The 221,012-nt window shown below is 58.6% G+C and carries 179 protein-coding genes, 2 tRNA genes and 1 riboswitch; of the genes, 102 read left to right on the top strand and 79 right to left on the bottom strand.

Features of this window, described 5'->3' with window-relative positions; genetic code table 11:
• The 14 genes from IV01_RS0125525 to IV01_RS02710 form a co-directional block, all read left to right on the top strand.
• On the top strand, positions 1-1,130 hold a 1,130-nt coding region (locus IV01_RS0125525), incomplete at its 5' end, for a DUF2345 domain-containing protein (RefSeq protein WP_032631298.1).
• Positions 1,127-2,914, top strand: coding sequence for a phospholipase D-like domain-containing protein (locus IV01_RS02650; RefSeq protein WP_032631296.1), 1,788 nt, complete (start codon positions 1,127-1,129; stop codon positions 2,912-2,914). The genes IV01_RS0125525 and IV01_RS02650, both read left to right, overlap by 4 nt.
• A complete protein-coding gene (locus IV01_RS02655) occupies positions 2,914-4,197 on the top strand; it encodes a DUF6396 domain-containing protein (RefSeq protein WP_032631294.1) in 1,284 nt (427 codons plus the stop codon). Before IV01_RS02650 ends, IV01_RS02655 begins: the two co-directional genes overlap by 1 nt.
• Positions 4,194-5,561 carry a DKNYY domain-containing protein gene (locus tag IV01_RS02660; protein ID WP_195758819.1) on the top strand — a complete coding sequence of 456 codons (1,368 nt, stop codon included), beginning with the start codon at positions 4,194-4,196 and terminating at the stop codon, positions 5,559-5,561. The genes IV01_RS02655 and IV01_RS02660 overlap by 4 nt, the downstream gene beginning before the upstream one ends.
• 159 nt (positions 5,562-5,720) lie before the next feature.
• Positions 5,721-5,984 (top strand): PAAR domain-containing protein, encoded by a 264-nt coding sequence (locus IV01_RS02665; protein WP_032631290.1) that lies wholly within the window; start codon positions 5,721-5,723, stop codon positions 5,982-5,984.
• A 2-nt stretch (positions 5,985-5,986) separates the two neighbouring features.
• Positions 5,987-7,219 (top strand): hypothetical protein, encoded by a 1,233-nt coding sequence (locus tag IV01_RS02670; RefSeq protein ID WP_032631289.1) that lies wholly within the window; start codon positions 5,987-5,989, stop codon positions 7,217-7,219.
• Between the two features lie 9 nt (positions 7,220-7,228).
• Positions 7,229-10,612: an ImcF-related family protein gene (locus IV01_RS02675; RefSeq protein ID WP_032631287.1), complete on the top strand. Its 3,384-nt coding sequence runs from the start codon at positions 7,229-7,231 to the stop codon at positions 10,610-10,612.
• Between the two features lie 193 nt (positions 10,613-10,805).
• Positions 10,806-12,563, top strand: coding sequence for a carbamoyltransferase (locus tag IV01_RS02680; protein ID WP_032631286.1), 1,758 nt, complete (start codon positions 10,806-10,808; stop codon positions 12,561-12,563).
• On the top strand, positions 12,547-13,677 hold the full coding sequence (locus IV01_RS02685; protein WP_032631285.1) for a glycosyltransferase: 1,131 nt from the start codon (positions 12,547-12,549) through the stop codon (positions 13,675-13,677). The genes IV01_RS02680 and IV01_RS02685 overlap by 17 nt, the downstream gene beginning before the upstream one ends.
• Entirely contained in the window at positions 13,677-14,573 is an 897-nt protein-coding gene (locus IV01_RS02690) for an antimicrobial resistance protein Mig-14 (RefSeq protein ID WP_032631284.1), read from the top strand. Before IV01_RS02685 ends, IV01_RS02690 begins: the two co-directional genes overlap by 1 nt.
• Positions 14,570-15,979, top strand: coding sequence for a PIG-L deacetylase family protein (locus IV01_RS02695; protein WP_032631283.1), 1,410 nt, complete (start codon positions 14,570-14,572; stop codon positions 15,977-15,979). The genes IV01_RS02690 and IV01_RS02695 overlap by 4 nt, the downstream gene beginning before the upstream one ends.
• A gap of 31 nt (positions 15,980-16,010) precedes the next feature.
• A complete protein-coding gene (locus IV01_RS02700) occupies positions 16,011-16,967 on the top strand; it encodes a glycosyltransferase family protein (RefSeq protein WP_032631281.1) in 957 nt (318 codons plus the stop codon).
• A 31-nt stretch (positions 16,968-16,998) separates the two neighbouring features.
• On the top strand, positions 16,999-17,772 hold the full coding sequence (locus IV01_RS02705) for a glycosyltransferase family 2 protein (RefSeq protein ID WP_032631279.1): 774 nt from the start codon (positions 16,999-17,001) through the stop codon (positions 17,770-17,772).
• Positions 17,762-18,928 carry a membrane protein gene (locus IV01_RS02710; protein ID WP_032631277.1) on the top strand — a complete coding sequence of 389 codons (1,167 nt, stop codon included), beginning with the start codon at positions 17,762-17,764 and terminating at the stop codon, positions 18,926-18,928. Before IV01_RS02705 ends, IV01_RS02710 begins: the two co-directional genes overlap by 11 nt.
• 171 nt (positions 18,929-19,099) lie before the next feature.
• Here IV01_RS02710 and IV01_RS02715 read toward each other — a convergent pair whose 3' ends face one another.
• Positions 19,100-19,738: a toluene tolerance protein gene (locus IV01_RS02715; RefSeq protein ID WP_032631276.1), complete on the bottom strand. Its 639-nt coding sequence runs from the start codon at positions 19,736-19,738 to the stop codon at positions 19,100-19,102.
• Positions 19,739-19,854: 116 nt separating this feature from the next.
• Here IV01_RS02715 and msbA point away from each other — a divergent pair, with 116 nt between their 5' ends.
• Entirely contained in the window at positions 19,855-21,657 is a 1,803-nt protein-coding gene (msbA, locus tag IV01_RS02720) for a lipid A export permease/ATP-binding protein MsbA (RefSeq protein ID WP_032631275.1), read from the top strand.
• A gap of 240 nt (positions 21,658-21,897) precedes the next feature.
• Entirely contained in the window at positions 21,898-23,319 is a 1,422-nt protein-coding gene (hldE, locus tag IV01_RS02725) for a bifunctional D-glycero-beta-D-manno-heptose-7-phosphate kinase/D-glycero-beta-D-manno-heptose 1-phosphate adenylyltransferase HldE (protein WP_032631273.1), read from the top strand.
• 237 nt (positions 23,320-23,556) lie between these two features.
• Here hldE and IV01_RS02730 read toward each other — a convergent pair whose 3' ends face one another.
• The 4 genes from IV01_RS02730 to IV01_RS02745 are packed head-to-tail and all read right to left on the bottom strand — an operon-like array spanning position 23,557 to position 26,919.
• A complete protein-coding gene (locus IV01_RS02730) occupies positions 23,557-24,513 on the bottom strand; it encodes a hypothetical protein (RefSeq protein ID WP_032631272.1) in 957 nt (318 codons plus the stop codon).
• 36 nt (positions 24,514-24,549) lie between these two features.
• Entirely contained in the window at positions 24,550-25,365 is an 816-nt protein-coding gene (locus IV01_RS02735; protein ID WP_032631271.1) for an aldo/keto reductase, read from the bottom strand.
• The gene (locus tag IV01_RS02740; protein ID WP_032631269.1) at positions 25,362-26,537 is read right to left on the bottom strand and encodes an NAD(P)/FAD-dependent oxidoreductase; all 1,176 of its coding nucleotides are present in this window, start codon (positions 26,535-26,537) and stop codon (positions 25,362-25,364) included. Before IV01_RS02740 ends, IV01_RS02735 begins: the two co-directional genes overlap by 4 nt.
• 49 nt (positions 26,538-26,586) lie before the next feature.
• Positions 26,587-26,919 (bottom strand): DMT family transporter, encoded by a 333-nt coding sequence (locus IV01_RS02745; protein ID WP_032631268.1) that lies wholly within the window; start codon positions 26,917-26,919, stop codon positions 26,587-26,589.
• A gap of 420 nt (positions 26,920-27,339) precedes the next feature.
• On the opposite strand from IV01_RS02745, the gene waaA reads away from it, so the two are divergent.
• The gene (gene waaA / locus IV01_RS02750) at positions 27,340-28,617 is read left to right on the top strand and encodes a lipid IV(A) 3-deoxy-D-manno-octulosonic acid transferase (RefSeq protein WP_032631267.1); all 1,278 of its coding nucleotides are present in this window, start codon (positions 27,340-27,342) and stop codon (positions 28,615-28,617) included.
• A 322-nt stretch (positions 28,618-28,939) separates the two neighbouring features.
• On the opposite strand, the gene IV01_RS02755 is transcribed toward waaA, so the two are convergent.
• On the bottom strand, positions 28,940-30,379 hold the full coding sequence (locus tag IV01_RS02755) for a TolC family outer membrane protein (RefSeq protein ID WP_032631317.1): 1,440 nt from the start codon (positions 30,377-30,379) through the stop codon (positions 28,940-28,942).
• 160 nt (positions 30,380-30,539) lie between these two features.
• Positions 30,540-30,644: riboswitch (TPP riboswitch) on the top strand.
• Positions 30,645-30,804: 160 nt separating this feature from the next.
• Between IV01_RS02755 and thiC the strand changes: the two genes are divergently transcribed.
• Positions 30,805-32,694 carry a phosphomethylpyrimidine synthase ThiC gene (thiC, locus tag IV01_RS02760; protein WP_032631265.1) on the top strand — a complete coding sequence of 630 codons (1,890 nt, stop codon included), beginning with the start codon at positions 30,805-30,807 and terminating at the stop codon, positions 32,692-32,694.
• Positions 32,695-32,848: 154 nt separating this feature from the next.
• On the top strand, positions 32,849-34,138 hold the full coding sequence (gene cytX, locus IV01_RS02765) for a putative hydroxymethylpyrimidine transporter CytX (protein WP_032631264.1): 1,290 nt from the start codon (positions 32,849-32,851) through the stop codon (positions 34,136-34,138).
• Here cytX and IV01_RS02770 read toward each other — a convergent pair.
• A complete protein-coding gene (locus IV01_RS02770) occupies positions 34,107-34,853 on the bottom strand; it encodes an RsiV family protein (RefSeq protein WP_032631262.1) in 747 nt (248 codons plus the stop codon). The genes cytX and IV01_RS02770 overlap by 32 nt on opposite strands.
• Before the next feature lie 208 nt (positions 34,854-35,061).
• Between IV01_RS02770 and IV01_RS02775 the strand changes: the two genes are divergently transcribed.
• From IV01_RS02775 to IV01_RS02820, 10 genes are all read left to right on the top strand, one after another.
• Positions 35,062-35,679 (top strand): NUDIX domain-containing protein, encoded by a 618-nt coding sequence (locus tag IV01_RS02775; RefSeq protein WP_032631261.1) that lies wholly within the window; start codon positions 35,062-35,064, stop codon positions 35,677-35,679.
• A complete protein-coding gene (locus IV01_RS02780; RefSeq protein ID WP_032631260.1) occupies positions 35,670-36,122 on the top strand; it encodes a DUF1249 domain-containing protein in 453 nt (150 codons plus the stop codon). Before IV01_RS02775 ends, IV01_RS02780 begins: the two co-directional genes overlap by 10 nt.
• 318 nt (positions 36,123-36,440) lie before the next feature.
• On the top strand, positions 36,441-37,217 hold the full coding sequence (cpdA, locus tag IV01_RS02785; protein ID WP_195758822.1) for a 3',5'-cyclic-AMP phosphodiesterase: 777 nt from the start codon (positions 36,441-36,443) through the stop codon (positions 37,215-37,217).
• A gap of 96 nt (positions 37,218-37,313) precedes the next feature.
• Positions 37,314-37,931, top strand: coding sequence for a YqiA/YcfP family alpha/beta fold hydrolase (locus IV01_RS02790; protein WP_032631256.1), 618 nt, complete (start codon positions 37,314-37,316; stop codon positions 37,929-37,931).
• 175 nt (positions 37,932-38,106) lie between these two features.
• Positions 38,107-40,011, top strand: a complete 1,905-nt coding sequence (parE, locus tag IV01_RS02795; protein ID WP_032631255.1) for a DNA topoisomerase IV subunit B — start codon at positions 38,107-38,109, stop codon at positions 40,009-40,011.
• A 677-nt stretch (positions 40,012-40,688) separates the two neighbouring features.
• A complete protein-coding gene (locus tag IV01_RS02800; protein WP_032631253.1) occupies positions 40,689-41,642 on the top strand; it encodes an esterase-like activity of phytase family protein in 954 nt (317 codons plus the stop codon).
• Positions 41,639-42,160 carry a retropepsin-like aspartic protease family protein gene (locus IV01_RS02805; protein WP_032631252.1) on the top strand — a complete coding sequence of 174 codons (522 nt, stop codon included), beginning with the start codon at positions 41,639-41,641 and terminating at the stop codon, positions 42,158-42,160. The genes IV01_RS02800 and IV01_RS02805 overlap by 4 nt, the downstream gene beginning before the upstream one ends.
• Before the next feature lie 10 nt (positions 42,161-42,170).
• Positions 42,171-44,435: a DNA topoisomerase IV subunit A gene (gene parC / locus IV01_RS02810; protein ID WP_032631251.1), complete on the top strand. Its 2,265-nt coding sequence runs from the start codon at positions 42,171-42,173 to the stop codon at positions 44,433-44,435.
• A 179-nt stretch (positions 44,436-44,614) separates the two neighbouring features.
• Positions 44,615-45,310 (top strand): PqiC family protein, encoded by a 696-nt coding sequence (locus IV01_RS02815; RefSeq protein ID WP_032631249.1) that lies wholly within the window; start codon positions 44,615-44,617, stop codon positions 45,308-45,310.
• 426 nt (positions 45,311-45,736) lie between these two features.
• Positions 45,737-46,885, top strand: coding sequence for an acyltransferase family protein (locus IV01_RS02820; protein ID WP_032631248.1), 1,149 nt, complete (start codon positions 45,737-45,739; stop codon positions 46,883-46,885).
• 117 nt (positions 46,886-47,002) lie between these two features.
• Here IV01_RS02820 and IV01_RS02825 read toward each other — a convergent pair whose 3' ends face one another.
• Entirely contained in the window at positions 47,003-48,562 is a 1,560-nt protein-coding gene (locus IV01_RS02825; protein WP_032631247.1) for a HAMP domain-containing protein, read from the bottom strand.
• A gap of 130 nt (positions 48,563-48,692) precedes the next feature.
• Between IV01_RS02825 and serB the strand changes: the two genes are divergently transcribed.
• Positions 48,693-49,907, top strand: a complete 1,215-nt coding sequence (serB, locus tag IV01_RS02830; protein WP_032631246.1) for a phosphoserine phosphatase SerB — start codon at positions 48,693-48,695, stop codon at positions 49,905-49,907.
• Positions 49,908-50,061: 154 nt separating this feature from the next.
• On the opposite strand, the gene IV01_RS02835 is transcribed toward serB, so the two are convergent.
• From IV01_RS02835 to IV01_RS02850, 4 genes are all read right to left on the bottom strand, one after another.
• Positions 50,062-51,846 carry a hypothetical protein gene (locus IV01_RS02835; protein WP_032631245.1) on the bottom strand — a complete coding sequence of 595 codons (1,785 nt, stop codon included), beginning with the start codon at positions 51,844-51,846 and terminating at the stop codon, positions 50,062-50,064.
• 259 nt (positions 51,847-52,105) lie between these two features.
• On the bottom strand, positions 52,106-52,975 hold the full coding sequence (asd, locus tag IV01_RS02840) for an archaetidylserine decarboxylase (protein WP_195758821.1): 870 nt from the start codon (positions 52,973-52,975) through the stop codon (positions 52,106-52,108).
• 33 nt (positions 52,976-53,008) lie between these two features.
• The gene (rhdA, locus tag IV01_RS02845) at positions 53,009-53,824 is read right to left on the bottom strand and encodes a thiosulfate sulfurtransferase (RefSeq protein WP_032631243.1); all 816 of its coding nucleotides are present in this window, start codon (positions 53,822-53,824) and stop codon (positions 53,009-53,011) included.
• Positions 53,825-53,866: 42 nt separating this feature from the next.
• Positions 53,867-55,402 (bottom strand): HDOD domain-containing protein, encoded by a 1,536-nt coding sequence (locus tag IV01_RS02850; protein ID WP_032631242.1) that lies wholly within the window; start codon positions 55,400-55,402, stop codon positions 53,867-53,869.
• Positions 55,403-55,624: 222 nt separating this feature from the next.
• On the opposite strand from IV01_RS02850, the gene motA reads away from it, so the two are divergent.
• Together motA and motB are read left to right on the top strand one after the other, a co-directional pair.
• Positions 55,625-56,476, top strand: a complete 852-nt coding sequence (gene motA / locus IV01_RS02855) for a flagellar motor stator protein MotA (RefSeq protein ID WP_032631240.1) — start codon at positions 55,625-55,627, stop codon at positions 56,474-56,476.
• Positions 56,477-56,479: 3 nt separating this feature from the next.
• Positions 56,480-57,502, top strand: coding sequence for a flagellar motor protein MotB (gene motB / locus IV01_RS02860; protein WP_032631239.1), 1,023 nt, complete (start codon positions 56,480-56,482; stop codon positions 57,500-57,502).
• 272 nt (positions 57,503-57,774) lie between these two features.
• Here the strand turns inward: motB and rsgA are convergent, their stop codons facing one another.
• A complete protein-coding gene (gene rsgA, locus IV01_RS02865) occupies positions 57,775-58,806 on the bottom strand; it encodes a small ribosomal subunit biogenesis GTPase RsgA (protein ID WP_032631238.1) in 1,032 nt (343 codons plus the stop codon).
• A 98-nt stretch (positions 58,807-58,904) separates the two neighbouring features.
• Here rsgA and orn point away from each other — a divergent pair, with 98 nt between their 5' ends.
• Positions 58,905-59,441, top strand: a complete 537-nt coding sequence (orn, locus tag IV01_RS02870) for an oligoribonuclease (RefSeq protein WP_032631236.1) — start codon at positions 58,905-58,907, stop codon at positions 59,439-59,441.
• A 185-nt stretch (positions 59,442-59,626) separates the two neighbouring features.
• Complete coding sequence (locus IV01_RS02875; protein WP_032631234.1) at positions 59,627-60,241, top strand: trimeric intracellular cation channel family protein; 615 nt, start codon at positions 59,627-59,629, stop codon at positions 60,239-60,241.
• A 117-nt stretch (positions 60,242-60,358) separates the two neighbouring features.
• On the opposite strand, the gene queG is transcribed toward IV01_RS02875, so the two are convergent.
• Positions 60,359-61,438 carry a tRNA epoxyqueuosine(34) reductase QueG gene (queG, locus tag IV01_RS02880; RefSeq protein ID WP_032631233.1) on the bottom strand — a complete coding sequence of 360 codons (1,080 nt, stop codon included), beginning with the start codon at positions 61,436-61,438 and terminating at the stop codon, positions 60,359-60,361.
• Between the two features lie 62 nt (positions 61,439-61,500).
• Here queG and IV01_RS02885 point away from each other — a divergent pair, with 62 nt between their 5' ends.
• The 12 genes from IV01_RS02885 (at position 61,501) to IV01_RS02940 (ending at position 76,641) form a co-directional block, all read left to right on the top strand.
• Positions 61,501-62,997 carry an NAD(P)H-hydrate dehydratase gene (locus tag IV01_RS02885; RefSeq protein WP_032631232.1) on the top strand — a complete coding sequence of 499 codons (1,497 nt, stop codon included), beginning with the start codon at positions 61,501-61,503 and terminating at the stop codon, positions 62,995-62,997.
• Positions 62,985-63,455 (top strand): tRNA (adenosine(37)-N6)-threonylcarbamoyltransferase complex ATPase subunit type 1 TsaE, encoded by a 471-nt coding sequence (gene tsaE, locus IV01_RS02890; protein WP_032631231.1) that lies wholly within the window; start codon positions 62,985-62,987, stop codon positions 63,453-63,455. Before IV01_RS02885 ends, tsaE begins: the two co-directional genes overlap by 13 nt.
• A gap of 14 nt (positions 63,456-63,469) precedes the next feature.
• Positions 63,470-64,891 (top strand): N-acetylmuramoyl-L-alanine amidase, encoded by a 1,422-nt coding sequence (locus IV01_RS02895; protein ID WP_032631315.1) that lies wholly within the window; start codon positions 63,470-63,472, stop codon positions 64,889-64,891.
• Entirely contained in the window at positions 64,888-66,855 is a 1,968-nt protein-coding gene (gene mutL / locus IV01_RS02900; RefSeq protein WP_032631230.1) for a DNA mismatch repair endonuclease MutL, read from the top strand. The genes IV01_RS02895 and mutL overlap by 4 nt, the downstream gene beginning before the upstream one ends.
• Positions 66,856-67,827 carry a tRNA (adenosine(37)-N6)-dimethylallyltransferase MiaA gene (gene miaA / locus IV01_RS02905; protein WP_032631229.1) on the top strand — a complete coding sequence of 324 codons (972 nt, stop codon included), beginning with the start codon at positions 66,856-66,858 and terminating at the stop codon, positions 67,825-67,827. It begins immediately after the preceding gene.
• Between the two features lie 88 nt (positions 67,828-67,915).
• Positions 67,916-68,176 carry an RNA chaperone Hfq gene (gene hfq, locus IV01_RS02910; protein ID WP_032631228.1) on the top strand — a complete coding sequence of 87 codons (261 nt, stop codon included), beginning with the start codon at positions 67,916-67,918 and terminating at the stop codon, positions 68,174-68,176.
• A gap of 12 nt (positions 68,177-68,188) precedes the next feature.
• Positions 68,189-69,490, top strand: a complete 1,302-nt coding sequence (gene hflX, locus IV01_RS02915; RefSeq protein ID WP_032631227.1) for a ribosome rescue GTPase HflX — start codon at positions 68,189-68,191, stop codon at positions 69,488-69,490.
• 96 nt (positions 69,491-69,586) lie between these two features.
• Entirely contained in the window at positions 69,587-70,762 is a 1,176-nt protein-coding gene (hflK, locus tag IV01_RS02920; protein ID WP_032631226.1) for an FtsH protease activity modulator HflK, read from the top strand.
• Positions 70,762-71,631: a protease modulator HflC gene (gene hflC / locus IV01_RS02925; RefSeq protein WP_032631225.1), complete on the top strand. Its 870-nt coding sequence runs from the start codon at positions 70,762-70,764 to the stop codon at positions 71,629-71,631. The genes hflK and hflC overlap by 1 nt, the downstream gene beginning before the upstream one ends.
• A gap of 284 nt (positions 71,632-71,915) precedes the next feature.
• Positions 71,916-73,103, top strand: coding sequence for an ATP phosphoribosyltransferase regulatory subunit (locus IV01_RS02930; protein WP_032631224.1), 1,188 nt, complete (start codon positions 71,916-71,918; stop codon positions 73,101-73,103).
• Positions 73,104-73,157: 54 nt separating this feature from the next.
• A complete protein-coding gene (locus IV01_RS02935) occupies positions 73,158-74,450 on the top strand; it encodes an adenylosuccinate synthase (RefSeq protein WP_032631222.1) in 1,293 nt (430 codons plus the stop codon).
• A 256-nt stretch (positions 74,451-74,706) separates the two neighbouring features.
• Positions 74,707-76,641 carry a methyl-accepting chemotaxis protein gene (locus IV01_RS02940; protein WP_032631221.1) on the top strand — a complete coding sequence of 645 codons (1,935 nt, stop codon included), beginning with the start codon at positions 74,707-74,709 and terminating at the stop codon, positions 76,639-76,641.
• Positions 76,642-76,827: 186 nt separating this feature from the next.
• On the opposite strand, the gene IV01_RS02945 is transcribed toward IV01_RS02940, so the two are convergent.
• Both IV01_RS02945 and IV01_RS02950 read right to left on the bottom strand, forming a co-directional pair.
• A tRNA-Leu gene (locus IV01_RS02945) sits at positions 76,828-76,914 on the bottom strand.
• A 200-nt stretch (positions 76,915-77,114) separates the two neighbouring features.
• A tRNA-Leu gene (locus IV01_RS02950) sits at positions 77,115-77,201 on the bottom strand.
• A gap of 223 nt (positions 77,202-77,424) precedes the next feature.
• Here IV01_RS02950 and rnr point away from each other — a divergent pair.
• The 7 genes from rnr (at position 77,425) to dnaB (ending at position 84,621) form a co-directional block, all read left to right on the top strand.
• Complete coding sequence (gene rnr / locus IV01_RS02955; RefSeq protein ID WP_032631220.1) at positions 77,425-80,049, top strand: ribonuclease R; 2,625 nt, start codon at positions 77,425-77,427, stop codon at positions 80,047-80,049.
• Complete coding sequence (gene rlmB / locus IV01_RS02960) at positions 80,046-80,810, top strand: 23S rRNA (guanosine(2251)-2'-O)-methyltransferase RlmB (RefSeq protein ID WP_032631219.1); 765 nt, start codon at positions 80,046-80,048, stop codon at positions 80,808-80,810. Before rnr ends, rlmB begins: the two co-directional genes overlap by 4 nt.
• A 194-nt stretch (positions 80,811-81,004) precedes the next feature.
• Entirely contained in the window at positions 81,005-81,430 is a 426-nt protein-coding gene (rpsF, locus tag IV01_RS02965) for a 30S ribosomal protein S6 (RefSeq protein WP_027900435.1), read from the top strand.
• Positions 81,431-81,458: 28 nt separating this feature from the next.
• Positions 81,459-81,689: a 30S ribosomal protein S18 gene (gene rpsR / locus IV01_RS02970; protein WP_003171373.1), complete on the top strand. Its 231-nt coding sequence runs from the start codon at positions 81,459-81,461 to the stop codon at positions 81,687-81,689.
• Between the two features lie 36 nt (positions 81,690-81,725).
• The gene (locus IV01_RS02975; RefSeq protein WP_032631217.1) at positions 81,726-82,622 is read left to right on the top strand and encodes a hypothetical protein; all 897 of its coding nucleotides are present in this window, start codon (positions 81,726-81,728) and stop codon (positions 82,620-82,622) included.
• Positions 82,623-82,641: 19 nt separating this feature from the next.
• Positions 82,642-83,088, top strand: a complete 447-nt coding sequence (gene rplI, locus IV01_RS02980; protein ID WP_020293665.1) for a 50S ribosomal protein L9 — start codon at positions 82,642-82,644, stop codon at positions 83,086-83,088.
• A gap of 138 nt (positions 83,089-83,226) precedes the next feature.
• Positions 83,227-84,621, top strand: coding sequence for a replicative DNA helicase (gene dnaB / locus IV01_RS02985; RefSeq protein WP_032631215.1), 1,395 nt, complete (start codon positions 83,227-83,229; stop codon positions 84,619-84,621).
• A 9-nt stretch (positions 84,622-84,630) separates the two neighbouring features.
• On the opposite strand, the gene IV01_RS02990 is transcribed toward dnaB, so the two are convergent.
• Complete coding sequence (locus IV01_RS02990; RefSeq protein WP_154232272.1) at positions 84,631-89,181, bottom strand: hypothetical protein; 4,551 nt, start codon at positions 89,179-89,181, stop codon at positions 84,631-84,633.
• A gap of 248 nt (positions 89,182-89,429) precedes the next feature.
• Between IV01_RS02990 and IV01_RS02995 the strand changes: the two genes are divergently transcribed.
• The gene (locus tag IV01_RS02995; protein ID WP_032631212.1) at positions 89,430-91,730 is read left to right on the top strand and encodes a YgiQ family radical SAM protein; all 2,301 of its coding nucleotides are present in this window, start codon (positions 89,430-89,432) and stop codon (positions 91,728-91,730) included.
• Between the two features lie 33 nt (positions 91,731-91,763).
• Here IV01_RS02995 and IV01_RS03000 read toward each other — a convergent pair whose 3' ends face one another.
• Both IV01_RS03000 and IV01_RS03005 read right to left on the bottom strand, forming a co-directional pair.
• The gene (locus tag IV01_RS03000; RefSeq protein WP_032631211.1) at positions 91,764-93,104 is read right to left on the bottom strand and encodes an endonuclease/exonuclease/phosphatase family protein; all 1,341 of its coding nucleotides are present in this window, start codon (positions 93,102-93,104) and stop codon (positions 91,764-91,766) included.
• 66 nt (positions 93,105-93,170) lie between these two features.
• A complete protein-coding gene (locus tag IV01_RS03005) occupies positions 93,171-94,106 on the bottom strand; it encodes a hypothetical protein (RefSeq protein ID WP_032631210.1) in 936 nt (311 codons plus the stop codon).
• 393 nt (positions 94,107-94,499) lie between these two features.
• On the opposite strand from IV01_RS03005, the gene IV01_RS25995 reads away from it, so the two are divergent.
• The 4 genes from IV01_RS25995 to IV01_RS03020 all read left to right on the top strand — a co-directional run bounded on the left by IV01_RS25995 (position 94,500) and on the right by IV01_RS03020 (position 103,905).
• Positions 94,500-96,029, top strand: coding sequence for a hypothetical protein (locus tag IV01_RS25995; RefSeq protein WP_050507961.1), 1,530 nt, complete (start codon positions 94,500-94,502; stop codon positions 96,027-96,029).
• A gap of 948 nt (positions 96,030-96,977) precedes the next feature.
• Positions 96,978-100,268: a DUF2126 domain-containing protein gene (locus IV01_RS03010; RefSeq protein ID WP_032631209.1), complete on the top strand. Its 3,291-nt coding sequence runs from the start codon at positions 96,978-96,980 to the stop codon at positions 100,266-100,268.
• A 248-nt stretch (positions 100,269-100,516) separates the two neighbouring features.
• Positions 100,517-103,012 (top strand): circularly permuted type 2 ATP-grasp protein, encoded by a 2,496-nt coding sequence (locus IV01_RS03015; protein WP_032631208.1) that lies wholly within the window; start codon positions 100,517-100,519, stop codon positions 103,010-103,012.
• Entirely contained in the window at positions 103,012-103,905 is an 894-nt protein-coding gene (locus IV01_RS03020) for a transglutaminase family protein (protein WP_032631207.1), read from the top strand. The genes IV01_RS03015 and IV01_RS03020 overlap by 1 nt, the downstream gene beginning before the upstream one ends.
• A 171-nt stretch (positions 103,906-104,076) precedes the next feature.
• Here the strand turns inward: IV01_RS03020 and IV01_RS03025 are convergent, their stop codons facing one another.
• Both IV01_RS03025 and IV01_RS03030 read right to left on the bottom strand, forming a co-directional pair.
• Entirely contained in the window at positions 104,077-104,274 is a 198-nt protein-coding gene (locus tag IV01_RS03025; RefSeq protein WP_032631205.1) for a hypothetical protein, read from the bottom strand.
• A 131-nt stretch (positions 104,275-104,405) separates the two neighbouring features.
• Complete coding sequence (locus tag IV01_RS03030; protein WP_032631203.1) at positions 104,406-104,651, bottom strand: hypothetical protein; 246 nt, start codon at positions 104,649-104,651, stop codon at positions 104,406-104,408.
• 49 nt (positions 104,652-104,700) lie between these two features.
• On the opposite strand from IV01_RS03030, the gene azu reads away from it, so the two are divergent.
• Positions 104,701-105,147, top strand: coding sequence for an azurin (azu, locus tag IV01_RS03035; RefSeq protein WP_032631202.1), 447 nt, complete (start codon positions 104,701-104,703; stop codon positions 105,145-105,147).
• 187 nt (positions 105,148-105,334) lie between these two features.
• Here azu and nadE read toward each other — a convergent pair whose 3' ends face one another.
• Positions 105,335-106,162 carry an ammonia-dependent NAD(+) synthetase gene (gene nadE, locus IV01_RS03040; RefSeq protein ID WP_032631201.1) on the bottom strand — a complete coding sequence of 276 codons (828 nt, stop codon included), beginning with the start codon at positions 106,160-106,162 and terminating at the stop codon, positions 105,335-105,337.
• An 83-nt stretch (positions 106,163-106,245) separates the two neighbouring features.
• The gene (pncB, locus tag IV01_RS03045) at positions 106,246-107,445 is read right to left on the bottom strand and encodes a nicotinate phosphoribosyltransferase (protein WP_032631200.1); all 1,200 of its coding nucleotides are present in this window, start codon (positions 107,443-107,445) and stop codon (positions 106,246-106,248) included.
• A gap of 636 nt (positions 107,446-108,081) precedes the next feature.
• On the opposite strand from pncB, the gene IV01_RS03050 reads away from it, so the two are divergent.
• Positions 108,082-108,981, top strand: a complete 900-nt coding sequence (locus IV01_RS03050) for a hypothetical protein (protein ID WP_032631199.1) — start codon at positions 108,082-108,084, stop codon at positions 108,979-108,981.
• 120 nt (positions 108,982-109,101) lie between these two features.
• Here IV01_RS03050 and IV01_RS0125510 read toward each other — a convergent pair whose 3' ends face one another.
• On the bottom strand, positions 109,102-110,061 hold the full coding sequence (locus IV01_RS0125510) for a LysR family transcriptional regulator (protein WP_050507958.1): 960 nt from the start codon (positions 110,059-110,061) through the stop codon (positions 109,102-109,104).
• Between the two features lie 161 nt (positions 110,062-110,222).
• Between IV01_RS0125510 and IV01_RS03055 the strand changes: the two genes are divergently transcribed.
• From IV01_RS03055 to IV01_RS03090, 7 genes are all read left to right on the top strand, one after another.
• Complete coding sequence (locus IV01_RS03055) at positions 110,223-111,713, top strand: aldehyde dehydrogenase family protein (RefSeq protein WP_032631198.1); 1,491 nt, start codon at positions 110,223-110,225, stop codon at positions 111,711-111,713.
• A gap of 735 nt (positions 111,714-112,448) precedes the next feature.
• Positions 112,449-113,582 carry an ABC transporter substrate-binding protein gene (locus tag IV01_RS03065; protein WP_032631195.1) on the top strand — a complete coding sequence of 378 codons (1,134 nt, stop codon included), beginning with the start codon at positions 112,449-112,451 and terminating at the stop codon, positions 113,580-113,582.
• Between the two features lie 167 nt (positions 113,583-113,749).
• Complete coding sequence (locus IV01_RS03070) at positions 113,750-114,664, top strand: ABC transporter permease subunit (RefSeq protein WP_032631193.1); 915 nt, start codon at positions 113,750-113,752, stop codon at positions 114,662-114,664.
• 2 nt (positions 114,665-114,666) lie between these two features.
• Positions 114,667-115,947: a high-affinity branched-chain amino acid ABC transporter permease LivM gene (livM, locus tag IV01_RS03075; RefSeq protein WP_032631192.1), complete on the top strand. Its 1,281-nt coding sequence runs from the start codon at positions 114,667-114,669 to the stop codon at positions 115,945-115,947.
• Positions 115,944-116,819 carry an ABC transporter ATP-binding protein gene (locus tag IV01_RS03080; RefSeq protein ID WP_032631190.1) on the top strand — a complete coding sequence of 292 codons (876 nt, stop codon included), beginning with the start codon at positions 115,944-115,946 and terminating at the stop codon, positions 116,817-116,819. The genes livM and IV01_RS03080 overlap by 4 nt, the downstream gene beginning before the upstream one ends.
• Positions 116,816-117,532: an ABC transporter ATP-binding protein gene (locus IV01_RS03085; protein ID WP_032631189.1), complete on the top strand. Its 717-nt coding sequence runs from the start codon at positions 116,816-116,818 to the stop codon at positions 117,530-117,532. The genes IV01_RS03080 and IV01_RS03085 overlap by 4 nt, the downstream gene beginning before the upstream one ends.
• Positions 117,533-118,351: 819 nt before the next feature.
• Positions 118,352-119,116: an SDR family oxidoreductase gene (locus IV01_RS03090; RefSeq protein ID WP_032631187.1), complete on the top strand. Its 765-nt coding sequence runs from the start codon at positions 118,352-118,354 to the stop codon at positions 119,114-119,116.
• Between the two features lie 115 nt (positions 119,117-119,231).
• Here the strand turns inward: IV01_RS03090 and IV01_RS03095 are convergent, their stop codons facing one another.
• The 6 genes from IV01_RS03095 to IV01_RS03120 all read right to left on the bottom strand — a co-directional run bounded on the left by IV01_RS03095 (position 119,232) and on the right by IV01_RS03120 (position 123,935).
• Positions 119,232-120,365 (bottom strand): AGE family epimerase/isomerase, encoded by a 1,134-nt coding sequence (locus IV01_RS03095; RefSeq protein WP_032631186.1) that lies wholly within the window; start codon positions 120,363-120,365, stop codon positions 119,232-119,234.
• A gap of 228 nt (positions 120,366-120,593) precedes the next feature.
• On the bottom strand, positions 120,594-121,166 hold the full coding sequence (locus IV01_RS03100) for a HupE/UreJ family protein (RefSeq protein WP_032631184.1): 573 nt from the start codon (positions 121,164-121,166) through the stop codon (positions 120,594-120,596).
• Positions 121,167-121,297: 131 nt separating this feature from the next.
• Positions 121,298-121,915 carry an urease accessory protein UreG gene (ureG, locus tag IV01_RS03105; RefSeq protein WP_032631183.1) on the bottom strand — a complete coding sequence of 206 codons (618 nt, stop codon included), beginning with the start codon at positions 121,913-121,915 and terminating at the stop codon, positions 121,298-121,300.
• 47 nt (positions 121,916-121,962) lie between these two features.
• The gene (locus tag IV01_RS03110) at positions 121,963-122,637 is read right to left on the bottom strand and encodes an urease accessory protein UreF (RefSeq protein ID WP_032631182.1); all 675 of its coding nucleotides are present in this window, start codon (positions 122,635-122,637) and stop codon (positions 121,963-121,965) included.
• Positions 122,634-123,134 (bottom strand): urease accessory protein UreE, encoded by a 501-nt coding sequence (gene ureE, locus IV01_RS03115; protein ID WP_032631180.1) that lies wholly within the window; start codon positions 123,132-123,134, stop codon positions 122,634-122,636. The genes IV01_RS03110 and ureE overlap by 4 nt, the downstream gene beginning before the upstream one ends.
• A gap of 168 nt (positions 123,135-123,302) precedes the next feature.
• A complete protein-coding gene (locus IV01_RS03120) occupies positions 123,303-123,935 on the bottom strand; it encodes a TetR family transcriptional regulator (RefSeq protein WP_032631179.1) in 633 nt (210 codons plus the stop codon).
• Positions 123,936-124,382: 447 nt separating this feature from the next.
• Between IV01_RS03120 and IV01_RS03125 the strand changes: the two genes are divergently transcribed.
• On the top strand, positions 124,383-126,449 hold the full coding sequence (locus IV01_RS03125; protein ID WP_032631178.1) for an AsmA family protein: 2,067 nt from the start codon (positions 124,383-124,385) through the stop codon (positions 126,447-126,449).
• A 554-nt stretch (positions 126,450-127,003) separates the two neighbouring features.
• Here the strand turns inward: IV01_RS03125 and IV01_RS03130 are convergent.
• Complete coding sequence (locus tag IV01_RS03130) at positions 127,004-127,540, bottom strand: ferritin-like domain-containing protein (protein ID WP_418903562.1); 537 nt, start codon at positions 127,538-127,540, stop codon at positions 127,004-127,006.
• Between the two features lie 413 nt (positions 127,541-127,953).
• Positions 127,954-128,292, bottom strand: a complete 339-nt coding sequence (gene osmE / locus IV01_RS03135) for an osmotically-inducible lipoprotein OsmE (protein ID WP_032631175.1) — start codon at positions 128,290-128,292, stop codon at positions 127,954-127,956.
• Positions 128,293-128,505: 213 nt separating this feature from the next.
• Here osmE and IV01_RS03140 point away from each other — a divergent pair, with 213 nt between their 5' ends.
• The 4 genes from IV01_RS03140 to IV01_RS03150 all read left to right on the top strand — a co-directional run bounded on the left by IV01_RS03140 (position 128,506) and on the right by IV01_RS03150 (position 131,332).
• Positions 128,506-129,396: an esterase/lipase family protein gene (locus IV01_RS03140; protein WP_032631173.1), complete on the top strand. Its 891-nt coding sequence runs from the start codon at positions 128,506-128,508 to the stop codon at positions 129,394-129,396.
• Between the two features lie 57 nt (positions 129,397-129,453).
• The gene (locus tag IV01_RS0125505; protein WP_050507956.1) at positions 129,454-129,738 is read left to right on the top strand and encodes a hypothetical protein; all 285 of its coding nucleotides are present in this window, start codon (positions 129,454-129,456) and stop codon (positions 129,736-129,738) included.
• Between the two features lie 108 nt (positions 129,739-129,846).
• The gene (locus IV01_RS03145) at positions 129,847-130,131 is read left to right on the top strand and encodes a PsiF family protein (RefSeq protein ID WP_032631172.1); all 285 of its coding nucleotides are present in this window, start codon (positions 129,847-129,849) and stop codon (positions 130,129-130,131) included.
• A 190-nt stretch (positions 130,132-130,321) separates the two neighbouring features.
• Positions 130,322-131,332: an AI-2E family transporter gene (locus IV01_RS03150; RefSeq protein ID WP_032631171.1), complete on the top strand. Its 1,011-nt coding sequence runs from the start codon at positions 130,322-130,324 to the stop codon at positions 131,330-131,332.
• A 116-nt stretch (positions 131,333-131,448) separates the two neighbouring features.
• Here IV01_RS03150 and IV01_RS03155 read toward each other — a convergent pair whose 3' ends face one another.
• Positions 131,449-132,714: an Hsp70 family protein gene (locus IV01_RS03155; RefSeq protein ID WP_032631170.1), complete on the bottom strand. Its 1,266-nt coding sequence runs from the start codon at positions 132,712-132,714 to the stop codon at positions 131,449-131,451.
• A 298-nt stretch (positions 132,715-133,012) separates the two neighbouring features.
• Between IV01_RS03155 and cbpA the strand changes: the two genes are divergently transcribed.
• Positions 133,013-133,951, top strand: coding sequence for a curved DNA-binding protein (gene cbpA / locus IV01_RS03160; protein WP_032631169.1), 939 nt, complete (start codon positions 133,013-133,015; stop codon positions 133,949-133,951).
• A gap of 2 nt (positions 133,952-133,953) precedes the next feature.
• The gene (locus IV01_RS03165; protein ID WP_032631168.1) at positions 133,954-134,259 is read left to right on the top strand and encodes a chaperone modulator CbpM; all 306 of its coding nucleotides are present in this window, start codon (positions 133,954-133,956) and stop codon (positions 134,257-134,259) included.
• Between the two features lie 140 nt (positions 134,260-134,399).
• Here the strand turns inward: IV01_RS03165 and IV01_RS03170 are convergent, their stop codons facing one another.
• Entirely contained in the window at positions 134,400-135,533 is a 1,134-nt protein-coding gene (locus IV01_RS03170; RefSeq protein ID WP_032631167.1) for a sensor histidine kinase, read from the bottom strand.
• A 162-nt stretch (positions 135,534-135,695) separates the two neighbouring features.
• Here IV01_RS03170 and IV01_RS03175 point away from each other — a divergent pair, with 162 nt between their 5' ends.
• Entirely contained in the window at positions 135,696-135,950 is a 255-nt protein-coding gene (locus IV01_RS03175) for a hypothetical protein (protein WP_032631166.1), read from the top strand.
• A 313-nt stretch (positions 135,951-136,263) separates the two neighbouring features.
• On the opposite strand, the gene ureC is transcribed toward IV01_RS03175, so the two are convergent.
• The 20 genes from ureC to IV01_RS03275 form a co-directional block, all read right to left on the bottom strand.
• Positions 136,264-137,964 carry an urease subunit alpha gene (gene ureC, locus IV01_RS03180; protein ID WP_032631164.1) on the bottom strand — a complete coding sequence of 567 codons (1,701 nt, stop codon included), beginning with the start codon at positions 137,962-137,964 and terminating at the stop codon, positions 136,264-136,266.
• Positions 137,965-138,101: 137 nt separating this feature from the next.
• Positions 138,102-138,407 (bottom strand): urease subunit beta, encoded by a 306-nt coding sequence (locus IV01_RS03185; protein WP_032631163.1) that lies wholly within the window; start codon positions 138,405-138,407, stop codon positions 138,102-138,104.
• The gene (locus IV01_RS03190; protein WP_032631162.1) at positions 138,404-138,937 is read right to left on the bottom strand and encodes a GNAT family N-acetyltransferase; all 534 of its coding nucleotides are present in this window, start codon (positions 138,935-138,937) and stop codon (positions 138,404-138,406) included. Before IV01_RS03190 ends, IV01_RS03185 begins: the two co-directional genes overlap by 4 nt.
• A 24-nt stretch (positions 138,938-138,961) precedes the next feature.
• Positions 138,962-139,501 carry a GNAT family N-acetyltransferase gene (locus IV01_RS03195; protein WP_032631160.1) on the bottom strand — a complete coding sequence of 180 codons (540 nt, stop codon included), beginning with the start codon at positions 139,499-139,501 and terminating at the stop codon, positions 138,962-138,964.
• 30 nt (positions 139,502-139,531) lie between these two features.
• On the bottom strand, positions 139,532-139,834 hold the full coding sequence (locus IV01_RS03200) for an urease subunit gamma (RefSeq protein WP_027902525.1): 303 nt from the start codon (positions 139,832-139,834) through the stop codon (positions 139,532-139,534).
• A 210-nt stretch (positions 139,835-140,044) separates the two neighbouring features.
• Entirely contained in the window at positions 140,045-140,884 is an 840-nt protein-coding gene (locus IV01_RS03205; RefSeq protein ID WP_032631158.1) for an urease accessory protein UreD, read from the bottom strand.
• A 48-nt stretch (positions 140,885-140,932) separates the two neighbouring features.
• Positions 140,933-141,631, bottom strand: a complete 699-nt coding sequence (gene urtE / locus IV01_RS03210; protein WP_032631157.1) for an urea ABC transporter ATP-binding subunit UrtE — start codon at positions 141,629-141,631, stop codon at positions 140,933-140,935.
• 107 nt (positions 141,632-141,738) lie between these two features.
• Complete coding sequence (urtD, locus tag IV01_RS03215) at positions 141,739-142,611, bottom strand: urea ABC transporter ATP-binding protein UrtD (protein WP_032631155.1); 873 nt, start codon at positions 142,609-142,611, stop codon at positions 141,739-141,741.
• Positions 142,608-143,687 carry an urea ABC transporter permease subunit UrtC gene (gene urtC / locus IV01_RS03220; RefSeq protein WP_032631154.1) on the bottom strand — a complete coding sequence of 360 codons (1,080 nt, stop codon included), beginning with the start codon at positions 143,685-143,687 and terminating at the stop codon, positions 142,608-142,610. Before urtC ends, urtD begins: the two co-directional genes overlap by 4 nt.
• Positions 143,687-145,276: an urea ABC transporter permease subunit UrtB gene (gene urtB, locus IV01_RS03225; protein ID WP_032631152.1), complete on the bottom strand. Its 1,590-nt coding sequence runs from the start codon at positions 145,274-145,276 to the stop codon at positions 143,687-143,689. The genes urtC and urtB overlap by 1 nt, the downstream gene beginning before the upstream one ends.
• Before the next feature lie 154 nt (positions 145,277-145,430).
• Positions 145,431-146,696, bottom strand: coding sequence for an urea ABC transporter substrate-binding protein (gene urtA / locus IV01_RS03230; protein ID WP_032631151.1), 1,266 nt, complete (start codon positions 146,694-146,696; stop codon positions 145,431-145,433).
• Between the two features lie 351 nt (positions 146,697-147,047).
• A complete protein-coding gene (locus tag IV01_RS03235; protein ID WP_032631307.1) occupies positions 147,048-148,064 on the bottom strand; it encodes a FecCD family ABC transporter permease in 1,017 nt (338 codons plus the stop codon).
• Between the two features lie 23 nt (positions 148,065-148,087).
• Positions 148,088-149,053, bottom strand: coding sequence for an ABC transporter substrate-binding protein (locus IV01_RS03240; protein ID WP_032631150.1), 966 nt, complete (start codon positions 149,051-149,053; stop codon positions 148,088-148,090).
• Positions 149,050-149,838, bottom strand: coding sequence for an ABC transporter ATP-binding protein (locus tag IV01_RS03245; protein ID WP_032631148.1), 789 nt, complete (start codon positions 149,836-149,838; stop codon positions 149,050-149,052). Before IV01_RS03245 ends, IV01_RS03240 begins: the two co-directional genes overlap by 4 nt.
• 196 nt (positions 149,839-150,034) lie before the next feature.
• A complete protein-coding gene (locus tag IV01_RS03250; RefSeq protein ID WP_032631147.1) occupies positions 150,035-151,405 on the bottom strand; it encodes a PepSY-associated TM helix domain-containing protein in 1,371 nt (456 codons plus the stop codon).
• A gap of 83 nt (positions 151,406-151,488) precedes the next feature.
• A complete protein-coding gene (locus IV01_RS03255) occupies positions 151,489-151,962 on the bottom strand; it encodes a DUF2946 domain-containing protein (protein ID WP_050507954.1) in 474 nt (157 codons plus the stop codon).
• A 12-nt stretch (positions 151,963-151,974) separates the two neighbouring features.
• On the bottom strand, positions 151,975-152,445 hold the full coding sequence (locus IV01_RS03260) for a copper chaperone PCu(A)C (RefSeq protein ID WP_032631142.1): 471 nt from the start codon (positions 152,443-152,445) through the stop codon (positions 151,975-151,977).
• 137 nt (positions 152,446-152,582) lie between these two features.
• Positions 152,583-153,320: a cobalt-precorrin-6A reductase gene (locus IV01_RS03265; protein WP_032631141.1), complete on the bottom strand. Its 738-nt coding sequence runs from the start codon at positions 153,318-153,320 to the stop codon at positions 152,583-152,585.
• Positions 153,321-153,330: 10 nt separating this feature from the next.
• The gene (locus IV01_RS03270) at positions 153,331-154,428 is read right to left on the bottom strand and encodes a cobalt-precorrin-5B (C(1))-methyltransferase (protein ID WP_032631140.1); all 1,098 of its coding nucleotides are present in this window, start codon (positions 154,426-154,428) and stop codon (positions 153,331-153,333) included.
• Complete coding sequence (locus tag IV01_RS03275; protein WP_032631138.1) at positions 154,428-155,630, bottom strand: bifunctional cobalt-precorrin-7 (C(5))-methyltransferase/cobalt-precorrin-6B (C(15))-methyltransferase; 1,203 nt, start codon at positions 155,628-155,630, stop codon at positions 154,428-154,430. The genes IV01_RS03270 and IV01_RS03275 overlap by 1 nt, the downstream gene beginning before the upstream one ends.
• 104 nt (positions 155,631-155,734) lie before the next feature.
• Between IV01_RS03275 and cobG the strand changes: the two genes are divergently transcribed.
• The 7 genes from cobG to IV01_RS03305 all read left to right on the top strand — a co-directional run bounded on the left by cobG (position 155,735) and on the right by IV01_RS03305 (position 163,008).
• Positions 155,735-157,114, top strand: coding sequence for a precorrin-3B synthase (cobG, locus tag IV01_RS03280; RefSeq protein WP_080290397.1), 1,380 nt, complete (start codon positions 155,735-155,737; stop codon positions 157,112-157,114).
• Positions 157,107-157,733 carry a precorrin-8X methylmutase gene (locus tag IV01_RS03285; protein WP_032631137.1) on the top strand — a complete coding sequence of 209 codons (627 nt, stop codon included), beginning with the start codon at positions 157,107-157,109 and terminating at the stop codon, positions 157,731-157,733. The genes cobG and IV01_RS03285 overlap by 8 nt, the downstream gene beginning before the upstream one ends.
• The gene (locus IV01_RS03290) at positions 157,730-158,464 is read left to right on the top strand and encodes a precorrin-2 C(20)-methyltransferase (RefSeq protein WP_418903560.1); all 735 of its coding nucleotides are present in this window, start codon (positions 157,730-157,732) and stop codon (positions 158,462-158,464) included. Before IV01_RS03285 ends, IV01_RS03290 begins: the two co-directional genes overlap by 4 nt.
• Positions 158,464-160,161, top strand: a complete 1,698-nt coding sequence (cobJ, locus tag IV01_RS03295) for a precorrin-3B C(17)-methyltransferase (RefSeq protein ID WP_032631136.1) — start codon at positions 158,464-158,466, stop codon at positions 160,159-160,161. Before IV01_RS03290 ends, cobJ begins: the two co-directional genes overlap by 1 nt.
• A 225-nt stretch (positions 160,162-160,386) precedes the next feature.
• Positions 160,387-161,028, top strand: coding sequence for a hypothetical protein (locus IV01_RS03300; protein WP_032631135.1), 642 nt, complete (start codon positions 160,387-160,389; stop codon positions 161,026-161,028).
• A 348-nt stretch (positions 161,029-161,376) separates the two neighbouring features.
• Positions 161,377-162,171, top strand: a complete 795-nt coding sequence (locus tag IV01_RS0125500; RefSeq protein WP_050507952.1) for a hypothetical protein — start codon at positions 161,377-161,379, stop codon at positions 162,169-162,171.
• A gap of 78 nt (positions 162,172-162,249) precedes the next feature.
• Positions 162,250-163,008, top strand: a complete 759-nt coding sequence (locus tag IV01_RS03305) for a hypothetical protein (protein WP_154232271.1) — start codon at positions 162,250-162,252, stop codon at positions 163,006-163,008.
• Here IV01_RS03305 and IV01_RS03310 read toward each other — a convergent pair.
• The 13 genes from IV01_RS03310 to IV01_RS03370 all read right to left on the bottom strand — a co-directional run bounded on the left by IV01_RS03310 (position 162,997) and on the right by IV01_RS03370 (position 179,980).
• Positions 162,997-163,593, bottom strand: coding sequence for a MarC family protein (locus IV01_RS03310; RefSeq protein ID WP_032631133.1), 597 nt, complete (start codon positions 163,591-163,593; stop codon positions 162,997-162,999). The two genes, IV01_RS03305 and IV01_RS03310, sit on opposite strands and share 12 nt — an antisense overlap.
• A gap of 76 nt (positions 163,594-163,669) precedes the next feature.
• The gene (locus IV01_RS03315; protein WP_032631132.1) at positions 163,670-166,459 is read right to left on the bottom strand and encodes a hybrid sensor histidine kinase/response regulator; all 2,790 of its coding nucleotides are present in this window, start codon (positions 166,457-166,459) and stop codon (positions 163,670-163,672) included.
• 117 nt (positions 166,460-166,576) lie between these two features.
• Entirely contained in the window at positions 166,577-167,872 is a 1,296-nt protein-coding gene (gene purD / locus IV01_RS03320; RefSeq protein ID WP_032631131.1) for a phosphoribosylamine--glycine ligase, read from the bottom strand.
• 166 nt (positions 167,873-168,038) lie between these two features.
• Positions 168,039-169,646 carry a bifunctional phosphoribosylaminoimidazolecarboxamide formyltransferase/IMP cyclohydrolase gene (gene purH / locus IV01_RS03325; protein WP_032631130.1) on the bottom strand — a complete coding sequence of 536 codons (1,608 nt, stop codon included), beginning with the start codon at positions 169,644-169,646 and terminating at the stop codon, positions 168,039-168,041.
• A gap of 84 nt (positions 169,647-169,730) precedes the next feature.
• Positions 169,731-170,051, bottom strand: a complete 321-nt coding sequence (fis, locus tag IV01_RS03330; protein ID WP_030128251.1) for a DNA-binding transcriptional regulator Fis — start codon at positions 170,049-170,051, stop codon at positions 169,731-169,733.
• Positions 170,048-171,061 carry a tRNA dihydrouridine synthase DusB gene (gene dusB, locus IV01_RS03335; protein WP_032631127.1) on the bottom strand — a complete coding sequence of 338 codons (1,014 nt, stop codon included), beginning with the start codon at positions 171,059-171,061 and terminating at the stop codon, positions 170,048-170,050. The genes fis and dusB overlap by 4 nt, the downstream gene beginning before the upstream one ends.
• Positions 171,062-171,371: 310 nt before the next feature.
• A complete protein-coding gene (locus tag IV01_RS03340) occupies positions 171,372-172,784 on the bottom strand; it encodes a DUF3426 domain-containing protein (RefSeq protein ID WP_032631125.1) in 1,413 nt (470 codons plus the stop codon).
• A 24-nt stretch (positions 172,785-172,808) separates the two neighbouring features.
• Entirely contained in the window at positions 172,809-173,687 is an 879-nt protein-coding gene (gene prmA, locus IV01_RS03345) for a 50S ribosomal protein L11 methyltransferase (RefSeq protein ID WP_032631123.1), read from the bottom strand.
• 128 nt (positions 173,688-173,815) lie between these two features.
• Positions 173,816-175,159 (bottom strand): acetyl-CoA carboxylase biotin carboxylase subunit, encoded by a 1,344-nt coding sequence (gene accC / locus IV01_RS03350; RefSeq protein WP_032631121.1) that lies wholly within the window; start codon positions 175,157-175,159, stop codon positions 173,816-173,818.
• A gap of 17 nt (positions 175,160-175,176) precedes the next feature.
• Positions 175,177-175,632 carry an acetyl-CoA carboxylase biotin carboxyl carrier protein gene (gene accB, locus IV01_RS03355; RefSeq protein WP_032631119.1) on the bottom strand — a complete coding sequence of 152 codons (456 nt, stop codon included), beginning with the start codon at positions 175,630-175,632 and terminating at the stop codon, positions 175,177-175,179.
• An 81-nt stretch (positions 175,633-175,713) separates the two neighbouring features.
• Positions 175,714-176,166 (bottom strand): type II 3-dehydroquinate dehydratase, encoded by a 453-nt coding sequence (gene aroQ / locus IV01_RS03360; protein ID WP_032631118.1) that lies wholly within the window; start codon positions 176,164-176,166, stop codon positions 175,714-175,716.
• Between the two features lie 129 nt (positions 176,167-176,295).
• Entirely contained in the window at positions 176,296-178,083 is a 1,788-nt protein-coding gene (locus IV01_RS03365; protein ID WP_267872308.1) for a protein-disulfide reductase DsbD, read from the bottom strand.
• A 235-nt stretch (positions 178,084-178,318) separates the two neighbouring features.
• Complete coding sequence (locus IV01_RS03370; RefSeq protein WP_032631116.1) at positions 178,319-179,980, bottom strand: diguanylate cyclase; 1,662 nt, start codon at positions 179,978-179,980, stop codon at positions 178,319-178,321.
• Positions 179,981-180,460: 480 nt separating this feature from the next.
• Between IV01_RS03370 and IV01_RS03375 the strand changes: the two genes are divergently transcribed.
• The 6 genes from IV01_RS03375 (at position 180,461) to IV01_RS0125495 (ending at position 187,399) form a co-directional block, all read left to right on the top strand.
• On the top strand, positions 180,461-181,180 hold the full coding sequence (locus tag IV01_RS03375) for a DUF2345 domain-containing protein (RefSeq protein ID WP_032631115.1): 720 nt from the start codon (positions 180,461-180,463) through the stop codon (positions 181,178-181,180).
• 181 nt (positions 181,181-181,361) lie between these two features.
• On the top strand, positions 181,362-182,441 hold the full coding sequence (locus IV01_RS03380; RefSeq protein ID WP_032631114.1) for a DUF2333 family protein: 1,080 nt from the start codon (positions 181,362-181,364) through the stop codon (positions 182,439-182,441).
• Between the two features lie 3 nt (positions 182,442-182,444).
• Positions 182,445-182,981, top strand: coding sequence for an NUDIX hydrolase (locus IV01_RS03385; protein WP_032631113.1), 537 nt, complete (start codon positions 182,445-182,447; stop codon positions 182,979-182,981).
• 320 nt (positions 182,982-183,301) lie between these two features.
• Entirely contained in the window at positions 183,302-183,673 is a 372-nt protein-coding gene (locus IV01_RS03390; RefSeq protein ID WP_032631112.1) for a translation initiation factor Sui1, read from the top strand.
• A 147-nt stretch (positions 183,674-183,820) separates the two neighbouring features.
• Entirely contained in the window at positions 183,821-185,734 is a 1,914-nt protein-coding gene (speA, locus tag IV01_RS03395; protein WP_032631111.1) for an arginine decarboxylase, read from the top strand.
• Between the two features lie 258 nt (positions 185,735-185,992).
• The gene (locus tag IV01_RS0125495) at positions 185,993-187,399 is read left to right on the top strand and encodes a contractile injection system protein, VgrG/Pvc8 family (protein ID WP_050507944.1); all 1,407 of its coding nucleotides are present in this window, start codon (positions 185,993-185,995) and stop codon (positions 187,397-187,399) included.
• Here the strand turns inward: IV01_RS0125495 and IV01_RS03400 are convergent.
• Entirely contained in the window at positions 187,396-188,748 is a 1,353-nt protein-coding gene (locus IV01_RS03400) for an MATE family efflux transporter (RefSeq protein ID WP_032631110.1), read from the bottom strand. The genes IV01_RS0125495 and IV01_RS03400 overlap by 4 nt on opposite strands.
• A 325-nt stretch (positions 188,749-189,073) precedes the next feature.
• On the opposite strand from IV01_RS03400, the gene IV01_RS03405 reads away from it, so the two are divergent.
• A complete protein-coding gene (locus tag IV01_RS03405; RefSeq protein ID WP_032631109.1) occupies positions 189,074-194,029 on the top strand; it encodes an alpha-2-macroglobulin family protein in 4,956 nt (1,651 codons plus the stop codon).
• A gap of 112 nt (positions 194,030-194,141) precedes the next feature.
• On the opposite strand, the gene IV01_RS03410 is transcribed toward IV01_RS03405, so the two are convergent.
• Complete coding sequence (locus tag IV01_RS03410) at positions 194,142-194,435, bottom strand: hypothetical protein (protein WP_032631108.1); 294 nt, start codon at positions 194,433-194,435, stop codon at positions 194,142-194,144.
• Positions 194,436-194,683: 248 nt separating this feature from the next.
• Between IV01_RS03410 and pbpC the strand changes: the two genes are divergently transcribed.
• From pbpC to IV01_RS03425, 3 genes are all read left to right on the top strand, one after another.
• Positions 194,684-197,008: a peptidoglycan glycosyltransferase PbpC gene (gene pbpC / locus IV01_RS03415; protein ID WP_032631299.1), complete on the top strand. Its 2,325-nt coding sequence runs from the start codon at positions 194,684-194,686 to the stop codon at positions 197,006-197,008.
• Between the two features lie 379 nt (positions 197,009-197,387).
• Complete coding sequence (locus tag IV01_RS03420) at positions 197,388-199,121, top strand: collagen-like triple helix repeat-containing protein (RefSeq protein ID WP_032631107.1); 1,734 nt, start codon at positions 197,388-197,390, stop codon at positions 199,119-199,121.
• Between the two features lie 122 nt (positions 199,122-199,243).
• Positions 199,244-200,923, top strand: coding sequence for a ShlB/FhaC/HecB family hemolysin secretion/activation protein (locus IV01_RS03425; RefSeq protein ID WP_032631106.1), 1,680 nt, complete (start codon positions 199,244-199,246; stop codon positions 200,921-200,923).
• Between the two features lie 199 nt (positions 200,924-201,122).
• Here the strand turns inward: IV01_RS03425 and IV01_RS03430 are convergent, their stop codons facing one another.
• Both IV01_RS03430 and IV01_RS03435 read right to left on the bottom strand, forming a co-directional pair.
• The gene (locus tag IV01_RS03430; protein WP_032631104.1) at positions 201,123-201,530 is read right to left on the bottom strand and encodes a response regulator; all 408 of its coding nucleotides are present in this window, start codon (positions 201,528-201,530) and stop codon (positions 201,123-201,125) included.
• Positions 201,531-201,585: 55 nt separating this feature from the next.
• Positions 201,586-201,780 (bottom strand): Flp family type IVb pilin, encoded by a 195-nt coding sequence (locus IV01_RS03435; RefSeq protein WP_032631103.1) that lies wholly within the window; start codon positions 201,778-201,780, stop codon positions 201,586-201,588.
• Positions 201,781-202,081: 301 nt separating this feature from the next.
• Between IV01_RS03435 and cpaB the strand changes: the two genes are divergently transcribed.
• The 8 genes from cpaB to IV01_RS03475 all read left to right on the top strand — a co-directional run bounded on the left by cpaB (position 202,082) and on the right by IV01_RS03475 (position 209,698).
• The gene (gene cpaB, locus IV01_RS03440) at positions 202,082-203,068 is read left to right on the top strand and encodes a Flp pilus assembly protein CpaB (protein WP_032631102.1); all 987 of its coding nucleotides are present in this window, start codon (positions 202,082-202,084) and stop codon (positions 203,066-203,068) included.
• A gap of 20 nt (positions 203,069-203,088) precedes the next feature.
• The gene (locus IV01_RS03445) at positions 203,089-204,378 is read left to right on the top strand and encodes a type II and III secretion system protein family protein (protein ID WP_032631101.1); all 1,290 of its coding nucleotides are present in this window, start codon (positions 203,089-203,091) and stop codon (positions 204,376-204,378) included.
• A complete protein-coding gene (locus IV01_RS03450; RefSeq protein ID WP_032631100.1) occupies positions 204,375-205,565 on the top strand; it encodes a pilus assembly protein in 1,191 nt (396 codons plus the stop codon). Before IV01_RS03445 ends, IV01_RS03450 begins: the two co-directional genes overlap by 4 nt.
• Entirely contained in the window at positions 205,565-206,821 is a 1,257-nt protein-coding gene (locus IV01_RS03455) for a CpaF family protein (protein ID WP_032631098.1), read from the top strand. Before IV01_RS03450 ends, IV01_RS03455 begins: the two co-directional genes overlap by 1 nt.
• 15 nt (positions 206,822-206,836) lie before the next feature.
• On the top strand, positions 206,837-207,721 hold the full coding sequence (locus IV01_RS03460) for a type II secretion system F family protein (RefSeq protein ID WP_032631097.1): 885 nt from the start codon (positions 206,837-206,839) through the stop codon (positions 207,719-207,721).
• Position 207,722: 1 nt separating this feature from the next.
• Positions 207,723-208,607, top strand: a complete 885-nt coding sequence (locus IV01_RS03465) for a type II secretion system F family protein (protein WP_032631095.1) — start codon at positions 207,723-207,725, stop codon at positions 208,605-208,607.
• A gap of 150 nt (positions 208,608-208,757) precedes the next feature.
• Positions 208,758-209,438 (top strand): tetratricopeptide repeat protein, encoded by a 681-nt coding sequence (locus IV01_RS03470; RefSeq protein ID WP_032631094.1) that lies wholly within the window; start codon positions 208,758-208,760, stop codon positions 209,436-209,438.
• Positions 209,435-209,698, top strand: a complete 264-nt coding sequence (locus IV01_RS03475; RefSeq protein ID WP_032631092.1) for a DUF3613 domain-containing protein — start codon at positions 209,435-209,437, stop codon at positions 209,696-209,698. Before IV01_RS03470 ends, IV01_RS03475 begins: the two co-directional genes overlap by 4 nt.
• Positions 209,699-209,845: 147 nt before the next feature.
• Here IV01_RS03475 and IV01_RS03480 read toward each other — a convergent pair whose 3' ends face one another.
• Together IV01_RS03480 and IV01_RS03485 are read right to left on the bottom strand one after the other, a co-directional pair.
• Positions 209,846-210,562, bottom strand: a complete 717-nt coding sequence (locus IV01_RS03480; protein WP_229636161.1) for a response regulator transcription factor — start codon at positions 210,560-210,562, stop codon at positions 209,846-209,848.
• Positions 210,563-210,751: 189 nt separating this feature from the next.
• Complete coding sequence (locus IV01_RS03485; RefSeq protein ID WP_032631090.1) at positions 210,752-211,228, bottom strand: prepilin peptidase; 477 nt, start codon at positions 211,226-211,228, stop codon at positions 210,752-210,754.
• A gap of 72 nt (positions 211,229-211,300) precedes the next feature.
• Here IV01_RS03485 and IV01_RS03490 point away from each other — a divergent pair, with 72 nt between their 5' ends.
• Positions 211,301-211,759, top strand: a complete 459-nt coding sequence (locus IV01_RS03490; protein WP_032631088.1) for a TadE/TadG family type IV pilus assembly protein — start codon at positions 211,301-211,303, stop codon at positions 211,757-211,759.
• Positions 211,749-214,514, top strand: a complete 2,766-nt coding sequence (locus IV01_RS03495; RefSeq protein WP_032631087.1) for an ATP-binding protein — start codon at positions 211,749-211,751, stop codon at positions 214,512-214,514. The genes IV01_RS03490 and IV01_RS03495 overlap by 11 nt, the downstream gene beginning before the upstream one ends.
• Positions 214,515-214,666: 152 nt before the next feature.
• Here IV01_RS03495 and IV01_RS03500 read toward each other — a convergent pair whose 3' ends face one another.
• The 6 genes from IV01_RS03500 to IV01_RS03525 all read right to left on the bottom strand — a co-directional run bounded on the left by IV01_RS03500 (position 214,667) and on the right by IV01_RS03525 (position 220,844).
• Positions 214,667-216,718: a pilus assembly protein TadG-related protein gene (locus tag IV01_RS03500; protein ID WP_032631085.1), complete on the bottom strand. Its 2,052-nt coding sequence runs from the start codon at positions 216,716-216,718 to the stop codon at positions 214,667-214,669.
• A 416-nt stretch (positions 216,719-217,134) separates the two neighbouring features.
• Complete coding sequence (locus IV01_RS03505; protein ID WP_032631084.1) at positions 217,135-217,698, bottom strand: DUF4136 domain-containing protein; 564 nt, start codon at positions 217,696-217,698, stop codon at positions 217,135-217,137.
• 18 nt (positions 217,699-217,716) lie between these two features.
• Positions 217,717-218,349 carry a DUF4136 domain-containing protein gene (locus IV01_RS03510; RefSeq protein WP_032631083.1) on the bottom strand — a complete coding sequence of 211 codons (633 nt, stop codon included), beginning with the start codon at positions 218,347-218,349 and terminating at the stop codon, positions 217,717-217,719.
• A gap of 47 nt (positions 218,350-218,396) precedes the next feature.
• Positions 218,397-219,146: a methyltransferase domain-containing protein gene (locus IV01_RS03515; RefSeq protein ID WP_032631081.1), complete on the bottom strand. Its 750-nt coding sequence runs from the start codon at positions 219,144-219,146 to the stop codon at positions 218,397-218,399.
• Complete coding sequence (locus tag IV01_RS03520; protein WP_032631080.1) at positions 219,143-219,448, bottom strand: nucleotide pyrophosphohydrolase; 306 nt, start codon at positions 219,446-219,448, stop codon at positions 219,143-219,145. The genes IV01_RS03515 and IV01_RS03520 overlap by 4 nt, the downstream gene beginning before the upstream one ends.
• Positions 219,449-219,596: 148 nt before the next feature.
• Positions 219,597-220,844: a TIGR03862 family flavoprotein gene (locus IV01_RS03525; protein ID WP_032631078.1), complete on the bottom strand. Its 1,248-nt coding sequence runs from the start codon at positions 220,842-220,844 to the stop codon at positions 219,597-219,599.
• Positions 220,845-221,012: the final 168 nt, after the last annotated feature.

The following is a 221,012-nucleotide window of genomic DNA, read 5'->3' as shown; positions in this document are numbered from 1 at the left end:
TGGTGGATGCCAAGAAGGAAAAGCGCGGGGAAGGGTTTGAGTTGAGGACCGATGGGCACGGAGCCATCCGTTCTGGTGCAGGCCTGTTTATCAGCGCTGATGAACAGCCCAAAGCCCAGGGCCAAGTACTCGACATGAGCGCCGCCGTCGCCCAACTGCAACAGGCTGGCGAGCAACTGCAAAACCTCTCTGCCGATGCCCAAGCCGCCAAGGGCGACCCAGCCGACGTGCAAGCACAACTGAACTTGCTCAAACAGGATCTCGAACAGCTCAAAAAATCAGTGCTGCTGCTCAGCGCCCCACAAGGCATTGCCCTGACCAGCGGCCAGCACCTGCAACTGGCCGCGCAGAAAAACCTGATGCTCAACGCCGGAGCCGAGGCTGACATCAGCGTGGTCAAGCGCCTGTTCATGGGGGTGGGCGAAGGCCTGAGCCTGTTCGTGCGCAAGTTGGGCATCAAGCTGATCGCCAATCAGGGCACGGTCAGCATCCAGGCGCAGAACGACGCACTGGAACTGATGGCCCGCCACAGCCTGCAAATCACCAGCACCGAAGACGAAATCCACATCACCGCGAAAAAGAAAATCGTCATCAATGGTGGCGGCAGCTACATCACCCTCGACCCGAACAGCATCGAATCCGGTACGGCGGGGGACTTCAACATCAAGGCCGCCAGCTACCTGTACGACGGCCCGGCCAGCATGAACGCCACGCATCCGGAATATCCGAAAAGCCTGCCCTGCGGCCTCACCAAACAAAGCCTGCGACTCAACTTAACGCAAGCCCCCAATGCGCCCGGCACAGGTTGGGCAGGCATGCCTTACACCCTCTATGCCGACGGCGCACAACTGCAACAAGGTGTGCTGGACAACACCGGACAATTGCTCATCGACCATCAGGTGGTGACCCGGCAATACCTGCTGGAGCTGGCCAACGGTGTGAAATTCAAGATCCCGATCCCAAGCGAGTACAGCAATTCCGAGCAGGGCGAACTGGCCAACCTTGGCTTGCGCAAGCACAGCTCTAACACCAATGCCGAGGTCACCCAGCCAGCTTCGAACTCAAATCATCGCGCTCTGTATGCAGAAGCGATGCAAGGACTTAGTGACAAGAAGGGGAAATCAGAATGAACCAAAATGTCACCACCAGCCCTGTTTCCTTTCAGGAAACCGATCAGGTCACTTGCACCTCACCTTGGTACGTGGAGAAGACTGAATACCATCCGGTGATGGCCACGTATCAGCCATTGGTCAACGGCGAAGAAGCCTTCGAGGCCGTGCATCTGGCTATCGCTGAGGCCACCAAGTCGGTGGACATCATCTGCTGGGGGTTTCAGCCGTCGATGTATTTTATTCGGGATGGTAATGCCCCGATGATCGGCGAACTACTCAAGAAAAAAGCAAAGGAGGGCGTCAAAGTTCGTGTGTTGGGCTGGGAGTATCCGTTCAACGCTGCCGGTGGGGCAGGTGAAGCCAATCTGCCAGGTAAGGGACCGGTCCGTATCATGGATCGGAAAATGCAACGCTCCACCGAAGACCAATATGCCTATGACCGCGAGTGGTTTGATACCTGTGCAGTCGTCGATAACCCCACCCTTCTATTGAAGGGCGACCCCATCCCGCTTTATGCCAGTCGTGGTTTCAGCGCTTTTGAAAGGGCTGAGATTGTCCATCAGGCAAAATTTCACGGCCTTGATGCGGAACTCAGTACTGGCACGCTCGGTATATTTGGCGCGGCCCCCAGCCACCACCAGAAAACCGTGCTGGTCGATTATGAAGTCCCGGACCGTGCGGTTGGTTTTGTCATGGGCCACAACATGCTTGATGAATACTGGGACACCGACGCCCATTCAGCATTGAACCGTGCAGAAGGTGACAAGCCTAAGCCCAACGTCGGCCCGCGAGGTGACACCCCGCGCCAGGATATTTCCTGCAAGGTCAGTGGGCCGATTCTCGAACACTTGCACCACAACTTCGCCACCGCCTGGCATAAGGAAACCAACCAGGACCTGCTCGAAAAGCGCCAGGCTAAGAGCATAGGACCACAACTGCAATTGATCCCGGGTGCTACCCGGCAACTGGCGCAGCTCGTTCGCACCCAGCCGCAAGAGGGTAAGCGCGATATTGAGCGGCTCTACTTGCAGGCCGTCAACAACGCCACGCAGTTCATCTACATCGAAAACCAGTACTTCCGCTGGCCGCCTCTGGCCGAGTTGATTAAGCAGGTTGCCCAAGGCCAGACGAAGTGGGGTCGCGATCCCGGTGTGCATGGCGCATTGCATTTGTTCGTCATCACCAATGCCACCGACGACGGTATGGGCGCCGGCACCGTTAATACCCAGCGCATGCTCGAAAGCCTCGGACGCGCAAACACCATTCCCGAAGTGACCAAACTGCGCCGCATCGAGCAGATAAAAACTGATCCGGCTACACGGGCTATCCACCCCCAGGATCGCCCAGCGCAGGAAAGGCTTGAGAAACAAATCAAGGACATCGAAGAGAGCACCATCGTCCCGCAAGATATTCCCAATCTCAAAGTGCATATCTGCTCTTTGGTGGCTGATAACTCCCCTGCAGGCAAGGACTGGATGCCGGTGTATATCCACTCCAAGTTGATGATCATCGACGACGTATTCACCACCCACGGCTCAGCCAACATCAACACCCGCAGCATGCAGGTCGATAGCGAAATGAACATTGCTCATGAGTGGGCGAGTGTGACGGAATCGTTGCGGCGGCGGTTGTGGAATCTGCATACAAAGGGGCAGGGGGCACAGGATGATCCGGCTGTGGCGTTTGATGAGTGGGGAGAAATAATGAAGGACAACGGAGATCTCCAAGAAAACAACCAAAAGCCCTGTGCCTCGCTTGTCGAATTTTACTACGGCAAAAACACACTTAAGGACCTCGACTAATGCGCTTGGTTCTTTTGTTAGCAAGTCTGCTGCTGGCCGCCTGTGACACCAGTGCCCCCCCGCCTTATTTAAACAAAAGGGAACCGATCATGAGCCCGCTAACCGAGGCCAAGGCTAACTTGGCTTTTACCTGTGTACACGAAAATATTCCCGAACCATCTGCTGACTCAGACCTATTGTTCCAGTACGCGCGCTGGCTGCAAAAAAACAACCAGCTCAAGCAGGACAAGACGGTCGATATGGAGATTGAACGGCTGTACCGGATCGCTACCGAAAATAGCCATTACAAAGCCAATATCAACCTGCAGAACGGCAGCATGCGGGGTCAATTCAAGCTTAGTGGTGATGAGCACCTGCGTCTTAGCGAAAACCTGATCAATGCGGGCGTGGCGACCGGCTATTACTTTGTCGGTCTTTTCCTGAAACAGGGCTCGGCTGGCCTGAAGCTGGACGAAGAAATGGCCCTGCGCTATTTCCGCAAGGCTGCCGACACTGGCAGTGCTCAGGCCCAATACGAGGTAGGCGCTAAATTAGCGCCGGTTAGTGTTGCACCGGATGTGGCCAGACAACTGCGCCGATGTGCCGCCGAGCAAGGCCATGGTGAAGCCGGTGTTGAGTTGGGCGTCAACCTCAAAAATAAAGGGCAGTATCAGGAGGCGCTTGAGGCGTTTCAACTGGGAGTGGCTGGTGGTTACAGCTCTTCGGCTTCTCGTCTATATAAAGCCTTTCGTAATCCCCCCCCTTCAAATGAGCTGCATTATCTCGCCCTGCAGGAAGACCTGGAGCGCGCTGCACGTTACGAAAAAATCTGGCGAATACTGGCTAACTACTCCTACGCCAATCCGAAAGTCCCCGAGATTAACGAAATAGTCCCTCTTCCGCCTGCGCCGTTGCCCGCCTGGGACGGCAAGCTGCAATGGCTGGAAGCACGACTGGCCAATGTCCCCCCGGAAAAACCCAGCGAAGCGCTGATCAACGAACTGGCCAAGGCGAAAGTCCTCGACCCAGCAACCGGTAAACCCATGCCTGGCTCGCCCGGCTTCAGCCAGGCTGGTTTCCCGCTGCTGATCTGCTACAGCGGCGAAGCCTGCCCCCGTAGCGGCTACTGGAAAGTCGTCTGGTCTTCAGAGCGCACCTTGAGAAGACCGGAAGTTATCCGCCACTTCGAAGAAGGCGAGACCTTCCCGATCCAGACCGTCGAACGCTACCACCTGCGCCCATGGCCACTGTCGGACAAGACAAGCCATCGCGACGAAACCGTTGAATGGGGGCTGCTGGGATGAAGTATTGGCAAGTTGTCAGGATTTTATGGGGCGCAGTGATAGTGGCGTCATCTTCTGCTGTGCACGCTTATACGGTGAATGAGTGCACCGAAAAATGGTATCCGCAAGCAAAAGCGGGCCAGGAAATATACGAATTGCATCCAGAGAAAACCGTAAGCTGCGGGAAACACAACGTCAACATGAAAAGCGACCGATTAGGCGAGATCGGCGGCAACGGTTATTTAATGACTGACTCGAAGAGTGAAACCTATGCCTGCCCGCGCGTTGGCTCCGGTGTAGGAATACCCATCCCGGCTTGCGTACTCCCAAAAGCGTTTCAGCGCGATGTGGTGCATGAGACGCGGAAATATTATCTGCTGACGCCCCATGGGGCCGATTTAAGACCTTTAGGCGAGTCTGGTTATTCAACTGACGGCCGTACGGTATTTGTCTGGACTACTCCCATTAACGGAGCGGACCCTGCTTCTTTTCAGCCATTCGATACAACGAACGCCGACGGATATCAGGATTGGGCTCGGGACCGCGATCATATTTATTATGACGATACTCCAATGCCAGACATGGTTATTGGTGAGATAGAGTTTGTAGGACCATTTGTAATTAATGATGGCCGAGTATTCGAGGTTGGGTTAAGTGAGGTGGATAAAAGGCCAGATGTATTGCCGACACTTAAACTTCTTGCTGCCGACGCCCCGTACTACAGAAGTCTGGTGAGCGATGGTCGGCGCATCTACCTAGGGGGCAAGGTATTTGAGGGTCTTGATGGCGGCACCACTGAATTGTTGTATCCGACCTGCCCAGTGCCTGGGCATCCCGATCTGTCGTGTCGGGAGGGGGGCGAACTAATTACGAATGGAAGTACTCAGTTCCGTCTTACTCGTGTGGGTAATGATGTTGTGTATTTTCGCGGACAAGGTAAAACCGAGCGCATCACCGATGTGCCGGACTTCGTCTATTTCCAGCCAAAAAACAAGGACCAAGTTTTTGGCATGAGCGCAAAGCGTCTTTTTAATCTAAGTGGATACGGGCCCTCACAGAAAGATAGTTTTGAATTCGTCGGGCGCATTAGAGGGCCAGTAGCAGGTGCACTTGTTGACGAAAGGGGCTTCCTTACTGGGTTCGGATGGTCGGATATGAAGATGTGTTTTGGCGGTTCTGATATTCCTCTTTGGCCCGAGAGCAACGGTTCAAACAGTCTCGGTACGTTACGCCAATTGCCCGACGCCGAACTACCTGAAGGCTTCGCGGTGGCGCTGGAGAATGACCGCTACCGTTACCTGTTTGCCAGTCGTGATAAACGAAGTCCGCACGATACGGTAATTGATCTTCGTGATGGTCGCCGCATGCTCGCAAACTGTCAGTAGGCCTAAATGAGCTCGCGTGAAAGTTTTGACTTCACGATGAAAAGACTTGGTGCGGCGAGTCGGCCACGCCTAAGCCGATTCATATATCAACGAGATCAAGCTCTCGCCTTCAGCGAAGGCGGGCGCTTAATACCCTCAATTTGAAAAGAGGAACAAAACATGAAAGGCATCATCCGCATTGGCGACAAAACCACCAGCGGCGGCAGCGTACTCTCGGGTTCCGAGGTCATGAAGTTCTTCGGTATTGGCGTCGCCCGCGTGGGCGACCCGGTGATTTGTCCGATTCCAATCCATGGGCCGACGGTAATTGCCGAGGGCCACCCAAAGTTCAAGGACCATGGCGTGCCGGTCGCATTTAATGGCCATCGCTGTGCGTGTGGCTGTGCATTGATCTCGTCACTGCCAGACGCGGGCGCAAGCTGATCATGGCGGTGCAACTGGATCAACTCCCGCCTGTGGCAATGCGGCCTGCGCGGCCGCGTCTGTGGCTGTGGCTGGCTTTGCTTCTGCTGTTTTTACTGGCTGGAACCGCTACGACGCTGATGTTCGGAGGCCAAGCGCTGCAACAACAGTCGCAGTACTTTTGGGTCTTGGCCTTGGGTGTGCCGCTGTTGGGGTGGGGCGCGCTGGTTTTTGTTCGTGGGTTGCTGTTCTTCGGGCAGCACCGTGCCGCCGATGGTTGGGACGAGGCCCGTGAGGCGGATTGGCTACAACGCATCCGCGTGGGTCGGCGCTCGCAACAGGTATTGAGTGCAAGTCTGTACACCGCCTTGCGTAAGCCGGATGACTTGAATGGTTCCGCGCAGCTGGATGCTTTGCTCTGTGGTACCACCGCGTTCAAGGCGCAACCCTCCAGGGAAGGCGCTGTTGCCGTTCGCCACAGCCGCCTGGCAAGCGACGCCGATGAGGCCGAAGCCGTTTTACTGGAGGCGTTGACGCGGGTTCTCGCCGACCTCGCTTCCTCTTTGAAGCAAGTGCCGGAAAACAATCCTCTGGCTCTTTTGTTGGAGGTCGATTGCGGCACGCCTGCCGATCTTTGGCAACGCGCCTGGCAGCAGGCGTGGGCCGCGTCCGGGATTCGCCAGACCGCTATTGCCATTGAGGGGAGTGGGCTAGCCGTCGTCGATCAGTGGCTTGATCAGCGCATTAGCGATCAAGCACTGCTACTGGTGGTTGCCTTGCAGATTGAACCTTCGCCGCTAGATGGCACTGGCGAAGCTGCAGTCGGGTTGCTGTTTGGTAATCGACTGACGCAAAGAAATTTGGCACCAATTGCTTACCTGCATCGCCCGGAGCAGGAGCGCGAGCTGAGTAACGAAGCGTTGCTCTGCGCGGTGCGGCAGTCGCTGGACTGGGTGCCAGTGTCGGCACAACTCATTGAGCAGACGTGGAGAGTAGGCGTCGGCACGCAGCGTGAAGCAGCCATTAATACCGTGCTGAACGAGGTTGGCCTGCCTGCCAAGTCCGACCAAGGGCTTTGTCATCTGGATGCTTTGCTGGGGCAGCCGGGCAGAGCATCACCGTGGCTGGCGATTGCCGCCGCCACGCAGACGATTGAGCGCGGCGCTGGGCCGCAATTCATTTGCAGTGGTGACAGCTCCGCCGAAGCGGGGCTTTGGAGCACGGTATTGATGCCAGTGCCACCGCTTTCAGAGTAGGGATACGAGATGCAGTTTCGAGGTTCTGTGGGGTTGGGAGTGATGGCCAGCGTGCTGTTGCTGGTCGGTGTGGGCGGGTGTGCAATGCTTTGGCTGTCACCTGAATGGTTGGGGATTCGAGACGGCAGCGATCGGCAAACCACTTGGCTATGGGGAAGCGTGTTGACCCTGGTTGTGCTGTCGGTGCTGCTAGGCTGCTGCTCATTCTTGTGGGGACGTATGGGAACTTCGGCTTATCGCCAGCCGAATACAGGGCCTGGAATTCTACCTGCGACAGCATCGTCATCACCCGTATCAGGTGCGGATCTCCTCCAGAGCGTCGCGGCTATTAAAACTCACTTGCGTGAACAATACGGTTTGTTTTGGCGTCGCAAAGTGCGCCTGTTATGGATCGTTGGTGAAGCCGAGCAAGTTGCAGCAGTGGTTCCCGGCTTGGTGGAGCAGCGTTGGCTCGAAGGGCACGGCACATTGCTGTTATGGGGTGGCAGCGTGACAAGTGAGCTGCCCGGCAGCGGGGTCGAGTCACTGCTGAAATTGCGCCGCTGGCGACCACTGGACGGAATCGTCTGGGCGCTGACGGCCGCCGAGCGCGATGACGCTAAGGTCATGAGTGCGGGTACCCGGCACCTTCAGCACCTAGCTCGGGCCTTGCGCTGGCAAGCGCCCCTGCATCTGTGGCAGGTCTGTGACAGTGAATGGCCGCAATTGGGTCGCGCTGTGGAAGCGGTTGGCTCTCTGTTGCCGACAGACATCACGACGGAGCAGATCGAAGAATCCCTACAACGGTTAGTCCAGCCGTTGCGTGAGCTGGGCATTGCACAGGTACAGGAAACCATGAGCCACGACTTCTTGTGGCGGCTTTCATACGTTCTTCAAACTGAAGGCATTGCCCGCTGGCGGCAGGCGTTGACCCCGTTGCTAGGTACGTTCACTCGATTTACGCCGCTACGTGGGCTGTGGTTCAGTCTTGCGTTGGACGCGGGTGTCGTTCACGGAATGCCGCATGCAATGCACCTGGATGAGGCTTGGTCGGGAGTTTTGGGTGATACCCAAGAGCGTGGACGGGCCTTGGGTTGGCATGGCTCAAGGGTGGCGTATTTTGCCTCGATGGGGATAGCACTGCTGTTCGCCGCTGGCATGGCGCTGTCCTTCGTCAGCAACCGTGCGCTCATCATCCAAGTACAAACCGCTTTGGCCGCAGCGCAGCAAACCGGCAGCAACGACGAACAATTCAAAGCACTCAACGAACTCATGCGCGAACTGGGTCGGTTGGATTATCGCGCCGAGCATGGCGTGCCTTGGCATCTGCGTTTTGGCCTGAGTCAGAATCAGGCCCTGCTCGATGCGTTATGGCCCCGGTATGTCGAAGCCAATCAACGCCTGATGATCGACCCGGCCGCCGCCAATCTGCAGCGCCAGCTCACTGCACTGACTAGGTTGCCAGCCGACAGCCCGGAACGGGCCAGCCGCGCTCAAGACGCTTATCAGCAACTCAAAGCCTATTTGATGATGGCGCGGCCGGAAAAAGTCGATGCAGCGTTTCTGGTCAAGGCATTGGCCGAGGCGGAACCGACTCGTGCCGGTATCACTCCGGGTTTGTGGCAAGGCCTGTCGCCCGGGTTGTGGAAGTTCTACAGCGAACAGCTGACTTCGCATCCGGAATGGCGCATCGAGGCCGACCCGACGCTGATCGCCCAAGCGCGTCGGGTATTGCTCAGCCAATTGGGCCAGCGCAACGCCGAAGCCAGCCTGTACAAAAAGGTGCTGGAGGCCGCCGCCAATACAGCCCCGGATCTGAGCCTGCATGACATGGTAGGTGACACCGACGCCTTATCGCTGCTGGCTTCGAGCAAAGAAGTGCCCGGCGTATTTACCCGGCAAGCCTGGGAAGGTCAGGTACGGCAGGCCATCGATGAAATCGCTGAAGCGCGCCGCGAGGAAATCGACTGGGTACTCAGCGACAGCCACACCGACATCGCCGCCGAGCTGACCCCGGACGTGCTCAAACAACGCCTCACCGAACGTTACTTTCGGGACTACAGCAGCGCCTGGCTGGCCTTTCTCAATAATCTGCGCTGGCAGCGGCCTTACAGCCTGGCCGATGTGATCGACCAGATGACCTTGATGAGCGACGTGCGTCAGTCGCCCGTCATCGCGCTGATGAACACCTTGGCGTGGCAAGGGCAGGCGGGTACTCGTGGTCAGGCGCTGGCAGATACGTTAATTCAGTCGGCGCAGCAGTTGATCAAAAAGGACGTCACGCCAGCCATTGATCAATTGGGTCTCGGTCCCAGCGGCCCGCTGGATGCCACTTTCGGCCCGTTACTGGCGCTGCTCGGCAAAGCTCAGGAAGACACGCGAGGCGATGAACAACTCAGCCTGCAAGCCTTCCTCACTCGCGTTACTCGGGTGCGTTTGAAGCTGCAACAAATCAGCAACGCCCCCAATCCGCAGGAAATGACCCAGGCCATGGCGCAGACCGTGTTCCAGGGCAACAGCGTTGACTTGACCGACACCCAGGCTTACGGCCGCTTGATTGCCGCCAGCCTGGGTGCCGAATGGGGTTCGGTGGGCAATACTTTGTTTGTGCAGCCGCTGGATCAGGCCTGGCAAAAAATCCTGCAGCCCTCGGCGGCGAGCCTGAATAAACAGTGGCAGCGGGCAGTGGTCAACGAATGGGACAAGGCCTTCACCGGGCGTTATCCGTTTGCCGCCACTGACAGCGACGTCTCGCTGCCCATGCTCGGGCAGATGATCCGCGCCAACTCCGGGCACATCGAACAATTCTTGCAGACTCAATTGGCCGGGATCCTGCGCAAGGAAGGCAGCCAGTGGGTGGCGGATACGCAAAACAGCCAGGGCCTGCGCCTGAACCCGCAATTTCTCACCGCCATCAACCAACTCAGCCATCTGGCCGACGTGCTCTACACCGACGGCGGCCTGGGCCTGAGCTTCGACCTGCAAGGCAAGGCCGTGGCGGAAATCATCGACACCACCTTCACCGTTAACGGCGTAACCCATCACTACTTCAACCAGCGGGAAAAGTGGCAACGCTTCGACTGGCCCGGCCGCAGCGACTACCCCGGCGCGCAACTGCGCTGGACCAGCGTCTACACCGGTGAACGCCTGTACGGCGACTATCAAGGCACCTGGGGCCTGATCCGGCTGCTGGAAAACGCCAAAGTCACCCTGCTCGACGACGGCGAAAGCCGCTACCACCTCGTCATCAAAGCCCCCGACGGCCAGGATCTGAACTGGCACCTGCGCACCGAAATGGGCGCGGGGCCGCTGGCGCTGCTCAAGCTGCGGGGCTTCACGATGCCGAAGGAGATCTTTCTCAACGAGCGCAAAGCCACTGAACGTGAAAAAAACGTGAAGGCTAAGAGGACCTAAACCGGCAGACTCAATCAGGACTTGGTTTTGGCCTCGTCCTGATTGCGTGCTCGAACCACTGACCTCAATGGCAAGCAAATCCCCCCGCCATTACGCTATAATCCCGCGCTTTAGCTGATCCTCGCCCGCTGCGAGGGCACACATTTTCTCAGGCGCTTGCCGCCTGCATGCAGACTAAAGAGGCTAGACCCTAGTGGCATTGACGATCCTTGGCCTGTCCGGCGCCCTTAGCCATGATCCTTCCGCAGCTTTGTACATCGACGGCAAGCTGGTAGCGGCCGCGGAAGAAGAGCGCTTCGTTCGCGATAAACATGCAAAGAACCGCATGCCCTACGAGTCGGCGAAGTTCTGTCTTGAGCAGGCTGGCATCAAGCCTTCGGACGTTGATGTGGTGGCGATTCCGTTCGCGCCGATCAGCTTGTTCGGCAAGGCGCGCTGGCACTATGCCAAGCGTTATTGGTACGCCCCGGATCGTGCGCTTGATGCGCTGCTGATGGGCAACCGTCGTTACAAACGCTATCGCAACAAGATCGTCTGGTGCCTGGAGCAATTGGGCTTTGATCCGAAGAAGATCAAGATCGAGCCGGTCGAGCACCATTTGGCTCACGCTTCCAGCGCTTACCACTGCTCCGGTTTCAAAGAGAAAACCGCGATTCTGGGCATCGACGGCAAGGGCGAGTACGCCACGACCTTCTTTGGTTACGGCGAAAACGGCAAGATCCACAAGATCAAAGAATTCTTCGACCCGGATTCCCTGGGCGGCTTGTATGGCGCGATCACTGAATTCCTCGGCTTCGAGATGCTCGACGGTGAATTCAAGGTCATGGGCATGGCGCCGTATGGCGATGCCAGCAAGTACGATTTCTCGCGTCTGGCGACCTTCGAAAACGGCGAACTGGTGATCAACACCGAACTGGCCAACGTGATTGGCCTGCGTCGTTATAAAGAGAAGGGCAAGGGTTTCTACTTCTCGCCGAAGCTGATCGAGTGGCTGGGTCCGAAGCGCGAAGGCGACATCGCCGACGAGCCGTACATCCACTACGCGGCGAGCATGCAGGCGCTGTTCGAGAAGCTGGCGTTGCAGATGATGGATCATTATCTGGGCGACATCCTCAAGGAAACTGGCAAGATCGCTTTCGCGGGCGGCTGTGCGCTGAACGTCAAGCTGAACCAGAAAATCATCGCCCGTCCGGAAGTCAAAGAGCTGTTCGTTCAGCCAGCTTCCGGCGACGCCGGTACTGCGGTGGGCGCTGCGGCCTATGTGTCCCATGCCCGTGGCGTGCCGGTCGAGAAGATGGAGCACGTCTATCTCGGCCCGTCCTACAGCAACGAAGACGTGATCGCGGCCTGTGCCCGTCACCCGAGCAAGCCGGTCTGGCGTCAGATCGAAAACACCCCGGAGCGCATCGCGCAAATCATGGTCGCGGGCAATCCTGTGGCCTGGTTCCAGGGGCGCATGGAGTTCGGTCCGCGTGCATTGGGTGGTCGCTCGATCATCGGTTGCCCAAGCGTGGCGGGCGTGGCTGACCGTATCAATCATCAGATCAAGTTCCGCGAGCGCTGGAGGCCTTTCTGCCCGTCGATGCTCGACACCGTTGCGCCGCAGATGATCAAGATCGATCACCCGGCACCCTTCATGACCTTCACCTTTGAAGTGGCTGAAGAGTGGAAAACCCGCGTACCGGAAGTCGTTCATGAGGACGGTACGTCTCGCGCCCAGGTGCTCAAGCGCGAATACAACCCGCGTTACTACGACATGATGAAAGCGCTGGAAAACCTCACCGGCAACGGCGTGTCGCTCAATACATCGCTGAACCGCCGTGGCGAGCCGATGATCTGCTCGCCAACGGATGCCCTGAACATGTTCTTCGGCTCGGACCTCGAGTACCTGATCATGGAAGACATTCTGGTGGTCAAAGACGGCGTGGAAACCTATGACACGCTCGGCTGAGCGCCATGTGCTGCAGTTTTGCCACGGCTATGACGGTCCGTTTCTGGACTGTGCCCGGCAGTACGCCAGTCTGTTCGTCGGCAAGGGGTATCGTGTCACCACGGTATTCCTGACCGGCGCGGCCGATGCCGAGGTGGCAGCCGGATGCGCATCCGATGAAGTGCTGTTTCTAGAGCGCAGCTCGGCCTCGGTTCGGGGCTTGAAGCTCGGTGCTATTCGCGATCTGCGCAAGATCGCGGCGTCCCGCAATTTCAGTTTCTGCATCGCTCACCGCTTCAAACCGGTGTACATCGCCCTGCTGGCCACCGGTTTGCCAGTCATCGGCGTGCACCATGCGTTTGGCGACTATCAACGGCGTACCCGCAAACTCTTTGCACATCTGTTCCGCAGGCGTCTGAGTCTGCTGGGCGTATCGGATGCCGTGCGCGATGACATGCGCAAGAGTCTGCCGAACTGGCCAACCGGGCGGATACAAACGCTGTACAACCGCATCGATATCCCGCAGTTGCAAGCCAGCCAGCTCACTGCTGAACAGGCGCGCATCGAACTGGGACTGTCGGCGTCGGCGTTTATTGTCGGTAACGTAGGGCGGCTGCATCCCGACAAGGATCAGACGACCCTGCTGCGCGGTTTTGCCAAGGCTTTGCCAAGCCTGCCGCAGAACAGCCAGTTGGCGATTCTCGGCAAAGGCCGACTTGAGCCACAACTCAAAGCGCTGGCCCTGGAGTTGGGGATCGGTTCGCAGGTGCTGTTTCTTGGGCAAGTTGCCCAAGCGAGCCTATATTACAAAGCATTCGATGTATTCGCCTTGAGCTCCGATCACGAACCGTTCGGCATGGTGCTGCTGGAAGCCATGGTCGCCGGCGTGCCGGTGTTGGCGACGGCCTGTGGCGGGGCGAAGGAAGTCGTTGAGGGCGTGGGCGTTTTGTTTCCCTTCGCCGATGACGAGCGCCTGGCTCACGGGCTGATTCATCTGGCGAATCTGGACGATGAGCAGCGCCTGGCCTGTGCCGAGCTGATGCTGTTGCGCTTGCAAGAGCGGTTTTCGGATCAGGCGGTGCGCGATGTGTTCTGGCGTCTGCCGCAAGTCACCAGCCTGATTGTGGAGTCTTGATGCTCAACAGATTTCAAGGCTGGCGTGAGCGTGGCTGGACACCGATCGATGCCCCAACCTACCAGACAACATGGCAGCGTTATGGCGGTAGCGTGGCGACTCACCCGATGGTGGTCGAACGTCTGGCGCATCTGGCGCAGATCCCCGTTCGTTACCTGGGCTGGGAACAGGACGGCGAACTCAAGGCCGCGGTTGCCACGTGGGGGCGCTCGTTGGCATTGTCCAAGGACGTGCTGAAAAGCGCCGGCAAGAAAGGTTTATTTGATTTGGGTAATGCGGAGTTGATTTTGCCGATTGCTGCCGATGTTCAGGTGCCGGTTCGCCATCGCGGCCGTTACCTGTCGTCGCTCAATGAAGGACGCATCAGCACCTTCAAGCCGCAAGTCGAGTCCCTGGCCATGGCGCGCACCCCGGAAGAACTGTCGAAGAAGTTTCGCTACAACCAGCGGCGCGAGTTGCGTTTGCTGGAAGAGGCGGGCGGCATCGTTCGCCCGGTGACTGATTTCACCAGCGTCGAGCTGGCCCGCATGTACTGCGATCTTTTCCTGCGCCGCTGGGGCTTTGCCGCCACAGGTGCCGAGCACATGGCTGAGGTGATTGAGCTGCTGCGGGATTTGCTGATCGGCTCGGTGGTATTCCTCAATGACGCGCCGATTGCGATTCAGTTGGTCTATCGCGCGGAGTCGCCGCTATGGATCAGCGTCGAGTACGTTAACGGTGGCGTTGATCCCGAGACCCGGGATTTCAGCCCCGGCAGCGTGCTCAGCTTCATCAACACCCAAAGCGCCTGGGAAGATGCACGCAACCTTGGCAAACCGTTGCGTTTCTCTTTTGGACGCGCGGATCGCGAGTACAAGGACCGTTGGTGCAACCCTGTGCCGGTGTTTCAGATTTGAGCCGCAAGCAGCAGTTGCTCAAGCGCCATCGCCGGAACAAGCGGGTGGCGCTGCTGGTTGGCCTGCTCCTGCTGATTGTGGTGGGCGTTTGCGTCGCGTGGTGGCTGCCGATCCTGTTGGCGGTGGTTGGTTGGGTCGCTCACGAAGCCTGGTTCGCCGACCACCTGTTCTATTCCCCGAAAGACGATTATCAATATAACTTCGCGGCGGACGCCGAGGTCCCGGGCGTGCGCCTGGAAGGCCGCCACTTGCGCTGCGATACCCCACTGCAATGGGCCGGCGATGAAACTCTGATTCTCGCGGTGAAAGTCCGTGCCTCCTGGCTGGGCCGTTTTTTCGACCCGGTTGTCGAGTTGGCCGGTGAGGGTGTCAGCGATCGGCAGACCTTCGAACGTGGCGTCGATGGTTTGCGCTATCTGAATCTGACTGGCCTTGGCCCTTCTCTAGCTGCGGGCACGTTGCGACTCAATGGCCGTTTCTGCGCCATTAACGGTACGCCGAGATTGTGGCTTTTCCGTCAGCCGGATGCCCGCCAGCAACGAGTCATGGTCATCGCACCCCACGCGGACGACGCAGAGCTGGCGGCTTTCGGGCTGTACAGTCAGGCTGCTGATACGTGGGTCGTGACCCTGACCGCTGGCGAAATCGAAGCCGAACACTATCAAGCCATGGGCATGGATCGCGCCGAGGCCGCGCGCATCAAGGGTCGCCTGCGCGCCTGGGATAGCATCGCCGTACCTCGTTGGGGTGGCGTGCCGGAGGCGCAGTGCGTGCAACTGGGGTATTTCTGCCTGCAGTTGCCCGCCATGCAAGCCGCGCCCGATCAGCCCATTGCCTCTCGTGAAGCTGATCTACTCGATACCCGCCTGTTCAGGCAGTTCAATGCCATGAACTTGCCCGGCGATCAGGACGGTGCGCCGACCTGGAACAATCTGCTGGCCGATTTACGGGCGTTGCTGCTTCAAGCTCGGCCGCAGGTATTGGTCATGCCCCATCCGGCGATTGATCCGCACCCTGACCATATCTGTGCTCAGGCGGCGGTGATCGAGGCGCTGCAAGGCCTCGAATGGCGGCCGGAAGTAGTACTCGGTTACGCGAACCACCTGCACGACAATGATCGCTGGCCGATGGGTAATGCGTATGACGGAATCGGTTTGCCGCCGGTGTTCGATTCATCGCTGCAACTGACGCCCTACAGCCTCGGTCTGACAGTTGATCAGCAGCGCGACAAGGCCATGGCGCTGGGCATGATGCATGACCTGCAGCCACCCATGCCATTCAAACGCCGAATACGTCGCTGGCTACAGCGCAGGTTGGCAGGGCGGCGCTGGCCGGCAGAGGGCGAAAACGAGTTCTTCAGAAAGGCGGTTCGCCGACACGAACTGTTCTGGCGTCGAGAGATTTGATTCAGCAGGCTGCGGTACTGCAAGGAAAATAATGAAAGTCCTATTTCTGGTTCAGAAAGAACAACGTGCCATTCTGGATCGTTTGTATGAAGGCATCGCCGCCCATTGCGAGTGCGAAACCCGTTGGTTGACGTCTGCCGAGCAGCGCAACCTGCGAGGTTATTTCCGTCGCGAAGTGGACGTCACCCAGTACGACCGGATCGTCTTCTTTCTGCGTTTCAAGCATGAAATCCGTCAGGTTGGCTTTATTCGCACCGTCCCCAATCTGGTGATCCTCGAACACGATGCCTATCAGAATTACATCCCTTGCAAATACACCGGCGAATTCAGCGCTTATTACCGCAAGCTGCCATGGGCGCGGGTGATCTGCTCCGGATTCATGGTCAGCGAGCGTCTGCGTCAAGAAGGCTTCGATGCGGTCTTTGTGCCCAAGGGCTATGACCAGAGCCTGCTGCAAGGCGAGGATCGTGAGCGCGATATCGAGCTAGCATTCGTGGGCAGCACCAACAGTGTGGCTTATAGCGGCCGCAAGGCGCTGCTGGATGAACTGGGCCGGGTTGAGAATCTGGTAGTGACCCGCACCAAGTCCGGCGAAGAGTATTGCCAGACCCTGAACCGGATTCGCTTTTTCGTCAGTGCCGATGTGGGCATGGGCGAGTACATGATCAAGAACTTCGAAGCCATGGCCTGCGGTTGTGTGCTGTTGGCCTATGATCAGGGCGCCGAAGAAAACCGGGCGTTGGGTTTTGTCGACATGCACAACATCGTCCTGTATCAAGACATACCCAGCTTGCAGGCCAAGCTGGCGCAGTTGCGTAATGACGAGAATCTGGCCCGGGATATTGCCCGTAACGGCCAGGCGCTGGTTGAACAACGTTTTACGTTTCACGCACTAGGCAAGGCCATTGTTGAAGAAATGCGTCCGCCCTTGCGGGCCAAGCCGGTGATGAGCTGGCTTGGCCGCGTGATGTCTCGGTTGGGGCTGTAATCGCCTTTGAAATTTCAATGATTGAGTACAAATGATGCAGTTCAGCGAAAGTAGCGAGATAACGCTGGTGGTCACCAGTTGCGGACGGTTTGATCTGTTGACGCGCACGCTTGAAACGTTTGACCGATACAACACCGCACCCATTCGCGCCGTCTTGATCACCGAAGACTCCGGGGATGCCCAGGTTGAAGCTTGCATCCCCGAGCACTGGCGGCCGTTTACCCGCTTCATCATCAACAACCCGAAACTCGGACAGATGCGCTCGGTGGATGCCGCCTATGCGCTGATCGAAACGTCATGGGTGTTTCACTGCGAGGATGACTGGGATTTCTACCGCCCGGGCTTCGTCGAAGAGTCGATGACCCTGCTGGAAAACGACCCTCAGGCTTTGCAAGTCTGGCTGCGCAGCTACAACCATGACCTTCGGGTGCACAGCCCTTACGTGTACCTCAATGCCCGGGAAGTCGTGCAGGGCATCGCCTTCTATAAACTGGGCTCGCACAAGGCCGAGTGGCAGGGTTTTTCATTCAATCCTGGCCTGCGCCGGCTGGCTGACTATAAAGAACATGCCCCCTATGCCGCACACAGCGGCGAAAAGAAGCTGTCGGGTATTTATGCAGCGCAAAACCGTTACGCGTTGATTCTGGAAAACGACGCGGTCTTGCACACCGGCTTCGGCAACCATGTCGAGGTCCCTCAGGAACGCGTTGACAAGCAGCGGCGTAAGGTTCGTGATCGCATTAAATTGCTCGCGGTGCTGGTTGTCGGGGTAATCATAGGTTGGGCATTCAGTAATGTTGGCTGACAAGCTGTACACAGACTCGGGCAAGATCGCTGCTTATTTCAGCGGAGCTTTGGTTGCCTTTATTTTGAGCTACATCCTTTGGGATTCGGCCAAGCTCACCAATAACCTGTTTTACGCATTGATCGCTTTGCCGGGGCTGTTCTTCCTGATCCGCAGCCGCGCAGCCGGTATGTTCAGCGGCGCGCTGGGTTGGACCTGGCTAGTGTTCATTGTGTGGTTTCTGGTGCCCGCCGTTTACTCGGGGGATTTTCAGTTTTACAAACACGTCGCCTATGTAGGCCTGTTCGTATTTGTCATCGCCGGGCTGACCAACATTGAGTTTTTCAACAGTAGTCGGTTTGTTCGCGGGCAGTTCTGGATCATCTGCCTGTATATTTTTGCGTCCAGTATTCACAGCTGGATGACTGGGCAGTTCGTCTTTGGGCAGCGGGTGGCCATTCTGACCGGGCGACTGGATAACGTGATTTACGCCAGCATCTGGCTGGTCTGCGCCCTTGGTCGGGCGATGCCGGTGTGGAGCAGGGAGAAGCGCTGGATCGAAACGGGCTGCGCGATGGCGCTGACCCTGATCGCGGTGGCGTTGGTCATGCAAACCCGTACCGGGCTGGTGGGCGCTGTTTTTCTGGCCGGACTGTGGGCGCTCAACATCGTTTACCGATACCGCATGCGCGGGCTGCTGGCGCTGGTAGTTATCGTGGTGTGCGCGGGTGTGACCCTGTGGCTGTGCCGACACGAGCAGTGGGTGCAGTTGCTGTTTGCTCGGGGCGATTCCTATCGTGTCGAACTGTTCGAGATCATGACCGGCGAGTGGCGTAACTGCGGTTGGCTGCTGGGTTGCGGTGTCGATTTTGTGACCAGCAAGACCCTGACCGGCGGCATTGCGATTCAGCATCCGCACAACATTTTTGTGGCGATGGGTTTGTACACGGGCGGTATCTCGCTGGTGCTGTTCATCGCCGTCATGGCTTTGACGCTCTGGCACGCCGTGCGGCTGCGCGATGGCTGGGGCTGGTACCTGGCGGCAGCGCTGGTGATGCTCAACTTCGACGGCAGCAAGCTGGTGGGCAACCCGGATGAACTCTGGTTGCTGGTGCTGCTGCCCGCTGTGCTGATATATGGCCGGGTGGTGCGTGAGCGCAGGCTTCAATTGCAGTGATAAAAAATGGCCCTTGAAGGGCCATTTTATTGATTCGATGTGTGACCTAAAATCCGACACCCTGTAGGAGGGCGCTTGCCCGCGATTCGTTGTGACAGTCGGAAAATATTTATCCTGACCTGACGCTATCGCGGGCAAGCGCACTCCTACAGAAGACTGCGCGATGATCCTTCACCCCATCGCTACGGTCAGTTCTTCCGCCGCACACAGGCTTTGGGCGTTCAGGTAGCCGTTGATAAAAGCCGGGTTGTTACCACCGATCAGCCATTGGCGATCCTGCTCGTAACGCAGCATGTGCTTGAAGTTGCGCAGGCGCAGGCTTTTGCGCAGGGGGCGGCGGGAGGTTTTCATGTCGGATATGTCGATCAGACCCAAGGCGCCGTCCGGGGTGAGGATGACGTTGCCCAGATGCGCAGAGCGAAAGTAGATCCCTTTTTCATGCAGTTCAGCGATGAAGCTCCCCAGTTGGGCGCGCAGTACATCGTTGCTGCTTGCTTCTTCCATCACCTGTCTGAGCGTCTGGCCTGGCAGTGGTGAGTAATGCACGGCATCACGTTCGATCTGCTTCACCCGGAAAACCTTTATGACTTTAGGGCACGGGATGGCGCGCTGGGCCAGGGTCTCGCAGTTATCCGCGAAGCGCTGAGCGTAGGGATACCAGGCAGCTGAGCTGATCAGCCGTTTGCGTCGAAACAGTTTCAGCATGGATCCATCGGCCAATCGCAGGACTTTATCACCCGTGGCGTCGGCTTCGAGGACGTGAGCGCCCTCCACCAGGCCTAGGTAATGTGCATGATCAAGCGCTTGCATCGATACTCCGGATTCTTCGCCCAAGGGCCTGAAAAGCGGCCTATGTTACCGCAGCAGACGGTAGCGAAAAGCGCTTGTGATACAATTCGGCCTCTTTTTATACCTGACGGATTCTCATGACATCCTCCGAATCGTCCAGCCCATCAAGCATGAAAATCTACTTTCGCTTGTTGTCCTATGTGCGTCCGTATGTAGGGATATTCCTGGTCAGTATCCTGGGCTTCGTTATCTTTGCTTCAACCCAGCCGATGCTGGCGGGGATCCTCAAATACTTTGTGGATGGCTTGAGCAATCCGGAAGCGGTGCTTTTTCCTAACGTGCCTTACCTGCGTGATCTGCAACTGTTGCAGGCTGTGCCGTTACTGATCGTCCTGATTGCCGCCTGGCAGGGCCTTGGCTCCTTTCTGGGTAATTACTTCCTGGCCAAGGTTTCCCTCGGGCTGGTTCACGATCTGCGTGTTGAGCTGTTCAACAAGTTGCTGGTTCTGCCCAATCGCTATTTCGATACCCATAATTCCGGGCACCTGATTTCACGCATCACCTTCAACGTCACAATGGTCACCGGTGCTGCCACGGATGCGATCAAAGTCGTGATCCGCGAAGGCTTGACCATCGTGTTTCTCTTCGCCTATCTGCTGTGGATGAACTGGCAGCTGACTCTGGTCATGCTGGCCATCCTGCCGTTGATCGCGACCATGGTGGGCAGCGCCAGCAAGAAATTCCGCAAGCAGAGCAAGAAGATTCAGGTCGCCATGGGTGATGTGACCCACGTGGCCTCCGAGACCATTCAGAACTACCGCGTGGTTCGCAGCTTTGGTGGCGAGCAGTACGAGGAAGAGCGCTTCGGCGCAGCCAGTACCAGCAACACCAAAAAACAGCTGCGCATGACCAAGACCGGCGCGCTCTACACGCCCATGCTGCAACTGGTGATCTACACCGCCATGGCTGTGCTGATGTTTCTGGTGCTGTATCTGCGCGGTGATGCGACGGCCGGTGATCTGGTGGCCTACATCACGGCAGCCAGCCTGCTTCCCAAGCCTATTCGCCAGCTGTCGGAAGTCAGCTCCACCATTCAAAAGGGTGTTGCTGGTGCCGAGAGCATCTTCGAACAGCTGGACGTGGAGCCGGAAGTGGATACCGGTACTGTCGAGCGCGATCGGGTCAGCGGCCACCTTGAAGTGAAAAACCTCAGTTTCACTTATCCGGGTACCGAACGGCAGGTGTTGAACGACATCAGCTTCTCCGTTGCACCGGGGCAGATGGTTGCCCTGGTCGGTCGCTCGGGCAGTGGCAAGTCCACCCTTGCCAGTTTGCTGCCGCGGTTTTATCAGCACTCTATCGGCGAAATTCTGCTGGATGGCGTGGAGATCAGCGATTATCGGCTGCGTAATTTGCGTCGGCATATTTCCCAGGTCACCCAGAGTGTCACGCTGTTCAATGACAGCGTCGCCAATAACATCGCTTACGGCGACCTGGCGGGAGCGCCGCGAGCAGACATTGAGGCGGCTGCGGCAGATGCCTACGCCAAGGAGTTCATCGAGCAACTGCCCGAAGGCCTGGATACTCAGGTTGGTGAAAACGGTGTGCTGCTGTCAGGCGGTCAACGCCAGCGCCTGGCAATCGCCCGAGCTTTGCTGAAGAACTCGCCGGTGCTGATCCTCGATGAAGCGACTTCGGCACTGGATACCGAGTCCGAGCGCCACATTCAGGCGGCGCTGGACAACGCCATGCACGGGCGCACTACGCTGGTTATCGCTCACCGCCTGTCGACCATCGAGAAGGCTGACCTGATTCTGGTCATGGACGGCGGTCGTATTGTTGAGCGTGGCACTCACGCTCAGTTACTGGCCCAGAACGGCTATTACTCGCGCCTGCATGCCATGGGCCTGGACGAGCCAGCGCCTGTTGGGGCGATCTGAGGGCTTGAGGCTCCAGATGGTGCGGCGATGAAATCCTGTGGGACCGGCTTTAGCCGGGAAGACTGAGCTACTGACGCAACACATGCGTTGGACCAGCCTGCCTCTTCCCGGCTAAAGCCGGTCCCACGTCGTCATCACCTTTTCGACGGTACCGCCTCATCAGGATTTATTTGCGATCCAAGCCTTCCCAAACCCTGTGCTAAGATTCCGCCCCTGTTCATTCTAGTTACGGGTTGTTCGATGAAGTTGTCCTTGCCGCGTTTCGATCAAGCACCAGTCTTGGTAGTGGGCGATGTCATGCTCGACCGCTATTGGCATGGCGGCACCTCAAGGATTTCGCCGGAAGCACCTGTGCCTGTGGTCAAGGTGGAGCAGATCGAGGACCGTCCAGGCGGTGCCGCCAACGTTGCCTTGAACATTGCCGCCCTCGGTGCGCCTGCATCGCTGGTGGGTGTCACGGGTGAAGATGAAGCAGCCGAAAGCCTTGCCAACAGCCTCAAGGCTGCGGGCGTGCGGGCGCGTTTTCAGCGTATTGCGCATCAGCCTACCATCGTTAAATTGCGGGTCATGAGCCGCCATCAGCAACTGCTGCGCATTGATTTCGAAGAGCCGTTTGCCACGGACGCTCAAGCCCTGGCCCTTGAAGTCGACGCATTGCTCGACGGCATCAAGGTGCTGGTCCTGTCTGACTACGGCAAAGGCGCCCTGAAAAACCATCAGGTGCTGATCAATGCCGCTCGTGAGCGCGGAATCCCGGTCCTGGCTGATCCCAAAGGCAAGGATTTCGCGATCTATCGCGGCGCCAGTGTTATCACGCCTAATTTGAGCGAGTTCGAAGCTATCGTGGGCCATTGTGTCGATGAAGCCGAGTTGGTCGCCAAGGGCGCGCAACTGATGAGTGAGCTGGAGCTGGGGGCCTTGCTGGTAACCCGTGGCGAACACGGCATGACCTTGTTGCGCCCGGGTCATCCGGCTCTGCATCTGCCTGCCCGCGCCCGGGAAGTCTTTGACGTGACCGGCGCTGGCGACACCGTTATTTCCACGCTTGCCGCTGCCCTGGCTGCCGGTGAAGACCTGCCCCATGCAGTGGCTTTGGCGAATCTGGCCGCCGGCATCGTGGTGGGCAAGCTGGGTACGGCGGCCATCAGCGCGCCGGAACTGCGCCGCGCCATTCAGCGTGAAGAAGGTTCCGAGCGCGGTGTATTGACGCTTGAGCAGCTACTTCTGGCCATTGATGACGCCCGTGCCCACAAAGAAAAAATCGTATTCACCAACGGCTGCTTCGACATTCTGCATGCCGGTCATGTGACTTACCTGGAACAGGCGCGTGCTCAAGGGGATCGCCTGATCGTGGCGGTCAACGACGACGCATCCGTCAGCCGTCTGAAAGGCCCTGGCCGACCGATCAACAGCGTTGACCGTCGTATGGCGGTGCTGGCTGGTCTGGGGGCTGTGGACTGGGTGATCAGCTTCCCGGAAGGCACGCCGGAAAACCTGCTTGGCCACGTAAAGCCGGATGTACTCGTGAAAGGCGGGGATTACGGTATTGATCAAGTGGTCGGCGCCGATATCGTCCAGGCCTATGGCGGAGAAGTGCGGGTGCTGGGGCTGGTGGAAAACAGCTCGACTACCGCAATCGTCGAGAAAATCCGCGGGCAGTAACGGATTTAAGGTTGCGAATACCACCTGCGGTGCTTGGTCTGGGCCGTTCCCACAGGACTGATCTCAATATTGGTGCGACGACGTGGGACCGGCTTTAGCCGGGAAGAGGCCAGAGCAACCCCCGATATTTATCGTCTGGAATGCCGCCTTCCCGGCTAAAGCCGGTCCCACGTCGTCATATCAGCTTGCGGGCAAACATAGAATTTCCCACAGTTGTGTTTGAAACCATTCTGTGTTTCAGTTCTTGAACGTCACCAGCTGCAACAGCTGTTTGGCCTTGCCCGTCAGGCGTTTGAGGCCGGTTTTTTTCGGCGGTGGCGTCATGCCTTGCTGGCGTAGCCAGTCCTTCCAGCGAATCCTCTCGTCGCGCACGACCCAGCCTTCCTGCGCTGCAAAGCTCTCCGCCAGATACAGGCCGCGAGTACCGGCAGCCGTCAGCTTGTCGCGCTTGAGAGTGTAAAGCTCCGGCAGCGGCATGCCGTTTTCCAGGGGCATGAGATACAAGTCAGGTTTGCTGCGGTTCAGCCGGGCGACCAACTGATCGTTTTCCAGGCATTCATCTACATGGAACAGGCTCAGGGGCCGTGCTTCCTTGGGGACTTCCAGACGCATGTCGTAGATCAACTGTAACGATGCGGTGGGCAGATGCACATAAGCCCGGGGGCGTTCGATCAGGGTCATGCTGCCGCAACGCACCGGGCGTGCCGCGCCAGACAAAGGGCTCAGGCGAAAGGGCATGGCTTCACGGTAGTGCAGCGCTGCTGCGTAAGGTGCGGGCAGCCAGGTCTCGTTGAAACGCCCGCTGAGCCAGCCTTGGGGCGTTTCGATCAGGCATTCTTCGGCCACTTCCTGGATCGCCGTGTGCAACGGCAGATTCAGCTCGTGGGCGGGCACGTAGCCGGAAATCAGCTTGAGCACCACGTCACCACGGTCCTGGCGCCGTTGCCGCACCAGCACCCAATAGTCCCGGCCTTGCCAGTTCAGCGTCAGGCGTACCGAGACCCCGAGATTCGCCAGCTCCGTGGAGAAGCGCTCGGTGTCGGCCACTTCGATCTTGCGGCGGCGTTGCAGGGTCTGAGTGAAATTCAGCGGCATGCCGATGCTTTGGTAGTTCAGGCCCTCGGGCGTGGCTTCGACATATAACGGCAGGGTTTTGAAGTTACTGGGATTCTTCCGAATCAGGGTTCGCGGCATATCGGCTCCTTCTTGCGTTGGGGTCGGCCGCCTACATCAGGCTGGACGGCGAATCACGGCAGCGGCAGTGGCTACGTTATGGACCAGATGTAGCGGATTGATGGTCCCGACAATAGCACTGGCTACGCCCGGATGCTCAAACAGCAGTTCGAAACTGGCCTGCACTGCATCCACGCCCGGACGCAGGCAAACATGGCCGCTGGCCAAAGCTTTCTTGACGAGAATGCCTTTACCGTGTGCAGCAGCGTAGTCCAGCACTGGCTTTTCGCCTTGTTCATTGAGGTTGTAAGTGACCATGGCGCAATCGCCTTCGCGCAACGCCAGTAGGCCTCCCTCGACGGTTTTACCGGAAAAACCGAAGCCACGGATTTTGCCTTCACGTTTCAGCTCGGCCAGCGTCTGGTAAACGTCGCTGTCGTTGAGAATCGCCAGGTCATCGCCGTCGGAGTGCACCAGCACCAGATCGATAAAATCTGTCTCCAGACGTTTCAGGCTGCGCTCCACCGACATCCGCGTGTGCGTGGCGCTGAAATCGTGGCTCGACTGACCCTGCTCGAACTCTTCGCCGACTTTGCTGACGATCACCCAGTCCTGACGCTGGCCGCGCAGCAACGGACCCAGCCGCTCTTCACTGTTGCCATAGGCAGGAGCGGTGTCGATCAGGTTGATGCCCATGTCCCGGGCCATTTTCAACAGCATTTGGACCTGGATGTCATCCGGAATGGTGAAACCATTGGGGTATTTGACGCCCTGATCCCGGCCCAGTTTGACGGTGCCCAGGCCCAGCGGCGAAACGCTCAGGCCGGTGCTGCCCAGTGGGCGGTGTAATCCGTGAAGGGTTTGTACGCTCATGGCAGCAATTCATCCCAGACCGGTATGGCCAGTGGTGGTGTTGGCAGGCCGCTCAGGGACGGCTGTGGCGTCGGGTGAACTTCGTCGTAGGACAATGCCGCCAGAACCCGATCAGAAAAGTCCGGCGCCAGTGCCAGTTTTGTCGGCCAGCCAACGAGAAGGCGGTTCTGCACGCTTAGGTAGGCGTTGTCAGGTCGCACCAGTCCGGATTGAGCCGGTTCTGCGCGATCAACCCGCAAGGTCGCCCACTCGACCTGACTCAGATCGATCCAGGGCAACAAAGTGCCGAGTTCTTTTTTAACGGCTGCAATTTGCTGCTCCGGGGTTCGGGCTACACCATCGGCCTCGGCGACATCGCCGCCCACGTACCACACCCATTGCCCATTGGCGGCCGGGTGAGTGGTAACCGTCAAGCGCGGCTTTGGCCCTCCGCCCAGGCAATGGGCGTACAGCGGCTTCAGGCTCGGGCCTTTGGCGAGCACCATGTGCAGCGGGCGACGTTGCATGGCCGGTTGCGCCACGCCGAGGTTTTTCAACAGCTCGGCGTTGCCCGCGCCCGCGCAGAGCACCACGCGCTGGGCAAAAATATCCAGGCCGTCAACGCGCAGGCCGACCAGGTCTTCGCCGTCAACCAGCGGTTCCAGATCGGTCCCGGCCAGCAGACTGCCATTGGCCAGTTCGGCCAGGCGCTCGATCAGGCTCGGGACGTCAATGACCAGCTCAGCCAGCCGATACACCTTGCCTTTGAACTTCGGGTCTTGCAGGGCAGGGGGCAAGTCGACGCCTTTGACCTGATCGACGCGCCCGCGCACAGCCTTGCTGGCAAAGAAGCTGGTGAGATTGCCGGCAATCGTGCCGGGCGACCACAGGTAGTGGGCTTCGGAAAGCAGGCGCACACTGGAGAGATCCAGTTCGCCAGTACCCGCCAGGGCTTCGCGCCAGCGGCGTGGCATGTCGGCAATGGCTTCCGACGCACCGGACAGCGCACCGTGCAGTGCATATTTTGCACCGCCATGGATGATGCCTTGGGATTTCAGACTTTGTCCGCCACCCAGGCTGGCGTTCTCCACCAATACGGTGGAAAACCCTTGGCGACGCAAGCGGGCATTGAGCCAGAGACCAGCAACGCCGGCACCGACGATCAAGACGTCAGTGGAAATTACGGAAGGCATGGACACCTCTGTGGCCGGAAGAATGCCGCCATTATAGAGGAACGCATTTTCAATGCCCGGCGGTTTTCGAGAACAACTGAATCACGACCACACCGACGACGATCAAACCCATGCCCAACATGGCCGGGACATCGAGTTTCTGCCCGTAGATGAAAAACGCAGCGATGCTGACCATCACAATCCCCATGCCAGCCCAGACAGCATAGGCAACCCCCACCGGAATGGTGCGCACGACCAGAATCAGCATCCAGAAGGCGATCGCATACCCGCAGATCACCAACAGCAGCGGCAGTGGAGTGCTCAGGCCTTTCACGGCTTTCATGGAAACGGTGCCGATGACTTCAGCGCAGATGGCGATGGCCAGCAGATAATAGGCAGACATGAAGTAACTCCTTTTATAGGCTGCGCATTCTAGACCTTCCGGATAAAGGTTAATTCGGCAGGTGTCGGGTTTCGTATTGGAGTTGTCCGCATTAGCTCTTGATTCAGGGACGTCATTGCTCTTATGGAGGAGTGCAAATCTGTGTGGGAGATTCTATGTTTGCTCGCAAGCGGATGTGACGACGTGGGACCGGCTTTAGCCGGGAAGGCGGCATTTCAGACGATAAATACCTGGTGAATGTACTGGCCTCTTCCCGGCTAAAGCCGGTCCCACGTCGTCCCGCCAATATTGAGATCACGCCTGTGTGAGCGGTGCTTGGCCGCGTTATTCATAGAGATAACCTTAACCTTATCGTCGGAATGCCGCCCAGACCAGGCACCGCTCCCACAGATATCCCCGGTTCCGATAAACTCCGCGCCCATGAATAGAACTCTATACACCCTGCTGTTTCATCTGGGCCTGCCGCTGGTGGCCTTGCGTCTCTGGTTGCGTGCGCGCAAGGCGCCTGCCTATCGGCAGCGAATCGGCGAGCGTTTCGCCCTTGGCTTGCCCGCCATGAAGCAGGGCGGTATCTGGGTGCATGCGGTTTCCGTGGGTGAAAGCATCGCCGCCGCGCCGATGATTCGTGCGCTGCTGGCACGTTATCCACAGCTTCCGATCACCGTGACCTGCATGACGCCCACCGGTTCGGAGCGTATCAAGGCATTATTCGCCAATGAGCCGCGCATTCAGCACTGTTATCTGCCCTATGACTTGCCATGGGCAGCGGGGCGTTTTCTGGATCATGTGCGCCCGGTAATTGGCGTGATCATGGAAACCGAGTTGTGGCCCAACCATATCCATCAGTGTGCCAAGCGCAGCATTCCGGTGGTGCTGGCCAATGGGCGGTTGTCTGAGCGCTCGGCTCGTGGTTACGCCCGCTTCGCAAAATTGACCCGGCCTATGTTGAGCGAGATGAGCTTGCTCGCTGTGCAGACCGAGACCGAAGCCCAGCGCTTCCGTGATCTAGGTGCCCGGCCGCAGTGTGTTTCAGTGACCGGCTCGATCAAGTTTGACCTGAGCGTCGATCCGCAATTGCTGGCCAATGCCGCGCAATTGCGTGAGGAGTGGCAGGCAACCCAGCGTCCAGTGTGGATCGCGGCCAGCACCCACGCCGGGGAAGACGAAAGTGTCTTGTCCGCGCATCGCCAGTTGCTGGGCGGTCATCCCGATGCGTTGCTGATTCTGGTGCCGCGTCATCCTGAGCGCTTCAACGGCATGTATGAGTTGGCAGTGCAGCAGGGTTTTGCCACCGTGCGACGTTCCTCCGCACAGCCGGTGACGCTGCAAACCTCGGTGTTGCTGGGCGATACCATGGGCGAACTGCTGTTTCTTTACGCCCTGGCTGACGTGGCTTTTGTGGGTGGCAGTCTGGTGCCAAACGGCGGCCACAACCTGTTGGAGCCGGCCGCACTGGCCAAACCGGTGTTGAGTGGCCCGCACTTGTTCAACTTCCTGGAAATCGCCGCAATGCTGCGCAATGCCCAGGCCTTGATTGAAATCACTGATGCCCCGAGCCTGTCGGCCGCCGTACAGCGATTGTTCGAGCAGCCGCAATTGGCCCATGAAATGGCCGGGGCCGGATTGCAGGTGATGAAGGCCAATCAAGGCGCTTTGCAGCGGTTGCTGGATGGGATTGGGCGGTTGATCAAAAGCTAGGCAGTTTTGCCTGACACTGAAACTGTGGGAGCAAGCTTGCTTGCGAAGGCAATATTTCAGACCCGGAAGATGTTCAGGCTGTACCGGTCTCGTCGCGTGCAGGGTGGAGCGCCACCTTGCTCGCTCCCACAGGTTCAGCAGAAGCTTGGCGATGGCGGCGTGGGACCGGCTTCAGCCGGGAAGGCGGCATTTCAGATGATAAATGTGGCGTGGATGTACTGGCCTCTTCCCGGCTAAAGCGGAACGCCGCCCGGCCGCTCCCACGTCGTCACATCCGCTTGCGGGCAAACATAGAATCTCCCACAGGTTAGCGCTCAGCCAATCAACGCTGCGGCGGTCTTTCGAAGTTCTTCTTCGCCGCCGCTGCCAGATCTGGCGGCAGGAAGTCTTTGTCCGGGTTGTAATCGGCTTTCAGGTAGCGCGACAGATCCTGCAGGTCGCCGGGGCTGAGTGTGCCTGCGGCCTGTTTCAAGCGTAGGTTGTCGAGGATGTAGTCGTAGCGGGTGTTGTTGTAATCGCGCACCGAGGCATACAGCTGGCGCTGGGCATCCAGTACGTCAACGATATTGCGGGTGCCGACCTGGTAGCCGATTTCCGTGGCTTCCAGGGCACTCTGGTTGGAGATGATCGACTGCTTGCGAGCCAGGACCTGCTCAACGTCGGTGTTCACTGCACGATGCAGGTTGCGGGTGTTTTCCACCACCTGACGGCGCAGGCCTTCACGACGCTGCTCGCTCTGGCTCAACCGGGAATAGGCTTCGCGGACCTGTGAGCTGGTCAGCCCACCGCTGTAGATCGGAATGTTCACCTGCAAGCCGATGGTGCGCTGCTCTACGTCGCCGCGATAGCTCTGCCCGGTGTAGTTGGGGTTGCTGAAGCCCAGCGCATCATTGTCGCCACGCTGATATTGAGCCACTGCATCCACAGTCGGTGCATGTCCTGCCTTGCGCTGACGCAGGGTTTCTTCGGCGGCGCTTACCGCGTAGTTGCTGGCCAGCAGATTGAGATTCTGCTGCGCGGCGGTGTCCACCCAGGCCTTGGCGTCGTTAGGCACCGGTGCCAATACAGGCAGGGTGTGGACGATGCCTTCGATGGCGTTGTATTCGCGGTTGGTCAGGGTGACCAGCGCCTGAAATGCATCATCGACCTGACGCTTGGCAATGATCCGGTTAGCCCGGGAAGTGTCGTAACTGGCCTGGGCTTGCAGCACATCGGTCTTGTCGGACAGGCCGACGTCGAAGCGTTCATTGGCTTGATCCAGCTGGCGTTTGAATGCCGCCTCTTCAGCCTTGGTGGAGGCCAGGTTGTCCTGAGCCCGGAGCACGGTGAAATAGTCCTGAGCACTTTGCAGGATCAGATTCTGCTCCGTGGCGGACAACTCCAGAGCGGCCTGTTCGTTGACGGCTTCTGCAGCTTGCAACTGGAACCAGCGGTCGGCGCGGAAGATCGGCTGGCTCAACGTTGCCTGGTACACCGTGCCGCTGCGGGTCGCGGTGATATTGGGCTGGTTGATGCTGGTACGTGTGTTGTTGACGTCGGCGCCTGCGGACAGGTTCGGCAGCAATCCGGCGCGTGCCTGAGGCACGACTTCCTTGCGGGCGGCGTAATCAGCGCGGGCCGCGGCAAGGTCGGCGTTGTTATCGACGGCTTGCTGGTACACGTTGACCAGCCCGGTTTTGGTCGGCAACGGCAAGTCCGCTGCCCAGGCACCGGCGTTACAAGCGCACGACACGGCCACAGCCAATGAAAGTTTGCGCAGCATGGTGCTTTCCCTGTTGATCATTATTTTGCCGGTTCTGAATAGAAACCAAGCTAGCGAGTGTAGTGGGTGGGGGTGATTGCAACAATCCGGCATAACGGCCATTTATCGAGGGTTAATAAAACAGGCTTGGCGTTCCTCACTCGTCCCGACTAGACTGGCAGCGTTCTTGTCGGGGTGCCTTGCTTTGAGGCTGAGATCGGTTAAACCGGATCCCGTTGAACCTGATCAGGTTAGCGCCTGCGTAGGGAACAAGATTTCTCGTCTCCCGGCGAGTCCTCTTGAGTGTCGTCCGGGGTCGTTGGTTCATTTCAGCAATGAACAGCAAGGCACTCGCTCGGTACTCAGCACCAGTCATGGTGCGTCTTTTCGTCTCAGGTTCGCTCCGACAATTAATCCGCCGCTGGATGATGTCTGGAGAGCCCGTGATGAGTACAAATCTAAAAAACGCCGCCAATTTGAGTGAGTCCGCACAAGTGGATTCCGGATCGGTGCAGCCGTTTACCCGCTCGCAAAAAATCTACGTTCAGGGTTCACGCCCGGACATCCGCGTGCCCATGCGCGAAGTTCATCTGGATGTAACACCCACCGACTTTGGTGGCGAGATCAACGCCCCGGTCACGGTCTATGACACTTCGGGCCCGTACACCGACCCTAATGTGATCATCGATGTGCGCAAAGGATTGGCCGATGTGCGCTCGCCATGGATTGATTCGCGCAACGACACTGAACGTCTCGACGGTCTGACCTCGAATTTCGGCCAGCAGCGTCTCGCTGATGCCGAGCTCACCCGCCTGCGCTTCGCCCATGTGCGTAACCCGCGCCGGGCCAAAGCCGGGGCCAACGTGAGCCAGATGCACTATGCGCGTCAGGGGATCATCACGGCGGAAATGGAATACGTCGCGATCCGCGAAAACATGAAATTGCAGGAAGCTCGCGCAGCGGGTCTGCTGACTCAGCAACACGCCGGTCACAGTTTCGGGGCGAGCATCCCCAAGGAAATCACCGCCGAATTCGTCCGTGAAGAAATCGCCCGTGGGCGCGCGATCATCCCCGCCAACATCAACCACACTGAACTGGAACCGATGATCATTGGCCGTAACTTCCTGGTGAAGATCAACGGCAATATCGGCAACAGTGCGCTGGGTTCTTCCATCGAAGAAGAGGTCGCCAAACTGACCTGGGGCATTCGCTGGGGTTCGGACACGGTCATGGACCTGTCCACCGGCAAACACATCCACGAAACCCGGGAATGGATCATTCGTAACTCGCCAGTACCGATCGGTACGGTGCCGATCTATCAGGCCCTGGAAAAAGTCGGCGGCGCGGCCGAAGACCTGACCTGGGAGCTGTTCCGCGACACGCTGATCGAGCAGGCCGAGCAGGGCGTTGATTACTTCACGATTCACGCCGGCGTGCTGCTGCGCTATGTGCCGCTGACCGCCAAGCGCGTGACCGGCATCGTCAGTCGTGGCGGTTCGATCATGGCCAAGTGGTGCCTGGCGCATCACAAAGAGAACTTCCTCTACACCCATTTCGAAGACATCTGCGAAATCATGAAGGCCTATGACGTCAGCTTCTCGCTGGGCGATGGCCTGCGTCCAGGCTCGATTGCCGACGCCAACGATGCAGCGCAGTTCGGTGAGCTGGAAACTCTCGGTGAGCTGACCAAGCTCGCCTGGAAGCACGACGTGCAGACCATGATCGAAGGCCCGGGTCACGTGCCGATGCAGTTGATCAAGGAGAACATGGACAAGCAGCTGGAGTGCTGTGACGAGGCGCCGTTCTATACCCTCGGCCCGCTGACCACTGATATCGCGCCGGGCTATGACCACATCACTTCTGGTATCGGCGCGGCGATGATCGGCTGGTTCGGTTGCGCAATGCTTTGCTACGTCACCCCCAAGGAGCATTTGGGGCTGCCGAACAAGGATGACGTGAAGACCGGGATCATCACCTACAAGATCGCCGCACACGCTGCCGACCTCGCCAAAGGCCACCCTGGCGCACAGATTCGCGATAACGCATTGAGCAAGGCGCGGTTCGAGTTCCGCTGGGAAGACCAGTTCAACCTTGGCCTCGACCCGGACACCGCGCGTTCGTATCACGATGAAACCCTGCCGAAGGATTCCGCCAAGGTCGCGCATTTCTGCTCCATGTGCGGACCGAAATTCTGCTCGATGAAAATCACCCAGGAAGTCCGTGAATACGCAGCCAACCAGAAGATCGAAGCGATAGATCTGGACGTCGCCCAAGGGTTGGCGGACCAGGCCGAGCGCTTCAAGCAGGAAGGTAGTCAGCTTTATAAAAAAGTTTGATTAATTGATTCGCCTGTAGGAGCGCGTTCTGTGGGAGCGGTGCTTGCCCGCGATAAGGCTTGACGCGATTTCTGCGAGATCGCGGCGCCCTTATCGCGGGCAAGCACCGCTCCCACAGGCTCGTGTTCCATCAAGTCATATTGCGAGCGCACCCATGACCACCCCAAGCACCTACTCACCCGATTCCCCCGTCCCCGCCGACAAACGCGTCTTCGGCGGGCGGGATCTGTTTTCGTTGTGGTTCTCCCTTGGTATCGGCCTGATGGTCCTACAAACCGGTGCCTTGCTGGCGCCGGGGTTAGGGATGTCGGGTTCGTTGCTGGCGATTTTCCTGGGCACGCTGGTTGGCGTGTTGCTGCTGGCCGCTGTTGGTGTTATTGGCAGCGACACCGGCCTGTCATCCATGGCTGCGCTCAAGCTCAGCCTGGGTACCAAAGGCGCGTCCTTGCCTGCTTTGCTCAACCTGCTGCAACTGGTGGGTTGGGGCTCTTTCGAAATCATCGTCATGCGCGATGCCGCCAGCTTGCTGGGCACGCGGGCCTTTGGCGAAGGCAGCCTGTGGACCAGTCCGCTGCTCTGGACGCTGTTCTTCGGCGGTCTGGCAACGTTGCTGGCGGTCAGCGGACCGCTGACGTTTGTCCGGCAGATTCTGCGCAAATGGGGCATCTGGCTGCTCTTGGCCGCATGCCTGTGGCTGACCTGGAACCTGTTCGCCAAGGCTGATCTGCCGGCGCTCTGGGCTCAGGCCGGTGATGGTTCTATGCCGTTTGCCGTGGGTTTCGACATTGCCATCGCCATGCCGCTGTCGTGGCTGCCGCTGATTGCCGATTATTCACGCTTCGGCAAGCGCGCGAAGAATGTCTTCGGCGGCACGGCGCTCGGCTTCTTTATCGGTAATTTCTGGCTGATGAGCCTGGGTGTGGCGTATACCCTGGCGTTCGCGCCAAGCGGTGAAGTCAACGCGTTGCTGCTCGCATTGGCGGGGGCTGGGCTGGGGATTCCGCTGCTGTTGATCCTGCTCGACGAATCGGAGAATGCCTTTGCCGATATTCACTCGGCGGCAGTCTCCAGCGGGATGCTGTTGCGGTTGAAAGTCGAGCATCTGGCCTTGGCAATTGGTGTGCTCTGCACGCTCATCGCCTGCTTTGCGCCCTTGGCGCAATACCAGAACTTCCTGTTGCTGATCGGTTCAGTGTTTGCGCCGCTGTTTGGCGTGGTGCTGGTGGATCATTTTGTGTTGCGTGGACGCAGCAGCCAGGCATCAGTGGTCGGGTTTCGCTGGATGACCTTACTGGCCTGGCTGGGCGGGGTCAGCACCTATCACTTGCTGGCCAATCTCTACCCGGATGTCGGCGCAACACTGCCAGCGCTGATTGTCGCTGGCGTGCTGCAATTGCTGTTGGGCAAACGCCTCAACCGCGGCCGGGGAACAGTTCCGGTTTGAGGATGCCATTGAGCTGCGGATAAGGAATCTTCAGCTCGATGTGGCCCATGGAGTACGGAGCAATGGTGTCCACCTGATATTTCAGGATGAACGCGCCGTAGGTCAGGGCGATGTGCGGGGTGCGCTTGAATGGCCAGGTTTTCTGGAAGTCGGCGTCTTCGTTGAGCTTGCTCGACACCAGCCAGCCCTGATGCGCCAATTCAGCTTTCTGCCAGAACTCGGCTTCTTTGCCCGGGACAATCATGTCCGCCAGGGTCAGTACTTTCTGCTGCTGGCGTGAGTAGTTGATGAACGCACGGCCTGGAGCACCATGGGCGCCGCCGGTGTCCAGATAGCTCGACAGCTCGACGACCACGATACCGTCATGCTGCTCGCGTACCTTGGCTTGCAAGTAGCTGGCGTTGCGGCCTTGTGAGTCGCGCAGATACTGCTCTTGATAATCCTTGAGCGTAGCGGGCACTGGACCGCCTGCATCGCTGCGGGTCAATTGCAGCAAGGTTTTCTGCACGATGGCGTCGAGCTTGGGCTCATCGGCGAAATGCACCGTGTCGATATTGACCAGCGGACAATCGGCTGTGGTGCAGCCCGGCTTGATCAGCTCGGATGCGTCGCGCTGCACTTGCAGCGGTGCCCGGAAGTTGGGTTGGAACAGGCTCTGACAAGCGCCCAGCATGAGTGCCAGGCAAGCCAGTGAAGCGATCCTCAATAACGACATGTTGATCCTTTGCGGTGGCAATGAAGACGGTTACGTTGTTCGAGTGCAGGCTGCTTGGACTGCAAACAATGGCATCGGTTCGCCGCTGGGCGGATTAGAGTTCGTTTCGCTATTGGCCGTCTACCCTGCATCTTCAAGGGGGCTGCATCTGATTGGCGATGCGCGTTAGGATGGCATCACGTTACGATTTGCCCGAAGCGAGAACTCCATGACTGAACCGACCCGATCGACCCCTACTGCTTTTGAAATAACCAGGCGCGAGAACTGCTTCCAGGGCTTCTACAAACTGGACAAATTGTATCTGCGTCACGAGCAGTTCGCTGGCGGCATGGGTACTGAAATCAGTCGCGAGCTGTTCGTACGCCACGACGCAGTCTGCGTGCTGCCTTACGACGCTAAACGTGACGAAGTGGTGTTGATCGAGCAGTTCCGGGTGGGCGCGCTGGAGAAAACCGCCAACCCATGGTTGATCGAACTGGTGGCCGGACTGATCGACATGGCGGAAGAGCCAGAAGAAGTTGCTCACCGCGAAGCAGAAGAGGAAGCTGGGATTGCCTTCAGTGCGTTGTGGCCAATCACCAAATACTTCCCGTCTCCCGGTGGCAGTGACGAATTCGTTCACTTGTTCCTGGGGCACTGTGAAAGTGAGGGGGCCGGGGGATTGCACGGGCTGGAGTCAGAGGGTGAAGATATCCGTGTCACGGTTTGGTCATTTGATGACGCACTGCAAGCCGTGCGCGATGGGCGAATTATGAATGCACCTTCAATCATCGCCCTGCAATGGCTGGCATTGAACCGCACCGAAGTCAGGGGGTTATGGTCGTGAATCTGATGCGCGAGCGCTATCGAGTTGATCTCGCCGGGCTGCAAGCAGCCTGCGAGGCCAACTATGCGCGCTTGATGCGTTTGCTCCCCGACATGCGCAACGCCCAGCGCTCACGCCGGGTGGCCGTCACCCAGGGTGATCAAATGCTTGGCGTACTGGCCGTCGAAGTACTGCTCGATTGCCCGTACACCACTACATTGCAAGTGCGACAGGAACACAGCCTGCCCTGGCTGCCGGTGCCGAGTCTGGAAGTGCAGGTCTATCACGACGCACGCATGGCCGAAGTCATCGGCGCTGAACACGCCCGACGCTTTCGCGGTATCTATCCGTATCCCAATGCGCAGATGCACCAGCCGGATGAGAAGGCTCAGCTGAATCTATTTCTGGGAGAGTGGCTGAGCCATTGCCTGGCGTGTGGGCATGAGTTTGAGGCGGTGCGGTAACAGGTCGAGGCCAACTCTCAACGATCTGAAATGAACCCGATTCTGTAGGCGCGAGCTTGCTCGCGATAGCGGCGGGTCAGAAATTAATTTCTTTTCAGAGATACCGCATCGCGAGCAAGCTCGCTCCTACAGGGTTCTGTGTTTGCTGCGCGACAGTTCGGGATATCCTCCAGAAACGCAGTGTCTGAGGAGCCACCCTTCACAACTGCGACCCACCGCTCATTCCCGGATTTGCCCACCCGCGAGCTTCCCACCATAATCGCCATACTCTGCCCAAGGAGATGGCTTTTGCCCAACGTCCCCGTTTCAGACTCAGTTCTGCTGGTCCAGCTGTCCGACAGCCATTTGTTCGCCAAGGCGGATGGCACGCTGCTGGGTATGAAAACCCGTGAGAGTCTGCAAAAAGTCGTCGAGCTAGTGCTGACCGAGCAGCAGCGTGTGGATCTGGTGGTTGCCAGTGGCGATGTTTCGCAAGACGGCAGTGTCGAGTCATACGAGGCTTTTCGGCAGCTGAGCGATCAGATTGACGCGCCCAAGCGCTGGTTCCCGGGTAATCACGATGAATCCGTGGAGATGCTCCAGGCGGCGCAGCAGAGTGAATTGCTCGACCCTGTCATCGACATCGGCAACTGGCGCGTCACCTTGCTGGACTCTTCAGTGCCTGGTTCGGTGCCTGGTTATTTGCAGGATCAGCAGCTGCAGCTATTGGTGCAGGCCCTGAGTGAAGCCCCGGAACGCCATCATCTGGTCTGCCTGCATCACAATCCGGTGCCCATCGGCTGTGCCTGGATGAACCCCATTGGCTTGCGCAATCCCGATGCGCTTTTCGCGGTGCTGGAGCGTTTTCCACAGGTGCGGGCGGTACTTTGGGGGCACGTTCATCAGGAATACGACCAGATGCGTGGTGACGTAAGGCTGTTGGCTTCTCCATCGACCTGCATCCAGTTCGCGCCGGGCAGTGTTGATTTCAAGGTCGACACTACGGCGCCGGGCTACCGCTGGCTGCGTCTGCACAACGACGGACAGCTGGAAACCGGTGTTTCGCGGGTGGTCGGTCTGGATTTCGAGGTGGACTATGGCGGAGAGGGTTACTGATCTTTTTCCGTGGAAACATTCCTGAGCGAGTCTTTCGCGGTTAGTCCCTGTAAACTGCGCGGCTTTGCACCACTCAGTGCTCCAGGAGCGGACGGCGTGAACTCTGATAAACCCACTCTGCTTTATATCCACGGCCTGAACAGCTCGGCGCTGTCGAAGAAAGCCACCCAGCTGATCGCCTTGATGCAATCGCTAGGGTTGAGTGAGCAGCTGCGCGTACCCGAATTGCACCACCATCCGCGTCAGGCCATGGTTCAGCTGGAATCGGCCATCTCGGAGCTCGGTCGCCCGCTGCTGGTCGGCAGCTCGCTCGGCGGCTACTATGCGACTCACTTGGCAGAGCGGCATTGCCTCAAGGCTGTATTGATCAATCCGGCCGTCAATCCGCATCAGCTGTTTGACGGGTTTGTCGGTACCCAGCAGAACTTCTACACCGGCGAAACCTGGGAGTTGACTCGCGACCATGTTCACGCGCTGGCGGAGCTGGAAGTGCCTGCTCCCAAAGATCCACAGCGTTACCAGGTCTGGCTGCAGACTGGCGATGAGACCCTTGATTATCGGCGCGCCGAAACGTTTTACCGAGCCTGCGCATTGCGTATCCAGGCGGGTGGCGACCACAGTTATCAAGGTTTTGCTGCCCAGTTGCCGGCCCTGTTGAGTTTTGCCGGATTTGCGCCTGAATTGATGCAGTCAGCACCTATTTCGACGCTGTAACCCGATACATGTATTTCCCTGTGGGAGCGAATTCATTCGCGGATGCGATGCCAGGCCTGACGAGTTTTCTTGGATTAGCCGGCCCCTTCGCGAATGAATTCGCTCCCACACGGTAGAGCGGCATAGTTAGACAATGATGCCCCGTAACCCCACGAACAACTGATGATGAGACCCCATGGCCACTCCCAGCGCTAGCTCTTATAACGCAGACGCCATCGAAGTCCTCTCGGGCCTCGACCCGGTTCGCAAGCGTCCGGGCATGTACACCGATACCTCGCGGCCGAACCACCTTGCCCAGGAGGTAATCGACAACAGCGTCGACGAAGCCCTGGCTGGTCATGCCAAGTCGGTGCAGGTCATTCTGCATGCCGATAATTCCCTGGAAGTTTCCGACGATGGTCGCGGGATGCCGGTGGACATTCACCCGGAAGAAGGTGTTTCGGGTGTCGAGCTGATCCTCACCAAGCTTCATGCTGGCGGCAAGTTTTCCAACAAGAACTACCAGTTCTCCGGTGGCCTCCATGGCGTGGGTATCTCGGTGGTCAACGCGCTGTCGACCCTGGTCAAGGTACGGGTCAAGCGCGATGGCAACGAATACGAAATGACCTTCGCCGACGGCTACAAAGCCTCGGAGTTGGCCGTGGTTGGCACCGTAGGCAAGCGCAATACCGGCACTAGCGTGTACTTCGCGCCGGACCCTAAGTATTTCGATACACCGAAGTTTTCCGTCAGCCGCCTCAAACACGTGCTCAAGGCCAAGGCTGTGCTGTGTCCGGGCCTGCTGGTCAGCTTCGAAGACAAGGCCAGCGGCGAGAAAGTCGAATGGCATTACGAAGACGGCCTGCGTTCTTACCTGCAGGATTCGGTCAGCGATTTCCTGCGCCTGCCGGACGAACCATTCTGCGGCAGTTTTGCCGGCAATAAAGAAGCGGTCGATTGGGCCCTGCTCTGGCTGCCGGAAGGTGGCGACAGCGTTCAGGAAAGCTACGTCAACCTGATCCCGACCGCGCAGGGCGGTACCCACGTCAACGGTTTGCGCCAGGGTTTACTGGATGCAATGCGCGAGTTCTGCGAATACCGCAACCTGCTGCCCCGTGGCGTGAAGCTGGCCCCTGAAGATGTCTGGGAGCGGATCGCGTTCGTCCTGTCGATGAAAATGCAGGAGCCGCAATTCTCGGGGCAGACCAAAGAGCGCCTTTCTTCCCGTGAGGCGGCAGCCTTTGTGTCTGGTGTGGTCAAGGATGCGTTCAGTCTGTGGCTCAATGCCAACTCCGACCTGGGCATGCAGTTGGCAGAACTAGCGATCAACAACGCCGGTCGTCGTCTCAAGGCAAGCAAGAAAGTCGAGCGCAAGCGCATCACTCAGGGACCGGCATTGCCAGGCAAACTGGCGGACTGCGCCGGGCAGGACCCGATGCGTTCCGAGCTGTTCCTGGTGGAGGGTGACTCTGCGGGTGGCTCGGCCAAGCAGGCGCGAGATAAAGAATTTCAGGCGATCCTGCCTTTGCGCGGCAAGATCCTCAACACTTGGGAAGTCGATGGTGGCGAAGTCCTCGCCAGCCAGGAAGTGCACAACATTGCCGTGGCGATCGGCGTTGATCCCGGCGCGGCAGACATGAGTCAGCTGCGTTACGGAAAAATCTGCATCCTGGCCGACGCCGACTCCGACGGTTTGCACATCGCCACGCTGCTGTGCGCCTTGTTCGTCCAGCATTTCCGACCGCTGGTGGACGCTGGGCACGTGTATGTCGCCATGCCGCCGCTGTATCGCATCGACCTGGGTAAAGACATCTATTACGCGCTGGACGAAGCCGAGCGCGACGGGATTCTTGATCGTCTGGTCGCCGAGAAGAAACGCGGCAAGCCGCAGGTCACACGATTCAAAGGCCTGGGCGAAATGAACCCGCCGCAGTTGCGCGAAACCACTATGGATCCCAATACCCGCCGTCTGGTGCAATTGACCCTGGACGATTTCGCCGCGACTTCGGAAATGATGGACATGTTGCTGGCGAAAAAACGTGCTGGTGACCGCAAAAGCTGGCTGGAGTCCAAGGGCAACCTCGCCGAGGTCCTGACTTGATGCCAGGCACCCCGGTGTCCCTGACACCGCGCTATCGCGCCAACCCCGTAGGAGCGCGCTTGCCCGCGATGGCGTCAGGTCAGTCGATGCATGTGGCGACTGATCAACCGAATCGCGAGCAAGGTGGAACGCCACCCCGGTCCTCGTACAGGTTTACGCAACCTGTAGGAGCTCACGAGCAACGCGAGGCAGCGATGGCGGTTTGTCTGACACACCGCATCGCGGGCGTCGTAACCTCCGTGCGCTCCTACAGGGTTTTGCAATCAATACGCGAAAGTGTCGCAGACCTCGGCCCTGTAGGAGCGCGCTTGCCCGCGATGGCGTCAGGTCAGTCGATGCATGTGGCGACTGATCAACCGAATCGCGAGCAAGGTGGAACGCCACCCCGGTCCTCGTACAGGTTTACGCAACCTGTAGGAGCTCACGAGCAACGCGAGGCAGCGATGGCGGTTTGTCTGACACACCGCATCGCGGGCGTCGTAACCTCCGTGCGCTCCTACAGGGTTTTGCAATCAATACGCGAAAGTGTCGCAGACCTCGGCCCTGTAGGAGCGCGCTTGCCCGCGATGGCGTCAGGTCAGTCGATGCATGTGGCGACTGATCAACCGAATCGCGAGCAAGGTGGAACGCCACCCCAGTCCTCCTACAGGGGAGCTGTGGTGGCTGGGTTGCTTGCAATGTTGCTGGCTGGCCCGGCTTTCGCAGTCCCTCTGGAGCAGTTAAAGCTGGTGTCTGAGCATCCGGTGGATGCCATGGTCGGCGGCAATCTGTCGGGGTTGGCGGTTTGCAACGGTCAGTTGTGGGCGATTTCTGATCGTGACGACAACGTGCTTTATCGCATGGACAGGGCGCAAACCGTCTGGCAGGCGCAACCGGTGGCCATTGAGGTGCCGGATGTGCCGGAAAGTGATTTGCCGGTCAATTTGCGATCTATGGCCAAGCTTTCGTCCTACGTGCGCGGCGGTAGTCTGGATTTCGAAGGCATCAGTTGCGACGCGCAAGGCAACAAGTACGTGGTGAGCGAGGCCCACGCCGAGGTGCTCAAGGTGCCTGTCGAGGGCGCCCCTGTCTGGTTGAAACTGCCTTCGGAACTGGTGGCTCAGGCCCGTGCCAAGGGCATGCTGCAACACTTCAACGCTATTTTTGAAGGTCTGGCGATCAGCCCCGAAGGTGATCGCCTGTGGCTGGCCGCTGAGCGGGATCAGCGCGGTTTACTGGTGGTGAGCCGCGAAGGTGACGGTTGGCGCTGTAAGGGCAGCTGTGTCTTGCGTACCGAACCGGGCAAGGAAGTCCTGCCGCCCCAGGTGGGCGGCAAGTCCGTATCACGAGATTTCGCTGACCTGTCGCTGTTCAACGGCAAGCTTTACGCCCTTGAACGCTCGGCCTACCGCATCTGTCGTCGTACCCTGCAAACGGGCGCTACCGAGCGCTGCTGGTCTTTCTCCGCGGAGGCACTCAAGCCCAATCGGCTTTACGAGCAGCGCTTTGGCCTGACCGAGGCGCTGGTCGTCGACGAGACAGGCGCCTGGATAGGCGTCGACAACAATTTTGGTGAGCGCGCCGATGGCGAGAAACGCCCGATTGTCTGGCGTTTCGCAGGGCCAGCCGGCGGCTGGAGCGAACGACCATGAGTCAGCAACCTCCCGGTAAGCGTGCGGGGAAGGTGTTGATGATTCTGGCCTGGGCCGCGGCGCTATTCCTGGCGACGCGGTTTTTTGGTGAGTGGGAACAGCGGCAGGAAAATCCCAACGCGGTCGTCACCTCGCAACACGGTGATGGTTACATCGAAGTGCAATTGGTGGGCAATCGCCAGGGGCATTTCGTCAGCACGGGCAAGATCAACGATCATGTCGTGCAGTTTTTGCTGGATACCGGTGCTACCGATGTGGCGATTCCGGGCGAGGTGGCTGAAACCTTGCAGATGCAACGGGGTGCGCCTGTCTGGGTCAGCACCGCCAATGGCCGCAGCGAAGGCTTTCGAACTTCCATCGAGCGTCTGCAACTGGGCGATATCGTCCTGAACAACGTGCGCGCCCTGGTGGTGCCCGGTCTGGACGGAGAACAAGTGCTGCTAGGCATGAGCGCAATGAAACAACTCGAATTCACTCAGCGCGGCGGCACCATGCTGCTGCGCCAGACAACGAAATAATGAGGCACGCATGAGCGACTCCCTTGACCTCAGCCTGGATGGCGTAGAACGCCGATCACTGGCTGACTTCACCGAACAGGCCTACCTCAACTATTCCATGTACGTGATCATGGACCGTGCCTTGCCGCATATCGGCGACGGCCTGAAGCCGGTACAGCGGCGCATCATCTACGCGATGAGCGAACTGGGCCTGGACGCGGACTCCAAGCACAAGAAGTCGGCACGTACTGTCGGCGACGTGCTCGGCAAGTTCCACCCCCACGGTGACTCGGCCTGTTATGAAGCCATGGTGCTCATGGCCCAGCCCTTCAGCTACCGCTACACGCTGGTAGACGGCCAGGGTAACTGGGGTGCGCCGGATGATCCGAAATCCTTCGCTGCCATGCGCTACACCGAGGCGCGGCTGTCGCGTTATTCCGAAGTGCTGCTCAGCGAGCTGGGCCAGGGCACGGCAGACTGGGTGCCAAACTTCGATGGCACCCTGGACGAGCCGGCTGTTTTGCCTGCACGTTTGCCGAACATCTTGCTCAATGGCACCACCGGCATCGCCGTGGGTATGGCCACTGACGTACCGCCACACAACTTGCGGGAGGTCGCCACAGCGTGTGTGCGACTGCTCGACGAGCCCAAGGCGACCGTCGCGCAACTCTGTGAACACATTCAGGGGCCGGATTACCCGACCGAAGCGGAAATCATCACCCCTCGTGCCGACCTGCTGAAAATGTACGAAACCGGCAAGGGCTCGGTGCGTATGCGTGCCGTTTACCACGTCGAAGACGGCGACATCATCGTCACCTCGCTGCCGCATCAAGTATCCGGTGCCAAGGTACTGGAGCAAATTGCAGCGCTGATGCAGGCCAAGCCTTCCAAGGCGCCGCAGGTTGCCGATCTGCGAGATGAGTCCGACCACGAGAATCCGTGCCGCATCGTGATCATCCCGGTCAACAGCCGGGTCGACCACGAAGCGCTCATGCAGCACCTGTTCGCCAGCACTGATCTGGAGTCCAGCTACAGGGTCAACATCAACATCATCGGTCTGGATGGCAAGCCGCAGCTGAAAAACCTGCGTGCCCTGCTGGTCGAGTGGCTGGAATTCCGCGTGCGTACAGTGCGCCGCCGCCTGCAATTCCGCCTTGATAAAGTCGAGCGTCGTCTGCACCTGTTGGACGGCTTGCTGATTGCCTATCTCAACCTGGATGAAGTGATCCAGATCATCCGGACCGAGGAGCACCCGAAGGCGAAGTTGATCGAGCGCTTCGAGCTGACCGAGATCCAGGCCGATTACATTCTGGACACACGTTTGCGTCAGTTGGCTCGTCTGGAAGAGATGAAGCTGCGCAACGAACAGGATGAACTGAATAAAGAGCGTACCAAGCTGATGGCTTTGCTCGGCAGCGAAGCCAAGCTCAAGAAGTTGGTGCGTACCGAACTGATCAAGGATGCCGAAACCTATGGCGATGATCGCCGCTCGCCAATCGTGGAGCGTGCCGAAGCCAAGGCAATGACCGAGCACGACCTGCTGCCGAATGAAAAAGTGACGGTCGTGCTTTCGGAAAAAGGCTGGGTTCGCTCGGCCAAAGGCCATGACATCGACGCCACCGGGCTTTCCTATAAAGCGGGGGATGGTTTCCAGACCGCTGCGATGGGCCGTTCCAACCAATATGCCGTATTCATTGACTCCACCGGGCGCAGTTATTCGCTGGCGGCGCATACCCTGCCGTCGGCACGAGGCCAGGGCGAGCCGTTGACCGGCAAGCTCCAGCCACCACCAGGTGCGACTTTTGAGTGCGTGTTGCTACCTGAAGACGACGCCCTGTATGTGATTGCCTCGGACGCCGGTTACGGCTTCGTGGTCAAGGGCGAGGATCTGCAGGCCAAGAACAAAGCCGGTAAGGCGCTGCTGAGCCTGCCTAAAGGCGCTAAAGTCATGTTGCCGCGGACCGTGGCGGATCGTGAGCAGAACTGGTTGGCGGCAGTGACCACTGAAGGTCGTCTGCTGATCTTCAAAATCAGCGATCTGCCGCAGTTGAGCAAAGGCAAAGGTAACAAGATCATTGGCGTGCCAGGCGACCGTGTAGCGAGTCGCGAGGAATATGTGACGGATATCGCCGTGATCCCGCAAGGCGCGACCCTGGTGCTGCAGGCGGGTAAACGCAACCTGTCGCTCAAGCCTGATGATCTTGAACATTACAAGGGCGAGCGGGGGCGGCGGGGTAATAAGTTGCCTCGTGGCTTCCAGCGCGTAGATGCCCTGTTAGTGGAAAACGCTTCTTAATGGTGATTTAGAGCTATCGGTCTTCGTTTTGCCACGAAGATCGACGCATAATCGCTGGAGTCATAGCGCATATTCACGGATGATATGACGTCTTGAGGTGCCAGCGTGGCTGAGTGCCTGCACGAATTTGTGAGTATTTACACTGTGGATCGCCTGATGGCAGCCACCTGGATGGGATGATGAATCTTCTACGCCTTCCCGTTGTTTTGTTGATGACCGGTGTTTTGGGTCTGGCTGGTTGCAGTACGCACCAGCCGACTGCGCTTTATCAGCTCGACAGTGGAACGCCCGGCCAACCAACACGCACTACTGGGTTGGCTGTTCTGCTCGGCCCGGTTTCGGTAGCCGATTACCTGCAACGCGAAACCTTGTTGCAGCGCCAGCCTGATGGGAGCTTGACTGCCTCGACCGATGGTCGTTGGGCGGGCAGTCTCTCTTCGGACATTGATCAATTGCTGTTGCGCCAATTGGCCTGGAAACTGGACAGCCAGCGCGTTGTGCTGGCCCCGGCAGTTGCCAACTTCACCCCTGATGTTCAGGTAGTGTTGTCCATTACGCGTCTGGACTCCGGGACGAAGCAGCCGGCGATTCTGGATGCGCAATGGCGCTTGCTGGATCGCAAGGGTCAGGTCCGTGACAGCCGCATCGTTCACCTCGAAGAGCTGCATGCCGGCACGTCTGCCGATCAGGTGCGGGCGCAAGGTGTATTGCTGCAGCGCCTTGCTGATCAGCTGAGTTCTGCTGTGAAGCCGATTTCCTGGCAGCCCGTGGAAGAGCCGAAGAAGGCTCCAGTGGCCAAGGCCAAAGAGCCTGAAAAACCCAAGATCCCAATGGCCTCCCCGATTCGTACTGATCTGGAAGTGTTTCGCTTCTAGGTTCGAGAAAAAGCCCGCAGCGATGCGGGTTTTTTTATGTCTTCGTGGCAGCTTTTTTGTAGGAGCGCACGAGCACCGCGAGGCCGCGATGACGATGTATAAGGTAGATGGCTTTTTTGTCGCCGTCTCTTCATCCGTGGGAGCGAGCTTGCTCGCGAAGAGGGCAGGACATCCGAAACATTTCTGTAGGCAGAGACTTTGCCTTCGCGAGCAAGCTCGCTCCCACGCTGAATATGTTGGCTGGGCGATAGAGCAGGGTATTGCCAACCTTGACAGCCCCCGACCGGCTGCCTAACGTAAGGGCCTCGCATCACTCCCTTCTTCATCTCTCGTTTTGCCGCGCCTGCATTCAAGGTGCTGCGGTAGCCATGCCGCCTTTCTGCAAACAAGCCCTGCGTTAAATACCTGCTCCCTCGGAGTGCAGCCATGAATGCTATTCATCGTTTCGACGTGCTCGACAGTTTTCGGGGCATCTGTGCCGCGTGCGTTGTGTTTTTTCATATCCAGCTGGTCAGCGGCTTTACCGAGTCGGTGTTCATTCGCAACGCCGACTTGCTGGTCAATTTCTTTTTCGTGCTCAGCGGTTTCGTGTTGTCTTACGCCTACGGCAGTAAAAAGCAGCTGAATTTCCGAACCTTCCTCATTTCCCGGACGTTCCGGCTGGTGCCGTTGCATTGGCTGATGCTAGCGGTCTTTGTGCTACTGGAAGCCTTGAAAGTGCTGGCGATCAAAAAAGGGGTGGCGTTGAATTACGCCCCCTTTACCGGTGCGTTCGCGCCATCGGAATTTCTGCCGAACCTATTGCTGGTGCAGGCCTGGACGCCGTTGACTGAAACCATGTCTTTCAACTATCCGTCGTGGAGTATCAGCGTCGAGTACTACATGTACCTGATCTTCGCGGCCTTGATGCTATTCAGTGGGTCGATGCGTCATTGGATCTGGGGGGTGGTCTCGATCACGGCGTTTGCGTTGCTTTTCGGCCATGTGCCGGTGCTGACCGAGCGAGCGCTGAAAGGACTTTCATGTTTTTTTGCTGGAGCATTGACCTACCGGCTGTTCGCCCCTGTCAGTCGAAGCTGGAAGCCTGATGCGAGGCTGATGACCTGCTTTGAGGCGGCCGCGCTGATCAGCGTTGCAGGGGTCAACAGCACGCGCTTTGCCAATCAGTCGCTGGTGGCCAGCCTGCTGTTTTGTCCGGTGGTGTTTATCTTTGCCTTCGAGGCCGGTCGGTTGTCGAACCTCTTGAAGGCGCGGCCGTTAGCGTTGCTGGGCCGCTTGTCCTATTCGATGTACATGACCCACGTGGCGGTTCTGTTCTGCCTGATGTCGGTGTTCATCGTCCTCGAACAGCGCACCGGCCAGCAATTGACGACGATTTTCGAAGGGCGGCGATATCTGAATACAGGTAGTGCGCTGGGCAATAGCCTGCTGGCCATCGCTTTCTTTCTGGTCGTCGTGATGGTGTCGGTGGTGACCCACCATTACATCGAGGTGAAGGGGCAGGCTTTGGGGCGCAGATTGATTGAGTGGCGGGGGAGGAAGGTCAAAGCGGCAGGAGTGGGGGCGACTGAATGACGCCGTTTTCCTGTAGGAGCGCACGGAGGTTACGACGCCCGCGATGGCGGCGTGTCAGGCAGACCGCCATCGCTGCCTCGCGGTGCTCGTGAGCTCCTACAGTGGAAGGAGTGACTATTAGGCCTTGCGCGTCTCGTGCATGCGCGCCAGCTGGCGCTCGAGCATTGACGGGTATGGCTCCATCAGGCGCTCGACGCAGCATGCGCCTTCGGGGCTGGCGATAGGGCGAATACGTGCACGCTGGCGAACCAGTGGGTCGTCGTTGATCTTGCGTTCTACCAGCAGCAGATTGCGGCTGTGCTGAGACAGCGCCAGCGCATCCTGAGCGGTCTCTGTCAGTAGCAGGTCGATCTGGTTCAGACCTGTCAAACCTTCGCCCAGTGTCAGGCCCAGTTGCAATTGCAGGGTGATTCCACTATCGGCCACTTCAATTTGCAATGCATGGCTCAGGGCGCGCAACAGCTCCCCGCAGCAGATTGCATTGGTCAGGTAGTCGTCGCCGCTTTCCTGGCTGTGGAACAGCATCAGAGTGCTGCCGTCATTCAGCGTATGCAGCTCGCCTTCGTACAGTGAAGACGCCTGATCAAGGCAGTCGCGATAACGCTGCAGCAGGTCTGTCAGGCGCGCCCGAGGCAGGCGACGCAGTTGATCCTGGGAACCCAGTTGCACTGCGAGCACCGCACTGGGTTGCGGAATGCTGGGCACAACCGCGGCCTTGCTGACGACGGGCGCCGGGCTGGCGTTGTCGCGCAGATCGGCAAATGGATCTTCGCCGTCATCGTCTTCTTCATCTTCTTCGGCAACCAGGCGACGCTGTATCGGCGGCGCTGGCAGGCGCGGAGTCTTGGGCGATTCGTCGAAACCCGGCTCGCGCTGACTGCGACCCTTGGTCACCGGTGCAGGCTCATCGTCGCCATCCAGATACGGGTCGTCGGACTCCTCTTCGGCGTACTCCGGTTCCGGCTCGGGCTCAGGTTCCGGAATAGGGGGTGCGAAAGAGGTGCGCAGTTGACGCGCCAGATCGCCGATTTCATCCTGACGCTCGACCGCCGGAGTGTACGGGTCGATATCACGCAGCCAGACCCGCAGCTGCAGCAATGGCGTGGAAATGTGACGGCCCAGACGCAAGCTCAACGCCAGAGCCAGCGCCAGCAGAATCCCGGCAAGAATGCCCATGCTCTGCAGGCTGATGGTCATCGGCTGCTGGAACTGCGACATGTCCAGGCTGATGCGCAGATGCCCGGCCATGACATCCTGGAAGGTAATCTTGATCTCATACAGGCCTTCGGCTTCGCCCAGCAGTCCGTTTTTCGGACGCTGGCCGGCTTCGGCGAGGATGCGATTATCCACGCTGTAAATGGCGGCGTGCGCAACCAGCGGGTTCTTGACCAGATTGCCCAGCAGCACGTTGAGGCTGAGGATGTCGTTGGACACCAGCAGCTCCGTGGCGGAGGTTGCAGTTTGCGTGGTTAACGCCTGACCCAGCGCATCGGCTTGCTCATGCATGGCCTGCTTGAACTGCAAACCCATGACGCCGGCGTAGATCACCAGCGCCAAGGCGACGAGGATCACGTTATGGCTGGCAATGCGCAAAGCAATCGGGACACGGCGATGACGCAGTGCACGGAAGATGAGCAGGAAGAAATTATCGGTTTTAACTGGCGTGGGCCGGTTCACTGAGCACGGCTCTTTCGGTGAAGTTCGCGCGCAGTATAACGACCGACCCAGTAGCGGCAAAGCGCTGCCTGTGCCCGATGGTCACTGAAAGTGGTTAGAATGCGGTTTTTTTCCACTGCTGGGGTGTCCCTTGCGCGAAATCGTCCTGATTAACATCACCGGTGAAGACCGTCCCGGTCTCACTTCGGCCATCACTGGCGTGCTTGCTCAAGGCGAGGTGAACATCCTCGACATTGGTCAGGCGGTGATCCACGACACCTTGTCGTTCGGCATCCTGGTGGAAATTCCGGGAACCGAGCAGGGCGCTTCGGTCCTCAAGAAACTCCTTTCTACAGCGGCGAGCCTGGATCAGCAGGTGCGCGTCACGCCGATATCGGAAGACGACTACCAGCACTGGGTCGATAGTCAGGGCCACTCACGGCATATCGTGACGCTGCTCAGCCGCAAGGTGACCGCCGAACAACTTCAGCGCGTCACCGCGATCACGGCGCAATTTGGACTCAATATCGACAAGATCGATCGCCTGTCTGCGCGGACACCGCTGGATGCTCCCACTGACAGAAGCAAGGCATGCATTGAGTTTTCAGTGCGTGGCGAGCCTTCCGATGCCCAGGCTTTGCAGGCTGAGTTCCTCAGCGTTGCTCATGAGCTGAACATTGATATCGCGTTCCAGCAGGACTCACTGTACCGCCGCAACCGTCGTCTGGCAGTGTTCGACATGGACTCGACGCTGATCGAAGCCGAAGTGATCGATGAACTGGCCAAGGCTTACGGTGTGGGAGATCGGGTGTCGGAAATTACCGAGCGCGCCATGCGTGGGGAGCTGGATTTCCGTGCCAGCTTCAAAGAGCGGATGGCCTTGCTCAAAGGTCTGGATGTCAGCGTGCTGGATGAAATCGGCGCGTCGCTACGCCTGACCGAGGGTGCCGAGAACCTGTTCGCTGAACTCAAACGCCTGGGCTACAAGACGGCGATTCTGTCGGGTGGCTTTAGTTACTTTGCCAAGCAGGTCCAAGCGAAGCTGGGTATCGACTACGTGTTCGCCAATGAGCTGGAAGTGGTGGATGGCAGATGCACCGGTGTGGCTGTGGAGCCGATTGTCGACGCCCAGCGCAAGGCTGACTTGCTGCGCGAACTGGCGGCCAAAGAGGGGCTTAGCCTGGAGCAGACGATTGCTGTGGGTGACGGCGCCAACGACCTGCCGATGCTGGCCATTGCTGGTCTGGGCGTTGCGTTCCGGGCCAAGCCTTTGGTCAAACAGTCGGCTAAACAGGCCATCTCGACCTTGGGCCTGGATGGCGTCCTGTACCTGCTGGGCGTCCGGGATCGGGAAGGGCGGGGCTGACTTAGGGGAATATTCTGTGACGACGTGGGACCGGCTTTGGCCGGGAAGAGGCCGGGACATCCGCAACATATTCATTGACTGAAATGCCGCCTTCCCGGCTAAAGCCGGTCCCACGTCGTCATATTCCCACATTGGAATTCGGTGTCGTCTGTGCCTACAACGACGACCACAACGAATCAAATTCCTGATCCGCTTTTGGTCCGCCGCTTGCGGAGCCGGCGGGGGCTTCGAAGGTTTGGTATTCGAACTGGTTGTAGCTGCCACTGCTGGCCCGCTGATTGCCCAGCAGACCGCGCAGTTGTTCGCCGGCGATGTTGATGATCACGCTGTGACCTTCCTTGAACGGCAGGCGCGGGGCCAGTATCGTGGCGGGCTGTTCCATGGCGCGGACTTCCGGCAGCATCAGTGCACGCATGAACGGGCTGTTCTGACCGTCACGCACGATCTGCAAGCCACAAGGCTGGGCGAGGGGAGCGATCAGCTCGATGCCCATCTGTGTCCCGCCACTCCGAACCTGACGCACCCAGCGTATGACCGCGATGCTCCAGCCTTGCCCCGCGTAGTCCTGAATCCCGACCAGCTCGCCCGCTTGCAACTGCGGCGGCACTTCCTTGGGCCATGCCAGGCAATAGCCACCGGGGCTGTGATTGACGATGTGCAGCTCGAAGATCGGGAAACCTTGCTGTGCATTGGAAGCCGACTCGCCGCCGTCAGCCTCGGCTTGCTGATACTCGATTTCCTCATACGGCAGCATATGTTCCGAGGTATTACCACGCTGGGAATCGAAAGCGTTGCCCCAGGGGTCATCGGTTTTATCGCTGACCAGTTCGAGTTTGAACTCTGCTGCTTTAGGTACCGGCATTTGCAGCATTTCGCTGAATGACCGCTCGCCGGCCAGGAAGTAGTGCAAGGCGCTCATACCAATGCACAGGGAGAGCTGGCCTTGCCCTGGGGTGCGCTGGAATGTTCTCTCGGCGACGTCGCCCCAGACCACCGCCAGATGTTGCAGAAACTCGGTGGTGAAACCTGGCGGCACCAGCAGCGGTAGCTGTGAGCGTTGTTCGGCGGGCGTCTCCAGGTAGCGATTGATCATCGCCGAAAGGGCCTGAGTGTTTATCCCCAGCAGACTGGCGTGTTGCTCTTCAGGGAAGAGTGACTTGTAAAGCGGCGGCTTGTCCTGTTTGGCCGATAGCGCGAACAGGCTGCTTTCGTCGACAGGTGATTGCAGACGCACCAACGGGCTCCACGCATCGAGCACCTCGGCCAGGCGCCCGATATTGAGCTGGCGCATTTGGTTGCAGCGCGAGCAACCCATCATCAGGCCGATGATGTAGGTTTGCTCGACGGTCAGTGCACGGGTGTGGCTGGCTTGTTCGTCATTGACCGGCAGATTCTGCAGTTGATGCTGGCAAGCGATCAGGTAGAGCTGATGCAGTTCGACCCAGAGACCGTCCTGCACAGGACAATACAGTTGAGTGGCGCGAATCAAGGGACCATTGAGGCAGTGCAGTGCACGTTGCAGTGCGGTGGTCAGCAGCGGGACCCGGTCTTTTGTCAGCCGTGCACTGACTCGCTCAACGATCAGTTTGTAGCCGACGGCCAGATGATTTTGCAGCGCCTGACACAGGTTGGCGACCTTGCGTGGACGCTCATCGAGTACCACAGCCTGATTGAGAAAGTGCCGCTCCAAGTGCTTGCACACGAAATAGACTTCGGGGCGAAGCAGTTCGAGCAATTGCAGGCGGTTGTCGCTGGGCGTCAGCAGCTGATTGAGCTCAGAGAGGCCCTGGTAGAGTTGGCGGGCGGTTTCGCCAAGGTTTGCTTTGGGCAGCGTTGAAATCCAGCGCTTGAGATCCTTGGGAGTGGCTTCACAGAATGTCAGGCTCGACTGCGTTGGCGTAGGCACACGCAACAACACAGGAAGGCTCAAATTACTCATGTGACAGGCTGACTCCAACTACCTACTCTGGCCCGAACGGCTGCTTTAAACGATGCATTCATCAATTCCCGTGACAGAAAGTGATAGCTGCATCGATACAATTCGAAATTTCCTACAGCGCCGATGCTGGACTTTAACAGCATCAGCCTTGCGCCGCAGCCCTCCGGGTCGGTCCAGACCTGCCGAAGCGGACCAGCGGACGCCTTTGGAGCTGCTCACAGCTTCAATAGTGGCACGCACTGCCACTATTGCAACCTTCTCAGGCCTCGACAGGTAATGCCAGGGCCTGGCCCATACGGACCGGCGAGGTTGCCGCGAGTTGCTCAGCCCACTTCACCTGATTCGGACCAAACAGGACGATGGCCGTGGACCCCAGCTTGAAGCGGCCCATTTCTGCACCTTTCTCCAGGTGAATAGGGGCGCGTGCGGCTTCGTCGTAGCGAAAGGTTTTCAGTTCGCGTTTAGGCGGTGTCACCAACCCGGCCCATACCGTCTCGATGGACGCAACGATCATGGCACCCACCAGCACAACGGCCATCGGCCCGCGCTCGGTGTCGAACACGCAGACGGCGCGTTCGTTTTGGGCGAACAACTCAGGTACGTTTTCCGCTGTGGTCTGATTGACCGAGAAAATCCGGCCGGGGACGTAAACCATCTCCCGCAGGGTGCCGGCCAATGGCATGTGGACCCGGTGGTAATCCTTGGGCGAGAGATAAACCGTGGCAAATTCGCCACCCATGAACGGCGCAGCCAGTGCGGCATCACCACCGAGCAGTTCAAGTACGCTGAAGCTGTGGCCCTTGGCCTGGAAAATACGGCCTTGTTCGATCGGGCCCAGTTGGCTGATTGCGCCGTCTGCCGGGGACAGAATTGCGCCGGGGGTTTCATCCAGTGGACGTGCGCCGGGTTTCAGCGCGCGGGTGAAGAAGGCGTTGAAATGCTCGTAGGCAGCCAGGTCCTCAACCAGTGCCTGAGACATGTCCACTTGATAGCGGCGAGCGAACCAGGCGGTGAAGGCATTTTTGAACCAGCGAACGCGACATTCGGCCACGCAGCCCGCCAGACGCGACAGGAGATGGTGAGGCAGCAAATACTGGCTGAGGATAAACAGACGCTCTTTCATCAAAATTCCTAACGTATTCGTAATAAGTGTTCAGGTCGATCAGCGCTCTACAGGCGTGTCCGGGTGATTGCCCCATTCGCCCCACGAGCCTGCGTAGCCTTTGACTCTCGGGTAACCCAACGCTTTGGCCACCAGGTAAGTGAAGCCGGAGCGATGGTGGGTCTGACAGTGGGTAATGATTTCTTTATCGGCGGTGATGCCCAGGCTGTCGAGAATTTCGGCGATGTCTTCACGGATGCGCAGATTGCGCGCCGGATCCATGCCTGCAGTCCATTCGAAATTGACCGCGCCGGGGATGTGACCGCTCTTGGCGGCGAGGACTTTCTCGCCTGAATATTCGGTTGGTCCACGGGCGTCCCAGATTGCCAGATCAGCAGCCCCGAGGCGACTTTGCAGGTACTCGCGGGTAGCAGTCGGTTCCGGGTGCAGAATCAACGGGACTGATTGCCCCGCAGCCGCCGGAACCTCGGTGGATAAAGGCAAACCAGCAGCCTGCCAGGCGAGCAAACCACCGTCGACGTAGTGGTAATGGCTGTGGCCAATTACATCCAGTAACCAAATAAACCGTCCGGCCCAGCCGCCGCCTTCGTCGTCATACACCACATACACAGCATCGGGGTTGTGGCCCAGCTCACCGAATAGCGCTTCAAGATCCGCTTTGGCCGGAAGCAGGCCGGGTGCAGGTGGCAATCCCAGTTGAGTGCGTTTGGGGTCAACGAACCGCGAGCCGGGTAGGTGTCCGGCGTCATAGCGAGCGCGGCTGGTGAGATCTACGAGGATCAACTGCGGCGATTCAAGGCGTTCGTTGAGGTCGCTTGGCTCGATAACCAGCGGCAGGCCGGAGAATACGGACATGTGCAGCCTCCAATAAAAAAGTGCCGAATTGTAGCCTAGCTGTCAGGCTTTGCGACCACTAAAGCTGGTCAGCGCACGTTCGATGCATTGACAGGTTTTCCCGAAAGCCTGCACGGAAGTTTCCGAAAGTGGCCCGCCGCCCTGGTCCGCAACCACCAGCATCACCACTTTGCTGTTGCTGCTCAGGGATCTGATCAGCCAGTGTTTGCCGGGGAACAATGCCTTGAGGTTGCCCGGCAACAGCGCCGAAAACTGCTCGATATTGGTGGGCGTCATGCGCAACTGAGTCGGCTGTGTCAGAAGGCGCTGCAGCACGGTACTTTCTTTTATAGAGAGCGTCAGGGTCGCGGTTTCACTTCGCAGGCCGGCGATCTGATGCACGCGCAGCAGCGTCGCGGTCTTGTCCAGCATCAACAGCATGACCCGCTCCATGCCGCAAGACACAAGGGCGTCACGTGCCGAGGTGGTCAAGTGCATCGCGTTGCTGAACGGCGAGGGATCCATCAATAGCTGGCCGCAGTTTTTGCGCCAGTCTTGCAACAGCTCGGGCGAAGGCGGTGGCGCAGCCTGCAGCTTGCTGTGAATGCGCCGGGTTTGCCAAGGCCAGAGCAGCGCTTCGGCCGGATGCCACAAGCCGGGGTCGATATGTTGTCGGGCGCTGGACACGGCGTTCTGGTGGGCCTGTTGCTGAACGTCGCCCATGCTCTGTTGCAGATAAAGGCTGGTCAGCAATTCCCAGCGCAGACAGTGCGGGCTGTCCCATGCCTGCTGTGCCGAAAGCGCAATCCCATTGCCCAGCAGCACAGTATTGGCCGGCTGATTGAACCAGCGACGCAGGCTGGGATCGGCGTCCATTAATTGCTGTTGTTGCAGTGGATCGTCTATGGCCCGGGCGATATGCAGCGCCTTGACCAATTGACGGCGTTCGCTGATCAGCAATTTGTAACCTTGCGTGACCCAAACCGGCAGACGCCATAGCGTCGCGAGCTCGGCGCACAGTTCAAGAAGGCTGACGCCAAACAGTTGCTTTTCTACAGCCCGAGCTGACTCACCCTTATGGATGACCCGCAATTCCCACTCATCAAGCAGCTTTGGATGAGCCAGTGCCATAGGCCAGAGCGGCGACAGAAACAGCAGGCTGCCCAGATGAATGTCTTGCCACAGACGTGCAAGACGGCTGGCAAACAAACCATTGGACTGCCGGCTGGCATGTTGGCTGATCAGCATCAGTTGTCGGAAGGTCGCGGGGATTTTCGCTGTCTCAAGGGCTGGCAATCTATTGAGCAGCACCTCGGTACGCGCCAGTCCCAGCCGTGTGATCGCCACTTCCAGGCTTTCGGCGGGTTCAGTCAGGCCTGTGCTTTTATGGTTCGCCTCACGCATGACGCTCAGGACCAGCGTCGGGCTGTCCTGCATCAAGTCTGCGATTTCCCGCAATGAACGCTGGCTGTCATTAAGCGCGCTGCGAACCTTGCTGTGGCTGATCAAAGGCACGGGGAGCGCAATGCTGTCCAGTTGCTTTAGCCAGGCATCAAGGGTCTTCGGAACAGGAAGCGGTGTCGAGGTATCTGGAAGCATGCATCAGGCCCGTGCGACTGAATATTTTAGGCAGTAGACACTGCGGAGCTAACTGCGGAAGCAAGCGGTTTCGACACCGATTGTGGGTACCCGTTCAGGGGGGTAACTGGCTTTTCAGATTTTCTGCCTATAGTCTGGCCCACATATGCCGATAAGTAGAAGAAGAGTTTCAAGAACTTCCGCACACGTCCCTGAACCTGACTCAGTAAGTACCTTCTACCTATGGCTAAAATTATCGGCATCATCGTCGTTTTCGCGAGCGTGCTTGGCGGTTACGTCCTTTCACACGGCAAGATTGCCGCGCTGATTCAGCCTTTTGAGGTGTTGATCATCGGTGGTGCGGCACTGGGCGCGTTCTTGCAGGCCAACCCTGGCTACATGACCATGCACGTGATGAAGAAGTCGCTGAAGATGTTCGGCACTCGCTTCACTCATGCTTTCTACCTGGAAGTGCTGGGCCTGGTGTACGAGATTCTCAACAAGAGCCGTCGTGAGGGGATGATGGCGATTGAAGGGGACATCGAGGACGCGGCGGCCAGCCCGATTTTCGCCAAATACCCAGGCATCCTGAAGGATGAGCGGATGACGGCGTACATCTGTGATTACCTGCGCATCATGTCGTCCGGCAACATGGCTCCTCACGAGTTGGAAGGCCTGTTCGATATGGAATTGCAAAGCATCAAGGAAGAGCTTGGGCATCCTTCTCACGCCATCACCGGTATTGCTGACGGTATGCCGGGTTTCGGTATCGTGGCGGCGGTACTCGGTATCGTGGTGACCATGGCGTCTCTGGGCGACGGCGACAAAGCGGCCATCGGTAACCACGTAGGTGCGGCGTTGGTTGGTACTTTCTTCGGTATTCTCGCGGCCTATGGTTTCTTCGGTCCGCTGGCCACCTCCCTGGCGCACGACGCCAAGGAAGAGCTGAACGTCTATGAGGCCATCAAGGCTTCTCTGGTTGCCTCGGCTTCCGGCATGCCGCCTTCCCTGGCCGTCGAGTTCGGTCGCAAGGTTCTCTATCCAGCGCATCGGCCCAGCTTCAGTGAGCTGGAACAAGCGGTTCGCGGTCGCTGAGTCATGGAAAATAATCAGCCGATAATCGTCAAGCGCGTCAAGCGCTACGAAGGTGGTCACCACGGCGGGGCATGGAAAATCGCCTTCGCCGACTTCGCGACCGCCATGATGGCCTTCTTTCTGGTGCTGTGGCTGATGTCTTCAGCCACGCCGGAACAGTTGATCGCCATCGCCGGTTACTTCAAGGATCCGGTCGGGTTCTCTGACAGCGGCTCTCCCTATGTGATCGACCTGGGCGGCTCGCCGGAAATGTCCCCGGACCAGACGCTGAACCCGGAGATCAAGTCCACGCCGACCCCGGATACCGTGCCGATCGAATCCGACACCTCAGAGGCCAAGGCCGAAGAGGTTGAGCAGGAGCGCCTGGAGTTGTTGCTGCAAGAATTGCAGAACAAGATCAACGAGAACCCGGACCTGCAGAAATTCAAGGATCAGATCCATTTCGAGATTACTCAGGATGGTCTGCGGATCCAGATTACAGACGCTGATAACCGGCCGATGTTCGACTTGGGCAGCGCGCGCCTCAAGCCCTATTTCGAAGACATTCTGCTGGCCATGGCCGACACCATCAAAGCGGTGCCGAACAAAATCAGTATCAGCGGGCACACCGACGGCAAGCCTTATGTGGGTAATGGCGAGTTCGGTAACTGGGAACTGTCGGCCAATCGGGCCAACTCGGCACGTCGCGCTCTGGTTGCAGGCACCTACCCGGAAAACCAGGTAGCGCGGGTAGTCGGCTATGCGTCGTCGATGCTATTTGACCGCGAGCATCCGCAAAACCCGATCAACCGGCGCATCGATATCATGGTCCTGACCAAGAAAGCCATGCAGCGTATTGAAGGCAGCCAGGTTTACAGGGGCGGCCAGAGCAAAGGTCCGGCCGCTGCGCCTGCACCGGCTGCGCCAGTAAACCCTAGAATCCAGCCGCCGGATGATCCACAGGCCTACGCCCAGCCGCATGAAGTCCGACAGAAGATGAACCTGTTTGAGGACGGCACAATCAAGATGCAAGAGACGAAGAACTGACGTTCTAGCGGTTTAGCGGCGAGCTTCATGCTGCAAGTGAAAAGCCCGGACTTGTGAGAGTCCGGGCTTTTTTGTCTCGAAGTTGACCTGTGGGAGCGAGCTTGCTCGCGAAGAGGCCGGTTCTTCTGACGTGTTTTCTGCGGCTGAAACATAGCCTTCGCGAGCAAGCTCGCTCCCACAGCTAATGTGGCCAGCCAGACAGTCATATCCAGCACGAAAAAGCCCGGACTCTCGAGAATCCGGGCTTTTCACTTGCAGCTTGAAGCTGCTCCTCAGTAACTGCTCTCGGGCAAGCTGGCGATGATCGAGCGGTAGCTGTTCATGCGCTGTTGCTGGACGCGGCCTTCTTCCAGTGCGATCAGCAGTGCACAGCCCGGTTCGCGGTCGTGCTTGCAGTCGCGGAAGCGGCAGGTGCCGATCAGGTCGTTGAACTCAATGAAACCGGCCTCGACATCGGCGCGGCTCACATGGCCCAGGCCGAATTCGCGGATACCCGGTGAGTCGATCAGATCGCCGCCACCCGGGAAGTGGAACAGGCGGGCGGTAGTCGTGGTGTGCGTGCCCTGGCCGGACACTTCGGACAACGGACCGACCCGGGTTTCGACTTCCGGCAACAGGCTGTTGACCAGCGAAGACTTGCCTACGCCGGACTGACCGACGAACACGCTGATGTGCCCATCCAACTGCGTCTGCAGCTGTTGCATGCCATCGCCGTGGTGCGCCGACACTTCGAGCACCGGGTAACCCAGTGTGCGATAAACCGCCAGCAGGGCGTTGAGCGCCGGAGCATTCTGCTCGTCGATCAAGTCGAATTTGTTCAGCAGCAACAGCGGCCGAATGCCCGCATGCTCGGCGGCGACCAGGTAGCGGTCGATCAGATTGGCGTGAGGCTCGGGCATGGGCGCGAACACGATCACGATCAAATCGACGTTGGCTGCAACCGGCTTGAGTTGGCCACGGCTGTCGGGACGACACAGCTCGGTGCTGCGCGGCAATTGCGCGACGATGACGCCGATGCCCTGATTGCCAGCTCGCCAGACAACCCGGTCGCCGGTGACCAGGGCGGGCAGGTTGGCCCGCAAGTGGCAGCGGAATACCTGGCCGGTTTGCTCGCCGTCCTGAGCCTCGACCTCGACTTGCACGCCGAAGTGCGCGATGACCAGTCCAGTCTGCTCAGGGCCGAGATCGCCACCCTCCAGCGTTTCCAGAGTCTGGGACTCACGTTTTGCGGCGCGGGCGGCGCGCTCGCCTTGAATTTTTTCGATGCGCCAGTTTTGACGACGATTGAGTTGGCGTTTGGCCATGGGTGTTCCGAGTGATAAAGCAGCTGAATAAGTAAACGCGGGGGAGTCTAGCATGCCGGGGTGAGCTAAACTGCGCGCCTACGCTGAGGAGCCAACATATGCAGAACAAGCAGAACCTGATCTGGATCGATCTGGAAATGACCGGTCTTGATCCGGACACCGACGTCATCATCGAAATGGCCACCATCATCACCGACAGCGAACTCAACACCCTGGCTGAAGGCCCGGTTATCGCTGTGCACCAGAGTGACGAAACCCTGGCGAAGATGGACGAGTGGAACACCCGTCAGCACGGCGGTTCGGGCCTGACCCAGCGGGTTCGCGAGAGCACCATCAGCATGGCTGAAGCCGAAGCCGAGACCCTCGAGTTCATCAAACTGTGGGTGCCAGAGCGCAGCTCGCCGATCTGCGGCAACAGCATCTGCCAGGATCGCCGCTTCCTGTATCGACACATGCCGGCCCTGGAAAATTACTTCCACTACCGCAACCTCGACGTCTCCACGCTCAAAGAGCTGGCCGCCCGCTGGTCGCCTGAGCTGAAGTTCAACAAAGGCAGCACCCACCTGGCCCTGGACGACATCCGTGAATCCATCGCTGAGCTGCGTTTCTATCGCGAGCATTTCATAAAGGTTTAACAGACGCCAAAGCCCGGTAGGAGCGCGCTTGCCCGCGATAGCTATGCATCAGGCAACGAATTTTTCGACTGTTACATCGAATCGCGGGCAAGCGCGCTCCTACGGTGGTTGGGGTGCCGATTATCGCTTTGCCCTCTTTTGGTGCTTGCCCTAAACTGCGCGGCTTTGTCGCAGGGACTGCCGCCATGTTGTTGATGCTTTATCTGATCGCCATCACTGCTGAAGCCATGACCGGTGCCTTGTCCGCGGGTAAGCGTGGCATGGACTGGTTTGGTGTAGTGCTGATTGCCTGTGTGACAGCGCTCGGCGGCGGCTCAGTGCGCGACGTGCTGCTCGGGCATTACCCGCTGACTTGGGTCAAACACCCGGAATACCTGATTCTGACCAGCGTGGCGGCGCTGTTGACGATTTTCATCGCGCCCCTGATGCGTCACCTGCGTTCGCTGTTTCTGGTGCTCGATGCTCTGGGTCTGGTGGCCTTTACCCTGATTGGCTGCATGACCGCGCTTGAGACCGGAACCGGTTTACTGGTGGCATCGGTGTGTGGCGTGATCACCGGGGTATTTGGCGGCATCCTGCGGGATATTTTCTGTAACGACATCCCTCTGGTTTTCCGGCGGGAGCTTTACGCCAGCGTCTCGTTCCTGGCTGCTTGGTGCTTCTTGCTATGCCAGCACCTGCAGTTGCCTCAGGAGCAAAGCATCCTTATCACTCTGTTCGGTGGGCTGCTGCTGCGCTTGCTGGCGATCCGCTTCAACTGGAATATGCCGAAGTTTGTCTACAAGGGTGATGAGCACTAATCAGGTGATCGCCGCTTTTCCTGTGGGAGCGAATTCATTCGCGAAAGGGCCAGTACATCCAATGCATGGCCAGGGTTTGGAATACCGCATTCGCGAATGAATTCGCTCCCACTGTGATCAAAACCCATGCTGTTTCAGCGCCCACTCCACATGCTCTCTCACCAACTCCGATGGGTAGTCCCGGCGTGCTTCCAGGGCTTGGAGTACGGGAATGGTCGACGGCGCATTGCCCAATCCCACCGCCAGATTACGCAGCCAGCGTTCGTATCCGGCGCGGCGCAAGGGGGAGCCTTCAGTGTTGCTAAGGAATTTATCCTCATCCCACATGAACAGCTCGGCCAGGCCGGCGTTATCCAGGTTATGCCGGGGCTGGAAATCGCTTTGATCGGTCGGGCGCGCAAAGCGGTTCCAGGGGCAGACAATCTGGCAATCATCACAGCCGAACACCCGGTTGCCAATCAATGGCCGCAACTCTTCCGGAATCGCAGTTTTCAGCTCTATCGTCAGGTAGGAAATACAACGCCGGGCATCCAGCACATAAGGCCCGACAAAGGCGGCCGTCGGGCAAATGTCCAGGCATGCGGTGCAGCGCCCGCAATGCTCGGTGGCATGGGGCTCATCCACAGGCAAGGGCAAATCAACAAATAGCTCACTGAGAAAGAAAAAGCTGCCAGCCTTGCGATTCAGCACCAGGGTGTTTTTGCCGATCCACCCCAGCCCCGCCTGTTCGGCGATGGCTTTTTCCAGTACCGGCGCACTGTCGACAAAAGCCCGGTAACCGAACGGGCCGATGGCCTGTTGGATGCGTTCGGCAAGCTGCTGCACGCGTTTGCGGATCAGCTTGTGATAGTCGCGACCCAATGCGTAGCGTGAAACGTAGGCTTTTTCCGGCTCGGCCAGACGCTGGGCCATCTCCGTATCGCCGGGCAGATAATCCATGCGCAGCGAAACCACGCGCAACGTTCCGGGCACCAGTTCATCGGGATGCGAACGTTTGCTGCCGTGCGCTGCCATATAGTCCATCTCACCGTGATAGCCCGCCTCAAGCCAGCGCTCGAGATGCTGCTCGTGTTCGGCGAGATCGAGCCCGGCAATCCCGACTTGCTGAAAGCCCAGCTCACGGCCCCACTCCTTGATCGATTGAGCAAGGGTGGCCAGGTCGGCAGTATTGGGTGAATCAACAGTTATAACGGGCATGCGCAAGGAGAAACCGGGTGGAGGTGCGTATAATTCTGCCAGACATCGGAGCCTAGAGACGCATGGTCATCACGAATCCCCAATTACCCGACGCGCTGTATAGCGCTGCGCAGGTCCGCGACCTCGATGCGAGGCTCATCGCGGCGGGTACCCCTGGCATGGAATTGATGGGGTGCGCCGCTCACGCTACCTGGCGCGCACTGCGTCGCCAATGGCCCGATGCTCACCAATTGACGGTACTGGCCGGGCGCGGCAATAACGCGGGCGACGGTTATCTGATCGCCGGATTGGCGCGCAAGGCTGGCTGGCACGTTCAGGTTCTGGCGGTAGGCGATCCAGCTGCTTTGCAAGGCGATGCAGCGTTTGCTCACGCCGAGGCTGTGGCGACTGGTGTCGATATTCTGCCTTGGGCTAATCAGCCGCTGAGCGGCATCGTGCTGGATGCTTTGCTGGGCACGGGCTTGAGTGGCGCGGTGCGCGAGCCCTATGCTTCGGCGATTGAAGCCGTCAACGCAAGCGGTCTGCCTGTGGTCGCGGTGGATATTCCTTCCGGGCTCAGCGCCGATACCGGGCAGATTCTGGGTGTTGCAGTGCGTGCCGATCTGACCGTGACCTTTATTGGCCTGAAATTGGGCCTGCTGACCGGTGAAGCTGCCGATCTGATCGGCGCGCTGGTGTTTGATGATCTTCAGGCTGACCCGGCTATCGTGGCGCAAACGCCGACCAGCGCCATCCGCCTGGACACGTTCAATCTGCCCCGGCTTTCCTCGCGTCCGCGCACAGCCCACAAAGGCATGTACGGTCGCGTGCTGGTCATCGGTGGCGATCACGGTTTTGGTGGCGCGACGCTGATGACTGCGCAGAGCGCGTTACGCAGTGGCGCGGGCATGGTGACCCTGGCAACACGCGCTGAACATATCCCTGCGGCGCTGATGCGCATGCCTGAGGTCATGAGCGCCGCCATCAGTTCGGCCAATCAGCTGATGGCGCTGATCCAGCCAGCCAGCGTCCTGGTGGTGGGCCCCGGTCTGGGCCTGGCCGGATGGGGGCGCAGCCTGCTGTCTGCTGCGGCCAATGCTGACCGGCCACAAGTCTGGGACGCTGACGCCCTCAATCAGTTGGCGCAAGGGTTTGTGAGCCTGCCCCCAGGCTGCGTAATCACCCCGCATCCAGGGGAAGCCGCCCGCCTGCTGGGGATCAACACCAAAGAGGTACAGGCCGATCGTCCTGCTGCGGCCCGCGCCCTGGCGCATAAATTCAACGCGGTCTGCGTGCTTAAAGGCACGGGCAGCCTGATCGCTGATGTCGACGGTCGTCTCGCGCTCTGTGATCGCGGCCATCCGGCCATGGCGACGGGTGGTCTGGGGGATGTGCTCGCGGGTCTGATCGGCGCACTGATGGCGCAAAAAATGAAACCGTTCGATGCTGCCTGCCTGGGCGTCTGGCTGCACGCCAGCGCCGGGGAAAAGATGGGCAAAATGGGCCGCGGGCTGGCAGCCAGTGATGTGATCCCGGCCATTCGTCAGTTATTGGAGGAGCAACAACCGTGTCTGAGTTAACGCTGCATTTGGTCGGTGAAGAGGCCATGACCAGCTTTGGTGCGCGTATTGCCCAAGTAACCAAAGGGGTGGGGATCATCTTTCTTGAAGGTGATCTCGGCGCCGGTAAAACCACTCTGTCCCGAGGGATCATCCGGGGTTTGGGGCATGTTGGCGCGGTCAAGAGCCCGACCTTCACCCTGGTTGAGCCCTATGAGCTGGGGGATGTGCGGGCTTTTCACTTTGACCTGTATCGGCTGGTGGACCCCGAGGAGCTGGAGTACTTGGGCATCCGCGATTATCTGGAAGGCGATGCCCTTTGCCTCATGGAATGGCCTCAGCGTGGTGCAGGCTTTTTGCCAAAGCCTGACCTGACCATTACCATTAGGCCGCATGCGCAAGGTCGAGCACTGACTTTGAGCCCAACGGGCTCGCGTGGCGAAACCTGGTGTGCCGCTTTGGCGTTGGAATTCAAATAGAAATGGGGTTAGGTATGCGCATTCGCGCGCTGGTTACTGTAGTGGGGCTGCTTTTGACAGCCCTGGCTGTTGATGCGCTGGCAGCGACACAAGTACGAAGTGTCCGCTTATGGCGTGCACCGGATAACACACGCTTGGTTTTCGACCTCACCGGACCCGTCCAGCACAGCGTTTTTACCCTGACATCGCCTGATCGTCTGGTCATTGATATCAATGGTGCCACCCTTGCCGGGCCACTGAATGTGCCAATGGCCAATACGCCGATCACCAGCATGCGCTCTGCACAGCGTACGCCTACCGATTTGCGGGTGGTCATTGACCTGAAAAAGGCCGTGACGCCCAAAAGCTTCACCCTGGCGCCGAACCAGCAGTATGGCAACCGGCTGGTGGTCGATCTGTTCGATGAGGCCTCCGATGCCAATCCGACACCGACGATTATTGCCAACACCCCTGCGACCACCGCGCCAGCGGTGCCGGTTAGCCCGGCCAAACCCGAAATCAAGCTGACGCCTGTGCCTAACGGCAAGCGCGATATCGTGATTGTGATCGACGCAGGCCACGGCGGCGAAGACCCGGGCGCGTCTGGCAGCAGCGGGCAGAAAGAGAAAAACCTGGTGTTGTCCATCGCCAAAGAGCTGCAAAGGCAGATCAGCGCCGAGAAGGGCTATCGTGCGGAATTGACCCGCACCGGGGACTATTTCATCCCGCTGCGTAAGCGCACGGAGATTGCCCGGGCCAAGGGCGCTGACCTGTTTGTGTCGATCCACGCCGATGCTGCACCCTCAAGGGCTGCGTTCGGTGCTTCGGTATTTGCGCTGTCCGAGCGTGGTGCGACGTCTGAAACCGCGCGCTGGCTGGCGGACAGTGAAAACCGTTCCGACCTGATCGGTGGTGCCGGCGCCGTGAGCCTGGATGACAAAGACCGGATGCTGGCGGGCGTGCTGCTGGATCTTTCGATGACGGCGTCCTTGTCGTCCAGCCTTAACGTGGGTCAAAAAGTTCTCAGCAACATCGGCCGCGTCACTTCGCTGCACAAGCAGCGGGTCGAGCAAGCGGGCTTCATGGTGCTCAAGTCCCCGGACATCCCGTCGATTCTGGTGGAAACCGGCTTTATCTCCAACAATGCCGAAGCCAACAAGCTCAGCTCAGCGTCCCACCAACAGGCTCTGGCGCGTTCGATCAGCGCTGGCGTCCGGCAGTTCTTCCAGCAGAACCCGCCGCAGGGGACTTATATTGCCTGGCTGCGGGATACCGGCAAGCTGGCACAAGGGCCGCGCAACCATACAGTGCGCCCGGGTGAAAGCCTGTCCATGCTTGCCGCTCGTTACGACATGAGCCCTTCGGTGTTGCGCAATGCCAACAATCTGAAGACGGATGAGTTGCGCGTCGGCCAGGACCTGAAGATCCCCAGCTCCGAGGTAGCCACTCAGCCATGACCGATCTACTCGTGGACAGCGTTGAGCTGGACATTCAGGCTGAGTCGGGCGCAGCTCCGCTTACAGCTGCGCGCATCGAGCTGCTCAGCCCGCGGCTGGCCAACCAGATTGCCGCCGGTGAAGTGGTCGAGAGACCCGCGTCGGTCATCAAAGAACTGCTGGAAAACAGCCTTGATTCTGGTGCCAGACGCATTGATGTCGATGTGGAGCAGGCCGGGATCAAACTGCTGCGGGTCCGCGATGACGGTAGCGGCATTTCGCCGGACGATTTGCCCCTCGCTCTGGCGCGACATGCCACCAGCAAGATTCGCGAGCTTGAAGACCTTGAACGGGTCATGAGCCTTGGCTTTCGCGGGGAGGCGCTGGCCTCGATCAGCTCCGTCGCGCGGCTGACCCTGACCTCGCGCACTCGCGATGCCGATCAGGCCTGGCAGGTGGAAACCGAAGGTCGTGACATGGCGTCTCGGGTCCAGCCAGCGGCCCATCCGGTCGGCACCTCGGTTGAAGTGCGGGACCTGTTTTTCAACACCCCGGCGCGACGCAAGTTTCTCAAGGCGGAAAAAACCGAATTCGATCACCTGCAAGAAGTGATCAAGCGCATGGCGCTGGCCCGTTTCGACGTGGCGTTCCATTTGCGGCACAACGGCAAGACCATCCTCAGCCTCCACGAAGCCAACGACGATACCGCCCGTGCGCGACGTGTCTCGGCGATCTGCGGCCCTGGTTTTCTGGAGCAGGCGCTGCCCATCGAGATCGAGCGCAATGGCTTGCATCTGTGGGGCTGGGTCGGGCTGCCGACTTTTTCCCGCAGCCAGGCGGATCTGCAATATTTCTTTGTGAACGGCCGTGCGGTGCGCGACAAGCTGGTGGCACACGCAGTCCGTCAGGCCTACCGCGACGTGCTGTTCAATGGCCGTCACCCGACGTTCGTGCTGTTTTTCGAAGTCGATCCGGCCGTGGTCGATGTGAACGTGCACCCAACCAAGCACGAAGTCCGCTTCCGTGACGGGCGCATGGTCCATGACTTCCTTTACGGCACCCTGCATCGGGCCCTGGGCGATGTACGTCCTGAGGATCAACTGGCCGGTTCTGCGCCAGTGACCGCTGTCGAGCGGCCAAGCGGCCCTCAGGCTGGCGAGTTCGGCCCGCAGGGCGAGATGCGTCTGGCAGGTAATCTGCTTGAGCAGCCCCAGGCTCAGCCCTATTCAGCAGCGCCAGGTTCTGGCGCGGGCGCGGGCTATCAATATCAGTACACGCCACGGCCGACGGCGACATTGCCTGCTGCGGAAGCACAAACCGCCTATCGCGAGTTCTACGCGCCGCTGCCTGGTTCTCCAGCGGTTTCATTGCCCGGCTCATTACCTGAGACGCAAGGCGACATCCCGCCGCTGGGCTATGCACTGGCCCAGCTCAAAGGCATTTATATCCTTGCGGAAAACGCCCATGGTCTGGTGCTGGTGGACATGCACGCCGCTCACGAGCGGATCATGTACGAGCGTCTGAAAATCGCCATGGCCAGCGAAGGCCTCAGCGGGCAGCCGCTGCTGGTGCCTGAGTCCATCGCGGTCAGCCAGCGTGAAGCCGATTGCGCTGAAGAGCACCTTGCGACCTTCCAGCGCCTGGGCTTTGAATTACAGCGTCTGGGGCCGGAAACCCTGGCGATCCGCCAGATTCCGGCATTGCTCAAGCAGGCCGAGGCCAATCGGTTGGTCAGCGACGTGCTGGCCGATTTGATGGAGTACGGCACCAGCGACCGCGTGCAGGCGCATATGAATGAACTGCTCGGCACCATGGCCTGCCACGGTGCGATCCGCGCCAATCGTCGGCTGGCGATCCCGGAAATGAACGGTCTGCTGCGCGACATGGAAAATACCGAGCGCAGCGGTCAATGCAACCATGGCCGACCCACCTGGACCCAAATGGGCCTGGATGATCTGGACAAACTCTTTCTGCGCGGTCGTTGAATGAACGCTCTACCTCCGGCCATCTTCCTGATGGGGCCGACGGCTTCCGGCAAGACCGATCTTGCCATGGAACTCTGCAAGGTCCTGCCCTGCGAGCTGATCAGCGTGGATTCCGCGCTGGTCTATCGCGGCATGGACATCGGCACCGCCAAGCCTTCAAAAGAGCAGTTGACTGAGTTTCCCCATCGTCTGGTAGACATTCTCGACCCGGCGCAGAGCTACTCCGCAGCCGATTTTCGCACCGATGCTCTGGCGGCCATGGCAGAAATCACCGCTCGCGGAAAAATTCCGCTGCTGGTCGGCGGCACTATGTTGTATTTCAAGGCTCTACTAGACGGTCTGGCGGATATGCCAGCCGCCGATGCAGGGATTCGCGCGGAGCTGGAAGCGCAGGCCGCAGCCCATGGCTGGCAGGCTTTGCACGATCAGCTAGCGGTGGTCGACCCGGTGTCAGCGGCGCGCATACACCCAAATGACCCTCAGCGATTGATTCGTGCGCTGGAGGTTTATCGGGTGAGCGGTTTGAGCATGACAGCACATAGAGAACAACAAACTGCGCAAACTACTGATGCTGCGGCTTCTGGTAGGCCGCAATTGCCCTATACTGTCGCGAACCTGGCTATTGCTCCGGCAGATCGCAAGGTGTTACACGACCGCATCGCGACACGATTTTCAAATATGCTGGACCAGGGGTTCCTGGATGAAGTTCTGGCATTACGCTCAAGAGGCGACCTGCATCCGGGGTTGCCCTCGATAAGAGCCGTTGGTTACCGCCAGGTCTGGGATCATCTGGACGCAAAGCTGACATTTGCTGAAATGCAGGAGCGAGGGATCATTGCCACGCGCCAGTTGGCCAAACGACAGTTTACCTGGCTGCGCAGCTGGGAGGATTTGAACTGGTTGGACAGCCTGGCTTGCGACAATCTGCCACGCGCCTTGAAATACCTGGGGTCGGTCTCCATATTGAGCTGAGTCCTTGCAATAGCCGTCTATCCTTGGGGGGTGGCGGTTCAAGCCAATTGAATTCGAATTATTATTGATCCTTAAAGGAGTGCGGCACATGTCAAAAGGGCATTCGCTACAAGACCCTTACCTGAACACTTTACGTAAAGAAAAGGTTGGGGTTTCGATTTATCTCGTCAACGGTATCAAGCTGCAAGGCACGATCGAATCTTTCGACCAGTTTGTCATTTTGCTGAAGAACACCGTCAGCCAGATGGTCTACAAACACGCCATCTCCACCGTCGTACCGGTTCGTCCGATCCGTCTGCCTAGCGCAAACGAAGGTGAACAGGGCGACGCTGAGCCAGGTAACGCCTGATAGGAGTCTGCTTTGTTCTTTGAGCGCCACAGTGGTGGTGAGCGGGCAATCCTCGTTCATCTGGATGGTCAGGACCCTGAGGCGCGCGAAGACCCGCAGGAGTTTCAGGAGTTGGCCATATCGGCTGGCGCCGATACCGTCGCGTTCGTTAACGTGCCGCGTCATCGGCCATCGGCCAAATATCTGATAGGCAGCGGCAAGGTCGAGGAGCTTCGCGACCAGGTCAAAGCTGAAAAAGCCGATATTGTCATCTTCAATCACACGCTTACGCCCAGCCAGGAACGCAACCTCGAGAAAGTTTTCGAGTGTCGTGTGCTGGACCGTACGGGTCTGATTCTCGATATCTTTGCGCAACGTGCGCGTACTCATGAAGGTAAATTGCAGGTCGAGCTTGCACAGCTCGAGCACATGAGTACGCGTCTGGTTCGTGGCTGGACTCACCTTGAGCGTCAGGGTGGTGGTATCGGTCTGCGTGGTCCGGGCGAAACCCAGCTGGAAACCGACCGTCGTCTGTTGCGGGTGCGCCTGCGGCAGATCAAGGGCCGCCTGGAGAAAGTTCGCAGCCAGCGTGAGCAGGCTCGTCGCGGTCGTAAACGCGCCGACATCCCTTCGGTTTCACTGGTGGGTTATACCAACGCCGGCAAATCGACCCTGTTCAACGCTGTGACCGACTCTGATGTCTTCGCGGCGGATCAGCTGTTCGCAACCCTCGACCCGACCCTGCGTCGTCTGCAACTGGATGACTTGGGGCCTGTTGTACTGGCCGATACCGTGGGGTTCATCCGCCACCTGCCGCACAAACTCGTCGAGGCGTTTCGCTCTACACTCGAAGAATCAAGCAACTCAGACTTGCTGCTGCATGTGATCGACTCTCACGAGCCCGAGCGCATGGCGCAGATCGAGCAGGTGATGGTCGTGCTCGGCGAGATCGGTGCCGAGGGCTTGCCGATACTCGAGGTGTATAACAAACTCGACCTGCTTGAAGGTGTGGAGCCCCAGATACAGCGCGATGCCGACGGCAAACCGCAGCGTGTCTGGTTGTCTGCCCGTGATGGTCGGGGGCTGGACCTGCTCAAGCAGGCCATCGCCGAATTGCTGGGTGACGATTTGTTTATCGGCACCCTGCATCTGCCTCAGCGTCTGGCTCGGCTGCGTGCTCAGTTCTTTGAACTGGGTGCAGTGCAGAGTGAAGAGCACGACGAGGATGGGGCTAGTCTGTTGGCAGTACGTTTACCGCGAGTTGAATTCAATCGCCTGGTGAGTCGCGAAGGACTGCAGCCGCTGGAATTCATCGAGCAACACACTTTGCAATAAAAGCGTGAGAAAGCCGTTGTACGGCTTTCTCGGGCATTCTGTAGCATTGGTCGGCGCGCCGTGGGCGCGTCTTTGCTTTATCAGATGGAGAGCGCTATGGCTTGGAATGAGCCGGGTGGCAACTCGAATAATCAGGATCCTTGGGGTGGTAAGCGCAAGGGCGGCGGCGACCGCAAGGGGCCACCAGATCTCGACGAGGCCTTCCGAAAGCTACAGGAAAGCCTGAATGGGTTGTTCGGTGGTGGTAAGAAACGCAGTGGTGATGGCGGCGGTAACGGCAGCTCAGGCAAGGGCGGTGGTTTCGGCCTGCTGGGCATCGGGCTGGTCGTGCTGGTCGCGATATGGCTATACAGCGCCATTTATGTGGTCGACGAGCAAGAGCAGGCTGTGGTGCTGCGCTTCGGTCAGTACTACGAAACCGTAGGGCCGGGTTTGAACATCTACTTCCCGCCATTCGATCGCAAATTCATGGAAAACGTGACCCGCGAACGTGCCTACAGCAAACAAGGGCAAATGCTGACCGAAGACGAAAACATCGTCGAGGTCCCGCTCACCGTGCAGTACAAGATTTCCAATCTTCAGGATTTCGTACTGAACGTCGATCAGCCTGAAATCAGTCTTCAGCACGCTACCGAAAGTGCACTGCGCCATGTCGTGGGCTCCACGGCGATGGACCAGGTGCTTACCGAAGGTCGTGAGCTGATGGCGAGCGAGATCAAGGAGCGGCTGCAACGCTTCCTCGATACCTATCGCACCGGTATCACCGTGACTCAGGTAAACGTACAAAGTGCTGCCGCGCCTCGTGAGGTGCAAGAAGCATTCGATGACGTAATCAGAGCCCGTGAAGACGAACAGCGGTCCCGCAACCAGGCTGAAACCTACGCCAACGGTGTTATTCCGGAAGCTCGTGGTCAGGCCCAGCGCATCATCGAAGATGCCAATGGTTATCGCGATGAAGTGATATCTCGTGCCAAAGGTGAAGCTGATCGCTTTACCAAACTGGTTGCCGAGTATCGCAAGGCTCCGGAAGTCACGCGTGAACGTCTGTATCTGGACACCATGCAAGAGGTGTTCACCAATACCAGCAAGGTTCTCGTAACTGGAGAGAAGGGCGGCAACAATCTGCTTTATCTGCCGCTGGACAAGATGATCGAAAGTGGCCGTAACAGCAGCTCTGCCCCGACAACCGGTGCAGCCGCGACTGGTGCAGACGCTGGCGTTCGCGCCGCTGAGCTCCAGCAGCGCGATGTGCGTACAAGGGAGAGTCGCTGATGAGCAATAAATCGCTGATCGCCCTGATTGTTGCAGTGGTGCTGGCAGTCGTTGCCTGGAACAGCCTGTATATCGTGTCCCAGACTGAACGCGCGGTGATGCTGCAATTCGGTCGCGTGGTTGAGGCTGATGTCCAGCCGGGCCTGCATTTCAAGATTCCTTACGTCAATCAGGTGCGCAAGTTCGACGGTCGCCTGCTGACTCTGGATGCACCGACACAACGCTTCCTGACGCTGGAAAAGAAAGCGGTCATGGTCGACGCCTACGCCAAGTGGCGCGTGAAGAACGCTGAAACGTTCTACACCGCAACTTCCGGTCTCAAGCAGATCGCAGACGAACGTCTGTCGCGTCGTCTTGAATCCGGTCTGCGTGACCAGTTCGGTAAACGCACCCTGCATGAAGCTGTTTCGGGTGAGCGGGACGCCTTGATGGCTGACATCACGGCTTCGTTGAACCGCATGGCTGAAAAAGAGCTGGGCATCGAAGTCATCGATGTTCGGGTCAAGGCCATCGACCTGCCGAAAGAAGTGAACCGCAGCGTTTTCGAACGGATGAGTACCGAGCGTGAACGCGAGGCTCGCGAGCATCGCGCCAAGGGTAACGAGCTGGCTGAAGGCATCCGTGCCGACGCCGATCGTCAGCGTCGAGTGTTGCTGGCTGAAGCGTATCGGGAGTCTGAAGAGGCTCGCGGTGACGGTGATGCTCAGGCGTCCTCGATCTACTCCAAGGCTTACGGTCAGGACCAGGAGTTCTATGCGTTCTACCGCAGCCTGCGCGCCTATCGCGAAAGCTTCGCGAACAAAAGCGACGTGATGGTGCTGGATCCAAGCAGTGATTTCTTCCGCTATCTGGAAAAATCCAAGCCGTAGTTAATCTTCCCGCCGGGCGGCAAAACCGTCTGGCGGGGTGATCACGCGGTAAAACGTGTGTATGATGCGGCAGCCGGGAAATTCCCGGCTTTTTTGCGTCTGCACGATTGATTGGCCGTAGCCTGCACAGGCGTAGCGGCAAGATTTTTCGAGGACAGTGGTCCACAAGGCCATTCTCGGGCGCTCGCCGTGCCCGCAAGAATGAGCGCATGGCAGTGACCACTGTCTGCTTTACTCAAGGCTCGCCTCATGGCTGGCCGCCCGGATCATAGGGGAAAGGCGTAATGGCAACGGTTGACCGCTGGCTGCTACCAGATGGCATCGAAGAAGTACTGCCACCGGAAGCGGCGCGCATTGAAGTAGCGCGCCGTCAGGTGTTGGATCTGTTCCAGAGCTGGGGCTATGAGTTCGTAGTCACGCCTCATATCGAATATCTTGAATCCCTGCTCACCGGTGCGGGTTCGGATCTGGATCTGCGCACGTTCAAAGTAATCGACCCGCAATCCGGTCGGCAGATGGGCTTTCGGGCTGACATAACCCCGCAAGTGGCGCGTATTGATGCGCATACCCTGCGTCGCGAAGGTCCGAGCCGCCTGTGCTATGCCGGCAGCGTGCTGCATGCGCAGCCCCGTGCCTTGTCGTCCTCGCGCAGCCCGATCCAGTTGGGCGCCGAGTTGTACGGCGATGCCAGTCCGAGCAGTGACGTCGAAGTCATCAGCCTGATGCTGGCGACACTGCAACTTGCTGATGTGCCTGAAGTGCACATGGACCTTGGGCATGTAGGCATCTATCGCGGTCTGGCGCGTGCCGCCGGGCTGTCCGGTGAAGTGGAGCAGCAGCTGTTCGACGCTCTGCAGCGCAAGGCTATCGATGAAGTGATCGAGCTGACCGCCAACCTGCCTGCCGATCTGGCCGCCATGCTGCGTGCGCTGGTGGATCTGTGCGGTGGCCGCGAAGTACTGGCTGCGGCTCGCGATCGTCTGGCCGGGGCGCCTGCGCCAGTGCTGGCGGCGCTGGACGACCTGTTGACTGTCGCCGAGCGTCTGGCAGCCCGTTTCCCTGAGCTACCGTTGTATTTCGACCTCGGTGAGCTGCGTGGTTATCACTACCACACGGGTGTGGTGTTCGCGGTGTTCGTGCCGGGCATGGGTCAATCCATTGCTCAGGGCGGTCGCTACGATGACATCGGTGCAGATTTTGGTCGGGCTCGCCCGGCTACTGGTTTCTCTACGGACCTGAAAACCCTGGTGACCCTGGGGAATGCGGAAATCGAACTGCCGTCTGGTGGTATCTGGATGCCGGACAGCACGGATGCGGCACTCTGGCAGCAGGTTTGCCAGTTGCGCAGCGAAGGCCAGCGTGTTGTGCAGGCGTTGCCTGGGCAGCAAGTGGGCGCAGCGCGTGAGGCCGATTGTGATCGGCAAATGATTCAGCATGGCGAGCGTTGGCAGGTAGTGCCGCTGGCTTCTTGAGTTTTCCTGTCGGCCGCCGCCGACACAAAGTTTGCGTGAATGAGGACAAGTGTTATGGGTAAGAATGTCGTAGTCCTGGGCACCCAATGGGGTGATGAGGGCAAAGGCAAGATCGTTGATCTGCTGACCGAACATGCTACCGCCGTAGTTCGTTACCAGGGTGGCCACAACGCTGGCCACACGCTGGTGATCGATGGCGAAAAAACCGTATTGCATCTGATTCCGTCCGGGGTGCTGCGCGAAGGTGTCCAGTGCCTGATCGGTAACGGTGTAGTGGTTGCGCCTGACGCTCTCATGCGCGAAATCATCAAGCTGGAAGAGAAAGGCATTCCAGTGCGCGAGCGTCTGCGCATCAGCCCTTCCTGTCCGCTGATCCTGTCGTATCACGTTGCGCTGGATCAGGCCCGTGAAAAAGCCCGTGGCGAGCACAAGATCGGCACGACCGGTCGTGGCATCGGCCCTGCTTACGAAGACAAGGTTGCCCGTCGCGGCCTGCGCATCGGTGATCTGTTCCACCGTGAGCGTTTCGCCGCCAAGCTGGGCGAGTTGCTGGATTACCACAACTTTGTACTGGTCAATTACTACAAAGAGCCAGCTATCGACTTCCAGAAAACTCTTGATGAGTGCATGGAATACGCCGAGCTGCTCAAGCCGATGATGCTCGACGTCACTGCTGCGCTGCATGACATGCGTCGCGCAGGCAAAGACATCATGTTCGAAGGCGCGCAAGGTTCGCTGCTGGACATCGACCACGGCACCTACCCGTACGTCACCAGCTCCAACACCACGGCGGGCGGTATCGCTACTGGTTCTGGCATGGGCCCGATGTACCTGGATTACATCCTGGGTATCACCAAGGCTTACACCACTCGCGTTGGCTCGGGTCCGTTCCCGACTGAGCTGTTCGACGATATCGGTGCATTCCTGGCCAAGCGTGGGCACGAATTCGGTGCAACCACCGGTCGCGCTCGTCGTTGCGGCTGGTTCGACGCCGTCATCCTGCGCCGGGCTATCGAAATCAACAGCATCTCGGGCATCTGCCTGACCAAGCTGGACGTGCTCGACGGTCTCGAAACCATCAATATCTGCGTGGGCTACGAGAACGAAGACGGCGCAGTGATCGATGCGCCAACCGACGCTGACAGCTACATCGGCCTCAAGCCAGTGTACGAAGAAGTGCCGGGCTGGTCCGAGTCGACCCTGGGTGCAAAGACCCTGGAAGAGCTGCCAGCTAACGCTCGCGCGTACATCAAGCGTCTGGAAGAGTTGGTCGGTGCACCGATCGACATTATTTCGACGGGGCCGGACCGCAACGAAACCATCGTGTTGCGTCACCCATTTGCCTGATAAGTCGTTGAAATAACAAGAAGGGTCGCGCAAGCGGCCCTTTTTGCTTTCTGTGGTACCGGCTTTAGCCGGGAAGGCGGCATTTCAGTCGACGAACAGGTAGTGAATGTACTGACGCCTTCCCGGCTAAAGCCGGTCCCACGAGGGATAACTAATACCCAGCCAGCTAATCCTTGGAGCGGCACGGCGATTGCTGTATTAAGTGTCAGAAAAGGTGCCATCATTTTAATGGCGCCAGTGGTGGAGGGATTCCCCCGTGTCAGCTGTCCTTTCTCTTTTGCGCAGCCGCTTGCTGCGGCCCGTGTTCATTGCTCTGGGTATCGCTCTTTTGGTGCAGGTGCTGGTTGCCGTCGCTCTGACCCGGAGCACCGTTACTGCACTGGAAGCCGATCTGGCTGCGCGTCTGGGTGTAGATTCGCAACACTTGTCATCCGAGCTGGAGCAGGCAAGTCGAGAAGTAACCACCAGCCTCGACAATCTAGCGAGCAGCACCCGTCAGCGTCTGAGTGTTGGCTTGTCGACACGTTTGAAGGATGAGCAAGGGCAGCTGCGCGTCACCCTGGAAAAAGATCTCAAGGACTCAGCCACCGACATGGCTGAGCTGCTGGCCGCTGTCGCCCCGCGTGCAATGTGGGATAACGACACGCCGACGCTGTCTGAATTCGCGCGCCGCGCTCAGCGCAATCCCAACGTGTTATTCGTGATCTATGACGACGCTGCCGGCGAGCATTTGACTCGCTATCTGAATCGCGAAAACCCGCTGATCCAGGCATTGCTGGCCAAAGGCGAGGGCGATCGGGCCATGGACAAGGTCCTGAATGCCGCGAAAAACGATCCGTCGGTTTATTACGTCGAGGCCTCCATCAGCCCTAACGGTGTAGAAATCGGCCGGGTGCGCATGGGGGTTTCCACGGCGACAGTCGAGGAGAACCTCGTTGCTCTGGACAAGCGCTTCGCGACTCTGATCACCAGTGGCGAGCAATTGGTCTCTGACAGTCTGGTCGGCGCGGCGAAGGACAGTTCTGCCGCCCTGCGTACTCGTCTGGATTCCGCGCAAACTGCGGCGTCCGCCATGGCAGCTAATACCAGCAGCGCAGTGCAGGAAGCCGCGCAGACGCTGCGCTGGCGCATCGGCATGGGCCTGGCGCTGGTTGGGCTGGGTGTGCTGTTGGTGCTTGCGATTGTCTTGGGGCGTCGTGTCGTCAGCAAGTTGAAGCTGCTGATCGCTGCGTTGGATGATCTGGCTGCAGGCGAGGGTGATTTGACCAAGCGCGTCGCACTCGACAGCAATGACGAAATTGGCGACATGGCTGCAGCGGTGAACCGTTTTGTCGCCAAGTTGCAGCCGATTGTGCGCGAGGCCGGGGATGTGGCTCAGCGCACCGGTGTGGAGATCAATGCCATGAGCCTGCGTAATGCCGGAGCCGGTGCAGCCGCGGAGTTGCAGCGCGACGAAGTGGCTGCAAGTCTGCAAGCCTTGGCGCAGATGGCGGACGAGGCCCAGTCGGAAAGCCATGCGATGCAGGCTGCTTTGAAGCAAGTGGTGGATATTCGCCAGGCGACTGACGAAAACACCCGCACTTCAAATCAGGTGGGCGGTTTGATCGAAGCGCTGGCGGGGCAAGTCGAAACCGGTTCCAAAGTCATCGAACGGCTGGCCCAGCAAAGCGAGCAGATTGAAGTGGTGCTGGAAGTGATTCATGGCATCGCCGAGCAGACCAACCTGCTGGCCCTGAACGCTGCCATCGAAGCGGCGCGCGCCGGGGAAACGGGGCGTGGTTTCGCGGTGGTCGCCGACGAAGTGCGGGCGTTGGCAAGCAAGACGCAAAGCTCTACCGGTGACATTCAGGCGCATATCGGCGCGTTGCAGACCGGGGCCAAAGAGGCGGTTGCAGCCATTGGTCTAGCCGGGCGTCAAGCCAATGAAGGCCTGGCCGTGCTGCGCAATAGCGTGAAACTGCAGCAGTCGGTCCAGGAGTCAGTCGAGCAGGTGCATGCGGCGATTGGTCTGGCGACCAACGCAGCGGTGCATCAGGCGCAGGGCGCGCAAGCGGTGAGAGGGCGCGTGGAAGTGATTCACGCCCAGGCGCAGCGTGCGGCGCAGGTGGTGGAAGAAACCACTGCCAGCGGCAAACTGCTGGATGGGCTGGCAGCGCAGTTGAAGGCGAGTCTGGGGCAGTTCAGGGCGTAAGACGATCGCGCGCGTTGTAGGAGTCTGATGTGGGAGGGGTGCTTGCCCGCGATAAGGGGAACTCGGTCTGTCTTGATACCGCGTCGCTCTTATCGCGAGCAAGCACCGCTCCCACAGGGGTTATCTATTGCAGAACCAAACCCCAGAAAGCACAAAACCGAGCACAAGGCTCGGTTTTGTTTGAATTGGTGCCCAGAAGAAGACTCGAACTTCCACGACCTTGCGGTCACCAGCACCTGAAGCTGGCGTGTCTACCAATTTCACCATCTGGGCAGCATCAGCAGCGTTGCACGCCGTTGATGGAGCGCACTATACGGAGCGGGTTTTGATCTGTAAACCCCTGTTTTGGTTTTAATAAATCAAATCGCACGATCGCAAGCCTGCGGGCATAAAGGGGTGCCCTGAAATGCAAAAACCCGCTTTCGCGGGTTTTTGTGAGATTCAGGAGATTGATGTAATCTCCAGCTCTAAATTGGTGCCCAGAAGAAGACTCGAACTTCCACGACCTTGCGGTCACCAGCACCTGAAGCTGGCGTGTCTACCAATTTCACCATCTGGGCAGTATCGGTAAGCTGTGCCTGCCGATGGCGCGCACTATACGGAGCGCTTTTTGAGCTGTAAACCCCCAGAGGGAAAAATTAATCAGAAAATATCATTAGCGGCATTTATTGAGGATTTCCGCGCCTTCCAGCGGCCTTTTGCGCCCTGAGTGTGTCTGAAATTTCCCGTTTCAATAGGTGTATGCCAAACTAACCCGCATATAGACAAGGTGAAAACTCTCTAATGGCCGATTGGCAGTCCCTCGATCCCGAGGCCGCTCGTGAAGCGGAAAAATATGAAAACCCTATTCCCAGCCGTGAATTGATTCTGGCTCACCTGTCCGAGCGCGGCTCGCCGGCGGCCCGTGAGCAGTTGGTGGAAGAATTTGGCCTGACAACTGAAGATCAGATCGAAGCCCTGCGCCGCCGTTTGCGAGCCATGGAGCGCGATGCTCAGTTGATCTACACGCGTCGCGGCACCTACGCACCGGTGGACAAGCTGGACCTGATCCTGGGGCGTATCTCCGGGCATCGCGACGGTTTCGGCTTTCTTGTCCCTGATGACGGTTCCGATGACCTGTTCATGAGCCCGGCGCAAATGCGTTTAGTGTTCGATGGTGACCGTGCCCTGGCCCGGGTTTCGGGGCTGGACCGTCGCGGTCGTCGCGAAGGTGTGATCGTCGAAGTTATTTCCCGCGCTCACGAAACGGTCGTTGGCCGTTACTTCGAAGAGAGCGGTATCGGTTTCGTCATCCCTGACAACCCGAAAATCCAGCAGGAAGTGCTGGTGACGCCGGGTCGCAACAACAACGCGAAGATCGGTCAGTTCGTCGAGGTGAAAATCACCCATTGGCCAACGCCGCGCTTCCAGCCTCAGGGCGATATCGTCGAAGTCGTGGGCAACTACATGGCTCCAGGCATGGAAATCGACGTCGCGCTGCGCACTTACGATATTCCTCACGTCTGGCCTGAAGCGGTGCTCAAGGAAGCGGCCAAGCTCAAGCCGGAAGTTGAAGAGAAAGACAAAGAACACCGCGTCGACCTGCGTCATTTGCCTTTCGTGACCATCGACGGTGAAGACGCTCGCGACTTTGACGATGCGGTTTACTGCGAAGCAAAACCGGGCAAGCTGCGTCTGTTTTCCGGTGGCTGGAAGCTGTACGTCGCCATCGCCGACGTGTCGAGCTACGTGAAGATCGGATCGGCGCTGGATGCAGAATCCCAGGTGCGCGGCAACTCGGTGTACTTCCCTGAGCGCGTCGTGCCGATGCTGCCTGAGCAGCTGTCCAACGGCCTGTGCTCGCTGAATCCGCACGTTGATCGTCTGGCCATGGTTTGCGAGATGACCATCTCCAAGACCGGCGAAATGACTGACTACGTGTTTTACGAAGCCGTCATCCACTCCCACGCTCGCCTGACCTACAACAAGGTCAGCTCGATGCTGGAGCAGCCGAAAACCACCGAAGCCCGCCAGCTGCGTGGCGAGTATCCAGACGTACTGCCGCACTTAAAGCAGCTCTACGCGCTGTACAAGGTGTTGCTGGGTGCGCGTCATGTTCGGGGTGCGATTGATTTCGAAACTCAGGAAACCCGGATCATCTTCGGTACTGAGCGCAAGATTGCCGAAATTCGTCCGACCACCCGTAACGACGCCCACAAGCTGATCGAAGAGTGCATGCTGGCAGCCAACGTGGCCACCGCTGAATTCCTCAAGAAGCACGAAATTCCTGCGTTGTACCGCGTGCACGATGGCCCGCCACCAGAGCGTCTGGAAAAACTCCGGGCATTCCTTGGTGAGCTGGGTCTTTCCTTGCACAAAGGCAAAGACGGTCCATCGCCGAAGGATTATCAGGCGTTGCTGGAAACCGTTCGCGGTCGTCCGGACTATCACCTGATCCAGACCGTGATGTTGCGTTCGTTGAGTCAGGCGGTGTACAGCTCTGACAACAACGGCCACTTCGGTCTGAATTACGAGGCTTACACGCACTTCACCTCGCCAATTCGTCGTTACCCTGACTTGCTGACGCATCGGGCGATCCGTAGCGTTATCCGCTCCAAGCAGGACACGCCGCACGTTCGTCGTGCTGGCGGTACGATCATTCCGAAAGCGCGCATCTATCCTTACGACGAAGCAGCACTGGAACAGTTGGGTGAGCAGTGCTCGATGAGCGAGCGCCGCGCCGACGAAGCGACACGTGACGTTGTGAACTGGCTCAAGTGCGAGTTCATGAAAGACCGCGTAGGCGAGTCGTTCCCGGGTGTGATCACGGCTGTAACCGGCTTTGGCCTGTTCGTTGAGCTGACTGATATCTACATCGAAGGTCTGGTGCACGTGACTGCGTTGCCGGGCGATTACTATCACTTCGACCCTGTGCATCACCGTCTTGCTGGCGAGCGCACCGGTCGCAGTTTCCGTCTGGGCGACACCGTTGAAGTGCGCGTTATGCGTGTTGACCTCGACGAGCGCAAGATCGACTTCGAAATGGCCGAAAAGACCATCAGCGCGCCGATTGGTCGCAAGCGTCGTGGTGCCGAGCCTGAACCTGCTGCTGAAAAAGCCGCTGCTCCAGGTCGTGCCCCGAGCAAGCGTCCGGCCAAGGCGAAAGCTGAAACCGAAGCCTATCGTCCGAGCGATGCTGCTGCAAAAAATGCCGAAGTGCGTAAAAGTCGCGAGTTGAAACAGGCTCTGCTGGCAGAAGCGAAGGGTGGTAGCAAGGCATCGTCGGGAAAGCCGAGTAGGGCAGAGTCCGGCCCGTCATCTTCGGGTAAGCCTGCCAAACCAAGCAAACACCGTAAAGGCCCGCCAAAAGCGGGTTCTGCCCCGGCCGCCAAAAGCGGCGGAGCACGTAAACCTAAGGCCAAGTCATGAGTCAGTTGGAAAAAATCTACGGCGTTCATGCCGTAGAAGCGCTGTTGCGTCACCACCCCAAACGGGTCAAGCAAGTCTGGCTGGCCGAGGGTCGTAACGATCCTCGCGTTCAAGTGCTGGTAGAGCTGGCCAACCAGAATCGCGTCTCGGTCGGTCAGGCCGAGCGACGTGAAATGGACGTCTGGGTCGAGGGTGTGCATCAGGGCGTGGTCGCTGAAGTCAGTCCGAGTCAGGTCTGGGGTGAGGCGATGCTCGATGAGCTGCTTGATCGCACCGAGGGCGCGCCACTGATTCTGGTACTCGATGGCATCACCGATCCGCATAACCTGGGTGCCTGTTTGCGTACTGCAGACGCGGCGGGTGCTCTGGCGGTTCTGGTGCCTAAAGACAAATCGGCTACTTTGACGCCAGCTGTGCGCAAAGTGGCGTGCGGCGCGGCAGAAGTCATTCCGTTGGTCGCCGTGACGAACCTTGCCCGGACTCTGGAAAAACTCCAGCAGCGCGGCCTGTGGGTCGTCGGTACGGCAGGGGAGGCTGAGCAGGAGTTGTATCAGCAGGATCTGACCGGCCCCACCATTCTGGTCATGGGTGCCGAGGGCAAGGGCATGCGTCGCCTGACCCGTGAGCATTGCGATTACCTGGTCCGCCTGCCAATGGCGGGCAGCGTCAGCAGTCTGAACGTTTCCGTGGCGACAGGCGTGTGCCTGTTTGAAGCGATGCGTCAACGCAGTGTCAAAAAAGCAGCCGCTTCGCGGAAGTAACAAGCGGCAAGCTGCAAGCTAAACAAGCTCGACTTGTAGCTTAAAGCTTGCAGCTTACAGCTGCCTTCCCTACAATTGCGCCCCTTGCTGTCACGGCAGGCGCGAATGTGCCTGTCCCTGAGCAAGACTCACAGTGTCATTCACTCCTTGTCTGACCGCTTTTGGCGGCAGGCTACAACCCGTAAGGAGCATTCATGCGTCATTACGAAATCATCTTTTTGGTCCACCCGGATCAAAGCGAGCAAGTCGGCGGCATGGTTGAGCGTTATACCAAGCTGATCGAAGAAGACGGCGGCAAAATCCACCGTCTGGAAGATTGGGGCCGTCGTCAACTGGCCTATGCAATCAACAATGTTCACAAGGCTCACTACGTGATGCTGAACGTTGAGTGCACTGGCAAGGCTCTGGCCGAGCTGGAAGACAACTTCCGTTACAACGATGCAGTGATCCGTAACCTGGTCATCCGTCGCGACGAAGCCGTAACCGGTCAGTCCGAGATGCTCAAGGCAGAAGAAAACCGCAGCGAGCGCCGTGAGCGTCGCGACCGTCCTGAGCACTCCGACAGCGCCGATGGCGTTGATGGTGATGACAGCGACAACAGCGATAACGCTGACGAGTAATCCACGGACCTTTTGAGGAGCCAATTACATGGCACGTTTCTTCCGTCGTCGTAAATTCTGCCGCTTCACAGCTGAAGAAGTGAAAGAGATCGATTACAAAGATCTCAACACTCTGAAAGCCTATGTATCCGAGACCGGCAAAATCGTTCCAAGCCGTATCACTGGTACCAAAGCACGTTATCAGCGTCAGCTGGCCACCGCTATCAAGCGCGCCCGCTTCCTGGCCCTGCTGGCCTACACCGACAGCCACGGCCGCTGAGACCGGGCAGTCGACAAGTAACAAGGGATAGTACGCATGCGCGCCATCGCTGAATTCATCATGCGCGGCCGCATGCAGGCCACTCTGGTAGTGGTCGGATGTGCGGCATTGCCGTTGTTGTTCTGGTTGAGTGCTGCTGCAGGTTGCCTGGTGCTCCTGCGGCGCGGGTTGAATGATGCTTTTGGCATTATTGCCTGGGCTCTGCTGCCAGCTTTGTTCTGGTGGTATTTCGGTGACCCACGCATCTTTATGGTGCTGGTCGGGTCGCTGGGGTTGGCGATGGTTTTACGCGCCAGCGAATCCTGGGTCCGCGTGCTGCTGGTCAGCGTGGCGCTGGGTCTGTTGTATGCAGTGGTTCTGGGCGCGGTTTTCCGCGAACCGATTGAGGCGATGTCGCAGGAGTTGCAGAAACACCTGCCGACAATGCTCGCCGGTCTCTACGATCAGATGTCCGTAGAAGAGCGAGCGCGCCTTGGAGCACTGATTGCACCGGTCCTGAATGGCCTGATAGCGGCCTTGCTGCAAATCGTCAGTGTATTGAGCCTGATTGTTGGGCGTTACTGGCAAGCGTTGTTGTACAACCCTGGAGGTTTCGGGCGTGAATTTCGCGCCGTGAGACTCCCGCTGGTACCGGCGTTGGTGCTGCTGGTGTGCATGCTTGTTGGGCCCAATTTTGGTCCTCACATGGCGATGCTGACACCGTTGTGCAGCGTACCGCTGGTATTCGCCGGGCTGGCCCTGATACATGGTTTGGTGGCTGAAAAGCGACTGGCCAAATTCTGGCTGGTGGGGATGTACATAACGCTGCTGGTGTTCATGCAGCTGATCTATCCGTTGCTGGCGTTGTTAGCCATTGTCGACAGCCTGATTGATTTTCGCGGTCGCCGTGCATCGAAAGATGCAGGTAATGGCCCTGCGAACGGTGAAGGTTAAAAGTTAAGAGGATTTTCACATGCAACTGATCCTTCTGGAAAAAGTCGCGAACCTGGGCAACCTGGGCGACAAAGTAAATGTTAAGGCCGGTTACGGTCGTAACTACCTGCTGCCATACGGCAAGGCTACCGCTGCGACCGCTGCTAACATTGCAGCGTTCGAAGAGCGTCGCGCCGAGCTGGAAAAACTGGCTGCAGACAAGAAAGCTTCTGCCGAAACTCGCGCTGCCCAACTGGCTGAGCTGGAAGTGACTATCACTGCCACCGCTGGTGACGAAGGCAAGCTGTTCGGTTCGATCGGCACCCACGACATCGCTGATGCACTGACCGCCTCTGGCGTTGAAGTTGCAAAAAGCGAAGTTCGTCTGCCGAACGGCACTATCCGCAACGTTGGCGAATTCGACGTAGCTGTGCACCTGCACAGCGACGTAGAAGCAACCGTACGCGTTGTTGTGGTGGCTGCTTAAGCAGTACTAATCGTCTGGCGGCTTGCTCGCCAGAGGATTAACATCGGGCACGACCTGTTCTTCAGGCCGTGCCCTTTGTCTTTCTGCGCCACGGGTTTTTTAAAACCCGATTTTCACAACCCCTGATTCTGAGTGGTCATGAACGATATCTCCGCCCCCGAGCAATATGATCTGCAAACTGCTGCCCTGAAGGTGCCGCCCCATTCCATCGAGGCCGAACAGGCAGTACTCGGCGGTCTGATGCTGGACAACAACGCCTGGGAACGCGTGCTCGATCAGGTGTCGGACGGTGATTTCTATCGACATGACCACCGCCTGATTTTCCGCGCCATCGCCCGTCTGGCTGACCAAAACCAGCCCATCGACGTAGTGACCCTGGCCGAGCAGCTGGAAAAGGAAGGTCAGACCTCGCAAGTCGGCGGTTTGGGCTACCTCAGCGAACTGGCGAAAAACATCCCTTCGGTCGCCAACATCAAGGCCTATGCGCAGATCGTTCGCGAACGCGCCACCTTGCGGCAGTTGATCAGCATCAGCACGGAAATCGCTGACAGCGCGTTTAACCCGGAAGGGCGCAACGCCGAAGAGATTCTCGACGAAGCCGAACGGCAGATTTTCCAGATCGCCGAAGCCCGTCCGAAGACCGGCGGTCCGGTCAGCGTGACTGACTTGCTGACCAAGGCCATCGACCGTATCGATACCTTGTTCAACACTGATAACGCGATTACCGGGCTCTCCACCGGTTATACCGACCTGGATGAGAAAACCAGCGGGCTACAACCGTCCGACTTGATCATCGTCGCTGGCCGTCCATCCATGGGTAAGACCACTTTCGCCATGAACCTGGTGGAGAACGCGGTTTTGCGCAGCGACAAGGCGGTTCTGGTTTACTCGCTGGAGATGCCAGGTGAATCGCTGATCATGCGTATGCTTTCATCCCTTGGCCGTATCGACCAGACCAAAGTCCGTGCCGGTCGACTGGAAGACGATGATTGGCCGCGCCTGACCTCGGCGGTCAATCTGCTCAACGAGCGCAAGCTGTTCATCGATGACACGGCTGGCATCAGCCCGTCGGAAATGCGTGCCCGGACCCGTCGTCTGGTACGTGAGCACGGCGACATCGCCCTGATCATGATCGACTACCTGCAGTTGATGCAGATCCCGGGTTCCGGCGGTGATAACCGGACCAACGAGATTTCCGAGATTTCCCGCTCGTTGAAAGCCCTGGCCAAGGAATTCAACTGCCCGGTTGTTGCCCTGTCCCAGCTCAACCGCTCCCTGGAGCAACGGCCTAACAAGCGGCCGATCAACTCCGACTTGCGAGAATCCGGAGCGATCGAGCAGGATGCTGACGTGATCATGTTCGTGTACCGGGATGAGGTGTACCACCCGGAGACCGAACACAAAGGCATCGCGGAAATCATCATCGGTAAGCAGCGTAACGGCCCTATCGGCACCACCCGGCTGGCGTTTATCGGTAAATACACCCGCTTTGAGAACCTCGCGCCGGGCAGTTACAACTTCGACGAAGACTAACGCCCTGCTTTAGACGAATCGATCGGACAGCAGAATGTCCAGCACCTGAGCTTTATCCAGCGTCCCCCGATGGATTTCATAACGGCGGCCAGCTTGAGCTTCCTGAATCTGCAATTGCGCGCCCTGGAATCTTTGCTCGGGGCGCTTCAAGTGCGCCGCGCTAAACGCTAACGCGTCGCTGGCACGTTCTGAGTAATGCAGGTGCGCGTAGGCCCAGACTTGATTGCGGTCCTTGATCTTCAGCTCATATTCGTCGATGTAGTCCCGGGGCGGCTGTTGCCGGTTGGATCCTGCGCGCTGAAGTGCGATACGTTCCTGTCGGGTTTTACGTACGCTCAGGTTGTTGCTGTCGGCCAGGCACTGCAGGTCATTGGCGACCGGCGCATTGTTGCTGATGATCAGATCAATGCGCAGCATCCTGCCCTTCTTCCTGAGGTACCGGGCTTTTTCGCGCAATTGGTTGCCCATCCCCATGGCTTGCTGGGTCTGTTGTGTATCGGCCAATTGCGGTGCTATCTCCTGAATTTCCTTGGCATGTTCTTCCAGGCGGTTGGCGTGGTATTCGAGCAGGCCTTCGGGCGCGGAAGGCGCTGAGCCTTTTTTGCGACCCAGGTAGTCGGCAACTGATTCACAGTGCGTCGCCTCTTTCAGCAGCTTTTGCGCGGCGGTGCCATAAGGTTCCCAGATAACAGGAGCTGCCTGGCTTACGCTGGGAGTCGGCATCGGGGTTGTTTGGTGCTCGACCCAGTACTGGCCGTCACTGGAGCGCAGATAAGTAGCCTTGCGCTGGCCGCGACTGTCGAGAATGTCCACGATGTTGGGGTTGTCGCTACGTGGCTTTCCACTGAGGACTGCGTTGTTCTGAGTGACTATCTCTACGCGATTTTTCGGCGTAGTCGGTGGCGGCGTGACGCTGTGCTTCGCCTTAGAGGGCGCACGTCCTTTGCCGGGGCTCGGTGGGCGACGGGTCTGCGGTTCCGGTGCGACAGGAAACTCATCGAGCTTGATCAGCAAACGGTCGATCTCGTCGTGAACCAATGCCTTGAAGCGATCAATCAGCGAGATGACGTTTGCATTGGCATCCTGCATGGGTTTGTACTTCAGGAAATAGATCGCGATATCCAGATCAGCGTCCGTGCTGGTGGATTTCATGGCCTCCAACTCCAGCGTACTGATGCCCTGATAGAGATCGGAAATACGGCTGTAGTTTTGGTCGATGTTTTCCAGGTCGACGATTGAGCGAATCAGGGTTTCACGCTTCAGCGGGATGCTCGGCGGCAGATCCTCAAAGTCGGTCGTTGCAGCCTTGCGATGACGCAAAACCTGAACATGCAGATTTTCGTGGGTCATTTTTTTGAGTTGGTAATAATCCCCACCTGCCAGCAGGAAGTAGGTGTTGGACGCATCCTTGTTGAAATGCGCTTCGAACTCTGACAAGACGTGCTGCAAGACAAGTTCGCTATCGATGTATTGCTGTCGTTCCGCCAGGGTCTTGTCTTTCATTGCCTTTAGACGATCAACCTTTGGGCCGCCGCCGCTTAACCCGGTGATCGCACCGGCCCACACCCCCTGAGCATCACGGGTTATGGCCTCGCTGCGGCCGCCTCGGCTTGAGACGTAGAGGTTGTCGGCGTCGCCAGCCACCGGGTCCCCGGGCCTGACGATGCGCATGACTTTGCGACCCGGGCTGGAAGCGTCACGATCATGCAACACCTGAAAGAAATCACCGTCGATGCACGCATACAGTTTGCCGTTATCGCGGTAAAGGCCGTCGCTGTCGGCTTTGGTGCTGCTGTAGTCGCTCACCAGTTGGAATGCTGCGAGGCGTTCAGTACTGAGGTCAAAGGTGGTAGGTATCGGCAGCAGGTCACCCAGCACGTCCGTGTTGAGTTGCGCCTGGCTCAGTATGGTCTTTGCCAGTTTGGGCCCGTCATGCAGCTGATATCTCATGTCGTCGCGCTGAGCGTCAGTCAGTGTGCGCAGCAGCGCCGTCATCAGCGGGTAGTCAGTGCTGCGAGGCTGCAGCATATCGGCGTTGGTCTGGTCGTACCCCGCATAACGCCCGTCGAGTCGGGCAAGAATAACGGCGTTGCTGGCGGACTCATTGCCGTAGGTGCCCAGCAGATTGTTGCTCTTGACGATATTGCCGTTGAAGTCCTGCGCACCTTGATAGACCTGTATGCATAAATCTGCCGGCCAGCCGGGCTGCACGCTGAGCAAATTGCAGGCAATGGCCTCTGCATCGGCCCCCATGCCGCGCCCGTTGGGATCGTTGAGGGTATTGAGTACCCGGATCAGTCGGCTTTGCAGCTCGGCCTTGTCGACGGCGGCCCGTTGCTCTGCGTCTAGCGCTGCATAGCGGTTGATGTTTCTCAGCGTCGGGTACTGGCGCACCAACTCCCGCGCTGCGGCTTCTGGCAGGTACTTGAAGCGCAGGCGCAGGGCCAATGTGGTCGAGCGGTTGTCCTGTTCTATGTGGTCGCGCCTTCCCTCTGTGCGCAGCTGTTGCAGGTCGCGCGTCGCGAATTCCAAGGCCCAGGGTATTGGGGCGTCGCCGTTCCAGGCGGCTTCCAGTTGTGGGCGCTCGACCTGTGTCAGCGTTTGCAGATACTGCACATCCTCACGGCTGAGCGCTGGTAAGTCCGGGCGCATCATGGTTTGCAGCAGTTCGGTACTGGTCAGATTGCTGACGTCTGCGGGTGCCAGCCGCCACTGATCGCGGCTTTGGTCATGGCGCACCAACGGCTGATATTGCTGCGGGTCAGGGTGTTTGAGTCGGTACTGCTTGAAGTCCGTGTCATAAACCAGCTCGCCGATCCTGACCTGTTCATCCACCTGAATCCGCGCGTAGATTTTACCGTCCGCCTCGAACAAGCCAGCGGTGTTGGCACTCAAGCCGTTCAGCAGTCGGGGATCGTGTTCTGTATAGGCGCGCAGGTCAGGTAGCCACAGACGACGGTCGCCATTGGGCATTTGCGCGGCACGTGGCTTGCTCAGGGAGGTGATCAAGTGCTGAGTGCGCTGCGCTGAAAGTTTTGCGCCAACCCCCTGGATGCGACTGCTGATGACCAGCTCCGCGATATCGCCAAGCGCCTGGACAAAGTCCGCAGACTGGCCACGGGCGAACGCTTCGCTGGCCGTGATCGCGTTGTAAGTCAGCGTTCCCAGGCTGGCGGTCATCATCAGACGGTTGAGCCCGGTCACACCGCCTGGAGCAGACAGGGTGAGCAGTTCGAGGATTTCGCTGCCGATGTGCAGCAAGGTCTTTTTGACTTGCTCCCAATCCTTGGTGGCCGTTGACGTTGCGATGCTATGCAGATCGTTGAAGAGGGTCAGGCTCTGGCGCATCTCCATGGCGGTCAGCAGCGAGTGCGACGAGGGTTTCGCCTGGCCGATCTCGGCGCGGATATAGAGGCGTTCAGTGGCCGGGCTGCGGCTGCTGAATGCGGTGTAGAGCTGTTTCGCCATCCAGTTCAGTTGGCTTTCATCGACAGTGGTGGTTTTGAGTTCGCTGAGCAACGCACCTTGATCGGTTAGCGACAGGGTGCGCAGCAGCCAGTCGATCCGGTTGGCCTTGGCATCTGTAGAAATCTGTTCCCGTAAAGAGGTAATGGCATCCGTCGCACTGCGGTGATAGCGCAGCGCGCCTTGCGGGCGATTCGGGAAATAACTGAACACGCCCGAGCCTTCAGGCAGCGAGAACACGCAGAAAGGCAAAGATACCGTGGTGGGCGTTGGTAATAACTGCCAGCCGAAATAGATATGGAAGAACTGCCAGTTGAGCGCGTTTTCTTTCGTCAGCGCTTCCATCAATCGTGGGCTCTGATCAAGACCCTCGCTGGACAGCCTGTTGCTGCGTATCGCTTCCAGCAAGTCCAGTTCGAAGCTGGCTTTGCGATGAGCAAAAATCAGCGGATTGAGGGTGGTCGCCAGATGACTGGCCAGAGCCTTGCGCAAGCGTGAGGCCAGATCGAACTCGCGAATGATGTCAATGCAGTGGGCTACCCCCAGGTTTTCGACGGTATGAGCGTCTGAGCCGTAGGCGGAGGTGTTGATCACGCTGGCGCGTTGAAAATCCAGGCCTGAATGCAGACGGCTGGAAAGATGAAAGGCGAAATTATCTTTCGCTGCCTGCCATAGCGTTGTGGACATAACGTGTTCACGCGGTGCGTTGCCGGCCAGAGCGCGCTTGGTGCGCGAGCTGAACAGAGTGCTCAGTAACTCGATAGGGTCTTTAGCGTCCTGGCGCTGCGGAAGTTCAAGCACGCGGGTGTGCAGCCAGGTGTTGTGCAGGTCCAGGGTCTGGCCGGTTCTCGCTCGAAACAGTTGAACCAGTGCGGGGTAAGCCTCCTCTTCAAAACTGCTTTTGAAGCCCTGGATGGCCTCGGCCAGATCCTGCCTTGCCAGGGGTTCTATCCGACAGAGTTTCAGATAACGCTGGCGCTGATCGTTGCTCAGGCTGGCAAGGGAGTCGCCAAGCTGACTCTCGATCAGATCCAGGGCCTGATAGGCGGACCAGGTTTCACTGGTCATGAGGGCGGTGTCTAGAGTGTATGTCATGGTGGCATTGCCTTTTCGGGGGGCGCCCCGCAGGTGGTTCGGGGCACAAAAAGGCAAGCTAACTGCACGGATATGCGGGTGCGGCGGTAGATAGTTATCGTTGTTGCTGCGACTTGTTGCACATGCATGCGAGCTGAAGATTAATCCGACCACTGTCGTCGGACTTGATCAAATTTTGTGCTATATTCCGCGGCCGCGATTTTCTGTAGAGAGACTCGCCTTCCTGAACACCAACGCCGGTCATCGACATGCAAGCAGCCAAGCCGTTATTTGACTATCCCAAGTACTGGGCCGAATGTTTCGGACCAGCGCCTTTCCTGCCCATGAGCCGGGAAGAAATGGATCAGCTTGGCTGGGATTCCTGCGACATCATCATCGTCACCGGCGATGCGTATGTGGATCACCCGTCGTTCGGCATGGCAATCATCGGCCGGCTGCTGGAGTCCCAGGGCTTCCGCGTCGGGATCATTGCCCAGCCGAACTGGCAGTCCAAAGACGACTTCATGAAGCTCGGCGAGCCGAACCTGTTCTTCGGTGTCGCTGCTGGCAACATGGACTCGATGATCAATCGCTACACCGCGGACAAGAAAATTCGTTCCGATGACGCTTACACGCCAGGCGGCATGGCCGGCAAGCGTCCGGATCGCGCCAGTCTGGTTTACAGTCAGCGCTGTAAAGAAGCCTACAAGCACGTGCCTATCGTGCTCGGTGGTATTGAGGCCTCGCTGCGCCGTATCGCCCATTACGATTACTGGCAGGACAAGGTTCGCAACTCGATCCTGATCGACGCCGCCGCCGACATTCTGCTCTACGGCAACGCCGAGCGTGCGATTGTCGAGGTCGCCCAGCGTCTGTCCTACGGTCACAAGATCGAAGACATCACCGATGTGCGCGGCACCGCGTTCATTCGCCGTGACACGCCTAAAGACTGGTACGAAGTGGATTCCACCCGTATCGACCGTCCGGGCAAGATCGACAAGATCATCAACCCGTACGTGAATACCCAGGATACCCAGGCCTGCGCCATCGAGCAGGAAAAGGGCCCTGTAGAAGATCCGAACGAGCCAAAGGTTGTGCAGATCCTGGCGAGCCCGCGCATGACCCGTGACAAAACGGTCATCCGGTTGCCGTCGGTTGAAAAAGTCCGTGGCGATGCAGTGCTCTATGCCCACGCCAACCGTGTATTGCACCTGGAAACCAACCCGGGTAACGCCCGTGCGCTGGTACAGAAGCATGGCGAAGTCGATGTCTGGTTCAACCCGCCACCGATTCCCATGACTACTGAAGAAATGGACTACGTGTTTGGCATGCCTTACGCACGAGTTCCGCACCCCGCGTATGGCAAGGAAAAGATCCCGGCCTACGACATGATCCGCTTCTCGGTGAACATCATGCGTGGCTGCTTCGGTGGCTGCACCTTCTGCTCGATCACCGAGCACGAAGGCCGGATCATTCAGAACCGTTCCGAAGAGTCGATCATTCGCGAGATCGAAGAGATCCGCGACAAGGTGCCAGGTTTTACCGGGGTGATTTCAGACCTCGGTGGCCCGACGGCGAACATGTACCGCATCGCCTGCAAGAGCCCGGAAATCGAATCCGCATGCCGCAAGCCGTCCTGCGTGTTCCCTGGCATCTGCCCGAACCTGAACACCGACCACTCGTCGCTGATCCAGCTGTATCGCAGCGCTCGTGCGTTGCCGGGTGTGAAGAAAATCCTGATCGCCTCAGGGCTGCGCTATGACCTCGCGGTCGAGTCGCCGGAATACGTCAAGGAGTTGGTCACCCACCATGTTGGTGGTTACCTGAAGATCGCCCCGGAACACACCGAGGAAGGTCCGCTCAACCAGATGATGAAACCGGGCATTGGCAGCTATGACAAGTTCAAGCGCATGTTCGAGAAGTACTCCAAGGAAGCGGGCAAAGAGCAGTACCTGATTCCTTACTTCATCGCGGCCCACCCAGGCACCACCGATGAAGACATGATGAACCTGGCGCTATGGCTCAAGGGCAACGGTTTCCGCGCCGATCAGGTGCAGGCGTTCTATCCGTCGCCGATGGCCACCGCTACGGCCATGTATCACTCGGGTAAAAACCCGCTGCGCAAGGTCACCTACAAGAGCGATGCGGTGACCATCGTGAAAAGCGAAGATCAGCGCCGTCTGCACAAGGCGTTTCTGCGTTACCACGACCCGAAAGGCTGGCCGATGCTGCGTGAAGCACTGACCCGCATGGGCCGTGCCGACCTGATCGGTTCGGGCAAGGATCAACTGATCCCGCTGCATCAGCCTGCCACCGACAGCTACCAGAGCGCGCGTCGCAAGAACTCGACGCCAGCCGGTAGCCATAAAGTGGCCAAAACCACGCTGATCCAGACTCAGCACACCGGCCTGCCACCGCGCGGCAGTGACGGCAGCAAGCCGTGGGACAAGCGCGAAGAAGCCAAGGCCGCCGCCATGGCCCGTAACAAGCAAGCGGCGAAAGAGCGTATGGACGCGGCAAAAGGCAAAGGCCCCAAGCCGCCGAAGCGTAAGCCTGTCGTTCCGCGTTAAGCCCTAAGGGGGAGTAATCCCCCTTAGTCTCCTTCAGGGGAAGCTGAACTGGTAGCTGACAGCCAGGTGATCTGAAGGTCCTAAGGTATCAACCCGTCCTCCCCGAGTAACTTCTGATGTGCCGTTGGTAACCGCATAATCCAGCATGTTCTGTGGGTCGGTGCTGGGATGGGTCGCCGCCTCGGCCATGACCAGCTGAGCGATATCTGGCGGGGATATCCAGTTCCCTCGTCGTGAGGGATACGCGCTGTTTGTTGTCCTCGGATCTCGGTTGAAATCTCCTGCAAGGACGTAAGGCGTCTCGGTGTGCCAGCTGATCTCCCTCAGCATGCGAGGAGCATTGGGTCCGCCTCCAGAGATGGCGTGAAAGTTGAGTACTGTGACCGTCTCTGCGGGAGGGTGCGGGGCAGGGCTCTGTCTGCGTATTTGTACCCCGAAGGCGGGACGGGTAACCGGGTCGCCATTACTGTCCGGCAATCCGTCTGACAGGATGACAACCTCGCGAACATCAATGTCCCTGCTGGCCGCTACCACGATCGCCAGATTGACCCGTAGCCGCTTCACATCCAGATAGAACACATGGTAATTCTCCGGGCGGCTGGTGGTTCCCGCCTCCCAGAGGAGTTGCGCCACTACATGAGTTGTCCCGAACTGATCCTGCACGTTCAAATAGCTGATAAGTCTTGCCGAAAGCGGGCTGACGCCTGCTTCCTGAATCAAGACCACATCATTGGCTCGCGCCAGTTCCAGAACTTTGGTTCGCCATTTGGTGTTGAACGTTTCTGACGTGCCCTGCATGTTCCAGGTTGCCACGCGGAACTGCTGGTGAGTGGGTGCTCGCAGCCTGCCCAGTTCGATGTGCTGTGTGGTGGCGTAGCGTCGAATCCGAGTGTGGTGGTAATCCCTGATCTCGCCCATCAGTCGGATGTGAACACTCCACGGTCCATAAGCCGCACCCACAATGATTTGCAGCATTCTCAATGGATTGCCATAGTCCAGCGTAAGTGGGCCCAGCGGGGATCTCAGGCCATTGAGGTTGAAAGCATAGTGAATACGGTAGAAGTTAAGCAGAACGGCGTAGCCGTCTGTGAGGGGACCCGCACGCAAATGCCTGATAAAAGTAGCGTCGTTATAGAGCCGACGAAACAGGAAAGTCATGTGTACAGCGAAGGCAGCTTGCTCGACCTCGTTATCGCTTCTCATACTTTGCGAAGATAAGAAGTAAGACAAGTAGGCGCTGGTATGTACAGCGTCAGCAGGTGCTGCGGCCAAAAGACTTACGATGTCGCTGATCACAACTTCAAGCTGTGTTTCGATATCGCCCGATAGAAGTTGATCTGCAATGTAGGTGCGTATGCGTTGATCGACCGGCATTGGGCGGCCTCCAGAGTTTAATGAGATAGGAAGTGGCTGATAAATGATCCGTCAGGCGAAAAGTTGTTACGGCGTTGGAGCGCTTTCCAGATAGGTAGCTACCAGCTTTCCGCCTTGGGTACTGAGCGCCGGAGATCCGCCTGCGCTCAGCCTCGTGCTGGCAACGACCGGGCTGAGCGCGTTGCCGTCATAACTGTATTGATACAGGGCGTTTGAAGTGGCTTTGGATAAGTTACAGAAAACCAGCTTCAACAGCCCGTTATGCACAGCGATACCAGGGGAGTGACCATAATCAGCACCAATGAAAGCAATGGGACTGGTCCAACACTCGCCATCACCTTTGAGCAGGAAGAAACCACCGTCTCGGTCCTTGTAGACGAGGTGAATCAAGCCCTGATAAGTGATCGCCACGGGGCTTAAATAGGTACTGACCGACTTGACGCCATCTTTCTTGACCAGCGCGGGCTTGCTCCAAAGTTCCATGTCAGTCGTGTGGGTGGAGTAAATATTGCTGCTGTCATGCAGTTTGTAAAACATATAGAGGATGTTATTGAGTTGCGCATAAGTCGCCGACTCCACGATATCCAATGCCCGCTCGTGCGCATGCACGAACGATGCGTGGCTTTCGTCCCAGGCGTGAAACTCAGTGGAGCCTAACTCGTTGGTGTAGATCAACCACAGCTTGTTATTGAAGGAGACGAGACTCGGAATGTTTTCATAGTCGGTGGTATTTACCGTGTAGTGTGAGTGCTCAGTGTCTGCGGGCTGCCCTTCAACAACGTAGTTGGTGTTGTTGGAGGCGGCACGCACCAACAGAGCTGGATCTCCCCATCGTCCTTCTTGAGGCTTCATTATGTAGGTGATTTTTCTGCCTTTGCCCAGATAGACGCAAAACAACGTTCCGTTATGCAATGCTGTACGGCAGCCATCCTCCGCCTCTGCTGTCAATGTGGAAAAACCTTGCATGATGCCGTGGATATTTTCGGTGGTATTGAGTTTCATGATGCCTGCTCTTTGAAGAAGGCAATCAATTAAGCAGTTTGGTTGGGGTGTTTCTGCCGGAAAACTTACTTGCTGTTGTAGGAATGTGCGATTTGTTGGGCACACTTTTTGCGTTGCACCTATGAGTCAAGGGTAATGCAGATAAGTGTTTGGCGAGAGCGTTACATATTTGGTTTTTTAAGTTTTTTACGGCTCCGCGTGTTGTTTATTCGTACTCTAAAACTTCATGCCTCGGTGGAATACCTGAAGCTCATCAAAGAGCGAAGGGTCAGCAATTGCCGAAAGCCAAAACGGAATTGTCATACGCCATAGCTCACGCATTCCTACATCCATCAGGTGGCCGAATTCCTATTCTTCTCAATCCAATGGAAGCGCTCTGCTGGGGAAATCTTCATGCTCATCACTAAGAACAATTCCACAAAAGCTCAGGCGGTCTGCACGACTGCAGAGATCAAACCCTGTCCCTCGCCGACAGCGCCTGCTGACAGCGACGCGAACACCACCCACTCCGAGAGTGTTGTTTCAGAGCTTGCCCGTCGATTGAGCACAGCGGCGCTGCAAGCGCAGATCCGAGACACCAGATTCGATCCGCAAGCTCTAGGTCAAAAAGCAGCGCAAATAATAGGCGAATTATCGAGCGCCCGTGGCAGTGCCGACATCGGCTCGTTCAAAGGCATGCCTAGAGATCAGCTTGCTCTGATTACCTATGACGAAAGCAGCACCTTTAGCCTTGCAGAGCGTGCGTCGGCCAGACTAGAAACCGCTGAGCAGGAGCAGCTTTGGCGGCAGAGCGCCACGACCCGGGCGCTAAGCGAGTACAACACGACGGGCAAAATGGCTGGGTTTTTCCATGAAGCGCAGACCCACTTCAATTCGCTGCCCGTAATTGAGCAAACGCAGTATCCGAACGGCTATGCGTCCGATTTGCAGAGTAAAGTTGCGGCCGGTTCAAGCAAGACCTTGATCCCAGAGTCTCCGGTGACAAGCCCTGTGGAGATTATTCGTGGACTTCTCCCAGAGGTAACTTTCGCCAAATCATCCCCGCCGGATGATCCCGCAGCAGTACCACGCCCGTCGCAAGCTGACCTGCCTGGTACCAAAGCCAGCAGCACCGCTGACCGTGGCCGCCAGTTGATGGTGAGTCGACTGTTCGGCAGTTATGAGCCTCCGGTCGTTGACACTACCAACGGAATAAAGTGTTCGGATTTGGCTCGTGTTAACTATGAGTTCCTCACGAAGCAGGATCGTCAGCTGCTTTCTGAGATATATGCCTATGTTGAGGACAAAAATGTTGATATGGAATACGTCGACCTCCTGGCTTCAGATATCGGAGGGTACCGATTGTTTGGAAATGGTCGTTTCCTTTCAGGTTTCAATGGGGGTAGCTATAACCATCAGGGGTGGCAGATGACTGTGAGCTTCACAGAGAAGGATGCCGCTGCCGCATCGCGAATGTTGAATGGGGCGGCTATCAATAGTACCCGGTTCGATCAGGGTTTTTTGCGGCACATACTGAATCCAACCTATGCGCTGGGTAAGCTAGGTGACTTTGGTTTAATAGAGCACTTGGTGACGAAGTTTTCTGCCGAGGCCGATGCGGCTGTTCCCATGGGTACTCAATTCTCAAATTGTGTACCGAAGAAAATGGGTGAGGGCTACGTGATGACGACCTCGACTACTGTCAGGATTGAAATACCCGAGCCGGATTTTATTACCGAGAATGGAGTTAGACGCCTCACTGAAAAGGGGCGAGCTCTTGGCTTGACGCTGGATGAGGATTCCGGAGAGGCGGTTCGTCCTCACCTTGAACTCGTGCGAGCCAAACAAGGGCTGGAGATATTACGCCAATGGCACGGCAATGAACGCCATCCTGGCGTACCGGGCTGGCTTGGCAGTTTGTGGGATAGGCTTGGAAAAGTGTGAAGCCAGCATTCAATAGCTCCAAACAGACAAGGGCTTGGCGGCTTATTGATCACTAGCTCTCTGCTCCAAGTAGCGACTGTGTACTCCTATAGGAGCCAACTTGTTGGCGAGACACTGTTTCCGGATAAGCGCTGCCAGTGAGTCGCTGCGCTGTCTCTATAGGCGCTGCCGAAGACTGTGAAGGGTTGGTGCCTGGCACACGGTCATTGGTAGCCTTCGGCAGTTCCTTTTTACTACGGCTGTGATGTCGCCTATTTTTCATTTGGTATTGCGCCTTGATCCGAGTGGCAACAACAGCATTTGGGGCGCGGCTGAAGCCGGTTTCGCCCTGACGGTCGACCCCCTTTGTTTCGGCAAAGGGGGGAAACCATTTGCGCTGGCGTCCGGCCCCCGCTTCGCGGCGGTTCCTTCGCTCCGGTGCCGCGGTGTGGGCACGCGCCGAAGGGCCATCCATGGCCCAGCGGCGCTCGCTCGGCATCCCTGCCGAGCGACCCACCCCGCGACACCTGCGCTCAGCCTCCCGACGCGCGTTTGGCGTCGTTCGTGAAATCGCACCAGGAAAAGCAAAAGCAAAATCTGCGTTGCATATTTCCGACTGGCACATCGTTTGTGTTAAGCCCAGTCGATGATGCGTAGATCGCATGGGTCAAGGATATTGCGACTTGTGGCCGGCTGAACGCAGGCGTTGCGCAATGGCTGTTCTCATTGAACGCAAAAGCACAATGCCTCACACACCGCCATTCGCAGCCCGCGGCAGCTCCTACATGCTTGATACCTGAAAATTTTCCCTCCCCATGCCTTATTTCTGTGCAACGCTTGCACAGCGGGGCACGGCTGGCGCTTTAATGGTGCCTGGTTTTGCCTCGCCGCCGAGGAACCGCCGTATTTGCCCGGATGGCATAAGTCTTGCGCGGTTCCATTACCGTCCAGGCTCGCAGGAGGCACGCCGTGTCGATTCATATTGCCTTGCACCACGTTACGCATTACCGCTACGAGAGAGCGGTGGAACTGGGTCCGCAGATTGTTCGCCTGCGTCCGGCGGCTCATAGCCGTACCCGGGTTCTGTCGTACTCGCTAAAGGTCCTGCCTGAAAATCACTTCATTAACTGGCAGCAGGATCCCCAGGGCAATTATCTGGCGCGTCTGGTTTTCCCTGAGAAGACCAACGAGCTGCGTGTCGAAGTCGATCTGGTTGCCGAAATGGCGGTGTTCAACCCCTTCGACTTCTTCCTCGAGCCCTATGCCGAGAAGATCCCGTTCTTCTACGCCAGCGAAGAGCAGCGCGAATTGGCGCCTTATCTGGAAAAGCTGCCGCTTTCGCCGCGCTTTGCCGCGTATCTGGACAGTATCGACCGCACGCCGCTGCCCGCCATCGATTTTCTGGTGGGCCTGAACCAGCGTCTGAGTCAGGACATCGCTTACCTGATCCGTATGGAGCCCGGTGTACAAACCCCGGAATTCACTTTGGAGAACGCTTCCGGCTCGTGCCGCGACTCTGCGTGGCTGCTGGTGCAGTTGCTGCGTCATCTGGGCATGGCGGCGCGTTTTGTCTCTGGCTACCTGATCCAGCTCAAGGCTGATGTCGAAGCGTTGGACGGGCCGTCCGGTACTGATGTGGACTTCACCGACCTGCACGCCTGGTGCGAGGTCTATCTGCCCGGCGCTGGCTGGGTCGGTCTGGATGCCACCTCCGGGCTGTTCGCGGGCGAAGGACACATTCCGTTGGCGTGCAGTCCGGAGCCTTCGTCGGCGGCGCCGATCAGCGGGCTGGTTGAGCCTTGCGAAACCGAGTTCAGCCACGAAATGTCCGTCGAGCGCATCTGGGAAGCGCCTCGGGTCACCAAGCCTTACACCGAAGAGCAATGGGCCGAGATTCAGGCCCTTGGGCACAAGATCGACAGTGATCTGAGCCGCGACGACGTGCGCCTGACCATGGGTGGTGAGCCGACGTTCGTGTCCATCGATGACCGTGACGGTGCTGAGTGGAACACCGCCGCACTGGGCCCGAAAAAACGTGAACTGTCTGCCGAATTGTTCCAGCGCATGCGCAAACATTACGCGCCGCTGGGCATCGTGCATTTCGGCCAGGGCAAGTGGTACCCCGGCGAGCAACTGCCACGCTGGTCGCTGAACTGCTTCTGGCGCAAGGACGGTCAGCCGGTGTGGCGCAATAACGCCCTGATCGCTGAAGAAACCCAGGATTACGGTGCCACCGGCGAGCTGGCCGGAAGGTTTCTGGCCAGTGTTGCCGAACGCCTGAAGCTGCCTGCGCGCTTTGTGTTCCCGGCTTACGAAGACAATTTCTACTACCTGTGGCGCGAGGGTGCGCTGCCGGCCAACGTCAGCGCTGAAGATTCGCGACTTGGGGATGAGCTGGAGCGGGCGCGTCTGCGCAAAGTCTTCGCTCAGGGCCTGGATAAAATCATCGGTCAGGTGTTGCCGCTGGCGCGCAGTGCTGACGGTGACCGCTGGCAGAGTGGCCGCTGGTATTTGCGTGATAACCATTGTCGTCTGGTGCCGGGGGACTCCGCGTTGGGCTATCGCCTGCCATTGGCGTCGCAACCGTGGGTCAAGGCGGCGGAATATCCGTTCATCCATCCCACCGACCACAACCAGGACTTCCCGCAGCTGCCGGATGGCGAGCAGATTCAGTCGCAACTCAGCGGTCTGAGCGAGATTGATGATGCCAATGCCGAGCGCATGCCCAAGGTCGACGAGTCCGCTGACTGGCTGACCCGCACCGCGCTGTGTGCCGAGGCCCGGGAAGGGCGTTTGTACCTGTTCATGCCGCCGTTGGAGAAACTTGAGCATTACCTGGAGCTGACGGCAGCCATCGAGGCCACGGCCCAGGAACTCAATTGCCCGATATTGCTGGAAGGTTATGAGCCGCCGAGTGATCCGCGTCTGGCCAACTTCCGGATTACCCCGGACCCCGGTGTTATCGAGGTCAATGTTCAGCCGTCTGCGACTTGGGACGAGTTGGTCGAGCGCACGGAATTCCTCTATGAACAGGCGCGCCTGACGCGCCTGACCACCGAGAAGTTCATGATCGACGGTCGCCACACCGGCACCGGAGGAGGCAACCACTTTGTCATGGGTGGCGCGACGCCGGCAGATTCACCGTTCCTGCGCCGCCCCGACTTGCTGCGCAGTCTGCTCAGTTACTGGCATAACCATCCGTCGCTGTCGTACCTGTTTTCCGGGTTGTTCATCGGCCCCACGTCCCAGGCCCCCCGGGTGGATGAAGCGCGTAACGATTCGCTGTATGAAATAGAGCTGGCCTTTTCGCAGATGCCTGAGCCGGGAGAAGAAGTCGCACCGTGGCTGATCGACCGTCTGTTGCGCAATTTGCTGATCGACGTCACCGGCAACACTCACCGCGCCGAGTTCTGCATCGACAAGTTGTATTCGCCGGATGGTGCGACCGGCCGCCTTGGCTTGCTGGAGCTGCGGGCTTTCGAAATGCCGCCTCATGCACGCATGAGCCTGGCGCAGCAATTGTTGCTGCGCGCATTGGTCGCGAAATTCTGGCGTGAACCTTATGCGCCTGCGAAGCTGGCGCGCTGGGGTACGCAGTTGCATGACCGGTTCATGTTGCCGCACTTCATTGAGCAGGATTTTGCCGATGTGATCGAGGAACTGAACAGCGCTGGCTACCCGCTTCGCGCCGAATGGTTTGCCGCGCATCTGGAATTCCGCTTCCCGAAAGTGGGCGATTACAGCGTCAGCGGCATCGAACTGGAATTGCGTCAAGCCCTTGAGCCTTGGCACGTGCTGGGTGAGGAGGGCTCGGCCGGGGGCGCGGTCCGGTATGTGGATTCTTCACTGGAGCGCTTGCAGGTCAAGATTAATGGCTTGCCGCCGACACGATATGTACTGACCTGTAATGGCGTTGCGATACCATTGCAGCCCACAGGTCGGGTCGGCGAGTTTGTTGCGGGGGTGCGTTATCGTGCCTGGCAACCGGCCAACTGCCTGCAACCGACCATCCCCGTGCATGCGCCGTTGGTATTCGACTTGATCGATACCTGGATGCAGCGCTCGCTGGGCGGCTGCGAGTATCATGTCGCGCATCCTGGGGGCCGTAATTACGAGACTTTACCGGTCAACGCCAACGAAGCGGAAAGCCGGCGTCTGGCGCGCTTCTTCAGGATCGGCCACACCCCCGGCAAATTGGAAGTGCCACTGCTGAGCATCAATGACGAACTGCCGATGACGCTGGATATGCGTTTGCATTGATAGGTCGGCAGGGAATTGCAACTCGTACTCTGTAGGAGCGAGCTTGCTCGCGATAGCGTCCGGACGTTCGATAAATAGTCGTCTGACCGGACGCTATCGCGAGCAAGGTGGAGCGCCACCCCGGTCGCTCCTACAGAGGGTTCTGTATCGTTATTTTATAAAAGTGATTCCGCCAGCCCGATGCAACCGTTCATTGGCTGACATCTGATTGCGCTAATCTGAAATCTTTAGTCTCTGCCGAGCCTTCCATGCCCGACTTGCTTGACCGCTACCCGCTGTTCCCGGGTACCTATCACGAAATGCTTGATGCCGACGGTGCCGTTCGCCCGCATTGGCAGCGCCTGTATGAGCATCTGCAACGCAGCAGCCCCGCGCAATTGATGCAGCGTCAGGCGCTGTTGGCCCGGCAGATTCAGGAAAACGGCGTCACTTACAACGTCTATGCCGATCCCAAAGGGGCCGACCGGCCGTGGGAGCTGGATCTGCTCCCGCACCTGATTCCTGCTGAAGAATGGCAACACGTTGCGGCAGGCATCGCGCAGCGGGGGCGCTTGCTCAACGCCGTGCTCGCGGACCTTTATGGCCCGCAAACCCTGATCGCCAGTGGTTTGCTGCCCGCCGAACTGGTGTTTGGTCACAACAACTTTTTATGGCCGTGCCAAGGCGTGGTGCCGCCGGAAGGTATTTTCCTGCACATGTACGCCGTGGACCTGGCGCGCACTCCCGATGGTCGCTGGTGGGTTACGGCGGATCGCACCCAGGCGCCGTCCGGTGCCGGTTATGCGTTGGAAAACCGCCAGATCGTGTCCCGGGCCTTCCCGGAAACCTACCGCGATTTGCAGGTTCAGCACCTGTCCGGCTTCTTCCGTTCGTTGCAGGAGACTCTGGCGCGTCAGGCCCCGGCCAACAACGAAACGCCTCTGGTGGTGTTGCTGACGCCGGGTCGTTTCAACGAAAGCTATTTCGAACACCTCTACCTGGCACGTCAGCTCGGCTATCCGCTGGTTGAAGGCGGCGATTTAACGGTGCGCGACGCGACGGTCTATCTGAAGACCCTCAGCGGCCTGCGCCGGGTGCACGCGATCATGCGTCGTCTGGACGATGATTTCTGTGATCCGCTGGAACTGCGCACCGATTCGGCACTGGGTGTGCCCGGGCTGCTGGAAGCCGTGCGTCAGGGCCGGGTGCTGGTCGCCAATGCCTTGGGCAGCGGCGTACTGGAATCCCCGGGTCTGTTGGGCTTTCTACCGAAGATCTGTCAGCACCTGTTTGGCGAAGAGCTGATCCTGCCATCGGTCGCCACCTGGTGGTGCGGTGAGCCGCCGGTGCTGGCCGAAGCCTTGGCCAAATTACCGGAACTGCTGATCAAGCCGGCCTTTCCTTCCCAGAGTTTCACGCCGGTATTCGGCCGGGACCTGAATGAGGCGCAGCGGCAAACACTGGCGCAGCGAATGCAGGCCCGGCCGTACGCTTATGTGGCTCAGGAACTGGCACAGCTCTCCCACGCGCCTATCTGGCAGTCTGACGGCGAACACTTGCAGCCACGGGCCATTGGCATGCGCGCGTATGCCGTGGCCAGCAACGATGGCTATCGCGTGCTGCCCGGTGGTCTTACCCGAGTCGCTGCCGAAGCCGATGCCGACGTGGTGTCGATGCAGCGCGGCGGGGCGAGCAAGGACACCTGGGTGCTGGGTGAGTTTTCCCAGGCGGGCGAGCCTTGGAAGGGCCAGCGTGCCCTGGGCGTTCATGACCTGATTCGTCGCGACCCATACTTGCCTTCACGTGTGGTGGAAAACCTGTTCTGGTTCGGTCGTTACTGTGAACGCTGCGACAACAGCGCCCGATTGCTGCGCATCATGCTGGCCCGTTATGTGGACGGCGATGATCCTGTGGCCCTTGAGGCTGCGGTGGCGCTGGGTGAGCGCCTGAACCTGCTACCCGATGAGGAAGAGGGCGGCGAGCTGCATGAGCGGCTGCTGGCGGCCCTGCTGGGCGAAGAATGGCCGTTCAGCCTGCGTGCCAACCTGCAGCGTCTGCAGTGGGCGGCATCGCAAGTGCGCGGCAAGCTGTCCAGGGAAAACTGGCAGGCCTTGGTAGAGTTGCAACGCGAAGCTCTGAGCCTGGAAGCCGAAGAGCCGGACTTCGGCGAACTGCTGGACTTCCTCAATCGGCTGGTGATGTCCCTGGCGGCCCTGTCCGGTTTCGCCCTGGACGACATGACCCGTGACGAAGGCTGGCGATTCCTGATGATCGGTCGCCGGGTCGAGCGTCTGAAATTCCTCAGCACCAGTCTGGCGGCATTCCTGCGAGGCGTGGCCGCGACCGATCAGGCCGGGCTTGAATGGTTGCTGGAGCTTGGCAACAGCAGCATCACCTATCGCTCCCGTTATTTGGCGGTTCCGCAGCTGATTCCGGTGCTGGATCTGCTCTTGCTCGACGATCAGAACCCCCACGCGGTGCTGTTCCAGCTCAAGCTGGTGTCGCGCTCGCTCAATCGTTTGAACGAAGACTTCGGCGCACCGCGAGACGCAAGCCTGGGTACGTTGGTGCGTCGTCTGTCGAGCTTCGATCTGGGCTGTCTGGAGAATCCATTGTTTGGTGAAAGCAGCCTGCGGGCGGTGCTCGACGGCCTTGCCGATTTGCTGCAAACCATTGGCGATGCCAGCGGCCAGGTGTCCGACCGCCTTGCCCTGCGCCATTTCGCCCATGTCGACGATATCAGCCAGCGAACGGTGTCCGTCTGATGAGTGCCCATTACCAGATTTTTCACGACACACACTACAAGTACGACAGCCCGGTTTCCCTGGCCCAGCAGTTGGCGCATCTATGGCCGCGGCCTAGCGAGTGGCAGCGTTGCACCGAGCAGCAACTGTTGATCAGCCCGATCCCGACCATTCGCCGGGACGAGTTTGATGTGTTCGGCAACCCGCTGACCCGACTGGCCTTCGAACGGCCCCATGACGAGTTGCAGGTCAATGCGCGTTTACAGGTTGAAGTGCTGGGACGTCCTAAGCTGGATTTCCAACAGTCTCCAGCCTGGGAATCCACTCGAAGCGCAATGATGTACAGCACCCGGCCGATGTCGGCAGACATCCTTGAAGCCTGCCGTTACCGCTTCGAGTCGCCCTATGTGCATTTGAAACAGTCTTTCATCGAGTTCTCGGCCGATTGCTTCATGGCGGGTCAGCCGTTGATGTTCTGCGTGCAGGCGTTGATGGAGAAGATATTCACCGAGTTCACTTTTGATGGCGAAGCAACCCAAGTGGCGACCCCGCTGGTGGAAGTGTTGGAAACCCGCCGCGGTGTTTGTCAGGACTTCGCTCACTTGATGCTGGCCTGTTTGCGTTCACGGGGCTTGTCGGCGCGCTACATCAGCGGCTATCTCTTGACTCAGCCACCGCCAGGGCAGCCACGGTTGATCGGTGCCGATGCGTCACATGCATGGGTTTCAGTGTTTTGCCCGGTATTGGGTTGGGTGGATTTCGACCCGACCAACAACGTGCAGCCTGCGCTGGAGCACATCAGTCTGGCTTGGGGGAGAGATTTCTCGGACGTTTCGCCGTTGCGCGGGGTGATTCTGGGAGGGGGTAGCCATGACCCGGAAGTGCGAGTGACGGTGATGCCGATTGAGGGGTGAGGTCTGGGTGCAAATGACCCATTTGTTGGAGCGGTGCCGTGGGACCGGCTTTAGCCGGGAAAGCAGTTGGTCGGTAGGGAAAGATTTAGCGTCTGTCCCGGCCTCTTCCCGGCTGAAGCCGGTCCCACGTCGTCACATCCGCTTGCGGGCAAACATTCCCCGCAGGGGTACTCAATTTGCTGGCTTGTCGTCAGTAGTTGCCTGATCAGCCGTTGGCGCGTCATCAACGGACTCGTCGCCTTCAACGGTCTCGCCTTCAGCGGTGGTCTCGGCCAAGGCAGCGTTTTTGCGCTGTAGCTTTTCCTCTTTCTTCTGCTCTTTGGCCAGGTCTCTCTGACGTTTGGCGAAGGAGTAATTAGGTTTAGCCATGGGCGATCCTCTGTTCAGACTGGAAATGCCGCCATTCTGCCTGAGAATGGGGCCGGACACACGGCGTTGTGCGTCAGATGGTCCAATAGCTTAATTTCGCACGGCCAGCTTTCGTCCTTAATCTGCGGTTATTACGCCTCGGATTCACCCGCATCACAGCCGCTGGCGGCACAGGCGTAGGCGGCGAACAGGTTACGGAAAAAATTGTTGAGCGGCATGATGGCGTTCCTGATGGTCCAGCGGATGAGCTCTGATGAGCGGCGATGGCTCATGTTGCTCGGATCAAAGGCTGCTGGCTGTTTGATTCTTTCCATGACCCTGATAGCGAGACGCCACTGAGCCTTGTTGACGCAGGTCATTGGAACCTGGCGGGACATCAGGCACTCTTTCACGTAATTACTAAAATACCTGTCTCGGAGATTCCCCATGATTCGCAAGCTTGTTGCTGCTTCCCTGCTGACGTTGGCCAGTGGTCACTTGCTGGCAGCCGAGTGCAAAGTGACGGTCGACTCCACCGACCAGATGTCCTTCAACACCAAGGCCATCGAAATCGACAAAAGCTGCAAGACGTTCACCGTCGAGCTGACTCACTCCGGCAGCTTGCCGAAGAACGTCATGGGGCATAACTGGGTGTTGAGCAAAGAGGCTGACGCTCCAGCCATCGCCAGCGAAGGCATGGCGGCCGGAGTCGACAAGGATTACCTGAAAGCCGACGACGCCCGGATCATCGCCCACACCAAACTGATCGGTGCGGGTGAGACGGATTCGGTCACGTTCGACGTCTCGAAACTGGATCCGGCTGAGAAGTACCAGTTCTTCTGCTCGTTTCCGGGCCACATCAGCATCATGAAAGGTGCGGTGACCCTGAAGTAAACAGGGCTGCGGGGGTTGAACTCTGGGTTTGCCTGCAAGTGGACGACGTGGGACCGGCTTCAGCCGGGAAGGCGGCATTTCAGACTATCGCTATGTAGCGGATGTATTGGCCTCTTCCCGGCTGAAGCCGGTCCCACGTCGCTAGCCCAAGCACCGCTCTCACAGTTTGATCCGGGAGCGGCTACCATCAAGGCGCGTACGGCAATTCCCGCTTGTGCTGGGTCTTGGTGTAGGTGTCGCAGATGATCTTGAACGCCTCGTCACGCACCGGTTCGCCGTGCAGGAAGGCATCGATTTCAGCGTAGGTCACGCCATGTGACGCTTCGTCCGGTTTGCCGGGCATCAGGTCTTCAAGGTCGGCGGTGGGGACTTTTTCCACCAGTGATTCGGGAGCGCCAAAATGCCGGGCAATCGAGCGCACCTGATTCTTCACCAGCCCGCTGAGCGGTGCCAGGTCGCAGGCGCCATCACCGAATTTGGTGAAGAAACCCATCACCGCTTCGGCCGCATGGTCCGTGCCGATCACCAGCCCCTGATGCACACCGGCGATAGTGTATTGCGCCACCATGCGCATGCGCGCTTTGGTATTGCCGAGCACGAAATCCACTGCGCTGGCATGTTGACCTTCAAACGACTTGATCTCAGTCGCCAACGCCTTGACCGCGCTGCCGATATTGACCGTGTGACGCACGTCCGGGTTGATGAAATCCACCGATGCCTGGGCTTCGTGCTCATCGTGCTGCACCAGGTAGGGCAGGCGCACGGCGATGAACTGATAGCCGTTATCGCCGGTGCTGCTGCGCAACTCTTCCACTGCGCGCTGAGCCAGCAGGCCGGCGGTCAATGAGTCAACGCCGCCACTGATGCCCAGTACCAGGGTCTTGAGTCGGGCATTGATCAGGCAGTCCTGAATGAACACGATACGTCGGGCCACTTCGGCCTGCAGCGCGTTTTCATCGGCGAAAGGTGGTTGGACCTTGAGCTGTTCAGCGATCTGGAGCTGTACGGCTTGCATGATTCACTCCTTGGTAGGGTTGGCAGCTATGCGGTGACAGATAGCTGGTAACAAATAGAAGGCCAATGGTTCAGTGCTGCAAATCAGTCTGCGACTTTGAACACATGCCTCAGGTATGAAACGAAATTCGGGTCCTTGCATTGGGTCTTGCCCGGCTCGTCGGAGATCTTGGCCACCGGTTGCCCCGCGCAAGCGGTCATTTTCAGGACGATGCTCATGGGTTCGACACCCGGAATGTCTGCGGTCAGGTTAGTGCCAATTCCGAAACTGACATTGATGCGACCACGCAAAGCGCGAAATATTTCCAGCGCCTTGGGCAACGTCAGGCCATCGGAAAACACCAGCGTCTTGCTCATGGGATCAATCCCGAGCTTGCGGTAATGCAGGATGCATTTTTCGGCCCACTTCACCGGATCACCGGAATCGTGACGCAGGCCGTCGAAGAGCTTGGCGAAATACAGGTCGAAATCGCGCAAAAACGCATCGGTGGTGATGCAGTCCGTTAGCGCGATGCCCAGCAATCCGCGGTATTCGTGGACCCAGCAATCAAGTGCGGCACTTTGACTATCAATCAGCCGTGGGCCCAGTTGTTGGTGAGCCATGATCCATTCGTGGGCCATGGTGCCTAAAGGCTTGAGGTCAAACTTGCGCGCCAGATGCACATTACTGGTGCCCACGAACTGGCCGGGGAAGTCTCGTTTGAGCACATCGACCACTTCTTCCTGGACTCGATAGGAAAAACGCCGACGGGTGCCGAAGTCCGCCACCTTCAACGCAGCCAGCTCATCGGCTTCGGCGTTGGCGGTCAGCCAGTCGAACTTGCGATACAGCTGATCCCGGGCATGACTGAGCAAAATGTTCGGATGGCGATGACGATTACGCACTTCACTGACAATCGCCAGGACCGGCACTTCGAAGAGAATCACGTGCAGCCATGGCCCTTGCAGGCGGATGCACAGCTGGTCGTCTTCGATAAAGGTTTTCACGTAGCGGGTGTTGAAGCGGAAAAGACCCAGGAACCTCAGGAAGTCCGGCTTCATGAAGTTGATGCGCTCCAGGAAATTCAGCTCCTGGGCACTCAGTGACAAATCGCAGAGCTGCTTGATCTGTTGCTGAATTTCACCCAGATAGGGCCGCAAGTCTTCGCCGTTGCGGCAGCGAAATTCCCACTCAACGTCAACGTTGGGATAGTTGTGCAGCACCGCCTGCATCATGCTCAGCTTGTACAGATCGGTGTCGAGCAAACTTTGCACGATGCGATTGGAGAAAGCGCTCTCGCTCATTGGGTCGCTCCAGCAGGACCGGCCGCCAGACACGGCCAAACAAAATGTAGATCAGGTGTCACGCACGGCCCATAGCAGAGCCGTCGAGCGTCCGTTGAGTTTGTTTTTGACATGGCCGACATAATGCCAGCGCAAGCGGGGGGAGGGACAGGATTCTTTGCGTGGAGGCTCTCTGACAGCTTACGAAGCGGTAGGAGCGTTTGCCAGGCCGGCTTGCCGCGTACGCCGCTGCAAACCATTTATCTGTAGGAGCCAACTTGTTGGCAAGGGCGTCAGTCCGACGACATGTATCTATTGATAGTGTCGACGGCTCGCGAACAGTTCGCGCCTACAGAAGATAATGTTGATTTGTCTAACTCATTCCATTGGTTAGTTTGATGTTGATGTTTCTGATGAAGGGGCAGGCGCTACGCATTGTAGGAGTTTTCTTAAAATTGCCGAGAAAACGGAATCGAGATCATATTTGGTTGATGGATCGCGAAGTTGAATTTAGAATTCGGTCGATCGTTTTTGAATCAAGCGGCGATTTAATTCAAGTCAATATATTTTGGTAGGTCATGAGATTATCAATAATTGCGCTGTCGGTTTTTTTTACTCTTCTTGCAGGGTGCGATGAGGATTGGCTGACCCGTAGTGATGGTAAAGCACATTACGCAACTCTGTATTTTGATGGCGACGTCAACAGATCTCTATCTGGCGCCGGGAAAAAAAGCCTTTACTCTTTATCCGGGAAATATACTCGAAGACCTTCGTGGTTTAGGTATTCCGGTTGATGCTCTAGATCTTCAGCTAGATAAAAAAGATTCCAGAGCTATAAATGTCGCGATTAAGGATGCCTCATTTGGACCTGACCTTCAGGGCGCGTTGAAAAAAGCATTTTCGGATGTTCTTGACGCCAAAAGGCTTCCTGCTTTCAGTGGTCATGTGACAGTGGATCTGGAGTCCCCGCATTTTAAAATCCCCCATGCACAGCTTTACGAGCGGTCAGGCAATGGGGTTTACATTCACTCGCAGGCTGAGATGAGGGTAAGCGTTAAACATAGCTCTGATAGGTTGTTTGATATTTTTGATAGTTATCGTAAGCCTGATTTTTACTGTGATGTATCCTCGGTGGTGAATCATGACTTTCCTTTCTACTTGGCATTGCGGATTCCAAACAAGCTGCCGGGTAGCTTGCGGGATTATAATGCGATGGTTGTGACGTGGGGTTACAAGCCTGTGGGCGTCACGATGAATTTCATAAATGAAAATATACACCGGTTGGTGTCCGAAGGGAGGCTGGAAGTGCGAATGGACTCGAGTCGTGTCTCACAGGTTAATAATCAAGTTAGCGTTAGAGTAGGCAGTCTGGGAGGTTACTCGGAAGATTATTATGAATCTCAACGCTCCGGAAAGCTCTCATACGAAGTATATAAAGAGCTGGAATCCAAATGTCAGACAATGGCCGCCGGTCTAGGTCGTCCCTTCACATTCCACTTCGGTGACGGCCTTGATCGTTTGAAGGCAGTTATTTATGCCGGCCAGGCTGCAATCTGATCGTCCATTGATAGGGCCCGCCTTGGCGTGACTGACCGAAAACTGTAGAGGCCAACTTGTTGGCGGGACGTTATCCCTGACCTTGAACATAGAGCGCCTCACTGTAGGAGCTGACCGAGCTTACGAGGGCTGCGATCGCGGTTGGCCTGACCCACCGCGATGCGTAGCCTTCGGCAGCTCCGACAGGTCTTCCTCCAGCTGCTCCAGCATCCACTTCGCAAAATCCCGGATCTTCGGCACTTCGGCGGCGTGTTCCGGGTAGGCCATGTAATAAGCGTCGCTGCTGGGGAGCGCGTGTTGCCATGGGATCACCAGCTTGCCGTCAGCCAGTTCTTCTTCCACCAGAAACCGCGGCAGCAGGGCGACGCCGCAACCCACCTGGGCGGCGCGAATGCACATGTAGAAAGTTTCGAAGCGCGGCCCGTGATAACTGTGTTCAGTGTGATAACCCTGACTGTCGAACCAGTCGTGCCAGCCTTGCGGTCGGTTGGCGTTTTGCAGCAGGACCAGATCGGTCAACTGGGTGGGGTCGGTGAAAGGCTTTTCAGGCAAGGCGCTGGGTGCGCAGACCGGAACCAGTTCTTCACCGAATAGCCGTATGCTTTCCGCGCCGGGGCGAGCACCCTGGCCGAAGTAGAAGGTGAAATCGCAGCGGCTTTGAATCAGGTCGTCGGTTTCCTGCTCGTTGACCACATCCAGATGAATATGCGGATGCCGCAGCCGCCAGCCTTTCAAGCGCGGGACCAGCCAGCGCGCACCGAAGGTCGAGGGCGTGGAAACCCGCAGCACCTCGGTTTCTCCGCCATAGGAGCGCAGAAAGTGCGTGGACATTTCCATCTGGCTGAGAATCTTGCGCACTTCCCCCAGATACAGCCCGCCAGCCGGAGTCAGTTGCAGGCGGCGGCGGATCCGACGAAACAGCAAGTGCTGCACCAGCTCTTCAAGTTGCGCCACTTGCTTGCTCACCGCACTTTGCGTGAGGTTCAGCTCCTCGGCAGCACGTGTGAAGCTCAGATGCCGGGTGACCGCCTCAAAGCATTGCAGCGCGGTGATCGATGGCATGTGACGTCTATTGAGCATATGCGGGCCTTTTCCGATCCTGAAACTGCTGCGGGGAGGCAGCATGAATAAAAGGAATGATATCTCGCTTAATGGTCGTTTGTTGATGGGCTTAAGGCCAGTTATTACTAGAGGCTAGGTATTTACCCGTATTTTCAGCATTCCCGAAATCAGGAGAGAACATGCTTACCGACCTGCTAACCCGCCTCGGTGTCGACCCCGCGCTTTACCAGAAGGGCGACCAGCCTGTTCATACGCCGATTGATGGCAGCCGTATTGGCGCCGTGAGTTGGGAAGGCGCTGCTGAAGTCGAGCAGCAAGTGACCCGTGCTGATGCTGCCTTCGAGGCTTGGCGCAAGGTGCCAGCTCCTCGTCGTGGCGAGCTGATCCGTCTGTTTGGTGAAGCATTGCGCAAGCATAAGGCTGAGCTGGGCGAACTGGTTTCCTGGGAAGCGGGCAAGATCACTCAGGAAGGGTTGGGCGAAGTGCAGGAGATGATCGACATCTGCGACTTCGCGGTCGGTCTGTCCCGCCAGCTGTACGGTTTGACCATCGCGTCCGAGCGTCCCGGCCACCACATGCGCGAAACCTGGCACCCGCTGGGCGTTGTCGGCGTGATCAGCGCATTCAACTTTCCGGTAGCCGTCTGGGCTTGGAACACCACCCTGGCGCTGGTGTGCGGTAACTCGGTGCTGTGGAAGCCGTCGGAAAAGACGCCGTTGACCGGTCTTGCCTGTCAGGCGCTGTTTGACAAGGTCGCCAGCGAGTTTGCAGACGCTCCGGCTTACCTGGCTCAGGTGATCATCGGCGGCCGCGACGCGGGTGAAGCGCTGGTCGACGATCCGCGTGTGGCTCTGATTAGTGCGACCGGCAGCACCCGAATGGGGCGTGAAGTGGCGCCGAAGGTCGCTGCGCGTTTCGCTCGCAGCATCCTCGAGCTGGGCGGTAACAACGCGATGATTCTGAGCCCGACTGCTGACCTGGATATGGCTGTGCGCGCCATCCTGTTCAGCGCTGTCGGCACCGCCGGGCAGCGTTGTACCAGCCTGCGTCGCCTGATTGCCCACGAGTCGGTCAAGGCCGAAATCGTCTCCCGCCTGAAAACCGCTTACGAAAAAATTCGTATCGGTCATCCACTGGAAGGCAATCTGATCGGTCCGCTGATCGACAAACACAGCTTCGACAATATGCAGGACGCGCTGGAGCAGGCTTTGAGCGAAGGCGGCAAGGTGTTCGGCGGCAAGCGCCAGTTGGAAGACAAATTCCCTCATGCTTACTACGTTTCCCCAGCCATTGTTGAAATGCCTGAGCAAAGCGATGTGGTTCGGGATGAAACCTTCGCGCCGATTTTGTATGTGGTGGGCTATGAAGATTTCAACGAGGCTCTGCGTTTGAACAACGCTGTGCCACAGGGGCTGTCGTCCTGCATTTTCACCACTGACGTGCGTGAGGCCGAGCAGTTCATGTCGGCGCTGGGCAGTGACTGCGGTATCGCCAACGTCAACATCGGCCCGAGTGGCGCAGAAATCGGCGGCGCGTTTGGCGGTGAGAAAGAGACCGGCGGCGGCCGTGAATCTGGCTCCGACTCGTGGCGTGCCTACATGCGTCGCCAGACCGCGACCATCAACTACTCGCTTGAACTGCCGCTGGCTCAGGGCATTACCTTCGATTGATTGTTGGGGCCTGCGCTGCGACGTGGGACCGGCTTTAGCCGGGAAGAGGCCGGGACAGGCGCTTGATGTTTGTCGTCTGAAACGCAGCCTTCCCGGCTAAAGCCGGTCCCACGTCGTCGCGCCAATATTGCGATCACTCCTGTTGGAGCCAGGCTTGCCCGCGAATCAGGCGCAGCGGTATGTCAGACAGACCACGTCATCGTTCTTCGCGAGCAAGCTCTGCTCCCACAGGGATTTGCGGTGCGTCAGGCAGACCACGTCGTCGTTCTTCGCGGGCAAGCCTCGCTCCCACAGATCTATACCCCCGTTGGAGCGAGGCTTGCCCGCGAATCAGGCGCTGCGGTATGTCAGGCATGCCACGTCGTCGTTATTCGCGAGCAAGCTCGGCTCCTGCACGGCTATGCTCGACAAATTCCTTGCTAACCTCTAATGGTGCGTCTCGTAGCGCGGGCGCACCGTGGGTGTGCAGTTCGGTGACGCATGCTGTTACAGCCGGGTTGTACGTAGCTGGGTGGTTAGGTTGCTATGTATTTTTGCGCGGGTTGCGCTACAAATTTAATACGGTTGCACCTAAGCCGGGTCGGCAGGTTGCACGCCCTGTTTTCAATGGGCTGAAATGCTGTACAGGCTGCAAAAACGAGAGTTTCACCAGAATAAAAAACGAATGGCACGCCACTTGCTCAGAGCAATCGGGTAGTTGCAGTGCTAATCAAAAAAACCTCAGGAGCACCACTCATGTCGCAGACGTTTTACAGGAAAGGCTTTCTGGCAATTGCAGTCGCTACTGCATTGGGCGTGTCTTCGTTTGCTCAGGCTGACGTCAAAATCGGTGTCGCGGGGCCAATGACTGGCGCCAACGCATCGTTTGGTGAGCAATACATGAAGGGCGCTCAAGCAGCTGCTGACGCAATCAACGCCGCTGGCGGTGTGAACGGCGAGAAAATCGTATTGACGGCTTATGACGACGCCTGCGAACCCAAGCAAGCGGTTGCCGTCGCCAACAAAGCGGCTTCAGACAAAGTGGCCGGCATCGTCGGTCACTTCTGCTCGTCATCGACGATTCCAGCGTCCGAGGTTTATGACGAAGCGGGCATCATTGCAATCACCCCAGGCTCGACCAACCCAACCGTTACCGAGCGTGGTCTGAGCGCCATGTTCCGTATGTGCGGTCGTGACGATCAGCAGGGCATCGTGGCGGGCGACTACATTGTTGACGTGCTCAAAGGCAAGAAAATCGCCGTCATCAACGACAAAGACACCTACGGCAAAGGCCTGGCTGATGCGACGGCCAAGCAGCTCACTGCACGTGGCGTGAAACCAGTGCTGGAAGAAGGCCTGACCCGTGGCGAGAAAGACTTCAGCGCCCTGGTCACCAAAATCCGCTCGGTCGGTGCTGATGTTGTCTACTTCGGTGGTCTGCACCCGGAAGCAGGTCCGCTGGTTCGCCAGATGCGTGAGCAGGGCCTGAAAGACGTCAAATTCATGTCCGATGACGGCATTGTTACCGACGAACTGGTCACCACTGCTGGCGGTGCGCAATACGTTGACGGCGTGTACATGACCTTCGGCGCTGACCCGCGCATGCTGCCAGACAGCAAGGCTGTAGTGGATGGCTTCCGCAAGTCCGGCTACGAGCCTGAAGGCTACACCCTGTACGCCTACGCTTCGGTCCAGGCTTTGGCTGCCGGCTTCAACGGTGCCAAATCCAACAAGGGCGAAGACGCCGCCAAGTTCCTCAAGGCCCACCCGGTCAAGACCGTCATGGGCGAAAAAGCCTGGGACAGCAAAGGCGACCTGAAGGTCTCCGACTACGTGGTTTACCAGTGGAATAAAGACGGTAAGTACCACCAGCTTGAAAAGCAGAAGTGAAATAAACCATTAGCCGGGCTGGTGTCTGCGGGCACCGGTTCGTCTTGATAACGGGGACGCATGGTCGCGACCCCGAGTTCTTCTGTCAGCTGTTCGATGAGGCCCGTGTTCCTCACAAGGGAGCTCTGGGCCTGCATCTCAGCCTTTCAAGTTCGTGAGCGTGCGTGATGGACGGTATTTTCCTGCAGCAAATGGTCAACGGCCTGACCCTCGGGTCGGTCTACGGTTTGATCGCCATCGGTTACACGATGGTCTACGGCATCATCGGCATGATCAACTTCGCCCACGGCGATGTGTACATGATCTCCGCTTACCTGGCTGCTATCGGCCTGGCCGTCTTGTCTTTCTTCGGGGTTGAGTCATTCCCGTTCCTTATTCTCGGCACACTGATCTTCACCATCGTGGTGACAGGCGTTTATGGCTTTGTCATCGAACGAGTGGCGTACAAGCCATTGCGTAACTCTACGCGCCTGGCCCCGCTGATCAGCGCCATCGGTATTTCCCTGATCCTGCAGAACTACGCGCAGATTTCTCAAGGTCCACGCCAGCAAGGCGTTCCGACCCTGCTCGAAGGCGCCTGGCGCTTCGAGATCGGCAGCGGCTTCGTGCAGATCACCTACACCAAGATATTCATCCTGATTGCCGCCTTTGTCGGCATGGGCGTACTGACCTACATCATCAAGTACACCAAGCTTGGCCGGATGTGCCGCGCGACCCAACAGGATCGCAAAATGGCATCGATCCTGGGCATCAATACAGATCGGGTGATTTCCTACGTGTTCATCATCGGTGCGGCCATGGCGGCCTTGGCCGGTGTGCTGATCACCATGAACTACGGCACTTTTGACTTCTATGCCGGTTTTATCATCGGTATCAAGGCATTCACCGCAGCGGTGTTGGGCGGCATCGGTTCACTGCCCGGTGCGATGCTGGGCGGCCTGATCCTGGGGGTTGCCGAGTCGCAATTCTCTGGTCTGATCAACTCCGACTACAAAGACGTTTTCAGTTTTAGCCTGCTGGTGGTGATTCTGATTTTCCGTCCTCAAGGCCTGTTGGGTCGCCCGCTCGTGGCGAAGGTATAACTATGTCTGCTCCTATCAAACCCATCGACATCAAACAAAGCCTGATCGACGCCGTCATCGCTGGCTTGCTGGCGCTTATTGTTTTCGGACCGATTGTCGGTGTAGTGCTCGACGGTTACGGCTTCAATCTGCAACCGACCCGGGTGGCCGTGCTGGTCGGCGTGGTCATGGTCGGAAGGCTGTTGTTAAGCCTGTTCATGCAGACCCCCAAAGGTGTGAGCATCGCCCAGAGTTTCGAAAGCTCTGGCTCTGGCGTACATGTACTGGCCCCGGACTACAAATCGCGTCTGCGCTTTATCATTCCGGCCATGGTGGTGATTGCCATCGTGTTCCCGGTGTTCGCCGATAAATACGTGCTGACCGTGGTCATCCTCGGCCTGATCTATGTCCTGCTCGGTCTGGGCCTGAACATTGTGGTGGGGCTCGCTGGCCTGCTGGACCTGGGCTACGTGGCGTTCTACGCCATCGGTGCCTATGGCCTGGCGCTGGGTTATCAGTATCTGGGGCTGGGGTTCTGGTCCGCGTTGCCATTGGCGGCCATTGCCGCAGCATTGGCCGGCTGCATTCTGGGCTTCCCGGTATTGCGCATGCACGGCGACTACTTGGCGATCGTGACCCTGGGCTTCGGTGAGATCATCCGGCTGGTGCTGAACAACTGGCTGTCGTTCACCGGTGGTCCGAACGGTGTGCCGGTTCCATCTCCGACCTTCTTCGGTCTGGAGTTCGGCCGGCGCGCCAAAGAGGGCGGCGTGCCGATCCATGAGTATTTCGGTTTCGATTACAACCCGGATCTGAAATTCATCTTTATCTATGCCGTGTTGTTCCTGGTAGTGCTGGCGGTGTTGTACGTCAAGCATCGCTTGACCCGCATGCCGGTCGGCCGAGCCTGGGAAGCTTTGCGTGAAGACGAAATCGCCTGTCGGGCCATGGGCCTTAACCACGTCTTGGTCAAACTCTCGGCGTTTACCATCGGGGCGTCTACTGCGGGGCTGGCGGGCGTGTTCTTTGCCAGCTATCAGGGCTTCATCAACCCGACGTCGTTTACTTTCTTCGAGTCGGCGCTGATTCTGGCTATCGTCGTCCTCGGCGGTATGGGGTCGACGGTAGGCGTAGTGATTGCCGCATTCGTGCTGACCGTTGCTCCAGAGTTGCTGCGTAGCTTCGCCGAGTACCGGGTGCTGCTGTTCGGGATATTGATGGTGTTGATGATGATCTGGCGACCACGCGGCCTGATCCGGATCAGCCGTACCGGTGTGACTCCACGCAAGGGGGTAGCGCCATGAGCAATGAAATCATTCTTTCAGTTGAGCACTTGATGATGCATTTCGGCGGGATCAAGGCGCTCAGCGATGTCAGCATCCAGGTGCGGCGCAACTCGATCTTTGCTCTGATCGGCCCAAACGGCGCGGGCAAGACCACAGTGTTCAACTGCCTCACCGGTTTCTACAAGGCTACTGGCGGACGCATTGAATTGCACACCCGCGGTCAGACCACCAACGTGATCAAGCTGCTGGGTGAGCCGTTCAAGGCTTCGGACTTCGTGTCGCCGAAAAGCTTCCTCAGCCGCGTCTATTACAAGATGTTCGGCGGTACGCATCTGGTGAACCGGGCAGGGCTGGCGCGTACGTTCCAGAACATCCGCCTGTTCAAGGAAATGTCGGTACTGGAAAACCTGCTGGTGGCCCAACACATGTGGGTCAACCGCAGCATGCTGGCGGGTATCCTCAATACCAAGGGCTACCGCGACGCTGAAGAAGTCGCCATCAACACGGCGTTCTACTGGCTGGAAGTGGTGGATCTGGTGGACTGCGCCAACCGCCTGGCGGGTGAATTGTCCTACGGCCAGCAGCGTCGCCTGGAGATTGCCCGGGCCATGTGCACCCGGCCGCAGGTGATCTGTCTCGACGAGCCGGCTGCGGGTCTCAATCCCCAGGAAACCGAAGCATTGAGCGGCATGATCCGCCTGCTGCGCGACGAGCACGACATGACCATCGTACTGATCGAGCATGACATGGGCATGGTCATGGGTATTTCCGACGATATTGTGGTGCTTGACCACGGCAACGTGATTGCAATGGGCGGGCCTGAACAGATCCGTAACGATCCAAAGGTGATCGCCGCGTACCTGGGCGCTGATGAAGAGGAGTTGGTATGAGTAAGCCGATCCTCGAAATGAAAGAGATCGACGTGTTCTACGGGCCAATCCAGGCCCTGAAGAAAGTCTCGCTGCACATCAATGAAGGCGAAACCGTGAGCCTGATCGGCTCCAACGGCGCGGGCAAGTCCACGTTGCTGATGTCGATCTTCGGCCAGCCCCGTGCTGCCAGCGGGCAGATCATTTATCAGGGCATCGACATCACCCAGAAGTCGTCGCACTACATTGCGTCCAACGGCATTGCGCAGTCGCCGGAAGGTCGCCGGGTATTCCCCGACATGTCAGTCGAGGAAAACCTGATGATGGGCACCATCCCCATTGGCGACAAGCACTCGGCCGAAGACATGCAGCGCATGTTCGAGCTTTTCCCGCGTCTCAAGGAGCGCCGCAACCAGCGGGCCATGACCATGTCGGGTGGCGAACAGCAAATGCTCGCCATCGCCCGTGCCCTGATGAGTCGTCCGAAGCTGTTGTTGCTTGATGAGCCAAGCCTTGGCCTGGCACCGATCATCGTCAAACAGATCTTCTCGACCCTTCGGGAGCTGGCTTCGACCGGCATGACCATCTTCCTGGTCGAGCAGAACGCCAACCACGCGCTGAAACTGTCTGACCGGGCCTACGTAATGGTCAACGGCGAAATCCGCCTCAGCGGCACCGGCAAGGAGCTGCTGGTCAACGAAGAAGTGCGTAACGCCTATCTGGGCGGGCATTGATTCAGTATCGACGATGATCTCCCGTGGGACCGGCTTTAGCCGGGAAGACACCGGTCCATTCGATGAATCTCTATCGATGGAAATGCAGCCTTCCCGGCTAAAGCCGGTCCCACGCCCTCAAATTCGTGATATCCAGTGTCTGTTCCTCAATTGTGGAAAACAATTTTGACGCAGCCTCAAACCGCGACATAAAGCCGCTGCAAATGGTTGTTTTGTCACGCTTTTGACTTGTTCAGGTTTACTGTGGAACTGCCTGTGAATAACGTGGGTGCAGCTGTCTGCAGCCCTTTATTTCCGTGGCCTCCAGCTTTATGGTTAAAAAATGATCAGTGGTTTTTCGGCTAGCTGAGTAGCCATTTGTCAACGACCTGAGGGCTGGTTTTTCATACAGCTCCCGAGTGTCTTCAGCCTGTGGATAAGTCTGTGGGCAAGCGTTGGAAAGAGTTCGCAAACCGGCTCTGGATATGGCTTCAGGCGAGGGCAGGACATTTCGTGGTCGCATGTTGTTACATCGGCTTTACACGTGGACGGCCTCAGGTCAAGGCAAAAATTTTTGATGCTGCCTTGCAGCCCTCGTAATCCGCGACTTCCAGTTAAAACACTTGCCCCCTGAAATTGTGGGGCTGGCTGTGGATAAGGTGGGTAAAACAGCCTGGAGGCCTTGTCTGGCCTGGCTTTACCTGGGCTGGTTGTTTTTTGTACAAATCCCCCCTTTATTTATCCACAGACTTGCCCGCGAACCCTCTGGGCGGCATGCTGCTGGGCTATTTATATCGTTATCAACAGGGCTGACTGCCTAAACCCCTTCAGGAGAATGAAATGACTTCCACTGTGTTCATTACTGGCGCTACTTCCGGGTTTGGCGAAGCCTGTGCGCGCCGCTTTGCCGAGGCGGGCTGGTCGCTGGTGCTGACCGGTCGCCGTGAAGAGCGTCTCAATGCCCTCGCCGCTGAATTGTCGAAGCAGACCAAGGTGCATACGCTGGTGCTGGATGTGCGTGATCGCGCCGCCATGGAAGCCGCCATCGACGGTCTGCCTGCCGAGTTCGCGTCTATTCGCGGCCTGATCAACAACGCCGGTCTGGCGCTGGGTATCGATCCTGCGCCCAAGTGCAGCCTGGATGACTGGGACACCATGATCGACACCAACATCAAGGGCCTGGTCTACAGCACGCGTTTGCTGCTGTCGCGCCTGATTGCCCATGGTCGTGGGGCGAGCATCGTCAACGTCGGTTCGGTGGCGGGCAACTATCCGTATCCAGGCGGCAACGTGTATGGCGGCACCAAAGCGTTCGTCGGTCAGTTCTCGCTGAACCTGCGCAACGACCTGGTCGGCACCGGCGTGCGCGTCACCAACCTTGAACCAGGCCTGTGCGAAAGCGAGTTCTCGCTGGTGCGCTTTGGCGGTGATCAGAGCAAGTACGACGCGACCTACGCGGGCGCCGAGCCGATCCAGCCGCAGGACATCGCGGAAACCATCTTCTGGATCATGAACACCCCGGCCCACGTCAACATCAACAGCCTTGAGCTGATGCCGGTCAGCCAGACTTGGGCAGGGTTGGCAATTGATCGTACGCGTGGTTGATGGCTGAGAATTGATTGGCCTGTTGGAGCGAGGCTTGCCCGCGAAAAACGATGACGCGGTATTTCTGCTATATCGCGCCGCCCAGTTCGCGGGCAAGCCTCGCTCCAACAGGTTTTCAGCCGAAATACTTAGCCAAGCCGATGTAACACGTCGCCAGGTGGTAAGGCGTGGTGGACGGCATGTCGCTGCGGCTGATCTGGCCATTGCTGTCCAGGCACTCGTTCCAGCCGGTGTCGTGCAGGAAGTTCGCTTGCAGAGCCAGTAGCTGACGGCTGAGTGCCGCTTCGCTGCCAGGACGCAGGGTCAGTGCCCGCAGGTACTCAGCCTGAGCCCAGATACGTTGGCTGCCGTCTTTGATCTTGCCGCCTGCTTCCAGCATCGCCACTACAGCGCCAGTCCGTGGATCGACGCCTTGGGTTTCGGAATGGGCAAAGGCGGTGGTCAGCGAGCGGTGCAACGGACTGCCGCGCAAGTGCTCTGAAGACTCCAGCAGGAAGAACCACTCGAACTGGTGCCCCGGCTCGTACCAGTTATCCACAGCCGTGAGCGGCTTTTCCAGCATCACCCCGTGTTCGGTATCGACAAAGCGTCGCTGCATCGCGGCCGTCAGTGCATCGAGTGCGGCAAGGGTTGCGCCGTCTTCACGCACTTCAATCGTGGCCAGGAAGGCTTCGGCCAGGTGCATCAGCGGATTCTGCAACGGGCCGCTGTTCAGCGTCGTCCAGTCTTCGTTGAGGACTGCGTCATACAAGCCGTCGTCATCGGCAAAGCGCTCGGCAACCACATTCAGCGCCGCATTGAGCACTGACTCCACCAGCGGCTCGCGAACCCTGGCCCAGTAATGAGCGCAGGCGAAGATGATGAAGGCGTGGGTGTACAGATCCTTGCGGCGATCCAGCGGCGCGCCTTGCGGGTCAATGCTGTAGAACCAGCCACCATGCTCGGCATCGTGGAAATGCCGTTGCAGGGAGCGAAACAACGCAGCGGCGCGAGACGACGCGTCAGGCACCGATGGATGATCAATCAGGCAGGAAAACAGGAACAGCTGCCGGGCGCAGGCCATAGCGCGATAGCGCTGGGGTGGCAGTGGCTGGTGTAGGGCGTCGACCGCCTCATAAGGCAGCGCCAACTCTGCATTCCAGCCAGGACCGAGCCAGACCGGCACGATCTTCTGCAGAAAATGCGTTTGAACACGGGCAAAAACAGCGTTCAGATCAGGTTGGGAGGCAGAGCTGGAAACATCAGGCATCGGCTGGCGTCACGGCAGGGGCGAATTGCGCGACATGGTAGCAGGAGAGGGAATTGAAATGTCTGTAAGTGCGCAATCCTGTGGGGGGGTTCCATGTTTGTCAGCAATGCACATTTTCCGTGGGACCGGGTTTAGCCGGGAATAGGCTGGTAAGGCTGCAAGAATGAGCCGTCTGAAATGCAGCCTTCCCGGCTAAAGCCGGTCCCACAAATGCTGTGCGATTTTGAACTACGCCGCCAGCAACCAAACCCCCGCAGTAGCCGAAGCTGCACCGGCAATTCGCACCAACGGCGCAGCCGCAGCTGGCAGGAAGCGCACCACGGCGTACCCGGCGGCATGCAGCGCGGCGGTGGCGGCTACGAAACCTGCGGCGTAAGCCACTGGGCTGGACATCTCAGGCAGCTCAAGGCCGTGAGCGACCCCGTGGAACAGCGCAAACAGCGCCGTTGCGCCCACTGCTATGAACAGCGGCGGACGTACTGCCAGCGCAACCGCCAGCCCCAGGGCCAATACTGACGCGGCAATGCCGCTTTCCAGAGCTGGCAGGTCCAGACCTTCAAAGCCCAGCAGCCCGCCAATCAGCATGGTGCCGACGAAGGTGCAGGGTAGCGCCCAGCGAGCCGCGCCTTTTTGCTGCGCGGCCCACAGGCCAACGGCAAGCATGGCCAACAGGTGGTCCAGGCCGCCGATCGGGTGACTGATGCCAGCCATCAGGCCGTTGTCGCCATGCCCGGGGTGAGCGAAGGCCAGCGCCGGGACCATGAGCAGCGCGAGAGCGCCAAAGGCTTTTTTATAGTTCATGCAAAGCTTCCTTGAGTGAGGTGAAGATGCGGCCTTCCCGGATAAACCCGGTCCGCACGGTCTGCGTGCGATCCCACTGTCCAGTGGGAGCGAATTCATTCGCGAAGAGGTCGGTTCAGACACTTAATGAATCACGCCGCTTCGGTCAGCAGACCCTGGCGTTCGATAAAGGCAATGATCTGTTCCAGGCCCTGGCCGGTTTTCTGATTGCTGAAGACGAAAGGCTTTTCACCGCGCATTTTCTTGGTGTCGCTGTCCATCATCTCCAGCGAGGCACCTACCAACGGTGCCAGGTCGATCTTATTGATCACCAGCAGGTCGGATTTACAAATGCCAGGGCCGCCCTTGCGTGGCAGCTTGTCGCCAGCCGAAACGTCGATCACATAGATGGTCAGGTCCGACAGCTCCGGGCTGAACGTCGCCGACAGGTTGTCGCCGCCAGACTCGACGATGATCAGGTCCAGCCCGGGAAAGCGCCGATTCAGTTGATCCACCGCTTCCAGATTGATCGATGCGTCTTCACGAATCGCCGTGTGGGGGCAGCCGCCAGTTTCCACGCCGATGATGCGCTCCGGTGCCAGGGCTTCGTTGCGCACCAGAAAATCGGCGTCTTCGCGGGTATAGATATCGTTGGTCACGACCGCCAGGTTGTAGCGTTCGCGCAGGGCCAGGCAAAGCGCCAGGGTCAGAGCGGTCTTGCCGGACCCGACCGGGCCACCGATGCCGACGCGCAGAGGTTGGCTGTTCATTGAGTTCTCCGTTGAGCTCTAGTGCGTAAGTTCTGTCAGGTAAAAAATCAGGAGCGAAAGAGTCGGCTGTATTGCCGTTCATGGGCCATGCTCGCCAATGACAGGCCAAACGCGGCGCTACCAAAATGCTGTGGATCAAGTTCTGTGGCCCGTTGCTGAGCCAGTTGCAGCAAAGGCAACAGCTCGCTGGTGAGGCGTTGCGCAGCCTGTTGCCCGAGAGGCAGGGTTTTCATCAGCACCGCCAGTTGGTTTTCCAGCCAGCTCCATAACCAGGCGGCCAGCGCGTCCTGTGGGGTTATGCCCCAGGCGCGTGCGGCCAGCGCCCAGCCCAGCGCCAGATGCGGCTCGTCCAACTGGGCGAGAAAGTGGCGGGCGGGGCGATCCAGTTCGGGTAAACCGTTGAGCAATTGCTGTAACGAATAGCCCATCTGCCGGCTTTCCTGATGCAGCTCGCGGGTTTCCCGGCTGGCGCGATGCTCCTGGCTCAGTTGCAGCAACTGACACCAGTTTTCATCGGCCGCCGCCTTACAGTGGGCGAGTAGCAGCGGCGCTTCAAAGCGCGCCAGGTTGAGCAACAACTGATCGCTGATCCAGCGCGAAGCCGTCAGCGGGTCGATCACGATGGCTTTCTCCACCGCCATTTCCAGGCCCTGGGAGTAGCTGTAGCCACCAATCGGCAATTGCGGACTGGCCAGGCGCAGCAGCGCCCAGGCGCTGTTCACAGGCGCACGCCAAACTGGTGCAGGCGTGGTGGATAGTTGAAGTCTTCTTCGCCAGCTCGTGAGTGGTGGTGGCCACCGCCATAAGCGCCGTGTTCCGGTGAGAATGGCGCCTCGATGGATTCGGTGGTCGCACCCAGTTGGTCAAGCATCGCCTTGAGCACATAGTCGTCCAGCAGACGCAGCCAGCCGTCGCCCACTTGCAGGGCCACGTGGCGGTTACCCAAGTGATAGGCCGCGCGGGTCAGTTCGAAGCTGCTGCTGCACGTTACATGCATCAATGCTTCGGGACGGGCGCAGACCCGCACGATGCGCCCGTCTTCAGCTTGCAGAAACTCGCCATCGCGCAAGGGTTGCTGGCCGCGTTCCAGGAACAGGCCAACGTCTTCCCCTTCAGCGCTGTAACAGCGCAGACGGCTCTTGCTGCGGGCTTCAAAATTCAAATGCAGCTCTGCAGCCCATTCGGTTTGGGTGTCGATTCTTTTATGAATCACCAGCATCGGGAGGCTTCCAGCTAATTGCGATGCTTCAAAGCAGAGCAAGGGGCTTGCCAACAGTGCAGGTTGTAGGAAAAAGCTGACGGAAAAGGCAGGAAGAGGGGAGGAGAGAAAATAACAGGCACCATTTGAGTGCCTTTAGATTTTGGTGCACCAAAATGTTTCTTTTTGCTACTCGGTGTTGCCAAGACCACGCCAGTATTTCGCGCCATTAAAGATAAAGCGCAGTTGGTGGGTGATCTTTGCTTGTGGCGTCATGTGCGCAGGAAGGTTTTCGCTGGGCGGGTCGATCAGCTCGGGGAGCATGGCGAATACGCTTTTCACCACCAGATCGGCGAGGATCGACAGGGCTGCCGAATCCAGATGCTGCCATTTGGGCATTGTCGCCAGATCGGCCGCGAGGTCGGCGCTGATGCCATCACGCAGGGCACAGAGTGCCTGACGCACCGGGCGCGAACCACCGTACTGTTCCCGGGCGAGAAACAGGAACTGCGAGCGCTTGGCCGACACCACATCAAGAAAGATCCGCACCGAGGCCTCAATCAGCCCGCTCATGACGAACTCGTTGTGGCGCACCAGACGCAAGGTCTCGCGAAAGGTCTGGCCCACTTCGCTGACGAGCGCCAGGCCTAGCTGATCCATATCGTCGAAATGCCGGTAAAAACCGGTTGGCACGATGCCTGCCGTCTTCGCCACTTCCCGCAGGCTCAGGCTGCCGAAACCGCGCCCGCTTTCCATCAGCGTGCGTGCTGCATCGAGCAAGGCGTGGCGGGTCTGTTGTTTCTGTTCGGCGCGGGGCAGCATGTGAGCGGACAAATTCTGAGTGACAGCTCAGCACTCTAGCAAATCAGCGGGGGGGATGGGAGCTACGGTGTATGTGAGCCCCACGCATCTGAAGTGGGAGCGAGCTTGCTCGCGAAAGCTATGTTCCTGTTCACAGAAATTTATTCGAATGTCCCGGCCTCTTCGCGCGCAAGCTCCCACAGACACGCACCGACTCCGTTGGCGAGTGGGCGGCATCCCGACTTGCCCGATCCCTGTGGGAGCCGAGCTTGCTCGCGAAGAACGATGACCTGGTCTGCCTGACACACCGCAGCGCCTGATTCGCGAGCAAGCTCGCTCCCACAGGGTGCTGTCTTTAATGCTGTAATTTTCAAACCCAATCAAACCCTCACGGCATTTGTCAGTCGAAGTGGAAAGTCGTAAGCAGCAGGGCCAGGGCCGGCCTGTTGTCATCTGGAGAGTTTTGCAATGACCCGTAGTCGTAAAGTGTTTGCCTGGACGGGCGCCATTCTATTGTTGGTGCTGGCTGTATTGGTCGTTGTGATCGCCACGTTTGACTGGAATCGGATCAAGCCGACCCTCAACGAAAAAGTTAGCGAGGCGCTGCATCGGCCGTTCGCCATCAATGGCAATCTGGCGGTGATCTGGCAGCGTGAGCCCGAGGAAGGCGGCTGGCGCGCCTGGGTACCGTGGCCGCGATTCGTTGCTGAAGACCTGAGCCTGGGTAACCCAGAGTGGTCGAAAACTCCGCAGATGGTCACTCTCAAACGCGTCGAGTTTCGTCTCTCGCCGCTGCCACTGATCGTCCAGCAGGTAGTCATCCCGCGTATCGACCTGACTGGCCCCGATGCCAGACTGGAACGTCTGGCTGACGGTCGCGCCAACTGGGTCTTCGACTTGCCTAAATCCGATCCCGACGCCAAACCTTCCAACTGGGTGCTGGATATCGGTGCAATCAAGTTCGACAAAGGCCTGGTCAGCTTTAACGACCAGACCTTGAACACTCAAGTTGATGTGGTGATTGATCCGCTGGGCAAGCCGATCCCGTTCAGTGACATCGTCGGCAGTGGTGAAGCGAAGAAAGCCCAGGACAAGGGCATCAGGCCTCAGGATTATGCCTTTGGCCTCTCCTATAAAGGTCAGTACAAGGGCCAGAAGCTCAGCGGCACCGGCAAGGTCGGCGGTCTGCTGGCGCTCAAGGATGCCTCGCAACCGTTTCCGGTGCAGGTTGATGTGAACGTCGGAGATACCCACGCCGCTGTGGCCGGCACTGTCACCGATCCGCAGAATCTCGGCGCCCTGGATCTACGTTTGAAACTGTCAGGCAGCAGCCTGGGCAATCTCTATCCATTAACCGGCGTTACGCTGCCGGATTCACCTGCCTACGCCACTGATGGCCGCCTTATTGCCAAGCTTCACGACGCCGACGGTGCGAACTTCCGCTACGAAGGCTTCAACGGCAAGATCGGCAATAGTGATATTCATGGCGACCTCGGTTTCGTTGCCAGCCAGCCACGCCCCAAGCTGACCGGTGCGCTGGTGTCCAATCAATTGCTGTTCACCGACCTTGCACCGCTGATCGGCGCGGACTCCAATGCCGCGCAGAAAAAGCGCGGTGGTGACAGCAAGCAACCGGCGGGCAAAGTGCTGCCGGTGGAGCAGTTTCAGACCGATCGCTGGCGCGCCATGGACGCCGACGTAGAGTTCACCGGCAAGCGCATTGTGCAAAGCCCGGATCTGCCGTTTTCCGACCTCTATACCCACGTGGTGCTGGACGATGGTCAGCTGAGCTTGCAGCCGCTGCGCTTCGGGGTTGCGGGCGGCAAGCTGGATGCCGACATTCGCCTGGATGGGCGTAATCAGCCTTTGCTGGGGCGGGCGAAAATTTCTGCCCGCAACCTCAAGCTCAAGCAGCTGTTCCCAACCTTCGAACCGATGAAAACCAGCTTTGGTGAGCTCAACGGTGATGCTGACATCAGTGGTAAAGGCAACTCCATCGCGGCATTGCTGGGCACGGCTAATGGCGATCTGAAGATGTTGGTCAACGACGGCGCGATCAGCCGCGGCCTGATGGAAATCGCCGGGTTAAACGTGGGCAACTATGTGGTCGGCCGGCTGTTTGGCGACAAGGATGTGAAAATCAACTGCGCAGCGTCAGATCTGGGTATCAAAGACGGTCTGGCGACCACGCGGTTGTTTGTGTTCGATACTGAGAACGCGATTATCTATGTCGATGGCACGGCCAACTTCAAAACCGAGCAGCTGAATATGGAGATCAAGCCCGAATCCAAAGGCTTCCGGGTGTTCTCGCTGCGTTCGCCGCTTTACGTGCGCGGTTCGTTCGCCAAGCCTGATGCCGGCGTGCATTCCGGCCCGCTGTTACTGCGTGGTGCGGGGATGGTGTTGCTGGGGGCCGTGGCAGGGCCTGCTGCCGGACTACTGGCGCTGGTAGCCCCAAGCGGCGGCGAACCCAACCAGTGCGCGCCGTTGCTGGAACAGATGCGCGCGGGTAAGGCACCGAAGACAGTGCAGTAGGTTATCTGTTGGAGCCGGGCTTGACCGCGAAGAACGATGACGCGGTAGGCCTGAACCCCCGCGGCGCTTGATTCGCGGGCAAGCCTCGCTCCAACGGGAATTTGCAGTGCTTGTTGGAGCCGGGCTTGCCCGCGAAAAGCGATGACGCGATAGGCCTGAAGCACCGCGTCGCTTGATTCGCGGGCAAGCCTCGCTCCTACGGGAATTTGCGGTGCTTGTTGGAGCCGGGCTTGCCCGCGAAGAACGATGACGCGGTGTGGCTGATGTACCGCAGCGCCTGCATCGCGGGCAAGCACCGCTCCCACAGGGAATTTGCAGTGCTTGTTGGAGCCGGGCTTGCGCGAAGAACGATGACGCGGTAGGCCTGAAGCACCGCGTCGCTTGATTCGCGGGCAATCCTCGCTCCCACAGGGGGATTTACGGTGGCCGTTGGAGCGGTGCTTGCCCGGGAATTGGTTGCGCGTGGTATGACAGGGATCGTATTTCTTCCGCGAGATCGCCGTTCAAGGCAAAAAAACCAGGACTCAGTCCTGGTTTTTTGTACTGCGGCAGACTTACGACAAGTCTTTCAAAATATCCGCCATGTCATCGGCATGCTCTTCTTCCTGAGCCAGGATGGTTTCGAAGATGCGACGGGTTGTCGGGTCATCTTCGCCGATGTACTGGATGATTTCGCGGTAGCTGTCGATGGCGATACGTTCTGCCACCAAGTCTTCGTAAACCATTTCCTTCAACGTATTACCCGCGACATATTGCGCGTGGGAGTTTTTCGACAGCAGGTCAGGGTTGAACTCCGGTTCGCCACCCAATTGCACGATACGTTCGGCCAGTTGGTCAGCGTGTTCCGCTTCCTGCTCCGCGTGCTCCAGAAACTCTGCCGCAGCGACGCTCGCCTTCAGGCCGGTGGCCATGTAGTAGTGGCGTTTGTAACGCAGCACGCAGACCAGCTCGGTGGCCAGGGATTCATTGAGCAGGCGCAGCACGGTTTCACGATCAGCGCTGTAGCCTTCGGTGACGGCACCGTTTTCAACGTTCATACGCGCACGCTGGCGCAGGCTGCTCACATCAGATAGTTGCTGTTCTTGGCTCATCATTTATCTCCATAGCTAATCCGGTTTCCGTCTCGCTCTTGATGCGCTGGCCATTAAAGGTTCTGGCGGGCGCTTGGCATGATCGGTAATAGCTGTGAGTGCCCCACGTCCGGAAAAGTTTTATTACATTTTCTCTAATCAGCCCATAGCGAAATATTAAGAAACGACTGTGCAACGCTGCGGTCCCAGACTTGAGACACAAAAATCTATGGAGATACACCATGCTCAAGTTTCTAGGCAGCACCATCGGAATCATCTTTTTGATCGGCCTGATCGTGGTCATCGCCTTGTTCAAGCTCGTTTTCTAAGGATGAGCAGCTTCTAGGGTTTTACTAAGCTACGCCCGCTGACAAAAGCTACGCTCACAAAAAAGCCCGATGCATGCATCGGGCTTTTGCGTATCAGCGAGCGAATTACATGTTGCGTTCGTTGTTTTCGCGCTGTTCGCAGGTCATGAAACCCTTGTTGTCGACGCGGCCGTTGGCGTCGAAGCTGACGTGATAAACCTGCTCGTGACCATCTTTGTTCATTACATAGTTGTTGCAAGTGCCTGGGTGCACCTTGCGTTGCACGCGAGTCGACGGCGTGCCACCGATGGTCAGGACCTGTTGTTGAGTCATGCCGTTTTCGACCTGCTTAACAATCGGCTCGTTGCGATAGGTGACGTAATCCACCGGGTTTTGCACGGTTGTATTAGCGCAACCGCTGACTGCGGCGATAACAAACATAGCTGCGAGGCTCTTCTTGATCATGTAAGTCCACTCCAATGACAGAGCCATTGTTGGCCCGTTGCAGCTTGGAGCATCGTAGATAGGCGAAGGTTCGATTATTTGATGGCCTTGGGGCATCACGGCCCACTGCGCGGCAAATTGTCATTGAACCGAGCCATGCTGGGCCTGCATTTGAGTCAATTGCCGCTATGGTTCAGGCATCCCATTTGCTGATCAGACAGAGAGGCCTACGCCATGACCCAGGAACAGGCGACGCGTTACCCACTAGTGCTGGTCCCCGGATTGCTGGGCTTTGTGCGCCTGGTGATTTACCCCTACTGGTTTGGCATTGTCAAAGCGCTGCGGCGCGGTGGGGCCACAGTGATTCCGGTGATGGTGTCGGCGGTGAACTCCTCGGAAGTACGCGGCGAGCAATTGATTGACCGCATCCGGGAAATCCTGCGCGACACCGGTGCCGAAAAGGTCAATCTGATCGGCCACAGCCAAGGTGCGCTGACCATTCGTTACGTGGCGGCCAAGCACCCGGAAATGGTGGCTTCGGTCACCTCGGTTGCCGGCCCCAATCACGGCTCGGAGCTGGCTGACTTCCTCGAAAAGAATTTCCCGATGCACACCTTGCGCGGAATGCTGCTCAACGGGGTGATACGGCTGCTGGCAGGGGTCATGGCGCTGCTGGACACCGGCTATCGAGGCACCCGGCTGCCGACTGATGTAGATGCTTCGCACCATTCCCTGACCACTGCGGGCGTTGAGCTGTTCAACAGCCAATATCCTCAGGGTTTGCCAACAACCTGGGGTGGGCAGGGCGAAGAGCTGGTCAACGGCGTGCGTTATTACTCATGGTCCGGCACCTTGCAGCCAGGCCTCAGCGACAAGGGTCGCAACCGAATTGATGGCACAAATGTTACCTGTCGAATATTCGCTCGCACGTTCACAAAAGAGCGAGGTCAATGTGATGGCATGGTCGGCAGATTCAGTTCTCACCTGGGCACGGTCATAGGTGATAACTATCCGCTCGACCATTTCGACATCGTCAATCAGACCCTCGGTCTGGTAGGCAAGGGCGTCGATCCTGTGAAGTTGTTCGTTGAGCATGCCGCGCGTCTCAAAGCCGCCGGCCTTTAGTTGTTTGAGCCGTTGTTCGTAGTTTGCCGACCAGGTGGTCGGTATTGGAGTGATGCGATGAGCGATAAAGAGCACTACGAAATCGAATACACCCTGGCGGGTGAGCACCATGTGGATGTGATCGAGAACCTTGATGTGCCGATCATTGAGGTGGTGCAGGAGCTTGCACAGAAACATCACGTCAGCCTAGATGACGAGCAGCACGGTACTGGCACCAGCGAGCCTGGTATGGCTCACGCCGCCGGTATCACCGATGTTTCGATTCACAGCGTTGAAGATCAGGATGCATCGGTCAACGACCCGGTGAATGAGCAACTGTGGGATGCGCAAACCGCTGGGTGAACGGCATCTGCGGATTCTTTGGCTACACTGCGTAACAGGTTGTGTCATCAGGCGCAGCCACCGTTTGCGGTAGTGAGCCGCGATAAAGAATTGCCGGAGATAAACGTAATGAAAGTGCTGCGCGTCCCTTTATTGCTGGTCAGCCTGCTGTTGAGTGCTCAGGGTTTTGCGGCCACTGCTCAGCAGAACAAGATGACGACGTGTAACGCCGATGCTTCCGCCAAGTCGCTCAAGGGTGACGAACGCAAGGCATTCATGAGTACTTGCCTGAAGGCTTCACCGCCCGCGACGCAGCAGGAAAAAATGAAAACCTGCAACGCAACGGCAACCACTCAAGCGCTCAAAGGTGATGCCCGCAAGGCGTACATGAGCGATTGTCTCAAGAAGAAATAATTTTCCCGGGCTACACAAGCCCTTGAAAAACCTCAGGCAAGCGCCCTGAATCCCGTGATTCTGGAGCTTGCCTGGACCCCCTATGGCGCTGTCTCAAAACTCGTTGCGTCTCAGGTCGTCTGATCACTGGTCGTAAGCCCCGAACGCTGGCAGACTGCCTGCCTCTTTGCGCCGTTCGTTTTGAGGCTATATGCCAACGTTTTCCTCGCGACAAGTGTTGATAGCCAGTTGGATTCTGTTGTTTGGCGGCCTGCTGATGGTTTTGCCGTTCAAGCTTTTACCGAGTCTGCTTGCCGGATTGTTGGTATTTGAACTGGTGAACATGCTCACGCCACAGCTGCAAAGGCTCATTGCCGGCGAGCGTGCGCGTTGGCTGGCGGTAGCGTTGCTCGGTACGTTGATAGTCAGCGTGCTGGCGCTGATCTTCGCCGGGGCCTTCAGCTTCGTACTCCATGAAGCGGAAAATCCTGGGGCCTCTCTCGACAAATTCATGATCCTGGTGGATCGCGCCCGCGGTCAGTTACCACCGTTCATTGATGGTTATCTGCCAGCCAGTGCCGCTGAATTTCGCGTTTCTCTGGGCGAGTGGATACAAAAGCACGTTGGCGAACTGCAACTGATCGGCAAAGGCGCGGCGCACATGTTTGTGACCATGCTGATCGGCATGGTGCTGGGCGCAATCATCGCCCTGCAGCAGATTTCCGATGTGCACACCCGTAAGCCTCTGGCGGCTGCGCTGTTTGATCGCCTGAGCCTATTGAGCAAGGCATTCCGCAACATCGTTTTTGCGCAGATCAAGATTTCATTGCTGAACACCGCGTTTACCTCGGTATTCCTGGTGATCGTCCTGCCGTTGTGCGGCATTCACCTGCCATTGACCAAAACCCTGATCATCATGACCTTCCTGCTCGGCTTGCTGCCGGTGGTGGGGAACCTGATGTCGAACACGCTGATCTTCATCGTCGGCATGTCGATATCGATCTGGGTAGCGATGGCGGCGTTGGGTTATCTGATCGTGATCCACAAAGTCGAGTACTTCCTCAACGCGCGGATCGTCGGCGGGCAGATTAATGCCAAGTCGTGGGAGTTGCTGATGGCGATGCTAATCTTCGAAGCCGCATTCGGCCTGCCAGGCGTGGTGGCCGGGCCGATTTACTATGCGTATCTGAAGAGCGAGTTGCAGCGGGAAGGGTTGGTTTAGCGGTTATCGACCTGTAGGAGCGCGCTTGCCCGCGATTGGATCTGACAGGCGACTAATTGTGTCGGCTGATCTGGCGCTATCGCGGGCAAGCGCGCTCCTACTAGTAACAGTGCTCCTCAGCCATACCGCTTCTTGGCCTCAATCGCCAATCCACTGCCAATGCTGCCGAAGATGTTGCCTTCCACATGCCGGGCGTTGGGCAGCATGGCCGAGATGCTGTTGCGCAGTGCCGGGATGCCGCTTGAACCACCGGTGAAGAACACCGTGTTGACCTGATCGACCCGCGCGCCTGCCTTGGTCAGCAACTCGGACACGCTGTTGCGCACCCGTTCCAGCTGCGAATCAATGGCGGCTTCGAACATCACCCGGCTCAGGTCCACACTCAAGCCCGGCTCGATACGGTCCATCGGCAGGTGGCGGCTTTCACTGTGGGTCAACTGAATCTTGGTTTCTTCCACTTCCATGGCCAACCAGTGTCCGGCGCGCTGTTCGATGAGCTTGAACAGACGGTCGATACCCTGGGTGTCTTCGATGTCATAGCGCATGCTGCCCAGCGCCAGTTGCGACTTCTGGGAATACACCGAGTTGATGGTGTGCCAGGTCGCCAGATTCATGTGATGACTGGTCGGCATGTATGCCTGGCTTTTCATGCGACTGCCGTAGCCGAACAGCGGCATCACGCCTTGCAGACTCAGTTGCTTGTCGAAGTCAGTCCCGCCGATATGCACGCCGCCGGTGGCCAGAATGTCTTCGTGGCGGTCGTCATAGAAACGACGGTCCGGCGACAGGCGCACCAGGGAGAAGTCCGACGTACCACCACCGATGTCGACAATCAGCACCAGCTCTTCGTGGCTGATGGTGGATTCGTAATCGAAGGCTGCGGCAATCGGCTCGTACTGGAAGGAGACTTCCTTGAAGCCGATCTTGCGCGCGACGTCAGCCAGGGTGTCCTCGGCTTCCTGGTCAGCACCAATGTCATCGTCGACAAAATGCACCGGGCGGCCCAGCACCACTTCTTCGAATTCACGACCGGCAGTCGCCTCGGCACGTTTCTTCAGCTCGCCGATGAACAGCGCCAGCAGGTCCTTGAACGGCATGGCTGTGCCGAGAACACTAGTGTCGTGTTTGATCAACTTGGAACCCAGCAGGCTCTTGAGCGAGCGCATCAGGCGGCCTTCGTAGCCTTCCAGGTACTCGTGCAGCGCCAGGCGGCCATAGACCGGACGACGTTCTTCCATGTTGAAGAACACCACCGAAGGCAGGGTGATCTTGCCGTCCTCCAGCTCAATCAACGATTCCGTGCCGGGGCGCAGCCAGCCGACGGTGGAATTGGACGTGCCAAAGTCGATGCCACAGGCACGGGCCGGGGATTGGTCATTCATGTCTTTTACGTTCCAGTCAAAAAACGGCCGCGCAGTGTATGTCAGTGCACGACGGATGCGTAGGCCAACCGTCACTTATGCACAGTTATCTGTATTTGCTCGTTTGACTTGAACTAATCGATATGACCCCCAATCTTCAGGGAATTGTCAGTAAACCGGGCCGTCGCTCATTTTGAGGTATCAAGTGAGCAGGTTTTTCGGCCGATACCACTTAACGTATTAGATCCAAAACCCTCAAATTGGAGGATGCTGTGCGCAGGCTTAACGCAAGCACGGCATAACCGGGGACGAACACTAGATGGACTTCAAAGATTATTACAAGATTCTTGCGGTGGAACCGACTGCGGATGACAAGGCGATCAAGACCGCCTATCGCAAGTTGGCGCGCAAGTATCACCCGGACGTCAGCAAAGAAGCGGGCGCCGAAGACAAATTCAAAGAGGCCAGCGAAGCTTACGAGGTGCTGAGCAGCCCGGAGAAGCGCGCCGAATATGACGACCTGCGCAAGTACGGTCAGCAGGGCCGGCCGTTTCAGCCACCGCCGGGCTGGCAAGGCCGGGGCGGGGCAGGCGGCTTTGGTGGCCAGGACAACGGCGACTTCTCCGATTTCTTCAGTTCGATCTTCGGTGGTCGACAGCAAGGCGGGCGTTCCCACAACCCCGGCCGAAGAGGGCAGGACGTGGAAATGGAACTGGCGATTTTCCTTGAGGAGACGTTGTCGGCGGAATCCAAGCAGGTCAGCTTCAAGGTGCCGCAGCACAATGCCGCTGGTCAGCGCGTGGCGGATATCACCAAGACCCTGAATGTAAAAATCCCGGCCGGGGTGGTTGATGGCGAGCGCATTCGCCTCAAGGGCCAGGGTGCGCCGGGAGTGGGAGGCGGTGAAAACGGTGATCTGTACTTGATCATACGGCTGGCGCCGCATCCGAAGTTTGATGTTGAAGGCCATGACCTGATCATTACGGTTCCGCTGGCGCCATGGGAAGCGGCATTGGGCGCGAAAGTCGCCGTGCCGACCCTGACCGGCAAGATCAACCTGACCATTCGTCCTGATAGCCAGAACGGTCAACGGTTGCGCATCAAAGGCAATGGTCTGCTAAACAAACAAGGGCAACGTGGCGATCTGTTGGCGCAGATCAAAGTGGTCATGCCGCCGTCCAACGATGCCACCAGAGAGCTGTGGAAAACTCTGGCCGACAAGGCCGCCTTCGATCCGAGGGCTCAATGGAGTAACTGATCATGATCCGCACTGTGGTCGTAGAACTGGATATGAAGCAATTCTGTCAGGCGTCCGACATACCGGCCGCCTACGTGATCGAAATCGTCGAGCACGGCATTCTCGAGCCTCAGGGGCGCAAGCCTGATGAGTGGTTGTTCGATGATCACGCCCTGATCGTTGCCCGCCGCGCCGCAAGGTTGCAGCGGGAACTGGAGCTGGAATGGGAAGGCGTCGCCCTGGCGCTGAACCTGCTTGATGAGCTGGAGCATGTGCGTGCCGAGAACCGCATGCTCAAGCAGCGGTTGGGGCGGTTTTTGGCGGAGTGATGGTTTGTGGGGCGCTGATATCCCCAGTGGGAGCGAGCTTGCTCGCGAAGAGGCCGGTACGTTCACTAGAGTTCCGCGGCTGAAACAATGCCTTCGCGAGCAAGCTCGCTCCCACAGATATCTGCTCCGGAATTCGGCTGTCAGACGCTCTTGGGCAACACCACGGTAAACGTCGTGCCGTCACCCACATTCGAGGTCACGGTGATGCTGCCGCCGTGGGCGTTGACCACTTCCTTGACGATAAATAACCCCAGGCCAAGGCTGGTGGATGGGCCGTGGGGTGTTACCCCTTCGTTGATGCTGCGCACCAGCGGGTCAAAAATGCTGCCGATGGCGTCTTCGGAAATCGGATCACCCAGGTTATGCACGATCAGTTGCACATGATCAGCTTCACCACTGACCTTGATCAGAATTTCCTGGCCTTCGATGCCGTGTTGCAGAGCGTTGCCGATGAGGTTCTGCAGTAGCTGGTCAATGCGTGCGCGATCCCAAGAACCGATGGTTTCGCCCTCGACTTCCAGGCGGGGGTTGGATTGCGGCTGACCGGCGCACGCTTCGTCAATGGCTTCGCTGCACGCGCTTGCCAGGTCCATGCGCTTGCGCTCAATAGGCAGGCTGGCGCCCAGGCGGCTGCGTACGAACTCCAGCAGGTCACTGACCATCGCGCCCATGTGCCGCGTGCTGCTTTTGATCCGTGAGACATAGCCTTGGGATTTGCCGTCCAGCTCGGTTTTGCGCGCCAGCAGGTCGGCGGACATGCTCACCGCCTGCAAAGGCGCGCGCAGGTCGTGGCCGAGTATCGCCAGGAAGATATCCCGTGACCGTTCGACCTGTTCGGCATAGGCGGCAGTGGACTCCGCCAGCGCTTCGTCGATAGCTTCGTTGAAGCGGATCATGTCGGTGAAGTAGGCCAGATCCGGCGTTTTCAGGCTTTCAACCCAAAGACGAATGACACTGGCGCGCAGATGACGGAATTCAGACGTCATCTGCACCAGATCAAATCCGACCATGTGCCGCAGCTCCCCATGGCTTGCTGCCGCCACGTCCAGGCTGGTTGTTTTGTCAGGGTTTTCGCCTTTGGCTTTTGCGGCCTGCTCGCTTTTGCTCTGCGAGGTGTTCATGTCCCGGGCCGCGGCCAGCAGAATCGCTTTGGCATGGTCGCGCAGCTCGACACTGTTCATGGAGTCAGCGGCGGGTTTGATGGTTTTGGCGAAACTTTCCCACTCGTCGACGATGCGGTCCACATGAGCAACGATGAAGTCCGAGAGACGCATGACCGGTTACCTTGCTGCGCGAGCTGTAGATGAGATGGCGCATCTTACAGCCTTTGTCCCGCAGGTATCGAGGCAACGACCGGATGCACTGTCATTTCTGTCAGTAGACGAGCGAAAAGTCCGGGCGTAGGTTGCTCTGAGGACAAACCATGGAGAACGATCATGTCAAAGGCAGACTTCGGACAATTTGTCGAAATTCAAATCAATCAGTCCGCGCAAGCTATCGCCACCAAGAAAAGTGCCAGGCTCGATGATGCGGGTTTCGGAAAGTTAGGCTTTTACCTCGCGCTGCGACGGGCATTGAATGGCACGACTACGGCGCAAGACCTGGGTCTTCTGGATGCGATAAACGATTCCCTTCAGGAGCTGGGGTTGCTGAATGGCGGCGAGACTTTTCTCGGCACTGTAAAGCAATAGATCCTGGAAACCCCGGGCCCTGTGGGAGTGAATTTATTCGCGAAGGCAGTATTTAGTCCGATGAAGATGCATAGGATCTACAGGCCTTTTCGCGAATGAATTCGCATACAGCAGTGATCTCACCATTGGCACGCTGACGTGGGACCGGCTTTAGCCGGGAAGAGGCCGGTATATCCACCCGAGACTTATCGTCTGAGATGCCGCCTTCCCGGCTAAAACGGAACGCCGCCCGGCCGGTCCCACGTCGTCACATCAGCGTGCGAGTAAACATGGAGTCTCCCACCGGTCAGTGTCTATCAAGGCCGCCCCAGGATCAGAACAGAAAATACCGCTGAGCCATCGGCAATACATCTGCCGGCTCACACCACAGCAGCACGCCATCGGCCTTGACCTGATAGGTCTGCGGGTCGACGTCGATGTTGGGCAGGTAGTCGTTGTGAATCAGGTCTTTCTTCTGCACATTGCGGCAGCCCTTCACCACGCTGATGGTCTTTTTCAGCCCCAGTGACTCCGGCACGCCGGCATCGAACGCTGCCTGGCTGATAAATGTCAGGCTGGTGGCGTGCAGCGAGCTGCCGTAGCTGGCGAACATCGGGCGGTAGTGCACGGGTTGCGGCGTCGGGATTGAGGCGTTGGCGTCGCCCATCAGACTGGCCGCAATCGCACCGCCTTTGAGAATCAAGGTCGGTTTGACGCCAAAGAACGCCGGACGCCAGAGCACCAGATCTGCCCATTTACCGACTTCCACGGAGCCGACTTCATGGCTGATGCCGTGGGTGATGGCCGGGTTGATGGTGTATTTGGCGATGTAACGCTTGGCGCGGAAGTTATCGTTGCCGGGACCGTCTTCAGGCAGCGGGCCGCGTTGTTTCTTCATTTTGTCGGCGGTTTGCCAGGTGCGCATGATCACTTCGCCAACCCGGCCCATGGCCTGGCTGTCGGAGCTGAGCATGGAGAAGGCCCCGAGATCGTGAAGGATGTCTTCAGCGGCGATGGTTTCCCGGCGGATACGGCTTTCAGCGAAGGCCACGTCCTCGGCGATGCTTGGGTCCAGGTGATGGCAGACCATCAGCATGTCCAGGTGTTCGTCGATGGTGTTGCGGGTAAACGGCCGGGTCGGGTTGGTGGAGCTGGGCAGTACGTTCGGGAAGCCGCAGGCCTTGATGATGTCCGGCGCATGTCCGCCGCCCGCACCTTCGGTGTGATAGGTGTGGATGGTGCGGTTCTTGAACGCAGCCAGCGTGGTCTCGACGAAGCCAGACTCGTTCAGGGTGTCGGTGTGAATCGCCACTTGTACGTCATAGTCGTCCGCGACGCTCAGGCAATTATCGATGGCCGCAGGCGTGGTGCCCCAGTCCTCGTGGAGCTTCAGGCCGATGGCACCGGCTTTGACCTGCTCGATCAGCGGGCCGGGCAGGCTGACGTTGCCCTTGCCGGTGAAGCCAATGTTCATCGGGAACGAATCAGCCGCCTGAAGCATGCGCGCCATGTGCCATGGGCCAGGTGTCACGGTGGTAGCATTGGTGCCGGTCGCCGGGCCGGTGCCGCCGCCAATCATGGTGGTGACACCGCTCATCAAAGCTTCTTCGATCTGCTGCGGACAGATGAAGTGGATGTGGGTGTCAACGCCGCCAGCGGTAAGGATCATGCCCTCACCGGCGATGATTTCAGTGGCTGCGCCGATGGCGATGGTGACGTCCGGCTGGATATCCGGGTTACCGGCTTTGCCAATGGCGGCGATGCGGCCGTTCTTGATGCCGACGTCCGCTTTGACGATGCCCCAGTGGTCAACGATCAATGCGTTGGTGATCAGCGTATCGACCACATCGGCCGCCATCAGTTGGCCCTGGCCCATGCCGTCACGGATGACCTTGCCACCGCCGAACTTCACTTCTTCACCATAGGTAGTGAAGTCCTTCTCGACTTCAATCCACAACTCGGTATCGGCCAACCGAACACGGTCGCCCACGGTAGGGCCGAACATGTCGGCGTAGGCTTGTCTGGAAATCTTCATGGCGATTCCTTGAGTTCAAAAATTGCGGCGTAGCTTGACCCGTAGGAGCGCGCTTGCCCGCGATTCGATTTATCTGACGACGAATGTGTTGGAGGTGCTGACGCCATCGCGGGCAAGCGCGCTCCTACAGGCAGGGGCTAGAGATCGCCCATCACCCGTCCGGCAAACCCGAACACCCGCCGCAACCCAGCCAGATCCACCAACTCCACATTTCGCGATTGCCCCGGCTCAAAGCGCACGGCAGTGCCGGCCGGGATGTTCAGGCGCATGCCACGGCTGGCGGCGCGGTCGAAGGTCAGGGCGTCGTTGGTTTCGAAAAAGTGGAAGTGCGAGCCGACCTGAATCGGCCGGTCGCCGCTGTTGGCAACGTTCAGGCTGAGGGTGCGGCGGCCGGCGTTGAGTTCGATCTCGCCGGGTTGAATCTGATATTCGCCAGGAATCATGCGGGTTGTCCCAGAGTCTTGAAATAGATAGCGGTCGGCGTGTAGCGGCCGTCCGGGCTTTGGCAGTAATCAGGCAATTCGCCGACCCGGATGTAGCCGAGCGAGCGGTAAAAAGCCTCAGCGGGCGAGCCCGCCTCGGTGTCCAGATACAACAGGCCGCGCTTGAGTTGCCGCGCCGTTTGCTCCAGAGCCTGCATCAGTTGCTGGCCGAACCCGCGTCTTCGCGCGTCGCTGAGCACCAGCAGTTTCTGCACCTCGGCGCGGTTCAGGCCGTTGGCTTTCTGGCACAAGGCGAGCTGGGTGCTGGCCAGCACTCGTTCATCCTGCACGACGACCCACAACAGCAGGTTGCCACTGGCCACTTCCTCCTTCAGACCGTCGCTCCAGGCCTGCGCCTGATCAGCGTCCAGGTCTGCCATGAAACCCACCGATGCGCCGTTTTCCACAGCATCCAGCAACAGCTGAGCCAGACCATGACGGTAGTGCGCAAAGCTTTCGATTGTGACGCGGCGTAACTGGGCAGGATTCATGGTCGCCTCTCAGTTGGTGCTCGGTTAAAGAGCCGGAGCTTGCGAAGGTGGGGCGGATGCGCCGGGGGATAGATCCAGTTGCATGAACGTCAGGTCCAGCCAGCGACCGAACTTGGTGCCGACTTGGGGCATCTGGCCTGTGGTGGTGAAACCTAGTCGCTCATGCAGAGCAATGGAGGCCGCATTGCCGCTTTCGATGGCGGCCACCATCATGTGTTTGTCGCACAGCCGGGCGCGGTCGATCAGCGCTTTCATCAGTTTCGGGCCAAGGCCTTTGCCGCGCTGATCGGCGCGCACATAAACCGAATGCTCCACGGTGTGGCGGAAGCCTTCGAAGGGGCGCCAGTCGCCGAACGATGAATAACCCACGACCTGTTGCTCGTCATCGACCGCCACCAGAATCGGATAGCCCTGGGCCTGACGCGCATCGAACCAGGCCTGCCGATTGGCCAGGTCAACCGGTTGCTCGTTCCAGATCGCGGTGGTGTTGAGCACGGCATCGTTGTAGATCGCCATAATGCCGGGCAGATCGGCGGGCAGCGCGTCGCGAATCGTATTACTCATGATTGTTTCCACAGTCTTGTGATGTGCAGATCAGGCAATCGGCTGATGCACAGTGACCAGCTTGGTGCCGTCCGGGAAGGTCGCTTCGACCTGAATTTCCGGGATCATTTCGGGGATGCCTTCCATGACTTGTTCGCGGGTCAGCAGGGTCGTGCCGTAATGCATCAGATCGGCCACAGTCTGCCCATCCCGAGCGCCTTCAAGCAAAGCCGCCGAAATATAGGCCATGGCCTCTGGATAGTTGAGCTTCACACCACGGGCCAGACGCCTTTCGGCAACCAGTCCAGCGGTGAAAATCAGCATCTTGTCTTTTTCGCGTGGGGTCAGGTCCATTGTTCATTCCGTCGTAAATTTTGGTTGTCAGCAATCCCTATGGGAGATTCTATGTTTGCCTGCAGATGATGTGCGACGTGGGACCGGCTTTAGCCGGGAAGACTGCTTGTCCGACGATACAAATGTGTGGGGTGTACCGGCCTCTTCCCGGCTAAAGCCGGTCCCACGACATCGCGCCAACATTTGAGATTGCATCTCCCACAAAAACCTTCAGGTACTCCAGATCCTCGGTGCCACTGCCTCCCGGCCCAATACTGCCGGGCGTAGCAGTTTCCATAGTTCGATCATCCAGGCCCGGGCGTGCAGCGCCTCGTCGGCCAGGCAGCGAGCGACGAGCAAGCCGGGAAGTTGGGTCAGATCGCCGCGCACCTGGGCTGGCAATGAGCGGCAGGCTTCGAGCAATTCACTTTCTATCTCACCGGTCACCAGCAAAGTGCCAAATACGGTTTTGCCATCCAGGCCAATGGGCGAGTCAAGCAAACCATCGCCGCCGATCACCCGTTGTCGCTCGTGCCACAGCAGCGTGCCGTCCCGGCGAATATCCAGCTGTGCCTGAAAATGCCCGCCCTCGAAACGTTCGCCGCTCGCCGGTCTGCCCAGCGCCACGACGTCCCAGTAAAACAGCTTCGCATCGCCTTGCAGTTCGATGCGGGTCGTCAGCTCGGCCTGTGCGGCGCTGAACACGATGGTTTCCTGCGGCAGCCACTCCAGAGTCGCGCCGGGTGCCACCTGCAGGTCGAGCTGTTGATAAGCTGGACCCGCCGCGCGATACCACTTGGCCGCGCCGGGGCTGGTCAGTTGCGCCCAGGCATTCGGGCCTACGCTGGCGCTGATGTCCAGCCGGTCGCCACCGGCAATGCCACCCGGCGGGTGAACAATGATGTGCTGGCAGACTTCTGGACCTTCGGCGTACAGATGTTTTTGCACCCGCAGCGGGCCTTTATGTCGACGCTGGGTAGGCCGCGTGCTATCGCCAAAGCGCCCATAGCCCAGCTCCAGCTCGGCATGCCAGCTGGGCGTGAACAACGCAGTGTGGGCAGGCAGATTCATTTTGCGGCGATCCTGATTCGTTGGCTAAACACCTTAACGGAATACATATCAGATGGTCACCAGACCACGCACGCCTTCGGCTTCCATATTTTCGCCGCGGCCCTGCTGAACGATCTCGCCTCGGGACATCACCAGATACTGATCGGCCAGCTCGGCGGCAAAGTCGTAGAACTGCTCAACCAGCAGAATCGCCATGTCACCACGGGCGGCGAGCTTCTTGATGACCGCGCCGATTTCCTTGATGACCGAGGGCTGAATACCTTCGGTGGGTTCGTCGAGGATCAACAAGCGTGGACGGCTGGCCAGCGCGCGACCAATCGCCAGTTGTTGCTGCTGACCACCGGACAGATCGCCGCCGCGTCGATGTTTCATCTGCAACAGGACCGGGAACAGCTCATAGATGAACGCCGGGACTTCCTTGGCCTCCGAGCCGGGAAAACGGGAAAGGCCCATGAGCAGATTTTCTTCCACCGTCAGCCGCCCGAAGATCTCACGGCCCTGAGGCACATAAGCGATCCCCGAATGAACCCGTTGATGAGGTTTGAAGCCGGTAATCGTCTTGCCTTCCCACTGCACCGCGCCTTCTTTGGCGGGCAGCAGGCCCATGAGCACTTTGAGCAAGGTGGTCTTGCCTACGCCGTTGCGACCCAACAGGCACGTCACTTCGCCGACCTTCACCTCAAAGGAAAGCCCGCGCAGGATGTGGCTACCGCCGTAGTACTGATGAAGTTTGCTAACGTGCAGCATTTGAATTCCTCGATTCATCAGCTTCAAGCGGCAAGCTTCAAGCTGCAAGAAAAAGCAGGTTCTGTTTTGGCTTCTAACTTGTCGCTTGCAGCTAGAAGCTGGGCGCTTCAGCGCCCCAGATAAACCTCGATCACCCTTTCATCCGCCTGCACATCCGCCAGCGAGCCTTCGGCCAATACGCTGCCTTGATGCAAGACGGTTACATGGTCGGCAATCGAGCCGACGAAGCCCATGTCGTGCTCCACCACCATCAACGAATGCTTCACTGCCAGGCTCTTGAACAGCTCGGCGGTGAATTCCGTTTCCGCGTCGGTCATGCCGGCGACGGGTTCGTCGAGCAGCAGCAGTTGCGGGTCCTGAACCAGCAACATGCCGATCTCCAGGAACTGCTTCTGACCGTGGGACAACAAGCCCGCCGGACGTTGCATGGACGAAGTCAGGCGAATGGTTTCCAGCACTTCGTTGATGCGATCCCGTTGTTCACCGCTGAGCTTCGCCCGCAGGCTGGCCCACACCGATTTGTCGGTTTTCTGCGCCAGCTCCAGGTTCTCGAACACGCTCAGGGCTTCAAACACCGTCGGCTTCTGAAACTTGCGGCCGATACCCGCCTGAGCAATTTCCACTTCGCTCATCTGGGTCAGGTCCAGGGTTTCGCCGAACCAGGCCTTGCCGTGGCTGGGCCGGGTCTTGCCGGTGATCACGTCCATCAGGGTGGTCTTGCCCGCGCCGTTGGGGCCGATGATGCAGCGCAGCTCGCCGACGCTGATGTACAGATTCAGATCATTCAGGGCCTTGAAGCCATCGAAGCTGACGCTGATGTCTTCCAGGGTCAGGATGGTGCCGTGTCTTGTATTGAGCCCTTTGCCCGCCGCCTGCCCAAGGCCAATCGCGTCACGGCTGGTGCCAATATCGGCATTGGGGTGCAGAGGGGGATCAAGGATCGGTTCGAGCATGAATGCAGGTGTCGGGGTAGATTTCATTGTTCGCTCCTCTTCTTGAGCAAACCGATCACGCCTTTAGGCAGATACAGCGTGACGATGATGAACAGCGCGCCAAGGAAGAACAGCCAGTATTCCGGGAAAGCCACGGTGAACCAGCTCTTCATGCCATTGACCACGCCAGCGCCGAGCAACGGACCGATCAGCGTGCCGCGCCCACCCAGGGCGACCCAGACAGCGGCTTCGATGGAGTTGGTCGGCGACATTTCGCTGGGGTTGATGATGCCCACTTGCGGCACATACAACGCACCTGCAAGTCCGCACAACACAGCGCTCAGCACCCACACAAACAGCTTGAAACCCCGAGGGTCATAACCGCAGAACATCAACCGGTTTTCTGCGTCCCGTAGCGCGGTCAGGACTCGGCCAAACTTGCTCTGGGCCAGCCGCCAGCCGATATACAGGCTGGCCACCAGCAGAATCACCGTGGCCAGAAACAGCGTCGCGCGAGTCCCTTGCGAACTAATGCTGAACCCCAGAATGCTGCGGAAGTTGGTGAAACCGTTGTTGCCGCCAAAGCCGGTCTCGTTGCGGAAGAACAGCAGCATGCCGGCGAAGGTCAGCGCCTGGGTCATGATCGAGAAGTACACGCCCTTGATCCGCGAACGGAAGGCGAAGAAGCCGAACACCAGCGCCAGCAAACCAGGCGCCAGGACCACCAGACACATCGCCCACAGGAAGTTGTCAGTACCCGCCCAGTACCAGGGCAATTCTGTCCACGACAGAAAGGTCATGAACGCTGGCAACCCATCGCCTGCTGCCTGGCGCATCAGGTACATGCCCATGGCGTAGCCACCCAGTGCGAAGAACAGGCCGTGGCCCAAGGACAGCAAACCGGCGTAACCCCAGACCAGATCCAGCGCCAGGGCAACGATGGCGTAGCAGAGAATCTTGCCGACCAGAGTCAGGGTGTAGGCCGAGACCTGAAAACTGTTTTCAGCAGGCAGCAGTGATAGCAACGGCATCACCAGCAGGATCGCGAGCACAATCACGCCTATCACTGCTGTGCCTTTGGGGCCGATCTTTTGAGCGGCAGTGATCATCAAGGGTTGGTTCATCAGTCGATCACCCGTCCTTTCAATGCGAAGAGGCCTTGCGGACGTTTCTGGATAAACAGAATGATCAGCGCCAGGATCAGGATTTTGCCCAATACCGCACCGATCTGAGGTTCGAGGATTTTGTTGGCGATGCCCAGGCCGAAGGCGGCCATGACGCTACCCGCCAGTTGCCCGACACCGCCGAGCACCACCACCAGGAACGAGTCGATGATGTAGCTCTGGCCCAGGTCCGGGCCGACGTTGCCGATCTGGCTCAGGGCGACGCCGCCCAGCCCGGCAATGCCCGAACCGAGGCCGAAGGCCATCATGTCGATGCGTCCGGTGGGCACGCCGCAGCAGGCGGCCATGTCGCGGTTCTGGGTCACGGCGCGCACGTTCAGACCCAGGCGAGTCTTGTTCAGCAGCAGCCAGGTCAGCACCACCACAAATAATGCGAACGCGATGATCACGATGCGGTTGTACGGCAGCACCAGATTGGGCAATACCTGAAGACCGCCGGACAGCCACTCGGGGTTGGCAACTTCGACGTTCTGCGCACCAAAGGCCAGGCGCACCGCCTGAATCAACATCAGGCTGATGCCCCAGGTTGCCAGCAGGGTTTCCAGTGGTCGGCCATACAAATGGCGAATCACTGTGCGCTCCAGTGCCATGCCGATGGCCGCCGTGACGAAAAACGCCACCGGCAAGGCAATCAACGGGTAGTAATCGATGGCCCCCGGCGCATAGCGCTGGAACATCAACTGCACGACATAGGTGGAATACGCACCGAGCATCAGCATTTCGCCGTGGGCCATGTTGATCACGCCCAGCAGGCCGAAGGTGATCGCCAGGCCCAACGCGGCCAGCAGCAGAATCGAACCCAGCGACATGCCGCTGAAGGCCTGGCCGAGGATCTCGCCGATCATCAGTTTGCGTTTGACTTGCGCCAGGCTGGTTTCAGCGGCCAGGCGCACGGTGGCATCGGTTTCTACACCCGGTGTGAGCAGGGTTTCGAGACGGGTGCGGGCAAGTGGATCGCCGGTTTCACCCAGCAGCCGGACGGCCGCCAGTCGCACCGTCGGGCTGGAATCCACCAGTTGTAGATTGGCCAGCGCAAGGCTCAAGGCGTCATGCACGGCGTCGTCTTTCTCATCGGCAACCTGCACGCTGAGCAGCGGCAGCTGTGCCGGACGGGCTGATTTTTGCAGTTGCAGCGCGGCAGCCAGACGCAACTTCGCATCCGGGGCCAATAGCTGGTGGCTGGCCAGAGCTGTGTCGACCAGGCCACGCAGTCGGTTATTCAGGCGCAGTTTGCGCGGTTCATCAGGGGTTGGCGCCTCTGCGGCAGCGGGCGCATTGGCGTCCACGGCGACATATTGGTCGGCGGTTTCGATATAGGCGCGTTTGCTGCTGTCGGCAGCAACCCGTCCTTCTTGCAGGGCAATGATCAGCTCGGTTCGCGCCAAAATAGGCTTGGCCGCCCAGGATTCGAGCAGTTTGGCTTGTTGCGCGGAGCTGGCCGCTACGAAATCACCGGCATCGCTGGCCTGCGCGGCCATGGGCAGCAGCAGTGCGAGGGTGAAGATGAAGCGGTACAGAATGTTGGGCATGGCGGGTGTCCTGAAAGCGTCCGCATGAGGAGCGCGGAATCTGTAGGAGCGCGCTTGCCCGCGATGACGTCAGCAAGGTCAATGCATCTTCATTGCCTGGCAATTGCTATCGCGGGCAAGCGCGCTCCTACAGGGGAGGTGTGACCTCGGCTACTTAATTGCTCTTCACCGCATGATCCGGCTTCTTGTCGTTACCCGGGATGTACGGGCTCCACGGCTGGGCGCGGATCGGTTCTTTGGTCTGCCAGACGACGTTGAACTGACCGTCATCCTGGATTTCGCCGATCATCACTGGCTTGTGCAGGTGATGGTTGGTCTTGTCCATGGTCAGGGTGAAGCCCGACGGCGCGGCGAAGGTCTGGCCGGCCATGGCTTCGCGGACTTTATCCACGTCGGTGGATTTGGCTTTCTCGACCGCTTGCGCCCACATGTGGATGCCCACGTAAGTGGCTTCCATCGGGTCGTTGGTCACGGCCTTGTCAGCGCCCGGCAGGTTTTTCTTCTTGGCGTAGGCTTTCCAGTCCGCCACGAACTTGGTGTTGACCGGGTTTTCAACAGACTGGAAATAGTTCCAGGCCGCCAAGTGACCGACCAGCGGTTTGGTGTCGATGCCGCGCAGTTCTTCTTCGCCCACCGAGAAGGCTACGACCGGAACGTCGGTGGCTTTCAGGCCCTGGTTGGCCAGTTCTTTATAGAACGGCACGTTGGAGTCGCCGTTGACGGTGGAGATCACAGCCGTCTTGCCGCCTGCGGAGAACTTCTTGATGTTGGCAACGATGGTTTGATAATCCGCGTGACCGAACGGGGTGTAGACCTCTTCGATGTCCTTGTCCGCTACACCTTTGGAGTGCAGGAACGAGCGCAGAATCTTGTTGGTGGTGCGCGGGTAAACGTAGTCGGTGCCCAGCAGGAAGTAACGCTTGGCTGCGCCGCCTTCTTCGCTCATCAAATACTCGACCGCAGGAATCGCCTGCTGGTTAGGCGCTGCGCCGGTGTAGAACACGTTAGGCGACATTTCTTCGCCTTCGTACTGCACCGGGTAGAACAGCAGGCCATTGAGCTCTTCGAACACCGGCAGTACCGATTTGCGCGACACCGAGGTCCAGCAGCCGAATACTACGGCGACCTTGTCCTGGGTCAGCAGCTGACGGCCTTTCTCCGCGAACAGCGGCCAGTTCGAAGCCGGGTCAACGACGACCGCTTCAAGCATCTTGCCATTGACGCCACCCTTGGCGTTGATTTCGTCGATAGTCATCAACGCCATGTCTTTGAGCGATGTTTCAGAGATCGCCATGGTGCCGGACAACGAGTGCAGGATGCCGACCTTGATGGTTTCGGCGGCTTGAACTGTCCATGTAAGACCCATGGCGGCGATAGACGCGGACAGGGTGAAGGCTTTGATCAGACTGCGACGCTTCATGGGGCTAGCTCCGTTATTGGTTTTCGATGGGGCGCACGAGATAACGCATATCTGAAAGCTGTTTTGCAAAGGCTGGGCCAAGCAGCGAAATAACGCGCCAGAGGGCGAAGCTGTCGGGTTGGACAGGAAAATGCGCACTGGATTGGGGCTTTGGTGGCGAGGTGGTGCGTTGAGGTGCGCTGGTTTGGTGCCAGCGGTGATATCTGTGTGCGGTGCCTGATTACCTGTGGGAGCGAGCTTGCTCGCGAAGAGGCCGGGACATCCGATATATTTCCAGCAGCAGGGAAATCGCCTTCGCGAGCAAGCTCGCTCCCACAGGGGGCTGTATTTCAAGCTGAGACTTAATAACCCTCATCTTTTGCGCATCAACCCAATAAAAAACAGCCCGCCAATCGCAGCCGTAGCTACTCCAATCGGCAAATCTTCAGGGGCGATCAAAGTGCGGGCCGCGACGTCGACCCAGACCAGGAAGATGCTGCCCATCAGCACGCACACCGGCAGCAGTCGGCGATGCTCGGCACCCACCAGACGGCGGGCGATGTGGGGGATCATCAGGCCAACAAAACCGATGGAGCCGCTGATGGACACCATTACCCCGGTCATCAGCGAGGCGATCAGGAACACCTTGACCCTGACATTGCGGGCATTGAGCCCAAGAGTCACGGCGGTCTGTTCGCCAGCCATCAGCGCATTCAACGAGCGGGCCATGGCCAACAGTAAAACCAGGCCGATCAGCACACTGAATGCTGGAATGCCGAGCAACTCCCAGCGCGCCAGACCCAGCCCGCCGAGCATCCAGAACATCACCGCCGAGCTCGCTCGGTGATCACCCATGAACAGCAGCAGATTAGCCAGCGCCATCATCACGAACGATACGGCAATCCCGCACAACAACAGCCGGTCGCTGTCCAGCCGACCCTGGCGGCTGGCAATGGCGAGGACCATCAACATACTGCACAGCGCGCCAATGAAGGCCGCCAACGGCAAGGTCAAGACGCCGATCAGTTCGCCTACATGCAACACCACAATCACCGCCCCCAGCGTTGCCCCGGAGGTCACTCCCAGCAAATGTGGATCCGCCAGTGGATTGCGTGTGGTGGCCTGCAGAACCGCGCCAGTCAAGGCCAGACCCGCACCCACCAGTGCACCCAGCAGCATGCGTGGCACGCGGATCAGCCAGACGATATGTTCCTGTCCTGCACTCCAGGTGGGTGCATCAGGTCCGAAACCGAAGACTTTATGCAGCAGAATCTGCCAGACCACCGAAGCCGGTACCGACGCCGAGCCAAATCCCAGCGAAAGCACGCAGGACGCCAGCAGGGCGATACCGAGGATCAGCAACAGCAACCGATAACGGTCGTGGCCCACCAGCGTCGGCGGCAGATGAAATTTCACAGAGCTTTGCCTTGGAGAGCTTTGCCGTGAAAACCGGCGGCCAGGGTTTCGATGGCGTCGATATTCTCGATGCCGGGCGTGGCGGCCACATATGGAATGACGATGAAGCGCTTGTTGCGAATGGCGTCGACCGATTGCAGGGCCGGATTGTTCAGCAGGAACTGAATTTTCTGGTCTGCGGTGATTTCGCTGTAGTCGACGATCACGATCACTTGCGGGTCGCGCTCGACTACCGTTTCCCAATTGACCCGGGTCCAGCTGGCGTCGATGTCATCGAGAATGTTGCGTCCGCCTGCACTGGTAATCAGCGCCTGAGGCATGGCCAGACGCCCTGAAGTCATGGCCCGGTCTTCACCGCTGTCGTACAGAAATACCCTTGGCCTGGTTACGGGCAAAGTCGCCTGCACCTTCGCCACGCGCTGCTGCATCTTTGCGATCAGCTGTTCGGCACGATCCTGTACGTTGAAAATCCGCCCCAGATTGCGCAGGTCCGTATAAGTGTCGTCGAGGCTGGCGGCTTCACGCTTCATCACGAAAGCGCAGGACTCGGTCAGCTCGTAGACCTTGATGCCCAGCGGCGCCAGGGTTTGCGGGGTGAGGTCGCCGCCGACGCGCATGCCGTAATCCCAACCGGCGAAGAAGAAATCGACGTTGGCATTGAGCAGGGTTTCAACCGACGGATATTTGGCCGCCAGCTCCGGCAAGCCTTCAAGGCTTTTGCGCAACTCAGGGGTGACGGTTTTCCAGCCGCTGATCCCGCTGTAGCCAGCCATGCTCGATTTCAGGCCGAGAGCCAGCATCATCTGAGTCATGTTGATGTCATGGCTGACGGCGTGGGTCGGCGCCTTGTCGAAGGTCACTTGCCGATCACAGCTGGTAATGGTGACCGGGTATTCAGCGGCTGTTGCCCAAGCGGAAAAGGACAGCAGGCCCAGACAGAGAAGGGTGAGAACGGACTTCATGGGTGAGTGATCCAGGTAATACGTGGGTAGCCGGAAATGGGGTGGCGATCAACCAGCGCTTCGACACCGAACACCTCCCGTAGCAGGTCAGCGGTGAGGACTTCGGTGGGGGTGCCGCTGGCGACGATTTTTCCGCCGTCCATCACGTACAAACGGTCGCAGAACGCCGCTGCGAGGTTCAAATCGTGAATGCTCGCCAGGGTGCCGATCTTCAGGCGCCTGACCAGTTGCAGCAGCTCAAGTTGATAACGTGGGTCAAGGTGATTGGTGGGTTCGTCGAGTATCAGCAGTTGCGGTTGTTGGGTCAGGGCACGGGCCAGGATCACCCGCTGTTTTTCCCCACCCGACAGCGTGGCGAAGGCGTGATCCTCAAAGCCCTGCAGGCCCACGCACGCCAGGGCTTCGCGGATGATCTGCAGATCCTGCCGGGTGTCGCCGTCGAACATACCTTTGTGCGGGGTGCGGCCCATGGCGACTACTTCATCGACGGTCAGGCCAAAGGCGTCCGGAAACTCCTGAAGCACCACGGCAATACGCTGGGCGCACCAGCGAGGTGCCTGCTCCCACAGGTTGTCTTTATCCAGCAGCACTTCACCCTGCAACGGTTCGCTGAACCGATAGGCGCAGCGCAACAGGCTGGTTTTGCCGCTGCCATTGGGGCCGATCAACCCGACAAACTCACCGGGGGCAACGTGCAGGCTGGTATCGCGCAGCTTGAAGCGATGATGGCAATGCTCATGCTCCGGCGGGGACCAGGTGATATCGGTAAGTGTCAGGGATGACATTGAACGGCGCCATGAATGCAAACGGGCATTGTACGGATCAGCGCGGAATGGTGCATGTCGGGTTGCTCATGTTGAGGGTGAGGTTGGTTTACCGCATTTCTGTTGGAGCGAGGCTTGCCCGTGAATCAGACACCTCGGTATGTCAGTCAGACCGCGTCATCGTTCTTCGCGGGCAAACCTCGCTCCAACAGAATGCTTATGCGGTGACTGGTTTCATGAACCGCGACAACACCAACCGATCCATCACATACACCACCACCAGTGAAGCCCCGACCAACGGGAATGCCACGGCCAGGCCGAACATGATGACCATCGCCGCTTTCCAGCGAGGTAGATCATGACGCAGTGGCGGGACGCCCAGGCCGCCTGCGGGGCGGCGTTTCCACCAGATCACCAGGCCACTGATGGAACCCAACAGAATCATCAGGCACACCAGCAGAATCAGTAGCTGATTCAACCAGCCAAAAAACTTGCCTTCATGCAGCATCACGCTCAGTTCGGTGGCTTTGGATACCGCGCTGTAATCGCTCCAGCGTACGTCCGCCAACACCTTGCCGGTGTATTGGTCGATGTGCAGCGTTGCGTCATTGCGCGGGTCATCGGCAAATACCGAGACGGTGAACACGCCATCGGCGGTTTTGGGTTGGGTGATGCTGTAGCCCGGTTCGATGCCCCGTTCGGTAGCGATATCTACCACCTGCTGCAGTGACACTTTGGGCGCGGCCGGAGCTGCGTGCATGCTGCCGTGGTTCATGTGCTCGGCATGATCGCCGGAGGAAACCGGCATCGGCGTGTTCTCCAGCGCCCAAGGCACGGTTTGCACATTACCAGTATTCAGCTCTCCCGCCTGCCGATCGGATTTGGGCACGTCATTCCACATGGCAGCGGGGAAAGTGTTCCACAGTTCCGCATATTGCTTGCCCCACATGCCCGTCCAGGCCATGCCGCTGAGCAACATGAACAGCAAAAACACCGAGCCCCAGAAGCCGGTCACCGCATGCAGATCACGCCACAACACCCGGCCTCGTCTCGTGAACCGTGGCCACAGCACACCTGCCGGGGATTTACCCCGCGGCCACCACAGGTAAAGCCCTGAGACCACGAGCATGATGCCCCAGCCTGCCGCCAGCTCCACAAGCCGGTCGCCAACGGTGCCGATCATCAGCTCGCCATGTACCAAGCGGGCGATGGCTTGCAGATTGAATTTCGCATCTTGGGTGCCAAGGATTTCACCTCGGTACGGGTCAACGAAGACATTCAACTCATGACCGGCTTGCTGCACCACAAATTGCGCACTGCCTTCTGCATTCAGTGGCGGGAAGTATTTGCTGACTGCGGCCTGTGGAAATTTGCTCAGCACCCGCTGCTGTAGCTGCTCGGCGCTTAGTTGATGGTGGCTGGGTGTGACGTGCAGCAGGTCGCTGTACATCAGGTTGTCCAGCTGGGGTTTGAACAGGTAAATAATCCCGGTCAGTGACAGCATGATCATGAACGGGGCGACAAACAGGCCGGCGTAGAAATGCCAGCGCCAGGCGAGGTTATAAAAAGATACAGACGGTTTGGACACGGGCAATGCCCTCCATAGAGCGACACACGACGCAGCCCGCCGACAGACAGGGTCCGTGGGCGGGGTGCGTAATCAGACTGGATTTATCGCGTGGCGAACAGGGGAGGGGCGCGGCTTCGGGCGTTGGGGAAAATATTACTGCGGGCGTAACCGGGTTGGGTCACCGCGTTGAAAAGGTCTGCGGGCCTTGCCGCCGCCAACGCAATGATCGCAACGCTCTGGATCAGTGCCGGGCAGCTGAACAGCAAGGTGCAATAGCCGCACTTGGCCCATAAGGCATGGTCAGCGCCGTCATCCGCACCTGCCACTGGGGCGCGAGGTTGTGCGCCATGCTCCGAGCCATGAGCGGCCGAGTGCGACGGCATATCCATGTCCATGTCCATATCCATGGACGCAGACATGGGCATCGTCATGCCCGTGTGATGCTCCATCGGCATCGACTGGGAAATCAGCGGGCCGACGAAAATCAGCAACATGGCAAACAGGCTCAGCCACGCCCCTCGGTTTACACGAGGTTGCGGGGTTGATCGGCTGTCTGACAGGCGCTTGTATCTCATTTCAATCTTTTATCAGTGGCTATGTTTCATGGCGTCGGGCGCTTGTTTCATCACCGGAACCTGCACCGTGATTTCACCGGACTTTTCGAAGTGCAGGGTCAGCGGGAAGGTTTGACCGTCGGTGAGTCTGGACTTGTCTTGCAGCTCCAGCAACATCACGTGATAACCCATTGGTGCGAACACCGCATCGCTGCCTGCTGCAACCTCTACGGCGGGCACCTGCTGCATTTTCATCAGGCCATTGGCATGAACATGCTCGTGAAGCTGGGCGAGACCAGCGACCGGGCTGTCGACGCTCAACAGTTTGTCGGCCGTCTGGCCACTGTTGTGAATGACAAAGTACGCCGCCACCGTTGGCGCATTGTGCGGCAACTCCATGGACCATGGTCTGGCAATCGTCAGCTCGCCAAGGTGGTAGTCATCCGCGCTGGCGTAAGTGGCTGGCAGCAAAAGCGCCGCCAGGATGAGCAGGTGTTTCAGCATGAAAAATCTCCAATGTGCGGGATTACCCGGAACCCTGTTGGAGCGAGGCTTGCCCGCGAAGAACAATGACGCGGTATGACTGATATACCGCGGTGCCTGATTCGCGGGCAAGCCTCGCTCCAGCAGTGGCGCGTAATTCAAAGGTAATTGTGACCCAACGCCTCAAGCAATGCCTGACGGGAATCAAACTGTCGGTCAACTTCCGGTAACACCGGCCGCTTCAGTATCAACACCGGCACTCTCAATTCCCGCGCCACTTCCAGCTTGGCCTCGGTCGCATCGCCGCCGCTGTTTTTGCTGATCAGTACATCAATCGCGCGCCGCTCAAAGAGCGCGCGCTCGTCTTCCAGCAGAAAGGGCCCCCGTGCGCCGATGATTTCGCAGCGCTCGTGCTGTGGCAGATCTCGTAAGGTATTTTCCAGGGCGCGCAAGGTCCAGAACTGCTGTTCGGGGATGTCATCCAGATGCTGCAAGGGTTCGCGGCCTAACGTGAACAGCGGGCGTTTGAAGGGCTTGAGGGCCTGGACCAGTTCGCTCCAGTCAGCCACCTCGCGCCAGTCATCCTTCGGCCCAGCCTGCCAGGCCGGGCGGCGCAAGGCCCAGCAAGGCACCTGGGCCAACTCTGCTGCGCGGGCGGCGTTGTGGCTGATCTGCGCTGCATAAGGGTGGGTCGCGTCTACCAGTAAATCGATTCCTTGCTCGGTGATGAACCGCGCCAGGCCTTCAGCACCGCCATAGCCGCCGACCCGCACCTGACAGTTGAGATCAGTAGGCACCCGACCCACGCCCGCCAGACTGTAGATATGCTGCGGCCCAAGTGTTCGAGCTATGGCCAGCGCATCCGTAACGCCGCCAAGCAATAACAGCCGCTTCATGCCCGACTCCTCATGACAAGACGCCCGCAGTCCCGACAATCTCGCCCTGACGGTCTATGGCGAAAATTTCCACGGCAACCTGCTCCGGCACCACACTGCGCGCAAAATTCAGCGCGTGCTGGCAAACAATATCGCCCAACGGCACGCCCACAGCGGCACACATCGCCAGTGCCTGCTGGCTGGTGTTGGCTTCGCGAATTGCCTGTTGCAACGCTTCGTCAGCGCCGCCGTCAGCGGCCCAGCGTGCCAGTTGCGGCAGGTCGATGCTGGAGTGGCGGCTGTGCAGATCCATGTGTCTGGCCGCCAGTTTGCTGATTTTGCCAAAGCCGCCGCAGATGCTCAGTTTGGCCACCGGGACCTTGCGCAAATGTTTGAGCACCGCGCCGACAAAGTCGCCCATTTCAATCAGGGCAATGTCCGGCATTTGATAAACCCGGCGCATGGTGTCTTCGCTGGCATTACCGGTGCATGCCGCAATGTGTTGATAGCCATTGGTCTTGGCGACGTCAATGCCTTGATGAATCGAGGCGATGTAGGCGGCACAGGAAAACGGCCGGACTATGCCGCTGGTGCCCAGAATCGACAGCCCGCCGAGGATGCCAAGGCGCGGATTCATGGTCTTCAGGGCCAGGGCTTCGCCGCCCTCGACGTTCACTGTGACTTCGAAACCGCCGCTGTAACCGGTTTCGTCAGCCAGTTTTTGCAGGTGCTCGATCATCATCATTCGCGGCACCGGATTGATTGCCGGTTCGCCAACCTTGAGGACCAGCCCTGGCCGGGTGACGGTGCCGACGCCAGCGCCCGCAATAAAGGTTACGGTGGCAACCTCCAACAATCGCACCCGAGTGAACACCAATGCGCCGTGGGTTACGTCCGGGTCATCGCCGGCGTCTTTGATGGTGCCGGCTTCTGCGCCGTCTTCGATCAGTCGGCAAAACTCCAGACGCATCTGTACATGCTTGCCTTTGGGCAGGACGATCTCGACCGCGTCGTTGACTTCACCTCCGAGCAACAGCCGTGCGGCTGCCAGGCAGGTGGCCGTGGCGCAACTGCCGGTGGTCAGGCCGCTGCGCAGTGGGGCGGGTTGTTCGGCGGTTTCGTTGCGCATCAGGGTTTGACCACGTCCAGCAAGGTGATCGGCAAGGCCTGGCGCCAGGTATCGAACTCGCCCAAGGGTTTGGCGTGGGCGATATGGATGCGAGTGAGCTCACCCCCATGCAGATCGCGCCAGGCCATCAGCGCGGCTTCGCTTTGCAGGGTCACCGCGTTTGCGACCAGCCGACCGCCGGATTTTAGTTGTTGCCAGCACGCCTCCAGCACGCCGGGGCGAGTCACGCCACCGCCGATGAAAATCGCGTCCGGCTGCTCCAGCCCTGCCAGTGCCTGAGGCGCGCTGCCGCGCACCAATTGCAGTCCAGGCACGCCCAGCGCATCGCGGTTGAATTCGATCAGTTGCTGGCGGCCTTCATCGGCTTCGATCGCCAGGGTTCGACACGTGGGGTGAGCGCGCATCCACTCGATGCCGATGGAGCCACAACCGGCGCCGACATCCCATAACAATTCACCCGGCACCGGGGCCAGACGCGCCAGGGTGATGGCACGTACGTCGCGCTTGGTCAGTTGGCCGTCGTGTTCGAACGCTGCGTCAGGCAGACCGGCCAAGGGGGACAGGCGTATGGCGTGGGGATCGGCACGACAATCAATAGCCACCAGATTCAGTGCAGCAATGTCCGGGTTGGCCCATTCGCTTGCCAAACCATCCAGACGCCGCTCCGCACTGCCACCCAAATGTTCCAGCACGGTCATGCGGCTCGGTCCGAAACCCTTTTCACGCAACAATCCGGCAATCGCTGCCGGGCTGCTGCCATCGTTACTCAGGACCAGCAAACGCACGCCGTGATGAAATTGCGCGTTCAGCGCCGCCAATGGCCGGGCGACCACTGACAGGGTGACGACCTCTTGCAGCGGCCAGCCCAGCCTTGCTGCTGCCAATGAATAGGAGGAGGGCGCCGGGAAAACCTGCATTTCTTCGACCGCTATCACTCGAGTGAGGCTGGCCCCCACACCGAACAGCATCGGATCGCCGCTGGCCAGCACACACACTTCAGCGCCGCGCTGTTCCACAACCGGACTCAGGGAAAAAGGACTCGGCCAGGCGCGACGTTCAGCCTTGATACACGGTGGCAGCAAATCCAGCTGACGCGGCCCGCCGAACACCTGATCGGCACGCAGCAAGGCATGCCGGGCGTTCTTGCCCAGGCCTTTGTAACCGTCTTCACCGATTCCCACGACTGTCAGCCAGGGCGACATTTGCTTACCTCAATCCAATCTTCCGACAGAGCGGCTTTTCATGCCTGCGGACAAAGCAGGCATAATACCGCGCCATCGGGCACAACGTGTCCATTCAGACCTAAATGTCAGACCTAATTGACGGTGATCCATTGATCGAGCCGAAGTCCGCTCGCACGCCAACCGCATCGCTACGCCCCTCGGCTTGTCCGGGGTTGCTGCGTATCGTCCCGGCGCTGGACGGTGGCATCTGTCGAATCAAACTGGCGGGCGGTTCGATCAGCGCCCCTCAGGCGCACGCCGTGGCCCACGCGGCGCAGCGCTATGCCCATGGGGTGATCGAAGTCACCAACCGCGCCAATCTACAGATTCGCGGTATCGGCGCCGAACAGGATGGGCTGATTGACACCTTGCTGACGGCCGGTCTCGGACCGGACAACCCGGACAGTGACGACGTGCGCAACCTGATGCTCAGCCCCACGGCAGGCCTTGACTCACAGATGCTGCTGGATGTTCGGCCACTGGCCGGGCAGATTCTCGCCGCGCTGGAGAGCAACCCGCGTTTTCACGACTTGTCGCCCAAGTTCGCCCTGTCGCTGGATGGCGGCGAAGGTCTGGTGATGCTCGAACATCCCCACGATCTGTGGCTATCAGCGCTGCAAATCGATGGCGACGTCCTGCTGGGCTTTGGGCTGGCCGGTTGTGCTGCGGATGATTCGCCGTTGGGCGCAGCCCCTGTCGCAAAAGCCCTCGATCTGGTGTTGGCGGTGCTGGAGTTATTTCTCGACACGGCTCGCCCCGAACAGGTACGCATGCGGCATTTGTTGGCAGAGCAGTCGCCTGGGGAAATGCTTCAGCAGTTGCAGATGCGATTGGGTTTTCCGCTGCGGGCTGATCAGAAAGTAACCAGCTGGCGTCGCCAAGCCATTGCGCCTCATCAGCACATCGGCATTTATCCACAGCGCGAACCGGGCAAGGTCGCCGTCGGCGGTGTCGCGCCGCTGGGGCGTCTGGATCCGGCGATGCTGACCACCGTGGCGCAACTGGCCGTTGATTTTGGCGATGGCAGCTTGCGCCTTACGCCCTGGCAAAGTCTGTTGTTACCCAATATCCCCACCGAGCATGCGCCGCACGTGCTGCAGGCGCTGCAAACCGCCGGGCTGCTCTGTTCGCCTGAACAATCCCTGGGGCAAATCATTGCCTGCACCGGCTCCACTGATTGCGCCAAGGGCCAGGCCGATACCAAGGCCGATGCGCGTCTGCTGGCGGATCAATTGCATAACAGCGGGATAAGCCGAGCAGTGCACCTGTCAGCCTGCAAGCGTTCTTGCGCGGCGGCGCATCTTGCCCCGGTGACGTTGCTGGCGGTTTCCCCCGGCCACTACGACCTTTATTTTCGCGATGCAGGCCAGCCCGGATTTGGTGCCCTGCAAGCGCGTGACCTCACTATTGAAGCAGTCGGCGCGTTATTGATCGCCGACTCACGGAGCAACACCCATGATTGATTACATCCGCGATGGTCAGGAGATTTATCGCAACTCCTTCTCGATCATTCGCGCTGAAGCGCGCCTGGATACGATCCCTGCCGACCTGGAAAAACTCGCCGTGCGGGTGATCCACGCCTGCGGCATGGTCGAGGTGATCGAAGACCTGCGCTTCTCGCCGGGTGCCGGCAAAGCCGGTCGTGATGCGCTGGCCGCGGGTGCGCCGATCCTCTGTGATGCGCGCATGGTGTCCGAAGGTATTACCCGCACACGCCTGCCCGCCAACAATCAGATCATCTGCACCCTGCATGATGAAGGCGTGCGGGAAATGGCGCTGGATTTGGGCAATACCCGTTCAGCCGTGGCTTTGGAGCTGTGGCGTCCGCATCTCGAAGGCAGCGTCGTGGTGATCGGCAATGCGCCAACTGCACTGTTCTATCTGCTGGAAATGCTCGATGCAGGCGCGCCGAAACCGGCACTGATTCTCGGCTTCCCGGTGGGCTTCGTCGGTGCTGCCGAATCCAAGGCCATGCTCGCCGCCGATAGCCGTGGCGTTCCGTTTGTGATCATGCAGGGTCGTCGCGGCGGTAGCGCCATGGCGGTGGCTGCGGTCAACGCACTGGCCACGGAGATCGAATGATGCAGGCACGCGGTCGATTGATTGGCCTGGGCGTCGGCCCCGGCGACCCGGAACTGATTACCGTCAAAGCGTTGCGCCTGTTGCGTGAGTCGCCGGTGATTGCCTACTTCGTCGCCAAGGGCAAGAAAGGCAACGCCTTCGGCATCATCGAAGGCCATTTGCAGGACGCGCAGACGCTGATGCCGCTGGTTTATCCGGTGACTACCGAAGCGCTGCCTGCACCGATGTCGTACGAAAAAGTCATCAGTGATTTCTATGACGAGTCGAGCATCGATGTTGCCGCGCACCTGGATGCCGGGCGCGATGTGGCGGTGATCTGCGAAGGCGATCCGTTCTTCTACGGCTCCTACATGTACCTGCACGACCGCCTCGCTGATAAGTACGAGGCCGAAGTGGTGCCGGGGGTTTGTTCGATGCTCGGCGGCGCTTCAGTGCTGGGTGCACCGCTGGTGTATCGCAATCAGAGCCTGTCAGTGCTGTCCGGCGTGCTGTCCCATGAAGAACTCAAGCGCAAGCTGGCCGATGCAGATGCCGCAGTGATCATGAAACTGGGTCGCAACTTTCCAAAAGTCCGTCTGGTGCTTGAAGAACTGGGCCTGGCCGAACGTGCGCTGTATGTGGAGCGCGCTACCATGGCCAACCAGAAAATTGTCCCGCTGGATGAAGTCGTACCCATGTCGTCGCCTTATTTCTCGCTGATCATTGTTCCGGGCGAAAGGTGGCAAGGCTGATGGCGCATAACATTCCGGCCATTGTGATCCTGGGCAATGGCAGCCTTGCCACCGCACAACGCATTCAGCAGTTGTACCCGGATTCACTGATTTACGGCCTGCTGGACCGGGTGCAGGGTTCGGATCGAACCTACAGCGAATTCGGCACCACGCTGCGTCAGTTTTATCAGCAGAACACCCCGATCATTGCCTTGTGCGCCGCCGGAATCGTGATCCGCACCCTCGCACCTCTGCTTCTGGAGAAAGGCGCGGAGCCCGCGGTGCTGGCCATTGCCGAAGACGGCACTGCCGTGGTTCCGCTGCTGGGTGGATTGGGCGGCGTCAACGTCATGGCCCGGGAAATTGCTGCCGGTCTGGGCATCGCCCCGGCGATCACCACCAGTGGCGAATTACGTTTCGGCACCTGCCTGCTCAACCCGCCAACCGGCTATGCCTTGGGCGATCTGGAGCTGGGCAAGCGCTTTGTTTCGGATTTGCTGTCTGGCGAAAGCGTGCGCATCGAAGGTGCTGCACCCTGGCTGGCCCAAGCTCAACTGCCACAGGACGAACACGCGCAGTTGGCGATTCACGTCAGTTGTGCCAAGCGCGAGCCATCGGCTAACGAATTGCTTATCTACCCACGCAGCGTGGCGGTGGCTGTTACTGATATTGACGCCGAATTAAGCGTTCGCGTGTGCGCTGCGCTTCACTGCGCGGGCATCGCCGTGCAATCCCTGGCCTGTCTGCTGGCGGCTGATTCGCAGATGGCCGACCCGTTGCTGCAACAGGCTGCCATTGAACTGGACGTGCCATTGCGCTTTGTTGCTCAGGCTTCAGCGCTGGAAATGGCCACTCAGGCGGTGCCGCAATTATTGCCGCCGATCAATGTCAACGAAGGGCTGGCTATCGCCGTGGCGCCGCAGCCGCTGGATGTTCAGCGCATTGGTAAGGCGCGGGGCAGGCTGGCGGTCATCGGGTTGGGGCCTGGGGCCCCCGATTTGATGGTCCCGGCGGTCAAGGCTGAGCTGGCTCGCGCCAACGACATATTGGGCTACGAGACTTACGTGCGTATGGCCGGGCCGTTCCGTGCTGATCAAGTGATGCATTGCACGGATAACCGCGAAGAAATGCAGCGCGCTCGCCATGCCTTCGAACTGGCCGCGTCCGGGCGTTCTGTAGTGGTGGTGTCGTCCGGTGATCCCGGGGTTTTCGCCATGGCCTCGGCGGTGCTCGAAGCCCTGCACGAATCCAGTAATGCCGATTGGCATAACATCGAGCTGGAAATCCTGCCGGGTGTCTCCGCTTCGCTGGCGACCGCCGCTCAGGCAGGCGCGCCGCTGGGCCATGACTTCTGCGTGATGTCCCTGTCAGACAACCTCAAGCCTTGGGGAATCATCGAAAAGCGCCTGGACCTGGCCTCCCAGGCTGATCTGGCGCTGGCGTTCTACAACCCTATTTCCCGGTCACGCCCATGGCAACTGGGTCGCGCACTGGAAATCGTCCGTCTGCACCGCGCACCTGAAACGCCTGTGACCCTGGGTCGAGATATAGGCCGACCGGGGCAGACGTTGCGGATCATCACCTTGGGCGAGTTGACCCCGGACCAGGTCGATATGCGCACCATGGTTTTGATCGGCTCCTCGACAACCTGCACCTTCGCCCGGCCGGATGGGCGTCAGTGGGTTTATACGCCGCGTTGGTATCCCAAAAGCCAGTAGGCCATGACAAGTACCTGTAGGCGCGCGCTTGGCCGCGCTGCGTTGTTTCAGCGGGAAATCTTCTGCCTGACTTAAACACCGTCGTGGCCAAGCGCGCTCCTAGAGGTGGCTTTTAAGCTCAGGACTATTCTCGGTAAGACGGATCTGTAAATGCTGTAAGGCTGTAGACGATCATCGCCTCGTTAACTAATGTCAAAGCTCCTGGTACTACATGGAGTGTAGATAATGACTGAAGCAAAAAGTAATGCTGTAATCACCACCACTAATCTGGTTTCTTTTACAGGTGTTTCGCGCGATCAGCGAACCGATATCCTGAATATGCTGATGTATGCGGATCATTTTGCGGGTCAGATAGACCGGCGTGATCGGTGGGCAGGCTGGACGTTGCACTACCGCAAGCAGTTGCAGTTCGCCAGATGCGAGCTGATTAGCCGTTTTGATCACTCACCTACGGTAATCAATAATGTTAGGGAGCTTGAGTATCTCAATATTGGAGTCAAGGGGATTAACGGAACCGCTGGCCTGGAGGACCTGGCTCGTCGATCCTTCAAAGCTGTTCAATTAAAACAGTTCGCGGATCACTTTTTTCAGTTTGGTTCCGGTGCGGGAGCCTTCAGCCGTTTTCAGATAGCTCCTTGTGAAAACATCGGGGAAGGTACCGTAGTGATAGCCGTCTGTGCCTTGCAAGTGAGCACTGAAACTTTTTCCGGCGGGTTATTCAATCTCGATGAGGATCGGGAGATGGTGGTCCGGTTGGAGGGAGGTCTATATAGATTCAGCGAACAGGCTTATTCGGAGCGACGAGATTATATTCGATCCCGGCTTTCCGGTGTCAGACGTGAAAAGCTGCGTTTGATAAACCTATGAAGATGGTAAGATTTGTGAGTTTAGGATTTCCGTGTTTCGTGTAGGAGAAAGTCATTTTAGCTTTAAGATATTGCGATGCCGAGCACGGAAGTTTTCATCGGTACAAGAGGGGATGTTTAACCGTCTCGGTGTGAAATAGTCTGATGTGGTACTGATCCGATTATTAAAAAACTCCCAGGGCCTTGCCCTTATTGGCTTGGCACGACAAACCGGCTTTGTTTAATTGTCCATGTTATAGCATGTTGCCACCGTTTCTTGGTTTATGGGGCGGCTGGACGGCTTTTGGCGTTTGGAATACCTTAAGGATGTCCACGAAGGACGTTATTGATTTATTTAAATGGAGTTTATATGTTAAGCGAATTGGTTAAAGAGTCCCGTGTTCAAAGTCGGCGGGAGTTGTTGGGGAGTTGTGATCTGAGTTGCGATAATACGCCGCGGCCGTCTTCCCGGATTGGTAGCTTTAGTATTGACGAAGCCAAGCCCGAGGCGATGGTAAGTAATGACACTATTCTTTCTATCGTGGCTGGCATGTCCAGGGAAAACAAGGTTATCGTCAGACGCACGATCCAGTTCTGCTCGCTGGTTGCCAGCAGTGACCATCCCAGGGGCGGGGTGGCGTGGTTCAAGAGATACGAAGAATTGATGGCGTTATGTGGCTGGGTATCGCCAGAATGGTCCACCACTGATTACCGTGCCAGCAATACGCATCTCACCATGGAAAAGGTGGCATTGGACATTCTCAAGTCAACCATCATCGCCGCCGCACTGCCTGGCCCTGCTGCTGCAGTATTGCTTAAAATAGCGGGAGATACGGTGGACGCACTCAAGGGTGATGACAAACCATTGCGTTTGTTTGAACAGTCGAGCAAAACTCCTAACGGCGCAAAGTTCGCCATTGCTGCAAGTGCTCAGTCTCCGGAAGGTGATGTGGTAATGGCGATGGGCGCAGTGAATGTTCGCACTAGCCTCAATATCACCAATGTGTTGTTCTGGGAGTGGAGCCGGTCTGAGGTAGCCATTCAGCGTGCGGAGAATGTCATGGAGTTGTTTCCCGAAAGTTACGAAGATGTTCGGGACATTGTCGAAAGCAAGTTAAAGGAATACCAACGTAAGACGCTGCTTGAAATTAAACTCAAAGGCTGACGTGAAATATGCAGAGCTACGGTCCGTCGTAGCTCTGCATTGATGACGACATGAATAAGCGAAGGAATGGACAAAGTTATGCAACGTAATTTCGTAAACGCAGGTGGTCTGTTTATGTTTGGCAATGCTGTGCCGCCGGACTTTATAGATGATGTACTAACGAGTAATTTGTTTTATCAGCTAGCTGCCTCGGGCCAGCATGACCTATTTATCGATGCTGAGGCATGGTTGCGGGAATATTCCAGGCTGATGGTAGTGTTAGGCCAAGAAGCATCGCGAAGAGAGATGCGGAGCATCACACCTGAAGGACAGGATTCCTTGTGGAGCATGATCAAGAACGCGCTCGGCAAGCAGATCTCTTCTGGGGGACTCAGCCAGGCCGAAGCTGTCTTCACGCGTCTGCAGAATGACAATGGCACAGCGCTCAAGCTCCTTGAGCAACACACTACGCAATCGCTACCCAGTCAGGCTGACTTTCCAAAGACTTCATTTGCGGCTGCCACTTCCAAAGAAAACTTGTCTTCGCGCACCGTGACGCTGCAATTGGTTGTCGTCGATAAGGCACCGTTTTTGACCCAGGTTTTCATCTCCTTCAAAACCAGCAGTGCATTGCCAAGCCTTTCCATCTTGCCGCTAATAAAGCAAGAACAGGTCGTTGGTAATGTTGAGCTCAGCCTCATGACAACCGAGCTTTACGCTGACCCCTATGAAGACATGAAAGATACGATTCTGGAAATGCTAGGTCCCCGTCGCTCGACGCTGATCATTGAGCTGGGTGAAAGTGAGGGCACGAATGGGACTGTGGATAAGACGTGCGGATCGTCCTCATCGCACTAAGTATCCCTGCACACCGGTAAAGATAATCTGCGCAGCCAGGGCACACACAAACAAGCCCATCAACCGACTGACAATCTGTAAGCCCTGGTCGCCGAGAATACGTTCAATGTGGTTGGACAAATACAGCACCACACCTACAGTGAAGCTGGCCAGGGCAATGCTGAGAATCGCGGTGAGTTTGTCATCCCAGTGGGGTTGGCTGACGCCCATGACCAGGAGTGCACCGATGGTGCCCGGCCCGACGGTCAGCGGGATGGTCAGCGGGACGATGGTCACATCCTGCTGAACGTTGTCGGTCTGTACGGCTGACTTGCCTTGAGCCATGGCTAGCGCCGAAATGAACAGCACGCTGCCAGCCCCAATCCGGAAGGCGTCGACTGTGATGCCGAACACACTGAAAATCACCCGGCCGAACAGGTAAAGCAAAACACTGGCAACCAGCGTTCCCAGTGCCACCTTCCACGCCAGTCGACGCTGCTCTTTGCGCGAATGGCCGCGAGTGAGGCTGATAAAGCAGGACAGAACGAAGAACGGGCTATAAAGCACCAGCATCTTGAGATAAACGCTGAACAACACGTGGAGCATGGCTTGAGCTCGGCGGCAGGTAATGAAGTGGGGGGAGTCTATCAGGGCGCAACCGGTATGGCTGTCGGGGCCACGCTCAATTTTGTTGATAGAGGTTGCCGACTGAGGTCGACGCCCGGATCTTGTCGCGCTGTGCGACCCAGTGCTCGACCAGTTCGCGCAGTTGGGACAGCTCCACCGGTTTGGACATGTGTCCGTCCATACCTGCCTGACGTGCGCGGTCCTTGTGTTCGGTGAGGATGTGGGCCGTCAGAGCGACTACGGGCGTGCGCACTCGCTGATTGCCGACTTCCCATGCGCGCAGCTGCTCGGTGGCGGTGAAACCGTCGAGAATCGGCATCTCACAGTCCATCAGCACCAGATCGTAACGCTGGGCTTTCATCGCCCGTAAGGCTTCTTCACCATTGCTGGCCGTATCCGGGTTCAGGTTCAGCTTGCCGAGCATGCCACGAATGACTTTGGTGGAGATGGTGTTGTCTTCGGCCACCAGAATCCGGAAGTCGTCGGGCACGCTGACCGCATTACTGGTAACCGGCGCGGGGCTGTAGCTGGATATGCCTTTATTGAGCTGGGTGAGTTCGTCGGCCAGCGTGGTTTTAAGCGTATAGCCCGCCACCGGTTTGGCCAGGATGCGCTTGATCCCCGCATTGCGGGCGATGATCTTGCTGGGCGCATTGCTGATACCAGTGAGCATGATCAGCAGGATGTCGTGGTTTAGACTCGGGTCTTCCTTGATCTTGGCGGCCAGCTGCATACCTGTCATACCGGGCATGTTCTGGTCGAGTAACACCACGTCAAAGTAATCGCGCAGATGTGCCTTGGTGCGCAATAGCGCCAAGGCTTCTTTGCCAGACGCCACGGCGCTGACATTCAAGCCCCAGCTGCTGCATTGCTGCACCAGTACTTTGCGGCAGGTATCGTTGTCGTCGACGACCAGTACCCGTGCGTCCAGCAGCGGGATGTCCAGATCCAGCGGCGGACGCTCAAGACGACTGGCGTCCAGTGGCAGACTCAGCCACAGCGTGCTGCCCTGGCTGCCGCCGGTTTGAATACCGAACTCACCGCCCATCAGCAGGATGAGCTGCCGTGCAATCACCAGCCCCAGATGCCCACCGAGCTTGCTGGCTGCCATGAAGTTCTTGCTGTGCAATTCAGCCTGTAGCAGCGCCTCGCGTTCGCCAGCAGAGATGGATTCGCCACTGTCCTGCACGGCAATGCGCAGGCGCGGCTTACCCACCCTGCTGTCGAGGGCGACCAATACCAGAATTTCGCCTTCGTCGGTTTTCTTCAGCGCGTTTTCCAGCAGGCTCAACACGGTCTGTCGCAGGCGTGTCGGGTCACCGCTGATGACCCGTGGTACTTGCGGCTGGATCAGGCTGATCAGCTCGACATCCTGTTGCTCAGCCTTGGCGCGGAAGATATTCAGGCAGTCTTCGATCAGGGCGCTGAGATCGAACTGCACATCGTCAAGTTCGATCTGTCCGGATTCGAGCTTGGTGATGTCGAGAATTTCGTTAATAAGGGTCAGCAGTTCATTGCCCGCGCTGTGGATGGTTTGCACATAGTCACGTTGTTTGACCGACAACGGCGTACCCAACAACAGCTCGGTCATACCCAGCACGCCGTTCATGGGGGTGCGGATTTCATGACTGATTTTGGCCAGAAACTCTGCTTTGGCGTTGATTTCTGCCGTGCTCGCGGCTTCATTCCGGCTGATGCTGAAGTTGTCTTCGGTAAAGCTGCGATGGCGCTCGCTAATGGCGATGCTCATGAGCAGACCGCTACCGCAGAACACTGCCAGCAAGGTGAGAATCAGCCATTGCGGAGAAATCCAGGTCAGCCACAGCAGGGCAGGCAGGATCACCAGGCAGCCAATGTTGAACGTCACCATCGCGACCACAAACAACCGCGCAGGCGAGTAGCCACGCTGCCAATGCCATGCCGATGTCAGGAGGATACTCAACGTCGACAAGGTCACCAGCGCGAACGTCGCCAGGTTCAGCGGTAGCGTATCGACGAAAAACACCAGTAACCCGCCCAGCGTGATCGTCAGCATGCTGCCCATCAATAGCCGGTTGAGCAGCACGTTCTGATGGAGGGAAAAGAAGCTTTGGGTGTATTTCAGGCCCGTTATTGCCGCCAGCAGCAGCGTCAAATGGGCGCTTGGGGTTTGCGCGATGTGCCAGGTCTTGAGCCAGGGAGTCAGCAGGTTCAGCAGCAGTAGTGCACTGAGTGCCAGCAAGCCTTCGCATGCCGCCAGCCAGAGGTTGGTCTGGGAGCGGGTGTGCGCGTAGCGGGTCAGGTTTTGTACGATCAGCATCGCCAGCGACCCGAACAGCAAGCCGAACAGAAACGGCTCGCGCTCGTCGGCAGCGCTGAGGATGGCAGGCTCCAGGGTTATGTTCGGGCGCAGTTGCTGGGTGGAAACCAGTCGCAGGTAGATGTCCAGCGGGGCACTGCGCTGGGGCAGCGGCAGCATGAAGTCGGTGGCCCGCAGAACCTGGTTCTGCGGTGGCACGTCGTTGCCGGTGCGGGAATGATTGACGATGTTTTCACCGTCCAGGACATAGAGGTCCAGACTGGCTAGATCCGGGGCAAAGATGCGCAGCAGCTGCTCGTGTTCTTCAGGCTGCATGCGGTAGTGCAGCCACAGCGCGCCGTTGCGATCGGCGGCAGTCACCTGATCTAGCCCTGTGGGGCTGAATTCATTCTGATAGCGGGCGGAGCGGACATCACTCAGTTGCAGGCTTGCCTGGTTGTCGAGCAATGTTGACCAGCCTGCACTCGGCTCGGCATGGGCCGATAGCACGAAGAGCAGGGCCAGCAGCCCGACGGTCAAACTTTTGGCAATCCTGAGCCAGCGCACAATGAAATCCCTTCGTAGATGAATGCCTTATAACGTTGTGAAACAGTGAAGTCGTAAATTCGAACCGTCAGGGCCGGCATGAATAACTGCCGACCCTGAAGATAGCTCGACGCAAGACTATTCCTGGTCTTCGCCGCGCTCGCGGGCAATGGCGCGATAGCCAATGTCGTTGCGGTAGAAACAACCTTCCCAATCGATTCTGGTGGCCAGAGCATAGGCGTGTTTTTGCGCATCGCCTACGGTTTCACCCAGCGCCGTTGCACACAGCACTCGTCCACCGCTAGTCACGACTTCACCCTCTTGCGAGGCAGTACCGGCGTGGAACACTTTGCCCGGCAACTGCGCGGCGTCGCTCAAGCCTTTGATGGCTGCACCCTTGGCGTAATCGCCCGGGTAGCCGCCAGCGGCCAGAACGATGCCCAGGCTTGGGCGTGGATCCCACTGAGCTTCGACTTTGTCCAGCGCCTGGGCCAGCGCGGCCTCGACCAGCAAGACCAGACTCGATTGCAGACGCAGCATTACCGGTTGGGTTTCCGGATCGCCAAAGCGGCAGTTGAACTCGATAACCTTGGGGTTGCCCGCCTTGTCGATCATCAAACCAGCATAGAGGAAGCCGGTGTAAACGTTACCTTCGTCAGCCATGCCTCGGACAGTCGGCCATATGACCAGATCCATTACGCGCTGGTGAACTTCGGCCGTCACCACGGGAGCAGGGGAGTACGCGCCCATGCCGCCCGTATTAGGACCGCTGTCGCCGTCGCCTACACGTTTGTGATCCTGGCTGGTGGCCATTGGCAGGACATTCTTGCCATCGACCATGACGATGAAGCTGGCTTCTTCGCCATCGAGGAATTCTTCGATGACGACCCGCGAACCTGCTTCGCCAAACGCGTTGCCAGCCAGCATGTCACGAACGGCATCTTCGGCTTCGCCCAGAGTCATGGCGACGATGACGCCTTTGCCCGCAGCCAGGCCGTCGGCCTTGATGACGATCGGAGCACCTTTTTCGCGCAGGTAAGCCAGCGCAGGCTCGATCTCGGTAAAGTTCTGGTAATCGGCGGTCGGAATCTTGTGACGTGCCAGGAAGTCTTTGGTGAATGCTTTGGAGCCTTCCAGCTGAGCGGCGCCAGCAGTTGGGCCAAAGCAATCCAGACCACGACTGCGGAACAAGTCGACGACGCCGGCAACCAGCGGTACTTCCGGGCCAACGATAGTCAGGGAGACGTTCTTTTCAGCGAAGTCAGCCAGTTGCTCAAGGGCCAGTACGTCGATGGCGACGTTCTCGCACTTGGCTTCGATGGCTGTGCCAGCGTTACCCGGCGCGACGAAAACCTTCACGACACGTGGGTCCTGAGCGACTTTCCACGCCAGAGCGTGTTCGCGGCCACCACTGCCGATGATGAGTACATTCATTTCAAATAACCTCGATGACGCTAATTCTGTATGGGGGATTTGCCTGTACCAGGTCCCCGTGGGAGCGAGCTTGCTCGCGAAGGCAATATGTCAGGCGCTGGATAATGCGCAGACTGTCCGGGCCTCTTCGCGAGCAAGCTCGCTCCCACAGTGTTTTATCAAACGATCAATGACGGAAGTGGCGCATCCCGGTGAACACCATCGCAATGCCAGCTTCGTCAGCTGCTGCGATCACTTCGTTGTCACGCATGGAGCCGCCTGGCTGGATCACCGCAGTGATGCCTACCTTGGCCGCGTTGTCGATGCCGTCCCGGAACGGGAAGAATGCGTCGGACGCCATGACTGCACCCTGTACCTGCAAGCCAGCATGCTCGGCCTTGATTGCAGCAATACGAGCCGAGTTGACACGGCTCATCTGGCCGGCGCCGACACCGATGGTCTGGCGGTTCTTGGCGTAGACGATGGCGTTGGATTTGACGTATTTGGCGACTTTCCAGGCGAAGATCAGGTCATGGACTTCCTGCTCGCTTGGTGCGCGCTTGGTCACGACTTTCAGGTCGGCAGGGGTGATCATGGCGATGTCACGGCTCTGTACCAGCAGGCCGCCGTTGACGCGCTTGTAATCCCAGGCGGCGGTGCGCTCCATGGCCCATTGGCCAGTGGTCAGCAGGCGCACGTTGGCTTTGGTGGCAACCACGGCCTGAGCTTCGGCGCTGACGCTCGGTGCAATGATCACTTCAACGAACTGGCGCTCAACGATGGCCTTGGCTGTTTCAGCATCGAGCTCGCGGTTGAAGGCGATGATGCCGCCGAAAGCAGATTCGGTATCGGTCGCGTAAGCCAGCTCGTACGCCTGACGAATACCGCCTTCGTTGTCCAGCGCAACTGCGACGCCGCACGGGTTGGCGTGCTTGACGATAACGCAGGCTGGCTTGACGAAGCTCTTGACACATTCCAGCGCGGCGTCGGTATCGGCCACGTTGTTGAAGGACAGTTCCTTGCCTTGCAGCTGGGTCGCCGTGGCGATACCCACTTCCGCCGGATTGGCTTCAACGTAGAACGCCGCGCTCTGGTGCGGGTTCTCGCCGTAGCGCATTTCCTGGGTTTTGATGAACTGGCTGTTGAAGGTGCGCGGGAACTCGCTACGTCCTTCTGTGCTCAGGGTCTCGGCCTTCTGATCGATGCTGCCCAGGTAGTTGGCGATCATGCCGTCGTAAGCTGCGGTGTGCTCGAATGCCTTGAGCATCAGGTCGAAGCGCTGAGCGTAGGTCAGACCGCCAGCCTTGAGGCTTTCCAGAACCTGACTGTAATCGCTGGCGTTGACCACGATAGCGACGTCTTTATGGTTCTTGGCAGCAGAGCGGACCATGGTCGGGCCGCCGATGTCGATGTTTTCGATAGCGGTCGGCAGGTCGCAACCTGGTTTGGCGACAGTTGCCTGGAACGGGTAGAGGTTGACCGCCACCAGATCGATCGGCTTGATGCCGTGCTCGTTCATGATAGCGTCGTCGATACCGCGACGACCGAGAATGCCGCCGTGGATTTTCGGGTGCAGGGTCTTGACCCGGCCGTCCATCATTTCCGCAAAACCTGTGTAATCGGCGACTTCCACCGCTGCGACGCCATTGTCCTGCAGCAGCTTGAACGTGCCGCCAGTGGACAGGATTTCAACGCCAAGGGCTTCCAGTTCACGGGCGAATTCAAGGATGCCGGTCTTGTCGGAAACACTGATCAAGGCGCGGCGGATCGGCAGGCGGGTAGTCTGGTCGGTCATCTCAATTTCCATCAAAAGCAAAAGGAGTCAATCAGCAAAAAAGGCGACCCCTGCAGCGGGTCGCCTTTTCTGTATCTGGAATGCTTAAAGCAGATCGTACTGCTTGAGTTTCTTGCGCAAAGTGCCGCGATTGAGGCCCAGCAACTCGGATGCTTTCGTCTGGTTGCCCTTGACGTAGTTCATCACGCATTCGAGCAGTGGCGCTTCGACTTCCGACAACACCAGGTTGTAGACGTCAGTGACGGCAGCACCTTCAAGGTGGGCGAAATAATTGTGCAGCGCCTTCTCGACATTGCCGCGCAGGGTCTGGCCCTCTTCGCTCGGCGTGTTGAGGTGCTGTTTCAAATTGACGTTGTCGCTCACGGGTGTCGTTCCACTCACTAAAGTCTCAGTCATCATCGTCATGCGGCCACCTCTTTTTCTTGCCCTGTTTCCGGGCTTTTGTCGCGTTCGCTGAAGAACTCGCGAACGTTGGCGCATTGTGCTTCTGTATCTTGCAAACGATTGAAGTGGGCGCGGAACTCCCTGGCGCCCGGCAAGGTTGCGAGATACCAGCCAACATGCTTGCGCGCAATTCGCACGCCAAGCACATCGCCGTAGAAAACGTGGAGCGCCGCCAGATGCTCTAGCAGAATGCGTTCCACTTCACTCAATTGCAGCGCCGGCAGTGTTTCACCGGTGCGAAGGAAGTGTTCTATTTCGCGAAAAATCCACGGGCGCCCTTGAGCGGCCCGACCAATCAACAGTCCGTCGGCACCGGTGGCTTGCAGCACGTACCGGGCTTTCTGGGGGGAATCGATATCGCCATTGGCAAAGACCGGTATCGACACGGCCTGCTTGATCTCGGCAATCGTGTCGTACTCGGCTTCACCGGTGTACAGATCGGCACGGGTGCGTCCATGGACGGCCAATGCCTGAATCCCGGCCTGTTCGGCGATTTTCGCCACAGTCAGACCGTTCTTGTTTTCCCGGTCCCAGCCGGTGCGAATCTTCAAGGTGACCGGCACATCAACCGCAGCAACCACAGCCTGCAGGATCTCGTTCACCAGTTGTTCGTCTTTCAGTAGTGCTGAGCCGGCGGCCTTGTTACAAACTTTCTTGGCCGGGCAACCCATGTTGATGTCGATGATCTGCGCACCCAGTTCGACGTTGGCGCGTGCAGCATCGGCAAGCATTTGCGGGTCCCCACCGGCGATCTGTACCGAACGTGGCTCGGGATCACCTTCGTGGATCATGCGCAGACGCGATTTGCGGCTGTTCCACAGGCTCATGTCACTGGTGACCATTTCCGAAACCACCAGACCTGCGCCTAGTTGGCGGCAGAGCTGGCGAAATGGCTGGTCGGTGACGCCCGCCATAGGAGCGAGAATCAAGCCGTTTTGCAATGTATACGGACCGATGCGTACCGCCGACATAGGTGTGCCTGTTGTTGGGGCCGAATCATGGCAGACCGTGTGTAGTGCAATTCCTACACGATCCGCTCGAACCCGATCTGACAGTGCTTGCGCGCCTTTCAGACCGAATCCAGAGTGAGAAAAAGGGTTGGCATGATACCCGCTCTCGATGACTGGATAAAGGCTGAATTGGATAAAATCTGAACAGTTATTGCCTGAGCGAGAGCGGTTTTGCGGTCAGCATCCCTTGGATCAGGCATCGCCAGCGGCCGGGTACCTCATTGTCGTCCGATCAGTGGCTGTTTTTTCGCCGAGCGGCTGACGCCGGATCTTACTCCGGAGAGCGGAAGCTCAGGCTGTAGTTCACGGCCTTGGCTCCCGGGTCAAGAATGTCCAGTGCGATATGAATCGGGGTCTGGGGGGGCATCTCTTCCTTGCCGGCGATTTCGCCGCTCAAGTACTCAGCGGGCTTGAAGCGCCGGCTGGCGATCAACTGACCACTGGTATCGGCAAAGCGCAGCTCCAGCAGCGGGAAGGGTTGGGAAAAGGCTGCGCGGTTGTAAATGATCGCATCCACTACCAGGGCGCCTTTGAATTCCGGGTGGCTGCGCACCACCAGGTTGCTGCTTTTGAGCAGGCTGATATCGACCTTGGAAGGGACTTTGCAATCAATCTTCGGACAGATCATCTGGAACCAGGGGCGATACTGATCCTGGCGCGCCAGCTCATCGAAGTGATACCAGACGTATTGTCCCGCCAGACCGGCCAGGGCCAGCAGCGTCAGGAGCGTCCAGATCAGTTTGCGTCCCCAGCGTGATTTCGGGCGCTGCCATTCCAGTTGCAGTGGGTCGTCGGTCAGGTCCAGCAATGTCTGGTCGCGGACGCCGGGCTCGGATCGATTGCGCCGCGAGCGTGGGTCCGGTTCTGGTTCGTCGAGGTCATCAGCATCATCCAGCTCGTCATGATCGACGGCAGAGAAGCGTGCTGCACTCTCTTGAGTTGAGCCTTTGTGCGAGCCTTTGGGGGCGCCGCTGTGTGGCGCTTTACGTTGGCTTAGCACCGGAGCCATTGGCTCGTCGTCTTCAATGTCGGTGGCGCTGGAGGAAAATGACGGCTCGGTTCTGCCGTCGCGCTCGTCCTCCCGGGTCTCGCGCTCGGTCAGATCCGGATCCGCTATGACTTCGGCATTCACTCCCGGCAGCTCGTTTTTCACATCGTCGTTTTGCAAGCTGTCGACCCAGTCGTCGCTTTCAGTCTGTGAAGTGTCGCGCTGGGCGGTGAGTGAAGGGTGATGGTCCTGGTTGGTCTCTCTGGTGTTGTCCCGGCCAAAGGTTTCTGGCAGCTGGATTTCCCGCTGTTCCAGACGGGCCAGTTCCTCGTCGAGGTCCAGGCTGTCCAGATCCAGCGCATTTGCTCGCCAGGACTCGGGTGCGTGGAAAGGTTCGGCGGGTGTTTGCTTGGGCTGATCGAATTGCGGTTCTGGCTCCGGCGCAATATGCATCACCGGCAAGGCAGGCGGCGCTTCAGCGACTTCAGACGGTGGGGCAGGCGTGACAGCTACCAGCTCCGGAGACTGTTGCGCCATCGCCTGATTGCTGCGCTGCTCCAACAGTTGTTTTGCTGCATTGAACACTTGCAGGCAGGCCCCGCAACGGACCACGCCACGGGCCACGCTCAATTGAGCGTGGCTGACGCGGAAACTGGTCTGGCAGTGCGGGCACTGGGTGACAAAACTGTCGGTCATGCGGCTATCCGGTTCAAGCGGCGATTAACGGCGACGGCCGGTGATGCGAACCCAACCATCACGGTTGGCAATCGGATCAAGGTCAAAAGTATCAGCGTAGGCTGCTGCAACATCTGCGCCCTGTTCGGCCAGAATGCCTGAAAGCGCGAGGCGGCCACCCGGTTTGACCAGGGTTGCCAGCTGCGGTGCCAGCGAAACCAGCGGGCCAGCGAGGATATTGGCTACCAGCACGTCGGCCTGCTGCTGCGGCATGTCTTCTGGCAGGTATAGCTCGAACAGTTCGGGCGCAATGTTGTTGCGTCCGGCGTTGTCTCGGGAAGCTTCCAGTGCCTGCACGTCGATGTCGGTGCCGACCGCGTGCTTGGCGCCCAGCAACAGGGCGGCAATGGCGAGGATGCCCGAACCGCAGCCGAAGTCCAGCAGGTTGCAGTTCTTCAGGTCCTGACCATCCAGCCATTCCAGGCACAGGGCGGTAGTCGGGTGGGTACCAGTACCAAAAGCGAGACCCGGATCCAGCAGCAGGTTGACCGCTTCGGGTTCCGGTGCCTCGTGCCAGCTCGGCACAATCCACAGGCGTTGACCGAAACGCATCGGCTGGAAGTTATCCATCCAGCTGCGTTCCCAGTCCTGATCTTCGATCACTTCGCTCATGTGCTCGGGCAGTTCCGCGTCGGTCAGCAGGCGCAGATGGGCCAGGACGTGCTCAGCGTCGGTGTCGGCCTCGAACAGTGCCAGAAGGTGCGTATGCGACCACAGCGGTGTGGTGTTGAGTTCCGGCTCGAAGATCGGCTGATCTTCAGCGTCCATGAACGTGACCGATACGGCGCCGACTTCGAGAAGGGCGTCTTCGTAGGTTTCGGCTTGTTCGGGACTGATGGCGAGTCGGACTTGCAGCCAGGGCATGGCGGGTTACCTTCGTGTGAAAAATGATCTGCAATTGCATGCAGCCGTAAACGCGCAAGTTTACTGTGCCGCGCCACAAACAACAAAGCCGCTTTGAAAGCGGCTTTGTTGTGCTGGAGCAAACGGGCTTATTGATTAGCCAGCTTGTGTTCCAGGTAGTGGATGTTGACGCCGCCTTCGCAGAAGCCTTCATCACGGGTCAGATCACGGTGCAGCGGGATATTGGTCTTGATGCCGTCAACCACGATTTCGTCCAGGGCATTGCGCATACGGGCCATGGCCTCGTCGCGGGTTGCGCCCCAGGTGATCAGCTTGCCGATCAGCGAGTCGTAGTTGGACGGAACCTTGTAACCGCTGTACAGATGCGAGTCGACCCGCACGCCATTGCCGCCCGGCGCGTGGAAGTGCTTGACCAGACCTGGGCTCGGGATGAAGGTTTTCGGATCTTCAGCGTTGATCCGGCATTCCAGCGAGTGCCCGTGAATGACAACGTCATCCTGAGTAAACGACAGTTTGTTGCCGGCGGCGATGCTGAGCATCTCCTTGACGATGTCGATGCCGGTGACCATTTCCGAAACCGGGTGCTCTACCTGGACACGGGTGTTCATCTCGATGAAGTAGAAACGGCCGTTCTCGTACAGGAACTCGAACGTGCCAGCGCCCCGATAGCCGATGTCCACGCAGGCTTTTACGCATGCTGCGAACACGTCCTTACGGGCTTGTTCATCTATGAACGGTGCCGGTGCTTCTTCCAGGACTTTCTGGTGACGACGCTGCAGCGAGCAGTCACGGTCGCCCAGGTGAATCGCCTGGCCCTGACCGTCGGAAATCACCTGGACTTCCACGTGACGTGGGTTGGTCAGGTATTTTTCCAGGTAGACCATCGGGTTGCTGAACCAGGCAGCCGCTTCAGCGCGGGTCTGCTTGGCCGCTTCGATCAGGTCTTCTTCCTTGTGCACAACGCGCATGCCGCGACCACCGCCGCCGCCAGCGGCTTTGATGATCACCGGGTAGCCAACTTCACGGCCGATGCGCAGGGCGGTTTCTTCGTCTTCCGGCAATGGGCCGTCAGAACCAGGAACCGTTGGCACGTTGGCGCGCTTCATGGCGTCCTTGGCCGAAACCTTGTCGCCCATCAGGCGGATGGTTTCAGCTTTAGGGCCGATGAAAGCGAAGCCGGATTTCTCTACCTGTTCGGCAAAGTCGGCGTTTTCCGCAAGGAAGCCGTAGCCCGGGTGAATCGCCGTGGCGCCGGTCAGTTCCGCAGCCGAGATAATGGCCGGGATGTTCAGGTACGACAGGTTGGCTGGCGCCGGACCGATGCAGACAGTTTCGTCCGCCAGGCCCAGGTGCATCAGCTCACGGTCTGCCGTGGAATGTACCGCGACGGTCTTGATGCCCAGTTCTTTACAGGCACGCAAGATGCGCAAGGCGATTTCGCCGCGGTTGGCGATCAGGACTTTTTCCAACATCGCAGGCTCTCCTCGGTTCAAACGATGGTGAACAGCGGCTGGTCATACTCAACCGGCTGACCGTTTTCTACCAGGATGGATTCGATCACGCCGCTGACTTCAGCTTCGATGTGGTTCATCATTTTCATCGCTTCAACGATGCAGATGGTGTCGCCTTTCTTCACAGTCTGGCCGACTTCGACGAATGCTGGCGAAGTGGGTGCCGGGGTGCGGTAGAAGGTACCGACCATTGGCGATTTGACGACGGTGCCGTTCAGTTTCGGTGCCGCGGGAGCTTCTGCAACGACTGCAACCGGTGCAGCAGCAGGGGCGGCAACTGGCGCTGCCATCGGTGCTGGAGCGTAGTACGGTTGTGCTGGAGTCTTGCTGTGACGGCTGATCCGTACGGATTCTTCGCCTTCACGGATTTCCAGTTCGTCGATGCCAGACTCTTCCAGCAGTTCGATCAGTTTCTTGACTTTACGGATATCCATTAATCATCAACTCCCAAGGGTCGGTCAGGGGTAAAAGTTGTTAGCGGTTCGAGCCGTGCAGCGCAGCCTATGGCTGGGCAGTCATGGTTTCGAACTGATGGCCACTTGTTCCATGGCGGACTCCAGGGCCAGCCGGTAACCGCTGGCGCCGAGGCCGCAGATCACTCCTACAGCAACATCTGAAAAATAGGAGTGATGGCGGAAAGCTTCGCGTTTGTGCACGTTTGACAGATGCACTTCGATGAATGGGATGCTCACACCCAGCAGCGCGTCACGTATTGCCACGCTTGTGTGCGTAAACGCAGCCGGATTGATCAGTATGAAATCCACGCCTTCATCGCGTGCTGCATGGATGCGGTCGATCAATTCGTACTCGGCGTTGCTTTGCAGATACATCAGGTGGTGGCCAGCATCACGGGCCTGCTGCTCCAGGTTCTGATTGATCTGGGCCAAGGTGACGGCGCCGTAGATCCCGGGTTCGCGGGTTCCGAGTAGATTCAGATTGGGGCCGTGCAGTACCAGAAAAGTCGCCATCGGATGATCCTTGTTATGGTTGCGAGCATCAAAGCCCGGCGACTATGCCGCAAACATCCTTGTACTGTCCAGTTAACTGCAATAGCTGGCACGATTACCGAAGTTCGCGAAAAGTTTGTGACTCAATCGTCAAATTGGGTCATTTGCTCTAATCAACCGCTCTACCAGGCCCTCGGCGTCGATTTCGCCGACGATCCGGACATCGGCGCGTTCCTCGCCGTTTTTGCCGAAAATCAGCAATGCAGGGGGGCCGAACAACTTGTAGCGATCCAGCAAGGCGCGCTGTTCGGCGTTGCTGTCAGTCATGTCGAAGCGGATCAGTCGGTAGCCTTTCAGCTGGTTGATCACGTTTGCGTCAGGCAGCACTTCATGTTCGATGACTTTGCAGCTGATGCACCAGTCGGCATACCAGTCGAGCAACAAAGGCTGGCCCGCATTCTTTGCCTCGTTCAGCACCCGGTCCAGTTCAGCAGGCGTGGTGATGGTTTGCCAGTCAGAGGTATTTGCAGCGGCAATGCCATTGCCGCTCAAGCCAGGTTGCTCACGTCCCAGAGGCCGGGTGGGATCGGTCTGGCCGCTCCAGGCGCCGACCCAGCAGGTCAGAGCATAGACAAGCAAAAATAAACCCAGCAGTTGAGCCAGCTTTTGCCGGGTATCCTTCGCGGTGAACTCCAATGCGCCAAGAAACAGCGCAACACCGGCGGCCAGCAGGCCAGTCAACACCAAGGTGATTTGTCCCGGCAGAACGCGACTGAGCAAGGCAATGGCCAGTCCCAGTAACAAGACGCCGATGGCATTTTTTACCGTCACCAGCCAGGGGCCGCTTTTGGGCAGCCACGTTGCGCCGCCTGTCGCAACCAGCAGCAGCGGCGCGCCCATGCCCAGACCCAGGGCGAACAGTTTCAGTGCGCCACCCAGCGCATCGCCGCTGGCGCTGATATACAGAAGAGCTCCGGCCAGTGGTGCTGAAACACAGGGCGAAACCAGCAGGCTGGACACCACGCCCAACACCGCTGCACCCCACAATGAGCCGCCCTCGGTCTTGCCGGCGATGCGGTCCAGGCGGGTGCTGATCGCGTGCGGCAGGCGCAGTTCGAAAGCGCCAAACATTGCCACCGCGAAAATCACGAAGAACAGCGAAAACGGCACCAGCACCCACGCCGATTGCAGACGTGCTTGCAGATTCAACCCCGCGCCGAACATGCCCATCAGGGCACCCAGCGCCGCGAAACTGATCGCCATGGGCAATACGTAAGCCAGGGACAGGCTGAAACCGCGCAGTCCGCCGACTTGGCCACGCAATACCACGCCGGACAGGATCGGCAGCATCGGCAACACACAGGGCGTGAAGGTCAGGCCGATGCCAGCGAGGAAGAACAGCGCCAGTTCTTTCCAGCTCCAGGCAGTGCTGGTGGTTGCAGGCGTAGTGGCCGCATTATAAGAAGCCCCGGTATCGCCAATGCTCAGGCGTTCGGTTTCAGGCGGATAGCATAGGCCTTTGTCGGCGCAGCCCTGATAGGTCACCACCAGAGTGAAGGGGCGGTTGTCGCCTGGCTTGCGCGGCAGATTGATGTCGAGGATGCCGTGGTAGACCTCGACGTCGCCGAAATACTCGTCGTGCTTCTTTTCGCCGTCTGGCAACTGCGCCGCACCCAGGCCAATGTCCGCAGGCTCGGTGCGGAACGCAAAACGGTGGCGATAAAGGTAATAGCCTTCGGTGGCGACAAAGCGCAGCTTGATGGATTCCGGTGTGGTATCGATCAGATTGAGCTGAAATGCCTGGCGGACGGGCAGGAAATCCTTGCTGTTATCCAGCGCCGCACCACCCAGCGTAGAACTCGGTCGGCTATCCAGCAGGCCAGCGCCGGTGGCGGGGAGGGCAAGAATCAACAGCAGCAGGCATAACAAGCGGCGCATGGCGGTCTCGTATCTCGAAAGTCCGCGCATGATAGCGGAGTGTTTCGAGGTGTGCAGGAAACGGCTTTGTAAGGGCGGATGTCGATCAGCGCTGAGCTGGTGTTCATGGACCTGTGGGAGCGAGCTTGCTCGCGAAGGCGGCGGTCCTGCTTCTGGAGATTTTTGGGGTGTGCTGGCCTCCTCGCGTGCAAGCTCGCTCCCACGGGGCATCATTTTCAACCCAAAAACTGCGGTGTTAATGCTGCTCTGCCGCACTCGCCAGCAACATCGCGCTTTGTGCGGCATTGTTGCTGCAATGCACATGATTTCGCCCGGCATCCTTGGCCCGGTACAGCGCTTCGTCGGCGCGGGAGGCGAGCATCAGCGCGTCGTCTTTGTCGCTCAGCTCGACCAATCCAGCACTGAAGGTGCAAAACAGGTCCGCAGGTTGAGCCGGATAATTGATTTCGGCAAAGCGCCCGCGGATTTCATCCAGCACCTTATGGGCGTTGTGCAGCTCAGTATCGGGCATGACGATGGCGAACTCTTCACCTCCGTAGCGGCCGATGTAATCGGTTTTGCGCAGACGTTGCTTGAGGAACAGCGCCAGGCTTTTGATCACTCGGTCGCCCATTGGGTGGCCGTGGCTGTCGTTGACCTTCTTGAAGTGATCAATGTCGAGCATGGCGAAGCATAGGCTCTGGTTTTCGCGTCGGGCGCGAAAGCTGCAGTCTTCCAGCAACTGCAGGATATGTGTGTGGTTATACAGGCCGGTCAGGCTATCGCGGACCATTCGCGCCTTCAGGTTGCGCGCCCTTGCTGCGCGGTTGCGCACCGTCGTAATCAGATGGCGCGGCTTGATCGGTTTGGTCAGAAAATCGTCGCCGCCTTCGCTCATGGCGTCGAGCTGCTTGTCCAGATCGTCTTCGGCCGATAGATAAATGATCGGCACGCTCACATAGCGGTCATTGTGACGAATGACCTTGGCGAGTTCAGTGCCGGTGCAGCCGGGCATGTACATATCAAGGATGATCAGGTCCGGCTGGAAGTCAGCAAGCTCGGCCATGGCCTGGATCGGGTCCAGCAGGGTGCGAGTCACGATTCCGGCGCTGTTGAGCAAACGCTCTGTGTGGGTGGCCTGGGCGCGGGAATCATCGATGATCAGCACTTTATAAGGCTCGTACTGCGCCACGCAGGTCAGCACTTCGATTTTTTCCAGCAGGCTCGAGGCTTCCAGCGTGCCCGTCAAAAACTCTTCACCGCCTGCGCGCACTGCTGCAAGTCGGGTTGGGGTATCGGTTTCGTGGTGGCTGAAGAACAGCAGTGGCAACTTCTGCTCGAGCCCTTCCTGTACTTGAGCCGCGAGCTTCAAGCCTTCCCCCGGGGCGCAGAAATCCACATCAATCACGATCGCTGCCGGATGACGCTGAAGCATGGCGGCGTTAAACGTCTCGTAATCCTCCAGGGCCTGAGCGAACAGGCCGAAAAACTCCAGCTGTTTACTCAGCCGTTCGGCGCGCTCGTAATCCTGCAGGGCTATATAAATAGGCTTGCGCAATGGCGGCAGTGAGGTTTGTTCAAGGCGATCCCCGTGGCGCAGGCCCGTGCGTGACAGGCGCTGCATCAGACGGTTGAGATCAGTAATCAGGTCACTGCTCAAACGCCCGCGATTGGCATCGACGGCCTCGAGAGAAAAGCCGATAGCCTGAGCCAGCTCCACATGCTCGGTCTGCTCGAAACGCTCGGCAAAACGCAGCAAACGCTGGTTGGAGTCCTTGAACTCGGCCATATCCGCAGCAGACCATTCGCTTTGCTGCAGCCGTTGCCAGGCCTCAAGAATCTGACGCGCCTGATGGATGACTCGCTGAGCAAAGTGATGCTTGAGACGGTCGCGACTAGGGTCTTCTGACTCGTTCATGGCCTGGCTACTTGAAATTTCGCTGAGGACGACTGCTGGCGCTATGCTAGCACCTCTCTTTCTGTAACAAGAGTGCCGTAAGTCAAATAATTGGCAACAATTGGGTAGATAGTCGTTAATAGGTATGTCATCTGGTCGTGTTAAGGGCTGTCAGCCCGACGCGGGTCCATTCCGGGCATCCTCCAAGCATCAGTTTCGCGTCGCATAGTCAGCTTGTTTACAGGGGGCGGAATATCGCGTGGGAAATTTCCTAAATTTAGTCGGAATATTCCTAAACACGGCCTGAAGGGTAGATCGTTGACCTGAATTAATTCATCGTTGCAACCGCTTAATATTTCGCAACTAGTTAGTTGTCGCCACTCTTTATGAAAGATGGCGTCATCTGGTTTTTAAAAGTGCTGATTTGCGTATTTAACATGCCCTTTTAGTGAGGGTGTGTGCTTCGTATGCAGTCCGTTTTGATTGAACCTAAGGATACTCATGAGCATGTTGAAACTTACGCTGGGCGTGTTTTTCGTCCTGGCCCTTTCCGGCTGCGAGCAAGCTGCAAGCTTCTGGCATTCGATCACTTCAATTGAGCAAACATTAACCAGCGATCTGCCGCTTCAGACCAGGGGGCCAGTGACGATCCGTGCTGGCAGTGGTGTCCTGGTAAGCGCCGACGATGCCGTGAGTGTCAATAGTGTGAACGGTGAAATCACCCTCGACGCACCTCATGGCATCAGCCTTGTTAGTGGTGGTGCGCATATCAGAATCAAGGATGGCTCCATCGATATCAGTGCGCCTGGCGAGTTACGAATAGACAACAGCAAAATTAGTTACGGGGCAGGTATGGCTCAGAAAAAGTTGCCCGAGCCAGAAGTTCTTGCAACCTCTGCGCCCATCGATTTTTTTCAGGAGCCTGTTGTTTCCCCACCCCCTGTAGCCCCTGTCGTAGACACAACGCCTGAAACAAGGGAAGTTGCGCCTGTTGGGGCTAAACCTGCTTCGACAAGTGTTGTGGACGAGCCGGTTGGCGCAGACTTGAAGAAGGGTGGATTCCAAATCAAGGATTCGACCACCAATCAGCCAAAGGCGAACGTGGCCTACCGAATCGAAGTCGCAGATGGCCGAGTGATACGGGGTGTTACCGACGAAAACGGCTTCACTCAACAGGTCTACAGCCGTGAGCCGCAGAAAATCCAATTGTTTTTTGAATAAGACGATGTGTTCGAGTCGTTGAAAGGGCCGCCGATGCGCGGCCTTTTTTCTTTTTGCTCTGCCTGCTGACGCACACGCTTGCGTATCAACAAAACCTCCCACCCCGCGTACCCGCAAAACGCACCTTGCTGTAAGGTTGCGGTCAGAGCATCTGAATCCGTGATTTGAAAGGGACATAGCCATGCTGGATTGGAAGAACCGCGCGGGTAGCGCGAGTGACCGCGTTGATCAACCTGCTTCGGCCAAGCGCCGGGGGTATCTGGGTGGGCTGTTTTACAGCCGTGCGTTGGGCGCGCTGGTGGCGATTTATCTGGTGGTTACGCTGCTGATCGGTTGGTACTGGAGCAGTGAGCCAGCGTTGTTCCCGGTCCAGCAAAACGCTCAGGCTGCCGCCGAGCGTGAAGGCAAGCAGATGGTGATCGGTTACACCACTGTCGAAACCTTGAAAACCGTGAGCCAGACACTTCTGGATAAGCGCGGCGGGTACTTGTCCAACGACCGTCTGCCACCAGGTCTGTGGCTGGATAACATTCCAAGCTGGGAGTATGGCGTGTTGGTCCAGGTCCGTGACCTGAGCCGTGCGTTGCGTAAAGACTTCGCCCGGTCGCAATCCCAATCGGCTGAAGACAGTGATCTGGCCCGTGCCGAACCGCTGTTCAACTTCAACAACAACAGCTGGGTTCTGCCTTCGAGCGAGTCTCAGTACCGTGAAGGCATTGCGGCCCTGAATCGTTATCAGGCACGGCTTTCAGATCCGGGTCAGAAAAACGCCTTGTTCTACGCCCGTGCTGACAACCTGAATAACTGGTTGGGCGATGTGAATACCCGCCTGGGCTCGTTGTCTCAGCGCCTGTCGGCCAGCGTCGGTCGCGTCAAACTCAACAGCACGCTGAAGACTGAAGCGATTGTCGACGTGAAGCCTGGCGAAGTCCTGCAGGTAGATGAAGAAATCGTCGAGACCCCATGGTTGCAGATCGACAATGTGTTCTATGAAGCACGCGGTCAGGCGTGGGCGCTTTCGCACTTGCTGCGTGCCATCGAGGTCGATTTCGCCGATGTACTGGCCAAGAAGAACGCCACGGTGAGCGTGCGTCAGATCATTCGTGAACTGGAGGCTTCGCAAGAACCGCTGTGGAGCCCTATGGTGCTCAATGGCAGCGCGTTCGGTGTGCTGGCTAACCACTCGCTGATCATGGCTAACTACATTTCCCGCGCCAACGCTGCCGTGATTGACCTTCGTCAATTGCTGTCGCAAGGCTGATTGATGTCGTTCTTTCCAGACGAGGCCGCGCACCGCGCCGCCTCGGACGCCGAACAGATTGCCTGGGTCGACGAGCAGGACAACCTGCTGGGCGCCATTGGGCGCGCCGAATTGCGTGATCGCGGTCTGATCGGCCGTGGCACTTATATTCTGGTGTTCAACTCGGCTGGCGATTTGTGTGTGCACCGCAGGACCTTGAGCAAAGCTATTTATCCGGGTTATTGGGATGTGGCAGCGGGCGGCATGGTCCAGGCTGACGAGAGCTATGCCGAGTCGGCGGCCAGAGAGCTGGAAGAGGAGTTGGGTGTGAGCGGTGTTACTTTGCATGCCCACGAGCAGTTTTTCTTTGATCAGCCTGGTAACCGGCTCTGGTGCGCGGTGTTTTCGGCCGTTTGGGACGGACCTTTGACGCTTCAGCCGGAAGAGGTGCTGGAAGCGCGTTTCATCCCGGTAGACGAGGTGATGCACGAAACCGAACACAAGTCTTATTGCCCGGATTCGCTGGCGGCTTTGAAGCGGTATCTGGCCGAGAGTCATTAGTAGGTCGCGCTTTGATCTGTAGGAGCGCGCTTGCCCGCGATGAACGATGACTCGGTCTTCCTGAGGCACCGAGTCGCTCAAATCGCGGGCAAGCGCGCTCCTACAGCCCCGGACAGCTGAGCCCCACGTCGCAAATCCTGAGTAAATTGGCGCACATTGGCCCTTAGCAATCGGGCTTTTTGTCGTTACACTGCGCGACCTTTTCAAGCTGGTCGGGTGTATCCGTCCAGCTGCGCTGCCCCTGCCAGAGTGGGGCTTCGCGTCGGCTGGCTGTCATGCGCGAGTCGACTAACCTTCAGTCCTCAACAAGAGGATTTCCGGTGGCTAAAAAAGCCTCATCCTTCGCCGCTTTGGGTGGCCTGGTGTTTTCCACCGACGCAGGACGGCATTGTCCCGACTGTCGTCAGCCCGTTGATGCCTGCATCTGCAAACAGACGTTTATCCCGGAAGGGGACGGCATCGCCCGTGTGCGCCGTGAAAGCAAAGGCCGTGGCGGCAAGACCGTAACGACCATCACCGGCGTACCGCTGACTGAAGACGGCCTCAAGGATCTTGCCAAGACCCTCAAACAACGGTGCGGAACCGGCGGCGCGCTCAAGGACGGAATCATCGAGATTCAGGGTGACCACGTTGAGCTGCTGCTGGCCGAACTGGTCAAGCAAGGCTTCAAGGCCAAAAAATCCGGCGGCTGATATCCGGCGCGGGCGATGCAAACTCTGCGTTGCATCGCCGGTCTATTGCTCACGGACGGTCAGCACCAAACCGTCATTTGCACGCTTTACACTGCGGCCAGCCTGAATTGTGGCTGGCGCTACCTGACTTTTTTATAGGGGACTTCGATGTCCGTACGACGCACACGTAAAGACGATGGCAGCCAATGGACCGTTGCGGACAGCCGCAGCGTTTACGGAATCCGCCATTGGGGCGCCGGTTATTTCGCAATCAATGAAGCCGGCCGCGTTGAAGTTCGACCCAATGGGCCGGGCAGTTCGCCTATCGATCTTTACGAACAGGTCGATGACTTGCGCAAAAGCGGGCTGAGCCTGCCGTTGCTGGTGCGTTTCCCCGATATTCTGCAAGACCGTGTGCGTCAGCTGACTGGCGCGTTCGACAGCAATATCGCCCGACTTGAATACCAGAATGTTTACACCGCGTTGTACCCGATCAAGGTCAACCAGCAGGAAGCGGTGGTCGAGAACATCATCGCCACGCAAAACGTTTCCATCGGTCTTGAGGCCGGCTCTAAGCCTGAGCTGATGGCCGTGCTGGCGCTGGCACCCAAAGGCGGCACTATCGTCTGCAACGGTTACAAGGACCGGGAGTTCATTCGTCTGGCGCTCATGGGCCAGAAGCTGGGTCACAACGTGTTCATCGTGATCGAGAAAGAGTCTGAAGTTGAACTGGTAATCGAAGAAGCCGCCGAGCTGAAGGTGGCACCACAGGTGGGCCTGCGCGTGCGCCTGTCTTCCCTGGCATCGAGCAAATGGGCCGACACCGGCGGCGAGAAATCCAAGTTCGGTCTATCGGCGGCGCAATTGCTGTCGGTGGTCGAGCGTTTCCGCAAGGCTGGTCTGGATCAGGGCATTCGCCTGCTGCACTTCCACATGGGCTCGCAGATCGCCAACCTGGCGGACTATCAGCATGGCTTCAAGGAAGCAATTCGTTACTACGGCGAACTGCGTAACCTTGGCCTGCCGGTGGATCACATCGATGTGGGTGGCGGCCTGGGTGTCGATTACGACGGTACTCACTCGCGCAACGCCAGCTCCATCAACTACGACATGGACGATTACGCCGGTGTCGTGGTCGGCATGCTCAAGGAATTCTGCGACGCGCAGGGCCTGCCGCATCCGCACATTTTCTCGGAAAGCGGTCGCTCGCTGACCGCTCACCACGCCATGCTGGTGGTGCAGGTGACTGACGTCGAGAAGCACAACGACGAAGTGCCGGTCATCGAGGACAAGGAAAGCCTGCCGGAAACCCTGCAATGGCTGATCGACTTGCTCGGCCCGACCGATATTGAAATGGTCACCGAGACCTACTGGCGCGCGACCCACTACAACAGCGACATCGCCGCTCAGTACGCCGATGGAAAAATCACCCTGGCGCAAAAAGCCCTGGGTGAGCAGTGCTACTTTGCCGTGTGCCGCCGTTTGCATAACTCGCTCAAGGCCCGTCAGCGCTCCCATCGTCAGGTGCTGGACGAACTCAATGACAAGCTCGCCGACAAGTACATCTGCAACTTCTCGGTATTCCAGAGCCTGCCGGATACCTGGGCGATTGATCAGGTGTTGCCGATTATCCCGCTGCATCGCCTGAACGAAGAACCGATGCGTCGCGCGGTGCTGCAAGATCTGACCTGTGACTCCGACGGCAAGATCAATCAGTACGTGGACGAGCAGAGCATCGAAACCAGCCTGCCGGTCCATGGCTTGAACGAAGGCGAAGACTACTTGCTGGGGGTGTTCCTGGTAGGTGCCTATCAGGAAATTCTGGGTGACATGCACAACCTGTTCGGTGATACCGATTCGGTGAACATCTACCAGAATCCGGATGGCAGCGTGTACTCGGCCGGCATCGAGACTCACGACACCATTGAAGACATGCTGCGCTATGTGCATTTGTCGCCTGAAGAACTGATGACCCATTACCGGGACAAGGTCGCCAGCGCCAATATCACCCCGCGTGAACGCACCTACTTCCTCGACGCCCTGCGCCTGGGTCTGACGCGGTCTTCTTACCTGTCTTCATGATGGCTAATCGCAATAACCGAGTGCACTGAACGACGTGGGACCGGCTTTAGCCGGGAATGGGGCCGAATCAGCGATGCATTTGTGTCGCCGGACCTGCCGTCTTCCCGGTTAAAGCCGGTCCCACGATGCCTTCTGCGCCCTTGCGCGCTCCACTTTCCTGTTTTTCTGTAGGCAATTTCCTTTTCTGCGTTTCGCTCTCTACCCGGCAGGCCTTCTCGGCCAAAATCCACGGCCGCTTCCCTGTAGAGACAACCACACATGCCTGGTTCTGCCGCACATCACTTTCGTTTGGACATCGATCCTCTGTTTCAGGACTTGCAGGTGCTGTCGTTCTCTGGGACGCAGGCCCTCAGCGAGCCCTTTTCATTTGAGCTGGAAGTGCTCATTGATGAACCCTGGCTGGATGTACCGAACCTCATGTACAAAGCAGCGTTTCTGAGTTTCAAGGGGCGGGATTCGGGAGTTCATGGGCAGATTCTGGGTGTGATGCGCAGTCATTTCAGGCCGGGGCCGGCGTGTTATCAGCTGACCATCGGACCACGCCTCGCCTGTCTGGCCCAGCGCTATACACCGCGAATTTTTCAGCGCATGAGTGCCACGCAGATCATTCGCCAGGTGTTACGTGAGCATGGCATCCGCAAACACAGTTATCGCTTCGACCTCAAGGCCGAACCTCGCCAGCGTGAGTATTGCGCCCAATACCGGGAGACCGATCTAGAGCTGGTCCAGCGCCTGTGTGCCGAGGAGGGGATTCACTATCACTTCCAGCATTCCCGGCTGGGGCACGAGCTGGTGTTTGGTGAGGGCCTGCGTGGTCTGCCACGTGCTCCAGTGGCCCATTTTCAGCAAGCGCCCCTGCAGCCCGGGGTTGTGCGATTTTCAATCAATGCCGAGCATGACGAACAGGTCGACAAATCCCGTCCGGGAGCCGAGGGTGAAAGCACGCTGCCCTTTGTGGCGGCCGGGTATTTATTGCCACTCAAAGGGCATCCCGATGTCACGCTGAATCACTTGTGGATGGTAACCAGGGTGGTTCACCAAGGCTTCGATCCTCGTCAGATGGAAGCGGCAACCGGGAATGAGCCGCCGATGTACATCAACCACTTCAAGGTCGCACCCTGGGAGGCAGGCTTCAAGCCTAGGCCCAGAGCGCGCCCATACCTGGCAGCGTTGCACCGCGCCCAGATCGTGGGTGCAGAAGGCGAACCGGTCAGCCGTGATGCGCAAGGCCGGGTCAAAGCGCTTTTTGACTGGGTCGGGCAAGGGCATGGTGCCGTTCACAACTATTGCTGGTTGCCGGTGAGTAATCAGTTGAATACCCGCTTGCTCGGCGGCATGCAGGTTGTTGTGAAGTTTGAGGAGGGGGATATCGACAAACCGCTGATCATCGGTTGCCTGTGGAGCCCGACGGATCTCATGCCGACTGCGCCAATTGACCCGGTGGCAGCAGAGATGGTCCAGGTGCAGCTGGGGTTGGCGGCGGTGATGGGTGATGCGCCGAGTGTGCAAATCGACGGCGGCGCTCGGATTGCCTATGAGGATGGCCGGGAAATGTCCTTTCGCGTGGGTGACAGCCAGCTCACGATTGATGCTACCGGCGTCAAGCTGAGCAGCCCCAAGGTCTTGTTCGTCGGAGCTCACGGCAGTGACGAAAACGGCCGCTAATGCCCGGGCTGGCCGCTGAACCAGGCACCCGCTTTGCTCAAGCGCCAGGTGACGAACCCAAGTGTCAGGCCGCGCAGTAGCATGAACGTCAGCAGCGTCAGCCACAGGCCGTGGTTGCCAAGGTCGTGGAGCAGCCAGGCAAACGGTGCGATGAGCAACAGGTTGACCAGCATCGTGTCGCGCATTTCGCGGGCACGCGTCGCGCCGATGAAAAGGCCGTCGAGCAAATAGCTCCAGACCGCCAGCAGCGGCAATGCGGCGAGATACGGCAAATAGATGAACGCCGTTTCCCTGACCTCGACGATGTTGGTCTGCATTGCGATAAACCAGTGCCCCGCCAACAGGAACAGTAACGCAAACCCCGCACTGGCGATCAGCGACCAGCCTGCGGCTACGGTCAGCGAGCGACGCAGGGCATTTCGGTCCCGGGCGCCGATGGCATGCCCGCACAACGCTTCCACCGCATGTGCCAGACCGTCCAGTGCATGGGCAGTGATCAACAGGCCATTGAGTAGCAACGCGTTAGCCGCAACGGTTGCATCTCCGAGTCGGGCGCCTTGCACTGTGATCAGAAAAAACACTGATTGCAGCACGAGGCTGCGAATGAATATGTCGCGATTCACGGCCAGCAAGGGTCGCCAGTTGCGCCACAGTTTCAGAGCAGCCCATGCCACGTGGCCTGGCCAGAGGCGCAGGGTCTTGCGGGTCAAGGCAAGGCCCAGCAGTGCGCCGGTCCATTCCGCGATCACCGAAGCACGGGCTGAACCCACCACGCCCCAGTCCAGCCCCAGAACGAACCATAGGTTCAAGGCGATGTTGATCAAGTTGGTGGTCAGCAAGATGATCAGCGGGGCGCGAGCGTTCTGGGTGCCGAGAAACCAGCCCACCAACGCATAGCCTGCCAGGGCCGCGGGCAGTCCTAACAGCCGGGTATGGAAGAACTCACCGGTGAGCTGCTCCAGGTCGGCTGACGGTTGCATCATGCTCAGCGCAAGATGGCTGAACGGCAGGCCGATCACACCCAGCAGCAACGCCAGGCCCATTGCCAGCAGCAGACCTTGCAGCAGAATCTGCCGCAGCGCAGCGCCGTCATTGCGGCCCGCTGCCTGGGAAGCAAACCCGGTGGTGCCCATCCGCAGAAAACCCATGGCCCAGGCCAGGAAGGTATACAGGGTTGACCCCACCGCTACGGCGCCCAGCTGATGGGCATGGGGCAGGTGGCCGATCACCGCACTGTCGACCAGCGCCACCAGTGGTACGGAGATATTGGAAAGAATCATCGGCGCTGCCAATGCCCAGACCCGCTGATGGGTAGGGCGATGACGCCAGTCGTTGAGCAAGGTGGACATGAAGGCTCCCGGGCAAGGCGGGCATTGTAGGCTTAGATGACCGAGATTTCCCGTTGGAGCCATGGTTCCTGTGGGGGCGGTGCTTGGTCTGGGCGGCATTCCGACGATAGGGACACCACAGATATCAGGTCTATCGCGTCCAGCCTTATCGCGGGCAAGCCTCGCTCCCACAGGTGACGCGTCCCACAAAATCTATCCGCCATCTCCTACAACACCCCCTGAGAACAAAGTCTCAAACTCACGGTCTATTTTCGCGCTCTGACATACCCTGTCACGTAGCTGCTATATAGTCTCTCCATCTCACCCGTCGCCAAATGAGTGCCCCATGTTTAGCAAAGGATTGTTTCTGGCCTGCGCGCTCGCGCTGTTGAGCGCCTGCGATTCCTCCACTTCCGACAAACCTGCATCGGCATCAGCACCGGTTGTGCAGTCCGCAGCGGTGGAGTCGGGCAAGCCCAAACCGGCGGTGGACCTTCCCGAGTTGAGCAAACGTTATGCCGGGCGTGACCTGACGGTGGTCGATGTCTCGGAAATCCAGGTCGATGGGGCGAGCACCTTATCGGTGAGCTTCTCGATCCCGCTGGATCCTGAGCAGAAATTCGCGGAAAAACTGCATCTGGTCGACAGCAAGAACGGCAAGGTCGATGGCGCGTGGGAGCTCTCCGACAACCTGATGGAGCTGCGCCTGCGTCATCTTGAGCCGCAGCGCAAACTGGTACTCACCGTTGATGCCGGTCTGCTGGCGGTCAACAAGGCGAAGCTTGCAGCCGAGTTCATCAGCCGTCTGGAAACTGCCGACCTCAAAGCCACTGTCGGTTTCGCCAGTCGTGGCAGCCTGCTGCCCACCCGTCTGGCTGAAGGCTTGCCGGTGATTGCGCTGAACGTAGACAAGGTCAACGTCGAGTTCTTCCGGATCAAGACCGACGCCCTGCCTTCGTTTCTCAGCAGCTGGCGGGGGGCTTCGAGTCTTGAATACTACGAGTCCAACGAACTGCTCAGCCGTGCCGAGCTGGTCTACGAAGGACGTTTCGACCTGAACCCGGCCCGCAACACCCGGGAAACACTGCTGCTGCCGATTGCCGGGATCAAGGCCCTGCAACAACCGGGCGTTTATCTGGCGGTGATGCGGGCTTCAGGCACTTATTCTTACGCCAATCCGGCGACGATATTCACCTTGAGCGATATCGGTCTTTCGGTGCACCGCTACGCCAACCGGCTGGACGCATTCACCCAAGCGCTGGAGGGCGGTAAAGCCCTGAGTGGTGTCGAGCTGGAACTGTACGACAACGAAGGCAAAGTGATCGGCCAGGCCAAAACCGACAATGCAGGCCACGCCGAGCTGCCGTTGACGGCCAAGGCTGCGGTGGTACTGGCGCACAAGGACGAACAGACCAGCATGCTGCGCCTGGACAGTTCAGCGCTGGATCTGGCCGAGTTCGACATCACCGGGCCCAAGGCTCATCCGCTGCAATTCTTCATTTTCGGCCCGCGCGATCTTTATCGTCCCGGTGAAACCGTATTGCTCAATGGCTTGTTGCGCGACAACGACGGCAAGGACGTGAAACCACAGCCGATCACCGTTGAGGTGCGTCGTCCGGACGAGCAGGTCAGTCGCAAGTTTGTCTGGGAGGCGGACACGTCCGGCCTCTATCAATATCAGCTGCAACTGGCCGAAGAAGCGCCGACCGGTCGCTGGCAATTGGTCTTCGACCTCGGCGACGGTAAGCCTCAGCTCTACGAGTTTCAGGTCGAGGACTTCCTGCCCGAGCGCCTGGCGCTGGAAGTCAAAGGCAGTGACACACCGATTGCCCCTGCTGATAACGCCGTGTTCGAAATATCCGGTCGTTACCTGTATGGCGCACCGGCGTCGGGTAATAGCCTGCTGAATCTGCTTTATGTGCGGCCGCTGCGTGAGGCGGTGCCGGGGCTGCCGGGTTATCAGTTCGGTTCGATCACCGAGCAGGAGCTCAAGCAGGACCTGGAGTACGACGCCAGCACCCTGGACGAAAAAGGCCTGCTGAGTCTGGATCTGGAAAGCCAGTGGTCGAAAGTCAAATCCCCCGTGCAGCTGATTCTGCAAGCCAGCCTGCAAGAGTCTGGTGGTCGGGCGATCACCCGGCGTGTGGTGCAGCCGGTCTGGCCTGCCGCGCAGATGCCGGGCCTGCGCCCGTTGTTTGGCGGCAAGCAGAACAATGGCGACGAGTATGACGATGAAGCCGACGGCATGCCGCAAACCGATGGCGACGGCCCGGTGGAGTTCGAGGTGCTGGTCGCCGACTATGCCGGTAACAAGCTGGCCGCCGACAACCTCAAGGTGCGATTGGTGCGCGAGCGTCGTGACTACTACTGGAACTACTCGGACAGCGATGGCTGGAGCTATCACTTCAACGAAAAATTCCTCAACCTCGAGGAGTCCACCATCAACATCAAACAGGGGGCGACCGCCAAGGTCAGCTTCCCGGTGGAGTGGGGCCCATACCGCGTTGAAGTCGAAGACCCGAAAACCGGTCTGATCAGCAGCATGCGTTTCTGGGCGGGCTATCGCTGGCAGGACAATGCGGACGGCGGCGCAGTGCGGCCTGATCAGGTCAAGCTGGCGCTGGATAAACCTGGCTACAACGACGGTGACACGGCGAAAGTCACCGTGACACCGCCTTCTGCCGGCAAGGGTTATCTGCTGGTCGAGTCCAGTGAAGGCCCCCTGTGGTGGCAGGAAATAGACGTCCCGGCAGAGGGCAAAACCTTCGACATACCGCTGGATAAAAAGTGGGCACGCCATGATCTGTACGTCAGCGCGTTGGTGATTCGTCCCGGCGAGCGCAAGGCCAACATCACGCCGAAACGTGCCGTTGGCGTGCTGCATCTGCCACTGGATCGATCACCACGCAAACTGGCGCTGACCGTGACGGCACCGGAGAAGATGCGTCCCAAGCAACCATTGAAGCTCAAGGTTGCCGCGAAAAACGCCGACGGCAGTGCGCCCAAAGAAGCGCATGTGCTGGTGTCGGCAGTCGATGTGGGCATTCTCAATATCACTCGCTACGCCACGCCGGACCCGTTCGCCAGCCTGTTCGGGCGCAAGCAATATGGCGCTGACCAACTGGACGTCTACGGGCAGCTCATCGAGGCCGGTCGTAATCGTCTGGCAACCCTGGCTTTCGGTGGCGATGCCCTGGCCAAAGGCGGCAAGCGGCCCGACACGTCAGTAACCATCGTTGCCCTGCAAAGCGCGCCGGTGACACTGAACGAGCAGGGCGAAGGTGAAGTGAGTGTCGACATCCCGGACTTCAACGGCGAGCTGCGCATCATGGCCCAGGCCTGGACCGGCGAGCGCTATGGCATGGCTGAAGCCAAAACCGTGGTCGCTGCGCCGATCATTGCCGAGCTGTCCGCGCCGCGCTTCCTGGCCGGTGGCGACCAGACCACGGTGGCGCTGGACCTGTCGAACCTGTCCGGCGCAGCTCAGAAGCTGACTGTTCAGGCCAGTGCCGACGGCCAGTTGAATATGGCCAACGGCGAGCTCAATCAGACCGTGCAACTGGCTCAGGGCCAGCGCACCACGTTGCGCATTCCGGTGCGGGCGCTGGGCGGTCTGGGGCAGGGCAAGTTCAAGGTCGTGGTGCAGGGGCTGGTGTTGCCGGGCGAGAGCCTGCCGCCGTTCTCTCGCGAATGGACTATTGGGGTGCGTCCGGCTTATCCGGCGATTCTCAAACACTACCGCGCGGCGCTAAATGACCAGCTGTGGAGCCTGCCGGAAGGCGCACTCGATGCGTTCGAACCTGCGGGGCGGGAGGCCATGCTGTCGGTATCCAGCCGTCCGCCGCTGAATCTTGGCGAGCAGATCCGCGCACTGGAAGCCTACCCCTATGGCTGTCTGGAACAGACCGCCAGCGGTCTCTATCCGTCACTCTATGCGGACGCAACGACCCTCAAGCGGCTGGGCATCAAGGGCGAAACCGATGCCGTGCGCAAGCGCAAGGTTGAACTGGGTATCGAGCGTCTGCTGGGCATGCAACGCCATAACGGCAGCTTCGGCCTGTGGAATGCCGATGGCGAGGAAGAATATTGGCTGACCGCTTACGTCACCGACTTCCTGCTGCGCGCTCGGGATCAAGGCTTTGCCGTACCACCGGACGCCCTGAAGAAAGCCAACGAGCGTCTGCTGCGATATCTGCAAGAGCACAATCTGGTGGAAGTCAGCTACAGCCAGAACGCCGAGCACACCCGCTTTGCGGTCCAGGCTTATGCCGGGTTGGTACTGTCTCGCAGTCAGCAGGCGCCGCTGGGTGCGTTGCGCAGCCTGTTTGATCGTCGTACCGATGCGCGTTCAGGCCTGCCCTTGGTGCAGCTGTCGGTGGCACTGGAAAAAATGGGTGACAAACCAAAAGCGGATCAGGCCATGCAGGCCGGGTTGGCGGCCAGTCGCAAGGGCAATGAATGGCTGGCCGATTACGGCAGTCCGTTGCGTGATCAGGCGTTGATCCTGTCACTGCTGGAAGAAAATAACCTGGCGGCGGACCAACGCGATCAACGCCTGTTTGCCTTGGCGGATGAAGTCGCGGCGAGTCGTTATCTGTCCACTCAGGAGCGTAACGCGCTGTTCCTGGCAGGCCGAGGCTTGCTGGGTAAACCTGAAAGCAAATGGGCGGCGACCCTGAGTGCCGGTTCGCAAAGTCGCGATCTCAGCAACGAGCAACCGGGCCTCAAACTCGACGGCCCGCTACTGGCGTCGCCGTTGACCCTGCAAAATCAGGGTGGCGAGACCTTGTATCAGCAACTGACGATCTCGGGTTATCCGACCCAGCCGCCAGCCGCCGGGGGTGAAAACCTCAGCATCCGTCGCGAATACCTGAGCCTTGATGGCGAACCGGCACAGCTGGGTGCGCTGAAAAGCGGGCAATTGTTGCTGGTTCACATCGAAGTCAAAGCTCAGCAGCGGGTGCCGGATGCTTTGGTGGTGGATCTGTTGCCAGCAGGTCTGGAGTTGGAAAACCAGAACCTGGCCCAGAGCGCTGCGAGCCTGCAAGATGCCAGCGATTCAGTCAAAGAGTGGCGCGTCTCCATGGAGAACGCCGGGATCAAGCATCAGGAGTATCGCGGTGATCGCTACGTAGCAGCGCTGGATCTGAATGGCTACAACACAGTCCACTTGCTGTATCTGGCTCGCGCCGTGACGCCCGGGATCTATCGCGTACCGCCGCCGCAAGTTGAGTCTATGTACCGGCCGAACTGGCAGGCGCTGGGTGAAGCGGCTGCGCAGATGGTGGTGAAGGGTAAGTAAGACTCAAATCCCGTAGGAGCGCGCTTGCCCGCGATGGCGTCAGATCAATCGATTGATTTGTGGTCTGACCCACCGCCATCGCGGGCAAGCGCGCTCCTACCGATGGTGGCGTCTAGTGAATAATCCAGCTCAGCAACCACAAGCCCAGAATCAGCCAGATGATGCCCATGATGATCGAGGCACGCATGAAGGCGCGGATGGCGGAGTATAGAAACAGCAGCCCGACGATCAGTGCACCGATGCTGATCAGCGAGGTGTCCATGCCCAGCGTGCGCGACAGACCCTCGACGAAATTGCCGCCGGCATGAGCGAAGATATCGAACAACCAATCCAGGCTGTCGACGATGAACCGAATCATCGCGCCAAGCGCCTGGCCCAACCATCCAAAAAAGCTTTCTACCTGCATATGTGCGTCCTGATCAGGGTCATGAAAAAAGGCAACTGTTCGCTTTGGCTATCGGTTCGCGCGGCGAGTTCCGTGGAGTGTAAAGGCGTTTCGCCTTGAGACCGGGAAAATTGTCACGGTTCTGCAAGCGTTCAACTGCTACCAACGAACCTGTGGGAGCCGAGCTTGCTCGCGAAGGCGGTGATTCGGCTGGGGAAATTTCTTTGTATATACCGGCCCTTTCGCGAGCAAGCTCGCTCCCACAAAAGCTGTACCGCATTTGCCGCTGGCTTGTCGCCGGTATGTTATTGCTCATCACCCTGCTCTGGCTCGCCGACCGCCTATGGCCGCTGCCGTTACCCAAAGATGATCTGGCCCGGGTAGTGCTGGCCGAGGATGGCACGCCGTTGTGGCGGTTTGCCGATGCCAATGGCGTGTGGCGCTATCCGGTTTCCAGCGCCCAGGTTTCGCCGTATTACATTGAGGCGCTGCTGACCTACGAAGATCGCTGGTTCTATAGCCATCCTGGCGTGAATCCCCTGTCATTGGTGCGAGCAAGCTGGCAAAACCTCAGTGGAGCGCGAGTGATTTCCGGGGGCAGTACCTTGTCGATGCAAGTCGCGCGGCTGCTTGATCCGCATTCGCGAACGTTGCACGGCAAAGCCCGACAGCTGTGGCGGACCTTGCAGCTGGAATGGCATCTGTCCAAGGATGAAATTCTCGCCATTTACCTTAACCGTGCGCCCTTTGGCGGGACGTTGCAGGGCGTGGCGGCGGCGAGTTGGGCGTACCTCGGCAAGTCACCCCAGCAATTGACCCGTGCCGAAGCTGCGTTGCTGGCCGTCCTTCCGCAGGCGCCGAGCCGCTTGCGTCCTGATCGTCATCCGCAACGTGCACAAGCGGCCCGAGACAAGGTGCTCAGGCGTCTGGCCGAGTTTCAGGTCTGGCCGCAAATCGCTGTGAATGAGGCACTGGAAGAACCCCTTTTGCTGGCGCCGCGTCAGGAACCCAGCCTTGCGCCGTTGCTGGCTCGTCGCCTGAATCGGCCCGACAGCCCACCGTTGATTCGCACCACGCTGGATGCCGGTTTACAGCGGCGTCTTGAAGACTTGCTGCTGGGTTGGCGGGCGCGCCTGCCGGAGCGTACATCGGCCGCAATTCTGGTGGTCGAGGCGCAGAACATGGCGGTGCGAGCTTATGTCGGGTCGGTTGATATCAACGACGCCAAGCGCTTCGGCCACGTGGATATGATCAGCGCGCTGCGCTCACCGGGTTCGACCCTCAAGCCTTTTCTGTATGGGTTGTCGATGGATGCCGGGCTGATCCATTCCGAATCGCTGATGCAGGATGTACCCCGTCGTTATGGCGACTATCGGCCGGGCAATTTTGCCGCAGGTTTCAGCGGCGCAGTGGCGGCCAGTTCAGCATTGTCGATGTCCCTCAATCTGCCTGCCGTACAACTGCTGGAAGCCTACGGGCCGAAACGCTTTGCCGCCGAACTACGCAACGGCGGTGTGCCGCTGACATTGCCGCCGTTGGCCGAACCCAATCTGGCGATGATTCTGGGTGGCGTCGGCAGTCGCCTGGATGAACTGGTGGGCGGTTACAGCGCCTTTGCCCGTGGCGGGCGTAGTGCCGATATTCGCTTGCAACCGGATGCACCGTTGCGTGACCGGCATATGATGTCACCCGGCGCGGCGTGGATCATTCGCAAGATCCTCAGTGGCCAGTCACGGCCCGATCTCGATCCCCATGCCGAGCTGGTGCAGCGTCCGCAACTGGCCTGGAAAACCGGCACCAGTTATGGGTTTCGCGACGCCTGGGCGATAGGTGTCGGGCCGCGTTTTCTGGTGGGAGTGTGGATTGGCCGCCCCGATGGCACGCCGGTGCCGGGCCAGTTCGGGCTGGCGTCGGCCGCGCCGCTGATGCTGCAGGTTCACGATGTGTTGGCCAACCGCGACAGCCAGCGGGGCATCGCCGCTCCTATCCAACCGGTGCCGGGCAACGTGGGCGTCGCTGCGATTTGTTGGCCGCTGGGGCAGCCCATGAGCAAGAGCGATCCCAACTGCCGTCGGCAACGGTTTGCCTGGACGCTGGACGGCACCACACCGCCGACTTTGCAGGCCCTGGATCAGCCGCTGGGCTTGGGATTGCTGGAGAAAATCTGGGTCAATGAAAAAGGTCTGCGCGTTGCCTCCCACTGCCTGGGTGCGCAGGCTCGGGACATCGCCTTGTGGCCTGCGCCATTGGAGCCTTGGCTGTTGCGTAGCGAACGCCGGGAAGCGCGCTTGCCGCCGATTGATCCTGATTGCCCGCCGCAAGGCTTGAGTCTCGCCACGCCGTTATCGATCGTCGGCGTGCGCGAAGGCGATCACCTGCGCTTGCCGGCGGGCAGCCGTCAGGCGTTGCGCCTGAAGCTTTCGGCGCTGGGTGGCTCGGGTCGGCGCTGGTGGTTCATCGACGGTGTGCCCATGGCCGACACTCAGAGCCAGGACACTTTTAACCCGACCCTGAGCCGATTGGGTCGAGTAGAACTCAGTGTGCTCGATGAAAGCGGCCAGACTGCCCGGCTGGTTTTCGAGGTGGTGGATTAATACATCCGATATCTGTAGGAGCGCGCTTGCCCGCGATAGCGTCCGTCCAGTTGATAGATATGTCGCTTGTAGGCCCAATCGCGGGCAAGCGCGCTCCTACAGAGATAGTGTTAATTCAGATGGTTTTGTGGGTTTTTATGCGTCGTATCTTGTGACTATATAACTTTGGTGTAATAAACCAATAAAGCGAATTGTTATCAGTTAACCTGTTGATTTTAATAATATTAATTTAAAACTAATTCACCTCTATCCATCCGGTTAATACCAAGTTGTGAGTTGAGCGCGTGGCCAACAAGGGTTGTTATTGAGCCATGGACAGGGTTGTCCCCCGGCAACAACGGGGAGCCTGAAAAACAACAGATGGTGGATGGATTCGCTCATGAAAACTCAAACTCAGTCGTTGTTGAGAGCTGGTGCTGTATTGACCCTTATTCTCGCTGTCGGATTAAGCGGTTGCAGCAGTGGCGGTGGTGGCTCCAAGAGTCATGTAGACAGCTCATCAGCAACCGCTGGGACTGACGGGACGGGCGCTACCGGTTCTGCCGATGGCAGCGGCGCTGGCGGCAGTACCGGCGCAGGAACGGGTGGCAGCACCGGTGGCGGCACGGGCGGTGGAACTGGCGGCACCATAGGCGGCGGCGATGGCACTGCTGGTACCGGCGGTGGAACAGGCGGTGGAACAGGTGGAGGTACTGGCGGAGGAACAGGCGGTGGCACCGGTGGCGGCACGGGCGGTGGAGGTGGCACCGATCCGGGTACCGGCGGTGGTTTCACAGTGACTTCATTCAATGAAACCGCAAGCGCCGCTGGCGATATGTTGAGCCAGTTGGGTGATGCCGTAATAGGTGTCGGTGACGTGGTGGCGATGATCCCGATTGCAGGCAACGCCGATCTGACTGAAGGGGCTGGCGGGCTTATTTCATCCGTGGGCTTCGCTACCAACAGTGTCGGTAGCGGCGTGACCACCGGCCTCGGTACGCTCGGCAGCGATAGCAACGCGTTGGGTGTAACGCTTTCAAGTGTGGGCGAAGCAACTGGCGATCTGGGTACTGGCGTTTCATCCCTTGGCCGCGGCGTTTCACGGTTTGCTGCCTCATCACAGATCGAACAGGTGCCTCTTGTTGGCACTGTGGTCGGCAGCGCGGGTGGCCTGGTTGATGGCGTAGGTCAGAAGGTGACCATGCTCGGCGATACCCTGAGCGCCGCGACTACAGACGGGCCGCTGGGCAAGCTGACGCAGTCAGTGGGCGACAGACTGGTCCCGGTGGTGGCGATGCTTGAGTCCACTACCAATAAAGTCGGCACCGCTACCGGACTGGGCGCGCCCGTAGATGGCCTGCTGCAAAACGTTCAAGGCGCGCTGAACAATGTGGGCAGCAAAGTAGCAGGCACCACAGGCAGCAACCCACTGGCCGGTGGCCTGGGCGGCACGGTTGGCGGGTTGGGTAATGTGGCCGGCGCGGCGGGTGGTTTTCTGGCTGGCGCTCCAGTCAGCGGTGGAGGTTCGGGTTCAGTGGGCGGTGGTCTCGGCGGTGGCGTGAGCCTGCCTGGCGTCGGTGGCGCAGGCCTGGTGGAAAGTGTTGGCGGGGTGGTGGCCGGTGTCGGCAACGGCCTGAATCTGGGCAGCAGCAATGGACTGCTCAGCGCAACAGGTGCAAGCGGCGGTGCAGTGGGTGCCACTGTCGCTTCACTGGGTACAGTGTTGGGTGGCAGTGGTGTAGCCAACAACGCCGTCGCAGCTCCGGTAGCAGCGGTAACCAGCAATATCAGTGCGGCAGTCACCCCGGTGGTTTCGGGCGTGGCCAGCATCACGCAACAGGTCGGCGGCGCTACCGGGCTCGGTGCCCCGGTCAACGGCCTGGTGGCTCAGGTCGGCAGTGCGGTCGGCAGTCTGGGCAACAACGTAGCAGCGGTTAGCAACAACCCTGTGGGTACCGCGCTTGGCACAACCGTCAGCAGTCTGGGAGCAACCGTGACGCAGGTCGGCGGCCTAGTGGACGGTGGTGCAACTGGCACAGGCGCATCAACAGGTGCAGTGGGTGGTTTGCTCGGTGGTGTGACAGGCGCATTAGGCGGAAGTCTGGGTGGTGGGTTGCTGAATTCCCGGAAGTAAGTAGTGCACGGGTAGCGACTTTTCAAACAGCGCCTACGCTTGTTTCAGACAGGGGAATCGACATGATCCCCTGTCTTTTTTATAGGCGAATACCGCTGCTGTTCTGGCCATGGAGTGTCCTTATGCGTGCCTGTTTCCCCGCCATAGTGCTGGGTGTGTCCATGACGTCCTGTCTGGTTCATGCCGAGACCTTTCCCGCCTTTCTCAATAGCAATGATGCCCAGCGCAATTTGCCGGTTCCCAACCTTCCTGCTGATGCCTACCGGCCGGTGACCCCCTCAGTGCAGTTGCCCGCACCTGGGTCTCCTGACGCCACACCGCTGATGATGAATACCAAGGTGGCGGTGCGCAAAATCCGTATTGAAGGTGGCACTGTTTATCAACTTGAAGAACTCGGCGCAGCCTATCAGCCGTTGCTGGACCGTGAAGTCACGCTGGCCGAATTGATCGCGGCGACGCGGGGCATTACGCAGCGCTATCAGGCCGATGGCTATCTGTTGTCTTATGCTTTTTTGCCGCCGCAGAATTTCGATCAAGGCGTGGTGCGGGTAGTGTTGGTCGAAGGCTATATCCGCGATTATCAGCTGGAAGGTGATGTGGGTCGGGTCTCGGCTTATCTTCAAAAGCTGGTGGACAAAATTCGTCAGGAGCGGCCGCTGACCCGCAAGACGTTCGAGCGTTATACCGCACTGATGAGCCGCGTCCCCGGCTTGACCTTGCAGGCCAAGGCGCCGCCACCGGGCACTACCGACGGCGCGACAACGCTGATCGCCTCTGCCACGCGCAAGCCGTTCACCAGCAGCCTGAGCCTCACCGAAGACAACCGCAAAGGCACACAAGCGTTACTCGGTGTCAGCAGCAATGCCCAGACCGCCATGGCCGAGCAATTGACCCTGAGTGGCCTGTTCCCGCCCGGCGATGACAAGGAGCATTACTACCGCCTGGATTACAGCCAGTACCTGAATGCCGAAGGCACACAACTCAATGTGTGGGGGGCACGCTATCGCAGTGATCCGAGCACCCGGATCAACCTGGAGAATGGCATCCAGCTCAAGCAGCATCGGGAGAATGATCGCCTGTCCGTAGGCTTCAGCCATCCGCTGATTGCGGCTCAGGACGAGTGGCTCAGCGCGGGGGCGCGACTGTATGCAGTCAATGACAAGACCCGTTTTCAGATAGTCGGTTTTCCCCTCAGCATCGAAAATCAGACGGATATTCGCGCCCTGGCCTTTGAGGGCGACTGGCGCAAATCCACTGCGACGCAGTTACGTATCCTCAGTGCCGGTGTGTATCAGGGGATCGATGGCCTGGGAGCGAAAACCGACGATGAGCTGTATGACCTGGATTTCTTCCGCGCGCGTCTCTCCGGGGTGCAGAGCGACAAGTTCTTCGAGCGCTGGCAGGGTGTGTTATCCGGGGCGCTGTACTGGAGTGATGACAGTTTGCCCGACAGTGAGCGAGCACAGTTTGGCGGGCAGAATTTCGCCCGTGGCTACCCGAATGATCAGGCGTCGGGCGATAAGGGCTGGGGCGTGGCATATGAGGTCAACTACAGCTTCAACCGCGACGGTACCTGGGTGAAAGTGCTGCAACCCTACGTGGTGCTGGATGCGGCGCGGACCTGGTTCAATGAGTTGCCGGTGAAAGATTCGAAGCTGTCGTCTTTTGCCACCGGCCTGCGGTTCGGCGATGCACGCTATTACAACATCGCACTGGAAGCCGCCAAACCCATGTCCGACAAAGGCCTGGACAGCCTCAACCGCAAGCCGAGGTACACGTTGAGTTTTAGTTATCAGTTGTGAGTATGTGCAAGCAGATGAACGCTGTTTCTGTGGGAGCGAATTCATTCGCGAAGGGGCCGGGACGTCCAATACAGATGTATCGGTTGAATACCGCTTTCGCGAATGAATTCGCTCCCACAGGTTGATGAACATCCGCCATCGCGAGCAAGCTTGACCAGTTCAAGCTCGCTCCTACAGGGGCCAGATCAGCAAGGGGGATTTACCGTCCGGTCAAATAAACCGGCGGCATCGGGAAGAGGGTGTTGAGGGTTTCCAGCAGACGTACGTGATAGATCGGTTTACGAAACAGATCCAGTACTTGCAGGCGCAATAGGTCAGTAACGTCATCCATGTCCGCATGGCCTGAAGTAACGATCACCGGAAGTTGCTGGCGCGAAGTGTGTTCGCGCAGCCGTTTGATAAGCGACAGACCACTTTGCTCCGGCATGCGCAGGTCTGTGATCACCAGCGCAATGTCCGGATACTGGGTCAATAACTCCAGAGCCAGTTTGACCGAGGACGCCGTAAAACAGCAAAAACCTTCGCCTTCCAATAATTCTGCCAGCTCTTCGTTGGCGTCCTCTTCATCATCGACTAACAACAGTTGCTGGCGGGTAGGGCTGGCCATCGCAGGCATCCGTGTGATTGTCGCAAAGTCCGTATACAGAGAGTGAATTCAAGTTTCAGGTCGGCTTGGTACCATCAAGCTTTTCTGTGATCAGGTCGAATTTTGCCTTCACAGCATCACCGATTGGCTCGATGAAGGCAGCCGCCACGATTGCAACCATGGCCGCGATAATCACGTACTCAATCGCCGAAGCACCGTCTTTATTTTTAATCAGGCGCTTGGCGCCGGCATTGATTTTGGTTAGGAACATCTGACTTCTCCTGGCGCCTTGTGACGCGGGTAATGCAGGTCGTGCATAAACAATCCATCGCACTGACAGCATTGCGCCCCTCACCCAAACCCACAACAGTATCTAAGTATTAACCGCAAAGTTATATATCGCTGTTTCCACTTCGGCCGACACAATCCCTGCATGAAATTGTCGTAGGACGATGGCGCTTTTCGAGAGCTACGCTACTTTCAATAACGTGTCGATAGATGTTCATAACTACCTGATTGCGAAGTTTTCTTTGGGCTTGGAGTTGTAGCGCAATGGTGAAGTGGGGGCGTTTATGAGCAGTCGTCTAACCATGGTTCTGGCGGTGTTTTTTTTACTTGGCGCGGTGGTCGCGGGCTACTGGGGTTTGGCTGTCACTCGGCAGCCAGCACCTGCGCCTGCAGCAGTGCCAGCGCCGATTTCACAAGCGCCCATTGCGCCTGCCGTAACACCGCCGCCAACTGAAGATCCTCTGCGCAAACCGGTGGTGATCGTCCTGCGCGACGTACCACCGTATGTGGCGCTCAAGGCCGAGGATCTGGTCGTCGAACGCCTCAGAGTTGCACCGGCTGGCAGCTTCAGCGCTATTGATGATGTGGTGGGCCGCAGCACTTGGCAGACCTTGCGTGCCGGCAGTTGGCTCAGCGAAAGCAGTTTCGAGTCCGGCGGGGCGCTGGCGCGGATGATTCGCCCCGATGAACGGGCGTTGGCCCTGAGTGTTGATGAAGTGATCGGTGCGGCTGGTCAGCTCAGCCCTGGCGATTACGTCGACGTGCTGCTTTATCTGCCCCAGGACGCGTTGAATGCCGACCGCTCCAGCCAGACCGCAGTGCCCGCGTTGCGGGTGCTGAGCGTAGGCGAAATACTCGGCCCGACTCTGGATGGTAAAGCTGCACAGAACCTGACCGCCGAGCAGCGTCTGGCCCAGGAGCAGCGCCGCGCGACGGCCCGCACCGTGGTGGTGGCGGTGCCGCAAGTGTTGCTGAGCCGACTGATGCTGGCTACCCAGAGCGGCGTGTTGCGCCTGGCGGTGCGCAGTGCCGAGGAAAAAAATCTCGAGCAGTACTGGGCCAGCGAAAACACCGGCAAAGGCGAGGCTATTGCTGTGCGCCTGGACACCACTCGCCGCGATCTTTTGCAATTTTCCCAATTGAGCCTCGGTGCTCCACCGCGCACGCAAAGCAACCCGCAAGCACCTCGCGGACCGCGCCCGGTGGAAGTGATTCGCGGGGCGCAGATCTCTCAGCAGGCTGCGCAGCAGGTTACGCAACAAACCCCCTGATTTGAGCAAGGATGCAGTGCATGAGCAGTACTTACGTGCCGATTCTGAAACCTGTTTTCTGGGCGCTTGCTTTGACAATAGGCAGCGTCGAGTCTGCCTCGGCCGCAGCCAATAATTGCGCGGCGCTGGCCGCATTGCCGGGGGTGCTGGAAGTCGATCAAGGCATGCAGCAGGACATTCGCTCGTCAGTAGCGATCACTCGGGTTGCTGTCGGCGATCCGAAAATTGCCGATGTGTTTGTCGCTGGCAATGACGGATTTCTGCTCACCGGCGTCGGGCCCGGCACCACCAGCCTGATGGTCTGGACCGCGTGTTCGGCGTCACCCCGGCAAAGCATGGTGTTCGTCCGTGGCCGGGCCACGGCGGCGATGACTGACAAGGTCATGTTGGCGGGTGGGGAAGTGTTGCCCAGCCAGGTTCAAACCGATATTCGCTTCGTCGAAGTCAACCGCACCAAGCTCAAGGAAGCCAGCACGTCGATCTTCGGCAAGGGCTCGAACAACTTTCTGTTTGGCGGGCCAGGGACTGTGCCTGGCTTGGGTGTCACGCCAGGCATCGTGCCCTCAGTGACAGACGCCACGGCGGGCAGCATCGGCCGGATTTACCCCGCCAAACCCGTGATTCCGCTGAACAACGACAGCTTCAATATCGTCTGGGGCGGCGGCAGCAGCAAAGTGTTAGGCATGCTCAATGCCATGGAAAGCAGCGGCTTCGCGTACACCCTGGCGCGTCCAAGCCTGGTGGCGTTGAATGGCCAGAGCGCGAGTTTTCTGGCCGGCGGCGAGTTTCCCGTGCCGGTGCCCAATGGTGAGGGCAACGGTATTTCCATCGAGTACAAGGAGTTCGGTGTGCGCCTGACCGTGACACCCACGGTGGTGGGCCGTGATCGCATCCTGCTCAAGGTTGCGCCGGAAGTCAGCGAGCTGGATTACAGCGCTGGCGTTACGATCGCCGGGACCACAGTGCCCGCCCTGAACGTGCGGCGCACCGACACCAGTATCTCCCTGGCCGACGGTGAAAGCTTTGTGATCAGCGGCCTGATCCGGACCCGCAACTCTTCCTCTGTGGATAAGTTTCCGGGCCTGGGAGACATCCCCGTGCTGGGCGCGTTGTTTCGCAACTCCACCATTGACCGTGAGGAAAGCGAGCTGTTGATGATCGTCACTCCGCATCTGGTGCAGCCACTGGCGGTCAATGCCCAATTGCCTGCCTTGCCGGGCGAGCAACTGCGCAACTACGACCCGAGTTTCCTGCGGATGTACTTCCTGGAAAACGGCAATTTCGACAAGCGCAGCGGGTTGTCGCAATGAGCCAGAGCCTGAGCCAGACGTTTCTGGCAATTACCAGAACCCCCACCGACCTGGAATGGCTGCAAGGTGCGCTGGCACCTCTGGGCCAAGTGGTCAGCGCGGGCTCTGGCAGTCTTGATGATTTGCTGGCGCTGGTGGACGTAACCTTCGCCAGCGTAGTGTTCGTCGGCCTGGATCGTGAGCATTTGATGGCGCAGAGTGCTTTGATCGAAGGCGCGCTGGAAGCCAAGCCGATGCTTGCCATCGTCGCCCTCGGTGACGGCATGGATAACCAGCTGGTGCTTAACGCCATGCGCGCCGGTGCCCGGGATTTCGTGGCTTACGGTTCACGTTCCAGCGAAGTGGCGGGCTTGGTGCGGCGCTTGACCAAACGCCTGCCACCGGTGGCGCAAAACCCGAATATCGGCGGCCTGTCGATGCTCTACGGCGCTCAATGTGATGGTGACGGCGCGTTGATTTCCAGCCATCTGGCGCTGGTGGTGCAGAAGACCGGGCAGCGCACGTTGTTGCTGGATCTGGGCTTGCCTCGGGGTGACAGCCTGTCGCTGCTCGGCCTGGAATCCTCCTTCAGTTTTGGTGATGCCTTGCGCCATTTACGCAGGCTTGATGCAACGCTCATCGACAGCGCGTTTACCACCCACGCCGGCGGCCTGCGCATCCTGGCGTATACCGAGGCGGACGACCGGCTGGAGCAGTCCAGCGCGGCTGAGCTGTACATGTTGCTCAGCTCGTTGCGTCAGCACTTCCAGCATGTGGTGGTCAATCTGGTGGGGCAGCCCGACAGCGAGGCACTGCGCACGCTGGTCATCCATTGCGATCAACTGCTGTGGTACACAGATCAGAGCGTACTGGAGTGCCGGCGCAATCTGGCGACGCTGAATCTCTGGCGCAGCAAGGGCATGAAACTGCAGCATGCGGGCTTGCTCATCGACCGCTACCTTAAAACCGTCGCGCCCAATTCCGAGACCCTGGAAAAGACTTTCGATATGTCGGCACGGGCGGTGCTGCCCTTCAGTCCGGAGCTGCGCCTGAATGCCAAAAATCAGGGCGTGCCGCTGTTCGAACTGTCGCCCCGTGAGTCGCTGTGCGCCGGTTTGCGCAATTTGGGCGAGAAGCTGGCGCGGCATTCCGCCGGGGCGGAAAAACCCAGTGAGAGCTGGTTCAGTCGGCTACGAGGGAGCAGATAATGCCGGAGAAACTGTTTGGTGTTGCCTCCCGCAACCAGCCTGATGGCAGCGATCCCCAAGGGCTGAAACTGGTGCTGCATCGCTACATCATTGATGCCATCGAAGACAGCGGCCGCAATCTGCTGGAAGGCGCGCGGCAAGTTCTCGCGCAATTCGTCACCGATAAAGTCGCCGAGTACATCGGCCGGCTGCGGCTGGCGATTTCCCGCTATGAAATGGAGCGTCTGGCCGAAGAGCTGGTGGATGAACTGACCGGTTTCGGGCCATTGGAAGTGCTGCTGCGCGACAGCTCAGTGACGGAAATTCTGGTCAATGGCCCGAACAAAGTCTTCGTCGAGCGCGATGGCGTGCTGCACCACACGGATTTGCGTTTCATTGATTCGCATCATGTCGAGCGGGTGATGCAGCGCATTCTTGCGCCCCTCGGGCGGCGGCTGGACGAGTCATCGCCCATGGTCGATGCGCGCCTGCCCGACGGCAGCCGGGTCAACGCGATCATCCCGCCCATTGCGCTGGACGGGCCCTGTCTGTCGATCCGAAAATTCCGCAAGGACATGCTCAAAAGCGCAGACCTGGTGGCGATGCAGACCATCGATCAATCGATTTTCGATTTCTTTGAAGAGGCGGTGGGCAAGCGCTGCAACATTCTGGTCAGCGGCGGCACCGGCACAGGTAAAACCACGTTGCTCAACGTGCTGAGCCAGTTGATCAGCCCGCACCAACGGCTGGTCACCATCGAAGACGTAGCGGAACTGCAACTGAGCCACCCCCATGTGGTGCGTCTGGAAACCCGGCCGCCTAACGCTGAAGGGCATGGTGAAGTTCGAGCCAGCGACCTGATTCGCAACGCCCTGCGAATGCGACCGGACCGGATCATCCTCGGCGAAATTCGGGGTGTTGAAGTGCTCGATGTACTGACTGCCATGAACACCGGCCACGACGGTTCCATGAGTACGGTGCACGCCAACAATGCTCAGGATGCCTTGCTGCGTCTGGAGACGCTGGTGGGCCTGACGGGTCGTTCGATTGCCGAGAAAACCTTGCGGCAGATGATCTGCGCGGCGCTGGATGTGGTGATTCAGCTGACACGTCTCCCGGACGGTCGGCGCTGTGTCAGTGAGGTGGTGGAGGTGGTGGGTATTCGTGACGACGTCTATGTCACCAACACCCTGTTTCGCCTCGATCGACGCAGCGGTTACGGCTTCCTGCGCGAAGCGGTCAACCCGGCTGGCGACAAGCTGCGTGCCCACTACTGAGCCAGGGAGAGCGCCATGAATGCGGGATTGCTGTTGGGTCTGGTTTTCCTTCTGTTTCTGGGGGCGGCGATCTATCTGTTCCGGCTTGCCCTGAACCGCAGTGCCAGCGAAAAAATCATGCTGCGCCTGGCCGAGGGGCAGCCGGAAGTGGAGACGCGAAAGCCTGGCTTGGAGCGCGTGAATCGGGCGTTCTTGCGCGCTGGCCTCAATTTGCCCACCAAAGGCTTGTCTATCGGAGTATTGATCTGGGCGCTGTTTATCGTGATTGGCCTGTTGACGGACAGCATGCCCGGGATTGTGCTTGGGGTATTGGGCCCGCCGCTGGCACTGCGCATGTTCATCAGTTGGCGCTATCGCAAGCGGGTGGCGCGGATGATTGAACAACTGCCGCAGATGCTGGATCACACCGTGCGCAGCCTCAAGTCCGGTCGCACCTTGTCCGATGCTGTCCTGAACGGCATCGAGGCCTCCAACCAGCCCCTCAAGGGCGGCATGAGCCGTATCCAGCGCAACGTGCAGCTGGGGGTAAGTCTGCCCGAGGCCACCCGGGATTTTGCCGAGCTTTATGAACGCGACGAGTTTCGCCTGTTTGCCATGGGCTTGAAGGTCAACCATCGTTACGGCGGCAATGCCAGCGAACTGCTGGAAAACCTGATTCGGCTGATCCGCGAGCGCGAGCAGGCCGTGCGTCAACTTAAGGCCATGACCGGCGAGACCCGCATGACCGCCGTGGTGCTGGCGCTGTTGCCCGTGGGCATGGCGGGCTACTTTCTGCTGACAAACCCGAATTATCTGATGCATATGTGGCACGACGACAGCGGCCAGATGATGCTGATGGTGGCTTTCACCATGCAACTGCTGGGTTGCCTTGCGCTATGGCGCATGTTGCGGAGCATTTGAGATGGCCTTGATCCTGAGTGCGTTGATGCTGATCGCGGCTGCCGTTCTGCTAGTTGCCAATCTGGCCAGGCAGCGCCGCAACGAGCGTCAGGTGGTGCAGCGTCTGCAAGGGCATATGGTTCGCGAGAGCCGCATCGGCAGTTGGCTGCGCTTGCTGGGCGACACACCGTTGGGGCGGCGTACGGTCAGCCTGGATAACGAGACTCAGGTGTTGCTCAACCGCATCGGCTGGCGTCGGGCAAGCAAGCGCTCGTTGTATGCCGCGTGCCAGATCGGTGTGCCCGCGGCGGCACTTGGGATAACGATCCTTGTGCAGCTTTTGTTTTTCCCAGATGTCGAGCATCCGCTGGTTGCTCCTTTGTTCGCGTTGGGTCTGGGCTACCTGTTGCCCAAGCGCCTGCTGGCCATCGCCGCCCAGCGTCGACAGAAGCAGATCGCGGTGGAGATCTCCACCTTCATCCCGTTGCTGCGCATCCTCTTTGAGTCCGGCCTGGCAGTGGAGCAGTCATTGCGCGTGCTCAGCAACGAGGGCAAGGAACTGCTGCCAGTGCTCTCTTCGGAACTCAACCTGATTCTGACGCGGGTCGATTCCGGACTCGAACTCGGTGAAGAGTTGGGCAAGACCGCGGTGATGCTGTCGGTGGACGAATTCAGCGACACCTGCGTGATCCTCAATCAACTGATTCACCAGGGCGGGGGCGCGATGAAGTCATTGCTGTCGCTCAAGCAACTGATCGACGACCGTCGCCTGACGCGCTTGCAGGAGTACATCTCCAAGCTGTCGGCGAAAATGTCGGTGGTGATGATGGTGTTTCTGTTTCCGGCGTTGCTGATTGTGCTGGCAGGGCCTGGTTTTACCGCGATCAGCCGGGCGTTGGGGTCGTGAAATCGACACAGGTGTATTTCCTGTGGGAGCGGTGCTTGCCCGCGATAAGGTCCACGCGATCTAAAGTGAATCGCATCCAACCTTATCGCGGGCAAGCACCGCTCCCACAGGGAATGGATTTGCCATTCAAGGTTTTGGAAGGATAAAACAATGAAAACCCTCATCGCTGCACTGGCCCTTGCACTGCTGACCGGATGCGCCAGCGATGGCAGTGCACCGTGGTTATTGCCGTTGAACACCGGCGTATGTCCCAAGCCTGACTCCGACCAGCAGCTGTCGCTGAATCTGGCTCAGGACATGGCTGACGAAGGCCGCCTGCACGCCAGCCTGGCTCACCTCGAAAGCTTGCCGGACAGCCTGGGCGAGGTGCGTTTACGCAAGGCTCGGGTCTTGCGTCTGTTGGGCAGTAACGAAGCCGAGCCCTTGTATCGCAGTCTGCTTGGTACTTGCCGCGCTGCCGAAGGCGAACATGGTCTGGGGCAATTGGCAGCCGCTCGGGGTGACCATGCCAAGGCGCAGGAGCATCTGCTGGCGGCAGTCAAACTGGCGCCGACCGACGAAAAAATCCGCAATGACCTGGGGGTGGTTTACCTCAATCAGCTGAAGCTCGATCAGGCCCGATTCCAGTTTCTGACCGCCATGGAACTCAAGCAGTCCGACCCGCTGGCGGCGATGAATCTGGTGACCTTGCTGATCTATCAGGACAACTGGAAACAGGCGGCGCAGCTGGTCACCCGCGCCGGGCTTTCGCCTTCGCAAGTCGGCGAAGCCCAAATCAGGGCACAGCAATTGAAACAGCCGTCGCATACTCAGGAGAGGAGCCCGACATGAAGCGTAAAGTCGTATTTATCGCCTTGCTCAGCCTGGCCGCAAACGCCTGGGCCATCGACTCCGGTCCCTCATCGAAGCAACAGCAGCAGACCGAAACCTGGTTGCAGTTACAACCCAGCGCCAAGGCGGCGTCGCCCATTCCGCAAACCGCTACGCCAGCAGAGCGCGACCTCAGTTTGCAGCGATGGTTGAACAGCTACAGCCATGAGATTCCGGAGTTTTTTGAGCAGGAAAAGGGTGGGAAGATTTCGGATAAATGAAGTTTGAAGATGCGGGCTTATTCACCTGTGGGAGCGGTGCTTGCCCGCGATAGGGACGCCGCGATTTTAAATTAAATCGCGTCCAGCCTTATCGCGGGCAAGCCACGCTCCCACAAGTGCTGTATTCACAGGCGTCAGGCATACCCGCTAATTAGCCCCCACCCGCTGCCGATTGGGCGACAGCGCCAGAGCCAGTTGCGTACGGTTATGCATATGGGTCAGGCGCAAGACTTGCGATACGTAGAGCTTGACCGTGTTTTCGGTAATGCCCAGTTCGCAGCCAATCTGATAGTTGGTCTGGCCTTTGGCGACCAGTCGAGCCACATCTTGCTGACGTGGCGAGAGCGGGGCGAATAGTGCGCAGGTGTCCAGCTCGGCATCGACGTTCCCGGCCTCGGCTGAATCCAGAAGCGGCGAACGTTGCACCCGATCCAGATCCTGATACAGGTCATCGATGGACGCCGCGAGAAATTGCAGCTTTTCGTTGAGATTGCCCAATTGCTGATAGTTCTTCTGCCGCTCCTGCAGCGCCGCTTCCTGGCGCTGAATGCCTTCGAGCACGTCTTCGAGGTTGATCGGCTTCTGGTAGTAATCGGCAATGCCGGCACGTAATGCCTTGATCACGTCCTGCTTCTCGGCGCGGCCAGTCAACATGATGGCCTCGAACACCCGACGCTTGCCGGCAATCTGTTTCATGGCCTCGACCAGTTCGATGCCATTGAGCTCTGGCATGTCCAGGTCACACAGCACGATTCCAATGGCAGGATCAGTGCGAAACTGCTCAAGGGCGTCTCTGCTGGAATAGCAAGGCACACACTTGTAACCGCTGCTCTCTAGATACTCAGCGAGTTCTTCAACAATCATGGGTTGATCATCAACCACGAGTACTTTTATAGCCGACTGCTTGATCACGCGGAACTCCCTTCGTGCGAGATACACTGACTTTAATTGTATTCACCTCATCCATACGACAGTTCGTAGAGGCGATTTTTGCATGACTCAACTATTAACCTAGCCCTACTTTCTCACTATGTACATAGTATTAACCGTAGTTTAAGACGGGTGAAAAGCCAGCAGAGTCATTAGAAAACCGGCCAACAGAAAAGGTGCGAATGGGTGTTTATTTGTCTCTCTCACATTCGTATGGATGTCAGGTTGCGTAAGTCCTTGATTGTTAGGGGTGAAGAATTTTTGACGGATAAAAAACCATAACAGTATCGCCACGCCAGCCCCGATGAACGTACCCAGCAAAAATAGACGATCGGTCGCCAGCGCCAGCGCTGCCAGCAACTTGAGGTCGCCTGCGCCCAGCTTGCCCAGCAGATAACCTGGCAAGGTCAGCAGCAAAGAGAGCAGTAACGCCACTCCACCTTCAGAGGCGGCAGCACCCAGCCAGGTTTCTCCAGTCATCAATAAATACATCAACGCCAATACAATGGCGCCGATGGTTAATACGTTGGAAATCTGTCGCTGGCGGGCATCTTGAATCGCACACATTGCCAGCCAGGCAATCAAGGTGATTAATTCCATGTTTAAAAAACATCCTGTCTTGCGTAATGTATCTATGCTGTTTAAGGAAGCACTGTCAGGGTTGACGTCGACATGCACAACGTTAAGCGAACTCCAGGTGGCCGGAAACAAAAGGGTGCTGCAGCCATTGAGTTTGCGGCGGTCTTTGTTATCTTTTTTGGCGTCTTCTATGCATTGGTCAGTTATAGCCTGCCGTTGCTGATGATGCAGTCTTTTAATGCGGCTACCAGTGAAGCGGTGCGTCGCAGCGTGGCCCTGAGCCCCACCATCAATAATTACAGCAGCCTGATCGTCAGTCAGGCTCAAGGCGTGCTGACCCAACAACTGGACTGGATGCCCGCGACCCTGGCCCAGGACGTAAAGCAGTTCACCTACGTTACCTACACTGCTGGTGTGCTCAAGGCGAGCATTGCCTACCCGAAAGAAAACCTGCATCAAATCCTGCCCGTATTGAGCCTGCCCGTCATCGGTGAGATACCTCGCCTGCCGACCTACCTTTCTGCTGAAGCGAGCCTTCAACTTGTCCCTTGATAAAACCCTTCTGAGTCGTTGGTTGGGGCGCACTGAAGCACCCGTTGCTCCCGCAGGACACCCGTCATCCCTGGAACCTGAACCCATCGGGGCTGGCTGGTATCTGCTGTTGAGCGAAGAAGGCCGAGTCCTGAATATCAGCGCTTCGCTGCTGCTGCGTCTGGGGTTGATCGAGGCCAATGTCAGTAATCAGCGATTGATCAGTCTACTGCTGCCCAATAGCGCCCTGGTGGTAGAAGGCGAGCCGCAAGACTGGCAAGGCCACATGCTGGATCTGGATTTCAATGCCGGGGAAGGTCATACCTTGCATGCCCGCGGCTGGGTGCAGGCCCGGGGCGAAAACTGGCTGTTGCAGTTGCTCGACATCAGCGACCTGATGGAGGAGGCCAGCGCCGCGCGTACCCGGCAGCAGTGCCTGCGCATGGCCGGACAGGTCGCCGAAAGGATTCGCGTCTGCAGTGCTGATCGCCTGCTGGAAGTGGTGGTCGAGCAGCTTCAGGAACTGGCGCAACTGTGGCACGTGCCGTGTCTGGCGCTGGCCTTGCCGGACAGCAGTGGGGCGGGCTGGCGCGTTTACGCTCGTTACAGCGCCCACAGTGCCCCGGAACTGTGGCAGACCGGCCAGCGGCTGGGCACGGGTCTCGATCGGCTCGACGCCAGTATCGCGCATCAACTGGACTTCACTTCCAACGAGGAGCTGGTTGCCTTGCAAGGTCCGTTCGGCAATGCCGATGGCTTTGCCCTGCCACACAGTCGCGACGGGGTGCCCAAAGCGTGGCTGCTATTCGGTTTCTATCGCGCCTGGCAACAGGCGCCGGATCTGAGCGAGCGCGAGTGGCTCAATCTCAGTTCAGCGCTGGCCGGACCGGTGTTGTTCAGGCTGTCGGACCAAAGCAATCGGCACCACGTCGAACGGCTGTCGGTGCTACAGGATTTGCTTGGCACTGGCTGGTGGGAGTTTCTGCCAGCCAGCGATGAAATGCTCCTTGCCCCACAACTGGCGCGCACGCTTCAGGCCAGAGAATGCATGTCGAGGCTGGACTGGCTGAGCCTGATCCACCCGGCAGACCGTCAAGAATTGTCCAGCCGTCTGGCGCAGCTGCGCGACACCGACACCTCGATGCTGTTTTGCGTGCGTCTGCAGCAGCCCGATGCGGCGCAGGAAACCGTCTGGTTCCGGATTCAGGGCCAAACCGTGGGCACAGGTCAGACGCGCCGGGTGTTGGGCTTCATGCTGGATGTCAGTGATATCAAAAACCAGGAAACCGAAGCCGCCGTCGCCCACGCGCGGCTGGATAACCTGATCGCCAGCTCCCCGGCGGTGATTTATGTGCAGCGCTACGATCAGGGCAATCTCGAACCGACTTTCTTCAGCGACAGTTTGCGGCCGCTGCTGGGCTGGACCCTTGAGGACTGTGTCGGCGGTAAGCTCAGCGAATACATTCATCCGGATGATCGCGAGATCTGGTTCGAACGCACCCGGCATTTACTGCGCGAAGGTTTCGTCAGTCGTCGTTATCGCCTGCGCGACAAGGGCGGGGTTTATCACTGGTTGCTCGATGAGGCCAAGCTTTTACGTGACGATCTGGGCATCCCGCTGGAAGTGGTGGGCTTGTGGCTGGACGTGACGGACGCCACTCTGGCCACCGAGCGGGTGCGCGAAAGCGAGGAGCGTTACCGGATTCTGGTGGAGGATTCGCCAGCGATGATTTGTCGCTACACGCCAGACCTGATCCTGAGCTTCGGCAACCGGCCGCTGGCCAGCTACATGGAGTGCACGCCCGAGCAGTTGGTGGGGGTGAATCTGGGTGACTGGATGTCCGAGGAGCAGCGCGAAGCCTTTGTACAGCGCATCGGCACGCTGACCCCAGAAGCGCCGATGAGCAATGCGGAAATCTGTCTTGAACTGCCGGGCCGTGAATTCGCCTGGTGGGTCTGGGCAGACCGTGGCGTGTTCAACGAGCAGGGCAAGTTGATTGAAGTTCAGGCGGTGGGCCGCGACAACACTGACGTGCGCCGCTCGCGTATGCAGCTCAATCAGAGCGCGAAGATGGCTACCCTGGGGGAAATGGCGACAGGCCTGGCCCATGAGATCAATCAGCCGCTCAACGTCATGCGTATGGCGGTGGTCAACGTGCTCAAGCGACTGGGTAACGGCGAGGCGGATATCGAATACCTCACGGAAAAACTCAAGCGCATCGACACTCAGGTCCAGCGAGCCGCAAGGACCGTGGACCACATGCGGGTTTTCGGTCGCAGGTCCGAGGTCGAGGAGCGATTGTTTGACCCCATGCAGGCGGTGGAAGGCACCTTGTCGATGCTTAGCGAAGGCATGAAGGGCAAGGGCGTGGACATTCGTGTGGGCGAGATGAGCATCACCGGGCAAGTCATGGGCCACGTCGATCAACTGGAACAGGTCCTGATCAACCTGATGGTCAACGCCCGCGACGCGCTGTTGTCACGCAAGGAAAAGGACCGCGAGTTGCAACCCTGGATCAGCGTTACCGCAGAGCAGGATGAGCGGCACATTGTACTGTCCGTGCAAGACAACGGCGGCGGCATCGATCCGCGTCTGTTGGAGCGCATCTTCGAACCCTTCTTTACTACCAAGGAAATCGGCGTCGGCACCGGCCTGGGCTTGTCGGTGAGCTACGGCATCGTCGACCAGATGGGCGGGCAACTGAGTGTCAGCAATGTCGATGAAGGTGCCCGGTTTGTGATTACGTTACCGATCGGGGGAGCGTCGTCGTCCTGACACCCCGGGACCCTGTAGGAGCGCGCTTGCCCGCGATAGCGTCAGGTCAGGCAACAGACTTTTTGCTGACACACCGCATCGCGGGCAAGCGCGCTCCTACTGCAAAAGCATTCCAATCCTGACAGCTATTTATGGTTGAAGAGGACGCAGGCTTAGATCACCAGTGTGGCCTGGCCGAAGTTGCAACTCAGGTTGCTGCCGACGTCGGCTGGCGCGAGTGTGACGCCCAGTGCAGCGAGGAGCGGGTCAACGACGGTAGACAGCAATTGCTTGAGAACGCCGTCGACGATGCCATCCAGCTCGGCGAGAACAGCGCTCAGCAGCGAGGCCGCGCCGGTTATTACATTGCCCAGAATCGTCGGGGTCACAGCCTTGTAAACATCCACTTTCACTCCGGAGACCACCCCGTCAAGCAGCGTGCTGGGTAGCCTGGATGCTGCGCCTGCTTCGTAATGTGGTGTCTCCCCGATCTCTGGGAGGTTGGGTGCCCTGACCGTGATGCTGGTCGAGGACAGGCTGCCCAGAGGCGATTTGTCCACGGTATTGAAACTGATCCCGACTCCTCCACCGCCAAAATTAATGGGGGTCGAACAATTGCCCAGGATGCCGAGGATTTGTGTGCAGGTCTGGGTAGTGATGTTGACTACCGGAATGGGCTTGGCAACGATGGCTGCTGGGTCGGTGCTGGCGGGGAACGCTGCAGCCTCGTCGATCAGTCCGAGTTTCGCGCTGACCAGCGCCGTATGGGTGTTAAACGTCAGGCTCTTATCGGTATTACTGTTGCAGCTGTAGCCGGTGACGTAACTTTCCGCGCTGGACAGCGACAGGCTCAGGTCTATGCGCGGGCCAGCGTTGCTGGGGCTGGAGGTGTTGAGCAGGCGGAAATCCGTCACCATGCAACTTGCCCCCAACAGGCATGTAGCGCTGCTGAGCAGACCCTTGATATCCAGGCCCAAAGCGCTGTTGAGGACTGGCGTCAGGCTGCCCACCAGAGACGTGACTTTGTTGAGTAACGGCAAGGTTGCACCTGAACCCAGTACCGGCAGGTCCACCGACACCAGCGCACGCATTTGGGCGGTGCGCACATAGATTCTGTTCGGATCGTTCTGGACAGGGACCGCGGGGTTGATTTTGCTCGGGTCGCCGATAGCTGAAAGCTGTGGTGGCTCGATGACTTTGGTTTCGATCTTGAGGTTCAACAGTCCGGGCAGACCAACCTGCGCGGTGGCTGCGATGCCATTTTGTTTGTTGGCCAGTTGCGCCAGGCTCTGTATCACGTCCAACAGACCGAGGTCCGCCTTGAAGGCCGCCACGTCGGTTCCGCTCTGGATACTGATCAGCTTGCCCAGCGACAATAGGGTTTTCCCTGCTGCGGCCGCCAATACTTGTTGGTCGGCAAGGGTGATCCGGCTGTCGAGCGTGCCGCTGGTTTGCAGAACGTTGAGCATCACCTGAATCAACTTGTCGGCGGCGACATGGGTGGCGAGTACTTCGTCATAGCCCACTGCTGTGAGGTTGAGTTCGGTCTTGAGCTTGTCTAGGTAGTCGAGCAGGTTGAGCCTGGTATTGGCGATGCCATTCCAGCTGACGGCTGAGAGATTCAGGTTGCCGCCCAGCATTGAGCCGATCACTGCGTTGAGCAGGGGGGCGGTCGTCGAGTTAATGACGAGGGCGGCACTGCGAATCGACAGCGATGCCAGTGGTGGTTCGGCTGCCGCCACCGCCGTGGCGCTCAACTGAACATCCACTGGCATGGGTGACGAATCGAACATCGCGCCAATACCTGCGGCGATGCTGCGGGGTACGGTATGGCTGGCCGTGACTTGAATGGCCTCGGTCTTGCTGGAATCTGCGGTGAAGATTCTGCGACTGTTGGAGTCAAGGGCAAGGGAGCCGCAATGGGTGGCAAGGGTGCGACCCTCGGTGCCTGGGGTGAATCCGTTGCGTATCGCGCTTTGGCTGGCGTAGGTCGTGGCCTGCCTGTCGATGCCCGTGGCGACGAGACAATTACCCTTGCGACTGGCCGCCTCCAGCGCCGCGACATCCGCGACCCGTTGCAGTGAGCGTTTTTCCAGAAACAGGCGTCCGCTGTCGACCACTACCAACATGCACAACGCCGCAAGCGCCAGGGTAATCGCCGCCAGCAAACCAATGGCACCACACTGCCGTCCGCGATCGCAGACATACCTGTTCAGGGGAGACATCAAGCACTCCTTTGGCCACAACCATCGCTAACTCACCCTCAGTGAAGGGGAGTGTAGTCAAGGCTTGGGGAGTGCGCCTTTCTGTCGGAGCCCGTGGGCGGCATTCCGACTTGCCCGCGATAAGAACGCCTCAGTTTGTCTGATAGACCGCGTCGCCAGTATCGCGGGCAAGCACCGCTCCCACAGGGGTTAGGTGACTTTCTGTTGGAGCGAGGCTTGCCCGCGATAAGGTCGCCTGGGTTTGTCTGATAGACCGCGTCGCCAGTATCGCGGGCAAGCACCGCTCCCACAGGGGTTAGGCGGACTTTCTGTTGGAGCGAGGCTTGCCCGCGAAGCAGGCGGTGGGGTCTATCTGACACGCCGCGTTATCGTTCTTCGCGGGCAAGCCCGGCTCCAACAGACGATCGCGATTGGACTCAACGCGGCGGATACTGCTCGAGGATTTTCGTCACGGTCTGGCGGATGAGGTTTTCACGCTCGGCGGGGTTGGCGCTGCTCTGGCTGAGGATCTGCTCGGTGCTGCCGCGCCAGATCAGTTTGCCGTCCTTGCCGTCGAACAGGTCGATCTGCAAGGTGGTGACCTTGTAATCCACGCTGCGGGTTTCACTGCTGACCGGGCCGCCCCAGTAGCCATATCCGCCCCAAGGACCCCAACCGCCGCCATAGTTGGTGCTGACCAATTGCTGGCGGTTTTCCACGATGAGCCAGGCTTGCACGTTGACATCGGCACGGGCTCCCGCTGGCGCGTGTCGCAGGCCGCGCTGGTCCAGTTGATCACTCACCGACTGGCGGATGCGCTGCTCGGTAAGATCGCTCTTGATCCGCGGATCGTCAGGCTGGTATTGCATGGCCGGCTCTTTCCAGGCCCAGCTGCGATAACCGCCGAAGTCGCGTTGAGCATCGAAATCACGGCTGACCTGGTTGGTCTGGCAGGCGCCGAGCATCAGCAACATGGACAACATAGCAAGACGGCGGAACATGGCAGTTCTCCGGAAATATTAGGAAGGAGGATACGCGGTCAACGCTTTTTGCACAGCCTGTCGCAGGGCCTTGGCGCGCGCTGATTGATCGCCGTCGCTGCGGGTCTCGGCGCTGGCGCTCCACACGGGTTGACCGCTGCGGGCGTCGAACAGGCTGATGTTGATTACCACCACTTGCTCTTGATAAGTCCGCACGATGGGTACTGTTGCATAGCCGCCATAGCGATAGCCGTCGTAGTAAGGGCCACGGCCATAGCCCAGGCCGGCACCACCGTAATACGGGTCGTAATAGTCGTCGCGGACCTGGCGTAGCCGGGTTTCCAGACGGGTTTCGGCGGTCACGGCCAGATCCGCTGCCTGGGCTGTTCGGGCAGGGCGCAGGCCGCGCTGGTCAAGGCCATTGCTGACTGCTTCAGCAATCTGTGCCGAATCAGCCCAGGCCGACCCGCCCGGCAGCCGACCATTGAGCCAGCTCCAGTTGCGATAGCGTCCGTAGTCACGGGGCGCGGCGGGGTAGGCGCTCATGTCGATGCCCATATTGGCTTCGGCAGGAGCAGGTGGTATCGGCCTGGAGCTGGCTTGATAAGGGTTGTCGCTCTGGCAGGCCGCGAGACCCAGGCAGAGCATTAACACAGCGATGCGGTGTTGCATGATGACCTCCGCCAATGGCTTTAGAGGACAGATAAACGTTGAGTCGGTCAGATCGGCCGGCAAACCCAATGCAAGTAGCGTCCCAGCCCTGCGTAGGCAGGATGCCGACGATGGGCCAGTTCCATCTCCAGCAGATCCTCCAGTTTGACCTTGGCCTGGAATTCCACCGGCATATAGTCGTGAAACACGCGGACACCACTCTGGGTTTCGACCCGCCACAGGCCCTCAAGTTGCGCCGCCAGCTCCCGGGGATCCAGTGGTTCCTGAGGTGTCAGGCTTTGCTTCTCGCCGGCCATATCGTTTTTGCGCATCTTGCGGAAGTGACCTTTGAGCAGGTTGCGGTAGATCAGCGCATCGCGGTTGTAGAACGCCAGAGACAGCCAACCATCGGCCTTGGTCAGCTTGTGCAGCACCGGCAGGATCGTATGCGGTTCTGCCAGCCACTCCAGCACTGCATGGCAGATCACCAGATCATAAGGCTCATGAAGTTGCTCTGGCAGGTCCTGCCAGGGCGCCTGGATGAAGATAGCAGTCTGTCCGGCTTCGGCGAAGCGCTGACGAGCGCCGTCAAGCATGGGGGCGGCCGGTTCAGCCAGAGTGACATCATGGCCACGCTCAGCCAGCCACAGCGACATGTGCCCCAGGCCTGCGCCAATATCCAGCACCCGCAACGGCCGCTCGGGCAGGGCTTCCGTCAGGTCAGCCTGCAACACCGCAAGACGAATCGCACCTTTGGCCCCGCCGTAGATTTTTTCCGCGAAGCGCGTGGCCAGTTGGTCGAAATGACGATCACTCATTTGGCGAACCTGCGTTCACTGTCCGCCAGCTTGCTGCGTACCACGGTGTCCATGTCGATCCCCAGCTCGCTGCACATCAGCAGCAGATACAGAATGATGTCGCCCACTTCCTGCCCGGCATGGGCCAGCTTTTCGGGGGGTAACTGACGGGATTGATCTTCAGTGAGCCATTGAAATATCTCGACCAGTTCGGACATTTCCACGCTGGCCGCCATCGCCAGGTTCTTCGGGCTATGAAACTGCTGCCAGTCGTTTTGATCGCGGATGCGATGCAGGCGTTGGGTGAGTTCTTCGAGGTTCATGGGGTCATCCTGAAGTCGGGGCCTGTGAGATCAATTGTGGAAGCGACCGGGGTGGCGTTCCACCTTGCTCGCGAAGGTGCCGGTACATGCTGAACATTTTCTGAGGTTTGAAATACGCCTTCGCGAGCAAGCTCGCTCTCATGATGAGTCAAGCCAGCGCTTGTAATTTCAGCCATTGCACCACTCCAAGCCCCGCCGCCCGCCCGCTGGCGAAACAGGCCGTCAGCAGGTAACCACCGGTGGGCGCTTCCCAGTCGAGCATTTCTCCTGCGCAGAATACGCCGGGCAATTGCTTGAGCATCAGGCGCTCGTCCATGGCGGCGAAGGTTACACCGCCTGCCGTGCTGATCGCTTCGTCCAGTGGTCGTGTTTTGACCAATTGCAGCGGCAGGGCTTTCAAGGCCTGGCTCAGCAGGGCTGGATCGTCGAAAGCCTCACGTGGAGCGAGTTCACGCAACAGGGCGGCTTTAACCCCATCAACGCCCAATTGACTGTGTAAATGCTTCGACATCGAGCGTGAACCACGGGGTTTGGCCAATGCTTTCTGTATCGCACTGACGGTCTTGCCAGGCAGCAGATTAATCAGGACGGTCGATACACCATCCTGATTGATTTGTTCGCGGATCTGCGCCGATAAAGCGTAGATCAGGCTGCCTTCTACACCGGTTTCAGTGACGACACATTCGCCCAGCCGCGGTGTCTGGCCGGGCAGGCCCATGCCGATATTCTTCAACGGCGCACCGGCGAACTTACTGCGCAACAAGTCGCTCCATTGCGTCACTTCGAAGCCGCAATTGGAGGCTTGCAGCGGGGCAACGTCAATATCGCGCTCCTCCAGCCACGGTTGCCAGGCACCATCGGAGCCCAGTCGCGACCAGCTGGCACCGCCCAGCGCAAACAAGACGGCGTCGGCTTTGACGGTGGTTTCGCCTTCGGGGTGGGCGATACGCAAGTTGTTTTCGGCATCCCAACCCAGCCAGCGATGGCGGGTATGGATCGTCACGCCCGCGTCGCGCAAACGCTTGAGCCAGGCGCGCAACAGCGGAGCGGCCTTCATGTCTTTGGGGAAAACCCGTCCGGAGCTACCGATGAAGGTTTCGATCCCCAGGCCGTGGATCCACTCGCACAGGGCGTCAGCATCAAAGCTGCGCAGCAGCGGCGCGATTTCGGGGGCGCGTTCGGCATAGCGGGCCAGAAACGCCGGATAAGGCTCGGAATGAGTGATATTCATGCCACCGACCCCGGCCAGCAGAAACTTGCGCCCCACCGAAGGCATGCCGTCATACAGATCGACTTTGATCCCGGCCTGACTCAGCACCTCAGCCGCCATCAACCCGGCAGGGCCACCGCCGATGATGGCGACGCGTGGAGGAGTAGGGGTTTTGGTATCGGTCATGGGGAGATGAATATCTTTGCGGTCGGGTGGCGCATTCTAACCGAGATTTCTCCTCGGGCTTTTGCTGTGTCTGAACATGCGCCTTCGCGAATGAATTCGCTCCCACAAGGACGTGAAGTGCGCCCCAAAAGTTGGACACCCGTCCAACCTCTGGGGTGTTTTTCATGA

This window comes from Pseudomonas syringae (genome assembly GCF_000737245.1).
Taxonomy (GTDB): Bacteria; Pseudomonadota; Gammaproteobacteria; order Pseudomonadales; family Pseudomonadaceae; genus Aquipseudomonas; species Aquipseudomonas syringae_J.
The sequence above is the reverse complement of the archived record's forward strand: the minus strand, read 5'-3'. Positions and strand labels throughout refer to the sequence as shown.

Coding starts and splice junctions, on each gene's coding strand:
- rhdA (WP_032631243.1), bottom strand. CDS start 53,824: ATGTCCGTATTCTCCGGCCTGCCGCTGGTTATCGAGCCAAGCGACCTC.
- IV01_RS02800 (WP_032631253.1), top strand. CDS start 40,689: ATGTTGCTGGCTGGCCCGGCTTTCGCAGTCCCTCTGGAGCAGTTAAAG.
- hfq (WP_032631228.1), top strand. CDS start 67,916: ATGTCAAAAGGGCATTCGCTACAAGACCCTTACCTGAACACTTTACGT.
- IV01_RS02930 (WP_032631224.1), top strand. CDS start 71,916: ATGGCAACGGTTGACCGCTGGCTGCTACCAGATGGCATCGAAGAAGTA.
- IV01_RS03475 (WP_032631092.1), top strand. CDS start 209,435: ATGAAGCGTAAAGTCGTATTTATCGCCTTGCTCAGCCTGGCCGCAAAC.
- IV01_RS02775 (WP_032631261.1), top strand. CDS start 35,062: ATGACTGAACCGACCCGATCGACCCCTACTGCTTTTGAAATAACCAGG.
- IV01_RS03485 (WP_032631090.1), bottom strand. CDS start 211,228: ATGGAATTAATCACCTTGATTGCCTGGCTGGCAATGTGTGCGATTCAA.
- IV01_RS02650 (WP_032631296.1), top strand. CDS start 1,127: ATGAACCAAAATGTCACCACCAGCCCTGTTTCCTTTCAGGAAACCGAT.
- rpsR (WP_003171373.1), top strand. CDS start 81,459: ATGGCACGTTTCTTCCGTCGTCGTAAATTCTGCCGCTTCACAGCTGAA.
- IV01_RS02875 (WP_032631234.1), top strand. CDS start 59,627: ATGTTGTTGATGCTTTATCTGATCGCCATCACTGCTGAAGCCATGACC.
- cobJ (WP_032631136.1), top strand. CDS start 158,464: ATGGCGCATAACATTCCGGCCATTGTGATCCTGGGCAATGGCAGCCTT.
- IV01_RS02740 (WP_032631269.1), bottom strand. CDS start 26,537: ATGCCTTCCGTAATTTCCACTGACGTCTTGATCGTCGGTGCCGGCGTT.
- IV01_RS03125 (WP_032631178.1), top strand. CDS start 124,383: ATGACCCGTAGTCGTAAAGTGTTTGCCTGGACGGGCGCCATTCTATTG.
- IV01_RS02660 (WP_195758819.1), top strand. CDS start 4,194: ATGAAGTATTGGCAAGTTGTCAGGATTTTATGGGGCGCAGTGATAGTG.
- IV01_RS03450 (WP_032631100.1), top strand. CDS start 204,375: ATGAGCCAGAGCCTGAGCCAGACGTTTCTGGCAATTACCAGAACCCCC.
- IV01_RS02815 (WP_032631249.1), top strand. CDS start 44,615: ATGAATCTTCTACGCCTTCCCGTTGTTTTGTTGATGACCGGTGTTTTG.
- IV01_RS02755 (WP_032631317.1), bottom strand. CDS start 30,379: ATGCTGCGCAAACTTTCATTGGCTGTGGCCGTGTCGTGCGCTTGTAAC.
- hldE (WP_032631273.1), top strand. CDS start 21,898: ATGAAGTTGTCCTTGCCGCGTTTCGATCAAGCACCAGTCTTGGTAGTG.
- IV01_RS03140 (WP_032631173.1), top strand. CDS start 128,506: ATGACCCAGGAACAGGCGACGCGTTACCCACTAGTGCTGGTCCCCGGA.
- IV01_RS03410 (WP_032631108.1), bottom strand. CDS start 194,435: ATGCAGGTAGAAAGCTTTTTTGGATGGTTGGGCCAGGCGCTTGGCGCG.
- IV01_RS03000 (WP_032631211.1), bottom strand. CDS start 93,104: ATGCCGGTCGATCAACGCATACGCACCTACATTGCAGATCAACTTCTA.
- hflK (WP_032631226.1), top strand. CDS start 69,587: ATGGCTTGGAATGAGCCGGGTGGCAACTCGAATAATCAGGATCCTTGG.
- IV01_RS03015 (WP_032631208.1), top strand. CDS start 100,517: ATGCCCGACTTGCTTGACCGCTACCCGCTGTTCCCGGGTACCTATCAC.
- IV01_RS03370 (WP_032631116.1), bottom strand. CDS start 179,980: ATGAACGAGTCAGAAGACCCTAGTCGCGACCGTCTCAAGCATCACTTT.
- IV01_RS02990 (WP_154232272.1), bottom strand. CDS start 89,181: ATGACATACACTCTAGACACCGCCCTCATGACCAGTGAAACCTGGTCC.
- IV01_RS02685 (WP_032631285.1), top strand. CDS start 12,547: ATGACACGCTCGGCTGAGCGCCATGTGCTGCAGTTTTGCCACGGCTAT.
- IV01_RS03165 (WP_032631168.1), top strand. CDS start 133,954: ATGATCCGCACTGTGGTCGTAGAACTGGATATGAAGCAATTCTGTCAG.
- rsgA (WP_032631238.1), bottom strand. CDS start 58,806: ATGGCCAAACGCCAACTCAATCGTCGTCAAAACTGGCGCATCGAAAAA.
- IV01_RS02730 (WP_032631272.1), bottom strand. CDS start 24,513: ATGCCGCGAACCCTGATTCGGAAGAATCCCAGTAACTTCAAAACCCTG.
- IV01_RS03050 (WP_032631199.1), top strand. CDS start 108,082: ATGGTAAAGCACATTACGCAACTCTGTATTTTGATGGCGACGTCAACA.
- motA (WP_032631240.1), top strand. CDS start 55,625: ATGGCTAAAATTATCGGCATCATCGTCGTTTTCGCGAGCGTGCTTGGC.
- osmE (WP_032631175.1), bottom strand. CDS start 128,292: ATGATCAAGAAGAGCCTCGCAGCTATGTTTGTTATCGCCGCAGTCAGC.
- IV01_RS03275 (WP_032631138.1), bottom strand. CDS start 155,630: ATGTCGCCCTGGCTGACAGTCGTGGGAATCGGTGAAGACGGTTACAAA.
- dnaB (WP_032631215.1), top strand. CDS start 83,227: ATGAACGATATCTCCGCCCCCGAGCAATATGATCTGCAAACTGCTGCC.
- ureE (WP_032631180.1), bottom strand. CDS start 123,134: ATGCTGGTGATTCATAAAAGAATCGACACCCAAACCGAATGGGCTGCA.
- cpaB (WP_032631102.1), top strand. CDS start 202,082: ATGAGCAGTCGTCTAACCATGGTTCTGGCGGTGTTTTTTTTACTTGGC.
- IV01_RS03310 (WP_032631133.1), bottom strand. CDS start 163,593: ATGCTCCACGTGTTGTTCAGCGTTTATCTCAAGATGCTGGTGCTTTAT.
- rplI (WP_020293665.1), top strand. CDS start 82,642: ATGCAACTGATCCTTCTGGAAAAAGTCGCGAACCTGGGCAACCTGGGC.
- aroQ (WP_032631118.1), bottom strand. CDS start 176,166: ATGGCGACTTTTCTGGTACTGCACGGCCCCAATCTGAATCTACTCGGA.
- IV01_RS03070 (WP_032631193.1), top strand. CDS start 113,750: ATGGACGGTATTTTCCTGCAGCAAATGGTCAACGGCCTGACCCTCGGG.
- IV01_RS02805 (WP_032631252.1), top strand. CDS start 41,639: ATGAGTCAGCAACCTCCCGGTAAGCGTGCGGGGAAGGTGTTGATGATT.
- IV01_RS03245 (WP_032631148.1), bottom strand. CDS start 149,838: ATGTCATCCCTGACACTTACCGATATCACCTGGTCCCCGCCGGAGCAT.
- IV01_RS03055 (WP_032631198.1), top strand. CDS start 110,223: ATGCTTACCGACCTGCTAACCCGCCTCGGTGTCGACCCCGCGCTTTAC.
- IV01_RS02655 (WP_032631294.1), top strand. CDS start 2,914: ATGCGCTTGGTTCTTTTGTTAGCAAGTCTGCTGCTGGCCGCCTGTGAC.
- IV01_RS03510 (WP_032631083.1), bottom strand. CDS start 218,349: ATGCAACACCGCATCGCTGTGTTAATGCTCTGCCTGGGTCTCGCGGCC.
- IV01_RS03375 (WP_032631115.1), top strand. CDS start 180,461: ATGAGCATGTTGAAACTTACGCTGGGCGTGTTTTTCGTCCTGGCCCTT.
- IV01_RS03380 (WP_032631114.1), top strand. CDS start 181,362: ATGCTGGATTGGAAGAACCGCGCGGGTAGCGCGAGTGACCGCGTTGAT.
- IV01_RS02995 (WP_032631212.1), top strand. CDS start 89,430: ATGCAAGCAGCCAAGCCGTTATTTGACTATCCCAAGTACTGGGCCGAA.
- IV01_RS03065 (WP_032631195.1), top strand. CDS start 112,449: ATGTCGCAGACGTTTTACAGGAAAGGCTTTCTGGCAATTGCAGTCGCT.
- IV01_RS03480 (WP_229636161.1), bottom strand. CDS start 210,562: ATGATTGTTGAAGAACTCGCTGAGTATCTAGAGAGCAGCGGTTACAAG.
- IV01_RS02745 (WP_032631268.1), bottom strand. CDS start 26,919: ATGTCTGCCTATTATCTGCTGGCCATCGCCATCTGCGCTGAAGTCATC.
- IV01_RS03120 (WP_032631179.1), bottom strand. CDS start 123,935: ATGCTGCCCCGCGCCGAACAGAAACAACAGACCCGCCACGCCTTGCTC.
- motB (WP_032631239.1), top strand. CDS start 56,480: ATGGAAAATAATCAGCCGATAATCGTCAAGCGCGTCAAGCGCTACGAA.
- urtB (WP_032631152.1), bottom strand. CDS start 145,276: ATGCCCAACATTCTGTACCGCTTCATCTTCACCCTCGCACTGCTGCTG.
- IV01_RS03520 (WP_032631080.1), bottom strand. CDS start 219,448: ATGAACCTCGAAGAACTCACCCAACGCCTGCATCGCATCCGCGATCAA.
- IV01_RS03385 (WP_032631113.1), top strand. CDS start 182,445: ATGTCGTTCTTTCCAGACGAGGCCGCGCACCGCGCCGCCTCGGACGCC.
- IV01_RS03095 (WP_032631186.1), bottom strand. CDS start 120,365: ATGCCTGATGTTTCCAGCTCTGCCTCCCAACCTGATCTGAACGCTGTT.
- IV01_RS03030 (WP_032631203.1), bottom strand. CDS start 104,651: ATGTCCCGCCAGGTTCCAATGACCTGCGTCAACAAGGCTCAGTGGCGT.
- orn (WP_032631236.1), top strand. CDS start 58,905: ATGCAGAACAAGCAGAACCTGATCTGGATCGATCTGGAAATGACCGGT.
- IV01_RS02770 (WP_032631262.1), bottom strand. CDS start 34,853: ATGTCGTTATTGAGGATCGCTTCACTGGCTTGCCTGGCACTCATGCTG.
- accB (WP_032631119.1), bottom strand. CDS start 175,632: ATGGATATCCGTAAAGTCAAGAAACTGATCGAACTGCTGGAAGAGTCT.
- IV01_RS03205 (WP_032631158.1), bottom strand. CDS start 140,884: ATGAATCTGCCTGCCCACACTGCGTTGTTCACGCCCAGCTGGCATGCC.
- IV01_RS03130 (WP_418903562.1), bottom strand. CDS start 127,540: ATGAGCCAAGAACAGCAACTATCTGATGTGAGCAGCCTGCGCCAGCGT.
- IV01_RS03340 (WP_032631125.1), bottom strand. CDS start 172,784: ATGACCGACAGTTTTGTCACCCAGTGCCCGCACTGCCAGACCAGTTTC.
- IV01_RS03260 (WP_032631142.1), bottom strand. CDS start 152,445: ATGCTGAAACACCTGCTCATCCTGGCGGCGCTTTTGCTGCCAGCCACT.
- parE (WP_032631255.1), top strand. CDS start 38,107: ATGGCCACTCCCAGCGCTAGCTCTTATAACGCAGACGCCATCGAAGTC.
- IV01_RS03185 (WP_032631163.1), bottom strand. CDS start 138,407: ATGATTCCTGGCGAATATCAGATTCAACCCGGCGAGATCGAACTCAAC.
- IV01_RS03290 (WP_418903560.1), top strand. CDS start 157,730: ATGATGCAGGCACGCGGTCGATTGATTGGCCTGGGCGTCGGCCCCGGC.
- IV01_RS0125500 (WP_050507952.1), top strand. CDS start 161,377: ATGTTAAGCGAATTGGTTAAAGAGTCCCGTGTTCAAAGTCGGCGGGAG.
- IV01_RS03090 (WP_032631187.1), top strand. CDS start 118,352: ATGACTTCCACTGTGTTCATTACTGGCGCTACTTCCGGGTTTGGCGAA.
- mutL (WP_032631230.1), top strand. CDS start 64,888: ATGACCGATCTACTCGTGGACAGCGTTGAGCTGGACATTCAGGCTGAG.
- IV01_RS03505 (WP_032631084.1), bottom strand. CDS start 217,698: ATGTTCCGCCGTCTTGCTATGTTGTCCATGTTGCTGATGCTCGGCGCC.
- hflC (WP_032631225.1), top strand. CDS start 70,762: ATGAGCAATAAATCGCTGATCGCCCTGATTGTTGCAGTGGTGCTGGCA.
- IV01_RS03190 (WP_032631162.1), bottom strand. CDS start 138,937: ATGAATCCTGCCCAGTTACGCCGCGTCACAATCGAAAGCTTTGCGCAC.
- IV01_RS02735 (WP_032631271.1), bottom strand. CDS start 25,365: ATGAGCGTACAAACCCTTCACGGATTACACCGCCCACTGGGCAGCACC.
- msbA (WP_032631275.1), top strand. CDS start 19,855: ATGACATCCTCCGAATCGTCCAGCCCATCAAGCATGAAAATCTACTTT.
- IV01_RS02885 (WP_032631232.1), top strand. CDS start 61,501: ATGGTCATCACGAATCCCCAATTACCCGACGCGCTGTATAGCGCTGCG.
- pncB (WP_032631200.1), bottom strand. CDS start 107,445: ATGAGCGAGAGCGCTTTCTCCAATCGCATCGTGCAAAGTTTGCTCGAC.
- IV01_RS03025 (WP_032631205.1), bottom strand. CDS start 104,274: ATGGCTAAACCTAATTACTCCTTCGCCAAACGTCAGAGAGACCTGGCC.
- accC (WP_032631121.1), bottom strand. CDS start 175,159: ATGTTGGAAAAAGTCCTGATCGCCAACCGCGGCGAAATCGCCTTGCGC.
- rnr (WP_032631220.1), top strand. CDS start 77,425: ATGGCCGATTGGCAGTCCCTCGATCCCGAGGCCGCTCGTGAAGCGGAA.
- IV01_RS03455 (WP_032631098.1), top strand. CDS start 205,565: ATGCCGGAGAAACTGTTTGGTGTTGCCTCCCGCAACCAGCCTGATGGC.
- prmA (WP_032631123.1), bottom strand. CDS start 173,687: ATGCCCTGGCTGCAAGTCCGACTCGCCATCAGTCCCGAACAAGCCGAA.
- cbpA (WP_032631169.1), top strand. CDS start 133,013: ATGGACTTCAAAGATTATTACAAGATTCTTGCGGTGGAACCGACTGCG.
- IV01_RS02895 (WP_032631315.1), top strand. CDS start 63,470: ATGCGCATTCGCGCGCTGGTTACTGTAGTGGGGCTGCTTTTGACAGCC.
- speA (WP_032631111.1), top strand. CDS start 183,821: ATGTCCGTACGACGCACACGTAAAGACGATGGCAGCCAATGGACCGTT.
- IV01_RS02850 (WP_032631242.1), bottom strand. CDS start 55,402: ATGCTTCCAGATACCTCGACACCGCTTCCTGTTCCGAAGACCCTTGAT.
- IV01_RS03420 (WP_032631107.1), top strand. CDS start 197,388: ATGAAAACTCAAACTCAGTCGTTGTTGAGAGCTGGTGCTGTATTGACC.
- IV01_RS03400 (WP_032631110.1), bottom strand. CDS start 188,748: ATGTCCACCTTGCTCAACGACTGGCGTCATCGCCCTACCCATCAGCGG.
- queG (WP_032631233.1), bottom strand. CDS start 61,438: ATGCCCGTTATAACTGTTGATTCACCCAATACTGCCGACCTGGCCACC.
- ureC (WP_032631164.1), bottom strand. CDS start 137,964: ATGAAGATTTCCAGACAAGCCTACGCCGACATGTTCGGCCCTACCGTG.
- IV01_RS03405 (WP_032631109.1), top strand. CDS start 189,074: ATGTTTAGCAAAGGATTGTTTCTGGCCTGCGCGCTCGCGCTGTTGAGC.
- IV01_RS03200 (WP_027902525.1), bottom strand. CDS start 139,834: ATGGACCTGACCCCACGCGAAAAAGACAAGATGCTGATTTTCACCGCT.
- dusB (WP_032631127.1), bottom strand. CDS start 171,061: ATGTCGGCGGTACGCATCGGTCCGTATACATTGCAAAACGGCTTGATT.
- IV01_RS03430 (WP_032631104.1), bottom strand. CDS start 201,530: ATGGCCAGCCCTACCCGCCAGCAACTGTTGTTAGTCGATGATGAAGAG.
- IV01_RS03155 (WP_032631170.1), bottom strand. CDS start 132,714: ATGAATGACCAATCCCCGGCCCGTGCCTGTGGCATCGACTTTGGCACG.
- rpsF (WP_027900435.1), top strand. CDS start 81,005: ATGCGTCATTACGAAATCATCTTTTTGGTCCACCCGGATCAAAGCGAG.
- IV01_RS03020 (WP_032631207.1), top strand. CDS start 103,012: ATGAGTGCCCATTACCAGATTTTTCACGACACACACTACAAGTACGAC.
- IV01_RS02835 (WP_032631245.1), bottom strand. CDS start 51,846: ATGAGTAATTTGAGCCTTCCTGTGTTGTTGCGTGTGCCTACGCCAACG.
- cobG (WP_080290397.1), top strand. CDS start 155,735: ATGTCAGACCTAATTGACGGTGATCCATTGATCGAGCCGAAGTCCGCT.
- fis (WP_030128251.1), bottom strand. CDS start 170,051: ATGACGATGATGACTGAGACTTTAGTGAGTGGAACGACACCCGTGAGC.
- nadE (WP_032631201.1), bottom strand. CDS start 106,162: ATGCAAGCCGTACAGCTCCAGATCGCTGAACAGCTCAAGGTCCAACCA.
- IV01_RS0125495 (WP_050507944.1), top strand. CDS start 185,993: ATGCCTGGTTCTGCCGCACATCACTTTCGTTTGGACATCGATCCTCTG.
- IV01_RS03255 (WP_050507954.1), bottom strand. CDS start 151,962: ATGAGATACAAGCGCCTGTCAGACAGCCGATCAACCCCGCAACCTCGT.
- IV01_RS03515 (WP_032631081.1), bottom strand. CDS start 219,146: ATGAGTGATCGTCATTTCGACCAACTGGCCACGCGCTTCGCGGAAAAA.
- IV01_RS03195 (WP_032631160.1), bottom strand. CDS start 139,501: ATGAGTAATACGATTCGCGACGCGCTGCCCGCCGATCTGCCCGGCATT.
- IV01_RS03465 (WP_032631095.1), top strand. CDS start 207,723: ATGGCCTTGATCCTGAGTGCGTTGATGCTGATCGCGGCTGCCGTTCTG.
- IV01_RS02975 (WP_032631217.1), top strand. CDS start 81,726: ATGCGCGCCATCGCTGAATTCATCATGCGCGGCCGCATGCAGGCCACT.
- livM (WP_032631192.1), top strand. CDS start 114,667: ATGTCTGCTCCTATCAAACCCATCGACATCAAACAAAGCCTGATCGAC.
- IV01_RS02700 (WP_032631281.1), top strand. CDS start 16,011: ATGAAAGTCCTATTTCTGGTTCAGAAAGAACAACGTGCCATTCTGGAT.
- ureG (WP_032631183.1), bottom strand. CDS start 121,915: ATGAACAGCCAACCTCTGCGCGTCGGCATCGGTGGCCCGGTCGGGTCC.
- IV01_RS03300 (WP_032631135.1), top strand. CDS start 160,387: ATGACTGAAGCAAAAAGTAATGCTGTAATCACCACCACTAATCTGGTT.
- IV01_RS02820 (WP_032631248.1), top strand. CDS start 45,737: ATGAATGCTATTCATCGTTTCGACGTGCTCGACAGTTTTCGGGGCATC.
- purD (WP_032631131.1), bottom strand. CDS start 167,872: ATGAATGTACTCATCATCGGCAGTGGTGGCCGCGAACACGCTCTGGCG.
- IV01_RS03425 (WP_032631106.1), top strand. CDS start 199,244: ATGCGTGCCTGTTTCCCCGCCATAGTGCTGGGTGTGTCCATGACGTCC.
- IV01_RS02780 (WP_032631260.1), top strand. CDS start 35,670: ATGGTCGTGAATCTGATGCGCGAGCGCTATCGAGTTGATCTCGCCGGG.
- IV01_RS03175 (WP_032631166.1), top strand. CDS start 135,696: ATGTCAAAGGCAGACTTCGGACAATTTGTCGAAATTCAAATCAATCAG.
- rlmB (WP_032631219.1), top strand. CDS start 80,046: ATGAGTCAGTTGGAAAAAATCTACGGCGTTCATGCCGTAGAAGCGCTG.
- IV01_RS03490 (WP_032631088.1), top strand. CDS start 211,301: ATGCACAACGTTAAGCGAACTCCAGGTGGCCGGAAACAAAAGGGTGCT.
- IV01_RS03145 (WP_032631172.1), top strand. CDS start 129,847: ATGAAAGTGCTGCGCGTCCCTTTATTGCTGGTCAGCCTGCTGTTGAGT.
- azu (WP_032631202.1), top strand. CDS start 104,701: ATGATTCGCAAGCTTGTTGCTGCTTCCCTGCTGACGTTGGCCAGTGGT.
- IV01_RS02935 (WP_032631222.1), top strand. CDS start 73,158: ATGGGTAAGAATGTCGTAGTCCTGGGCACCCAATGGGGTGATGAGGGC.
- IV01_RS03470 (WP_032631094.1), top strand. CDS start 208,758: ATGAAAACCCTCATCGCTGCACTGGCCCTTGCACTGCTGACCGGATGC.
- IV01_RS03085 (WP_032631189.1), top strand. CDS start 116,816: ATGAGTAAGCCGATCCTCGAAATGAAAGAGATCGACGTGTTCTACGGG.
- miaA (WP_032631229.1), top strand. CDS start 66,856: ATGAACGCTCTACCTCCGGCCATCTTCCTGATGGGGCCGACGGCTTCC.
- urtE (WP_032631157.1), bottom strand. CDS start 141,631: ATGCTGCACGTTAGCAAACTTCATCAGTACTACGGCGGTAGCCACATC.
- IV01_RS03305 (WP_154232271.1), top strand. CDS start 162,250: ATGCAACGTAATTTCGTAAACGCAGGTGGTCTGTTTATGTTTGGCAAT.
- IV01_RS03240 (WP_032631150.1), bottom strand. CDS start 149,053: ATGAAGTCCGTTCTCACCCTTCTCTGTCTGGGCCTGCTGTCCTTTTCC.
- IV01_RS03365 (WP_267872308.1), bottom strand. CDS start 178,083: ATGCGCCGCTTGTTATGCCTGCTGCTGTTGATTCTTGCCCTCCCCGCC.
- parC (WP_032631251.1), top strand. CDS start 42,171: ATGAGCGACTCCCTTGACCTCAGCCTGGATGGCGTAGAACGCCGATCA.
- thiC (WP_032631265.1), top strand. CDS start 30,805: ATGAGTACAAATCTAAAAAACGCCGCCAATTTGAGTGAGTCCGCACAA.
- IV01_RS03080 (WP_032631190.1), top strand. CDS start 115,944: ATGAGCAATGAAATCATTCTTTCAGTTGAGCACTTGATGATGCATTTC.
- IV01_RS03500 (WP_032631085.1), bottom strand. CDS start 216,718: ATGTCTCCCCTGAACAGGTATGTCTGCGATCGCGGACGGCAGTGTGGT.
- purH (WP_032631130.1), bottom strand. CDS start 169,646: ATGACCGACCAGACTACCCGCCTGCCGATCCGCCGCGCCTTGATCAGT.
- IV01_RS02710 (WP_032631277.1), top strand. CDS start 17,762: ATGTTGGCTGACAAGCTGTACACAGACTCGGGCAAGATCGCTGCTTAT.
- urtC (WP_032631154.1), bottom strand. CDS start 143,687: ATGAACCAACCCTTGATGATCACTGCCGCTCAAAAGATCGGCCCCAAA.
- IV01_RS02715 (WP_032631276.1), bottom strand. CDS start 19,738: ATGCAAGCGCTTGATCATGCACATTACCTAGGCCTGGTGGAGGGCGCT.
- IV01_RS03270 (WP_032631140.1), bottom strand. CDS start 154,428: ATGCGCAACGAAACCGCCGAACAACCCGCCCCACTGCGCAGCGGCCTG.
- IV01_RS03445 (WP_032631101.1), top strand. CDS start 203,089: ATGAGCAGTACTTACGTGCCGATTCTGAAACCTGTTTTCTGGGCGCTT.
- IV01_RS0125510 (WP_050507958.1), bottom strand. CDS start 110,061: ATGCTCAATAGACGTCACATGCCATCGATCACCGCGCTGCAATGCTTT.
- IV01_RS02690 (WP_032631284.1), top strand. CDS start 13,677: ATGCTCAACAGATTTCAAGGCTGGCGTGAGCGTGGCTGGACACCGATC.
- urtD (WP_032631155.1), bottom strand. CDS start 142,611: ATGAAATCTACCCCGACACCTGCATTCATGCTCGAACCGATCCTTGAT.
- IV01_RS03460 (WP_032631097.1), top strand. CDS start 206,837: ATGAATGCGGGATTGCTGTTGGGTCTGGTTTTCCTTCTGTTTCTGGGG.
- IV01_RS02670 (WP_032631289.1), top strand. CDS start 5,987: ATGGCGGTGCAACTGGATCAACTCCCGCCTGTGGCAATGCGGCCTGCG.
- IV01_RS03525 (WP_032631078.1), bottom strand. CDS start 220,844: ATGACCGATACCAAAACCCCTACTCCTCCACGCGTCGCCATCATCGGC.
- IV01_RS02665 (WP_032631290.1), top strand. CDS start 5,721: ATGAAAGGCATCATCCGCATTGGCGACAAAACCACCAGCGGCGGCAGC.
- IV01_RS03170 (WP_032631167.1), bottom strand. CDS start 135,533: ATGCGTCTCTCGGACTTCATCGTTGCTCATGTGGACCGCATCGTCGAC.
- cytX (WP_032631264.1), top strand. CDS start 32,849: ATGACCACCCCAAGCACCTACTCACCCGATTCCCCCGTCCCCGCCGAC.
- IV01_RS25995 (WP_050507961.1), top strand. CDS start 94,500: ATGCTCATCACTAAGAACAATTCCACAAAAGCTCAGGCGGTCTGCACG.
- waaA (WP_032631267.1), top strand. CDS start 27,340: ATGAATAGAACTCTATACACCCTGCTGTTTCATCTGGGCCTGCCGCTG.
- IV01_RS03285 (WP_032631137.1), top strand. CDS start 157,107: ATGATTGATTACATCCGCGATGGTCAGGAGATTTATCGCAACTCCTTC.
- IV01_RS03265 (WP_032631141.1), bottom strand. CDS start 153,320: ATGAAGCGGCTGTTATTGCTTGGCGGCGTTACGGATGCGCTGGCCATA.
- IV01_RS02675 (WP_032631287.1), top strand. CDS start 7,229: ATGCAGTTTCGAGGTTCTGTGGGGTTGGGAGTGATGGCCAGCGTGCTG.
- IV01_RS03150 (WP_032631171.1), top strand. CDS start 130,322: ATGCCAACGTTTTCCTCGCGACAAGTGTTGATAGCCAGTTGGATTCTG.
- urtA (WP_032631151.1), bottom strand. CDS start 146,696: ATGAAGCGTCGCAGTCTGATCAAAGCCTTCACCCTGTCCGCGTCTATC.
- IV01_RS03005 (WP_032631210.1), bottom strand. CDS start 94,106: ATGAAACTCAATACCACCGAAAATATCCACGGCATCATGCAAGGTTTT.
- IV01_RS03100 (WP_032631184.1), bottom strand. CDS start 121,166: ATGAACTATAAAAAAGCCTTTGGCGCTCTCGCGCTGCTCATGGTCCCG.
- IV01_RS02705 (WP_032631279.1), top strand. CDS start 16,999: ATGATGCAGTTCAGCGAAAGTAGCGAGATAACGCTGGTGGTCACCAGT.
- IV01_RS03435 (WP_032631103.1), bottom strand. CDS start 201,780: ATGTTCCTAACCAAAATCAATGCCGGCGCCAAGCGCCTGATTAAAAAT.
- IV01_RS0125505 (WP_050507956.1), top strand. CDS start 129,454: ATGAGCGATAAAGAGCACTACGAAATCGAATACACCCTGGCGGGTGAG.